This window comes from Kiritimatiellales bacterium (assembly GCA_041656295.1).
In the GTDB taxonomy this organism is placed as follows: Bacteria; Verrucomicrobiota; Kiritimatiellia; order Kiritimatiellales; family Tichowtungiaceae; genus Tichowtungia.
The window spans coordinates 57,672-288,357 of the sequence record JBBADV010000001.1 but is presented as its reverse complement, the minus strand read 5'-3'; the positions used below and the strand labels follow the sequence as shown (position 1 = coordinate 288,357).

The 230,686-nt window shown below is 48.8% G+C and carries 193 protein-coding genes, 5 tRNA genes and 2 pseudogenes (1 of these 200 running past the window's edge); 97 read left to right on the top strand and 103 right to left on the bottom strand.

The window, feature by feature from the left end:
* The 4 genes from WC959_01230 to cysS form a co-directional block, all read left to right on the top strand.
* On the top strand, window positions 1-288 hold the 3' portion of the coding sequence (locus WC959_01230) for a hypothetical protein (protein ID MFA5687766.1). It extends 114 nt beyond the left edge of the window; the window shows 288 of its 402 coding nt (coding positions 115-402); its start codon lies off the left edge, out of view; the stop codon is at window positions 286-288.
* A gap of 26 nt (window positions 289-314) precedes the next feature.
* Complete coding sequence (locus WC959_01225; protein ID MFA5687765.1) at window positions 315-815, top strand: GNAT family N-acetyltransferase; 501 nt, start codon at window positions 315-317, stop codon at window positions 813-815.
* 14 nt (window positions 816-829) lie between these two features.
* Window positions 830-2,083, top strand: coding sequence for a Mur ligase domain-containing protein (locus tag WC959_01220; GenBank protein MFA5687764.1), 1,254 nt, complete (start codon window positions 830-832; stop codon window positions 2,081-2,083).
* Window positions 2,084-2,176: 93 nt separating this feature from the next.
* Window positions 2,177-3,577 (top strand): cysteine--tRNA ligase, encoded by a 1,401-nt coding sequence (gene cysS, locus WC959_01215; GenBank protein ID MFA5687763.1) that lies wholly within the window; start codon window positions 2,177-2,179, stop codon window positions 3,575-3,577.
* 171 nt (window positions 3,578-3,748) lie between these two features.
* On the opposite strand, the gene WC959_01210 is transcribed toward cysS, so the two are convergent.
* From WC959_01210 to WC959_01200, 3 genes are read right to left on the bottom strand one after another with little or no spacing between them, the layout of a single operon-like run.
* Window positions 3,749-4,108, bottom strand: coding sequence for a BrnA antitoxin family protein (locus WC959_01210; GenBank protein ID MFA5687762.1), 360 nt, complete (start codon window positions 4,106-4,108; stop codon window positions 3,749-3,751).
* Complete coding sequence (locus tag WC959_01205) at window positions 4,092-4,391, bottom strand: BrnT family toxin (protein MFA5687761.1); 300 nt, start codon at window positions 4,389-4,391, stop codon at window positions 4,092-4,094. Before WC959_01205 ends, WC959_01210 begins: the two co-directional genes overlap by 17 nt.
* A 53-nt stretch (window positions 4,392-4,444) precedes the next feature.
* Window positions 4,445-5,212: a TatD family hydrolase gene (locus tag WC959_01200; GenBank protein MFA5687760.1), complete on the bottom strand. Its 768-nt coding sequence runs from the start codon at window positions 5,210-5,212 to the stop codon at window positions 4,445-4,447.
* Window positions 5,213-5,346: 134 nt separating this feature from the next.
* On the opposite strand from WC959_01200, the gene WC959_01195 reads away from it, so the two are divergent.
* The 4 genes from WC959_01195 to WC959_01180 all read left to right on the top strand — a co-directional run bounded on the left by WC959_01195 (window position 5,347) and on the right by WC959_01180 (window position 10,752).
* Window positions 5,347-6,258 (top strand): SDR family NAD(P)-dependent oxidoreductase, encoded by a 912-nt coding sequence (locus WC959_01195; GenBank protein MFA5687759.1) that lies wholly within the window; start codon window positions 5,347-5,349, stop codon window positions 6,256-6,258.
* Window positions 6,259-6,566: 308 nt separating this feature from the next.
* On the top strand, window positions 6,567-10,085 hold the full coding sequence (gene nifJ, locus WC959_01190; GenBank protein ID MFA5687758.1) for a pyruvate:ferredoxin (flavodoxin) oxidoreductase: 3,519 nt from the start codon (window positions 6,567-6,569) through the stop codon (window positions 10,083-10,085).
* Window positions 10,086-10,167: 82 nt separating this feature from the next.
* Complete coding sequence (locus WC959_01185; protein MFA5687757.1) at window positions 10,168-10,329, top strand: rubredoxin; 162 nt, start codon at window positions 10,168-10,170, stop codon at window positions 10,327-10,329.
* A 93-nt stretch (window positions 10,330-10,422) separates the two neighbouring features.
* Entirely contained in the window at window positions 10,423-10,752 is a 330-nt protein-coding gene (locus WC959_01180) for a hypothetical protein (protein MFA5687756.1), read from the top strand.
* Window positions 10,753-10,829: 77 nt separating this feature from the next.
* On the opposite strand, the gene WC959_01175 is transcribed toward WC959_01180, so the two are convergent.
* On the bottom strand, window positions 10,830-11,720 hold the full coding sequence (locus WC959_01175; protein MFA5687755.1) for an AraC family transcriptional regulator: 891 nt from the start codon (window positions 11,718-11,720) through the stop codon (window positions 10,830-10,832).
* Between the two features lie 66 nt (window positions 11,721-11,786).
* Here WC959_01175 and WC959_01170 point away from each other — a divergent pair, with 66 nt between their 5' ends.
* Window positions 11,787-12,842, top strand: coding sequence for a uroporphyrinogen decarboxylase family protein (locus WC959_01170; GenBank protein ID MFA5687754.1), 1,056 nt, complete (start codon window positions 11,787-11,789; stop codon window positions 12,840-12,842).
* Here WC959_01170 and WC959_01165 read toward each other — a convergent pair whose 3' ends face one another.
* Window positions 12,843-13,721 (bottom strand): hypothetical protein, encoded by an 879-nt coding sequence (locus WC959_01165; protein ID MFA5687753.1) that lies wholly within the window; start codon window positions 13,719-13,721, stop codon window positions 12,843-12,845.
* A gap of 120 nt (window positions 13,722-13,841) precedes the next feature.
* Between WC959_01165 and mutL the strand changes: the two genes are divergently transcribed.
* On the top strand, window positions 13,842-15,692 hold the full coding sequence (gene mutL, locus WC959_01160; GenBank protein MFA5687752.1) for a DNA mismatch repair endonuclease MutL: 1,851 nt from the start codon (window positions 13,842-13,844) through the stop codon (window positions 15,690-15,692).
* A 71-nt stretch (window positions 15,693-15,763) separates the two neighbouring features.
* On the opposite strand, the gene WC959_01155 is transcribed toward mutL, so the two are convergent.
* Entirely contained in the window at window positions 15,764-17,521 is a 1,758-nt protein-coding gene (locus WC959_01155) for a TonB-dependent receptor (GenBank protein ID MFA5687751.1), read from the bottom strand.
* A gap of 105 nt (window positions 17,522-17,626) precedes the next feature.
* Here WC959_01155 and ilvD point away from each other — a divergent pair, with 105 nt between their 5' ends.
* The gene (ilvD, locus tag WC959_01150) at window positions 17,627-19,306 is read left to right on the top strand and encodes a dihydroxy-acid dehydratase (GenBank protein MFA5687750.1); all 1,680 of its coding nucleotides are present in this window, start codon (window positions 17,627-17,629) and stop codon (window positions 19,304-19,306) included.
* 44 nt (window positions 19,307-19,350) lie between these two features.
* On the opposite strand, the gene WC959_01145 is transcribed toward ilvD, so the two are convergent.
* The 5 genes from WC959_01145 to WC959_01125 form a co-directional block, all read right to left on the bottom strand.
* Window positions 19,351-21,426 carry a 3'-5' exonuclease gene (locus tag WC959_01145; protein ID MFA5687749.1) on the bottom strand — a complete coding sequence of 692 codons (2,076 nt, stop codon included), beginning with the start codon at window positions 21,424-21,426 and terminating at the stop codon, window positions 19,351-19,353.
* Between the two features lie 16 nt (window positions 21,427-21,442).
* Window positions 21,443-22,906 carry a DNA methyltransferase gene (locus tag WC959_01140; GenBank protein MFA5687748.1) on the bottom strand — a complete coding sequence of 488 codons (1,464 nt, stop codon included), beginning with the start codon at window positions 22,904-22,906 and terminating at the stop codon, window positions 21,443-21,445.
* Window positions 22,907-22,944: 38 nt separating this feature from the next.
* Window positions 22,945-24,171, bottom strand: a complete 1,227-nt coding sequence (locus WC959_01135; GenBank protein ID MFA5687747.1) for a DNA methyltransferase — start codon at window positions 24,169-24,171, stop codon at window positions 22,945-22,947.
* A gap of 48 nt (window positions 24,172-24,219) precedes the next feature.
* Window positions 24,220-24,870, bottom strand: coding sequence for an NYN domain-containing protein (locus tag WC959_01130; GenBank protein MFA5687746.1), 651 nt, complete (start codon window positions 24,868-24,870; stop codon window positions 24,220-24,222).
* A gap of 169 nt (window positions 24,871-25,039) precedes the next feature.
* Window positions 25,040-28,105, bottom strand: coding sequence for a DEAD/DEAH box helicase family protein (locus tag WC959_01125; protein ID MFA5687745.1), 3,066 nt, complete (start codon window positions 28,103-28,105; stop codon window positions 25,040-25,042).
* Between the two features lie 395 nt (window positions 28,106-28,500).
* Between WC959_01125 and WC959_01120 the strand changes: the two genes are divergently transcribed.
* The 11 genes from WC959_01120 (at window position 28,501) to WC959_01070 (ending at window position 40,308) form a co-directional block, all read left to right on the top strand.
* A complete protein-coding gene (locus WC959_01120) occupies window positions 28,501-30,069 on the top strand; it encodes a tyrosine-type recombinase/integrase (protein MFA5687744.1) in 1,569 nt (522 codons plus the stop codon).
* Window positions 30,066-30,911 carry a hypothetical protein gene (locus WC959_01115; GenBank protein MFA5687743.1) on the top strand — a complete coding sequence of 282 codons (846 nt, stop codon included), beginning with the start codon at window positions 30,066-30,068 and terminating at the stop codon, window positions 30,909-30,911. The genes WC959_01120 and WC959_01115 overlap by 4 nt, the downstream gene beginning before the upstream one ends.
* A 105-nt stretch (window positions 30,912-31,016) precedes the next feature.
* Window positions 31,017-31,322, top strand: a complete 306-nt coding sequence (locus WC959_01110; GenBank protein ID MFA5687742.1) for a helix-turn-helix domain-containing protein — start codon at window positions 31,017-31,019, stop codon at window positions 31,320-31,322.
* Entirely contained in the window at window positions 31,315-31,641 is a 327-nt protein-coding gene (locus WC959_01105; GenBank protein MFA5687741.1) for a hypothetical protein, read from the top strand. Before WC959_01110 ends, WC959_01105 begins: the two co-directional genes overlap by 8 nt.
* Entirely contained in the window at window positions 31,619-32,830 is a 1,212-nt protein-coding gene (locus WC959_01100) for a hypothetical protein (GenBank protein ID MFA5687740.1), read from the top strand. The genes WC959_01105 and WC959_01100 overlap by 23 nt, the downstream gene beginning before the upstream one ends.
* Window positions 32,831-32,972: 142 nt before the next feature.
* A complete protein-coding gene (locus WC959_01095; protein MFA5687739.1) occupies window positions 32,973-34,325 on the top strand; it encodes a hypothetical protein in 1,353 nt (450 codons plus the stop codon).
* A 51-nt stretch (window positions 34,326-34,376) separates the two neighbouring features.
* Window positions 34,377-37,667, top strand: a complete 3,291-nt coding sequence (locus WC959_01090) for a hypothetical protein (GenBank protein MFA5687738.1) — start codon at window positions 34,377-34,379, stop codon at window positions 37,665-37,667.
* A gap of 485 nt (window positions 37,668-38,152) precedes the next feature.
* On the top strand, window positions 38,153-38,374 hold the full coding sequence (locus WC959_01085; GenBank protein MFA5687737.1) for a hypothetical protein: 222 nt from the start codon (window positions 38,153-38,155) through the stop codon (window positions 38,372-38,374).
* Between the two features lie 2 nt (window positions 38,375-38,376).
* Window positions 38,377-38,604: a hypothetical protein gene (locus WC959_01080; GenBank protein MFA5687736.1), complete on the top strand. Its 228-nt coding sequence runs from the start codon at window positions 38,377-38,379 to the stop codon at window positions 38,602-38,604.
* Between the two features lie 128 nt (window positions 38,605-38,732).
* Window positions 38,733-39,557 carry a tetratricopeptide repeat protein gene (locus tag WC959_01075; GenBank protein ID MFA5687735.1) on the top strand — a complete coding sequence of 275 codons (825 nt, stop codon included), beginning with the start codon at window positions 38,733-38,735 and terminating at the stop codon, window positions 39,555-39,557.
* Window positions 39,520-40,308, top strand: a complete 789-nt coding sequence (locus WC959_01070; GenBank protein MFA5687734.1) for a tetratricopeptide repeat protein — start codon at window positions 39,520-39,522, stop codon at window positions 40,306-40,308. The genes WC959_01075 and WC959_01070 overlap by 38 nt, the downstream gene beginning before the upstream one ends.
* A 1,175-nt stretch (window positions 40,309-41,483) precedes the next feature.
* On the opposite strand, the gene WC959_01065 is transcribed toward WC959_01070, so the two are convergent.
* The 5 genes from WC959_01065 to dprA form a co-directional block, all read right to left on the bottom strand.
* Window positions 41,484-41,560, bottom strand: a tRNA-Asp gene (locus tag WC959_01065).
* Between the two features lie 156 nt (window positions 41,561-41,716).
* Complete coding sequence (infC, locus tag WC959_01060) at window positions 41,717-42,214, bottom strand: translation initiation factor IF-3 (protein MFA5687733.1); 498 nt, start codon at window positions 42,212-42,214, stop codon at window positions 41,717-41,719.
* A gap of 77 nt (window positions 42,215-42,291) precedes the next feature.
* The gene (gene thrS, locus WC959_01055; GenBank protein MFA5687732.1) at window positions 42,292-44,013 is read right to left on the bottom strand and encodes a threonine--tRNA ligase; all 1,722 of its coding nucleotides are present in this window, start codon (window positions 44,011-44,013) and stop codon (window positions 42,292-42,294) included.
* Window positions 44,014-44,308: 295 nt separating this feature from the next.
* Window positions 44,309-46,792, bottom strand: a complete 2,484-nt coding sequence (gene topA / locus WC959_01050; protein ID MFA5687731.1) for a type I DNA topoisomerase — start codon at window positions 46,790-46,792, stop codon at window positions 44,309-44,311.
* A 150-nt stretch (window positions 46,793-46,942) separates the two neighbouring features.
* Complete coding sequence (gene dprA, locus WC959_01045) at window positions 46,943-48,061, bottom strand: DNA-processing protein DprA (protein ID MFA5687730.1); 1,119 nt, start codon at window positions 48,059-48,061, stop codon at window positions 46,943-46,945.
* Window positions 48,062-48,304: 243 nt separating this feature from the next.
* Between dprA and nrdD the strand changes: the two genes are divergently transcribed.
* From nrdD to WC959_01030, 3 genes are all read left to right on the top strand, one after another.
* Window positions 48,305-51,028, top strand: a complete 2,724-nt coding sequence (gene nrdD, locus WC959_01040; protein ID MFA5687729.1) for an anaerobic ribonucleoside-triphosphate reductase — start codon at window positions 48,305-48,307, stop codon at window positions 51,026-51,028.
* A gap of 89 nt (window positions 51,029-51,117) precedes the next feature.
* Window positions 51,118-51,510: a hypothetical protein gene (locus WC959_01035; protein MFA5687728.1), complete on the top strand. Its 393-nt coding sequence runs from the start codon at window positions 51,118-51,120 to the stop codon at window positions 51,508-51,510.
* 138 nt (window positions 51,511-51,648) lie between these two features.
* Window positions 51,649-52,356 carry an anaerobic ribonucleoside-triphosphate reductase activating protein gene (locus WC959_01030; GenBank protein MFA5687727.1) on the top strand — a complete coding sequence of 236 codons (708 nt, stop codon included), beginning with the start codon at window positions 51,649-51,651 and terminating at the stop codon, window positions 52,354-52,356.
* 61 nt (window positions 52,357-52,417) lie between these two features.
* On the opposite strand, the gene WC959_01025 is transcribed toward WC959_01030, so the two are convergent.
* The 6 genes from WC959_01025 to WC959_01000 all read right to left on the bottom strand — a co-directional run bounded on the left by WC959_01025 (window position 52,418) and on the right by WC959_01000 (window position 57,991).
* Window positions 52,418-53,371 (bottom strand): hypothetical protein, encoded by a 954-nt coding sequence (locus WC959_01025; GenBank protein MFA5687726.1) that lies wholly within the window; start codon window positions 53,369-53,371, stop codon window positions 52,418-52,420.
* A 1-nt stretch (window position 53,372) separates the two neighbouring features.
* Complete coding sequence (locus tag WC959_01020; GenBank protein ID MFA5687725.1) at window positions 53,373-53,951, bottom strand: hypothetical protein; 579 nt, start codon at window positions 53,949-53,951, stop codon at window positions 53,373-53,375.
* Window positions 53,948-54,862: a dihydroorotate dehydrogenase gene (locus WC959_01015; protein MFA5687724.1), complete on the bottom strand. Its 915-nt coding sequence runs from the start codon at window positions 54,860-54,862 to the stop codon at window positions 53,948-53,950. The genes WC959_01020 and WC959_01015 overlap by 4 nt, the downstream gene beginning before the upstream one ends.
* 126 nt (window positions 54,863-54,988) lie before the next feature.
* Complete coding sequence (locus tag WC959_01010; protein MFA5687723.1) at window positions 54,989-55,855, bottom strand: dihydroorotate dehydrogenase electron transfer subunit; 867 nt, start codon at window positions 55,853-55,855, stop codon at window positions 54,989-54,991.
* On the bottom strand, window positions 55,822-56,349 hold the full coding sequence (locus WC959_01005) for a DNA-deoxyinosine glycosylase (GenBank protein MFA5687722.1): 528 nt from the start codon (window positions 56,347-56,349) through the stop codon (window positions 55,822-55,824). The genes WC959_01010 and WC959_01005 overlap by 34 nt, the downstream gene beginning before the upstream one ends.
* 76 nt (window positions 56,350-56,425) lie before the next feature.
* On the bottom strand, window positions 56,426-57,991 hold the full coding sequence (locus WC959_01000) for a D-aminoacylase (protein ID MFA5687721.1): 1,566 nt from the start codon (window positions 57,989-57,991) through the stop codon (window positions 56,426-56,428).
* A 425-nt stretch (window positions 57,992-58,416) separates the two neighbouring features.
* Here WC959_01000 and WC959_00995 point away from each other — a divergent pair, with 425 nt between their 5' ends.
* Window positions 58,417-59,550, top strand: coding sequence for a Fic family protein (locus WC959_00995; protein MFA5687720.1), 1,134 nt, complete (start codon window positions 58,417-58,419; stop codon window positions 59,548-59,550).
* A 167-nt stretch (window positions 59,551-59,717) separates the two neighbouring features.
* Here the strand turns inward: WC959_00995 and WC959_00990 are convergent, their stop codons facing one another.
* The 10 genes from WC959_00990 to WC959_00945 form a co-directional block, all read right to left on the bottom strand.
* Window positions 59,718-60,602 (bottom strand): hypothetical protein, encoded by an 885-nt coding sequence (locus WC959_00990; GenBank protein MFA5687719.1) that lies wholly within the window; start codon window positions 60,600-60,602, stop codon window positions 59,718-59,720.
* A 99-nt stretch (window positions 60,603-60,701) separates the two neighbouring features.
* Window positions 60,702-62,069: a hypothetical protein gene (locus tag WC959_00985; protein MFA5687718.1), complete on the bottom strand. Its 1,368-nt coding sequence runs from the start codon at window positions 62,067-62,069 to the stop codon at window positions 60,702-60,704.
* A gap of 108 nt (window positions 62,070-62,177) precedes the next feature.
* On the bottom strand, window positions 62,178-62,834 hold the full coding sequence (locus WC959_00980) for a hypothetical protein (protein MFA5687717.1): 657 nt from the start codon (window positions 62,832-62,834) through the stop codon (window positions 62,178-62,180).
* A 95-nt stretch (window positions 62,835-62,929) separates the two neighbouring features.
* On the bottom strand, window positions 62,930-64,846 hold the full coding sequence (locus WC959_00975) for a hypothetical protein (protein ID MFA5687716.1): 1,917 nt from the start codon (window positions 64,844-64,846) through the stop codon (window positions 62,930-62,932).
* 305 nt (window positions 64,847-65,151) lie between these two features.
* Complete coding sequence (locus WC959_00970) at window positions 65,152-67,143, bottom strand: hypothetical protein (protein ID MFA5687715.1); 1,992 nt, start codon at window positions 67,141-67,143, stop codon at window positions 65,152-65,154.
* Between the two features lie 191 nt (window positions 67,144-67,334).
* Entirely contained in the window at window positions 67,335-69,638 is a 2,304-nt protein-coding gene (locus tag WC959_00965; GenBank protein MFA5687714.1) for a hypothetical protein, read from the bottom strand.
* Between the two features lie 74 nt (window positions 69,639-69,712).
* Window positions 69,713-70,588 carry a DNRLRE domain-containing protein gene (locus WC959_00960; protein ID MFA5687713.1) on the bottom strand — a complete coding sequence of 292 codons (876 nt, stop codon included), beginning with the start codon at window positions 70,586-70,588 and terminating at the stop codon, window positions 69,713-69,715.
* Between the two features lie 192 nt (window positions 70,589-70,780).
* Complete coding sequence (locus WC959_00955) at window positions 70,781-71,455, bottom strand: FCD domain-containing protein (protein ID MFA5687712.1); 675 nt, start codon at window positions 71,453-71,455, stop codon at window positions 70,781-70,783.
* Between the two features lie 60 nt (window positions 71,456-71,515).
* Complete coding sequence (locus WC959_00950; protein MFA5687711.1) at window positions 71,516-71,746, bottom strand: hypothetical protein; 231 nt, start codon at window positions 71,744-71,746, stop codon at window positions 71,516-71,518.
* Between the two features lie 393 nt (window positions 71,747-72,139).
* Window positions 72,140-72,568: a tyrosine-type recombinase/integrase gene (locus tag WC959_00945; GenBank protein MFA5687710.1), complete on the bottom strand. Its 429-nt coding sequence runs from the start codon at window positions 72,566-72,568 to the stop codon at window positions 72,140-72,142.
* 84 nt (window positions 72,569-72,652) lie between these two features.
* Here WC959_00945 and WC959_00940 point away from each other — a divergent pair, with 84 nt between their 5' ends.
* Both WC959_00940 and WC959_00935 read left to right on the top strand, forming a co-directional pair.
* The gene (locus WC959_00940; GenBank protein MFA5687709.1) at window positions 72,653-72,883 is read left to right on the top strand and encodes a hypothetical protein; all 231 of its coding nucleotides are present in this window, start codon (window positions 72,653-72,655) and stop codon (window positions 72,881-72,883) included.
* 53 nt (window positions 72,884-72,936) lie between these two features.
* A tRNA-Arg gene (locus WC959_00935) sits at window positions 72,937-73,013 on the top strand.
* 169 nt (window positions 73,014-73,182) lie between these two features.
* Here the strand turns inward: WC959_00935 and cmk are convergent.
* The 7 genes from cmk to WC959_00900 form a co-directional block, all read right to left on the bottom strand.
* Window positions 73,183-74,532, bottom strand: a complete 1,350-nt coding sequence (cmk, locus tag WC959_00930) for a (d)CMP kinase (protein ID MFA5687708.1) — start codon at window positions 74,530-74,532, stop codon at window positions 73,183-73,185.
* Entirely contained in the window at window positions 74,529-75,818 is a 1,290-nt protein-coding gene (gene aroA, locus WC959_00925; protein ID MFA5687707.1) for a 3-phosphoshikimate 1-carboxyvinyltransferase, read from the bottom strand. The genes cmk and aroA overlap by 4 nt, the downstream gene beginning before the upstream one ends.
* Window positions 75,819-75,883: 65 nt before the next feature.
* The gene (locus tag WC959_00920) at window positions 75,884-76,732 is read right to left on the bottom strand and encodes a prephenate dehydrogenase/arogenate dehydrogenase family protein (GenBank protein ID MFA5687706.1); all 849 of its coding nucleotides are present in this window, start codon (window positions 76,730-76,732) and stop codon (window positions 75,884-75,886) included.
* 102 nt (window positions 76,733-76,834) lie between these two features.
* Window positions 76,835-77,518, bottom strand: coding sequence for a hypothetical protein (locus tag WC959_00915; GenBank protein ID MFA5687705.1), 684 nt, complete (start codon window positions 77,516-77,518; stop codon window positions 76,835-76,837).
* A 241-nt stretch (window positions 77,519-77,759) separates the two neighbouring features.
* Window positions 77,760-78,275 (bottom strand): epoxyqueuosine reductase QueH, encoded by a 516-nt coding sequence (locus WC959_00910; GenBank protein MFA5687704.1) that lies wholly within the window; start codon window positions 78,273-78,275, stop codon window positions 77,760-77,762.
* 230 nt (window positions 78,276-78,505) lie between these two features.
* On the bottom strand, window positions 78,506-79,048 hold the full coding sequence (locus WC959_00905; protein MFA5687703.1) for a DJ-1 family glyoxalase III: 543 nt from the start codon (window positions 79,046-79,048) through the stop codon (window positions 78,506-78,508).
* Window positions 79,049-79,228: 180 nt separating this feature from the next.
* A complete protein-coding gene (locus WC959_00900; GenBank protein ID MFA5687702.1) occupies window positions 79,229-79,954 on the bottom strand; it encodes a nuclease-related domain-containing protein in 726 nt (241 codons plus the stop codon).
* Window positions 79,955-80,108: 154 nt separating this feature from the next.
* Here WC959_00900 and rlmD point away from each other — a divergent pair, with 154 nt between their 5' ends.
* On the top strand, window positions 80,109-81,536 hold the full coding sequence (rlmD, locus tag WC959_00895; GenBank protein ID MFA5687701.1) for a 23S rRNA (uracil(1939)-C(5))-methyltransferase RlmD: 1,428 nt from the start codon (window positions 80,109-80,111) through the stop codon (window positions 81,534-81,536).
* A 29-nt stretch (window positions 81,537-81,565) separates the two neighbouring features.
* Here rlmD and WC959_00890 read toward each other — a convergent pair whose 3' ends face one another.
* Both WC959_00890 and WC959_00885 read right to left on the bottom strand, forming a co-directional pair.
* Window positions 81,566-82,063 carry a GGDEF domain-containing protein gene (locus tag WC959_00890; GenBank protein MFA5687700.1) on the bottom strand — a complete coding sequence of 166 codons (498 nt, stop codon included), beginning with the start codon at window positions 82,061-82,063 and terminating at the stop codon, window positions 81,566-81,568.
* Window positions 82,060-82,623: an ElyC/SanA/YdcF family protein gene (locus tag WC959_00885; protein MFA5687699.1), complete on the bottom strand. Its 564-nt coding sequence runs from the start codon at window positions 82,621-82,623 to the stop codon at window positions 82,060-82,062. Before WC959_00885 ends, WC959_00890 begins: the two co-directional genes overlap by 4 nt.
* Window positions 82,624-82,929: 306 nt before the next feature.
* Here WC959_00885 and WC959_00880 point away from each other — a divergent pair, with 306 nt between their 5' ends.
* Window positions 82,930-83,532, top strand: coding sequence for a hypothetical protein (locus WC959_00880; protein ID MFA5687698.1), 603 nt, complete (start codon window positions 82,930-82,932; stop codon window positions 83,530-83,532).
* Window positions 83,533-83,641: 109 nt separating this feature from the next.
* Here WC959_00880 and WC959_00875 read toward each other — a convergent pair whose 3' ends face one another.
* The gene (locus WC959_00875) at window positions 83,642-84,079 is read right to left on the bottom strand and encodes a hypothetical protein (protein ID MFA5687697.1); all 438 of its coding nucleotides are present in this window, start codon (window positions 84,077-84,079) and stop codon (window positions 83,642-83,644) included.
* An 87-nt stretch (window positions 84,080-84,166) separates the two neighbouring features.
* On the opposite strand from WC959_00875, the gene purN reads away from it, so the two are divergent.
* From purN to WC959_00855, 4 genes are all read left to right on the top strand, one after another.
* Window positions 84,167-84,760, top strand: coding sequence for a phosphoribosylglycinamide formyltransferase (gene purN, locus WC959_00870; protein ID MFA5687696.1), 594 nt, complete (start codon window positions 84,167-84,169; stop codon window positions 84,758-84,760).
* 205 nt (window positions 84,761-84,965) lie between these two features.
* Window positions 84,966-85,211 carry a hypothetical protein gene (locus WC959_00865; GenBank protein ID MFA5687695.1) on the top strand — a complete coding sequence of 82 codons (246 nt, stop codon included), beginning with the start codon at window positions 84,966-84,968 and terminating at the stop codon, window positions 85,209-85,211.
* A gap of 478 nt (window positions 85,212-85,689) precedes the next feature.
* Entirely contained in the window at window positions 85,690-86,229 is a 540-nt protein-coding gene (locus tag WC959_00860) for a hypothetical protein (protein MFA5687694.1), read from the top strand.
* Window positions 86,230-86,291: 62 nt separating this feature from the next.
* The gene (locus tag WC959_00855; GenBank protein MFA5687693.1) at window positions 86,292-87,524 is read left to right on the top strand and encodes a glycosyltransferase; all 1,233 of its coding nucleotides are present in this window, start codon (window positions 86,292-86,294) and stop codon (window positions 87,522-87,524) included.
* On the opposite strand, the gene WC959_00850 is transcribed toward WC959_00855, so the two are convergent.
* From WC959_00850 to WC959_00810, 9 genes are all read right to left on the bottom strand, one after another.
* On the bottom strand, window positions 87,521-88,522 hold the full coding sequence (locus WC959_00850; GenBank protein ID MFA5687692.1) for an NAD-dependent epimerase/dehydratase family protein: 1,002 nt from the start codon (window positions 88,520-88,522) through the stop codon (window positions 87,521-87,523). The two genes, WC959_00855 and WC959_00850, sit on opposite strands and share 4 nt — an antisense overlap.
* Before the next feature lie 116 nt (window positions 88,523-88,638).
* Complete coding sequence (locus WC959_00845; GenBank protein MFA5687691.1) at window positions 88,639-89,133, bottom strand: hypothetical protein; 495 nt, start codon at window positions 89,131-89,133, stop codon at window positions 88,639-88,641.
* A gap of 50 nt (window positions 89,134-89,183) precedes the next feature.
* Window positions 89,184-89,381 (bottom strand): hypothetical protein, encoded by a 198-nt coding sequence (locus tag WC959_00840; GenBank protein ID MFA5687690.1) that lies wholly within the window; start codon window positions 89,379-89,381, stop codon window positions 89,184-89,186.
* Between the two features lie 2 nt (window positions 89,382-89,383).
* Complete coding sequence (locus WC959_00835) at window positions 89,384-89,590, bottom strand: hypothetical protein (GenBank protein MFA5687689.1); 207 nt, start codon at window positions 89,588-89,590, stop codon at window positions 89,384-89,386.
* Window positions 89,577-90,524 (bottom strand): BRO family protein, encoded by a 948-nt coding sequence (locus WC959_00830; protein MFA5687688.1) that lies wholly within the window; start codon window positions 90,522-90,524, stop codon window positions 89,577-89,579. Before WC959_00830 ends, WC959_00835 begins: the two co-directional genes overlap by 14 nt.
* A 34-nt stretch (window positions 90,525-90,558) precedes the next feature.
* Entirely contained in the window at window positions 90,559-92,739 is a 2,181-nt protein-coding gene (locus WC959_00825) for a hypothetical protein (protein ID MFA5687687.1), read from the bottom strand.
* Window positions 92,740-92,960: 221 nt separating this feature from the next.
* Entirely contained in the window at window positions 92,961-93,704 is a 744-nt protein-coding gene (locus tag WC959_00820; GenBank protein ID MFA5687686.1) for a class I SAM-dependent methyltransferase, read from the bottom strand.
* 179 nt (window positions 93,705-93,883) lie between these two features.
* Window positions 93,884-95,011 (bottom strand): LptF/LptG family permease, encoded by a 1,128-nt coding sequence (locus WC959_00815; GenBank protein MFA5687685.1) that lies wholly within the window; start codon window positions 95,009-95,011, stop codon window positions 93,884-93,886.
* 6 nt (window positions 95,012-95,017) lie between these two features.
* Window positions 95,018-95,911: a tetrahydrofolate dehydrogenase/cyclohydrolase catalytic domain-containing protein gene (locus WC959_00810; protein MFA5687684.1), complete on the bottom strand. Its 894-nt coding sequence runs from the start codon at window positions 95,909-95,911 to the stop codon at window positions 95,018-95,020.
* 59 nt (window positions 95,912-95,970) lie between these two features.
* On the opposite strand from WC959_00810, the gene WC959_00805 reads away from it, so the two are divergent.
* Window positions 95,971-96,267, top strand: coding sequence for a DUF167 family protein (locus WC959_00805; GenBank protein ID MFA5687683.1), 297 nt, complete (start codon window positions 95,971-95,973; stop codon window positions 96,265-96,267).
* A gap of 27 nt (window positions 96,268-96,294) precedes the next feature.
* Here the strand turns inward: WC959_00805 and WC959_00800 are convergent, their stop codons facing one another.
* From WC959_00800 to WC959_00750, 11 genes are all read right to left on the bottom strand, one after another.
* Window positions 96,295-98,061 carry an ABC transporter ATP-binding protein gene (locus WC959_00800; protein ID MFA5687682.1) on the bottom strand — a complete coding sequence of 589 codons (1,767 nt, stop codon included), beginning with the start codon at window positions 98,059-98,061 and terminating at the stop codon, window positions 96,295-96,297.
* A 44-nt stretch (window positions 98,062-98,105) separates the two neighbouring features.
* A complete protein-coding gene (waaF, locus tag WC959_00795; GenBank protein ID MFA5687681.1) occupies window positions 98,106-99,077 on the bottom strand; it encodes a lipopolysaccharide heptosyltransferase II in 972 nt (323 codons plus the stop codon).
* Window positions 99,078-99,153: 76 nt separating this feature from the next.
* Window positions 99,154-99,735 carry an SIS domain-containing protein gene (locus tag WC959_00790; protein MFA5687680.1) on the bottom strand — a complete coding sequence of 194 codons (582 nt, stop codon included), beginning with the start codon at window positions 99,733-99,735 and terminating at the stop codon, window positions 99,154-99,156.
* Window positions 99,732-100,700 carry a PfkB family carbohydrate kinase gene (locus WC959_00785; protein ID MFA5687679.1) on the bottom strand — a complete coding sequence of 323 codons (969 nt, stop codon included), beginning with the start codon at window positions 100,698-100,700 and terminating at the stop codon, window positions 99,732-99,734. Before WC959_00785 ends, WC959_00790 begins: the two co-directional genes overlap by 4 nt.
* Entirely contained in the window at window positions 100,697-101,662 is a 966-nt protein-coding gene (gene rfaD / locus WC959_00780; GenBank protein MFA5687678.1) for an ADP-glyceromanno-heptose 6-epimerase, read from the bottom strand. The genes WC959_00785 and rfaD overlap by 4 nt, the downstream gene beginning before the upstream one ends.
* Before the next feature lie 15 nt (window positions 101,663-101,677).
* On the bottom strand, window positions 101,678-102,052 hold the full coding sequence (locus WC959_00775; GenBank protein MFA5687677.1) for a HepT-like ribonuclease domain-containing protein: 375 nt from the start codon (window positions 102,050-102,052) through the stop codon (window positions 101,678-101,680).
* The gene (locus WC959_00770) at window positions 102,045-102,341 is read right to left on the bottom strand and encodes a nucleotidyltransferase domain-containing protein (protein ID MFA5687676.1); all 297 of its coding nucleotides are present in this window, start codon (window positions 102,339-102,341) and stop codon (window positions 102,045-102,047) included. The genes WC959_00775 and WC959_00770 overlap by 8 nt, the downstream gene beginning before the upstream one ends.
* Window positions 102,338-102,832, bottom strand: coding sequence for a D-glycero-beta-D-manno-heptose 1-phosphate adenylyltransferase (gene rfaE2, locus WC959_00765; protein ID MFA5687675.1), 495 nt, complete (start codon window positions 102,830-102,832; stop codon window positions 102,338-102,340). Before rfaE2 ends, WC959_00770 begins: the two co-directional genes overlap by 4 nt.
* Window positions 102,829-103,344, bottom strand: a complete 516-nt coding sequence (gene gmhB / locus WC959_00760; protein ID MFA5687674.1) for a D-glycero-beta-D-manno-heptose 1,7-bisphosphate 7-phosphatase — start codon at window positions 103,342-103,344, stop codon at window positions 102,829-102,831. The genes rfaE2 and gmhB overlap by 4 nt, the downstream gene beginning before the upstream one ends.
* A gap of 176 nt (window positions 103,345-103,520) precedes the next feature.
* On the bottom strand, window positions 103,521-104,669 hold the full coding sequence (gene lpxK, locus WC959_00755) for a tetraacyldisaccharide 4'-kinase (GenBank protein MFA5687673.1): 1,149 nt from the start codon (window positions 104,667-104,669) through the stop codon (window positions 103,521-103,523).
* Window positions 104,670-104,679: 10 nt separating this feature from the next.
* On the bottom strand, window positions 104,680-105,465 hold the full coding sequence (locus WC959_00750) for an MBL fold metallo-hydrolase (GenBank protein MFA5687672.1): 786 nt from the start codon (window positions 105,463-105,465) through the stop codon (window positions 104,680-104,682).
* Between the two features lie 91 nt (window positions 105,466-105,556).
* On the opposite strand from WC959_00750, the gene rpoN reads away from it, so the two are divergent.
* Window positions 105,557-106,918: an RNA polymerase factor sigma-54 gene (rpoN, locus tag WC959_00745; protein ID MFA5687671.1), complete on the top strand. Its 1,362-nt coding sequence runs from the start codon at window positions 105,557-105,559 to the stop codon at window positions 106,916-106,918.
* Window positions 106,919-107,033: 115 nt separating this feature from the next.
* On the opposite strand, the gene nadB is transcribed toward rpoN, so the two are convergent.
* From nadB to WC959_00730, 3 genes are all read right to left on the bottom strand, one after another.
* A complete protein-coding gene (nadB, locus tag WC959_00740; protein MFA5687670.1) occupies window positions 107,034-108,650 on the bottom strand; it encodes an L-aspartate oxidase in 1,617 nt (538 codons plus the stop codon).
* 42 nt (window positions 108,651-108,692) lie between these two features.
* Window positions 108,693-110,045, bottom strand: coding sequence for an aspartate kinase (locus WC959_00735; protein ID MFA5687669.1), 1,353 nt, complete (start codon window positions 110,043-110,045; stop codon window positions 108,693-108,695).
* A gap of 168 nt (window positions 110,046-110,213) precedes the next feature.
* Window positions 110,214-111,497, bottom strand: a complete 1,284-nt coding sequence (locus tag WC959_00730) for a homoserine dehydrogenase (GenBank protein ID MFA5687668.1) — start codon at window positions 111,495-111,497, stop codon at window positions 110,214-110,216.
* A gap of 202 nt (window positions 111,498-111,699) precedes the next feature.
* On the opposite strand from WC959_00730, the gene WC959_00725 reads away from it, so the two are divergent.
* Window positions 111,700-111,784: transfer RNA gene (locus WC959_00725), tRNA-Tyr, on the top strand.
* A 70-nt stretch (window positions 111,785-111,854) separates the two neighbouring features.
* Here the strand turns inward: WC959_00725 and WC959_00720 are convergent.
* From WC959_00720 to WC959_00670, 11 genes are all read right to left on the bottom strand, one after another.
* The gene (locus WC959_00720) at window positions 111,855-112,223 is read right to left on the bottom strand and encodes a DUF488 family protein (GenBank protein ID MFA5687667.1); all 369 of its coding nucleotides are present in this window, start codon (window positions 112,221-112,223) and stop codon (window positions 111,855-111,857) included.
* Window positions 112,207-113,046, bottom strand: a complete 840-nt coding sequence (locus WC959_00715) for a lipopolysaccharide kinase InaA family protein (GenBank protein ID MFA5687666.1) — start codon at window positions 113,044-113,046, stop codon at window positions 112,207-112,209. The genes WC959_00720 and WC959_00715 overlap by 17 nt, the downstream gene beginning before the upstream one ends.
* Window positions 113,047-113,818: 772 nt before the next feature.
* A complete protein-coding gene (locus WC959_00710) occupies window positions 113,819-114,700 on the bottom strand; it encodes a nucleotidyl transferase AbiEii/AbiGii toxin family protein (GenBank protein ID MFA5687665.1) in 882 nt (293 codons plus the stop codon).
* Window positions 114,697-115,332 (bottom strand): hypothetical protein, encoded by a 636-nt coding sequence (locus WC959_00705; protein MFA5687664.1) that lies wholly within the window; start codon window positions 115,330-115,332, stop codon window positions 114,697-114,699. Before WC959_00705 ends, WC959_00710 begins: the two co-directional genes overlap by 4 nt.
* Before the next feature lie 169 nt (window positions 115,333-115,501).
* A complete protein-coding gene (locus WC959_00700) occupies window positions 115,502-116,347 on the bottom strand; it encodes a glycosyltransferase (protein MFA5687663.1) in 846 nt (281 codons plus the stop codon).
* Window positions 116,348-116,483: 136 nt separating this feature from the next.
* Window positions 116,484-117,437, bottom strand: coding sequence for an NAD(P)-dependent oxidoreductase (locus WC959_00695; protein ID MFA5687662.1), 954 nt, complete (start codon window positions 117,435-117,437; stop codon window positions 116,484-116,486).
* Window positions 117,438-117,442: 5 nt separating this feature from the next.
* Complete coding sequence (locus WC959_00690; GenBank protein MFA5687661.1) at window positions 117,443-119,140, bottom strand: thiamine pyrophosphate-binding protein; 1,698 nt, start codon at window positions 119,138-119,140, stop codon at window positions 117,443-117,445.
* Between the two features lie 8 nt (window positions 119,141-119,148).
* Window positions 119,149-119,856 (bottom strand): FAD-dependent oxidoreductase, encoded by a 708-nt coding sequence (locus tag WC959_00685; GenBank protein ID MFA5687660.1) that lies wholly within the window; start codon window positions 119,854-119,856, stop codon window positions 119,149-119,151.
* A gap of 2 nt (window positions 119,857-119,858) precedes the next feature.
* The gene (gene rfbH / locus WC959_00680; GenBank protein MFA5687659.1) at window positions 119,859-121,178 is read right to left on the bottom strand and encodes a lipopolysaccharide biosynthesis protein RfbH; all 1,320 of its coding nucleotides are present in this window, start codon (window positions 121,176-121,178) and stop codon (window positions 119,859-119,861) included.
* Window positions 121,171-122,298 carry a CDP-glucose 4,6-dehydratase gene (gene rfbG, locus WC959_00675; protein ID MFA5687658.1) on the bottom strand — a complete coding sequence of 376 codons (1,128 nt, stop codon included), beginning with the start codon at window positions 122,296-122,298 and terminating at the stop codon, window positions 121,171-121,173. Before rfbG ends, rfbH begins: the two co-directional genes overlap by 8 nt.
* On the bottom strand, window positions 122,256-123,071 hold the full coding sequence (locus tag WC959_00670) for a glucose-1-phosphate cytidylyltransferase (GenBank protein ID MFA5687657.1): 816 nt from the start codon (window positions 123,069-123,071) through the stop codon (window positions 122,256-122,258). The genes rfbG and WC959_00670 overlap by 43 nt, the downstream gene beginning before the upstream one ends.
* Window positions 123,072-123,238: 167 nt before the next feature.
* Here WC959_00670 and WC959_00665 point away from each other — a divergent pair, with 167 nt between their 5' ends.
* Window positions 123,239-124,072 (top strand): glycosyltransferase, encoded by an 834-nt coding sequence (locus tag WC959_00665; GenBank protein MFA5687656.1) that lies wholly within the window; start codon window positions 123,239-123,241, stop codon window positions 124,070-124,072.
* Window positions 124,069-124,569, top strand: a complete 501-nt coding sequence (locus tag WC959_00660; protein MFA5687655.1) for an acyltransferase — start codon at window positions 124,069-124,071, stop codon at window positions 124,567-124,569. Before WC959_00665 ends, WC959_00660 begins: the two co-directional genes overlap by 4 nt.
* Window positions 124,570-125,038: 469 nt before the next feature.
* Here the strand turns inward: WC959_00660 and WC959_00655 are convergent, their stop codons facing one another.
* From WC959_00655 to WC959_00640, 4 genes are all read right to left on the bottom strand, one after another.
* A complete protein-coding gene (locus WC959_00655; GenBank protein ID MFA5687654.1) occupies window positions 125,039-126,292 on the bottom strand; it encodes a DUF4143 domain-containing protein in 1,254 nt (417 codons plus the stop codon).
* A gap of 101 nt (window positions 126,293-126,393) precedes the next feature.
* Entirely contained in the window at window positions 126,394-127,269 is an 876-nt protein-coding gene (gene rfaP / locus WC959_00650) for a lipopolysaccharide core heptose(I) kinase RfaP (protein ID MFA5687653.1), read from the bottom strand.
* Window positions 127,270-127,382: 113 nt separating this feature from the next.
* Window positions 127,383-128,525 carry an ATP-binding protein gene (locus WC959_00645; protein ID MFA5687652.1) on the bottom strand — a complete coding sequence of 381 codons (1,143 nt, stop codon included), beginning with the start codon at window positions 128,523-128,525 and terminating at the stop codon, window positions 127,383-127,385.
* A gap of 87 nt (window positions 128,526-128,612) precedes the next feature.
* Complete coding sequence (locus WC959_00640) at window positions 128,613-129,956, bottom strand: glycosyltransferase (protein ID MFA5687651.1); 1,344 nt, start codon at window positions 129,954-129,956, stop codon at window positions 128,613-128,615.
* Between the two features lie 160 nt (window positions 129,957-130,116).
* On the opposite strand from WC959_00640, the gene WC959_00635 reads away from it, so the two are divergent.
* A complete protein-coding gene (locus WC959_00635) occupies window positions 130,117-131,526 on the top strand; it encodes a lipopolysaccharide kinase InaA family protein (GenBank protein ID MFA5687650.1) in 1,410 nt (469 codons plus the stop codon).
* Window positions 131,527-131,568: 42 nt separating this feature from the next.
* Here WC959_00635 and WC959_00630 read toward each other — a convergent pair whose 3' ends face one another.
* A complete protein-coding gene (locus WC959_00630; protein ID MFA5687649.1) occupies window positions 131,569-132,264 on the bottom strand; it encodes a hypothetical protein in 696 nt (231 codons plus the stop codon).
* 219 nt (window positions 132,265-132,483) lie between these two features.
* Here WC959_00630 and WC959_00625 point away from each other — a divergent pair, with 219 nt between their 5' ends.
* The 4 genes from WC959_00625 to WC959_00610 are packed head-to-tail and all read left to right on the top strand — an operon-like array spanning window position 132,484 to window position 136,417.
* A complete protein-coding gene (locus WC959_00625) occupies window positions 132,484-134,334 on the top strand; it encodes a carbamoyltransferase (protein MFA5687648.1) in 1,851 nt (616 codons plus the stop codon).
* Between the two features lie 3 nt (window positions 134,335-134,337).
* Window positions 134,338-134,757: an SxtJ family membrane protein gene (locus tag WC959_00620; GenBank protein MFA5687647.1), complete on the top strand. Its 420-nt coding sequence runs from the start codon at window positions 134,338-134,340 to the stop codon at window positions 134,755-134,757.
* A gap of 12 nt (window positions 134,758-134,769) precedes the next feature.
* Window positions 134,770-134,964: a DUF5989 family protein gene (locus tag WC959_00615; protein ID MFA5687646.1), complete on the top strand. Its 195-nt coding sequence runs from the start codon at window positions 134,770-134,772 to the stop codon at window positions 134,962-134,964.
* Window positions 134,965-134,974: 10 nt separating this feature from the next.
* Complete coding sequence (locus WC959_00610; protein MFA5687645.1) at window positions 134,975-136,417, top strand: hypothetical protein; 1,443 nt, start codon at window positions 134,975-134,977, stop codon at window positions 136,415-136,417.
* Window positions 136,418-136,455: 38 nt separating this feature from the next.
* Here WC959_00610 and WC959_00605 read toward each other — a convergent pair whose 3' ends face one another.
* The 4 genes from WC959_00605 to tpx form a co-directional block, all read right to left on the bottom strand.
* The gene (locus WC959_00605; protein MFA5687644.1) at window positions 136,456-138,426 is read right to left on the bottom strand and encodes an ABC transporter permease; all 1,971 of its coding nucleotides are present in this window, start codon (window positions 138,424-138,426) and stop codon (window positions 136,456-136,458) included.
* Complete coding sequence (locus WC959_00600; GenBank protein MFA5687643.1) at window positions 138,427-139,410, bottom strand: efflux RND transporter periplasmic adaptor subunit; 984 nt, start codon at window positions 139,408-139,410, stop codon at window positions 138,427-138,429.
* A 177-nt stretch (window positions 139,411-139,587) separates the two neighbouring features.
* Window positions 139,588-140,835, bottom strand: a complete 1,248-nt coding sequence (locus WC959_00595; GenBank protein ID MFA5687642.1) for a TolC family protein — start codon at window positions 140,833-140,835, stop codon at window positions 139,588-139,590.
* Window positions 140,836-141,178: 343 nt separating this feature from the next.
* Window positions 141,179-141,676: a thiol peroxidase gene (tpx, locus tag WC959_00590; protein ID MFA5687641.1), complete on the bottom strand. Its 498-nt coding sequence runs from the start codon at window positions 141,674-141,676 to the stop codon at window positions 141,179-141,181.
* 106 nt (window positions 141,677-141,782) lie between these two features.
* On the opposite strand from tpx, the gene der reads away from it, so the two are divergent.
* Window positions 141,783-143,162 carry a ribosome biogenesis GTPase Der gene (gene der / locus WC959_00585; GenBank protein ID MFA5687640.1) on the top strand — a complete coding sequence of 460 codons (1,380 nt, stop codon included), beginning with the start codon at window positions 141,783-141,785 and terminating at the stop codon, window positions 143,160-143,162.
* A 533-nt stretch (window positions 143,163-143,695) separates the two neighbouring features.
* On the opposite strand, the gene WC959_00580 is transcribed toward der, so the two are convergent.
* Window positions 143,696-145,633, bottom strand: coding sequence for an FAD-dependent oxidoreductase (locus WC959_00580; GenBank protein MFA5687639.1), 1,938 nt, complete (start codon window positions 145,631-145,633; stop codon window positions 143,696-143,698).
* A gap of 101 nt (window positions 145,634-145,734) precedes the next feature.
* Between WC959_00580 and WC959_00575 the strand changes: the two genes are divergently transcribed.
* Together WC959_00575 and WC959_00570 are read left to right on the top strand one after the other, a co-directional pair.
* Complete coding sequence (locus tag WC959_00575; GenBank protein ID MFA5687638.1) at window positions 145,735-146,052, top strand: cupin domain-containing protein; 318 nt, start codon at window positions 145,735-145,737, stop codon at window positions 146,050-146,052.
* Between the two features lie 379 nt (window positions 146,053-146,431).
* On the top strand, window positions 146,432-147,088 hold the full coding sequence (locus WC959_00570) for a phosphoribosylanthranilate isomerase (protein ID MFA5687637.1): 657 nt from the start codon (window positions 146,432-146,434) through the stop codon (window positions 147,086-147,088).
* Window positions 147,089-147,189: 101 nt separating this feature from the next.
* Here the strand turns inward: WC959_00570 and rdgB are convergent, their stop codons facing one another.
* Window positions 147,190-147,780 carry an RdgB/HAM1 family non-canonical purine NTP pyrophosphatase gene (rdgB, locus tag WC959_00565; protein ID MFA5687636.1) on the bottom strand — a complete coding sequence of 197 codons (591 nt, stop codon included), beginning with the start codon at window positions 147,778-147,780 and terminating at the stop codon, window positions 147,190-147,192.
* A 184-nt stretch (window positions 147,781-147,964) separates the two neighbouring features.
* On the opposite strand from rdgB, the gene WC959_00560 reads away from it, so the two are divergent.
* A tRNA-Ala gene (locus tag WC959_00560) sits at window positions 147,965-148,037 on the top strand.
* Window positions 148,038-148,094: 57 nt separating this feature from the next.
* Here the strand turns inward: WC959_00560 and WC959_00555 are convergent.
* Window positions 148,095-149,498: a sulfatase-like hydrolase/transferase gene (locus WC959_00555; protein MFA5687635.1), complete on the bottom strand. Its 1,404-nt coding sequence runs from the start codon at window positions 149,496-149,498 to the stop codon at window positions 148,095-148,097.
* Between the two features lie 300 nt (window positions 149,499-149,798).
* On the opposite strand from WC959_00555, the gene WC959_00550 reads away from it, so the two are divergent.
* Window positions 149,799-150,452 (top strand): hypothetical protein, encoded by a 654-nt coding sequence (locus WC959_00550; GenBank protein MFA5687634.1) that lies wholly within the window; start codon window positions 149,799-149,801, stop codon window positions 150,450-150,452.
* A gap of 879 nt (window positions 150,453-151,331) precedes the next feature.
* Here WC959_00550 and WC959_00545 read toward each other — a convergent pair.
* Window positions 151,332-153,113 carry a discoidin domain-containing protein gene (locus tag WC959_00545; protein MFA5687633.1) on the bottom strand — a complete coding sequence of 594 codons (1,782 nt, stop codon included), beginning with the start codon at window positions 153,111-153,113 and terminating at the stop codon, window positions 151,332-151,334.
* Window positions 153,114-153,252: 139 nt separating this feature from the next.
* Here WC959_00545 and WC959_00540 point away from each other — a divergent pair, with 139 nt between their 5' ends.
* The 4 genes from WC959_00540 (at window position 153,253) to WC959_00525 (ending at window position 157,775) form a co-directional block, all read left to right on the top strand.
* Window positions 153,253-154,308 (top strand): LacI family DNA-binding transcriptional regulator, encoded by a 1,056-nt coding sequence (locus WC959_00540; protein ID MFA5687632.1) that lies wholly within the window; start codon window positions 153,253-153,255, stop codon window positions 154,306-154,308.
* Window positions 154,309-154,400: 92 nt separating this feature from the next.
* Window positions 154,401-156,167, top strand: coding sequence for a hypothetical protein (locus WC959_00535; protein MFA5687631.1), 1,767 nt, complete (start codon window positions 154,401-154,403; stop codon window positions 156,165-156,167).
* Complete coding sequence (locus tag WC959_00530; protein MFA5687630.1) at window positions 156,164-157,141, top strand: NAD(P)-dependent oxidoreductase; 978 nt, start codon at window positions 156,164-156,166, stop codon at window positions 157,139-157,141. Before WC959_00535 ends, WC959_00530 begins: the two co-directional genes overlap by 4 nt.
* A 97-nt stretch (window positions 157,142-157,238) precedes the next feature.
* Window positions 157,239-157,775, top strand: coding sequence for an XRE family transcriptional regulator (locus WC959_00525; protein MFA5687629.1), 537 nt, complete (start codon window positions 157,239-157,241; stop codon window positions 157,773-157,775).
* Window positions 157,776-158,429: 654 nt separating this feature from the next.
* On the opposite strand, the pseudogene WC959_00520 reads toward WC959_00525, so the two are convergent.
* Window positions 158,430-159,436, bottom strand: a pseudogene (locus WC959_00520) (IS481 family transposase).
* A gap of 196 nt (window positions 159,437-159,632) precedes the next feature.
* On the opposite strand from WC959_00520, the gene WC959_00515 reads away from it, so the two are divergent.
* The 17 genes from WC959_00515 to WC959_00435 all read left to right on the top strand — a co-directional run bounded on the left by WC959_00515 (window position 159,633) and on the right by WC959_00435 (window position 185,803).
* On the top strand, window positions 159,633-160,511 hold the full coding sequence (locus WC959_00515) for an alpha/beta hydrolase (protein MFA5687628.1): 879 nt from the start codon (window positions 159,633-159,635) through the stop codon (window positions 160,509-160,511).
* 317 nt (window positions 160,512-160,828) lie between these two features.
* Window positions 160,829-163,288 carry a sodium/solute symporter gene (locus tag WC959_00510; GenBank protein ID MFA5687627.1) on the top strand — a complete coding sequence of 820 codons (2,460 nt, stop codon included), beginning with the start codon at window positions 160,829-160,831 and terminating at the stop codon, window positions 163,286-163,288.
* Between the two features lie 45 nt (window positions 163,289-163,333).
* Window positions 163,334-164,467 (top strand): GntR family transcriptional regulator, encoded by a 1,134-nt coding sequence (locus WC959_00505; GenBank protein MFA5687626.1) that lies wholly within the window; start codon window positions 163,334-163,336, stop codon window positions 164,465-164,467.
* 180 nt (window positions 164,468-164,647) lie between these two features.
* Window positions 164,648-165,880, top strand: a complete 1,233-nt coding sequence (locus tag WC959_00500; protein ID MFA5687625.1) for a Gfo/Idh/MocA family oxidoreductase — start codon at window positions 164,648-164,650, stop codon at window positions 165,878-165,880.
* Between the two features lie 23 nt (window positions 165,881-165,903).
* Entirely contained in the window at window positions 165,904-167,895 is a 1,992-nt protein-coding gene (locus tag WC959_00495; protein MFA5687624.1) for a hypothetical protein, read from the top strand.
* Between the two features lie 3 nt (window positions 167,896-167,898).
* Window positions 167,899-170,508 carry a hypothetical protein gene (locus tag WC959_00490; protein MFA5687623.1) on the top strand — a complete coding sequence of 870 codons (2,610 nt, stop codon included), beginning with the start codon at window positions 167,899-167,901 and terminating at the stop codon, window positions 170,506-170,508.
* A gap of 93 nt (window positions 170,509-170,601) precedes the next feature.
* On the top strand, window positions 170,602-171,294 hold the full coding sequence (locus WC959_00485; protein ID MFA5687622.1) for a hypothetical protein: 693 nt from the start codon (window positions 170,602-170,604) through the stop codon (window positions 171,292-171,294).
* 75 nt (window positions 171,295-171,369) lie between these two features.
* Entirely contained in the window at window positions 171,370-172,179 is an 810-nt protein-coding gene (locus WC959_00480) for a hypothetical protein (protein ID MFA5687621.1), read from the top strand.
* Window positions 172,180-172,243: 64 nt separating this feature from the next.
* A complete protein-coding gene (locus tag WC959_00475) occupies window positions 172,244-172,960 on the top strand; it encodes a hypothetical protein (GenBank protein ID MFA5687620.1) in 717 nt (238 codons plus the stop codon).
* 38 nt (window positions 172,961-172,998) lie between these two features.
* Window positions 172,999-174,552, top strand: coding sequence for a hypothetical protein (locus tag WC959_00470; GenBank protein MFA5687619.1), 1,554 nt, complete (start codon window positions 172,999-173,001; stop codon window positions 174,550-174,552).
* 49 nt (window positions 174,553-174,601) lie between these two features.
* Window positions 174,602-176,767, top strand: coding sequence for a sulfatase (locus WC959_00465; GenBank protein MFA5687618.1), 2,166 nt, complete (start codon window positions 174,602-174,604; stop codon window positions 176,765-176,767).
* The gene (locus WC959_00460) at window positions 176,721-178,241 is read left to right on the top strand and encodes a sulfatase (protein MFA5687617.1); all 1,521 of its coding nucleotides are present in this window, start codon (window positions 176,721-176,723) and stop codon (window positions 178,239-178,241) included. Before WC959_00465 ends, WC959_00460 begins: the two co-directional genes overlap by 47 nt.
* Before the next feature lie 178 nt (window positions 178,242-178,419).
* Window positions 178,420-179,211, top strand: a complete 792-nt coding sequence (locus WC959_00455) for a hypothetical protein (GenBank protein ID MFA5687616.1) — start codon at window positions 178,420-178,422, stop codon at window positions 179,209-179,211.
* A 58-nt stretch (window positions 179,212-179,269) separates the two neighbouring features.
* Window positions 179,270-180,952, top strand: a complete 1,683-nt coding sequence (locus WC959_00450; GenBank protein ID MFA5687615.1) for an arylsulfatase — start codon at window positions 179,270-179,272, stop codon at window positions 180,950-180,952.
* Window positions 180,953-180,967: 15 nt separating this feature from the next.
* Window positions 180,968-182,425 carry a sulfatase gene (locus tag WC959_00445; GenBank protein ID MFA5687614.1) on the top strand — a complete coding sequence of 486 codons (1,458 nt, stop codon included), beginning with the start codon at window positions 180,968-180,970 and terminating at the stop codon, window positions 182,423-182,425.
* Window positions 182,426-182,457: 32 nt separating this feature from the next.
* Window positions 182,458-184,074, top strand: coding sequence for a sulfatase-like hydrolase/transferase (locus tag WC959_00440; protein ID MFA5687613.1), 1,617 nt, complete (start codon window positions 182,458-182,460; stop codon window positions 184,072-184,074).
* A gap of 10 nt (window positions 184,075-184,084) precedes the next feature.
* Entirely contained in the window at window positions 184,085-185,803 is a 1,719-nt protein-coding gene (locus WC959_00435) for an alpha/beta hydrolase-fold protein (protein MFA5687612.1), read from the top strand.
* Here the strand turns inward: WC959_00435 and WC959_00430 are convergent.
* Window positions 185,793-186,806, bottom strand: coding sequence for a LacI family DNA-binding transcriptional regulator (locus tag WC959_00430; GenBank protein ID MFA5687611.1), 1,014 nt, complete (start codon window positions 186,804-186,806; stop codon window positions 185,793-185,795). The two genes, WC959_00435 and WC959_00430, sit on opposite strands and share 11 nt — an antisense overlap.
* A 307-nt stretch (window positions 186,807-187,113) precedes the next feature.
* Here WC959_00430 and WC959_00425 point away from each other — a divergent pair, with 307 nt between their 5' ends.
* The 6 genes from WC959_00425 (at window position 187,114) to WC959_00400 (ending at window position 194,730) form a co-directional block, all read left to right on the top strand.
* On the top strand, window positions 187,114-187,986 hold the full coding sequence (locus WC959_00425) for a hypothetical protein (protein MFA5687610.1): 873 nt from the start codon (window positions 187,114-187,116) through the stop codon (window positions 187,984-187,986).
* Window positions 187,987-188,092: 106 nt separating this feature from the next.
* Window positions 188,093-188,893: a hypothetical protein gene (locus WC959_00420; GenBank protein MFA5687609.1), complete on the top strand. Its 801-nt coding sequence runs from the start codon at window positions 188,093-188,095 to the stop codon at window positions 188,891-188,893.
* A gap of 38 nt (window positions 188,894-188,931) precedes the next feature.
* Window positions 188,932-190,173, top strand: coding sequence for a Gfo/Idh/MocA family oxidoreductase (locus WC959_00415; protein ID MFA5687608.1), 1,242 nt, complete (start codon window positions 188,932-188,934; stop codon window positions 190,171-190,173).
* 53 nt (window positions 190,174-190,226) lie between these two features.
* A complete protein-coding gene (locus WC959_00410; GenBank protein MFA5687607.1) occupies window positions 190,227-192,146 on the top strand; it encodes a hypothetical protein in 1,920 nt (639 codons plus the stop codon).
* Window positions 192,147-192,209: 63 nt separating this feature from the next.
* Entirely contained in the window at window positions 192,210-192,698 is a 489-nt protein-coding gene (locus WC959_00405) for a Gfo/Idh/MocA family oxidoreductase (protein MFA5687606.1), read from the top strand.
* A 37-nt stretch (window positions 192,699-192,735) separates the two neighbouring features.
* The gene (locus WC959_00400) at window positions 192,736-194,730 is read left to right on the top strand and encodes a sodium:solute symporter (GenBank protein MFA5687605.1); all 1,995 of its coding nucleotides are present in this window, start codon (window positions 192,736-192,738) and stop codon (window positions 194,728-194,730) included.
* A gap of 101 nt (window positions 194,731-194,831) precedes the next feature.
* Here WC959_00400 and WC959_00395 read toward each other — a convergent pair whose 3' ends face one another.
* The 3 genes and pseudogenes from WC959_00395 to murA all read right to left on the bottom strand — a co-directional run bounded on the left by WC959_00395 (window position 194,832) and on the right by murA (window position 199,563).
* Complete coding sequence (locus WC959_00395) at window positions 194,832-197,456, bottom strand: Ig-like domain-containing protein (GenBank protein ID MFA5687604.1); 2,625 nt, start codon at window positions 197,454-197,456, stop codon at window positions 194,832-194,834.
* A gap of 228 nt (window positions 197,457-197,684) precedes the next feature.
* Window positions 197,685-197,867 (bottom strand): annotated as a pseudogene (locus tag WC959_00390) (transposase).
* Between the two features lie 418 nt (window positions 197,868-198,285).
* Window positions 198,286-199,563 (bottom strand): UDP-N-acetylglucosamine 1-carboxyvinyltransferase, encoded by a 1,278-nt coding sequence (murA, locus tag WC959_00385; protein ID MFA5687603.1) that lies wholly within the window; start codon window positions 199,561-199,563, stop codon window positions 198,286-198,288.
* A gap of 150 nt (window positions 199,564-199,713) precedes the next feature.
* Between murA and WC959_00380 the strand changes: the two genes are divergently transcribed.
* The 4 genes from WC959_00380 to WC959_00365 are packed head-to-tail and all read left to right on the top strand — an operon-like array spanning window position 199,714 to window position 203,613.
* The gene (locus tag WC959_00380) at window positions 199,714-200,499 is read left to right on the top strand and encodes an electron transfer flavoprotein subunit beta/FixA family protein (protein MFA5687602.1); all 786 of its coding nucleotides are present in this window, start codon (window positions 199,714-199,716) and stop codon (window positions 200,497-200,499) included.
* Entirely contained in the window at window positions 200,496-201,488 is a 993-nt protein-coding gene (locus WC959_00375; GenBank protein MFA5687601.1) for an electron transfer flavoprotein subunit alpha/FixB family protein, read from the top strand. Before WC959_00380 ends, WC959_00375 begins: the two co-directional genes overlap by 4 nt.
* A gap of 3 nt (window positions 201,489-201,491) precedes the next feature.
* A complete protein-coding gene (trxB, locus tag WC959_00370; protein MFA5687600.1) occupies window positions 201,492-202,412 on the top strand; it encodes a thioredoxin-disulfide reductase in 921 nt (306 codons plus the stop codon).
* Window positions 202,413-202,443: 31 nt separating this feature from the next.
* Entirely contained in the window at window positions 202,444-203,613 is a 1,170-nt protein-coding gene (locus WC959_00365; protein MFA5687599.1) for an acyl-CoA dehydrogenase family protein, read from the top strand.
* Between the two features lie 291 nt (window positions 203,614-203,904).
* On the opposite strand, the gene WC959_00360 is transcribed toward WC959_00365, so the two are convergent.
* Window positions 203,905-204,060 carry an RNA-binding S4 domain-containing protein gene (locus tag WC959_00360; protein ID MFA5687598.1) on the bottom strand — a complete coding sequence of 52 codons (156 nt, stop codon included), beginning with the start codon at window positions 204,058-204,060 and terminating at the stop codon, window positions 203,905-203,907.
* 459 nt (window positions 204,061-204,519) lie between these two features.
* Here WC959_00360 and WC959_00355 point away from each other — a divergent pair, with 459 nt between their 5' ends.
* Window positions 204,520-205,659 carry a DNA-binding transcriptional regulator gene (locus WC959_00355; GenBank protein MFA5687597.1) on the top strand — a complete coding sequence of 380 codons (1,140 nt, stop codon included), beginning with the start codon at window positions 204,520-204,522 and terminating at the stop codon, window positions 205,657-205,659.
* Between the two features lie 78 nt (window positions 205,660-205,737).
* Here WC959_00355 and WC959_00350 read toward each other — a convergent pair whose 3' ends face one another.
* On the bottom strand, window positions 205,738-206,520 hold the full coding sequence (locus WC959_00350; GenBank protein ID MFA5687596.1) for an IS30 family transposase: 783 nt from the start codon (window positions 206,518-206,520) through the stop codon (window positions 205,738-205,740).
* On the bottom strand, window positions 206,411-206,758 hold the full coding sequence (locus tag WC959_00345; GenBank protein ID MFA5687595.1) for a helix-turn-helix domain-containing protein: 348 nt from the start codon (window positions 206,756-206,758) through the stop codon (window positions 206,411-206,413). The genes WC959_00350 and WC959_00345 overlap by 110 nt, the downstream gene beginning before the upstream one ends.
* 260 nt (window positions 206,759-207,018) lie before the next feature.
* On the opposite strand from WC959_00345, the gene WC959_00340 reads away from it, so the two are divergent.
* From WC959_00340 to WC959_00305, 8 genes are all read left to right on the top strand, one after another.
* Window positions 207,019-207,711, top strand: a complete 693-nt coding sequence (locus tag WC959_00340; GenBank protein MFA5687594.1) for a hypothetical protein — start codon at window positions 207,019-207,021, stop codon at window positions 207,709-207,711.
* 183 nt (window positions 207,712-207,894) lie between these two features.
* Window positions 207,895-208,671 carry a hypothetical protein gene (locus WC959_00335; GenBank protein MFA5687593.1) on the top strand — a complete coding sequence of 259 codons (777 nt, stop codon included), beginning with the start codon at window positions 207,895-207,897 and terminating at the stop codon, window positions 208,669-208,671.
* A 428-nt stretch (window positions 208,672-209,099) separates the two neighbouring features.
* A complete protein-coding gene (locus WC959_00330; GenBank protein ID MFA5687592.1) occupies window positions 209,100-209,720 on the top strand; it encodes an NAD(P)-dependent oxidoreductase in 621 nt (206 codons plus the stop codon).
* Window positions 209,656-212,757, top strand: coding sequence for a chondroitinase-B domain-containing protein (locus tag WC959_00325; protein MFA5687591.1), 3,102 nt, complete (start codon window positions 209,656-209,658; stop codon window positions 212,755-212,757). Before WC959_00330 ends, WC959_00325 begins: the two co-directional genes overlap by 65 nt.
* 16 nt (window positions 212,758-212,773) lie before the next feature.
* The gene (locus WC959_00320) at window positions 212,774-214,534 is read left to right on the top strand and encodes a hypothetical protein (GenBank protein ID MFA5687590.1); all 1,761 of its coding nucleotides are present in this window, start codon (window positions 212,774-212,776) and stop codon (window positions 214,532-214,534) included.
* A gap of 166 nt (window positions 214,535-214,700) precedes the next feature.
* Window positions 214,701-215,114 carry a hypothetical protein gene (locus WC959_00315; protein ID MFA5687589.1) on the top strand — a complete coding sequence of 138 codons (414 nt, stop codon included), beginning with the start codon at window positions 214,701-214,703 and terminating at the stop codon, window positions 215,112-215,114.
* A complete protein-coding gene (locus WC959_00310; GenBank protein MFA5687588.1) occupies window positions 215,111-215,239 on the top strand; it encodes a hypothetical protein in 129 nt (42 codons plus the stop codon). The genes WC959_00315 and WC959_00310 overlap by 4 nt, the downstream gene beginning before the upstream one ends.
* A 13-nt stretch (window positions 215,240-215,252) precedes the next feature.
* The gene (locus tag WC959_00305) at window positions 215,253-215,477 is read left to right on the top strand and encodes a hypothetical protein (GenBank protein MFA5687587.1); all 225 of its coding nucleotides are present in this window, start codon (window positions 215,253-215,255) and stop codon (window positions 215,475-215,477) included.
* 29 nt (window positions 215,478-215,506) lie between these two features.
* Here WC959_00305 and WC959_00300 read toward each other — a convergent pair whose 3' ends face one another.
* A complete protein-coding gene (locus WC959_00300; GenBank protein ID MFA5687586.1) occupies window positions 215,507-216,853 on the bottom strand; it encodes a manganese efflux pump in 1,347 nt (448 codons plus the stop codon).
* 298 nt (window positions 216,854-217,151) lie between these two features.
* Here WC959_00300 and WC959_00295 point away from each other — a divergent pair, with 298 nt between their 5' ends.
* From WC959_00295 to eda, 7 genes are all read left to right on the top strand, one after another.
* Entirely contained in the window at window positions 217,152-218,516 is a 1,365-nt protein-coding gene (locus WC959_00295) for a hypothetical protein (GenBank protein ID MFA5687585.1), read from the top strand.
* The gene (locus WC959_00290) at window positions 218,516-219,292 is read left to right on the top strand and encodes a 3-ketoacyl-ACP reductase (GenBank protein MFA5687584.1); all 777 of its coding nucleotides are present in this window, start codon (window positions 218,516-218,518) and stop codon (window positions 219,290-219,292) included. The genes WC959_00295 and WC959_00290 overlap by 1 nt, the downstream gene beginning before the upstream one ends.
* Before the next feature lie 79 nt (window positions 219,293-219,371).
* A complete protein-coding gene (locus tag WC959_00285) occupies window positions 219,372-220,499 on the top strand; it encodes a uroporphyrinogen decarboxylase family protein (GenBank protein MFA5687583.1) in 1,128 nt (375 codons plus the stop codon).
* Between the two features lies 1 nt (window position 220,500).
* Window positions 220,501-222,462, top strand: coding sequence for an FAD-binding protein (locus tag WC959_00280; protein ID MFA5687582.1), 1,962 nt, complete (start codon window positions 220,501-220,503; stop codon window positions 222,460-222,462).
* 151 nt (window positions 222,463-222,613) lie between these two features.
* Entirely contained in the window at window positions 222,614-223,057 is a 444-nt protein-coding gene (locus WC959_00275; GenBank protein ID MFA5687581.1) for a hypothetical protein, read from the top strand.
* An 11-nt stretch (window positions 223,058-223,068) separates the two neighbouring features.
* Window positions 223,069-224,160 carry a sugar kinase gene (locus tag WC959_00270; protein MFA5687580.1) on the top strand — a complete coding sequence of 364 codons (1,092 nt, stop codon included), beginning with the start codon at window positions 223,069-223,071 and terminating at the stop codon, window positions 224,158-224,160.
* Between the two features lie 78 nt (window positions 224,161-224,238).
* Window positions 224,239-224,886 carry a bifunctional 4-hydroxy-2-oxoglutarate aldolase/2-dehydro-3-deoxy-phosphogluconate aldolase gene (gene eda, locus WC959_00265; GenBank protein MFA5687579.1) on the top strand — a complete coding sequence of 216 codons (648 nt, stop codon included), beginning with the start codon at window positions 224,239-224,241 and terminating at the stop codon, window positions 224,884-224,886.
* 12 nt (window positions 224,887-224,898) lie between these two features.
* On the opposite strand, the gene WC959_00260 is transcribed toward eda, so the two are convergent.
* The 3 genes from WC959_00260 to WC959_00250 form a co-directional block, all read right to left on the bottom strand.
* Window positions 224,899-226,005, bottom strand: coding sequence for an Ldh family oxidoreductase (locus tag WC959_00260; GenBank protein ID MFA5687578.1), 1,107 nt, complete (start codon window positions 226,003-226,005; stop codon window positions 224,899-224,901).
* 1 nt (window position 226,006) lies between these two features.
* The gene (locus WC959_00255) at window positions 226,007-227,215 is read right to left on the bottom strand and encodes a glycosyltransferase family 4 protein (protein MFA5687577.1); all 1,209 of its coding nucleotides are present in this window, start codon (window positions 227,213-227,215) and stop codon (window positions 226,007-226,009) included.
* Between the two features lie 73 nt (window positions 227,216-227,288).
* A complete protein-coding gene (locus WC959_00250) occupies window positions 227,289-227,531 on the bottom strand; it encodes a hypothetical protein (GenBank protein MFA5687576.1) in 243 nt (80 codons plus the stop codon).
* Between the two features lie 59 nt (window positions 227,532-227,590).
* On the opposite strand from WC959_00250, the gene WC959_00245 reads away from it, so the two are divergent.
* Window positions 227,591-227,664, top strand: a tRNA-Gln gene (locus WC959_00245).
* A 64-nt stretch (window positions 227,665-227,728) separates the two neighbouring features.
* Here WC959_00245 and dnaN read toward each other — a convergent pair.
* Entirely contained in the window at window positions 227,729-228,823 is a 1,095-nt protein-coding gene (gene dnaN / locus WC959_00240; GenBank protein ID MFA5687575.1) for a DNA polymerase III subunit beta, read from the bottom strand.
* A 264-nt stretch (window positions 228,824-229,087) separates the two neighbouring features.
* Window positions 229,088-230,461: a chromosomal replication initiator protein DnaA gene (dnaA, locus tag WC959_00235; protein ID MFA5687574.1), complete on the bottom strand. Its 1,374-nt coding sequence runs from the start codon at window positions 230,459-230,461 to the stop codon at window positions 229,088-229,090.
* Between the last annotated feature and the right edge of the window lie 225 nt (window positions 230,462-230,686).

Genomic DNA, 230,686 nt, shown 5'->3' with positions numbered 1-230,686 from the left:
CCGCCGCGCGGCAAAACAGCGAATCCGGAAGACGATGGACTGTTTAACGTCGGCGCGGCATTTTCCGCCGGATTCGGTTCAAAATACGGTCCCGGCTATGTGGTGGATATTCGTATTGCAACGCTCGAAAAAGTGCCGGCAAAGGTCCGTGAAAAAATTAAGCATAAAGTGGTCAAAAAACTGAAACGGCGCCTGCCGGACGCATTTCCCGGGAAAATACTGCATGTTGCCGAAGAACCTAACGGCACGATCCGTATCCACGGCGATTTGAGCCTGGATTCAATTTGATATAAATATTGTTTGACGAGGAAAGCATGGTGACAGTAGAGATCGTGACGACAGCCGATGCTGCTGCAAGGCTGGATGAACTTCTTTGGGTAGTTCTGTGGCGGCCATTGAGTCTGCCGCGCGATATACGCCGCACATTCAGCTTGGAGGGTGAGGAATTTGAGCTACTTGCTCAAGAAAATGGGCAAGGGGTCGGAGGATTGGTTGCTGTATGGACCGGCGGTAGCGGAATTGAGCTTCGGCATCTGGCCGTCGCTCCTCATGCCCAAGGGCACGGCATCGGTCGCAGTCTTGTCATGGAACTTTACCGTATCGCTAAAATCAAGAACTGCCGGCGTATTCATACCATCGCTCGCAATACGTCTGGTGAGTTCTTCAGAACGCTTGGGTTTCAAACCGCTCCGGGTCAGGCACCAGAACACCCCGTTTTTCTCGAACATGGTATTACATTCGAACTCATGGAAAGATTCGTCGAACAAAGCACTCCAGCCGACTGTTCAACCGCTGTGCGGTCCCTCAGCGGCTGAGTTTTTACGTTCACATGAATTTTCATTTTACAGGCATCGGCGGAACAGGCATGAACGGCGTAGCGCAACTGGCGGCGTGCGCCGGTTATTCCGTTTCAGGCTCCGACCGCACCGCAAATCCGGAAATATTCCCGGTGCTGGAGGCCGCCGGCATTCGCATTGTGCCGCAGGACGGCTCCGGTATCACGCCGGAAACCGCCGCCGTCATTTACAGCACCGCGATTGAAGCGGACAATCCTGATCTGATTCGCGCGCACACACTAGGTGTGCCGGTGTACCATCGCGCGGACATGCTCGCGCAGCTGTGCGGCGGCAAAGAACTGATCGCGGTGGCCGGCACCGCCGGAAAATCAACCGTTACCGGACTGCTCGGCTGGATTTTTGAATGTCTGGGGAAAGATCCGGCGGTATATTGCGGCGCGCCGGTACTGAACTGGAAAGTAGACGCGGCGCCCCCGCCGCGTAATAAAAAAAAGAAATGCGGCGGGGGCGCCGCATCTACTTTAGGCAACGTGCGCTTTGGAAACGGACCGTGGATTATTGAAGCGGATGAGAGCGATAAATCGTTTTTAAAATTTTATCCGCACCATGCCATTATTACCAATATCGCGCCGGATCATTTTCCGCTGCCGGAACTGGAAAAGCTGTTTGCTGAATTTGAAGCGCAGGTTTCCGGTGTCGTAATTAAAACACCGGAACACTTTGCTGTCTCCTCGCCGATGCCCGGCCGGCACAATATCGAAAACGTGAACAATGCGCTGACGCTGTGCAAAGCGCTCGGGTTCGATCTGCAGAAATGTATGGCCGCCGTGCGGTCGTTTCAAGGTATTGAACGGCGGCTGGAGCGCGTGAGTGATAAAGTGATCGACGATTTTGCACACAGTCCAATTAAGATTGAAGCGGCGATTGAAGCGGTATCAGAAATCTGGCCGGAGTTTTCTGTGTGCTGGCGCCCGCACGGCTTTGCACCGCTGTTCAACGGACTGGCCGGATTTATTGAAACATTCCACAATGCGTGGCGTGCCGGCGCAATGAGCCATCTCTTTATTATGCCCGTCTTTTATGCCGGCGGAACGGCGAGCCGGAAAATTGATTCAGAAGGTTTTGTCGAACAGCTAAACGCTGCCGGAATTCCGGCAGAATATGCACCGGATTTCCCGGCGCTTGAACACCGGTTACGTGCAATGAATCTGCCGGTGCTCTCCATGGGCGCGCGCGATCCGGAATTACCGAAGTTCGCGCGCAGACTTGCCTCATTGTTAAAATAAAGTAAATTGAGAATCGATTTTTGACGGGATAAACAGGATTGACAGGATTTATTCCGCTCAGCCGGTTCATCCTGTCTCAACAGAAAATTTATTATGAGTTTCAAAATTTACAATACGATGTCACGCACGGAAGAGGAGCTGGTTCCGCTGGAGCCGGATCACGTACGCATATACACCTGCGGTCCGACGGTTTACCACTATGCTCATATCGGAAATTACCGCGCATACATGTTTGAAGATCTGCTGCGCCGGTGGCTGAAATATAAAGGGTTCAAGGTGACGCAGGTACAGAATCTGACGGACGTTGATGACAAAACGATTCGCGGGGCGATTGAAAACAATCTGCCGCTGAGTGAATTTACGCAGAAATATAAAGATGCATTTTTTGACGATCTTAAAACGCTGAATATTGAACCGGCGGAGTTTTATCCGGCGGCGACAGACTGCATTCCGGAAATGATTGCATTGATCAAAACGCTGTTTGAAAAAGGTCTGGCGTACAAGTCGGATGACGGCTCGGTCTATTTTCCGATTGATAAATTTCCGGCGTACGGGAAGCTCGCGCGCCTCGACCGTGAAGGTATGCGCGCCGGTGCGCGTGTGGCGCAGGATGAGTACGATAAAGAAAACGCTGCGGACTTTGCGCTCTGGAAAGCCTACGATGAAAAAGACGGCGACGTGTTCTGGGATTCGCCGTGGGGCAGGGGTCGCCCGGGCTGGCATATCGAATGCTCTGCGATGAGCATGAAATATCTCGGCGAGACATTCGATCTGCATACCGGCGGCATCGATAATATTTTTCCGCACCACGAAGACGAAATCGCGCAGAGCGAAGGCGCAAGCGGAAAACTCTATTCCAAATACTGGATGCACTGCGCGCACCTGCAGGTGGAGGGCAAAAAAATGTCGAAGTCGCTCGGCAACTTTTATACGTTGCGCGAAATTCTCGACAAAGGATACACCGGCCGGGAAATCCGTTATGAACTTATCGCCACGCACTACCGGCAGTCGCTGAACTTTACCTTTGATTCGTTGCACGCCAATCGCGCCGCCCTCGCCCGTCTCGACGAATTTTATGCAAAACTGAAAGAACGCGGGCGCGGCGGGGATGCCGCATCCACCGCAGAACTTCCGGCGTGGGCGGTTGAAATGCAAACGAAATTCGAAGCCGCACTCGACAGCGATCTCAATATTGCCGGCGCCCTTGGCGCGCTGTTCGACGGCGTACACGAAGGCAATAAACATATTGGGTCAATGGATGCAAAAACCGCCGGCGCGGTTTTATCGCTGTGGAAAAAGCTCGATACCGTGCTCGGATTTCTCGAGCCGCCGGACATTGTAGCGCCGCCGGACATTGTGGCATTGGCCGAAGCGCGCGCCGCCGCCAAACAGGAAAAAAACTTTGTCGAAGCCGACCGCCTGCGCAACGCTATCGCCGCCGCGGGCTGGATTGTTCAGGATACCCCCGCCGGCCCGAAGTTGAAGAAAAACTGATCGTGGAAATTTTTTGACGGGATGAACAGGATTTGCACAGATTTTTTATTGTACAATAAGAGTCAAAAAACTTACGTTTCCGGCGTCCCGCCGATTTTAAAAATTTGCGCGCGATAATCAAAAACCGGTAATATCACTAACTCTGTCGTTCCTGTTCACCTCGTCGAAAAATTAACGTATATACCCGGATTTTTTGTTTTTCTTTGGTCGGGCGTTATATCCTGCCGGTTGTTCGGCAAGAACCGTTTCATCTGAAAAAATCCGGCGTTCCCGTTCCACTTCACGCGCAAGATAAATTTTCGCGAGACTCTGATATGGCACATCCAGGCGATTAGCCTGCGCTTTCAGCGCATCAATTAACGATTCAGGCAAACGGATAGAAATAGTTTTGGTCGACGGTTTAAGATTCGGGAAAACAACGCGCCGCGCCGTTGAAAGATCAAAATAATCCAGTGATGAATGTGTTGCCCAGAAATCACGCTCTTCATCTTCATTTTTAAACGCCGGAATGTTTTTAGTTTTTGTTTTCATAAAATATTCTCTCTTTTCGATGCATATCACGTGCTGAAATCACACGGATTTTTTTATTACGCGATGTAAAAATCACATGCAATGTTCGACCATCCTTTGTAATACCGTACGCTGCAAAACGCTGCTCAAGCATTGAATGTTTTAAATCTTCCAAAACAATCAACGGCTCATTAAAAAATATTTCCTCGCACTCTTTAATTGAAACGCTGTGCTTCAACCAGTTTTTGTCGCTATTACCGGCGTCCCAATCAAAACCCTCTATCTGACCAAGCAGATCTCTCATATCAATAAAACGTATATTTTTGACATATACAAATCAATAAGATTTTACCGGGATTAAAATTTAAAAAACTCTGCAGTATTACGGAATGTGATTTCAGCGAGAGATGATTCGGATTGATTTCTGAGTTCGGCGGCAACGCGCAGAATTAAGTTCAGATTCGCCGGTTCGTTGGGCGGTGTTTTCCCCGGAGGGGTAAAATCCGGTGCATCGGTTTCAAGCAGCAGTCGGTGTTCCGGTACAGCAGCAATGGCGGCGCGCACACGTTTGGCGTGCAGATTTATAATTCCGGCGTTAAATGAAAAACAGCAATTTAAAGCAGCGAGTTCAGGGATGAGTTCCGTCGCGCCGGAATAGGCATGCAGTAAAATGTTCGGCGCCGGATTTTCTTTTATGATCTCAAACAGCCTGCCCCAGGCATGAACGCAATGGACCACCACCGGCCGGTTTAATTTCCCGGCAAGTTGAAGATGTGCGATGAATGATTTTTCCTGCGCTTCACGATTGGTGAAGCGTTTTTGAAAGTCGAGTCCGGTTTCGCCGATTGCAGCGGCGGGATTCTGAATTAACAAATTTTCTAATGTTTGCAACGCGCCCGGAGGTCGCGTTCCACCTTCAACGAACCACGGGTGTATCCCGAGCGCCGGAATGATGTTATGCGGGAAGCGCTGAGCGCATTCGAGCACGCGGTTCCAGTCGGCCGGCGATGTTCCGGCGCAGATCATTTTCTCGACACCGGATTTTCCGGCGCGGGCAACGATGTTTTCTAAGTCCGCAAAAAGCCGGTCGTCCTGCAAATGGCAATGGGCATCGAAAAGTTTCACACGAAGAGGTTAGCCGCAAAGATTATAAAAAGGCACAAAAAAATGAATCCGCAGATTATGCGAAGTTATACGGATGATAAATTTTTGTTTTATCCGTTTATATCGGTGTAATCCGCGGTAGATTCCCCGGCATTATGAACGCGGCGCAGGTAAAAGAAAAAACGGTTTTGGTGACGGGCTGTTCGTCGGGTATCGGTCTGGCGGCGGCGCGATTATTAAAAAAGAGCGGCTGGAATGTGATTCCAACGGTGCGGAGTGAGACGGATCTGGCAATGCTGCGCGCAAAGGGTTTTGAGCCGGTGCAACTGGATGTGGCGAGCAGTGAGTCGGTGAATGCGGCGGCGGATGAGGTGCTGCGCCGGTTTAACGGTCAGCTGGGCGCAATTGTGAATAACGCCGGATTTGGTTTGGCGTCAGCCGTGGAAGATATGTCGCGCGACATGCTGCGTGATTTATTTGAAGTGCATGTCTGCGGAATGCAGGAGTTAACCAACCGGTTTATCCCGGTGTTCCGGCGGCAGGGTTACGGCCGGATTGTGAATTTAAGTTCGGTGCTGGGAGAAATTTCTCTGCCGTTTGCCGGCGGATATTCAGCAGCGAAGTTTGCAGTGGAAGCGCTGTCGGACGCACTGCGGCGCGAACTGGCCGGCAGCGGCATCGGCGTTTCAATTATTCAGCCGGGCCCGATTGATTCGCAGTTTTCAGTGAATCTGGCGCACCGGATGGACCGGTACACGCGCAATGAAAATTCGGTGTTTGCTTCTTTTTATAAGGAGGCGCTTGAGACGCGTAAAGCCGGCAAGGCACATCGCACCGCCGGCACGTTTATGAAACCGCCGGAGGCGGTGGCAAGAGAAATCCGGCGCTGTCTTGAACGCCGGAATCCGCCGCGCCGCGTGCGCATTACAGCGGTGGCCTGTTTCGGCGCGGCGGCGCGCCGGTTTTTTCCGGCGGCGCTGCTGGATATGATGATGGTTTGGAGGCTGAAGAAAAAATTGACTGTAAATGACACAGAAAAAACGGATCACCTGCCTAGCAGGAAATAAGAGAGACTGTACAAAAAGAGACGGAGAATCTCGAATTTGGGAACAATTTTTATTTCGACATTCACTATTCGAAACCCTTCCTTAAATAGACTACGTATTAATAGCGGTTTTGGGGGCTAATCTGCTTCATTTTTTGCGGATTTTTTGGAATTCTTTGTGTTTTGCGCCCTGAAATGTAAATTCAGATCATTTTTGGATGAGTGGTTTTGCTAAAATTGAGGTAAAAACGCAATTCTAAGCCTGCCGGCACCGGCAGTTTTTACGAATTTTAACTGGAAATGCTAATCCTTGAGGAGGAAATCGCAGAGATGAGTAAGAAAATGGTGACGATTGACGGAAATACCGCGGCAGCTCACGTAGCGTATGCGTTCAGCGAAATCGCGGCAATTTATCCGATTACCCCTTCATCCAATATGGGTGAATACACTGATATCTGGGCGGCACAAGGCCGCAAAAATATGTTCGGTTCCGCAGTGAGCGTGACGGAGATGCAGTCTGAAGCCGGTGCCGCCGGTGCAGTGCATGGTGCGCTGAGCGCGGGTTCGCTGACGACCACCTTTACGGCATCGCAGGGCCTTCTGCTGATGATTCCGAATATGTATAAGATCGCCGGCGAGATGCTGCCGACAGTTTTCCACGTTTCAGCGCGTTCGCTTGCTGCGCAGTCGCTCTCAATTTTCGGCGATCACTCGGACGTGATGAGTGTGCGCAATACCGGCTTTGCACTGATGTCGGCCGCCGGAATTCAGGAAACAATGGATCTCGCGATCGTGAGTCATCTGGCAACGCTGAAAGGTCAGGTTCCGTTCCTTAACTTTTTTGACGGGTTCCGTACATCGCACGAAATTCAGAAGGTTGAAGAAGTTGCGTATGAGGTCATGAAGGAGCTGCTGGAGCCGGAATATGTTGAGCGTTTCCGCAAACGCGGCTTGCGCCCGGAAGCGCCGGTGCTGAAAGTTGCGGCGCAGAACGGCGACGTCTATTTCCAGGGCCGTGAAACGGTGAATAAATATTACGACGCCCTGCCGGAAATAGTTCAGGATTATATGGATAAGCTCGCGGCGAAAATCGGCCGGCAGTATCACCTCTTCGATTATGCCGGCGCGAAGGATGCGACAAAAGTGATCATCGCGATGGGTTCGGCCTGTGATACGATTGAAGCAACGGTAAATAAACTGAATGCTGCCGGTGAAAAACTCGGTCTGGTAAAAGTTCGTCTCTATCGTCCGTTTTCAGCAAAAGCATTTGTGGGCTGTCTGCCGAAGACGGTGAAGAAAATTGCGGTGCTCGACCGCACGAAAGAACCGGGCGCGCCGGGTGAGCCGCTGTTCCTCGACGTGATGGCGGCGCTCGACAATCAGGGCGTTCAGGTGATCGGCGGCCGCTACGGTCTCTCCTCCAAAGAGTTCACGCCGGCGATGGTAAAAGCGGTGTATGACCACCTGGACGGCGAGGCGTTTCACGACTTTACGGTGGGTATTACCGACGACGTGACGCATAAATCGCTGACCGTCGGCAAAGGGTTTGATATTGAAGCAGACGACGTGGTGAACTGCATGTTCTGGGGTTTGGGTTCCGATGGAACGGTGGGTGCGAACAAAAATTCCATTAAAATTATCGGCGACAACACCGATCTGAACGCGCAGGGCTATTTTGTTTATGACTCAAAGAAATCATACGGCATTACTGTTTCACATCTGCGTTTCGGCAGGAGTTCGGTAAACTATCCCTATCTGATTCAAAATGCCGATTTTGTGGCGTGTCATAATCCGGCCTACATCGGCCGTTACGACATGCTCGGCTGTATCAAAGCCGGCGGTACATTCCTGCTGAACTCCGAAATTCCGACCGATGAAGTGTTTGATCACCTCACGCGCGACATGCAGGAAGCAATCATTCAGAAAAAGATTAAATTCTACAATATCGACGCACTGAAACTCGCGACGGAAGCCGGACTCGGCAACCGTATTAACACAGTCATGCAGACCGCATTTTTTAAACTGTCCGGTGTGCTGGAGGTGGATCAAGCGGTTGAGCTGATCAAAGCCGCGATTAAAAAAACCTATGCGAACAAGGGCGAGGACATCATTACAATGAACTGCACCGCGGTGGACAAAGCACTGGCCGCAGTAGAAGAGGTTAAAATTCCGGCGACGATTACCAAATCGTTTGTTCCGGTTGAACTGATTCCGGAAAGTGCCGGCTGTTTCGCGAAAGAGGTGATGGAGCCGGTCATTCTGCTGAAAGGCGATGATGTGCCGGTTTCCAAAATGTCGTTCGACGGTACGCTGCCGACCGGCACCAGCGCACTCGAAAAGCGCGGTATCGCACCGCGTGTTCCGGGCTGGGTGAAAGAAAACTGTATTCAGTGCAACCAGTGCGTAATGTCCTGTCCGCACGCTGTTATCCGCGCGAAACAGATTGATCCGGAAGACCTGAAAGATGCGCCCGCTGGTTTTGATACGCTGAAATCAACGACAAAGAACGAGCGCGATCTGCAGTACCGCATCCAGGTCTATATCGAAGACTGTACCGGGTGCGGCGTTTGCGTAGAAACCTGTCCGGCAAAAACCAAAGCGCTCGAATTCAAATTACTGGAAGAAGAACGTAACGCCGGCGAGCGCCGGAATGCTGAATTCTTCGACGCTCTGCCCGACAATGTACTGGACGGGGCACCGGAAAACACACTGAAAGGTCTGCAGTTCAAGAAGCCGCTGTTTGAGTTTTCCGGCGCCTGCGCCGGTTGCGGTGAAACACCGTATGTGAAACTCGTTACGCAGCTGTACGGCGAGCATATGGTTGTTGCGAACGCCACCGGATGCTCCTCGATTTACGGCGGAACATTCCCGGCGATTCCATATTGCACAAGCAAAGAGGGCCGCGGTCCGGCATGGGCGAACTCGCTCTTTGAAGACAACGCCGAATATGGCCTTGGGATGCGTTTGGCGATCGACCAGAACCGCAAGACGCTCACCGAACTTGCCGCGAAAGCGGCGGAGCTCGGCGCTGATAACGATCTGACGGCGGCCATGGAGCGTGCGCTTGAAACCGGTAAGAATATCGGCGACCAGGCGGTTGCAGCACAGAATGCAGTCAAGCTGCTGCTGCCGAATGCACTTAACGCCGCCTCCGGTGAACTTAAAGACGTTCTTGTGAAAATCAACGAGCTCTCCGACTACTTCGTCGATAAGAGCGTCTGGATTTTCGGCGGCGATGGCTGGGCGTATGACATCGGTTACGGCGGACTCGATCATGTGGTCGCTTCCGGTAAAAACGTCAACATTCTTGTGCTGGATACCGAAGTCTATTCCAACACCGGCGGACAGATGTCCAAAGCCACGCCGCTGGGAGCGGTTGCCCAGTTTGCGGCCGCCGGAAAACGCGTCGGCAAGAAAAACCTCGGCTTCATGTGCATGAGCTACGGTTATGTTTACGTTGCGTCCATTGCGATGGGCGCCAATCGTATACAGACGCAGAGAGCATTCATGGAAGCCGCGGCGTACGACGGACCGTCGATCATCATCGCTTATGCGCCTTGTATCGCGCACGGAATTAACATGATGAAAACGCAGACCGAGCAGAAGCGCGCCGTTGAAAGCGGCTACTGGCCGCTCTACCGCTACAATCCGGCGGGCGAAGAAGGCAAGCGCTTCATCTGGGAAAGCAAACCGCCGACAGACAGTTTCCAGGATTTCATCCGCAGCGAACGCCGTTATGCAACGCTCCTCAAGAGCGCGCCGCAGGAAGCGGAAAAACTCTTCGCTGCGGCGGAAGAAGACGCGCAGCGCCGGATGATCTTTATGGAAAATCTTGGCAAAATTATGTAATGGGCTGGCGTTCAGGAACTGAGCGCCTAAAAAATAACGGATGGCGGAGGATCGCCGTCTCTGGTTTTGAAAGGAGAGAACGATGAAAAAATACAGATGCGTTCCTTGTGGTTACATCTACGACCCGGCCGCCGGCGATCCGGATAACAGCGTCGCGCCCGGTACTGCATTCGAAGATTTACCGGCAGACTGGGTCTGCCCCGAATGCGGCGCAACCCAGGATCTGTTTGAAGTCGAAGAATAAGACGGTTAAAGCAGATCACAAAAAGCGGCAGATTTCTGCCGCTTTTTTTATTTTAACGATTATACTCAGCACCGGAAACGAAAGGTGGAGTGCATGAAATCTGCCAGTAAAAAATATATTGAAAAAATCTGTTCCGAGATTGAATCCCTGCCTGCCGATGCCCTGCCGGAAAAGATTGCCGAAACCGCCCGCCGGCTCACCGGCATGCATTATCAGCCGATTCTGCTGCTCGACGTTCCGGACTTTTTGAATATTACAAAACCGGTGCTGTTAAAATTCGTCCACGACATCGCCAGGGCAAGAGATAATCTCACCGAACCGGAATTAAGTCTGCTGATCTATCAGTTCCGCACACTGCAGGCGCTCCGGCGTGATGAACCGGAAGCGTGGGATGAAGTTTATGAACTGATGGAAGATGATTGAAAATGTAGATGCGTCCGGCGGGCGCGTTTTTTTGCCAGACCACTGCTCGCCTACAAGACGCGACGAGGACGTCGCGTCTACAAGCAACTGGATCGATATTCGGTTGGTGTTTTGCCGATTGCGCGCCGGAATGTCCGGTTGAAGTTGGCGATGTCAGAAAATCCGCAGTCGCTGCAGACAGTAAGAATTTTATCGCCGGAATTCCGCAACTGATGCATGGCGGCAGCGAGACGGTACTGTTTTAAATAGTCACCGATACTGACGCCGGTATATTTTTTAAACTGCCGGCAGAGATTCGCCGGTTGAAGTCTGGCGAGTGTACAAAGCCGTTCAAGCCGGATTGGCGCGGTGTAGTTTGCATCAAGGTGCTGCCGGATTTTTTCCATACGGCGGTTAACTTGTTCCGGCGGATTTTTTAGTGCCGGCGCGGCGCGGCAGAGTTCGATTAGAAAAAGGCGGAAGAGGGCGTCGATGGCGGCGCCGGTTCCGGCAGTTTTATGTTTCTGTTCGGCGCAAAGCATCAGCAGCAGGTTTTTTGTTTTTTCAGGATCAGTCATTTGTAAATGGATAATGCGATTGAGGCGGTGACTGAATTGCGGATGAAGCGGAATGAGTTTTTGTATTTGATCGTTCAGCGGCTGCGGAAGTTCCGGCGGGATGTAACGGGCTGGATTCCAGTAAACATTAACGAGTTCGACCGGTGCAGCAGCGTTTAGTGTGTGAAACTGATTGAAGTTGAGAATGGTCAGGCCGCCGGCGGTTTCGTCATACGTTCGCTCACCGGCGATATGCCGGAACGTTCCGCTGATGACAAACAGCATCTCAATATATTCGTGTGTATGGAATTCGTGATGATTCTGTTTAAACGCCGGAAAATAATCAAAAGCGAGTCCGGTGTGTTTTAACTGCTGTGCAGCGGATGAATTGTGCAGAGGAGCTTTGGTGAACTGTAAATTTTTACGAGTCATTTTGTAAAAATATACAAAGACATTGCGATTTAACATGTATATTTTTGCAAAACAAGGAGACTGATCATGAATGCACGCGAAAGAGTTCTGGCTGTGTTGCACCGTCAAACGCCGGACCGCGTTCCGGTGGACATCTGGCTGGTGCCGGAATTAGTGAAAAAATTTAAGGCGCGACTCGGTGTTGATGACGAGCTGGATATTTATCGTGGGCTGGATATTGATAAAATTGCGTGGCTTGGCATTCCGTATAGAGGAATGATTCTGAAAGATCCGAATGAACTGGTTGAAGTGAATCATTGGGGAGTGAAACGCGAAAAAATTGCGGCGAATGCAAACACAGAATATGGCGAAGTTTCATTTAACCCGCTGCTTGGCATGGATGATCCGGCACAGCTTGAAGAGTATCCGTGGCCGCATCCGGACGATTTCAATTATGAAGCCGCCGCTGCCGAAGCGAAAAAACTGGCGCTGGAATTTGTCACGCTCGGCCCGTGGATTTCGCTGTTCGAAGTTTACTGTCAGATGCGTTCGCTGGAAGAAGCGCTGATGGACACCGTGGCTGAGCCGGAATTTCTGCATGCGGCGCTGGATAGGATTATGTGGTCGCAAGGCGAAATGGTGCGCCGGTTTTTAACGGCGGCGGATGGCGCAGTGGATATGGTTTTTGTGAGCGATGATATGGGCACGCAGCAAAGTCTGCTGATGTCACCACCGGCGTTTGATGAATTTATTTTCCCGCGCCTCAAAGCGTGGTGTGAAATGATTCATTCATTCGGTGTAAAAGTTTTCTTTCATACCGACGGCGCGGCGGAACCGCTCATCCCGCGCCTGATCGAAGCCGGCATTGATGTACTCAACCCGATTCAGCACGTCTGCCCCGGCATGGACTGTAAGGAACTGAAAATAAAATATGGTGACAAACTGATTTTTCACGGCGGAATCGAAAACCAGAAAACCCTGCCGTTCGGCACGCCGGAGGACGTTGCAGCTGAGACACTGGCATGTTTAAACGAACTTGGTCCGCATGGGTATATCCCCTGCTCCTGCCATTATGCCCAGGCGGATACGCCGGTTGAAAATGTGATCGCGCTGATTGAAACCGTGCAGCAGTTTAAACTGTAGTTACCGGTACGGATTCGCGAAAGGATCGGCATTGCGGTCAGCGGCAGATTTGCGAAGCTGGTCAAGCGTTGTGGCCGGCGCCGGCACAAGATCATCACTATCGGTCTGAATGGGAGATAATGGAGTGCGGACACCGGGTGCCGCCGGCCGGCGGACAGCCGGTGTTTGCGGAACGCCGGCGGTTGTACGCCGCTGTCCCGGCAGCGTCACTGTAGAACGAACGCCCGGAATTGCATTGTTATTATACTGCGCTGCCGGCGCCGCATTAGGGTAGGACCGCGTGCCCGGTAAAGCATAATTCTGAGTCTGGCGTTGCGCCGGTGTTCCAACCTGATAGCGCTGCAACGGCGATTCGTATTCACTCGGCGGATTACTCCCCGGCGCCGGGACGGCGTACGGGGAGACGTTGGTCGCAGCGGCAACCGATTCCGCCATACGTCGCTGCTGTTCACGCATCAGATTCTGCCGCTGCAATTCTTCCGCGATCCGGTCACTGTGATGATTCTGGGAAGTCGACTGTACCCTGTTCGTGTCACTAAACGTCAGCCAATTCCGGCGCTGCTCCTGCAACTGCTGCAGCTGTTCCTGAGAAAATTCCGGCTGTGGAAAAAACGGACGCTTATACGGCTCGTTCGCAATCCGGCTATCCTCTTTTGCCTCTTTTGCCCGGAGTTTACGATCAAGCTCATCTTCCAGCGTTGATGCTTCCGCCGGCAGCTCTGCCGAAAGATCGTGCAGCACCGCTCTTTCAGAATAAACGCGCACAGTCTTTTTCTTTTTTTGGGCAGCAAAGGCGGCGTCAAGGTCGTTTGTTTCGGAAAACACCGCACCGGCAATCACCGCTATCAGTAAAACAGTACTGGATATCGAACATCTCATAACCGCCTGAAAGGATTTAATTTTTTTTACCGTTCGTCAACGGTTGATTCACTCCGATTCCATTTTTCCTTTTTTTAATATTTCGTTATAATTATTCAATTTGTGAAAAATTCCATTCAGATGCTCCCGGATCATGTGATTAATAAAATTGCGGCGGGAGAAGTGATTGAGCGGCCGGCGTCTGTCATGAAAGAGCTGGTGGAAAATGCGCTCGATGCCGGCGCGACGCAAATTGATGTTGAAGTCGTGCGCGGCGGTATGCAGTTAATTGCTATTTCTGATAACGGCTCCGGCATGAACCGCGACAATGCTCTGCTGGCGATTGAACGGCACGCAACAAGCAAAATTCGCACCGCCGAAGAAGTGGAAGCCGTCGCTACACTCGGATTCCGCGGCGAAGCGCTCGCCGCCATTTCCGCGGTTTCGCGCTTAACTCTCACCACGCGCCCGTCAGCGGATTTAAGCGGAACCCGAATTCAAATCAGCGGCGGGAAGCTGCAGGATATTTCTGATGCCGGCGCGCCGCCGGGAACACGCATCGAAGTTCGCAATCTTTTCTTTAATGTGCCGGCGCGCCGGAAATTTCTGCGCACCGAAGCCACTGAACTTGCACAGCTGCGGCAGCTTTTTGCAGTGTATGCGCTCGCGCATCCCGAAACCGGTCTTTCATTTACATCTGACGGGCGCGAGCTGTATAACTTTCCCGCCGGTGCAACGCTCACCGACCGCATTGCAGCTCTCTATAGTCCGGCGTTTCTGAAAAATCTGCGCGCATTAAACATCTCTGCCGGCGGTGTAAAAATTTCCGGATTTGCCGGACTGCCGCAAACCGGCAGAAAAGACCGTTCCGATCAATATATTTTTATCAACGGACGTCCGGCTTCGGCGCCGGTAATTTATCACGCCCTTAACGAAGCGTATCACGCCGTACTCACGCGCGGACGTTATCCGTCGGCCTTCATTTTTATTGAAACACCGCCGGCGGATGTTGACGTGAATGTACACCCGGCCAAACGCGAAGTCCGTTTCAGACATCCGGCGGCGGTGCGCGATGCCGTCATGACGGCGGTGTCAAAAGCGCTGGCACTCGACGCACCGGGAATTACTGCACCCGATCCGGCGTTTCAGTTTGATGCGCCGGTAAAACCGGCGACAGTTCAACGATCAGAGTTTTTCAGTTCAGAGTTTGCAAAACAAAGTAGACGCGACGTCCCCGTCGCATCCATGAATGCAGAGAACGCGACGGGGGCGTCGCGTCTACATCCCGATCCGCAGGTAAAAGTGCAGAGTTCAGAGTTCGACGTTCAGAGTTTAAAAACCGGTGCACCGGGACCCGAAACTCCAAGCACTGAACTGAAAAACCCTGAACCGGCGAGCGCGCAGTGTTCGCCGTGGCGCTGGTGCCGCGTGCTGGGACAGGCCGGTGGATTATACGTTATTCTGGAGACGGAAGACGGTATCGTGTTGATGGATCCGCAGACGGCGCACGAACGCGTGCTGTTTGAAAAATTTATGAACGACATTCTTACCGGCACACCGCACCGGCAGGGATTGTTAACGCCGGAAACGGTAGAACTGATGCCGGCGGATGCTAACGTCATTCGAAAACATCTGGAGGTGCTTAATGAAATGGGCTTCGGTGTTTCGGAATTTGGCAGTGATACATTTATTGTCGATGCCCTGCCGGTACATTTGCAGAGTGTTTCACCGGCAGTTGTGCTAAACGAAGTTGCCGGCGCGCTGGAAAGAGGCGGTGCGGCGACGCGTGCAAAACGTACTGCGCTGCGTGAAACAGTCGCACAGGCCGCCTGCCGGAGTGCGGTACGGATTTCAGATACATTAACACCGGCGGCAATTGAACGGCTGGTGGAAGATTTAGCAAAAACTGAAATGCCGTACACCTGTCCGCACGGGCGTCCGACATTAATTTTCACCAGCTACGTCGAACTCAATCGCAAATTCGGCAGATAAATTTTGACCGGATAACAGGATTGAAAAAGATTTTTAATAATCCTGTTATCCGGTCAAAAGTATTGCAGCCGTCACCAATTCAGTGTTAACGAAACTCCGGCGTAATGTTCGGCGCGACGCTGCCCGGGCAGGAATTCAAAATCGTTATCCCAGATATTGCTGAACAGCAGTGAAACGGTGGCGGGTTTAAATTTCGCCGGCGTGCAGCGGATAACCAGAGAGCTGTCGACACCAAAGTCGCTGCCGCTGCGTGCGTGGTTTGCCGTCTGCAGACGCAATGCCTGCACGGTGCCGATTTCAATCGCATTCAGCGGACGCCACAGCAGCGAGCCTTGAATCAGATGTTCCGGATAGTCGAGCGCATAGCGCGACGCATAACCGCCGGCGAGATCGGTGGCTTTTTTATCTTTATAAACCAAGGTATAGGTGAGTTGTGTTTCGAGGTTTTCCGCCGGATACCAGTTGAGCTGTGCTTCAAGTCCGTAGGTGTCGAGCGCGCCGATATCGGTCGCGCGCCATGTTGAATCTCCGGCGTATTGAACCCAGTCGATGGTATGCTTTGAGCGCCGGTAAAATGCCGAAGCCTTCCAGTCCATGAACTCAGATGGAATTCCTTTTAACCCGATTTCCGACTGCTGTTCCGTTTGCGGTTTTAATGCGGCATTGCCGACATTTGCGCCGGGAATATTATAACTCAATTCCGTATACGACGGCAGGCGAACAGTTTCGTTATATGATGCAAATGCAGTGAGGTGATCGGAAATCAAAAAATCAACTCCGGCCTGCGGCAGATATTCAGGCGACTCACCGGTAAAAAATTCGCTGCGCAGTCCGGCAATGAATTTCCACCGGTCGCCGCGCCACTGCGGCAGCAGCGAAATTCCGCCGCGCGTACGGTGATGATGGCCAAGACTGCGGCTGGCAACGCGTTCTTCATCTACATCCACGCGCCCGCCGAGCGCCCAGCCGTTCACTTCCATCGTGCGCCCGTCGACGAATGCGGAACTGATGCGCGTGCGGTGTTTATTGCGATAGCCCGGCATGCGGTAATCGTCATAAATTTCGCGCCACAGCATTCCGGCGCGCAGATAATCGTTCTGCACATCGCCTTTGGTTGCGGATAAAAACGCCATGGTTTCTTTGAGCGTTTCTTTCGCCGGAATTGCATCGTTTACCCCGTAATAGCCGCGCGCGCCGAACTCTTTTTGCTGGTGTATTGCGATAAAATCAACCTGTGCGTCATCGGTACGGAACTGCAGCTGTCCGCCGGCATATTCGCGGTCGTAATCGTTGTCCGAATAATCCACACCATTGGCGGAATCGCGTCCGGCAAAAACTCCGGCGCCGAATTCTGCGGTGAGCATGTGCTGCACGAGCAGGCTCTGCCAGTCGCGATCGTCCGCTCCGAATCCTGCTTCAATCTGCCGCTTGCCGGTGATCGGCAGCGGATCAAAATTCATCGTGCCGGTTAAATGCCCGCCCTGATTATCTATGCCGGTATTCACTTTCGGGCGCGACAGCATGGCCGCCGGCACCGGCAGTTCCGCCGCAAAATGTTCTGTTTGCGGACTGCGCAGCGTTAAGCCGCCGAGCGAAAGTCCGGCAGCGCTGAATGAGCTGCCGCGAATGGAAATATCATGAATCGAACCGCCGGACGAATTCACCGTCACGCCCGGTACAGCGCGCAGCGCATCCGCCACACCGGCGTTATGTGCGTTTTGTGCCGACGCCGTCACGGTAATTACCGGGATCGTTGTTTCTATATTGTCCTCCGCTAAAACTCCGGCGGCGGAAAACAGGATCAGCGCGGATATAAAAAATGGTTTCATATTTTCGCCCCGGTGCGTATATTCATTTCTATTAATCAAGGTGCTGAAAACGCTGGCGGAAATGACCCGAGAAGTCCACCGTTTTTGAGTAGAAAAGGAGCTGCAATGAATAGTGACAAAGTTAAAGCCGGCGCCGAACGCGCACCGCACCGCGGACTGATGCGCGCGACCGGCATGACGGATGAGGATTTCAAAAAGCCGCTGATTGCTGTGTGCAACTCCTTTAATGAGATTATTCCAGGTCACGTACATCTGAATGTTGTCGGCCGTCTGATTTGCAACGCAATCCGCGCTGCCGGCGGTGTGCCGCGCGAATTTAACGTGATCGGCGTTTGCGACGGTATTGCGATGGGACACGAAGGCATGAAATATTCTCTGCCGAGCCGCGAAATTATTGCCGACAGCGTTGAAACAATGATCACAACACACGCCTTCGATGCAATGATCTGCATTCCGAACTGCGATAAAATCGTGCCGGGCATGCTTATGGGCGCAGCGCGGTGTAATGTTCCAACTATTTTTGCGAGCGGCGGGCCGATGGCCGCCGGACACTTGAAAGACGGCAGACCGATTGATTTAATCAGCATCTTTGAGGGCGTCGCACAATTTACCGCCGGTAAAATTACCGAAAACGAACTGCGCGAAATGGAATGCAATGCGTGTCCGTCCGCCGGTTCCTGTTCCGGCATGTTCACTGCCAATTCAATGAACTGCCTGTGTGAAGCCATCGGAATGGCTCTGCCGGGCAACGGCACCATTCTCGCCACAGCGCCGGAGCGCAAAACGCTTTGGGAAACGGCGGCGAAACGCGCCGTCGAAATGGCGCTGACCGGCGGACCGAAGCCGCGCGATATCATCACGGTGGAATCCATCGACAATGCGTTTGTACTCGATATGGCCATGGGCGGCAGCTCAAATACCGTCCTGCACACACTTGCCATCGCGAACGAGGCCGGAGTGGATTATGACCTGGACCGTATCGACCGGATTTCAAAAAAGACGCCGAATATTTGTAAAGTATCGCCGTCGTCGAACTATCACATCGAAGACGTACACGCTGCCGGCGGCATCAGTGCCATTCTGGCCGAGATCAATAAAATTGGTGGTCTGCTTAATCTGAACCGCCCGACCGTCACCGGCAAAACGCTCGGCGAAAATATTTGCGGCGCGCGCAGTCTGGATGAACAGTGCATTCACACGGTCGAAAATGCCTACAGCCGGGAGGGCGGACTTGCCATTCTGCGCGGCAACCTCGCTGAAGGCGGCGCCGTTGTAAAAAGTGCCGGTGTTGACCCGAAAATGCTTGTGCACAGAGGACCGGCGGTCATTTTTGAATCACAGGAAGAAGCATGCGAAGGAGTCCTTGCCGGAAAAGTCAAAGCCGGCGATGTCGTCGTCGTTCGTTATGAAGGACCCAAAGGCGGTCCGGGCATGCAGGAGATGCTCGCACCGACCAGCTATATTATGGGTCAGGGGCTCGGCGATAAAGTTGCACTCATCACCGACGGACGTTTTTCCGGCGGCACGCGCGGCGCGTGCATCGGTCATATTTCGCCGGAAGCCGCCGAAGGCGGTCCCATCGGATTGCTTCAAGAAGGAGATATGATCGAAATTGATATTCCGAACCGCAAACTCGCCGTTGCGCTGTCCGATGAGGAGCTCGCCGCGCGCCGGAAAAACTGGAAAAAACCGGCCCCGCGTTACGCCACCGGCTGGCTCGCACGCTATGCGGCAATGGCCACCAACGCCGCCAGTGGCGGCGTACTCCGCGTGCCGCAGGCGTAAGAATTTTTCACCCCGGACACCGAATTTGCAGACAGGAACACCGATTAAATCTGCAGATCGTCTAAAAACTCTGAAACCGGATCAACGCCGGTGATAAGCAGCCGGTCTCTGGCGCGAGTACAGGCAACATACAGCAGGTGCCGTTCAGTATTATACACTTCTTCTAAATCACTGGTGTCGGCGGCCGTCTCAATTCGTGCCTGCAGCGGGACGACTTCATCATCACAAGCCATAATTGCAACTGCGCGGAATTCCAGCCCTTTTGCCAGCGGCATTGTGCACACGACAATACATTCTTCAGCATCCTCAATGCTTGTGCTCAATTGAATTGATTGTACTCCAACAGATTGGATTGCGTGCTCCGCTCTCTCGAGCTGTGCTTCGGAACGCACAATAATTCCAATTTCGGCAGGCCGGAAGCCCTCTTCAATGAGCGTTCTGATCCAGCCGGCCACAGCAGCAGATTCCTCCTGTTCTGAATTGTATGTATGGATTTGCGGATTCGGCCCGTTGAAGACGGAAACAGTTCCTTTACGTGACTCAACATTTCCGTCGACGTCACTCAACTCCTGCGGCAGCAGCCGGTCGGCCTGCCGGCGAATCTGATGTGATGTGCGATAGTTAACTCTCAACACAGCCGAACGTCCCCGCACATCAATCCCCAGTGATTTCCAAGAAAACGGCTGCCGAAAGATGCGCTGCCCGAGATCGCCGGCGAAGAAAAGGCTGTCCGGCCGGTTACCGCCCAGCGCTGCAAGAAACCGCAACTCCGGAACACCGATATCCTGGGCCTCATCAACCACCGCGAATTCGAACGGCGGATAATTTCCGGCGGTTATGCCGGCGGCGACCTTCGTGAACACATCGGCGCGAGTCAGAAGAGAGCGGCGTTCTAATTCCGCGCGAACCTGTTCAAACAGATCCCACAACTGCTTGCGCCGGGCTTCAGGCAGGCGTGTTCTCCGGCCGAGGCGCTGCACATCGCGATACTCTTCCCAGTTTTTAAGCTGCCATGCATCCACGACATGAATCCACTCATCCCACAGAAAATTCAAAGAAAACCCTGTTTCGGGAATATTGCGAACAGCCTCCGCCAGCAGCGCCTTAATCTGCTCATCCGGCGCCAGTTTAATTTTTCCGAACCGCGCCCGTCCGATACGCAGCGCAATGCTGTCCAGCGAGAGCACCTCCAGCCGCTCGGCGAGCATCGGCTGATGAAAAATCAACCGGTGCAGGCGCCGGCGCAAGGCTGCCGCCAGCGGATCGGAAAAGGTGGTTAAAAGAACCCGCGCATCAGGATATTTCCGGGCCAGCCAAACTGCGCGATGCAGCGCAACAATAGTTTTCCCGGTTCCGGCGGAACCCGCGACCCGGGCAGGTCCGCTGAATTCGCGCTCCACAAGCTGCCGTTGTGAAGGATGTAAAAAAATGGTCCACTTTTCCCAGGGGAACTCCAGCGCACGTTCAAGCTCTTCCACGTTCGACATGACGCGGAACCGGCGCCGGGCATCCGGATGTTCGAACGGATCGACACCATCAGCCGCTACCGGCGCAATCTGCGGAGTTCCTCCGGTGGCCAGCTCCAGCAGCGCCTCGGCCGCTTCGCCGGGGAGTTTTTCCGCCAGAAACAGCACCTCGTCCTCTGTAGCGCGCATGACCTCGTCGAGCCACTCCTCCGGCACGCCATAAGCAAGCAGTGCATCGCGTGAAATATCGGCAGACAGCACCGGTGTTTGAGCGGCGACCGGCTGTTCGGCTTCAACATAGTGCGGGATTTCTATCTCTTTTACCGTCTCACGGATCTCAACAATCTGTGCCGCGCCGGTTTTGGGATGAACTTCCAGCTTACGCCGCACCGCCCATTCGTATGCTTGATCATGATGATCCACATAACAAAGCATCAAGCTGCTGCCCGTTTTGTGAACGATCAGCCGAAGGTCCATATTGACACTCACCGACCAGAAATTTTTATCTTTCGCGCCGTCCAGTTTATGCCACCGCAATCCCGGCTGCGCCGGATTGATCTGCAGGTCAAACGCCGTTGTTTTCACGGCCTTCTGTTCATCGCCGGTCAGCCTTGCGAGGCTGTCAGTAAATGTATCTGCGAGAAGAAAGTTCATGTACTCTCTGTGAACATTATACCCTAAACACCTTCATCACCTCATCGCCGAGGTGGTTGATCACTTTAACGGCGATGCGGCCGCCGGCAGGTTTATCGAACGGCCGGGAAACGGCGCAGTTGAGCGTATCCCACGCATCCGTATTGATCTCCGCTTTCAGCGTTGTTTTTAAGGCTTTATACGGATCGTTCTGTCCAAGGAAATATGCGTGCCGGACAAAAAAGCTCTCTTCATTATAATCGGTGTCGATAAACCAGCAGGCGATGCCTTCCGGCCCATCACTGCGGATTTCGCCGGTATTGGGATGGAACACATCCACGCCCTTCACCTCGATTTCAATCTGTCCGTTTTCTGCATGGCGGATTTCAATATCCGGCTCGCCAAAGATAACGAACAGATTTCCTTTCCCGGTGTTTTTCAGGTCGGCCGACATGTGCAGATCGGCATTCATCCGGGCCTTTAAAACAGGGATTGCGCCGAGTTTATCAAAATCGGTGGTGCGCGCCTCAAAGTTGAATGCACAGGCAATTAACACATCGAACCCGGATTCGGCGGCCTCGCGGGCCGCCGCCACCAGATCAGGCCGGGACACCGTTCCAAATTCCGGTCCGATTAAAATCCCGGCCCGCCGCGACCTGCCGTTTTCCTTATTCCCTTCCGTATACGTCCCGACGGCACAGATATAATGCCCCGGCCACCCTTCGAGAGAGATAAAATTAATTTTATCCGCTTTGCGCGCCTGCTGAACACCGGCAGTCCGCAGATTATCGAGAATCATCGATGCAAAATCCTGCCCGTATGCCGACGCACTTTCGGCAACAACATCGAGCGGATTATCATCTTCGTCCACACCCAGCACACGGTGCGGCGAGAGACTTTCCACCGTAAAAGGGCCCGCCACACGCACCTTTTTATTATCCGCATAAGGCTTATCGTATAAATATTCATAGTCGGCCTTGGCCGCGATGGACTTATCAATCTCCTTTTGCCGGTCGATGCGAAACGCCCACCAGTCGGTATGGAGTTTTTTGACGGACGCCGGCCATTTATCATCCGCTGCGCGGGGAATTTCCCACTCCTGCCACTCGGTCTTGAGTGCGGTGTTAAGCTGTTCGCGGAGGGGTTCGAGACGCTGCTGATACTCATCATAAATCACATCAATCTCCGCGTTATTCGCAATGGATTTCAGCGTAATATGCGGTACACGCTCATAAACAAATCCATGGCGGATATTCCCGTAAGTGGGTTGAGTGGACGGAACAGTTCGAGTCACCTCGCCTTCTTTTTGCTGTCCTTCCGGACTGTCTGCGAGCAGATAAAACGGATAACGCGCACCCATGATGCGCGCGCGGGCCAGTGCAAGGGCGACGCGAGAGGTGTCGATGGTAATCCAGCGGCGTCCCCATTGTTCAGCAACGTACGCAGTGGTGCCGGAGCCGCAGGTCGGGTCGAGCACAAGGTCGCCGGGGTCGGTGGTCATGAGAAGACAGCGTTGGATAATAGTTAATCCCGTTTGGACTACATATATTTTATCTCCTCCAAATTGGTTCTGTCCGAGCGTGTCAGTCCAAGCGGATAATTTGCTTTCCAGTGGTTTGTGCCCCCAGGTTCATACGGTTTTCCTTCAAATTCAAAAATTTGTTTTTCTTTTGCGATCCCTTGAGATGTTACATTGTCGAGTGCATGCACTCGACAATGTTGTGAAATGTTACATCGGCGAGAATAATCAAATGTTATTTCATATTTTTTTTCAAAATCTGAAATCGAACATCTTTCGCCAAATTCATTTTCAATTCGAGAATATGCAGAACTTCCTTCACCGCCAAATTCTTTTAACCGAAGAAGCATTCGGTATTTTATGAACTCTTTTTTCTTTGCATACCAAATAATATAATCTCCAGCTCGGCTAAGCGTAGATGCTTCAAAACTGCTTGTTGTCGAATAGCTAATTATACTAACAAAATCATCTTCCCCAAACACCTCATCCATTACCGCTCTAACTCGGTGTACATTTTCATCGCCGATCTGAACGAAGATGGAGCCGGAGTCGGTCAATAGATCGCGGGCGACGGTGAGGCGGTCGCGGAGGTAGCTCAAATAACTGTGAATGCCGTCGCGCCAAGTGTCACGGAAGGCTTTGACCTGTTCCGGTTCGCGGGTGATGTGGTCGACCTTGCCGTCCTTGACGTCGCGGCTGGTGGTAGACCACTGAAAGTTGGAGTTGAATTTAATGCCGTAAGGTGGATCGAAGTAGATGCACTGCACTTTGCCGCGCAGGCTTTCGCGTTCGGCGAGACTGGCCATGACCTGAAGGGAGTCGCCCAGAATCATGCGGTTGCTCCAGTTTTGGTCGTGCTGATAAAATTCGGTTTTTTCCGCTCCCTCCGGAATGCCGTTAAAATCGGAAAACATATCCAGCTGTTCTGTATCGTTCGCCAGCCGGTCACTGTCGCCGGTCATTTTGCGCAGATCGTCGATCAGCACTTTCGGGTGTATTTTTTCCTGAATGTAAAGCGGCGGTGCCGGGACGATAAAGTCGGACCAGTCCCGGATGTCTTTATCCCGCCAGACAAGCTGCGGGTCGAGGTCGCGATTGCGGCGTTCATAGGCCACCCGCAACGGATCGGCCTGCTCTTTTTCAACCATGGCCTGATATTCGGCGGTGGGAATATTTTTCCGTTTGTCATCCGGATAACTCAATGTTTCCACTTTTTTCTTTGCCGGTGCTTTTTTTCTTCCCGCCATTGCGTTCTCCCAAAACTTTATTTCAACCCGAAAAATTCCCCGCGATTATCATTTCCACCGATCCGGACAATGAATAATTCCTTTTGGAGTTTTTATTTGATCTGAGAATTTCGATTTTTCCAACTGTCCCCAGGTAATTCCTTTTTTGTAAAATGAGGCGGCATGCCGTAATCCAGCGCTTTTCCGTTCTTTCCGGCAATCCGAGCCGGAAAGCCGCTGCGGATTCAATACGCCGATCGGTTTTTTTAATTCCTCCCGAACCATTTTAATCGGGGTTACAAGGTCAGAATCCCCGGAAACTACAATGGCACAATCATAAACATCGCAAAAACCGTCCATCAAAAGATGTGACTCGATATTTACATCAGATCCTTTTTCTTCTGTTTTATATACTTTTATCGTTTTCGGCGGAGGCTTTACGACATTGGCCTTAATCGTGGTGGTTAAAAAATGTTCTGTATAAATGTTAAAATTAGGGAGTGTTTCCAGTGCACGCCAATAAACCTGCTGCCTTAATGACTGCTTAGGATTATCGGGAAGATCCGAAACTTCAGCAGCAAAGTATTTTATGACCGCAATTTGATTTTTAGGGAATAAACGCTGAAACAATGCCTGAAAATTTAACCAGCGAAGCGGAGTCCCTTTCACTGCGCTGTAATAAAAATTAAATCCATCAATATAGAACGCTGTTCTTTTCATTTAAAATGCCTTCCTGCCAGGACAAGCATGCCAGAAAATGCAAAGGCCGCACCAAACGGCGCGGCCTCGCGCCCCGGGGCCGAAGCCCACGAGGGGGATGTGCGCGAAATATATCCCCGCTTTACCGCGGCAGTCAAGCGCTGAATCTGACCGTTTTTTTCCACCGCTCTCATGATTTTTCTGCACTCTTTATGACATTGTCGACCATCAGCTCAAATTGTTGTTCCACCTGAGCGGCAAAATCGGACTGGATTTCGTATACATCGGTAAATTCCGCGAACGCCCAGCGTCCATACTGTTCAAGATGGTTAACTCCCGGAATCCAGTAGGTTTCCATAGTAATGGCTTTGTCTTTGGCGTCTTCCCCGCGATACCCTTTGATTTCAACAATCAGATTAAGGGGATCTTCCGCTCCGCGCCCGTCGTCGATATGGACAATAAAATCCGGACGATACCGACGGGTTTCAGATCCGTATTTATACGGGACTTCCAGTCCAAGTCCGTGATTTTTAACGTATGCAATGACCCGCGGATGTGTTTCGGCAACGCGACAAAATTCTCCCTCCCAATCGCTGTCCAGAACAACCCAGTTTATGTGGCATTTCCGGGAATCTGTTTCCCAGCGGTGTTTTTTCGATGTGCTGAAATTAACATGCGCTGTAGAACCCGCTGGATTATACGGGTCCAGTACCGCTTTGACAGGATGCTTGTCCATCATGTCGCTGGTAATCGCCGCAGTAATGCGTTCGCACGTCATATCCGCCAGTTCCTGATACATGAGCTGGGCAGGATATGTTCCTCCTTTGCAGTGCAAACAGGTTTCCAGCCACTCTTTGGTAATGCGCTTCAACTGTCCGAACAGGTGCAGTTTCGGTTCTTCACCGGGATCGCGCCATTTTGTGTAGAGCAGGCGTTGCGTGAGATTGAACAGCAGGGTTGATTTCCGCATGTCTTTTGTATGCTCCAGCGTCATATCAACACCTTCACCGATAATACCTTCATTCCGGCTAATCGCCGGGCCGATTAAGGCAGGTGTCAGTTCCAGAATTGAGTCCGGTGAAAATCTGGCGGTTAACCGTTCTTCCGGCAGTTCTACGCGATACCCGACAACACGCGGGAAACGTATTTCGAGTGCATCGCGCTCCGGACGGATTGCTTTCACCTGAATGGTTTCGCGCGGCGGTTGCGGAGGTGCAGGAACAGGTTTCGCGGTGAAATCAAACGGTATGCCGAAAACATCGGCGTATTCGACATTAAACAGGCCTTCATCGTTGAGTTCATACGACTGCCGGCGCAAGGCGCGGCCGATGACCTGCTCACAGAGCAGTTGTGTTCCGAAGGCGCGCACGCCCAGCACATGCGTGACTGTATTACAATCCCACCCCTCAGTTAACATGGATACAGAGACAACGCATCGAACCGGTTCTCCGAGAGTACCTTCTTTCCCAACGGTATTCATTACTTCGCGCAGAAGTTCCTGCTCGGAAATATTTTCCGCGGTCTGCCGGTTTCCGGTGCGTTCAATGATTTCACGCTTGAACCGCTCAATCTCATCTTTGGCGGCGGCCGAGAAATTTTTATCGAGCGCTTCGCCGGATTCCAGCTGTGCGCTGTCGATTAACAATGTGCGCGGACGAGCCAGCGGGTTTCCGTGTTCGTCATAATTGCGGAATAATTCCAGCCGTCCATTTTCTAAACTTTTTGAGCCATCTTCATTTTCACGTTCAAACCCGGAGATAAAATCATACACAAGTTTTGAAATCGCGGTGTTCTGGCAAACCACGATGAAACAGGGGGGAACCCGAATGCCGGCGTTCTGCCACAGTTCAAAGGTTTGCTTATAATGTCCGTAGAGCGCTTCCAGCGCTGTTTGAAGTTTGGATGGAATTGAAAGGGGATCAAAATTGGATGCGCCCCGGGCAGTCTTTGGCAGATCTTTTCCGATATGTTCCCATAGATTACGATAAACCGGTTCATCTTCGCCTGGAATATTATCTGCCACTGGAACGCGCGGTAATTTTACAATTCCGCATTCAATGGCATCCATTAAAGAAAAATCACTCATGGTCCAGGGAAATAAAGTCCCCTCGGCATAACCGGATCCGCGCAGGAAAAACGGCGTAGCGGACAAATCAATTACCTGAGAAACACCCACTTGACGTTGCGCCGCTTCAAGGCCGGAAATCCAAAGCCGGGCCGCTTCCTTGTTAGATTCCGCTTCCCGCTTATCTTCTCCGGCTAAATCTCCTTCATCGTTCCCGGCCGGTTTTTCGCGGTAACAGTGGTGAGCTTCATCATTCAGCACGAGAAGATTTTTCATCCCCATTAATTCCGGCATAACCCGCTGAAGCATTTGCCCTTCGGACTCGAGTGTATTGAGCTGCACGCCAAGGCGTCCTTCTAAAAGCGCGCGTCCGCCGGCCGAGAGTTCAATTCGTTCCTTTAATTTAAAGGCGTGATAGTTTGTAATGACCACTTTTGCGCGTTCCAGATCAGGAAGCATTTCCTGCGGAACCAGTTCCCGGTTTTTATAATAACTGTCAGGATCATGCGGCAGCAGAACCCGCAATCGGTCACGAATTGTAATTCCCGGCGCGACAATTAAAAAACCGCGACTGAATCGCTTACTTCCCGGGCGCCGGACCGCATTGATTGTCTGCCAGGCAATAATCATGGCCATCACAGTGGTTTTTCCCGCGCCCGTGGCCAGTTTGAGTGCCAATCGCATCAGATCAGACCCTGAATCGCGGTTGACCGCGGTTAAATGTTCCAGAAAATCCTGACCGGTTTTCCCCATCTGAGGGGCAACTTCCGTTAGCCAAATCAGGGTTTCAACCGCTTCAATCTGACAAAAAAACGGTTTGATTCCCGCAAACGGATAAGTGCGCCAATGGTAAAGAAGCCTCGCAGTTTCCGGAGTGACTTTCCACTGTGTTGAATCAGGAATCTGACGCCATTGATTTACATGATGACGAAGCCGGTTGATGGTATCCGCCACCTGGTATTGCTGGTCTTCAGATGACAGCCCTGTGCCTTCATCGAAAACCATAAGCTTCTGAGCTGCGGCTTCTTTACGTTTGCGGGCCTTAGGAATCGGAGTAACAAAATCAACATTGCGCCGCTTGTTAAGAATTTTCTGCGTGGGCTGTCCGTCTTTATCCAGTTCCCAGTGGCGGGCAGGATATTCATACGGCGAGTTTAAAGCCGGATGTTCAAAAAAAGTTTCCAATGCCATATTGCCTCGTATAACAAGATAAAGAAATCATAGTAGAATTTAAATTTCATTGAAAGCACAGGATACGAACACTTTTATAAGCCCGGCAGACGATGCTTCATGGCGTAATGATCACTTGAATCATCTGTTTACTGTTTAGGTCCAAGCTCTGATGAGATACGTACCAATAAAAACAGGGTTAAGATGGCTGTCTTAACCCCGAGAATGTGGCGAGGATGACGGGACTCGAACACGCACCCCCAGCGTGATAGGCTGATTGCGAACTAATATATTATTGATATTTTAAGTTAAATTTTAAAAAAGTTTCCGCTTTGTTTCCAAAAATAGCTTGTCTTGACGTTTTTAATATCCTATAGCCTCACTCGGAATCACAGGGATCAAAAACGAGGGCTGGTATGAGCTTAGTAATGCGGAAAACGTCTAAATGGTGGTACGCCCGTTATAAAATTGATGGGAAAGAATTCGTAAAAAACCTGCATGTTGAAATCAGAGGCGCGCGCCCAAAGGATTTATCAGAAAAAGGCAGTGTGTATTTCGAAAATTCACGTGGAGAGGCGCAACAGGCGTTTGATCGCCTTATGGCAGAAGTCCATTCCGGTAAAAGCGAAACCCAGCTGGTAGAGGCGGTTTATGAAGCCCGCGCTGGAAAGAAGCTCAACCGGCACACCATTGATGAATTCCCTGCCCTCTGGCTCAATAAGCCCCGCCGCCGGTCTTTATCATCAGAACACCAGAAACAAACTCTCGCAAAGCTGAATAGTTTTGTAGCCTATATCAAAGAGCATTATCCAAAAGTTCTCCGTGTCGATCAGCTTCGAACAGAACATGTTTCCGCATTTCTTGATACATTAGAGCAAAAAGGCGTAACTGCCGAGACGTGGAATAAATATCTTGTCCCCATAAAAACCGCATTACGTCGTGCCGGAGTCCCCGCCGCCCGTGAAATATTGTCAAAAGAAGTTGAAACTGTTTATCGGCAACCATTTACCGTAGAAGAATTAAATGCTGTTTTAGAGGCAGCACAATCAGATCCGCTGATTTACTCTCTGGCAATAACTGCCGCATGTACCGCCATGCGTCGGAAAGATTGCTGTTTTCTAAAATGGGAATCCATTGATCTGAATGCCGGATTTATTACTGTAAAAACCAGCAAAACAGGCGAAGTTGTAGATATCCCAATGGCAAATATGCTCGAGGCAGAAATCCGAAACCAAAAGCGGCGAAAATCTGAATATGTCTTCCCCGATGCCAAAGCATTGTATGAAACAAACCCAACGGCATTAACTCATCGCTTTAAAGCCGTGTTGAAAAAAGCTGGATTCGACGACGGTGAAGATTTGCCAACAAATGAATATAAAACTGACGATTGCACTCCCGAAGAAATCAGAAAAGCTGCAACTGAAGTATTCCACGGGGAAAAACTTAATTATGCTCTCGCGCTGCTGGATGCCTATCTCGCTGGGAATTGTATAAGAACCAGCGCAAAAGCCGCCGGAATCAGCATTAGTACCGCGTCTTTATATCTCAATAAGCTAGAAACCCATTTAGAAAAGGCGTTCATTCGTGGGAAGATCAGGGTGGTAAAAACTAAAGAGATCGCCAAACCCACTCGAGGACGCATGTACGAAGAGCGCGAGACTGGCATATTGAGAGCATCGATTAGGGATTTTCACAGCCTTAGAACAACATTCGTCACGATTGCGCTTATGCGCGGACTGCCCTTAGACGTTGTGCGCAAAATTACAGGCCATCGCACCGTCGAACTCGTTACTAAGCACTATTTCCGGCCAGAGCGTCAGCAATTGCGAGAAGCCATGCAAAAGACCCTGCCGGATATCCTTAATAGCAGCTCTGATACAAAATCGCCGACGGAAGAGGCGTTAGAACTCATGAAAACACTGAATGGCAACAACTGGAAAACCGTAAAAGGGAAAGTCATTGCAATTTTGGAGGCAAAAAAATGAGCGATTTCCCAAGACTAGAAGAAGCGATAGAAAAAAGAGTTGTTAATATAATTATAAACTTTAGAAAACACATAAAAAGTAGTTCTGAATGTGCTCCGATTTTTGATGAATTGTTAAATCCAAAAAGCGAATATTTATGCTACACATTTCCAGAAGTACAGGAATTTGAACAATATCAAAAGTTGGATGCTGTCGATTCATTTTTTGACCAAAAATATAAAGAGTATTTAGAAAAATTCCCTATAAAATACCATTTTATCACTCATAAATTGCAACCGTTTGATACTTCATTGTGTATTTCGTCGAAGGACTTTATTCTCATCCGATTAGCGCTTAATTTTCCACAAGCATGGTCTTGGGATTTATATAAAGGGAAAAAAGGAAAAGATAAAATTAGCTGGGCTATGGATCAGTATATTTTATTATTAGATTATCTTAAATTTTGGGATTATTTTTGCCAAGGAACGACTTTACTAACTAAAAAAAATGATTCTTACACTATACGCAATATTGAAGACGCTTTTCTTCAATTTTTATCTATTCTAACCGCTAACAAGACCGCTGCATTTTGGGGCATACAACGTCGGCCAGAAAATCCAACAGAAAAAAAAATCCTCACCGCTGCGTTTAAAAAAGACCCTCATAGAAAAAAATCTGCTTTTTCTTTAGCGAAAGAACTGGAAGAAGACTTCAAAATTAAAAGAAAAACTACTGTAAAAACCCTGAAAGATGGATCATTGTTAAAAAAAGACACATCGTTTCGTCCTTCGGGATTAAAATTTGGGAATATTTATGACGTTTTAAGGAAAAAATATAAGGAATACGAGAATTCAGAACTCTGAGAATACTGAACCTGTTTTTATAAAAATCTACATGTTTTTATAAAAAAAATGCTTATTGATGTTCTCCGATAACGCGGGAAATCCCGCAGAAATTGGAGGACGATCATGAAGAATGTAGAGATACCATCACCCATCAGCACCGCTGTAATTGCGATGCTTTCCCCGTACACCCCGGGGCTTACACCGGAGAAACTGGAACACTCCCTTACGTTTGCTCCAGAAAACCCGTCTGACAAACTGCTTACTCGCAAAGAAGCAGCATCTACCTTGCGCGTTTCGCTCCCAACTATTGACCGGATGTTTAAAGACGGTCAATTACATCGGGTTTTCATCAGGGGGCGTGTGTTCATCCGCGATTCCGAAGTTAAAAGCCTCATCAAAGAATCAGTTCGAGGAGAAGCTCATGAATAATCGTTCTGAAAAAAGCACAGGTAACGCGCACGTTTTTGACGCTAAACAGCAGAAAATGCTTCAACAGGTATCAGAAGACTTCCCGAGCAAATTAAATCATTTTCGCAAGGCTTATGAGGGCTCTTTACGGTCGGCAATAATTGCAAAATGTCTTGAGTGTGTCTGGGGGTCAACTGCTGCCATTCGTGAATGTACGGCAACGGGATGCCCGTTATATGCTCAGCGTCCTTATCAGATAGCTCGCAGTTCCAACTCTGAAAAAGCCAATGCGCTTAGCGCAGAAGCAGAGGTTTCCAATGAACAAAATTTCATGGATTGATGTACGGAAATTATTATGGGATGACGACGAGCCTGTTTTGATCGCTAATGATGTAAAACAAACTCGTCCGATAAGGCCCGCTAGTGAAATAACGGTTCAACCTACGGAACAATATTGTTGTGGAAACAGTTTCCTGCAGGGTAGCTCCCGCCGAAAAGACAATATTCTGCAACACCATACATGGGTGATTGAGCATGATGGAATGCCATTGGAGGAGCAGCGCCAATTCTGGAATACATCTGATCTCCCTCACTCTTTACGGGTTTGCAGTGGCAATAAAAGTATTCACACCGTCATTCGAACGGAAGAATCTCCTTCAAAGGAAGAATGGCGCCGCATTGCATCCGATCTTAAATTAATATTCTCGCGAGCTGACGGGAAAGTATTGACAGATTGCGCCCGCCTTTTCCGCTTGCCGGGGGGTGTAAGGTCTGGCGGAACAGTACAAAAAATCGAGTACATAAATACGCGAATTCCATTAAAAACATTAACCGATTGGATCTTCAGTCAAGATGTCATAAAGAATAAAGAGACAAAGGAATATAGAGATGAAGAAATAAAGAAAAATGATTTTTCTTCATCCTTTATGGATCAAACCAAAGTTATTGCGAGCATGACACAGGCTCAGGAGCAGTATAGGAAACAGCACCCCGCCCGATTTAAACTTTATAATCAATTGGTAGCATCTCGGTTCAAGGCGGAACCAGGAAAACGTAATGAACAACTGATTGGAATAGTGACGTTTTTATATGATGCTGTTTCGAAAGAGGTAGCCTTTGAATTTTGCTCTCTTTTTTACAAAACCAATGCTTTGGCTTTTTGTGATCCACTTGAGCAGCATATGTCCGAAGCCAAAAGTCACTGGGAACGATTGGAAACAGATTATCAGTCTAAGCTAAATCCGCACGAAGTCGCCTTTTACAAAGCGATTCCGCGGCAGGAAAAAGAGTTTTTTCGTATTTGTCGCAGCCTTGCTTATGGAAATACAAATCAAGAAATGGTTTTCAATATCCCTATGACACATTTTGGACAGCGGTTGGCACTCGATGGCACTCAGATTTCACGCATGATTGATCGGTTTATGATGTATGGATTACTTGAGCGTGTAAAAAAGGGAACGCAAACTAAACAAGATTCAAGTGGAAAGATGATCAAAGGAAAGGCAGGTGTTTATCGATGGCTCGGCTGATTTTCGAATTAAGTTTAATACATTTTTTTATGAATTTAGATTCGATCTTGATAATCCAAATGATCTAAATAAATATTACTATATAGAATAACAGACTCAAATTTTTTCTACATTATGCACATGAAAAGAATAAGGTGCGTGTATGAATGGCTCCATAGTACCAGCATATGATTTTTTCTCTAATCCGAATGAGATATTGCTTAAAGAAGCGCCCGTTTCGCTTCAGGTTGCAAACAACACATATTCAGGATCGGGAGCTGCTAAATTAACAATGCTTCCTCGTCCCAATATCTATCTCTATGGATCGTTTGAAAACGTTGATTCTGCAGAGAATTTTAAGATTTATTTTGACCTCGAAGAAAAAATTATTTTTTCCTTTGATGGGCAGAATATTGATGGGCTACATGTTGGAGGAGGAGGAGACGTTCCCAAGAAAATTCTTTCGATCAAGTGGTGTCCACGATCTATTCCTATTGTCGGCGTTGGAAATAATGTAACAGCTATTAATAACGCGGTATTCCATCTGTTCAATTTCCCGAATTTTTACAGTTCAAAATTTTCATACGAAGAAAATGATACGACTCGACTCCTTATTAATCATTTAACTCTGATATACAATGACTGGGAAAGTGAAATACAATCACTTATTTCAACCAGTGAGAGTATAAATTTAATAAAGGATGAAGGCGGATATCGGTTAACTCACATTGGACGAATTCAAAAATCAAACAATACGTCATTTTCTGGAGAAGAGTTGGATGAGTTTTTATTCACTCTTCGACTTTTTCTTTCTTTAGCGGCAGGAGGATGGCGCGACCCTGTTTGTACCGTTGGATATGGAATGCAAGGAGATAAAGTATGGGAACAATGGTCATGCCCGACAGAGCAACGATATTATTTCCCGCATTGGTTTGATAGATTTCATCCTGAGCAATTAGAGGCATTGTTCCCTCTTTTCATGAGAAAATGGCATAATGATGGATGGGGTGAAACATTGCGTGAAGTGATTTACTGGTATTTAAAAGCAAATGCTTCTTATCAAGGAATTGATGCCGGAATTATTCTCACCCAGGCTGCCATGGAATTGCTTGCATACCAGCTTGCGGTTAAAGAGAAGCGTTTGATTTCCGCGAGAGGGTTTAAAAAATTATATGCTTCTGATAAATTCCGTATGTTGTTCTCTTCTTTAGGAATTTCATTAGATATACCTGCAGAAACATCAAACTTACGATGTACTGCTGACAATATGAAATGGATTGATGCACCTCATGCTTTAACCGAGATGAGAAATTCTTTAATCCATCCAGAACACGACGATTTTGATGTGATAAAAAACGCTTTGCACGATGCGTGGAATTTAGGTCTGTGGTATCTTGAAATGGGAATACTGGCTGTGTGTGAATACAATGGGAAATACAGTAACAGGTTAAAAACGGGATGGGAAGGACAGCTTGATGATGTCCCATGGATAAAAACACCTGATGTTAAATCATGAATTTAGTTTTAATATCTAAACATTCAGTCAAATGAACAAATGGGATTTCACATGAATGAGAAAATTTCCTCGGCAAAAGAATCAGAAAATTCAAGTTTCAGATTCAGGCGTGATGAGGATATAGAGTTTTATGAGCTTTTAAAAAAACTTATTGGCACTGGTACCGCACAACTGTTCCGTGACGCGTGCTATCTTATAAATTTGGATGACGAAGTTTTCCCTGAACACAAGATATACCTCATTGGACATTTGCTTAGAGAACTTGATAGTTCCATCTTCGGCATCATCAAACCAATTGCAAAAGAAAATTCTAGCTCTGATGCTGACGAAAATTCCGGCGGTGATCAACAAGCACGCAGTAAAGCACAGATGATAGATGCGATATTGGATTTATTGAAGTGTGAAGATAAGCAGTTGTCAAAACGGCTAAAAAAAATTTCGTTTCAAGGCATCGCCCATCGAGATGGATTATCGCCAGCTAAAAAAATAAATGATGAACTAATAGAGACCTTTGAAACCTTTGTTTCGATATATCGAGATCTTCTTCTTCTTTGTGAAAAATCTTTTCAATTCTGGCATAAAAAAGTAGATCAATTGCTGAAGGCACAGCATTGTCCAAAAGATCTAAAATCCGTAGTTCCGAGAAATGAAGCTTTGATACGATATTTATTTGATCGTCTTGATAAGCCGGAATGGTTTACCGGATTGAGAAAATCCGGTTTTTTGGAGATAGATGAAGCTTCCGATGGCGTCAAGTGGTCACAGACACAATATTTAATTCGAATTGCGGACAAACTCCCAACCGAAATTTTGGATTTTATGTTAGCGACAGAAACAGACGACTCGCATTTACTTTGTTATTTTACAGAAGCTGGAATAAATATGCCTAAAGAACAGTGTGAAGAATGGGCAAATTATCTTTCAAAAAAAATCCAATCACAACCGTTTCTTCGTGATATCTCTCTCGTTTCAAAAACAAAAAAATTATTGCTTCGTCTGATTGACTTTCAGTCAGAGTCAGAACTTATTTTTGACTTTTTATCTGTGGTTTTAAAAAATCTAAGCTCTTTGGATGATGATAATGATTACTCACGAACCGGGTATTATGAATATCGTGATTTTTTAAAATCCATTTTATCAAAAATTTCTGAACATGATAAAATTAGGTTAGCGGAGCTTTTAGCTGCTGAATTAGATCGATTCATTTCAGAAAAATGGCCTCGTGCAACAAAAGAAGATGATTTATCTACACATTGGTTGCCTGCTATTGAAGACCACGATCAAAATGATGATTATTATATTGAAGGTTCTGTTGTCATTGCCTTGAGGGATGTTTTAGAAAGTTCAATTAAACAAGGTACTTCTTTACAATCATGGTTAGATTGGCTGAAAGAAAGAAACAGCTTAGTATATGTTCGCCTGTCAATTCATCTTGTGCGTTTATTTGGATCAAATGATGACATCTTGTTATGTGCAAGTAATCGAGCCTTCTTTGAAGATGCAAATGTTATCCATGAATATTTGCTACTTTTGCGGAAAGGTTTTTCTTTTTTTGATCAAAGAAGTAAAGAGAAAATTCTCAGCTGGATTGACGAAATTCCTGAAGATTCCGAAGTTCCTGAACAATTCCGAAAAGATTATCAAAACTGGCAGCAATATCGTCGGCTACGGTTTTTAAAAGATTACTTAAATGATGTCTGGCGAGAAAAAATTAGTCAATTGAATAGAGAAGAGGATGAGGATGAGGCTTTAGATCGTTTAAGTTTTGATAATTGGACTGGAAGCGGATTTGTAGCAGAGAAATCACCTATATCAAGTGATGAAATACAACGGATGCCGGTGGAAAAATTAATGACATATCTTTCTGAATATACCCCCTCGGCAAAACATTTACACTGGACAACCGAACGAGGCTTAAAAAAAGCAATTACGGTCGCGATATCTGAAAATCCAGAAAAATATGCAAATAAAATCGATGTCTTAAAAAAGAGAGATGTAAATCCGGCGTTTATTAGCGGAATATCTGAGGCAATAATTGGATCTATGACAGAATTTCTGTCTGAAAATAATATTTTAGGATGGATTATTTGGTGCATGCAGCTGTCCTCGTGGGAAAGAGAATATGATGGGGAACAATATAAAAAACAGTATGGAGAGGTTAAACGAGATCTCTTGAGATATTTAAGAAGTAGAATTCATTCTGATGCAAAAAATCCGATTCCTTTTATTTTTCGAAAAGATATTTTTAGTATTATCCAGCTGGCATTAACGGATGTTGATCCATCTGTAGAGTCAACATGGGATAATCCTCATAATATTGCAATTAATTCTGTCCGAGGATGTGCGATGGAATTAGCGATTAGTTACGGCCTTTGGGTTAAGCGTGAAAGTGATCCTGATTCTCTTCTTGGATTTTCCTGCCTACCAGAGCTTCAGCAATTGCTAGATGAGAGATTGAATCAAGACATTGAACCGTCTCCGGCAATACGAAGTTGCTATGGGTTCTTTCTTCCGAATATCTGGTGGATGGATAAAAAATGGGTTAAAGAAAATTTGACGAAAATTTTCCCTGAAGAAGAGATTGCATCCGTTTTCTTTGATGCCGTCTGGGAAACTTATTTTCGCTATGGCGATCCATTTTTTGATCTATACGATGATTTAAAATTAATTTATCAACGAGCACTTTCGTTCCCAGAAATTAAAGAACCCGAAAAAGATAATGGTAATGCTCGTCGCGGTTGGGTGGTACGCTTTTGTCACCATCTTGTTTTATTTTATACATGGGGAAAAATAGACGTAAGTGAAACGGATATACTCTGTCAATTTATGCACGAAGCCGATCCCTCTTATCAGGTTATTGTGTTGGAGTATATGGGACGAATACTTGATAAAAATAAAGATTTGCAAGCGGAGAGTGTAGAGCGATTTAAACTTTTTCATGAATGGTGGGAAAAAGAAATTGCCCCTGTTTCACCAAAAGGCTGGGATGCTGAGAGCACATGGTTTATTTCAGAGTATTTTGATAAGAAATGGAAATTGGAAAAGCTTGTTTCTGCGAGTAAGCATACGACGTTTTCTTATCAGAATGACGAAGTCCTAAACCATCTCATTGAATATTTTAACAATTTTCCTAGAGAGGTCATGGAGACCGTCGCCAACTACATCAACCAACAACTTCGTCGACCTCAGCAATGGGCACTTGAAAGTAAAAACGCCTTACCGGAAATTCTAAAACTGGGACATCATCATGAAGACGAATTCGTAAAAGAAACAGCAGATACGCTGTTGGGGAAATTGATCGCTGCTGGGTTTTTAAAATACCGAGCTATCGTAGAAAAATGATTTTTTGTGTTATTAAATCTTAATTGAGTTTTATTTTTGTTAGATGTATTTTAGGAAGATCAAGAGGAGTTTTTATAATTTAGTTAATAAAATAATTTAGCATCATAAGTTTTAGTCGTTTCACCGAAACCGCCAGTTTCACGACACATGAACGAATAATACAGAGGATGCGCCAAATCGGGCGCACCTCCAGTGTTATGTTCATGTGTGGGCTCTGGCGGGCCTCGGTGGAGCATAGCCGGGGGTGTCGCCTCTTCTCTAAGAAGTGCCTCTTCCGGTTTGTGAAACAACAACACAGGAGAGGAACATGCAGAAAAAAAGAAATCAGGGGTTATTACACGTCTCAATTGCCATTTCAATTGCTTCGACATTTTTAAGCCTGCAAGCCTCCATATTTATTCAGATAATACCTAAGGGTATACCGATTTATTGGGAATCTTTTTGGAGCTGAATTCTTATCACGGATAAACAAATAGGAGGTAAAAGTGGGAACAGTATTAGCTGTTATTTTAATTGGAGCGCTGATCGCCGGCATAATTTCCTTGCTGAGCTCGCAGGAAAGTAAACCGAAAGATCGGATGAAAGAAGCCGCCAATGTTGCCGCTGCTGGCGGACTAGCAACTGCCGGATGCATGGTTCAGTGCATTATATGGGCTATCCCGATAGTTATTGGTATTATTTTATTGGGATTAATATTCGGAGGATAATTATGGGACTTGCAAGTTTTTTTCTCGGATTCTATCGGTGGGATGCGATGAGCACTTCAAAATTAGTTACGATGAGGAACAAAATAGACAAAATATCCATCGATACTATTTGGGTTGCATCTGAAAAAGATAAAGATGCAATGTGTGATGCACTGATTCGCATCGATGCGGTGTTAAAATCACGGGGAGTGGTACTTCCCGAGGCAAATCATGGGGGATTCTTTCCCTAATTTTGGTAAACCATACAATTAAATGCTAGAGCCTGCTGAATTTAGTAATCTTAGTCGTATGAATAAGGATTACTTTATCCCGCGGGATAAAGTACAGCTAGAGTACGTTAAAAATAAAGGACACGGTAATGAAGGAAAAATATTTAATATGGATCATTATTTTTTTAAAACTGACAGTGTTTTCGGCCATTAATATGACTTTCGAAGAACACCTGGAAGAGGCGAAAAAGGGAAATTCTTATTCACAGTGGTGGACTGGTTATGCATATGAAAACGGGCTGGGAGTAGAAAAAAATTATAAAGAGGCTTTTTTGTGGTACCGGCAAGCAGCTGAATCTGGGAAAAACCACCCTGCCGTAAGGATGTTTTACGATCGTCTTGGAGTATGCTATGAGGAAGGCATTGGAGTCCCTCAGAGCCTAAAGGAGGCCGCAAAATGGTATACATTATCTGCCGAGAAAGGGAGTACGGCTGCGCAGCTTAAATTGTCTAGTATGTATTTCCAAGGGGCCGGGGTTCCGAAAGATAATGAAAAAGGGCAGAAATACCTCTGGATGGCAGCGGCTGGGCAACACCCAAATTCAGACCCGAGGGCTACTGCAGTAGCACAAAGGATTTTAGGACTTAAGCATTACTTTGGAGAAAATGGATTTTTACAAGATTATAAGTTTGCGGCTGTCTGTTTTTGGAAGGCAATGAAGTCGGGGGATGTAGATGCTTGTGCTTTATTGGCAATGTGTTATGGGTCAGGAAATGGTGTCTCTAAAGATATGGCGCTGGCATATGTGTTTTCAAATATAGCTCTTTCAGTCAAACTTGAAAATGAATCAGCAAGAGAGCCACTGGAAGAACTTCGCTCGGATTTCATGCAGGAATTGACTCCAGCGCAAATTTCGGCGGCACAAGAAGTGGCGCGTGACTATCGCAAAAAATATTTTTCCGAGTCGCCGTGAAATTTTGGATTTAAAGGTGAAAACAAGCCCATACAAAACTGCTGAAGAGCAATATCAGCTTGGGAAACGCTATCTCGCTGGAGAAGTTGTTCCTCCAGATGAGTTGCAATTAGAGTATATTAAGCGACGCACTGATTATGGGGCAAAAATATCACAATCATTTAATAAGGCAGCATTTAGTTGTTTTCAACAGGCAGCTGAGTTAGGGCATACAAAAGCTCAAGAAGAGTTGGCGCGATGTTATTTGCTTGGACGCGGATGCCGAAAAAACATTAAAAAGTTTAAAACATGGTGTCTCCGTGCTGCAAAAGCCGGAGATGCTGATGCGCAAACATCACTTGCCTTATACTATGAGGATATTAAAACCGGCGAAGCTAATGCAAAAAAATGGTACCAAAGCGCCATAGATCAGGGGCACGACTGGGCATGCTATTTTTTCGCGCAATGGTTTTTAGATGAAGAAAAATACACTGCCGAAGCAGTTGAACTTATCCGTTTAGCAGCAGAACGAAAGCTGTGGCTTGCTCACTCAATACTAGGGAAATGCTATGCAGTTGGCGAGGGTGTTGAGCGTAATCTCGTCGAGGCATATGCGTGGCTGTCTCTGGCAATGCTTTCAGATTACAATGAAGAAAAACCGGAATTTGATAAAATCATCCTTGAGATGAATCAGGAAGAGCTTAAACAGGCAAAACTTCTTACTTCTCGCTACACCGAACTATTTTTTGAAAAGCTTGATGAGTGTCAATAAAGGCAGCGCATGGATGGTTGCTGTCAACGGTCAAAAATTTAATAACTAGGTTATCCAGCTTTTGGAATATTTATTCTGCGAAAATCCGTATCTTTAGAAATTTGTCCTTCGGCGATTTTTGAGCTGCCTCTCGCGCACGCGCGTTTATCGCGCGCGTTAAGAATTATATTTTAATAATAATATATATAACATGTCTGTAGCCTATGCCGTGGGATGGAAAATGGGAATATTAGAGCATTTCCATGTATGTTATCGAGGGTCAGCCGTTACTCTGAAATTGACAATTAAATACTCTGCAATAACTGGAATTTTTATTCCAGATCACTGTTAACCGGGTTAACATTCTTTTTTCAGTTCACACAAATGTGCAGAGACAGAGATATATAAAGAGTACCTATCGTAAAGTTGGTATCATGGGGTTGATTATGGGTCGAGTCCTATGGGAAAAAGGATGCTTTTTTCTACGGCGTCATGAGTTTATCCGCTTACGGGCGTGGCGGCGCCCTCCAGCAAATAAATTCTCATCACGCCTCGTTTCTGCGTAAAGCAACATCGAGTGAAAGAGAGATTTAATACATCAATGCTTGCGACAGCTTCACGCTTGCGCGCTCGCATTCGCCAGCATAGATGTCCACACATAGATATTCATCCAGATTGTGATTCTGCAATATTCAGGGAGCCTTCTTAGATATGAGCCATCCGGCTCTTGGGAAATTCACAAGGAAACATGGACTCCGAAAAGCTTTTTCACTCAAACTGCGCTAAAAATGGGATGGAGAACATCAATGAGCCTTCAGTCTAAAATTAAACCCCCACTTTAGACCAGGGTTTAGCTTTCAAATTTGATCGATCCCCCGCTAACCTATGCCTACCCCTTGCCCACAGGGAGAAAGTCAATTCTAGAGTGAAATAGCGGCAATAAACCCAACGAAACGAACAGATATTTTTTTAGCTGGATACCTGCACACACTTTTTCCTGAAGAAAAATACTCCTTGAATTGTTCTGAACAGCTTCCGTCAGAGAGCAGAAACAAAAAATGTTTCCACTTTGTTTCCACTTTTGATCAATCTTCATCACGAAACATCACATGCTATCAATTTTGATTTCCGGAATATGAACTTGCATTTTAGGCAATAAAAACGGGGTTAAGATTGATGTCTTAACCCCTGAAATGTGGCGAGGATGACGGGACTCGAACCCGCAACCCCCAGCGTGACAGGCTGGTGCTCTAACCAATTGAGCTACACCCCCACAAAAGAGAGTTGAAAGGATAGCGGGCTTGATTTTGTTTTCAAGCGGAATTTACGAAAGTTCATCAACTTTTTGGCCTGGGTAGATTGTAAATGCAAAAACATTTGAACCAGGAAAAAGGAACGCAGCTATCAATAACGAACTGTAAAAAGTATGTTATTTGGCCTTTTTCGGCACAAGCATCATGGAAAGATTCCGTCCCATCAGCCTGGGCGCCTGTTCAACGGCTGCAACTTCAACACAGTCCTGAACAATGCGCTGCATAAGCTCAAACCCTAAATCACGGTGTGCGTTTTCGCGTCCGCGGAACATGAGTGAAACTTTAACGCGGTCGCCGTCAGCCAGAAATCCGTGCGTATGGCGCAGTTTTGTCTGGTAGTCGTGATCGCCGACGTTGACGTGAAATTTCACCTCTTTCAGTTTGACCACGGTCTGTTTTTTCTTCTGCTCTTTTTTCTTTTTGTCCTGTTCATATTTGAACTTGCCGTGGTCCATAATACGGCAGACCGGCGGCTTGGACGATGCGGCGATTTCAACGAGATCGAGACCGGCTTCGTGTGCGAGCGTCAGCGCTTTGCGGGTCGGAATCACTCCGAGCTGTTCACCGTTTTCGTCGATACAGCGAACTTCCGGAACGCGAATCATATTATTCATGCGCGGGCCGAACTCTCGGCGCGGCGGGCGGGGTCCTCTATTATATGCGGGGCTGCTGATAACGTCCTCCCTGTTAATCAGGCTTTATTGATAACTTCGGCGCCGAGTTTTTCTATAAACTCCGCCGGTGTCACGACTGTTTGTGCACCGCTGCGGTCACGCACCGCAACGGTTCCGTTTTCAATTTCTTTAGCGCCGAGCACCAGCATGTACGGAACTTTTTCCATTTGCGCCGTCCGGATTTTCGCGCCGATTTTGCCGGACTTATGGTCAATTGTAGCACGAATATCCAACCGGCGCAATTCATCTGCCAGTTTTTCTGCGGCGGGAAGCTGCTCTTCGGTCAGCGGAATAACGCGCACCTGTTCCGGTGCAAGCCAGACCGGAAACGCGCCGCTGTAATGCTCAACCAGAATTCCAAAAAAACGTTCGATGCTGCCGAACAGCGCACGGTGCACCATATAGGGACGGTGCTTCCCGCCGTCTTCGCCAATATAACTGAGGTCAAAACGCTCCGGCAGATTAAAGTCGAACTGGATCGTACTCATCTGCCATTCGCGCCCGATGGCGTCTTTAATTTTTAAATCAATTTTCGGTCCATAGAATGCGCCGCCGCCGGCATCCGTATCATAGGGAATGTTCAGCGCTTTGAGTGCCGACTCCAGCGACTCCGTCGCCTGCGCCCAGCGCTCCGGTTCACCAACGGCTTTTTCCGGCCGCGTAGAGAGATACGCCGTAATATTTTTAAAGCCGAACGTTTTCCAGATGAATGTTGAGAAGCGCAGCACTTCCTTGATTTCATCTTCAATCTGTTCCGGCGTACAGAAAATGTGCGCATCATCCTGCGTAAAACCGCGCACGCGCAGCAGGCCGTGCAGCACGCCGGCCTTTTCGTAACGGTACACTGTACCGAGTTCCGCCCAGCGCAGCGGCAGATCGCGGTAAGAATGAATATCCGCTTTGTAAATGTTAATGTGGAACGGGCAGTTCATCGGCTTTACATAGTAATCCGATTTATCGATCTCCATCGGCGCGTACATACCCTCTTTATAAAAATCGAGATGCCCGGACATTTCCCACAGATTCGCTTTGCCGACATGCGGCGTATAAATAATTTCGTAGCCGTTGCGGAAATGCTCCCTGCGCCAGAACTCTTCAATCAGCGAACGGATGCGCGCGCCTTTGGGATGCCAGTGAATTAAACCGGGACCGACCTCTTCGTGCACGCTGAACAGACCAAGCTCACGCCCGAGTTTCCGGTGATCACGTTTTTTCGCCTCTTCCAGCTGCTTCAAATAAAGAGACAACTGCTTTTCGTTCGTGAACGCCGTGCCGTTAATGCGCTGCAGCATCGGATTGGTCTCTTTGCCGCGATAATATGATCCGGCGACAGACAGCAGTTTGAATGTGCGAACCTGCCCGGTGCTTTCCAGGTGCGGGCCGCGGCACAAATCATAAAAATCGCCACAGCGGTAAAAGGTGATGGCTTCGCCGTCCGGAATATCGGCAAGGCGTTCTAATTTATACGGCTGACCGGCAAGCATGCTCACCGCCTCTGTGCGTGAAACTTCCAGGCGTTCGAACGGCAGATTTGCTTCTACAATCCGCATCATTTCGTCTTCGATCGCCGGAAAATCCTCCGGCGTCAAACGATGGGACAGGTCAAAATCATAATAAAATCCATCATCAGTTGCCGGCCCGATATCGAGCTTCACATCATCATATAAACGGCAGACCGCGGCGGCCATCACGTGCGCCGTGCTGTGCCGAAGCATTTCAAGCTGGTTATCGTTATTCATAAATAAGGCGCGAACTTTACATTCACGATTTCACTGTGTCAACCGCGCCAACAGCAGAAAACCCTTTAAATCAACTGCGATTCGAAGAAGAGCCTGCTTGAATCGCCGGCAGCGAAACGGCAGGGAATATAAACAAACGCGAATAAATTGACGGCAACATTTGATATTTCATCCTGTTGCCAACCAGAGATCATCCAAAAAATTATTTTGCTCATCGTGATTTTTCTGGCAACCGGTACAACAGATTATCCTGAACCGGGTTCGCGACCATTCATGTTCACCCGCAGCTAGAAGACTATTCAGCTTCCCTTGCTTTTTTATTACGCGGAAGAGTAATGCCGTATCTTTCGAAAGCGGCGGCGGAATCAGGAATCTGTTCCGGATAGCGTGCAATAATGCGTTTGAGTGCCGCTACCTGTTTATCTGAAAGTGTCCCTTTGGTTTCGAACTGACCGGCGAGTGATTCGTAGAATGTTTTATCGTTAAACTCAGAATTACCGCGTTTTACCGGAGGATTCCACTCTTTGACATGCGTCAGCAAACCGAGCATTTGTTTGATGGTATCAGACGCCGGTGCTTCCGGCTTAGCAATGTTAAATGTTTCAGCAACATTGGCGAATCCTTCAATTTGATCGGCATATTTCAGCAGCAGCGCGTCAAGTGCTGTAATCTGCCGCTCACTCAGCCGCCGGCCGTTTTTAACCTGCTGATGCAATGAGTCAAAAAACTTACCGTCATCATAAACCCGCGAGCCGACCTTGCGCGGTGCCTCAAATTTCACCGGTGCGAGCAATTCAATCTTGCTGACAGTTTCAGCACGCGGGCCTTCTTCCTTTTCGATTTTAAGTTTTTCCACCGCACCAGCGTCAAGCTGATCGATATATTTGCTCGCGAGGCGCATCAGCATCTGCTGCTGGCGCGCTGTAATCTGACCTTCTTCTTCAAATTTTTTCTTCACTGAAGCAATGATTTCGCGATCGTCGTATGTCCGCCGGCCGCGCTTTACCGGTTCAGTCCATGTTTTCACCTGTTCAAAAACGTTCAGTAATTCGACCGTTTCTTCCGGCTCTGCCATATCGCGTGCGTTGTCGAGCCATTTTAAAAACTGTTTATAGAACGACGCCATCATGTTTGTCCACTCGACCGATCCCTCTTCAATTTTATCGAGTCTCTCTTCCATTTCGGCAGTGAATTTTACATTAAACAGGTCATCGAGCGCGCTGACGAGGAAGTCATTCACACGCATCCCGGCCTCCGTCGGAACCAGCGAACGTTTTTCTTTGGTTACATATTCACGTTTTTCGAGCACCGCCAATGTCTGCGCATAGGTGCTTGGACGTCCGACGCCGTTTTCTTCCAGCGTGCGGATGAGCGCCGGTTCGCTGTAACGCGCCGGCGGCTTCGTAAATTTCTGTTCACCGGTCCACTCAACGCAGTCGAGTTTTTCGCCTTCGGAAAGCGGCGGCAGTTTTACTTCGTCGTTTTCCTCTTCGTCATCTTCATTCTTTTTGTCTGCCGGTTTTTCAATGCCGCTGGCGCGCATATAACCCGGAAAAGAAATTTCAGAAGCTGTTGCGCGGAACAGATAAACATGCGCGCCGTCTGTTTCAATCTCTGCTGTCCGGCGCGCGATTTTTGCCGGTACCATCTGGCTCGCCACAAAGCGTTCCCAAATCAGTTTATACAGTTTCGCCTCCTCCGGCTTGAGGCCCTGAACCGCCGCCGGCGTTTGCAGCACGTCCGTCGGGCGAACCGCTTCATGCGCTTCCTGTGCGCCGGCGCGGCTCTTATAAAAATTCGGTTTCGCCGGCAGATATTCCGCGCCGTATTCCGCTGCCACAAAATCGCGGCACGCCGCCTGCGCGCTCTGCGCAATGTTAAACGAGTCGGTCCGCATGTAGGTAATCAATCCGTTTTCGTAAAGCGCCTGTGCGATACTCATTGTGCGCGCCGGCGAAAAACCGCATACGCTCGACGCCGACTGCTGCAGCGTGCTTGTGATAAACGGCGCACGCGCTTTGCGCTGAATCTCTTTTTGAATAATACGCGCCACACGCAGCGAGCTTTTTTCCAGTTCGGCGCGAATCCGCTCCGCCTGACCAGCGGTTTTTATTTCGGCTTTTTCGCCGTTCACCTGTGCCAGCTTAATAAAAAACGGATCGACCGGCGGCGTCTGCTTTTTCACATTCGCACCGAGCAGCCAGAACTCTTCCGGCTTAAAATTCTGAATTTCGCCTTCGCGTTCACACACCAGACGCAGCGCAACGGATTGTACGCGACCGGCGCTCACGCCGCCTTTAATCTGTTTCCACAGCAGCGGACTCACTTTAAAACCGACCAGCCGGTCGAGAATGCGGCGCGCCTGTTGCGAGTTCACACGCTTCATATCAATTTCCACCGGATGCGCAAACGCCTCCTGAATTGCTTTTTTTGTAATTTCATTATAGGTCACGCGGCTGAATTTTTCCGGCGGTACAACATCTTTCAGCAGTTCAAACAGATGCCACGCAATCGCCTCCCCTTCCCGGTCAGGATCGGGAGCCAGAATAACGGCAGTGCTGTTTTTTGCGGCGGTTCTCAGTTCGGAAATTGTTTTTGTCCGCGATGCGGTGTTCACATATTCCGGTTCAAAATTCTTATCGACATCCACTCCGAGCTTTTTCGGCGGCAGATCGCGCACATGACCCATCGATGCTTTCACAACGTAATCACTGCCCAGATATTTATTAATCGTCCTTGCTTTTGCCGGCGATTCCACAATCACTAATGTTTTACTCATTTCTTAAATCTTTTTTAATCGCGAATGAACGCGAATTTTCGCGAATAAAAACGTAGAGTAAACGTCCTGCTTGCTTCATACCACCGGGACGGTTGTTCTACTGTCTTTTCACTTTTAAAAATATCCGTTTCCATCTGCGTTATCCGCGGTTCAACCTTTCAAGTCTTCTGCCAGTTCCACAATCCGGCCCGGCAGTATTTTAATTACGCGCTTCATTTCGAGTCCGATGAGCAGCGCACTTACTTTCGCACTCGGCAGTCCGGCCGCGCGCGCCAGACTGTCCACATCCAGAGCCTCCGCCCAGAGCGCTTTTACCAGCACCTGTTCGGCGTCCGAAAGCGGCACTTCCGGGCGAGCCGAACCTTCCGGCGCCGGAGCTACCAGCTTGTCCGGAGGCAATAAAAGCTCGAACTCTTCCAATATATCGGCGACGTTGTCGACTAATTTCGCCCCGTTTTTTATCAGCCGGTTCGTTCCCTTCGATGCCGGAGAGTCGATTCTGCCCGGTACTGCAAACACACTCCGTCCCTGTTCCATTGCCGCATCGACAGTGTGCAGTGATCCGCTTTTTGCGCCGGACTCCACCACAATCACACCCATCGACAGCCCGCTGATAATCCGGTTTCGGTACGGAAATGTCTGCCGGTCGGCCTGCCGGCCGAAGGGATATTCGCTCACCACTGCGCCGGATTTTGCAATCCGTTCCGCCAGCTCCGTATTTTCCGGCGGATACAATGCATCGAGCGCCGACCCGAGCACAGCGACCGTCCGCCCCTGTCCTTTCAGCGCTCCCTCGTGCGCCGCTTCATCAATGCCGCGTGCGAGTCCGCTCACCACGGTAAATCCGGTTTGCGCGAGCTGATACGCCAGCCGGTCGGCAGTACTCTGTCCGTAATATGTGCATTTCCGGGAACCGACAATACCAAGTGCGTGTTTATCGCGCGGCAGAAGACTGCCGGAAACATACAATGCCAGCGGCGGATCATAAATGGACTTCAACGCCGGCGGATAGTCCGCATCTGCCGGTGTAATAATTTTAACTCCGAGTGACTTCGCGTGTTCCAGTTCACCGGTAAAATCAACTTCACAGCGCTGTGCTAAAATCGATTCCGACAGTTTTTCGCCGATTCCCTGAACTTCACGGAAATCATTCACTGCCGGATCAAACACAGCCTCCGGCGATCCCAGCGCATCAATCAATGCCTGCACTTTCACCGGCCCGATTCCTTCAATCATATTCAATGCAATAAATGCTTCCCGCTCTGTCATGACAAAAATATTTAACGGAAGTTTGTGTTCTTTTAAAGATGAATTTATAAAAAAAATCTGGCGGAATTTGTTCTTTTTCTGCAGAAGAGCCTGATTTTCATCATGTTATGAAAACCACAATATATTGTGGTTGGCGGTTGACATGCATACTTCATTTAGATAGCGTCGGTTCTCGTAAACAAACAATAATTAAAACACCGGCAACCGGAGTTATTAACAGGTTATCAACACGGAGAAGATGTTATGACAGACGTATTTATAAGAAAAGATGCACCTTTTGACGGATTCCGGAAACGTTCCGGTCTGGTGGTTCCTTTCAGCGCAAAAAAAATAGAAATGGCCATTCACGGCGCGGTGAATGAGGTGTCGCGCAAGCAGAATCTGCCGCGTAACGAAGGCCTCGCTCCGAAAATTGCCGCCGAAGTGATCGAGCAGCTCAATAACCCGCAATCCGAATTTTATGTCCGCCCGGAAAACGATGGAAAGCGGATTCCGAAAATTGAAGACGTGCAGGACCTGGTCGAAATTCTGCTGGCCGAAAGCGGCGAAACGCTGGTGGTCGCGGCATATAAACGCTATCGCAAACAGCGCGAACTGGCGCGTAACAGTATCCGTGTGCGCGACGGCAGTGCAAAAAGAGGCAAAGTGGACGTGACAGATGCCAGCCTGCTGCTCGTCGAATCGCACTCCGCCGAAGTGACACTGCCGTGGGATCGCAAACGCATCACAAAACAGATTCTTGACAAAACCGACCTCGCTGTCGATACAGCCATCAGTATTGCGAAATCGGTTGAAAACCGCATCATTGCCGGCAAAATTAATACGGTTAACACCACGTTGATCCGTGAAATGGTGAATAACGAACTCACCGAACGCGGCTATCAGGAACAATTGCGCGACCTGTCGCTCTACGGCGTGCCGCGCGATTACGTGGAAAAACTGATGTTCACGAAGTCGACGGAAAACAGCAACATTGTGAACAATAATCCGGAAGCGGTGAATCTCGGTATCGCCGAACTGGTGCTGAAGCAGTGGGCACTGGATACAATTTTTGATGCCGATATTAAACGCGCACACAACACCGGCGCAGTGCACCTGCACGACCTCGGTTATCCGCACCGCGTGTACTGCTCCAGCCATTCGATTGAGTATGTGAAAAAGTACGGGCTGAAAGGTCTGATCAATCTGAATACAGAATCAAAACCGGCAAAAACGGCGTCCGTGCTGACAGGACACCTCAACACCTTCCTTGCGTCGATGCAGGCAAACTACGCCGGCGCGCTCGGCATCGCGTACATCAATATCCTGTATGCGCCGCTGCTCGAAGGTATGACCGCTAAAGAGCTGAAACAGATTGCGCAGGAGCTGATCTTCAACGGCTCCCAGAATGCATTCAGCCGCGGCGGGCAGACGCTGTTTCTTGACTTTAACATACATTCCGGCGTTCCGAATTACATGAAAACTGTGCCGGCGATCGGTCCCGGCGGGAAATATATGCTGCGCCGCAAAGATGGCACGAAAACCATGCTTGAGGAGGTGCTGCGCGAAGAACGCGACACCAGCGGATATCAGTTAATGGATCTCTATGCAATGGAAGCCGACGGTTCGCGCCGTCTCGTACTGCGCGAAATTATCGGTAAAGACGGCCTTGAAGCGGATGGCAAGGTCGAAAAAGCGGTGACCGCTGCCGGTGAAAAGGTTTTGACGTACGGTGATTACACCACAGAAGCGCAGGAGTTCTGCCGTGCACTGCTCGAGGTCTGGGGCGACGGTGACAGCAACGGTCGCATTTTTGAATTCCCGAAATGCGACTTCCACGTCAGTGAAGAAACCTTCACCGATCCGGAACAATACAATATTTTTGAAGCAGCGTGTGAACTCGCGGCGAAAAACGGTTCGACCTATTTCATCTTCGATCGCGACGAAGTCACACTCTCCGCCTGCTGCCGTCTGCGCACAACGATTAATGATAACCGCATGCTGCGTCATCCGGAAACCATGCGCTTCTGCGGATTCCAGAATGTAACGATTAATATCCCGCAGGCATCCTACCGCGCATCGCGCCGCGGCGGCGATATTCTCGCAAACTTTTACGAAGAGCTCGACAAAATGCTCGAACTTGTCGCACAGGCACATCTGCAGAAGAAAGCCAAGATTACCGAAATGATGAGCGGCAGCGGACACCCGCTGTGGCAGATCGGAAAAAATTCATGCGACGGGAAACCGTATGTGAATCTCGAAACCTCAACGTACATTGTTGGTCTGATCGGCGTGAATGACGCAGTGAAATTCCTGATCGGACAGGAGCTGCACGAGAGCGAGGAAGCGCAAAAATTCGGTCAGCAGATTGTAGCGCACATGTATGTGAAAACGAAAAAGATGACGAAGAAATACAATCTGAAGTTCACACTCGAAGAATCGCCGGCGGAAAGCGCTGCGCGCCGTCTGGCGAAGAGCGACCTCGTCTACTTCCATGAAGAGGCGAAGGACATTGTGAAAGGAGACAGTGACGATGTCTGCTATTACACCAACTCTGTGCATCTCACCGCTGATGCGCCGGTCGGTCTGGTGGAACGCATTCGCGAACAGGGGAAATATCACAGCCTGATCGAGTCCGGTGCGATAACACACGCGTTCATCGGCGAAGAAAAGCCCTCTGCAAAAGCGATCAATAAACTGATCACGGAAACATTTTTCCGTACGCAGTCGGCACAGGTTACCATTTCGCCGGAATTCACCTTCTGTAACAGCTGCCATCACCAGATGCGCGGGCTGCTGGAAAAATGTCCGCAGTGCGAGTCCGAAGATGTCGTTGGTGAAACCCGCGTAGTCGGCTATTTCAGCAAAGTTCAAAACTGGAATAAATCCAAACGGTTCGGCGAACTGAAAGCGCGCCGGCGCGGACAGTATAATGTTGAAACTGCTGATGCCGGCGCCGGACAGAAATTAGTTTCGGTTGAAGATTAATGACTAACCGCAAAGAATGCAGAGCGCAAAAATATTAAATTTTGTGATCTCTGTGTTCTTGCACAGTGAAAAATAGAGGAAATCCGGCAATGGCCAAACCATTTAAAATTCAGGTCTTCGGTAAACAGGGTTGCGCAAAATGTAAAACGCTGAATCAGCGGCTGGACAAACTGCTCACCGAAGACGAGTGGAAAGAGTTTGAAAAAGAATATTACGATGTCGAAACAGTCGAAGGTCTCGTTGCCTTCTCTTCAGCCGAATGCATCAACCCGCAGCGGATTCCGGCGCTGCTGGTAACGCGTAAAGATGAAGACGGCCGTTACGCCCCCGTTCTTGTGCGCGAACCGAAAATGCATGACAAGGTATGCGGCAAATCGCGCCTCTATCACTATGTCGGACTGCAAACCGACTACAGCGATGCAGGTAAAGGAATCATTTCACCGAAAATGATAACCGCCGTGCTGACAGAAGCGCGCGGTTGACATTGCCGGCCGGCAGTAACCTCGTCCGCAACGGCGGTGATCTTTTTAAAAAGTCCAAGATTCACTGTTTAGAGTTCGGAGTTAAAAAACCTAAAGCCTTCTCAAATCTGCAATCTGAAATCAAAAGTAAAGTCTGAAATGCCCGAAGATTCTCCAGTTTACGCTTTTCTTGAAAAACCTTCAATGATCGATTATCCCGGCTATTTGTGCGGAACGTTTTTTACGAGCGGCTGCAACTTCACCTGCGGATTCTGCCATAACGCGACGCTGATGGGACGTAAGAAAAAATGTCTGACCTGGGGCCGGTTGAGAGAAGTCTGCGCCAAATTTAAAACTGAATGGGTGGATGCCGTTTGCATTACCGGCGGCGAGCCGACACTCGAGCCCGATCTGCCCAAACTGATTCAATTTATGCGCGATTTCGACTTCAAAGTGAAACTCGATTCAAACGGCTCGCGTCCTGAAATGTTAGAAATGTGTCTGCCGCTGATTGATTATATTGCGATGGACATCAAATCCTCTGTGTCCGCTTATCCGCAGCTCACCGGTTTTTCACAGCTTGAAAAAATCACTCAGTCCGTGCAGCTGATTATGAACAGCGGCATTGAGTATGAATTCCGCACAACCGTTATCGAGCCGTTTCACACCGACGCACAGATGGGTGAGATCGGCGAACTCATCCGCGGCGCAAAGCGTTACACCATTCAACCGTTTCTGCCACAGGAAAATCTGCCCAATCCTGAAATGCGCACACTCCGGCGCACCACGCCGGAACGGTTGCATGTCATCGAAAAAATCGTTGCGCCCTACGTTCAGGAAGTCATCGTGCGCGGCGCCGGAATTTAGTACAGAGAGACATCCCGTCTCATTGTCCATCTGCCGGAATAAGGCTGAAAACTTATCTGCGTTACGGAATATTTTTTTCAAAATAAATCATGTCTTTGCGAGGGCAGATCACGACGGAATATTTTGCAAGAAATTTTGCACCGAGCCGGATTCCGCCAACAGAGGCCTGCACCACTGCCGGTTTTGCTATCTCAAATTCTCCGAGCCGGATCGTTTGAATCATAGCGGCGGAATCGGATGAAACCTCAAAATCGCCGGCGGGGTCAATTAGCACAAATCGGTCTTTACCGTCGACATTACCGCGCACAGCACAGGCACCGATGCTTTTGACAATCGGCAGCGAAAAAACTACCAGATCGGGATTCGAGATGTACTCTTCAGTGGTCATGAGAATGATTTTACCCGTGCTGTAATCAAGGCGGATCTGTTCAAATTTGCTGAGCGTTGCCCAGCCGATAACGCCTTCCGGTGCCGGCTTTTTAATCCCGCGCGCCTGTGCGCCGAGCGGTCCGCTCGCCATACGGACATGCAGAACCGGATCTTCAATATAAAGCTGATTCAAACGCAGTGATTTCACAACAGATACGCAGCTTGCAATATCATCGTCGGGTCGTTTTTCAAGACGCGCCTGCCGTTCGCCAATAGCCTGTGCACCGATTTTTTTTGCGAGCTCAAAGGTGAACCAGTTTTTATTTTCGGTAAAATCAAGCAGCACCGGATATTCGCGCCCGATGCCGGTGCGAATGTTAATGACAGTACGGTACGGTTTTTCAGCCTGCATCGGCAGTGCTTCAATCTGCTTCAAATGCAGCCGGCTGCCGCCGCGATACTCAGTTCCGCCGCCGGGTGTCTGATAAATCCCGATGTTATAGATACGCGGATCGCGCGTGCGCGCGGTGAATTCCTGCTGCTGCCTCCATGAAAGCGGCTGCGGCTCTTCAGAGGTTTTACAACCGGCAATAATAAAAAGCGCAAATAGAGCGGGAATTCGTTTTTTTAATGTTTTTTTATTCATTCTATTTTCCTTTCGCTAACGAGGCTGAAAGCTCCGTCTGCATTCTTGATGGACGGCGTCCGTCCAATGTATCGAGCAGATAATAAATGTCGTGACTGTTATCAGAGATCGCACAAATCAGCAATCCTTCCGTTATGCTAAACCGGATCCGGCGTCCCGGCGGTTCGTTCGCCGGAATTTCAATTTCCCACACCGGCCACGCACCGTATGAATGCACCGAACGGATCCCGTCCGGCAGAAAAAACTCCATTCGCCACCGCAGCAGCGTTGATCGCGATCCAATCGCACTGACGAAAATCAGTGCATCACAGTGATTGCGGCCGGGCGCTGCTGCCGCAGCGAGAATTAACGATGAATATTTGACCTGCGGCAGTATCTGAAAAACCGGTTTGAGCAGCTCGCCGGACGGCCTCTGTTTTAATACTGAAAAATCAGGTGCGTTACTGCTGTAAATTATTCTGGCATCCGCCGGCAGCGGCGCGTACGGATTTTTTGCTGCCGGTGAAACATAAATCATCCAGCCAACACACATTGCAGCCGTGAGAAGAATGAACGTAAAAACAATCCGCCGCTGCATCATAACTGAACCGTTCCCCTCAGTTCGGCGATAGAGTTTGCACCGTGCGCAATCATCCAGCGCTCAATACCTTCAATTACACGGATTGCAGTCGACGGATCAGTAAACGTGGATGTTCCGACGGCAACGCCGGTTGCACCGGCAATAATAAATTCCAGCGCATCTTCCGGCGAGCTGACGCCGCCCATGCCGATAATCGGAATTTTAATTGCCTGCGCCGCCTCCCACACCAGCTTGACTGCAATCGGTTTAATCGCCGGGCCGGAAAGTCCGCCGGTGCGGTTTGCAAGTTCCGGCCTGCGCGTTTCAATATTAATCGCCATGGCCGGATATGAATTCATAATTGAAACCGCATCGGCGCCGCAGTCCTGCGCCGCGAGTGCAAACGCTTTAATGTCCGTTACATTCGGCGCCAGTTTTACAATCAGCGGCTTGCCGGTTTTGGCACGGACTTCGTCAACCACCGCTTTAAACGGATCAATATACGTCCCGTACAGTGCACCGCCCTCTTTTACATTCGGGCACGATACATTCACTTCCAGCGCATGCACGCCCTCTTCCACATCCAGCATTTCGGCAACGCGACCGTAATCCTCCACTGTTCTGCCCCAGATATTTACGATCACCGGTACATCAAATTTTTTAAGAAACGGCAGATAATTTTTAATAAAACCGCCGGCACCGGGACCGGGCAGCCCGATCGCATTCAGCATTCCGCTCGCGACTTCAAATGTGCGCGGCGGTGGATTGCCGATGTGCGGCTCCGCTGAAACTCCTTTCACCGTGATCGCGCCCAGCCGGTTTAAATCAACATAATTCGCATACTCCGGTCCGTAACCGAACGTTCCCGACGCCACTGTTACCGGGTTTTTCATCTCCAGCAAACCAATTTTTATTTTCAGATCAACATTCATTTTATTAACCACGGAATACACAGATTACACAGAAAGTCAGTTGGCAATCCGTTCAATTTGAATTTGAGAATAATGTCCGAAATTAACGAATAAACCCAGCTTATATCCGAGTGTATTCCATGGTTTTTAATCCCAGTAAATTTCCTCGGCGTTAAAGACAGGACCTTCTTTACAGCAGCGCACCCACTCCCAGCCGCCGGTTTTTTTCTTGCGTTTGATAACGCACGTCAAACATGCCCCTGTACCGCACGCCATATTGCGATCCATTGAAAGCCACGCAGTAAATTTCTGTGCTACCGCACGGGTGCCAATGGCCTCGAGCATTCCGTTTGGACCGCACGCAAACACCTCCACAGCACTCAAATTCCCGGCACGCTTATGCAGCCACTCATCCAGTGCTTGGGTGACAAGCCCTTGGCGCCCGCACGATCCGTCATCCGTGGTGATCACCACATCCCAGCCGAGCGCTTTGAATTCTTTAATACAAAGGATATCGCCGGCGCTTCGTCCCCCGATAAAAACAGTTCCTTTTACCGGCGACGCAACTGCCTGTAAATAGAGCGCTGCACTGCCGTAACCGCCGCCGACAAGTGCGACAGCGGTCGTATCTTTTACCGGCGCCGGGAATCCGGTGCCAAGCGGACCGAGCAGATTCACCTCTTCGCCGGGCTGAATATCCATCATTGCCTGCGTACCTTTGCCGACAGATTTATAAAGAATCGAAACGCTACCGGCATCCGCCTTAAATATACTGAACGGCCGGCGCAGTACACACTGTTCAAGTCGCGGTACACGCAGATGAATAAATTTTCCGGGGCGCGCTTTCGGGCCGATTCCCGGTGCCGCGAATGTGAGCATCCGGTATTCGCCCTGATAGCAGATGTGTTCAAGAACGGTTGTTTTTTCCTGTATCATCGGGCGGAGATTGTGCGGGCTTTCCGCCGCCGCGTCAAATGCATTTAATTTCCCAATGCCTTCAGAATCTTTTTCCATTCCGCAAATTTATTTTCCCGTGAAACTGAGGCATTTGCCGGACTGGTTGACGGCAGTATGATGAATTTTAACCGGCGGCTGCGTCCGCCGGCCGCAGAACTGTTCAATTCCGGAACGACAAGCCTGTGAAACAGTTTGGCGGCGGTCTGTCCGTTAAAAAAGACGGTGTGAATTTCCGGTGCAAATTTAAACAGCGCCGTAAAATTATTTGCCTCTACACCGGTCATGTTTGCGTCCAGACTGCCTTGCCGCCGGCAGGTATGTGCAACATCCCACAGCGCTACACCGGATTTTCTTAATATCGCCAAACGCTTTTCATACGGCAGCTCGCGGCTCGCACCGAAAAGTTCACCCGTAAAATCCCAGAATAAATTACGCGGATGCGCATAATACTGCTGCTGCCGCAGCGATTCTTCACCCGGCATTGACCCGAGAATCAGCACTTTTGCATTGCGATGCGCTGAATATGGGAAACTCTGAATTTTATTTGCCACAAAATTAATTTAACCGCGGATAACACGGATATGAACGGATATTTTAATTCTATATTAATTTTATCTGCGGTTAAAACTATTCTAAAAATTTTCCGTTCCGGTTCCCGGTCAGTGTCCCGCCGGTAATCGTCAGTGTTCCATTCACAATCAACGTTGTAACGCCTTCAGAAAGTTGATGCGGCTCGGCGTAGGTCGTTTTTTCTTTTATTTTTTCCGGCGTAAAAACCACCACATCGGCGGCATTTCCTTTTTGCAGCACGCCGCGGTTTTTCAGACGGAATTGTTCCGCCGGCAGTGCGGTCATTTTACGAATCATTTCCGGCAGCAGCACCGTTTTCCCATCAAGTGCCGCACGCAATAATTTTGTAAAAGTGCCATACGCTCGCGGATGCGGATGATCGACACCGAGAATTCCATCCGGTGCACGCAGCGAAGCATCACAACCGATCATCACCCACGGCAGCTCCAGAATCCGCCACATGTTTTCTTCACTCATGCCGAAAAAATTTGCACCGGTGCGCAGCTGGTCGGTTTCAATAATATGCAACAGCGCATCAACCGGCTCCAGGTCTAGTTTCGCGGCGACATCGTCCACCATTATCCCTTTAAACTGCTTGAGCGCCGGATGCTCAACCGACCCGATCATCACCGCTTGAAAACCGAATTCACCGCGGCCCTCCAGAATTTCGCACCGGATTTTTGCGCGTGTCTCCGGATCGCGCAGGCGCGCGAGCACTGCATCGCGTCCATCGTACAGCGCCCAGTCCGGCAGAACTATATCAAGATCGGTTTGCGACGCAGTGTATGGATAACGGTCGGCGGCCAGCTCTATTCCGCCGGCACGCGCTGTCTCCATCTTTTCCAGCGCAGCCTCCAGTTTATGCCAGTGAGCCTGCCCCGATGTCTTCAAGTGCGAAACCTGGACGCGAACTCCGGCGCGCCGGCCAATATCAATCGTTTCGTCAAGCGCTTCCAGCAGCGCGCGGCCCTCGCTGCGCATGTGCGACGTATAAATTTTTTCTTTTGCGGCGCAGACTTTCGCCAGTTTAATAATTTCTTCACGCGGCACGGCGGATGCCGGCGGATAAATTAAACCGGTGCTCATTCCGCACGCGCCTTCATCCAGCGCCCGTTCAAGCGCATATTGCATTTCATTCAGTTCGTCCGGCGTTGCGCCGCGCGGTTCATAGCCGCACACACCGCGATGCAGAGTATTGTGTCCGGCGAGCAGCGCTTCATTCACCGCCGGTTTTACCCGGTCAAAAAGCTGCCGGTATTCTGTTACGGTGCGCCATGTGCCGGGGAACGGCTTATCCTGCCAGTCGGTCGGCAGCGCTGCACCGCCGGGACGCGGGGCGGCCGACGCACCGCAGTTGCCGCAAATCTCTGTCGTAATTCCCTGAAACACCTTGCTCGACGCACGCGGTTCGATCAGCAGATACGCATCCGAATGTGAATGCACATCAATAAATCCCGGACAGACGTATTGACCTTCGGCATCAATAATTTCAGCCGCACCGGCGTTGTGCAAATCGCCGACCGCCGCAATCTGCTCGCCGATAATTCCAATATCCGCCGCCATCGCCGGCGTTCCCGTTCCATCCAGTACCGCTCCGTTTTTAATCAGCAGATCAAAGTTCATACGAAGAATTTAAGACCACCCGCCAGTGTAAATCGACATTAATTTTTTGCTGTGAGATGTCCGGGACAAAAAACCGCATACGATTGTAAAAAATAAAATTCCATTCTCCGGCGGTATCTCCCATATTTTGCAATTATGTGCTCCGGTAGCTCAGCTGGACAGAGCAACGGATTTCTACATTTTGTAATGTTCAATAAAATTTTCTTGAAAAATTAGTTTAAATCAATGTTTACAGTAGTTATATGAAATTTTACTGTCCTGATTTGTTCGAATAAATTCCGTCAAATCCCATCCCTTAAATCAGAGTTCATACATCATTAGTACAACAATAAATTTTCTGAAAAATTGAATGAGTCCAAAATAGGGACATAAAAAATCGAGCTTCGTTTCATGAGCCGATTAACGACAATATTCGGCTCATAATTATGGTTGTTTTCGAGCTGAATGTGTCGCATAAACGGCTCATGAAATATAATTGGCAGTTTTCTGAGTGGCCTGAATTTCAGTATGAAATCGGCGGAGTACAAAATTTAATTCTTAAATTCATCGAAACAGCAGGACGAACAAACGGGATTTTATCAACGCTACCGGAAACGGAAAAAACAGAAACGATTGTTGACCTGATGGTTTCTGAAGCACTCAAAAGCGCAAAAATTGAAGGCGAGATGCTCAGCCGCCCGGATGTCATGTCCTCAATTAAAAAAAATCTAGGCCTGCACACGAAGCTGGAAAAAACAGGCGATCAAAGAGCAGAAGGAATTGCAGAACTGCTGGTTTGTGTACGGAACAGTTTTGCAGAACCATTAAGCAAACAAGCACTTTTCAAATGGCATTCCATGCTGATGAAGGGCGCTGTGAAAATTCAGTCCGGCGCATGGCGAACGCATAAGGAGCTGATGCTGATTGTTTCAGGCAGCATTGGAAATGAAACGATACACTTTGAAGCACCGCCATCAACCGCCGTTCCTTTAGAAATGAACCGGTTTATTTCATGGTTCAACAAAACAGAAAAAAACATGCCGAATTTCCCCATAAGGGCGGCAATTGCACATCTGTATTTTGAATCGATTCATCCATTTGAAGACGGAAACGGACGGATTGGACGGGCTCTTTCAGAAAAAGTACTGTCTCAAGGATTTGGACATCCGGTACTGCTCAGTCTTTCTCCGGCCATTGAAGCAGATCGTTCGGGATATTATGCCGCTCTTAAGCAGGCGCTGCGGTCTCTTAATGTCACCGAATGGATTGAATGGTTTATGAGCACGCTGATTGCTGCACAGCAACAAGCAGAAACCCGGATTGAATTTACGGTACGAAAAACAAAATTTTATGACCTTATTAATGGCATGAAACTCAATGACCGGCAATTAAAGGTATTGCATAGGATGCTGAAAGAAGGTCCGAATGGATTCCGGGGAGGAATGTCGGCTAAAAAATATATCGCAATCACAAAAACCAGCAAGCCTACCGCCACACGCGACTTACAGACATTGGTTGAATATGGCATTCTCACATCCTCTGGCGGCGGGCGTAGCACAAGCTATCAAATTGCTTTATAGCATAGCGGTATCACCCTTTGCCGGAGCATTCATTCAAAGTTCATATCCGTTACCTGAATCTGGCCGGGAACCTCATAACTACGCATTCAACTTATTTCGTCCAATTGGAAAAGCTCTGCCGGAAGATCATTAAATCCGGCAGAGCATTCCCAATATCCGCTTTGCTATTATACTTTATGTAATTTTTTTCGAAAAACCATCAGCAGCACTGAACTGAATACAAACAGACCGATAGTCGCCGGTTCCGGTATAACAGACGCCATTTCATTGTTTGCCCAGGCAAAATACTGAAGGTTCACAGCCCCCGAACCTGTTGTTGAACCACCACCATCTCCAATTATCAAGCTGTTTCCTGCAGTCGCTTGACCAGTTTGACGCGTTCCGTTAATTGTCGCGGTGGCAGTACTCTCGCCGTTTAAATAAACTGCGGCCTCATGGTTTACTGCGTCAACAAGGATGCGTACATCATTCCACCCGTCGGCGAGCTGAACATTTCCGCCATTAAGACCGAATCGCACAATGTAATAAATATTGCTAGTAGCGGCGGGCGTAGTTGCGTCCAGCGGCCGGCGAATATAAACCCCAAACTGCCAATCATTAGGTGTGCCTGCATCCGGAATAACTTCCAGCCGGAAATCGATTGTCATTGAGCCATCATATGTCCCTGCGCCAACGCTACCGTCCAGCAGACGATAAGTACCATCTTGTGCTGTATTAGTGATACTTAAATATGTACCGACTATGCCTGCAGACATGTATCTATTTCCCCATTTAGGATTGCTTGCGCTTGCGTCCGGTAAGTGCCCCTGACTTGCATCGTAAACGGCATCATATCCACTTGCCGTTCCATTTGTTACCGCCTGCCATGTCCCCGGCAGAATGATGGATGCAGAAACCGCCGCACCAATTGATGTAATCATTAACCCAACCAGTATTGCTCTCTTTCTCATGTTCCTTCTCCTTCCTGTTGTTTGTTGTTCCGGAATCTGTAACGTTTTATTTTTCACAAATCCGGCATTTATTTCTGCGATACGATTATTTGGTTTATACAACAAATAACCGGTTTTAATATGTGATACATAAAAAATTTAAATAACCCTGTCAACTTTTTTTTACTAATTTCAACGCACCAGCTCTGGATTATATTACCGTTATAAAAACCGGAATGAAAACAGATCGGCATATTTCATATGAAACCGGAAGCGCACAGGAACGCCATCGAGCATTCCAAGCGTACGCCCCGACTTCCATACAACCGCCTGCTCAATCGAATCGCCCTGAAGTTTTTCGCAATCAGATAATGAAAAGCCTTCAACCGGATATCCGCCTTCATCAACGATTTCAACCTGCACACTCCCGCCGTCATATCTGAAATGCTTTGCTTTGGTTTTATAATTCAACACCATCTGTGTTCCGCTGAAACGAAGCAGTTTGGTTTCAACAACACCGCCTTCCGGCGCCGCCCGCAATGAAACAAATCCGTCTTTCCGATAGGTGAAGCGGCGCAGCCGCGATGCCGCACCCTCATAATATGCTTCATGCGCATAAATTGAATATTCGGCATCATTTCCGGGAAGTTCCAGCAATCCCCACCAGATATAATTACTGCGGTTTCCATCTCGATCAGCCGGAGCATCGACGGGAATTACAGCCTCCGGCCAGCGTTTAAACGTCAACCCGTCCCGACTGCTCATAAACAGCGGTTCGGTCTGCGCAGTAAGCGAAAGAAACCTCGTCGGGAATCCAATATAAAAATGCGGATTGCGCGGATATTGAATAATCGAACTTGTGTATAAATGTTCCGGCGAAACACCCGGATATTCAAGAAACTCAGGATCCTTGCTCCAATGTATTAAATCGGGCGAAGTCGTCAGCATCACATCGCGGTATGTTCCGTCACGAAAATGCCGGAAATATAATACGTATGCCTTACGCACAGGATCCCAGAAGGCAAGATTCTGCGAATCAAACCACGGTTGCGGCCAGCCCGAGCGTTTTTCCCAGCTTGAGGGAAATACCGGTTCGTCCTGCATCAACATCCAGTTTACACCATCCGCAGATTTAAACGCGTACAGTCCGCCGGTGCGAGAATGTCCGCCCATGGCTTTATATTTTTCATCCGGCGGGCAATCCGGATTGGTATCTTTAAACGGTGTGAAATTATGCCGGGCAACACCGTTGTGGATAATATTATTTTCTTTCGATCCTTTAAAGTCTATCAATCCGAGATTCGGGCGGATCCAGTCAATTCCGTTTGTGCTGTATGCGTAACAGATAACTTCATCTTCCGGTGGAGTACGATGGTTGGTTCCGCGATAATACATCCGGTAGATGTTTTCGTCCTGAAACAGCGTATAATAACTGCAAACATTACCTTCCCAAGGCATATCCGTTACAAATACAACCTCCTGGGGTACCGGACGATGGAGATGCAACCCTATTTTTCCTTGTATATTTTCAATTAAGTAATCATCAACAAACAATTCCAACTGTGACCCGATGTCAATTGGACCATCCACAACAGTTATTCCTGCTGTGGATCCAAAAGAACGCACCGAAAATTCCAAAAGGAAAAGGATACACGTCAAACCGAATATTTTTATTTTCATAGTGTATTTATCAGAAAGTTACTTGGATAACCCATCAAGATAATAGCTTGTGTTCGCATTATGTTTGAAGAAAAACCCGGCAATTTCCCGGGCACCGCCCTCAAAGGTATCTACTTCCAACTTAATGGGAGCTCCGCCACCAACAGTTAATACTGCTGTTTTATCCCCAAAAGTATAATCCAGCTTACATTCCATCCATTCATCGGTGGCATAATAACCTTTATATTCCCATTTTTTGTCAACAAAAACTTTAAATGATCCATCATTTGCGCGCCAAAGGCTTTTAAATTTATTGTCTTCACCGCGTAACCCCCAGCTTGCGTCACTTCCGGCAGGAATATACCACGCCCATTCACATGATAACGATTGATCTGTTTTTCTGATCGGCGATTTAAGCCTTATTTCAATCGTTCCTGATCCATCCGGCCCCCGGGAAGTAATGGCATACTGTGTGCCCTGAAATGCCCCTGGACCGGATGTTTCCTTGCCAATAACCTTATCTTGCTCTCTGGTGGATATCTTTCCAACAGTCACTCTGGATGGTTTTATTCCGATCACGTCATTTTCAAATCCGTTATTATCAAATAAAATTGTTCCGGATACAGTATCTGTAATACGAATTGCTGAAGCAGAAAGATAAAAAATTAAGCTTATAGTAAAAATGAACCATTTCATTAATGAATCTCCTTATTATTATTTTTTTAGTCTTTGTTCCATGTGAGATGATATCGGCATCATACGGTTTTTCCTGCAATGCACCTCCTTATTATTTATTTGTTAGTATTTGTTCCATATGAGATGGCAGCAGCATCATGCGACTTTTCCCGCAAAGTACCTTCAAGAAAAAAATCCGGATGATGTCCGTAATATTCACCATCAAAAAACAATCCTCCAGTTTCGCCTGAAATTAAATATAGCTTATCTCCTCTTATAATAAATTTTGTCATACTGTTATTAAACGGCAACATAGGCGCTTCCCCAAAAGAATCAGTTTGTGTGTCGTACACAAAAATATCACTGGTGTATCGCTGTTTTTTTCCGATCCAGTCTTCCTTCACATATTCAGGATAAAACATTTTCGCCAATCCAAAAGACTGGGATTTTTCTATTCGCCCGTCAGAAAACTGAATGTTGTGAAATTGAGCGCCGCCCATCAGCAAAATATAGCGATTTTTGTATACGATCTCTCCCGTCGGGAAATTGCCACTGGCAATCGGGAGATCAGCCAGACGTTCCCAACGATCCGTCGAAGGATCATACCGCCAGTTATCAATGACTGTGTTGAGTTTCCCATTTAAGGAATCTCCTCCGGTAGCACCCCCCATAACATATAGTTTTCCATTTACGGCCGCCGCCGCGTTATTAAACCGGACCGTTCCTGGGCAAGGGGAAAGCTCTTTCCAGCCTTGCCCGGAATGTTCCGTATCAAAAACCAACAGCCTTCGCCCTATTCCTGAAATTTTTCCTGTTCGGTCTGTTGTTGTAAAATATCCTGTCCTACGCTGGTCATAGTCACATGCGCCAATCACATAAATTTTTTTCCCGATTGCGCAATTTCCTGACCAGACTAAATAATGCGGAATCGGAGGCAGATTATACCACACCCATGCCCCGTTCTCCCTAACAAGCATATAGCCATCTGTAAAACAGGATTGTTCTTTCCCACTAAAACCGCCCCACACATATAATTTGTCATCTACGACAACGCAAACTGTACCCATTCGTGCTTTTCCTGGAAAATCAGGGAGCCGCTGCCATCCCTGCTCGGGCGCTGTAACATCCATCGCAAAAGCATCATTAAAATATCCCCTTGGGTAAACTCCGGGTTTTGCAGAATACTCTTCGCCGGTACACCAGCCACCAACGGAGATAAAGAAATTGCCAATCATTCCGACCGCCGGCCATTGAAATCCTCTAGGAACATTAGGAAGCCGTTTCCATGTAATATCAACGATCTCCGGCAATTCCGGTCGTGCATCAACATTGATTTCCTCGCGCGCGCCGACAGAACCTGATTGCTGAATCACTGATTCATAAATTCCGTCAAGATAATATCCCTGAACATTATGGCCGAAGAAAATACCTTTAATTCCAGGAGCTCCGCCGTTGTAATTATCGACTTCCAACTGCATGGTTACACCATTAACGGTAAACTCCGCAAAACGTTCCCCAGCGGCGCATCGCAATGTACATTCCATCCACCGGTCAAGCGGGTAATTTCCACGGACTTGCCACGTTTCTCCGTCGTACACCTCGAATGAACCGTGTCTGGCCCGCCATAAACTTTTATACGGTTGAAAATCTCCCTTTAATCCCCACCGCGCATCGCTCCCAGATGGCATATACCATGCCCATTCAATAAGCAATGCCTGACCTTTTACAGAAATAGTTTTCGAACATGTTATATCGATTCCATCGTTTTGGCTTCCGCCAGATGTGTGGACATACTGTATCCCTTTAAAGGCACCCGGCCTTCCGGATTCAAACCCCAAAACACGGTTCTTCCCGATTGCATCAATTACGCCGGGAACAATTACTCTGAACGGTGCTTTATCAATCACGTCCTGTTCAAATCCGTCATTATCAAAAAGCACAGCGCCGCTTTCAATTTCAGTAATCCGAATCGCCAGAGAAATGTTGTTTAATAATATCGAAAAACTTATGCATAACCCAAATAATTTTTTCATTTCCTATATCCAATTCAATTGTAACCTTAATATTCTGCTAATCTGCTAAAAGGCAAAAATCACCTGAGTGACGTGATGATTAATCCAATTCATATTACCTTTTCTCGTGTTCTTTTTCTTTCAGTTGTTTATTTTTTAGGGGACCTATAAGTGTTTCATTTTCTATAAATCCGGTGTTATTCTCGCGACATGTTTATTTGATTTACATAACAAACAACCAATTTCAATATGTGATACATAAAAATTCAAACGATCCTGTCATTTTTTTACCAATTTCAATGCACTAACCCTGGATTACACTACCGTTATAAAAACCGGAATGAAAACAGATCGGCATCACGCATTCTAAATATCAGCCGAACCGGTTGTCCCTGCAATGCGCCGACGTTCCCATTATCCTGCCATAGAACTTTTCGTGAAATTTCATCACCAATCATGACGTTGCAATCATACACACTGAAACCGGGAACCGGAGTTCCGCCGGCACCTTCTATACCCACAAGAATCCGTCCTGCCGCGGAAGTCGAATAGTTTATTTCTAATTCCGTTCCCGAAAAAATTAAACTTTTCGTTTTCATCTCTCCGTAAGGCATGTTTGCATGCAGCGATGAAAAACCGTCCAGCCGAAAAACGTAACGTAGATTTCCGACATACACAGCCATTTCTTCGTCACCGGCAGGCACAACGCCCAAGGCGGCAGCCATGGCTTTCGGTGCGGTCGGATGCCAGCGTTCCGGATGCAGGCCGGGACGTATCAGCGCCTCCGGAAATGTCCGGTCATACGTTTCCGTACCGCGGGATGACATTAACGGGATATCTGACGGGAAACGATGAACATTTCCCAATGCCGCCGGCCAATATCTCCAGGGCAATGCGATATAGATGTGCGATGCACGGAAGTAAGGGCTGGTCTGGTTTGTATAAAACTGTTCTTCATCAATATTGACGTCGATTTCTACTCCGGGAGTCCAGTTAATAAAATCCGTTGATGTTGTCCGGCTGATCCCCCGCTTGCTCACCGACCACCCGCGAGACGCGGCCTGCCAGGACGTACGATAATAACAGACATACTGCTGTTCCAGATCAGACCAGAAAGCAACATTTTGACTGTCGAAAGGATGCTCTCCCGCAATACTCTCAGGAATAACCGGTTGTTCCTGAATTTTTTTCCACCGGATGCCGTCTGCTGAAACCAGCCCGTACAGCCCTTCACCGGAACACCAGCTCTTTCCGCCGCCGCCAACAGCTTTGAAACGTTCTGCTTCCGGAATACCGGGCCGTGTATCTAAAAACGGGCTGAAATTATGTGTGATCGCTTCATCATCCGGTTTTAAAATTATGTTCCCGGCAAAGTTATCTTCGGGGAATAATCCAAGATCCGGCGTTTCCCACTGAATCCCGTCAAAACTGCGCAGATAATAATACCCATAGACTGCTTCACCGGTCAGCACTTTATGCCTGACTCTATAATAATAATGGTAAATATTATCTGCCAGAATTACTGTAGCGTATCCTCCGGATGCCGGCATTCCGGATACAAACTCAGACCGGGGTGTTTGCAATTGCATGGTAAGGTTGTCCAGATTATCTATAAGAAACCGGTCAATAAAAATCTCACGCCGGTTTCCTATATTAACCGGTTCCTCATCTGATCCATTCGTTGTACACGCTTTGCCGGTAATCGCGATGTCTATCCCGGTTTTTTTCGAGTTCTGCTCGTAATTAATGTTCAGTCGAGGGCGATCAGCTACCGTCTTATATTCTGAAGAACGAACCTGCCCATATGCCGAACCGTCGCTGATAATAACTATTCCGGCATTCTGTCTGGGATTTTCAATCCAAGATGAAATCAGCTCCGGCGGAAGATAGATAACCGTTTTAGCAAGAGACGGGTTAAACGTTCCTTCATAAACAGCCTCTGCCGAATAATCGCCACTGCTGAATCCTGATTTCTGTGCCCATTCTTCATTTTTATATGACCGGTAGAGAAATGAAACTTCTCCGGATTCGGCGGCAGCTTTTCCGATACCTGCCCCCTGCCGCCAGCCGGCATGCTCAGGATTCAGTGTGTGAATACGAAAAGATACAGGGGTATTGTCCATTGAAGGCGTGCGCGACACCAATTCCAGTGTAACTGATTTTACAGCCAAAGGCACAGCGCTGTTTAACGGCGAAAGGTCAAACCGTAATAAAACAGTGAATCCGGCACCAAACGTGAGAACAGTGTCAGCACCGTAATTGCGATCGTTTCCGGTGCGGATTGTCGTATCGCTTGCTCCGTTGTAAATGCCCGTCAACGGGTTATTTACTCCCTGCTGAAAAACCGCAACGTCTGCACGGGAAAAAACTGCGCATATCAACAAAGACAGGATATAGATAAAAAACCGGTTATGACTGAAAAATTTCGTTTTGTTCCAAAAAATAATCATACGCTGTAATCTCCATTTATTGTCAGAAATATAATTTTCTGCAAAAATATGGTTTTCTTTTATTTTTCATCAGCAAAGCCAAAAGCAAACAGGTCAGCATCATTTAACACAAACCTCACTCTTACAGGACGCCCGGAAATATCCTTCAGATTATTTCCAGACAACCAGGTAACTGCGCGCTGAGTTGAATCGCCAAAAAGTTCCATACATTCTTCCAGCGAATATCCCGGAATCAGGGTGCCGTCCGGGCTCTGAATCTCTACACGAACAGACCCACCGGCGGAAGTTGAAAAATTAAGCAGCAACTCTTCACCTTTAAAAATCAATGGCTTTGTTAGAAGCTCTCCGCCATTTCTTGAAGCGTGCACGGACGAAAAACCATCCAGTCTCAACGTATATCTGCGTAATTTGTTTCCATTATGATCCTTGCTTCCGGTCCAATAACTTTCCTGAGCATAAATTGAAATTTCATTGGGTGCATCTTCCAGTGCAGATGCAGTTTCCAGCATGCCCCAGGCAGCGTACGCATCGCCATAGGCCCACGTCCCCCAGCGTTCAATGCCGGGACGCAGAAACGTTTCCTCCCATTTTTTAAAATGAACGCCATCGCGGCTGGCAATTAAAAAGGTATCGGTTATTGCCGAGCGCAGGCGTCCTCTGGCGGTGCCGCGGATATCCCGATTTTCTTTGCCCGGCAGTAAATCCAAACTGCTATTTCCTGTTCTTTCTACATAACGGGCAGGCAATCCAATAAGAATCTGTTTGGCGCGGTAATACGGTTTAATTCCTGAAGTATATAACTGGTCGGTACTCCGGTTGTCATACGTCAAATCCGCTTCATTTTCCCAATGAATAAAATCTTTTGACGTTGCAGTTCTAACGGACCGCACACTGCCAACCGAAGAACCATCAGGATGCAGCATAGAGCGATTAAAAAATCGCCAATATGCCCGGTATTCTCCTTTTTTTTCGTCCCAGAAAGCAAGATTAAGCGAATCCATTTCTCCGTTCGTAAGCACCGGTTTTATGCTGAGAGGCAGCCAGTGAATACCGTCTGCGGACTTCATGGCATATAACGATCGAGGATTCCCTTCGTCGACGCAAACCAACGCTTTATATTTTTCATCCGGATTGACCTTCGGGTTTTCGTCTTTAAAAAATGAAGCGTTGTCTCCTACATCAAGATGAAAATCACCGAACTGACCACTGGCGATAACAATATTGTTTTTCTTCGATCCATTAAAATCAAACAAACCCAGCTCAGGGCGCTCCCAGTTTATTCCGTCTTTACTTTCCGCATAACAGAAAATATTTGAGTGTGTATTGGCCGCTTTCCGATCAACAACTTTAACATCACAACCCCGATAGTACATTTTATAAATTGAATCATCCTTAAAAATACTGAGATAACCGCAGGCATTACCTTCCCACGGCTGATCAAAATTTAATACAGTTTCTCGTATTTGCGGAGTTTGTAACCGTAATTCAGCGCTGCCGGATAATTGATCAATAAGAAACTCGTCGATAAAAAGTTCCCTGTTGCTTCCGATATCAACAGGGTTTTCATCAGTAATTTTTGATTTTTGAACCGATTTATTTACAGCAACGATCTCGCCGGTAGCAGGGACACCTGTTTCGACATTTACCGGCGAGGCCGATGTATAAGTGATATTCAATCGCGGACGTTCAGCAACGGTTTTATATTCTGACGAACGTACCTGTCCATACGCCGTATCGTCGCTGACAATCACCAGTCCGGCATTCTGTTCAGGTTTTTCAATCCAGGATAAAATCAGCTCTGGCGGAAGATGAACAACTGTTTTAGGAGCCGATGGGTTGAATATGCCTTTATAAACAGCCTCTGCCGAATAATCGCGGATGCTGAATCCTGATTTCCGTGTCCATTCCCCCTCCTTATACGACCGGTAGAAAAATGAAACTTCTCCCGGACTGGATACATCCTTCCCAATGCCTGCCCCTTGCTGCCAGCCGGCATGTCCACGGTTCAGCACGTGAATACGAAAGGAGACCGGCCTGGTTTCAGCAGATGAAATTCGCGGTGCCAGCTCCAGCACTGCCGATTTTATCGTCAGCGGCGAGGCGCTGTTTAAAGACGAAAGATCGAACTGTAAAAGAACACTGAAGCCGCCACCGAACGTAAGGATGGTGTCACCGCCGTAATTGCGGTCGTTTCCGTTGCGAATTGTTGCGTCATGTACGCCGGTGTAAATTCCGGTAAGAGGATTGCTGGCTCCCTGCTGAAAAACTGCAACTTCAGCACATGCAAACACGGCTGTAAATAAGTAGAACGCGCGCAACAATGAATGAATATGCCATGTTGTATTTGTAATTTTAATACTCATCTCTCTCTCCTTTATTAAATACCAGAGCTGTTAATAAATTGGATGACACTGTTTTCAAAAAAACGCCGAAGTTATTAGTGAATCATTATCAGTCTAACTGAAGATTGAAAAACTGTATAATTAATAACTAATTTCGGACGATGGGTTACTGTACTATATCGTGAAGAAAAAACCTGCGTGTAAAGGGCATCTGTAGTGTCGTTGGCCACAAAAACTATTCCGGCATTGTTTGCAGGAGTTTTAATCCATGACAAAACTATGTCCGGCGGAAGAGTTATAATATTATTTGAAGTAAGGCTTGATCTCCCCGTATAAAGCGGATTGGAAAAATCGTAATCAGCCGTACTAAAAACTCCTCCGCCAGACCACTTGACAGTATCATATAAGAAATGTGTCCCGCAGGTGGCGCCAAGAACAAGATCAGCGGCTCCGCCTTCTCCTGTTCCTTCTACCCAACCGGCATGAACACTGTTCAATGCATAAACTCCAAAATCAATTTCGCCACGACCGGATCCGGCACGAGGAACTAATTCGATTGATGCGGAGTGAATCGTAATTTTTGACGCTAAATGGGTTAATGAAGAAAGATCGAATCTCAGCAAAGCATAAAAAGATCCGGTGAGTCCGTATGCAAAAGAAGTTATGCCGCCATAATTTCTACTGTTGCTGATATTAATATACGTATCCCGGGTACCGGAATAAGCACTTCCTCCGGAGAATTCGTTAGTAACTCCCTGTTGAAAAACCACCTCATCTGCCGGTACATATAAAAATATAAATATAAACAGACAAATCATACCAGCAATTTTTTTCACCGGAAAAATCACAGAACACTCGATGGTTTTCCCGCCGACTGAAAGTATTTTTTGCAAAAGTTTAAGCGATGCTTTAGGTCGGCGGATTCCATCAACAGAATCTGCATGAAAAATAGCTTTTTTTGTTTTTTGCATATCACTACCTATATTCGCAATGCTTTATTTAAATATTATGTAATACATATTTTATTTTATTTTATTTTTTGTCAACCATTTTTATTCGTTTGTATTTTTCGAATTTGAACGTGATACATCCAGTCATAAAAAACTCCCAAAGATAAATCATTGGGAAATTTTTATAACGCTACAGATTTTACTCAGCATGTATCACAGTATTTTAAAATACGGATACATATGTTTACGTAAGCCAGTCAAAAACCGATTCAGGTCTTTTTCTTCCAGCGCTTCAACCATGCTTTTATGCTGCTTTACCCAGGTTTCTCTGTGTGCTTTCGCTCTTTTCGAAAGCGGATTACTATCTGTCCATCGACTTTTGAATACCGGCGCATAAATATGCACCAATAAGCTGGCCAGGCGGTTACCGCAACCTTCTGTTAGAGTTCGGTGAAATTCAGTTTCTGCATGAATAAAATCCTCAACGGTCACCTGATCATTTTTTTTATCTATGTCATCCACGATCCGGCGGAGTTTTTTTATTGCCGTTTTAGTAATCCGCTTTAGCGTTAACGGCCCCAATCCCAATTCCATCGCCGCCCGGAATTCCACCATGTCATGATGGTGGTGCGCGATTTTATGTTGGCCTGAAAAATAATGTCGTAATTCAAGTGTCACCGGATCGCGAATAATACGGATTCCTCCTTTTCGCCGAGATTGAATGATCCCGAAAACCTTGAGCGCAGTCAGCGCCTCCCTGACAGGTATCCGGCTGATCCCGGTTTCTGCAACCATATCAAGCTCTCCAGGCAAAGCATCGCCCACTCCGAGCCGGTTTTCCTCTATGTAGGTTTCAATCCAGTTTAAAACTTGTTCCGCTGCTGTCATTTAAGCAATTTACTTAAATAGACTATAAAAGCAAGTGGCTGAAGTAAAATCAGAGATATTTCATACCAGAATGAGCTTTTCTTCATTCACTACAACAAAGGAATCGATCTTTTTATCGCCGGTGCCCATCCTTTTGTCGATTTTTACTAAGCCCTTATTTGCAACGGAATCATTCCGCTCGTCAAAAATTCCGATTACATGCGTGTCATTCTGCAGAGGAATTTCATTAAACTCTTTACTAAACGATGACATGACCGGTTCGAGCGAATTCAATAATTTCCTGCTCATCATACCGCACCTGACAACATGTAAAATTAATCTGCCAAATCCATCCGCGCCTGGCATACCGTTTGATCGTCCCCGGACAGGTACCAAGAACTTCAGCGGCCTGCTTTCGTGTAAGTAGCTTAGACTTGGGACGTATTGCTCTTGGAGAAAAAGCGTCAAGAACCCGTTTCTTCTCATCGGATTTTATTTCAGTAATGAGAGCGTGTCGTCTATTTCGCGTATATTCATTATATATATCCTCATTATACGCTGACTTGTTGTATCAGTAATATCTATATTGTGCCTTTAAGGAGGATACATATACATAACAGTAATGCAAACAATAAGTTAGAAGAATAAATATTCCACTTGTCAAATAATCAGAGTAAACTGGAATATGATAAGTTTAAAATTTTATTATGAGTTTATGGTTCTCAATAATTCATTTTTGATCTGTGCCCAATGCTCTTCGGTCATCAGCTTCAGCCTATCCTTGATCCATACAGGAACTTCCTTTTGCACATCATTCAGCGGCGCATCCAGCGTAAAAACATTGGCAACCTGACGGGAGGTGTCTTCCCCGATGTGTGTATAATGTGCCGTCATCGCAGGACTGCCATGCCCAACCACCGCCTGAACGGTGGCTTGCGGCGTCCCGCGTTCTGCATGAAGCAAAACATATGTGTAACGCAATGAGTGAAAGCCGACCTCAACCGCCGTGCGTTTTCTCTGCATATTTACAATATCAGTATTCGTTGTTTGAATGTCGCACTTTAAAAAATGCTTCTGAATTTCGCCGGTAATTTGCGACCGGCGGGCCGGAGAACCTTTGTCATTTTTATACAAATGGTTGCTGCATATTCCGGAAGAACAAATCCTTTTCGGCTGCCTGACGGCACCTCCTGTAACTTTTCACGGAGCGCGGAAGGAATGCCAATTAAAACCGGTTTTTGTTTTTTAGCAGTTTTATCGAAATCTGTCGCAGAATACCCCGTGGCTTGCCACGGGGAGATTCACTTTGTTTCTTGCCTTGCTCCGGTGTGCTGGTTATTTTCCTCATACCTTCTTTTTCAAGTGTATTATTTTGAAGGGTTTGGTTATACCCTGAACAATGCACTTAAAAGGGAAGCAAATGCATGGAGCACAACAATAAAATTGTGATCGCTGTAGACCGTGTTTTACAAGCACTTAATATATGAAATATTACATATAAAACCCCGGTAGCTCAGCTGGACAGAGCAACGGATTCCTAATCCGTAGGTCGCGGGTTCGAATCCCGCCCGGGGTACCACTAAACGCTGTTCCGGTCTTGCGCCTTATTTTTACCGTGGCTTGCCACGGGACATCTTCAACACAGCTTTAAATCAAGCTGCGCAGCTCCTTGCTTTTTCTCTAAATGGTACTGAATATATTTCTGAATCACTTTATTTATTTTTAGAGCGATCTTGTTTTAATTTGATTTATTCCAGCTCTTCGCTGAATTCTCCGCATTCAAATTTTTGTTTGAGGTCGGCGATGCGCTGCATGATGAGATCACCGATTTTTCCGTAAGCTTCGCGATCGGTACCGAGTGCACGGATTTCCTCCTGCGTGATGAGCTGTCCGAAAATAACGGTAATCGGTTTGCGCTTTAATCCTCCGCTGTTTTTTGACCACGCCTCATAGGAGCCGTGCACATACACCGGCACCACCGGCGCGTTGCCTTTGGCGACAAGAAAGCCAATGCCGGGTTTTGCCGGCTGTAAATTGCCGTCCGGCGAACGCGTGCCCTCAGGAAAAAGCGAGACTGCGCCGCCGTGATGCAGCAGTTGAATCGCGGTTTTCATCGCTTTCAAATCGCCGCTTTCGCGCGACAGCGGAATGACGCCGACGCCGCGCAAGAAGGCGCCGAACAGTCTGTTTTTAAACAGCGTGTCACGTGCCATGAAGTGAATTGTACGCATACGCGTGAATGCCCCGACCGCCGGCGGGTCGAGATAGCTGGCATGGTTCGAGGCAATAATCAGTCCGCCGGTTTTCGGTACATTCTGCAAACCAATGACCTTAATATTATTCACCACGCGCAGACCAAAACAGAGGAAATCACACGCGGTGCGATAGAGCCGCGGATTCACCATCGTTTCCGTGCGCGGCGCCTCGAGTTCTTCTACGCGATCAATTACAACTTTTACAACACCGGCGATATCAAGATTAGATGTATCAATCACATATGCGCCGTCCGCAATTTTCAGCGGCGCGGCTTTGCGCGTTGAATCTTTTTCGTCGCGCCGCTGCAGCGACTCCATTACTTCCTGCGCCTTTTCCGTTTCGCCCTTTGCGATCAATTCGGCATGCCGGCGTTTGGCGCGCTCTTCCGGACTGGCATCGAGATAAAATTTATACGGTGTTTTCGGAAAAACCACCGAACCGATGTCGCGCCCTTCCATTGCCAGACTGCCGAGCTTTTTCAGTTTACGCAAACGGTGCACCACAAATTTACGCACCGGCGGCATGGCTGCAATATCCGAAACCGCTTCGCGTACATTTTTTTCGCGCAGCGCTGCGCCCGGCTCGACGCCGTCGACCGCAAATGCCACCGCACCATCGCGTACAAAAAACTTCCACTTCGATTTTAACAGCGCCGGAATCACCATCAGCGGATTTTTCGTATTCGCATGGCTCTGCTGCATCTTCCATGTTACGCCGCGATACAGTGCGCCGGAGTCCACATAGATGCAATTCAGCCGTTTTGCCACTTCGCGTGTAACGGTAGACTTGCCGGACGCTGCCGGTCCGTCGATTGCAATGATCCGCTGTTTCTGTTTCCTCATAAAGCTTTCCCTCCAAGCTGTTCGAGGTGCTGCCAGAATCCGGGATACGATGTCGCAATACACGCTGTGTCGGCAATCCTCACCGGCGCATCAGCAAACAAAGCCAGAATTGCCATCGACATAGCAATCCGGTGATCGCCGTGCGACGCCAGCGGTATTTCCGGTGCAACAATGTTTGCACCGCCGGCAATTTTCATTCCGTCCGGAGCTTCTTCAACATCAACACCGAATGCGCGTAAATGCGTCGCCATTACTGCAATGCGATCCGATTCTTTCACCCGCAGTTCCGCTGCGTCGCGAATAACCGTTTCACCGGTGGCGAGTGCCGCTGTTACAGCGAGTACCGGAATTTCATCAATTAAGTTTGGAATTTCGGCGCCGGAAACCTGCGTGCCGGAAAGTTTTGTACCGCGCACAACAACTGTTCCAACCGGATCCTTATACGTCGCCGTAAATTCAACCGTAATTTCGGCCCCCATCCGCTTCAACACATCGATTAACGCAGTACGGCGCGGATTTAAACCGACGCCGGTAACTGTTAATTCAGCGCCCGGCCGCGCCGCCGCTGCGGCAATCCAGAAAGCGGCGCTCGAAAAATCGCCGGGGACAAAAAGCTCACGCGCTTCAAAACCTGCACCGCCGGAAATAGAAATGCTGTGTCCATCAATTTCAATCGGCAGTCCAAACATCTCAAAAAGTTTTTCAGTATGATCGCGCGTTGAGCGCGGCTCAACCACTGTCGTTCTGCCGGCGGCAAACAGCCCGGCGAGCAGAATACACGATTTCACCTGCGCCGACGCCACCGGCAGTTCATAATAAATTCCGTGCAATGGCGCACCGGAAATTTTCATCGGCAGTGTGCCCTTCGCTCCGGTGAGTGAAATAGCGGCCCCCATCTGTTCGAGCGGTTTTTGAATGCGCCCCATCGGCCGGCGCGAAAGCGACGCATCGCCGGCGAGTATCGATTCAAAATTCTGTCCCGCCAGAATGCCGGCGAGCAGCCGTGTGCCGGTGCCGGAATTTCCCATATCCAGAATTTTCCCCGGCACGTGCAGTTTTCCGGCCGTGCCGGTAATCTTTAAAACATCGCCGGAGAAACCGGCCGATGCGCCGAGTGCACACATTGCATTCAATGTATTCATCGCATCTTCGCCGGCGAGGAATCCGCGCACCGCCGATGTTCCGTCTGCGAGCGACGCCAGTATCGCGATCCGCTGCGAAATACTCTTATCGCCGGGAACCGGAATTTCCCCGCCGAATGTTTTAACTGGAAACACTGTTTTCATTTACTCCAGCCACTCCCTTTCACGAATCAGTTACTGATAATATATTTTGATGTTACCATCTCTAATTAGTGTTCATTCGGGATTAATAATTTATTCCGTTTTTCACGTGCAGCGGCAAACCAGGCCGTAATTTTTTCTTCATCGCCGGAATCGAGCAGCTGCTCAAATGCATCCAGATTCCGGCGCAATTCGGCGAGTACATTTTTCAGGGGCGGCGTATTGGTACGCACAATATCGCTCCAAATCTGCGGTGCACCGCCGGCGACACGTGTTGTATCGCGGAATCCGCTGCCGGCAAATTCCCCGGCGGCGTTTGCGGTGAGCACCAGCGCCGCTGCCGTCACATGCGGCAGATGACTGGTTGCGGCGAGGATTTCATCGTGTTTATCCGCGCTCATTGTAACGGTTTTTGACCCGGTGGACTTCCACAGTGCGATGACCTTTTCTATGTGTTCCGGCGCGGCGTTATCCGGTGTAACAATCGTCAGCGCACCGGCAAATAAATCAGCATCGCCGGCGTTAACACCCTGCTGTTCCGATCCGCAAACCGGATGCGAACCGATATAGTGGAGATCGTTCCGGCCGGTGAGCGCGGCTGGAATTAATTGATGCAAACAGGATTTGGTGCTGCCGACGTCGGTTAAAATTGCACCGGCAGACAATGCGGTGCGGCACTCTTTAACGAGCGCCGGGATCGAGAGCACCGGCGCACAAAAAACAACTATATTTGCGTTTTTAACTGCCGCTGGTGCGGAGTCAAAAACGCTATCAGCGGCACTGCACGCTAGCAGTTGTGTGCGCGCTTCGGCGCGGCGTGCAAAGGCGTGAATACGCACCGGTACACCGCGTTTCTTCAACGCCAGCCCCAGCGATGCGCCCATCATTCCGGCGCCGATAATTGCGATTGTGTTCATACAACTGTTTCCCAGAATTGAACGATGAAGCTTCTCAGAAACATTGATCCGGAACAATTCATTTTGCACATACCGGTCCGTGAGCCTTGATGCGACTGCAAATTATTTTGCAGAGCGTACGGTGGCAAAAAAGCGGTCTTCATAGCGTTTGAACAGTCCGTGACGTTTCAATAAATCCGCCAAATGCGGAAGCTGCGATGCATCGCGGGAGGCGTTCAGAAATGCGTTTTCGATTTCGAGGTGCAGGGTTGCTTTCTGATCGCGCTGCCGCTGGTGAATATCCTGTATGTTTCCCGGGGCCGACTGCTGCACCAGCTCGACCATCAGTTTAAGCAGGCAGACTTCCCACGGCCGGTCAACGCCAACCAGCACTGCGTCCAGCGGATTATCGCGCGCAGCCACGTCCGTTTTAACGCGCGTCACAACTGCCGGCAGTGAATCCGTCAGAATATAATCGTTGATGTTTTCTTTCTGGATTTTAAACCCGTATTTTAGAATCTGCATATCTGCGGCGTGGTTCCGCAGCCAGTTGGCATATTCCTGTGCCTCTTCGCCAAATCCCTCCAGCATGCTGTCGGCGATAGAGGCCGGTGTAATAATTCCCGGGCGGAAGGCTTTTAATTTTCCTTCGCGCACGCGGACTTTATCCACCGAATCCATCAGCTCGCTGACGAGGTGATAGTTCACCAGTGTCGTGCCAAATGTTTCCAAACGGCGGTCCGGCAGCGAAACAACTTCCGTGTTGTTTACGGCGTACCAAAAATCAAATTGCGGGTCGTTTTTCATAGGCGGTCAAAGCATGGAATTTGATGATTTAACACTGTGTGCGGTGGAAAAATCCGCCCGCAGATGCATTTAATCATACGATTATTTTTTCACTCAATTACTCGCGCTGTTGTTATTTCTGATTTCTTTATACTAAATCTAGTGATTTGTATCCGGTCCATCAATCCAGAAAATGCTTCCCGCTTCCAGCACGATTCCGAATTTACCGCGGTAATATCGCGAGATACCAACGGTGAAGCATTTATTGAGAAAATTCACAACCGCAGTAGGACTGCCGGTAAAGATCGTATGTTTCACACAATTCGATGCTGCGCAGAAACCCGCCCTGCTTCTTAAAATCGATAGGAACAAACCGCGGGAACCGTGCTCCGGTTTCAAAAATCATGCGCGAAACTTTATGCGGACTGAGTGTCAGCGTAGTAGCAAACGCTGGAATTTTTAACCGCTCCGCCATTTGATTCGTGCGCGTTAAACTGAATTCAAAACATTTCCGGCAGCGTTCGCCTTTTTCGGGTTCGTTTTCAAGCCCGTGAACGTGTTTCAGCCATTCGGAGTGATCGTACTGATCTTCTTCGATGATCAGATCCATCGCCTGTGCCAGTTTACGGGCATGTGCGAGACGCTTCTGGTATTCCGTTTCAGGAAAAATATTAAAATTACTGAAATAAAGAACAACCTGCCTGCCGTCCAGCATCAGCCGTTCCGCCGCCGGCGCCGCACACGGAGCACAACAGGTATGTAATAAAATTGAACTCATTCTTTTTGCATCTATTCACTTAATACGGATGAATTTTTTAACAGAAGGGCTCAAAGGAACGCAAAGAAGTATTCAAATTCTATGCTCTATAATTTTCATCTGCACCTGATTTTTTTGCGCGCTTTGCAATCTTCTGCCAGGAAATCCTATCTTCGTTCGCCTCCGTTACCTCTTTGTAAAAATCCGTTTACATCCGTGGTTAATTCATCAATGTTAAGAAAAATGTATTTTTAATATAATAAACCGGCACGAACGGCGTCGGCGGCTTCGGCGCTGTCGATTTTTTCAATCAGTGCGAGCGCAAAATCAAAGGCCGTACCGGGGCCCTGGCTGGTGATAATATTCTGATCTATAACAACAAGATCATCCGACCGGTCAGTGCGCCCCATCTCTTTTTCAATGCCGGGATAGCAGGTGAACACACGGTCTTCCAGTACGCCGGCGGTGTGCAGTGCCAGCGGCGCGGCACAAATAGCGGCAATCCATTTTTCTGCGACATCAAATACTCGCAGCGTTTCCTGTACACCGTCATGTTTGCACAGAGCATCCGTTCCTTCGAGTCCGCCGGGCAGCACAATCAGATCGAAATCCATCAATACCAGTTCATCCCACTGCGCGTCGGGAATCAGCACAACACCGCGCGACGCCGTAACCGGATCGTCGCCGCTGATTCCGGCGAGTACCACATCCCATTTTGCACGCCGCAGAATATCAGTAACAATCACGGCTTCCATCTCTTCGCAACCGTCGGCAATAGGAATTAATGTGCGCATCGTCGTCTCCTTTTCAGTTTTTGTTTATGCCAAATAATTTCAACCGCGGATTAAACGGATATAAATGGATAATGTTTGTAAACTGGAGGGACAGCAGCCTCGCTGTCCGTGGTCGCCGGGCCGGTGATCCGCCAATTTTTTCTATCCGTTTCCATCTGCGTTACCCGCGGTTTATCAATTTTATTTCTCCGCAATTCTCGCGAGTTCCCCGGAAATCATACCGAGCGTGCCGGCAGGCAGAGGTTCTTCGAGCGGGTTTTCAAAAAGTGATAATAGATTATTTTCATTGCAGATACGCACACCGCCGATGTTATCGAATCCGCCGTGAAGCTGATTGCCTACAAAGCAGATGACAGCGCGTACCGGCGCAGCACAGTTCGCGGAGACGAGATATTCTTCAAGCGCGGCGGCAGCTTCTTTCACCTGTTTGATCGGCGGACGGCTCGGCATGCGGCCGTTACAGAGAACCTGTCCGTTTTGGAAGGTGATTTCGCCGCTCCAGTTTTTGGTTTCGATAACGAACACGCCGGATGGCGAAACGACGATATGATCGAACGATGTGCCATCGTCAAACTGCAGATCGTTGAACACGGTGCAGTTTGCGGGCAGAACAGCGAGCGTGCGCGCAACGGTTTCTTCACCTTCAGCGCCTTTAATAAAACTGCGCAGCCGGTGTGCGCTCCAGAATGAAAACAGCGCGAGCGCCGCCGCAAGCAGGATGAACAGGATACCGGCCTGTGACGTGGAGAGATACGGGTACGGCAGTGCGGCATGCAGAAGCCAGCCGGCGACAAAACAGAACGGCGCGAGCGGCCAGAAAACGCGCAGCGGGCCGAGCGTACGCGGACTCTGTCCCGGTATGCCGTAGGTTTTCGCAAAGCGTTCAAGCGGTTTTTCTGTATTCATAATGGTGGATTGTAACTGAGCTTTGCGGCGCTGTAAATTGAAGAAACGTGAAGTTGAACCACAGAATATACGAAAAATGCGGAATTAATTTTTAAACGGTCTTGATGATCTTCTGCTGGATGCGCTGCGGATTGTTTGCGAGGATTTGACGGGTATGGCGAAAAAAGGCGAGATCGTTGAAGTAGAGATTTTCGACACGGCGGATAAAAACCGGTGTGTTGGAACACTGCCGGATGGAATCCGTATTTTTGTGGAAGGGCCGGCGGCGGTCGGCGATGTTGTTCGGGCGCAAATTATTAAAATTAAAAAGCGTTATCTGGTGGCGCGGTTAACCGGCGTTGTATTGCCGTCACCGCGCCGGACGACATCGCGCTGTGAATATTCCGGCGTTTGCGGAGGCTGCAAATGGCAGCATCTCGACTATGCCGAACAGGTGCGCATTAAGCGCAAGCAGGTGGTTGACGCGCTTGAACATCTCGGCGGTTTTGAAAATCCGGCTGTAACCGATTGTATCCCGGCGCCGGAAATTTACGGCTACCGCAATAAAATTGATATGGATTTCACCGATCAGCGCTATCTGCTGCCGGACGAAATAAAACTTCCGGCGGAACAGTTGCGCAAGCCGGCAGATTTTGCGCTCGGCTTTCATGCACCGGGATGTTTTTCGAAAGTGATTGATATTGATCACTGCGATCTTGCGTCCGAAGAGATGAATCTTGCGGTAGAAACGGTGCGCCGGTTTTGCCGCAAACACACACTGCCGGTATATTCCACCTTCACGCACGAAGGATTTCTGCGCAACCTGGTTATCCGGCGCGGCGTACGCACCGGCGAACTGATGGTAAATTTGATCACGTCAACACACGAACCGGCACTGATGAAAGAGCTCGCCGCCGGGTTGCGCAGTACGCTCGACGATAAATTAACAACCTTTGTAAATGCCATCACTGCACGCAAAAATCTGGTGGCTTTTGGTGAACAGGAATTTGTGATGTACGGCGCCGGAACCATCACAGACCGGCTCGGTGAATATACCTATCGCATTTCGCCGAATTCATTTTTTCAAACCAACACGGTGCAGGCGGAAAAACTGTATCATGAAATTCTTACCGCCGCCGAATTCACCGGTACAGAAACCGTGTATGATCTGTTTTGCGGCACCGGTTCTATTGCGCTGTTTGCATCCAGACATTGCGCGCGCGTACTGGGAATTGAACTCGTTGAAAGCGCCGTGACCGACGCCCAAAAAAATGCGGCTGAACACGGCGCGACAAACTGTGAATTCCGGCAGATGGACTTGATGCATTTCGGCAGCATTCGCACTGAACTTGAAAACTTCGGCCTGCCGGATGTTGTCATTACCGATCCTCCGCGCGCCGGAATGCATGCCAAAGCTGTAGCCATGCTGCGCGAACTCGCGCCGCCGGTGATTATTTATGTGAGCTGCAATCCGGCGTCACTCGCACGCGACGGGGCACTGCTATGCGAAAACGGACTCTACAAACTCGTTCGCACCGTGCCGGTAGATTTATTCCCGCAAACCAACCACGTTGAATCCGTCGCGCGGTTTGAAATCGCATAAACAAAATTGCGGATCGGCGAAAACCCGCCCTATCCTTTTATAAGTCCGGCAGCGGCGGCGGCCAAAAGATTTTCAGAAGGAAGCTCGGCAATGCCGGCGGCGGCGGAAAGTGATTCGTTGTTTAACGCCGCCAAAAACCGGTCGACAAATTTGCCGGCGGCGGCTTTGCCGGTTTCGGGCAGAATTGCGGCGAATTCATCGCCGCCGATCCGGCAGACAATATCCGCTTTGCGTGCAGTCTGTTTTAAAATTCCGGCAAAAGTTTTGAGAACGGCGTCACCGGCGGTGTGTCCTTGTGTGTCGTTGATCTGTTTTAGTTTATTAATATCGAACAAAACGAGACTGAGCGGACGGTCGTACCGGCGGGCGATTTCAATATTCTGCGCAAGTGCTGCATCAAAAAACCGGCGGTTATAAAGTCCGGTGAGCGGATCGCGCACCGCCAGCTCAGCGAGTTCGGCCGCCAGCGCGCAAACATCTGCCGGCGCACCGATTTCAATTAAACGCTGCTGGAGCCGTCCGTTCATTTTGTCAGCAGAAAAATTTGTGTGTAGATCCATGAAACCGTTTCGGTCAGCACACCTTTCACACCGAAGCTGTGCCTGTACCAGTGTTGCATATCAAATTCAGGCGGTTCGATGCTGATGACTCCCACTGGATATTCTTTCCCAAAGACATTACGGTAAAGCTGATATGACCGGCGAGCATGCTGCCCGGAGGTGATGAGGTTTACCGGCTCACCAAACCGTCTGATTTCTTCCAGTTTTTCGCGCGCCGCTATGGCGGTTGTATAGCTTCGGTCCTGCACGGTTTCCGGCGCAGAAACACAGAGGACCCGTTCGGGTGAAATCCCGGACTCAATTAACCGGGCGGCGGCCACTTCGGCATAGGTTTTTAAATCCAGAATTTTCTGTCCGTAGTCGAGCGGCGTTCCGGTGACGATGATCGTTTGGTCAGCAGAAATTTTTCCGGTGGCAAGTTCAAGTGCGGCGTCGTTGATCCAGCCTTCGATAACGACAATCGGCACATTCGGCAGAGGCCGGTTCTGCGCCAGAAACGGATAAAGTGTTTTTACAAAGAGAGTCATGACTCCGGCACCGGCAAGGATAATTAAAACACACCCTTTCCAGGTTGGTATCCACACGTTTTTTTTACGAAAAAACTGCATGCGGACAAATTAACGGTTTGTGGGAAACGAGTCAAAAGTCAAAGGTCTAAAAGTCGCAGGCGATCCGCACGGTTCCAGAAAACTCGTTTCACTCTTCGCTTGCCCCGTGTGCGGCGCTCCGGTAGTTTCCCCCGCTTCACATTACAAGCGCGGTGCCAGTCCATTCTGTTGTCCGATTGAAACGGCGCCGCAGTAACCCTGAACCAGAAGAAAGGAAGAAGAACCATGGGGCTCTTCGGAACAGCAAAACCGGTACTGGTTGTTGATGTCGACACCATACTGAAATCAAAAGGCGTCCGCGGGCGCGCCGCGCCGCGCCAGCAACTCCAGATCCTGCGTATGCTTTCACGTCTTGTACAGCGTGAAAAAATAAAGGTCATTGCGGCGATGACCGGCAAACCACTGGATAAAGCACCGCATAACCGCATCTTCGACGGCGTTCGCGTCCGCTACGCCGGCGACGAAGCTAAAATGACCAAAGAACTGCTGCGCGCACTGAGACAGGCGGGCAGCACCGGCGTACTCGTCACCGAGAATATCGAACTGGAAAATAAAATCATCCGTGCCGGCGGTAAAACACTCCGCGTTTCCACTTTCCGGAAGCTGATCGATGACACCGAGCAGCAGTCCGGCAATGGAAAAAATAACGGCGGAAACAACGAAAACAACCGGAACTACCGCAATCAGCGCCGGAATAAAAAAAATCGCAATAGCAGTGCAAGCGGCGCTCAACCGCAGCAGCAATGGTCCAAAACAGACGAGGAAGACAACGGCGGAAATAATAACGGCAGCGATCCCATCAGCCAGATGATTGATCTTGTCGACTGAGCATCCCGTCAGTTGAAAAACAGAACCGGCGTTTCATAGGAACGCCGGTTTTTTTACAGGTTTATTTTCAATGCAATCGATCAGTCCAGCCGAAAATATGTGTGCTGCTTTACACTCCGGTACTTCCAAATCCGCCGGTGCCGCGAGTCGTTGCGGAAAGTTCGCCGGTGAGTTCATAATAAATCGGTGAACTGTCTGTCGCGACGAGCTGAAAAAGCCGTTGCCCTTTTTCAACGATGTACGGTTCCGTTTTAATGTGATCAACCATGGCCATGATTTCACCGCGATACCCGCCGTCGATTAAACCAATAGAATTGGACATGCGCAGCGGCGTTTTAGAAATGCTGGAACGCGGGAAAAGATAATAGGCGCGCCCGTCTTCCGGCTCGCAGGAAATTCCGAATTTTATTGCTTTGGTTTCGCCGGGCTGAAAGATCATTTCCTCCAGTACATAAAGATCCAGTCCGGCGTCACCATCATGAAAGTGTCCGTGGTTCTGATAAAATTCGCGGGCGGTTTCATTGTGCGGTTTAATAAATAACTTCATCGTCTCTCTTTCTTCCGGTTTACAGTTGGCGCAAATTAAAATCCGGTTTACTCTTCAAAATCCAGTTAATTCCGAAAGGATTTTTTAATGTTAAATCTGGCAGTATTCGGCTCCGGTTCCGGCTCGAACTATCAGGCTATTGCAGAAGCGATTGAAACCGGAAAGCTTAATGCAAATATTGCATGCGTTATTTCTGATGTTGAAGACGCATTTATTCTGGAACGTGCAAAAAAATTCGGCCACCCTGCCTGCTATCTCAATTGTGCACCATTTAAAAACAAACTGGATGGCGACGCCGAAGCGCGTGCAATTCAGCTGGTTCACAGTCACGGCGGAAATTTTATTGCCCTCGCCGGTTTTATGCGGATTGTAAAGGGGGGACTGCTGAATGCCTTTCCGCACCGGATTATCAATATTCATCCGTCACTGCTGCCGGCATTTCCGGGACTCGACGCCGGCCGGCAGGCGCTCGATGCCGGCGTAAAAGAAACCGGCTGCACCGTACATTTTGTCGACGCCGGAATCGATACCGGCCAAATCATTGTACAGCGCAAAGTTCCCGTCCTGCCGGATGATACGGTTGCAACACTGATGAACCGTATTCACGAACAGGAACATATCGCCTACCCCGAAGCATTGCAGCAAATTTCGGTAAGCTGTACATTAAAATGCCGGAGTTAGAGCTGATTTTTCATGCCGCGCACTGAATATAGATTTCTGCTGCTGTTTTACAGGCGAGGATTTCCCGCGGATAGCAGTTGCCTCAAGTCTCAATGTCTTTGATCCGCCGGTGAGTATATGTCGAAAGATAGCGACCGGTGGAAATAAGCCGGCAGATTGCCCGGTTGCCGGTTTCATTGCTCCCGCGCTCCTATAAGCTGCAGGCATGTGCATAATAAATCTGCGTCCGTTGCCCGCCGAAGACGGACTGCTTCAGTTCTTCGGTTTCCAAAAACTCGCCGCCGTTATCTGCCGTGATGCTCTGAAAAACCAGATGAAAAGCAGCTCGACCCATCTCTTTCTTAATTTATTTGAGTGTCCGGAACACCTCTGCCGGCGGTTTTCTGTTCAGTCGGCGGATCACAGGTTGCGGCTCAGCCGCACTGCGATTGGAACACTCTGCGCCGGCTAATCGATTTTAAATACATGCCGGAAAACTTCTTCTCCTGGCATGATTTTCTTTTAATTCAAATTGTTTGATTGACGTAAACTCAATATAAATAGAAACATTATTGAGTGAATTTTTCTGATCTTTTTGCGAAAATACCCGAAGTGCCTCCAAAAAATGCATTGCGTTATTTTTTAGCGTTCAACCCGCTTGTTCCGGATTTTATCGCCGATTTTTCTCCGGTAAAAGGATATGAATTATTCCGGAAGCTAAAAAAAGGCGATATTGTTGTCGATGCAGGCGCTTATCCCGGAGAGTACGCGGTTTATGCTTCCAGAAAAATCGGGCCGACAGGACGAATTATCTGTTTTGAGCCGACACCGGAAAATCGGAAAATCCTAGAAAAAATCTTTCACTTAGGAGATTATATGATTATGCATTCCGAAAAACCGATGTTGAAAGATACGTTGTATTGAATTTTTTTTAAATTACAATTAAACACATGAAATCGAAAGCGGATGTAATCAAAAAGGAATTATCCGGACTGCGTGTGCTGGATCTCGGCGGCAGCGGATTTGGCGCCGATAATGCATACGAACGGCAGCTCAAAGATGCGTGGAGTCTTACGGCGTCCCGGACGACGGTTGATTACTCTACTGCAGCTGATATTCGGGCCGATTTGAATGACGGATTACCGGATCTTTCGGGAAAAAACTGGGATATAACGACAGCTTTTGATGTGCTTGAACATCTTGAAAATCCAGTGAAGCTTTTGCGCGAAATACCGACGGAACGGCTGATTGTGAGCCTTCCGAATGTTCTTTCACCTTTCTGCCGGCATTGGGAAAAAACCGACCGGCTTCATCTTTATACGTTTACAGACTATACCGCAGAAAAATTGATTGCGACCGGCGGATGGAAAGTCGACCGGCTTTATTATACGTTCGGAAAATGGTCATTTTTTACTCAATGCATTAATATAATAGGTTCAGTATTTCCACCGTATGTCGGTAGCGGGCTGATGATCCATTGCTCTCGATAATTTTAAAGATATTATTTATTGAAATTATAAGTATAAAAACAAAACGTATTTTCAGGTTCAATGTGTCTGATATTAAAAAACCTAAACTAGCGCTCTGGTTTCGCTACGGATCTGCTGTACATGCAGATATTACATTTGCTCTGCCGGAAATTATCCGTTTATTTTCGGAGCATTTCAATGTCTATTACATCAGCATGACATGTACTGAGAGTCCGAAACCGCCGGAAAGTATCAGGCGTTATGCAAAAGTAATTCAATTACCGTTCAAAATCAGCAGAAAATCAGAACGTTCAAAATGGATTATGTCGCTCTGCTGGATTATGCTGCTCCCGTGGCTTGCCATTGGATGCCGGATCGTCGGGATCAGGCGTTTATATGTCGATGAAACCATTCCACTGTTGCTGCCGATTTGCCGTTTATTTTTCGGCAATTATGTTTCCGTATCTGTCGTAGATTTTTTTATTGAGCAATATTCATCGAAACGTTTTTTTCCGCGCAGGATTGGACGGTTAATAGAAAATCTGGATATCCGTGCCTGGCAGAAAACTCCGATCCTGATTACGAGAGCCAAAAGCGCTGCAAATTATCTTTCAACTCTTGGAATATCTCCGCAACAGCTTTTTTACGCATATGATGCAGTCGATTTCTCGCTTTACCGCAAACTTGATTATAATGAATGCCGGCAAAAACGCGGCTGGAACGCTGAATATATCATCATGGTATTTCATGGCATTTTAAATCCGGCCAAAGGCCTTGATGTTGTACTTGACGCACTGCCTCGCGTAATCGCTGAGTTTGAAAATTTCCGTTTCTGCATTATAGGAAGCGGTTCCGAATTACGGAACCTGCAGGAAAGAACGGTGAAGCTCGGTTTGGAACGGTATGTCGAATTCACCGGGCATGAATCATCAGAAAGCATTGTCGGCGCACTAAGCGGCGGCGACATCGGCCTGATTTCCCGCAGAAATGATGCAGGGTCATCACTCGTTGTTACTACTGTGCTGGGACATTGTTTCGCGTGTGAAATTGCGGCTCTTGCCGCTCGAAATGCAGGGATTACCGAACTCGTTGTTGAAAATGAAACCGGATTACTCTTTGAGCCGGGCAGCAGCAAAGAAATCTCCGGGCAGATTCTGCGTCTTTGCCGTGATAAAGCATTGCGTAAACGCCTTGCTGACGCGGGGAAAAAAACCGCCGAAAGAAATCTTTCTGCTCGCGAAACTGCTATCCGGAACACCGCACCAATGATCGAACGATGGGCAAAATCACCTGAACGAACAGTTGTTAGAGATTAAGAGTTAATCATCTCCAGCCAGACCGGCGGCATATTTTTTCGAATCTCAATATTACTAAACTTTGTCGGTTCAGGAATCGTTACATTCCCAGCCCACTGCACCATTCTCCGAATACCGTCTTCCAGTGCGATATCCTGCTTCTTACCGAAAATACACGCTGCCTTGCTATGATCAGAATATGCATCCTGTACTTCATTGCGGGCATCAAGATATTGAATCTCCGGCATCACTCCGTAAACTTTTCCAATAATAGCCGCGAGTTCATTGATAGTATATTGAGACGAAGCTCCGACATTAAAAACCTTATTATATGCTGCCGGAATATTCACAGCATTCGCAATATCCGGAGCAACATCATCAATATACGAAAATGCCCGGGTTTGCGTCCCGTCCCCGAAAACAGTCAACGGCTTTCCTTCCCGAATTTGACGCATAAAAATTCCAAGCACATTGCGATACAAATCCGCCATATTCTGCCGTTCTCCGTAAACATTATGCGGCCGAAAAATGATATAATTAAGACCGAACATCTCATGTGCCGCACAAAGATCCTGCTCCACTGCATATTTCGAAATTCCATACGGATCTTCCGGCATTGGAACCATCTCTTCGGTCATTGGCAGCTGCCCCGCGCCGTAGACTGCAATCGATGAAGTGAATACAAAACATTTTACATTATGATTCACCGCTTCATTAATTAAATTAACAGACCCAATGAGGTTATTGTGATAATTAAACCGGCGGATGAAGTGGCTGAGTCCTTCTGCAGCATAAGCAGCGAGATGATATATATATTTTATATCATGATTTTTAAATAGTGATGCAAGCAACTGTGTATCCAAGACGGAACCTTTTACAAACAGCACCCCTGCTGGAATATTTTCCATAAATCCGCCGCTCAAATCATCCAGCACAATTACATCCTGCCCCTGTCGGGCAAGATGTTCTGCCACATGAGATCCGATAAACCCTGCACCGCCCGTTACCAAAACCGCCATAAAAGCCCTCAGCTGTATTTTATCAATTAACTATAAATCGTTTCTTCAATTCGTTTAAAATTATCAAATCTAAAAATAAAAACAACGCACTGTTTCATTCCAAATATATCATCTCATTACTGTTTCGCTTTTGATGCATGATTTTCACTGAGATCGCGATTCGGCCGGAAACATTCAAACCACTCAGCGAGCCCGTAGCTGATGTGCATGACCGGAATCGTGAATATTATGAGCAGATCGCAAATCCGTCGCGTATGAAGAACTGTTTCCAGTCCAATGAATATCACAGCAATTCCGTAAAGCAGAATATCCAATGCGAACAGCAGCGCCGCAATTTTTAAAATCGGCGCCAGCGCGCCAAGAACAATTAATGATAAAACCCACACCGCCGGAACCAGCGTTGCCCATTCCATTCCGGTGCCGGCGCGAATCAGACGGATGCGCGTTGCGCCGTAACCCCACATCTGCAGGCAGAACCGTTTTACGGATTGGCGCGGATAGTGATAAACCCACGCCGCCGGAATAAAGAGCAGTGTATAACCCAGTTGCTGCGTCCGCCACGAAGCAATCATCTCTTCGCCTGGATAAAATTCCGGCGGGAATCCGCCCATTTCCTCAAATATTTTTTCCGGTACGCGGCATCGCAGCCGATAATCCGGCTTCAGACAATTTCGAGCACGGCGGAATCGCCGGTTTTATAACAGTCGGCAACATAACCGGCGGCACGCGATGTTAAGGTAAGCCCGGCGAGCCGCGCGGAAAGATTAACATTTTCCGGCACCAGCGCCGGACCACTGACGAGTCCGACGGAATAATCATTAAATGCAGCAAAAATATGTTCTGCCCAATCCGGCGCAATCGTTACATCGTCATCAAGAAATGCAATAATGTCCGCCGAACCTTCTTCGGCGCCGCGATTTTTTTCCGGCTCGAATCACCGGTTTTATACGAAACAGAAATACGGCGAACATTGAAATTCCCAGCGACAATTTCATTTACACTCTGTAAAACGCCGGAATCATAAATTTCACCAACCACGATAACTTCAAGCCGGTCAGAATGTTTCATCGTTAACACTGATTTCAGCGTTTGAACCAGAATCGGACGTCCCATCGTCGGAATTACAATTGAAATTTCCGGTGTCATATTTATTTTTCTCCGCACGTTTCAAAGGAATCTGCCCGGAGTTTTTAGCGCTCTGCGGACTGACAACTTTTTTGCCCGTACTTTTTTCAATCTGTTCACGAGCGACTTTTGCTGCTTTTGCGCCCTCTTCTGCAACTTCCGCACTTTCTGCAAATCCGCCCGGCTGACGTTCAGCCGAGATATCGGTCGCCGCAACTTCTGCAAGCATATTAAGCACCAGTTCGGTATTCGTCATGTTGTCACGGAGGTTTTCTTTTTTCAGCCCTTTGTATTTTTTGTATTCGCGCGTCGACATTCCGCTCCAGGTGCGGCTCATCAGATCGGTAAGGAGAGCATACTCTTCACCTTGTTTTACGCCGCTTTTATCCCATTCATCCGTCAGCGCTTTGCGGACTTCAATTGATTTAATCCGCTGATTGATCCAGTTTTCACTGTAACCGAGCCGGCGGTAATTTTGTATTGCGCGATCAATTGACAGTTCGGGGTCGAGCGTTTCGTCGATGCGTTCCGAGCCGACTGCTGCAAGCCACAACTTAAACGGTTCGGCTTTTTTACTTGGTACGGATTGAACAAGGCGTAAAACCTGTTCAGTGTTCATTGCATCGGTTTTATAATACTTGCCATCGGCGGCCTGCATTTTCAGTTGGGTAGTATCACTAACCAACTGACTTCCTTCGCCAATCAGCTTTTTCTTAAGCCATTTCCAGTAGTTCCGGCATTTTTCATAATCCGGCTGGTCCGTCAAAATACCGATAATATCCAAAACTGAAAACCACCATTTTTCGCTTTCGTCATCCCAAACGGCACGAACATGGGTCTTTTCAAACAGTTTAATTGCGTGTTTTTTCTCATTCATTACACAACTACTTTTTCCATTTACTCGACATAGATCATGTTTTAATTTTCCGGCGCGCCGGAATTAAAAGCGAAACTCCGGCGATACCGCAGATCCCGAATCCGGCAAACTGCAGCCAGAGCAGGTTATTTTCCGGCGCATATTTTAATTCAACAATGTGTTCGCCGGCAGGAATGAATACAGCCTGACAAATAAAATCAGCGCGCAGAACTTCTGCCGGCACACCGTCAATGGCGGCTGTCCAGCCCGGATCATATTTGTCGGCGCAGCGCAAAAAGGCGTCGTTCGTTGTATTAATTTTCAGGCGCACAAATCCCGGCGACCGGTCAAGTGTTGCAAGTGTCCCCGGATTCTCCGCCGGCGATAGAATTTCCGGCGCGGAACTTTCCGGCGGCAGAATTATTTTTTTGAATGGAGTCCACGCCGGTGATGCCAGGGCATTCTGTGCAGCGTCATCAGCAAGTTTTTCGGAGCCGTTCACCAGAACGCAGCGCGCCGACGTTTCCGGCGCGGCCTTGAATACCGAATGCTGACCCGTCATGCTGATTTGCACGTTGAAGTCATTATCTGCCTCCGGAAGAATATCAAACGAAAGAACTTTCCGCCACAGACCGGCGGGCAGCTGATTTTCAACTGCCGTCGGTCCGATTAAGAAACCGACGCCGGACAGCTGCCACATCCGCAACGGATTGCGCCCGACAGTTTCGAGAAATATTTTATAATCCTGCGGCATGCGCGGCATTTGCGTAAAATTGAACGCCGGAATTCCGTGATACGGAAATGTATATGTCAGCCAGATATTATAAATCCCGTCCTGCGAAATAACAGCGACGCGCTGATCCCCGATGTTTTCTTTTAAATAAGAAATTACGCTGTTATCGGCAATATATCCTTTCGGCATCGTATTCACGTAATGTGTCGACAGCAGTTTTGCATCCACGACAACGATTCCAACCAGCAGCGCTGCAAATACTGTTTTATATTTTCTCAGTTTTTCAAATATCGGAAAAACATACACTGCGATAATAAATGCCAAAATTCCGGTGAGGAGGGCGGCATGCCAAAGCGCAACAGTTTTATTTTTGGCAATCGCCTGTGCCGCCTGCTGCGGCCAGCCTGCCGCTGAAAACTTTGCCCCGTCGCCGGCACTGCTGACGGCAAACAAAGCAAAAAAACCGGCGGCGGCAACGACCGACCAGAAAAAGATTTTCAGCCCGCCGGTTTTCTCTTTCGTGATTTTTTTGAAAAACAGATCGGCGCCGAACGCCGTTAAAATCCCGGCAATGACCTGAAACACCTGCGTAAATTTATTCGGATTACGAATGGCGTTCGCCACCGGCAGCTGCCAGAACCAGTAATAGAGCGGTGTGAATTTACCGAAGGAGAGCAGCAGCGCAAACAGTCCGGCACCGCTCCAGAACCAGATTTCTTGCCGCCGCGCATCGCCGCGCGCCGCCGGAATTGCAAACAGCAGAAATGCAACCGGAATGATTCCAAGATAAATATTTTCCAGTTTAAAATTCATAAAGCCCTGCCGGGTAAATTCCCAGCCGGCGCTGCGTCCCATTTTCCCCCAGTACGGTCCGTCCGGCTCGCCGCTGCGCCAGCCGGTATATCCCGGCGCAATGACATCGATCATTTCGTCCGGCGGCTGACTCCATTGCGTGCAATACTCCCATTGTTCTTCCCGGTTCCCGCCGCCGGACATTCCTGTGTCGGAGATATTCTGTTTAAATGATGTGCTCAATGTGCCGGCGGCAATCAGTAATGCAACCGCCGGAATTAAAACAAGGCCGACACCGGTTTTTATTTTTTCGCCGGCAAGTATCCAGCGATACACCACGTACGCACCGAGAAATAGTCCGAAAAACAGCGCCGAATCCTGCTGCTCCAGGAACATGATACCCAGCGCTCCGCCAGATAGCAGCGCCCAGCAGATGTTTCTGGACTGGAACATTTTTTCAATGCAATAAAGGGCAACGGCAGCAAATAGAACCACACCGAACTTCCCGAAATGACCGGCGTAAATTAATGTAAAATTACTTCCCAGCCAATACGCAATCAGCGCGCCGAAGACACAACTGATCCAGCCACAGTTGCGCAGTCGTAAAAAAGCAATCAGAAAAAGGGAACTTAATATAAACTCAATGGCTGGCAGCCAACTGGCGATAATCGACACCGGAAGCATCCACAGCATTAGGTTAAGCCAATTCACACTATAAACTTCTGAATTTCCAATAAGGGGCGATTCGTGCCATGCACCGAAAAATCCTTTTGGAATATCTGACGCGCGAATCGATAAATCGGCAATGCTGTTATCCGATGCGAGCAATATTGTTCCACCAAGTAATTTTTGAAATAAAAAAATGGACAATAGAATAAAGAACAGAATAACCAACCCTCTCTGACCCCATTTCATGCGCATTAACGACCCTTTTATTTTCGATCAGTTTTTTTTGCAATCACACAAATATTTCCAGAGCTTTTTGGAAAACATGTTGCAATAATTTTTGAAAGAATATCCAGCCGGTGGTTAGAAATTCCTTTAACACCTAAAACTGAAAAGCCGTGATAACGAAGAAAATCTCTTAATCCCCGCCAGGTGAATGCCCGCAAATGTCCGGCGACAACATCGATAGAATCAGAAAAAATCCATCCCGTGAACCAGTTCCCGAACCGCGATCTTTCATAAGAAAGTTCTGCACAATGGGGCTGCATTCCGAACAACAAGAAAATCCGGTTATACCAAGCTGCCAAATTCGGGACAGACAATAAAAAAACACCATCGTCTTTTAAAAGCGAATGGATATTCTTTACCGCCTGATCTGTATCTGTGATATGTTCAAGAACTTCGAATAAACAAACTACGTCATACCTTTCCTTAATGGATTCAATCGGACAAGTAATATCACACACTTGCGCGTTGTACTCTTTTTTTCTGGCAATGTTTATTGCTGTTTCAGATACATCCCAGCCGGTTATTTCTATATTTTGAACTTGTGGATTATACTTTTTAATCGATTGTGTTATTTGATTTGAGATGTTCATTGTACCACATCCGATATCGAGCATCTTTATGTTTTGATCATGAGGCCTGAGCCATCGTTGTATAAATTTTCCTGAAATTTCCACGACAGCATTTGTTTCTCGCTGTCCATATGCTCTTTCATAAAACTGCATCCCGTTTCTCCTGAAATTAAATCTACTTATTTAATAATAATGTTTTTTAAGATCGCCCACAAACCAACAATCAGTGCAATCACGCCTAATGCGTCGGGGAAAAAATCCATTCATAGCAACACAGTTTTTTGTTCCACACACGCAGGTCGAATAAAAGTCTGCTTTAAAATCTAACACTTTTAACTCGCCCGCTTGATTAACCAGAATCCGCCGAGCTGTGCGGCAACGAGCGGCAGCCAGAGAATCAGATTTGGATGCAGCGCCGGATAATCCGTTAGCGATTCGGCGATGACGATAAAAAAATAATAGGCGAATACAATTCCGAGGCTGAGAATCATTCCAACGGAAGTTTCACGGCGGTGCGATTTTACACCCAGTGGAATTCCAATCAGCATAAACGTGAAACAACTGACTGCCAGGGAAATCCGTTCGTTCGCCTCAACCAGCAGTTTGGTTTTTTCGATCTGCCGTTTCTCCGGCGACAGCATCACGTAATCTTCATCGATCTTGCGGATGCGTTTAATCAGTTCTGACGATTTTGTATGGTTCCGTTTCTGGCTGACTTTCCCGTCCGATTTAAAGAGCTGATTAAAATCCAGCCGGATCGGATAATATTCGGCATTCACATACGTTGTTTTGGAAATGTCGTGCGGATCTTCCGCATCCGGCATTTCAATGCGCACATGATACAGTTTCACAGTGAGGATACGGTTTTCATTATCGGCCTCGATGTCGCCGGACGCAGCGCGGATATTCCGGCGCACGCTGCCGTCTTTATTCAACTCGTATGCCACCACATCTTTCACTGTATTACCGGTTTTTTTGCTGACGTAAATCATCAGCCCCGGAAAATCGTCGATAAATCTTCCTTCTTCGAGCAGGTTGAGCGGTGCCTCAACACCGGCGGTACTTAGCAGTTTCCGGTTGGCAAATTTAGCTGCCGGTGATATTTCGCAATTAATGTAAACACAAATTCCGGTGAATAGAACGGACAGCAGCAGCAGCGGTGCAGCCAGCCGCCACAGGCTGATGCCGCAGCTTTTCATAGCACTGATCTCGCTGTCCATTGACAGCCGCCCGAACAGCAGCAGCGCCGCAAACAACGTGCTGATCGGCATTGAAAACGAAAGGATATACGGCACGTTCTGGATGAAAAATCGCACAATTAATCCGGCGGAAATTCCGCGCGCCATCAAATCGACAGCTTTAATCAGCGCACCGGCAGTCATCACAAATGTGATCAAGCCAAGCGCTGACAGAAAAATCACCAGGTAATCGAAAAGAATATAGCGGTTAAGAATTCGCATAAATTTTTATTTCATCCCCGCGTTATGATGAAGCTCTGCCGCATCAACCGTATTTGAAAGCAGCATTGTAATGGTCATTGGGCCAACGCCGCCGGGCACCGGTGTAATCGCCGCCGCTTTCTGCGAGACTGCTGAAAAATCCACATCGCCGACTAAACGGAATCCGCTTTTCTTCGTTGCATCTTTTATACGGTTCACGCCGACATCAATCACCACTGCACCCTCTTTCACCATGTCCGCCGTGATCGTATCCGGTCTTCCGGCTGCGGCAATGATGATGTCAGCCTGTTTTGTGACTTCACCGATATTTTTTGTATGCGTATGACAGAGCGTCACTGTCGCATTGCCCATTTCACTTTTACTGCTCAGCAATCCCATCAGTGGACGGCCTACAATATTACTGCGTCCGACAATCGCCACGCGCGCGCCGTCTGTTTTAATCCCGGACCGTTTCAGAATTTCCTGCACACCGCGCGGTGTACACGGAATATATGCCGGCAGTCCGAGCGCCGCCAAACCAACGTTCACCGGATGGAACCCGTCGACATCCTTATCGGGACGAATCGCTTCAATTACACTCCGTTCCATCTTCGAATCCGGCAGCGGAAGCTGAACCAGGATTCCGTTAATTTCCGGCGTGTCATTAAACATTTTTACCACATCTAAAATTTCCTGCTGCGTCGCTGTCTCCGGCAGATGAATTTCGCGCGAAAAAATTCCGGTTTCCTGACACGCGCGCTCTTTTGCCGTCACGTATGAACGCGACGCCGGATCGTCGCCGACGAGCAGTACACCAAGCCCCGGAATAATTCCTTTTTTGCGCAGCGCCGAAACTTTAACTTTCAGTTCGTCGCGAATTTCCTGCGAGATCGCCTTGCCGTCCAGAATTCTTGCCGCCATCATTACTCCTCTTAATACGGTAAGCTCTCTTTTACCTGTAAGATAAACGGTTTTCAATTATGGAATGGATCAGAGAAACAGAAAAAGGAATTCTGCTTGCGGTGCGCGCCGTACCGCGCGCATCGAAAAACGAGATTTCCGGCATCCATGGCGATGCACTTAGGATCCGCTTACAGGCACCTCCGGTTGAAGGCAAAGCCAATCAGGCTTTAATTAAATTTCTCAGCGGCGTACTGAAAATTCCGCGCGCACAAATTTTAATTTCCGGCGGCGAAACCGGGCGCAATAAAGTCGTCCTTATTACCGGAATGAGCAAAGCCGATGCTGTTGAAAAACTGCATTTTAACGGCCGGTGATCGAAATCTTGCGGACACCGGAGCGGTTTATTTAATAAACTGACGGTCGTAAAGGCTGCGATAAAGTTCATCGGAGACGTAAAGTTCGGCGTGTGTTCCGTCGGCGCGCAGAACTCCTTTTTCAAAAACCATAATCCGGTCGGCAAGTTTGATGGTGCTGAAGCGGTGGGCGATAATGAAGACTGTGCGATTCTGCACGAGATTAACCAGCGCTTTCTGCACCATCTCTTCGCTTTCGGAGTCGAGTGCGGAGGTGGCTTCATCGAGAATGAGGATCGGCGCATTACGCAAAAATGCGCGCGCAATCGCAATGCGTTGTTTCTGTCCGCCGGACAGCCGCGTGCCGCGTTCGCCGACAAGCGTATGATAGCCTTCGTTGAATGACATAATAAAGTTGTGTGCGAACGCATGTTTCGCGGCTTCCTCAACTTCGGCATCTGTAGCAGTTAACCGGCCGAGGCGGATGTTGTTCAGAATGGTGTCGTTAAACAAAACGGTGTCCTGCGAAACGATAGAAATATGATCGCGTAAATCATATTTGCAGAACTGACGCAGATCAACGCCGCCGATTTTTATTGCACCGGTAGCAACATCGTAAAAACGCGGAATCAAATTCACAAAAGTAGTTTTTCCGGCGCCGCTCGGCCCGACCAGCGCAACCACACTGCCCGCCGGAACCGTTGCGTTTAAATCGTACAGCACCGGCATACCGGCGTCATATTCAAACCGGACGCAATCGAACTGAATATCTGTTTTTTCTACATCAAACGGTACCGGACTTTCAGTATCCGGCACGCTGTCCGGCATTTGCAGCACATATTCAACGCGCTCAACCGATGCCTCCCCTTGTTTGATTTCATTATGAATTGATCCGAATTTTTTAATCGGCTGATAGGTAAAATAAAGCGCCGCCAGCAGCGGGAGCATGTTATCCAGGGTTAGACCCGATGCCGCAGCATAGCAAATTCCTACGGCTACAGAACAGGTCGCAACAAACTCTAAAAGCGGCGGCAGCAGTTTGGAATATTTGGTTCTTTTCAGACTGAGGCGCGCGAGATACTCCATGCGTTCTGTAAATTTTACTGTTTCCGCATCCTGAAGATTAAATGCACGGACTTCCCTGACTGCACCAAGATTTTCATTAATTGCGGTAGAAAGACTGCCGGCAGTCGCCTGCGCTTTTTTTGCTTTGGCCCTTAACCGTTTCCCAAACATGCGGATCGGATACATACAAAGCGGAACGATCGCCAATGCAAAAAGAATGAATATGGATTCCTTCTTTTGCACCGACATAAAAACTAACGCAACTAACGCTCCAAAAAATTGTATTGGCTGGGAGATGATATCTTTCGAAACATTCGTTATAACGCCTTGCACTGCTGCTGCATCACCGCCGATTCGTGCCATCAGATCGCCGACCCTGGATTTGTTATAAAAGCCCAGCGGAAGTTCCTGAAGTTTGCGGTACATTCTGCTCTGAATCTGAATCAGCACCCGGATTCCACAGTATGTTGAGAGATAAGAACTGAAAAAATCTGTCGCCCCGCGGACAATTCCAACTGCCGGAAACAACAGAATAATACCGATAAGCAGAGTGCCGCCTGGCGGAGTATCCCCGAAAACTTTCGGTAAAACCTGCCAGAGTAAGACCGGAACACCGAACCCGTTTGTCAACCCGTTTAAAACGCCTAAAAGAATTGCACCGGCAAACTGCCATTTTACATTCCAAAGATATTTATAATACGGGCCGAAAACACGCACCATTTCCGGCAGTTTGATTTTGATTTTTTTCATATGAATGTCGGGTTTTAACATGAAGCGCCGGCGGCACCAAGTATTTAACCGGTCAGCTGTTCGCGCACTGCATTGAAAACTTCTGCCGGTGTTATCGCTGCAAGCGCACGACCCGCCGCCTCCGAGTTGCGCGCAATGTCGCGCGTTTTTAATTCGCTCTTCTGCAGTATGGCTGCCGTTCCGAGCGGACCGGTTTTTGCCGGATCGGTAATTCCAAAAACTGCCACCACCGGCGTTCCAACCGCCGCTGCCAAATGCATTCCGCCGCTGTCGTTCGACACCGCGCACCGGCTGATTTTCAGCAGCGCCGCCCATTCCGCAATCGTCGTTTCCCCGGCAAAATTCAAAATTCCACCGCCGGCACTTGAGGCAATTTCCTCGCACACCGGACGGTCGCCCGGTCCGCCGGCGAGAATAAGTTGTGCATTGAGTTCTGCCTGCAGACGTTTGGCCACCGCCGCAAAATTTTCTGCCGGCCAGCGTTTTGCCGGGCCGCGCGCCGCACCGGGCAGAATTGTAATAATCTGAGACAGGCATTCATTTCCGGCGGTTTTGATTTTTTCTTTCACCGCTTGAATATCGCGTTCCGGCACAGCAAGTTCCGGCGGCGGCGGATCGCCCTGCACGCCGAGAATGTTCATAGGCTCAAACTGCTGATGTCCGTTTGGAAGCGCAATCGTTCCGGTGAGCATCAGCCGCCGCCATTTTCCCCGCAGTCCAATGCGCGCCGGAATGCGCGCCAGAAACGGAATGAACGCCGACCGGAATGAGTTCGGAAAAATATACGCCGCCGAAAAATGCGCGGCTTTCAACCGGCGTGCAGTGACAAACGGATTTTCCATCGTTTCAACAAAATCGACGGCCGGACACATTTCCCATACAGCTTTTACGCACGGTTTTGCCAGCACCGTAATGCTTACATCCGGGGTTTCGGCACGGAAAATCTGCACTGCCGGCAGGCTCATGATCACATCGCCGATCCAGTTTGTGCTGACTATGACAATTGAATCATTCATAAATTCCAGTCAAAGGTCTGAAGGTCGAAAGTCTGAAATTTTCCGACTTCCGACTTTGCGATTTTCGCCGTTAAGACTATCCCCTTCCTTCTCCAAACAGCGCGATTTCAATCTGCTCACACAGACAATGATAAATCACCATGCCGGCTTCCTGTATGTGCGGCGTATGGTCTGACGGAACAGCAATCAGCACGTCCGCCAGTTCCGCAATCGCGCCGCCGCCGGCGCCGGTCATTGCAATTGTTTTTACATCGATCTCGCGCGCGGTTTTAAATGCTTTGATTACATTTTTTGAATTGCCGGAGGTGGTGAATCCGAACGCGACATCGCCGGCGCCGGCGTTTGCCCGCAGCTGTTTTGCAAATATTTGTTCGTACCCGTAATCGTTTGCGATACTCGTAACCGTTGCAGCATCACCGACCAGCGCCTGCGCTTTTAACGGTCTGCGTTCCATTAAAAACCGTCCGTTCAATTCACCGGCAACATGCTGCGCATCCGCCGCCGATCCGCCATTGCCAAATAAAAAAACGCCGTGATCATTTTTATATGCTTTCACAATTAAATCCGCCGCGCGAATAATTGAATCACTGCACTGCACAAGTGCTGCTTTCAGCACGGCGTCCGCTTCACCGAAGCGTTTTTCCAGCAGTTTTTTCATGATATGTTCTCCAGCAGTTCATCCGGCGCCAGCGTGGCCGTCCCGAGTTTTTGAATAACGAGCGACGCGGCATAGTTGGCAAACTCCGCCGCTGCCGGCAGTGCAAGTCCGCTGACCAGTCCAAGTGTCAAACATGCGCGCACCGTGTCGCCGCAACCGCAGGGGTCCACCGCTGCAACTTTTTTCCCGGCAATGTGTGTAACGGTTTTGCCGTCGAACGTCATAATTCCGTCGGCGCCGAGCGTAACTGCAATTTCGTTTGCACCGAGCACGGCATAAATTCCGGACATGGAATCATACGCCTGCGCCGGATTAAATGCCGGAAAAATTTCTTTAGCCTCTTTAAGGTTCGGCGCAATCACAGTGGCGCCGCAAAAAATTCCGCGGTTCGCCGGTTTTAAATCGACAATTACCGGAATATTTTTTTGGCGGCACTGCACAATCATATTCTGCGCGTTCTCCGGCGTAAAAAATCCTTTGTGGTAGTCGCTGAAAATGACGGCATCAACGTGCTCCAGCGCACGCGCAAATTCGCTGCAGATTTCCGCAGCCACGCCGGTGCTGACGCTGTGCACCAGTTCATTGTCGCGCCGGAGCAAATAATGATCGTCGATGTACAGGCGCGTTTTAATCGTCGTCGGTCGCGAGAAGTCAGTGGACAGGCTGTGCCGCACACCGGCAGTTTCACACAACCGGCGCGCCTCGAGAGCGTTGCCGTCGTCGCCGCAAATAGAAAGCAGCCACGCCTGCGCGCCGAGTGACGAAATATTTGCCGCCACATTGCCGGCGCCGCCGAGCATCCGTTCGGAACGGTTTGCCGTATATACAAATTTTTCCGGCGATTCCGGCGACGGACGGCTGTGCTCGGTGTAACAGAAATCGTACACGTCTATCATGATATCGCCGGCAACCAGAATCCGGCAGCCGCGCGTGCGCTCAAGAATCTGCTGGATGGTATTTTTCATACCTGCTGCATTAAACAGTTCTGAACGTAATCGCGCACGCCATCCTCAACGGAATGGAACTGCGCCGGATAGCCGGCGGCGCGGATTTTATTCATATCGGCACAGGTGTAGTATTGATATTTATCCTGCAGATGCGCCGGCATATCAATGAACTCAATATTCACCGGAATGTTCATCGCATGAAACACCGCCGTCACCAGATCAATCCACGTGCGCGGCACACCGGTGCCGCAGTTGAAGAGCCCGCTGACGCCGGCGTGAGCACCAAGCCACAGCGTCATATCCACCGCGTCTTTCACATAAATAAAATCGCGCACCTGCTCGCCGTCTTTGCAGTCCGGCCGGTGCGATTTAAAGAGCTGCACCCTGCCGGTCGCTAAAATCTGTTCATACGATTTGTGCACCACCGACCGCATATCGTCTTTGTGCGCTTCACCGGGACCATAGACATTAAAGTATTTTAAGCCGGCGATGGATTTCAGCGCGCCGCTGCGCAGCGCCCACAAATCAAACATCTGCTTTGAATAGCCGTACATATTCAGCGGGCGGAATTGCGGCGTTGCCGAATCGGCATCCGAATAGCCAAGAGTACCGTCGCCGTACGTCGCAGCGCTTGACGCATAAATAAAGCGGATCTTTTCATCCAGACAGGTTTCACACAGCGCGCGTGTATAATGATAATTATTGTACGCCAGATAGCCGGCGTCCGTTTCCGTTGTCGCGCTGCACGCACCAAGGTGATACACCGCCTGTACATTTTTTAATTTAACACCGTCGAGGTAATCAAAGAGATCATCCTTGTCGATGTAATCCTCATACACCAGCCCGACCAGATTTTTCCACTTTTCGCTTTCGCCCAGCTCATCGACGATCAGCAGTTCATTTTCCCCGAGCGCATTCAGTTCGCGCACCAGCTGACTGCCGATAAATCCCGCTCCACCGGTAACAATAAATTTAATCATGACTGTTATTCGTTATTAGTTGTTTGCTTTCAAATCTTCAATCATCTGTTTCAACACCGGAATCATTGCCGGAAGATCAGCCCGGCAAACATCAAAAACAGCTTCGCCATTCAGATCAAAATAATGATGGCTTATTACATCGCGCATCGCTTTAGCTTCTTTCCAATGAACCTGCGGATAACATTTCAAAAGTTCAGGCCCCGCAATTTTATCAAGATTTTTTAAACTTTCTCCGATGGCAATTAATTGCATGCAAATCCCATCCAGCTTTTCTAAGCCGGCTTCTGATTCCAGAAAATCATCAGATGACTCCACCGGCTCAAAACGTAGAAGAATCCGTTCCGCCGCCGCAAGAATCTGACTGAGAATTTCTACTGGCGTTTCAGACATAATGAACATCTTCCTCGATCCGTTTCTTTAAAAACGGATTCATTCGTTCGCGGTACTGAATAATGTCCACGTGCCGGCGGAACCGTTCTTCCAAATCCAATTTTATTCCCGCCATTGTGAATAAATTGGGTTGTTTCATCTGCACAACAACATCAACGTCGCTGGAATCTTTCGCTTCGTCGCGTGCAACAGAACCGAAAATTCCGATTGCGATAAGTCCGTATTCTTCGCCTTTTTCCTGAAAGAACTGTTTTAAAACAGTCATGGCTTCAGCGCGTGACAGTTTCATTGCCGACCTCCGTAAATTTTCAAAATCCGCTCAATCGTTCCGGTAGTAGAACGTCCGGCGACCATTTTGGCGAGAACAACCTTTCCGCCGGCAGCCTCCACAGCGGCGCGTCCGCTGACGTAGTGCGCCCAGTCTTCACCTTTCACGAGAACATCCGGCAGCAGCGCCTCAATCAGCGCCGCCGGCTCGTCTTCATCGAAGGGAACCACATAATCAATGCACTCCAGCGCGGCGAGAACTTCAGCGCGATCCTGCCCGCAGTTCACCGGCCGGCCGTCCCCTTTATTCCGCTTTACCGACGCATCAGAATTCATGCCGAGAATCAGCACATCACCCTGCGCACGCGCGAAGTTTAAATAGGAGACGTGACCGCAGTGCAGAATATCAAAACAGCCGTTGGTGAACACCACCGTTTTCCCGGCGGCTTTCAACCGTGCGCGTTCGGCAGCCATTTCGTCGCGCGACAGAATTTTGGCTTTATAATCTCTCATACCGGCAGGTTCAGCAGTTCTTTGATATTTAAAATTTTGTGCGTATTATGCACAGATTCCGCCGCGCCGATCAATACACGATTCGGAATGCCCGCAGCCCCGGCGGCGCGCATGTCGCTCTCCTTGTCGCCGATCATCCATGAACATTCCGGCGCAACTGAGTGTTCGTGAATCGCCTGTAACAACATGCCTGGCGCCGGTTTCCGGCAGTCACAATTGGCTTCCGGGCTGTGCGGACAGTAATAAACACCGGAAATTTTCACCTGCTCTGCTTCAAACCGGCGCAGCATCCAGGCGTTGAGTTTTTTAAAATCCTCTTCGGTATAATAATTGCGCCCGATGCCGGACTGGTTCGTTATAATAATCAGCAGATAGCCTTTTGCGGCGAGTGTACGCATCACATCAAAAATTCCATCAACAAAGATGAAATCTTCAATCCGGGACGTATATCCGTCGTCGTAATTAATCACGCCGTCGCGATCGAAGAAAAATGCTTTATGCCTAGAGTTCACGGTTTTTCAGTTCGGAGTTCAGAGTTGTTCGAAAATTTCGAATAACTGTTTTTTACGGAAGCTCCACTTTATGTTTATTTCGCCATGCATACGCGTACGCGACAGGGACGTCGCGTCTACTTTCCTTTCATCCGCGAAAATTCGCGTTCATTCGCGGTTCACAATCTCCGTTAAATTTATTTGAAACAAATCCGGTCGATCCAGTCGTTAAATGCTTCGGCACCGGAAAGCATTTCGATTTCGACACGCAGATAAATAACCGGCAGATCACGGCGGTCGATCAGAGGAAACCGGACGGAGTCTTTTTCCGTTGTGACAATCAGTTCAGCGCCGGCTTCCAGCGCGCGATTGATCACCTCAATAATTTCCTGCTGTGTATAGCGGTGATGATCGGCATATCGCGCGCTGTATACAATTTCGGCGCCAAGCTCACGCAAGCCGTTTTCAAACCCTTCTGGTACGGCAATGCCGGATATCGCCGCAATCTTTTTTCCCGTAATGAAGTTTAATTCCGATCTGGCACGCGTGTATAAATTTTCAAAATATTTCGGCATGTGCCGGCATTCAGAAATCTCAGCGGTGGAATTGAGTTCACGCAGTTTTGCCTTCAGTTCCGGAGCGCCTTCCGGCGGGCATTTAGTGATGAAAATAAAGCCGGCGCGCTTCAGATTGCGCATCGGCTCGCGCAGCAGGCCGCGCGGCAGAATGCGTTTGTAGCCGAACGGATTGGTGTAGTCGACGAGCACGATATCCAGCCGGTTCTGCAGCAGCAGATATTGAAACCCGTCATCGAGCACCAGCGTGTCGCAGCCGAATTTTTTTATCGCATATTTGCCTGACTTTACGCGGTCGCGGTCCACCAGCACCACCACATCCGGCAGGTTCGATGCGAGCATATACGGCTCATCACCGGCCAGGTCGGAGTTGAGCAGCAGGCGTTTGCCGTCGGACACCACGCGCGGCAGGCGTTCGTCTTTTTTTAGAATCTTTTCCCACAGCGGTGTCTTCCGGCTTTTATACCCGCGGCTGAGAATGGCAACTTTACGCCCTTTCTGCTGCAGCGAGCGCGCGAAGGTCTCCACGATCGGCGTTTTGCCGGTGCCGCCGACCGTGACATTGCCGACGCTGATCACCTGACAGCCGAGTGTACTCGCACGAATAATACGGTTTTTATACAGCACCAGCCGCAGCATTACTGCCATGCCGAAAATCCACGAGAGCACTTTGAGAAATCCGCGCAGAGTTGCCGCACGTTTGCCGCGCGTCTCTTTCGAGATCACCTTCAGCAGTTTTTTTTCCAGCCGTTCATCTGAGCGGTCTGTCATATTTTGTCCTTTATAAAATCAACTGTTCACTGACGCGATCGGCACAGGTCAGCCGCACCGTCACATGCGTATGTCCCGCTTCTGCCAGCAGCGACTCAAACAGGCTGCGCGCGCGATGCGGACAGTTACAATCCACACTCATGTGCGCAAGAAAAAGATGCTGCAATGCATCGCCGGCAATTTCTGCGACGAGCGTCGCCGCCGCAATATTTGAAAGATGCCCCTGATTGCCGCGAATGCGCTGTTTCAGTCCCCATGGCCGCGGCGAATCATAAAGCAGCTCTTCGTCATGATTCGCTTCGATTACTGCAACATGACAGCGCCGCAGTTTTTCGCGAATCAGGTTGGTGACCACGCCCATGTCCGTTGCCACGCCGATCGATCTTTCACCGGCGCTGACCACAAATCCAACCGGATCACGCGCATCGTGCGGCACCGAAAAAGGTTCGATCTGAACATCGCCGATCTTAAACGGCGCGCCGGTAGAAAAAACATGAAATTGAAGCGCTGCGCACTTTTGATCACTGTGAATTATTCCGGTGCGCGTTTCGGCATTCGCGTACACCGGAATGCCGTATTTGTTTTGCAGCACGCGAATTCCTGCGACGTGATCCGTATGCTCATGACTGATGCAGATTGCATCAATGTCCTCCGGCCGCTCGCCGATTTCCGCCAGACGCTGCTTGGTCTGCTGTGCCGAAAGCCCCGCATCCATTAGAATGCGGGTTCCGCCGGCGCTGATAAATGTGCAGTTGCCCGAACTGCCGCTTGCCAGAACACAAAGTTTTACTCTCATTTCAAAATTTTAAACATTCATTTCCGGCATTGCCGGTGCTATTAATATAAAGAAGATATTGTTAGACAGAACAATGGGTTTGTAAATCTAAATGGCGAATCAGGCGGCAGGTTTAATTCAGGAGCAGCGGATGGAGCAGTCGCTTGCGCCGCAAATGCTGCTGTCGCTCAAGGTGTTGCAGGCTCCGATCTTTGACCTGCAGGAGATGGTGCGCGCCGAGCTGGACAGCAACCCGGCGCTTGAGATTGACGCACCGGACATTGAAATTCCCGTCGCCGGACTTTTTGAGCGCGACGATCATTCCGGCATAACCATCGACGGAGAAAAACATCAGTTCATGCTCGATTCCCTCACCGCCGGAAAAACACTGCAGGATCATCTGCTCGAACAGCTTTCGCTCGCCGGACTCGATGCACCCGACCGCGCCGTCGCTGAAATCCTCATCGGCAGCATCAACGACGACGGCTATCTGCAGCTCGACACCGGCTCACTGATTCAAACCGCACCGGAATTTCCTCAGGAACGTTTCGAAAAAATACTCAGCGTTATTCAAGGATTTGATCCCGCCGGCGTCGGCGCGCGCGACCTGAAAGAATGCCTGCTCATTCAACTGCGTGCCGCCGGCAAAGAAACTGCGCCGGAGTTTGAAATTGTACAAAATCATCTCGACCGGATCGGCGCACATCAATACAAACAGATCGCGCACGAAATGGGTCTGCCGGCGGAAAAAATTCAACAGCTTGCCGGAACAATCGCTGCGCTCGACCCGAAGCCCGGCCGCAATTTTTCCGGTGACCGGACCGAATTCATCATTCCCGAAATCACCGTCGAAAAAAAAGCCGGCGTCTGGAGCGTCACCCGGAACCGCACGCCCTATCCGCGTTTATTTGTCAGTCAGAAATATCTCGACCTGCTGCAGGATAAAACCGTGCCGCCGGAGACCAGAAAATACATCCGCAACAAAATCGCGCAAAGCCGCTTCTTCATCCGTAGCATCGACCAGCGGCAGGAAACGATCTATCGCATTGCTGTAGAAATTGTGAATGAACAAAAAGATTTTCTTGAGGAGGGCGTATCCGCACTCAAGCCGCTCACGATGAAACATATCGCCGGAAAACTCGGCGTACACGAAACCACCGTCGGCCGCGCCTGCGCCGGAAAATATATCGCCACACCGCAGGGAACGTTTGAATTTAAATATTTTTTTCCCGCCGGAATTCCGCTCGCCGACGGCTCGCTCCTTTCAAATACCGCCATTAAAGACGCACTCGCCTCCATTGTGCGTTCCGAAAGCAGGCGCCGGCCGCTCTCCGACCAGCGCATTACCGACGAACTCGCCAGGCAGGGCATCTACATTGCCCGCCGCACCGTCGCTAAATACCGCGACCAGCTCAACATTCTGCCCGCCCGCCTCCGCCGGCAGATTTCAGTCACACACAACAAACGTAGATGAGGCAGGATGCCTCATCTACGTTACAATCACATAAGAATGAGAATTTTTCAGACAGGACGAATAGGATCTCGCAGCAGAAAAAACTCCGAACCCGGAACAATAAACACTGAACTTATCAATCCATATCCAGCGGACCGCCGGGACGGTCGTGAATGATGGTGTGCTGCGCGGTGGAATTTGCGGACGGCCAGTCGACATTATAATGCAGTCCGCGACTCTCTTTCCGGCGCTGTGCAGAACGGATGATGAGTTCCGCAGCGCCGGCGAGGTTGCGCAACTCGATTAAATCCGCAGTGATAATATGTTTGCGATAGTAATTGCGGATATCTTCACGAATGACCTGGATGCGCCGGCGCGCGCGTTCAAGCCGGCGGTCGGACCGGACAATGCCGACGTAATCCCACATGACGGAACGAACGTCATTCCAGTCATGTTCAACCACAACAGCCTCGTCGCTCATCACGGCGTCGCCGGATTCCCAGGGTGGAATTACAATGCCATCGACAGAAAGTTCGGCACAGTGCCGTGCGGCATCCCCGGCGCATTCGTGCCCGCAAACGAGCGCTTCGAGCAGTGAATTACTGGCGAGCCGGTTGGCGCCGTGCAACCCGGTACTGGCGCATTCGCCGACAGCATAAAGCCCCGGCATCGCAGTGCGCCCGTTTATGCCGGCGACAATTCCGCCGCATGAATAGTGCGCCGCCGGAACCACCGGAATCGGCGCGCGCGCCATATCAAAACCGTATTTTAAACAGGCGTCATAGATGGTCGGAAAACGCTGTCTAAGAAAACCGGCATCGCGGTGTGAAATATCGAGATAGACAAACGGATCACCGTATTTTTTCATGACGGCATCGATAGCGCGCGCAGTCACATCGCGCGGGGCGAGCGCGCCGCGGCGGTCAAAGTCATAGACAAATTCATGTCCGCGCCGGTCGATCAGTTTAGCGCCCTCGCCGCGGACAGCCTCGGAGATCAAAAATGATTTGGCGCCGGGATGATAAAGACAGGTCGGGTGAAACTGGATCATCTCCATGTCGCGGATCGGCAGACCTGCGCGCCATGCCATCGCCACGCCGTCGCCGGTGGCGGCGTCGGGGTTGCTGGTGTAGAGATACACTTTTCCGGTGCCGCCGGTGGCCAGCACAGTAACCGGCGCGCGCACGGTTAAAATGCCGCCGTGTTTTTTGTCCAGAAAATAGGCGCCGACGCAGCGCGGTTCACCGGCAAGGCCGATCCAGCCGGTAGAAATAATATCGATCGCAAGCCAGTATTCAATCAGTGTAATATTCGGATGTTTTCTGGCACGCGCCAGCAGTTTTTCGATCAGCGCTTTACCGGTGACATCGCCGGCATGCAGAATCCGGCGGTGCGAATGTCCGCCCTCCTGCCCCAAATCGTATTCATCCGGTTTTGTTTCACGATGTTCGAAATGAATGCCGTAAGCTTCAAGTTCGGCGATGCGCGCACGGCCTCCTTCGATGATCGCGCGCACGGCCTCCGGCTCACTGAGTCCGGCGCCGGTGCTGAGTGTGTCGTGAATATGATCGGCAGTGGAATCGGCGGGATCCATGACGCAGGCGATACCGCCCTGGGCGTAACGTGAACTGCATTCCATCGCGTCGCGTTTAGCAACGAGCAGGACACGGCCGGTATCAGCCAGCCGCAGCGCCGCCGTCAGTCCGGCGAGCCCGCTGCCGATGATCAGAAAATCCGTATCAATGGTTTGCATAATTTTGTATCAATCAACGTGCCGCGGCATAGTCGAAAAAATCTAAATTCCAAAGAAAACGCCGCCGAGTGCGCGGAGTGCTTTTTCACGGTTTTCGTCTTTAACGGCAAACATCATGCTGATTTCGGAAGCGCCCTGATTCATCATTTCCAGATTCACACCGGCGTCCGCCATGGCCTGCGCCGCCTTCGCCGCCATGCCGGTTGTATAATACATGCCCTCGCCGACAACCATGATCAGTGCGAGTCCGTGCTCGACCAGCACTGCATCGGGTTTCAGTTCATCTTTGATGCGCGCGACAATCGTTTTTTCTTTTGCCGGCGGCAGGTTTGCCGAGGCAATCACAACAGAGATGTTATCAATACCCGTCGGCGTATGCTCATAGGAAATTTTTTCATCTTCGAGAATCTGCAGCAGCCGGCGGCCAAAACCGACTTCACGGTTCATCATATATTTATCAATATAAATTGTGCAGAATCCCGGCGCACTTGAAATGCCGACCACGGTGCGTTTGTCCGGCGTGCGTTCCGGCACAACCATTGTGCCCGGCGCCGCCGGATTATTCGTGTTCTTGATGCAGACCGGGATACTGGCACGCACCGCCGGAATAATTGCCTCGTCGTGAAACACGCCGAACCCGGCGTACGAAAGTTCACGCATTTCGCGATAGGTCATACAACTGATCGGCGGCGGATTTTCAATGATACGCGGGTCCATTGCGCATACTGAATCCACATCGGTAAAATTTTCATAAACATCCGCGTTTACTGCCGCTGCTAAAATTGCGCCGGTAATGTCAGAACCGCCGCGCGGGAACGTGGCAACTTCGCCGTCTTGTGTTACGCCAAAAAATCCGGGGAAAATGATCAATTCCGGCACATCTTTCAGCGCCGCAAGTCTTGGATAGGATTCATCCAGAACCTGTGCATTGCCGAAATCACTGCTCAACAGCATTCCGGCATCGCCGGGATTGACATAGCGTGCCGGGAAACCAGAGGCAGTAAAAGCTTCGGCGATCACGCGCGCGTTACAATCTTCGCCGGCAGCTTTCATCGCGTCCATAAACTGTGCATCATTGCGGCTGCGACCGGCGATGCGCGCGCGCAGGTCATTTTCGATCGTCGCAACAACGCCCGCCGGCAGCTTCAGGTCGCGCTGAATTTCAGCGTAGCGGTCGACGACTGTCTTGAGCAGCACTTCAAAATCATTTCCAGCCAGTACGGCGTCAGCCAAAGCAATCAAAAGGTCGGTGACTTTAGTGTCATTTTTGCTGCGTTTACCCGGCGCGGAAACCACGACGATCCGCCGGTACTGATCTGCCGTTACAATCTGAATTACTTTCGAAATCTGGGTTGCATCCGCAACTGAAGAACCGCCGAATTTTACAACTTTCATACTGTCCTTTTTTACATTTTATAAAACCGCGGATTACGCGGATATAAATAGATAAAAATCTCCCGCGAATCTCACGAATCATCACGAATAAAAATAAATTGGATTCGTGTTTGTTCGAGTCATTCGTGGGCAATCAAATATTCGTGTCCATTCGTGGTTAAAAATTATTTATTCAAAATCCTCAATCGCCATCCGGACGGGTTTGCCGGCGACAACGTCAAGCGTTTCAATTTCCGACATCGCCGCAATAAACTCTTTCCCTTTGGCTTTGTGTGTCAGAAATACCACCGGAACCTGTTCACCGGCGTTTTGTTCTTTCTGAATAATCGACGCAATACTGATTCCATTTTTACCGAGCACATGCGCAACTTTGGAAATCACATCCGGCTGATCTTTCAGCGACATGCGCAGATAGCAGCGAATCGAAACATCTGCGGCGCTGCGAACCGGCAGTGATTTGCGGGACAGCAGCCACTTACAGTAGCCGCCGCGGTTGAGCGCCGCATCCATAATATCGCCGATCACCGCACTCGCCGTCGGCAGACGTCCGGCGCCGCGCCCGTAATAAAGCGTACTGCCGACCACATCGCCTTCAATAAAAACGGCGTTGAATGAATCGTGCACCGATGCCAGCAGATGCTGCTTTGAAACGAGCGACGGTTCAACGCGCATTTCAACTTCGCCCTCTGTTTCACGGATTACGGCGAGCAGTTTAATGCGGTAACCGAGCTCATCGGCGTATTCAATTTCACGGTGTGAAAGCCCGCGAATGCCCGCGATTGTAAATGCATCCATCGGCACCGGCGCCCCGTACGCGAGCGATGCCAGCACAACCGCTTTATGCGCGGTATCAATCCCGTCAATATCAAGATCCGGCGGCGTTTCGGCATAACCGAGCTTCTGCGCATCCGCGAGCACCGTTTCAAAATCGAGCGCTTCACGCTCCATGCGCGTAAGAATATAATTACATGTTCCGTTCAGAATCCCGTACATGCTTTTAATCTGATTGCCCGCCAGACCGTCGCGCAGTGCGCGCAATACCGGGATTCCGCCGCCGACGCTCGCTTCAAAATAGAGCCGGGCATTGTTTTTCACCGACGCTTCAAACAGTTCGCGCCCCGCCTCCGCCAGCAGCGCCTTATTTGCAGTAACAACCGCTTTGCCGTTATTCAGCGCACGCAGTACAAATTGTTTCGCCGGCTGAATGCCGCCGATCAGCTCGACAATAATACTAATTTCCGGATCATCAATCACACTCATCGCATCCGTCGTCAGCAGCGCCGGATCAATTTTAATACCGCGATCGGTCGTGATATCAAGATCGGCGATTTTACCGATTTCGGGCAGAACGCCGGTGCGCTGCGCCATCAGTTCGCCGTTTTTCAGAATACCCTCCGCCACACCCGCGCCGACTGTGCCGAATCCGAGAATACCAATCTTTACTGTTTTCATTTTTAACTCTGTTCCAAAAAAGCGATGTACTTTACTCCAACACTACTGAACCTCAAGGCGGAAATAAGCTGTCGGGATACTGAGATACAGTAATCATTTAACACCCGAACTCAATGATGCAATTCTCCGGCAATCCGGTTTTTCTTTTTTTCACAGTCGACAAACGGGATTTTTTGTTTAAGGTATGCGCTTTTTTATGAATGGTAGGATACCGAAGCGGTCAAACGGGGCAGACTGTAAATCTGCTGGCTATGCCTTCGAAGGTTCGAATCCTTCTCCTACCACCACTCAAAATTCATAAACCCTGAGAACGACGACGACTCTGCTCGCATTCAACATGACCCGGCCGGCCGTTATCTAATGCCGCGGTTTGCCACGCTCGAGAAATGCCTTTAACACAACCGCCTGATTATGCTGAACATTTTTCGCACCGAAAAGCAGAGTGACTTTTTTCTTTCCTCTGATGGCGGATAATAAATCCTGAACCGCTTCTGAATTTTTTTCCAGCTCGGCCGTATACTCTTTTTTAAACTGAGCCCATTTATCGTCTTCATGATGAAACGCCTCACGGGTTTTATCCGTCGGTGCTATGTCTTTCGCCCACAGATCAAGATGCGCTTTCTCTTTACTGACACCGCGCGGCCAGAGCCGGTCGACCAGGATGCGGAATCCGTCGGCGGGATCATAACCGTCATAAATCCGCTTTACATTAATTACTGCATTCATGCCGAAAGGATATTCTGTCTTCATTTCCGTTGGAAGAAAAACCTGTTTGCCGTATTCGCAGCCATTTTTGATGTTTCTTAATCACCGGCACCAATACCCGCCGGAACAATGCAGAAGGAGTAATGTTCCAGCGGGGTGATATACAACGCACATATTGCTTAAAAAAATGCCGCGTATCCCAAAGCGTTAACTGGTGCTCTTCCCTGAACGTCCGGCGAATCCCCCGCTCCAGTGCATCGATACACCGTTTGCGGGAAAACCGGGTTTTCCACGGATGCAGTGTTTCCCGATCAATCTGCACCAGCCGGTTTTCACTCCATATCAGATCTTTCAGCCGAATCGCCTGAAAAAAACCCGCTGCGTGCAGCCGGCCGGTTAATTCGCCGGTTTTCTCCAATAAAAGATGCCGCTCCTCCAGCGATGCGGTTTTCAGATATTCTTTCGCTTCCACACCATCGACATTGCGAACCAGCAGGAATCCGCGATGTTTAGTAAGCCCTGCCGATTTTTCTCCCCATGCCACCGGCTCCATCACATCAAATCCGGACTCCTGTAAACACCGCAGCATTCGCAATTCCCGTAAAGCGCCGGAACACGGGCGCAATCCAAAAAACACCATAGGCAACGAACGGACAATGGATTCAATGCCGCTCCGTTTAAGGAAAAATCTTTGCCCGGCAATATCAATCACCCGGATCTCCCGTCCTGCTTTTTCGCGGAATAATTGCCGGCCGACTTCTGCGTCCAGCCAAAACTCCAGATCGCCGGCGGATGCTCCGAACTGTTCACGGACATCCGGCTTGATGTAACAGACCCTTTTCATATTGTCTAACATACAGAAGTTCGCTTACGGCACAATCCCCTCAACAAAGTTTTTCAGATCTTACAGAAGCAAAAAGAGATCTAACGTCCGAAACTCACAGGACGAAGGCTCAGTGGAGCAGACTTTCCAGTCTGCTCAATGTCCGGAGAATGCGGCAGAATTGACATTCCCTTCTGCCTGCTCAATTCACCATGAAAAAGGGCAGGCAGGAATGCCTGCCCCACGTTTTTCCCCGACTATCTGCCCGGCAAGACAGGAAAAGGCTCAGGTCGTAGCGATGTGGAGCAGACTTTCCAGTCTGCTCTGTATCCGGAGAATCCGGTAGATATATTGGACAGGATTTACAGGATAAATAATATCCGTCCTGCCGGAAAATAATTGGAAAATACAAAGAACGAAGGCCTGAGTGGCAAAGACGTGGAGCAGACTTTCCAGTCTGCTCTGCATCCGGAGAATCCTGCAGAATTGACATTCCCTTCTGCCTGCTCAATTCACTATGAAAAAGGGCAGGCAGGAATGCCTGCCCCACGTTTCCCCCGACCATCTGTCCGGCAAGACAGGAAAAGGCTCAGGGTGCAGCATCGTGGAGCAGACTTTCCAGTCTGCTCTGTATCCGGAGAATCCCGCAGAATTGGCATTCCCTTTGCCAACGATGAAAAAGGGCAGGCAGGAATGCCTGCCCCATGTTTTTCCCCGACCATCTGTCCGACAAGAAAAGTAATCACCGGCGTTGTCGCATTCTCCGTTTTTTCGATGGACGAGAGCCAAACGTTCAGGCCTGTTCTGCTTGTTGAACTGTTATCCTCTTTGCTATCTGCCGGAAAAAATCCTGCGACCAGACGACTATCGAATCCGGATCGCTAACAAACCGTTCCGCATCTTTTTTTGCGGAGTCAATATCCACCGCAGCAATCCGTTTTGCCAACAGTTCTCTGAATATATCCTCATTCATCGGCTCCGGAGAGTTCCAGTGCCCGGCTTGACGCATCCGCTGTTCCAGGTGATGAAGGTCAAGCGGTGTGTTGCGGGCTACATACCAAACCAAATCATACCAGTCCCGTCCCTTGACCCGTCTACCCCATGCGCGACACAGCACAGCGTGCATTTTGCCGGCAAAAAGTGATGATTCGGCATACACCCGAACCGGGAAAGCAAAAGGCTGCATCAAAAACTTGGTTTCTGTTTTAAAATCCGGCGGAGGATTCGTATCCACTTCCAGCTTAATTCGCAGGCGTTGATCGCCATGTATTCCCGTCCTCAACGGCTTCGGCGTTTCAATCAGCAGCATCTGTGTCAGGGTATCTGCTTTTAAAAAAGCTGATTCAATCGCGCTTCCCGCATCTTTTGTTTTTTCCGTCACCGTAACCGGAAATCCCCATGCATTCAGTTCCCGTTCGATTGAAGTGCAATACGCACCCCATTTAAATCCAGGGTCCGGCGTTAACAATGAAAAGTCGAGATCTTCCGAGAACCGGGGTAACCCGTATAGAATCCTGAGAGCCGTACCCCCGTAAAATGCAGCATGCTCAAAAAATTTCGCCCGCCAAAGCCCCAGAAGCGCCAGTTCCTGAAAAACTTCCCGCAAGGCATTCTCCACATCCCCGGCATCGCGGCAGTCATACCGTTCCAGCATCGTTTTTATCGCAAGGTTCATTGTTTTCTCCTTGCAGACCGGACCAATCCGGCTAATACACGCACCTTATGTGAGCAAAGACACTCTGCCAGCTGTTCGAGCATATCCGGACTGAAATCGCGAACGGCTTCCGGCTCCATCCTTAGATTTTCGTAGAGATAAACCTCCATATCCTGCTGCGTACGCAACCCCGTTGCGCGATCCTCCCTGATTTTGTCCGCAAGCGCCCGCTCGGGCACTGCCATCAAAAAAGCCCGGTTCGCCGATCCGGTCAACCGGTCGATTCCGAGAGAAAGCCCAGGTGTCGGCCGATAAATAAAAAGTCCCAGAGGCGTTTCAAATCTGCCGGGACGCCCGGTCGTCACCGATGTGACTGCATCAACCCGCTCCGGAATCAGCCGGTAATAAGCCAGCGCACTTTCCAGCGAAACAACCGAAGGTCCGTAAATCAGATTAGCGAGCAGTTCCCTGCAGACTGGAAACTTCCGGCGGTGCGGGCCAAACACATACAGCCCCTTCTTAACCCGAATAATTTCCCCGGAACGCAACAACGCGGTAACACGTGCCCTTGGAGCCGCATAATCCGACAGGGCATCCATTAAAACCTGATAGTCAAACTCATCGCTTTCAATCTGATCTCTTAGAGAATTCATGGTGATATTTAATACATATATGTATAGTAAATCAATACATACTATGATCAAAATATCATGTTTTTTGTCCGCCCAAGTAGCCTATTTCGAGGCCCTCCATTTCCGGATATCCGAAAAACGAAGGACATCGCCTGCCTGGACGAAGCGGCGAAAAAAGTTCCGAAACCACTTACTTTTTAGTGTCGCCGGGACGGGCATCCCATATGCTGAATATTTGCTGATGGATGTCCTTATACACATCAGATCCTTTACCTCTAAACCGTTCCCATACATAAAGGTATTTCATTATATAATAGGAAATATAAGCCAAGCCTACTGCTATACCGTCCCATCCCAACAGGTAACTTTTTTTCTTAAATAAGATAAAATTTATTGACTCAAACAAGTCTCGCAGGCTGGTTTTCAATGCAATTTTTTCATCCTGGAACAACCCCGCCTCAAGCCGTGTATAGCGATTGTGCCGCTCGAAGAATGTCGCCATATTCTCATGTGTCAGATGATATAAATTTATTTTCTCCCGATACCCCATCTTATATATCTTGTTGGACGCTGCAGAAATCTCGTGATGAACTTCTGTTGACGTTTTTAGCGCAGTTTTTTTCATCAAAAGCTTTTTGGATGTCGCACGCCATGGGGAACGTTTGGGGTTTCGTATTCCAAACACATATAACGCAAAAGGGAGCGAAACAACGTCGCAATCAAAATCCTCCCGATTAATCAAATTCAGTAATTCAAAAACCAGTTCCGGGTGAATTGTGTCTGACGCGGTAACCGTCATGATCCACTCGTTTTTAGCGATTTCAACACCATACTTTATTTCATCCCCGGTATCGCTATAAGGTACAATTATAAGATTCGGGGTGTATTGCAGCACAATGTCCCGTGTATTATCCGTTGATGATTTATCAACAATAATAAGATCATTACTCCATCGGAATGATTTCAGAAAATTTTCGATTCGCTGTGCTTCATTATAGACAACAGCAATTACTGAAATATTTTTGTTTGTATCCATAGAAAACGGCTTTCTCCCATCCTAACCGGCAATAAGCTTTTAAGCTAAATCTGCTCCAGTGCCAGTTACAACTATTTCGATCATTATGTAACTATCGTTAATCACTCCTATCCAACGCACGATCTAATGACCGTCCTTATGCCTGTGCACATTTTCTCTGAAACAAATACCAACAGACTGTTTTGTCGATGGCATTCTTCAACTCTATTTGCAAGCGCAGACCTAGCTCGTCAAAAATTTTTTGTGTAGAGGGAATATATCGCATAGCCGAGGCACCCCGTACTGTCTCTTGTGCAACTCTAATTTCGTTCTCCGCTCCAGAAACCGAACGAACCAGCCGGGCCAGATTGGCGATGCTGATCGCCTCTTCAGACCCCACATTATACGCTTCTCCGAATCGCCCCTTGAGCAGAAGTGTCAGCAGCCAGTCTGCAAGATCAGACCCATACATATAAGAGCGCAACGGTGTGCCGTCACCTTTAATTTCGACCGGCTCATTGCGCAGGCAGTTTCCGATGAAATTACCGATGGCAAAATGTGCATCCAGCGGAAGCCACGGCCCGACAAAAGCAAACGGCCGGACAATAACGGTTTCGATACCGGATGCTAAACACATCTGTTCAGCCTGAAGCTTGCCTTTTCCATAAACTGTAACCGGATTGCACGGGAACGTCTCCGGAATATGAGACAGTTCCGGAGGCTGAACGCCATAGACCGCGCCGGAACTGACATATAGAAGCCGCTTAATACCTGTCTGTCTTGAAAATTCGAGGACCCGCCGGGTTCCATCGACAATCACAGAATACAGTTCGGTCGGATTTTCCTTTTCCAGCTTTGCGCCGGTTTCAGTCGCCGCATGAATGACATAATCGAACGGGCCGTCTGGAAAATTGAAATCCCGCACATCGCCCTGAATGAATGTTATGTTTTTATTTTTTCCAAAGGCCGGCGACTGCCTAAGAAATTGCTGCGGATTCCGGCTCAGAACAACCAGTTCTGTTTCCAGAGTTTTGCAACGGTCCAGTAGCCATTTACCGAACAGGCCGGTGCCGCCGGTAAGAAAAATCCGTTTTTTAGAAAGTTCGTTCATCGGACTCACTCACGACGGGGATCCATGTCATCAAGAACCCGCCCGTAGGATGTTTTCGGAAAAACTTTTGTATCCACATCGATGATCACATTCAGCAGTGCAGGTGCGCCGGGATCACTCCAGAGCCACTGAACCGCCGCATCCACTTCTTCAGGGTTCCGGATCGTTTTTGCGGAAATCCGGTATGCACGGGCAACCGCCTCAAAGTCCGGGGCGCTGTAACCCCAAATGGTTGACTGCATCCGCGATTCGAAATATTCCTCCTGGAACTGCCCGACCATTCCGAGACTGTTGTTATTCAGGATAACTATTTTCACCGGGAGCTTGTGCAGAGAAATGGTCTCGAGTTCCTGAATATTACATTGCATGCCGCCATCCCCCGCCACTACCACCACCGGCCTGCCGGAAGACAGCGTTGCTCCGATGGCCGCGGGCAGCGCGAAACCCATGGAACCCATGCCGCCTGACACCAGGAACCGCTGTTCCTTACCGATCTCGATCGATTGCGCCGCCCACATCTGGTGTTTGCCGACATCGGCCAGAATGGCCGAAGCTTCCACGGATGCGGCGGACAGCGTATGAATAAAACTGTTCGGATTGATGCCTTTGCAGCCCTTAAGTTCTTCCGTATCCGGCGCAAGACTTCGCTTGCCGGATATCCACTCGTTCCAGTCCGTCCGTTTGCGGCGCGGAACATCGACCGCGACCTGAAGCATGGCCGTAACAAAATCTGACAGATGCGCCACACATATATCACACCCGGTCACCCGGTTGTTGAGCTGACCCGGTTCACAGTCCACATGAAAAATCCGGCGATCCCCTTTGAAGCCGGCTGCATCCGCTCCCGTCTGCCGGACATCTAGCCGGCTGCCCAGCACGAGCAGGCAATCACTCTTCATTAGAGCCTGATTCGCCCAACGGTTGCCATACGTGCCGATCATTCCAACTTTTAACGGATGACTGAAAGGCAGTACGTCCAGACCCATCAGTGAACAAACCACCGGAATATTCAATAAATCTGTCATTTTGCGAAACTGCGTCGTTGCACCGGCGGAACGGATACCTCCGCCCGCCAGCAGCAGCGGTTTTTCAGCCGCAGTCAAAGCGTTTAATGCCCGCCCGGCGAATTCAAGAGTCTCCTCTGCAACCGGTTTTCTGCTCACGGGTTCAGCCAGCAGCGGTACCACTTTCATGCGCTGCACATCCATGGGAATATCAATCAGAACCGGTCCGGGCCGGCCTTCAACAGCCAGCTGAAATGCCTGCTCAAGAATCAACGAAAGTTCCTCCGCTGTTTTCACCAGCCAGGCTGCTTTGGTAACCGGCTTTACAATCGATACGATATCGGTTTCCTGAAAGCCCTGCTGACGGATTGCCCGGTCGCCGGAAAGCTCGGTCGTATTAACCTGCCCGGTAATGAAAACCGTTGGCACCGAATCGAAGTAGCAGCTTCCGATAGCAGTCACCAGATTGGTTGCCCCCGGCCCGCTGGTTGCCAGCGCTACCCCCGGAATTCCGCTCATGCGCCCTACCGCCTCAGCCGCGAATCCGGCTGCCTGTTCATGGTGCATGCTGACAATCCGGATATGCCCCTTCTGATGAACAGAATCAATGATGTGCGTAACCATTCCGCCGATCATTTCAAAAATGAACGGTACGCCTTTCGCATGCAAAAAATCCGCTATATAATCTGACGCTTTCATGCGTTGCCCTATTCCCAGTCATCTGTACGGATGCGCCCGGCGTCTGTGCCGAGATCGAGTAAACGGTTTTTAAACGCGCTGATCATCGCCGGCGGGCCCGAAAGATAAAAAATTGAACCGTCCGGCGCGGCGGCGTGAATGGCATCAATATCCAGAATCCCCTTTTCGCCGGAGACCGAACCGTCTTCACACCAGACTTCTTTTTCAAAGCTCGGAAGTTCTGTCTCACAGCGTTCAATCAGTTCGCCGAAGAGATGATTTTCCGCCGAACGGACACCATAACAAAGCCTTACTGCCTGCTCCGATTTTTTCTCCAGCATCTGCTTGAGCAAAGACAGATACGGCGTAATTCCGACTCCGCCGGCAATCAACACAAGATGCCGGTCCGGCGGAAAAAGGAATTCGCCGTAGGGCAGTTTCAGCCAGCAGTCCGATCCTTTTCCCAAGGTTTGGAAAATCCGCTCCGTGAACCGCCCCTTGACTGAAACGGTTACAGCCAGCTCTTCATGCCGTTCAGAAGGCGCTGATGCGATAGAAAAAACGCGTGATTCCGGCCACTGTGAATCCGGACGATATTCATCGAGTGCGAGATGTAAAAACTGTCCGGCATGAAATTTCGGCACCCGGCCCTGCGGAATAAAACGGTAACTCACCACCGATCCAGTGTGTTTTTCCACATCAGCAACCGTCGCTTTTATTTTTACCGGACTGGCCATACTTAGAACTGTTTCACAAAGTCGCGCACCTTTTCGATGACATAACTGATTTTTGCTTCCGTCAATCCGGGAAATATGCCCATGAAGAGCGTGCTGTTCATGATGTAGTCGGTGTTTTTCAGGTCGCCGACCGTGCGGTGTTCGATGTTCATGTATCCCGGCTGGCGAAGCAGGTTGCCCGCAAACAGCCCGCGGGTTTCGATGAGGTTCCGGTCCAGATACTGTGCCAGTTCAACGCGGCTGAACGGCACGTTTTCCTGCAATGTGAGGATGTAAGCGAACCATGAAGGATCGCTGTGCTCCGTGGCCTGCGGCAGAATAAAGAAATCTTCCAATCCCCAGAAACCTTCGGTGAGCAGACGGAAGTTTTCTTTGCGCCGGGCGGTAAAAGATTTCAGCTTGTCCATCTGTGCCGCGCCGATGGCGGCCTGCATGTCGGTCATTTTGAGGTTATAGCCGATATGCGAATAGACATACTTATGGTCGTAGCCTTCCGGAAGAGCCCCGTACTGTTTGGTGAAACGGCATCCGCAGGTGTTGTTCTCGCCGCCTTCGCAATAACAGTCGCGACCCCAGTCACGGAACGATTTGATGATGCGCGCCAATTGCGGGTCATCCGTAATCACGCAGCCGCCCTCCCCGGTGGTGATGTGATGCGCCGGATAAAACGAGCCGGTGGCAATGTGGCCGAAAGTTCCGGTAAGCTTTCCCCGGTACGTGCTGCCGAGGGCATCACAATTGTCTTCGATCAGCCACAGGTCATGTTTTTCGCAAAATGCGATGACTGCATCGAGGTTGAACGGATTGCCCAGCGTATGGGCGATAAAGACCGCCTTTGTTCCCGGAGACCGGGCTTCGTCCAGCTTTGACGTATCGATGTTGTAGGTTCCGATCTCCACATCCAGAAAAACCGGAATCAGCCGGTTCTGGATAATCGGCGAGACTGTGGCCGGAAATCCTGCCGATACCGTAATGACCTCGTCGCCGGGGATCAACCGCCGGTCGCCCAGTGCTTCGGAAGTCAACGCAGAGATTGCCAGCAGGTTCGAGGACGAGCCGGAATTGGTGAGGATAACATCCGATACGTCATAAAAGTCTTCCAGCTTACCGCTGAACTCTTCAGCATAGCGGCCGGCCGTCAGCCAAAAATCCAGCGAGGAATCGACAAGCTGAACCAACTCTTCTGCATCGAAAACCCGTCCGGCATAGTTGACCCGCGTTTTTCCCGGAATAAACGCCTCGCTGCTCCGGTCATGGGCGGCACTGTAGAATTCTCTTACTTTTCCCAGAATTTCACTGCGTAACGTGCCCGCCCTATCCATTCGTTACTTCTCCTAAATTCACAGCCCGTTCGTATTCCAAAATATCAGATTCAGTTGTCACCGCACCGGTTTCATAATATGCACGATACCATCCGACAGTCTTCTTAAAGGTTCGCGCACTGTCCCATACCGGATGCCAGCCCAGTTCTTTCCGCGCTTTAGCGCAGTCCAGCTTCAGCAGGTGCGCCTCGTGCGGCGCTTCCGCATCCAAAGCGAATCGGTAGTCGATCCGATCCCAGTGCAGCTTGATGTTTTCCACTACTTCGCGCACGGAGAGATCGGCATCATCCGCCGGCCCGAAATTCCAGCCGGCTGCAAACTCCGGTTTCTTTTCCAGCAGGTACCGTCCGACAAGCAGATAACCGCTCAGCGGTTCGAGCACATGCTGCCAGGGACGAGTCGCATACGGGTTACGGATATCCACCGGACGTCTCTCGCTCACTGCCCGCATGATATCCGGCACCAGCCGGTCCTCCGCCCAGTCTCCGCCCCCGATTACATTTCCGGCGCGGCAACTGGCCAGTAAAGTAAGATGCTTCCGTCCGAATTCGCCGTTGTTAAAATAAGAATTCCGGTACGAAGCCGTTAAAAGTTCCGAACAGCCTTTGGATGCGCTGTAGGGGTCGTAGCCGCCCATTGCGTCGTCTTCGCGATAGCCGCGCGCCCATTTACGGTTTTCGTAGCATTTGTCGCTGGTAACATTGATAATCGCCAGAACCGATTCCGTTTTGCGGCAGGCTTCAAACACGTTGAGCGTACCCATAACGTTCGTTGACCAGGTTCCAACCGGATCGCGATAGGACGCGCGTACCAGCGGCTGCGCCGCCAAATGGAAAACAATCTCCGGTTTGAAATCGTTGAACAGTTTTTTCAAGGCCTGAGAATCACGGATATCGACCATCTCCGAGCGTATATCGAGATTGAGCAGCCTCCAGTGCGACGGTTCTGTTGACGGTGGCAGAGCACAACCGCAAACCTCGGCGCCGAGCCGCTGCAACCAGCAGGTCAACCAGCTGCCTTTAAACCCCGTGTGTCCGGTCAGCAACACCCGTTTTCCCTGATAAAAGCCGCCAAACATTATTTCCAGCCCTTTGTCCAAGGAGCCTTGCCGGAATCCCACAGCTCATTCAGCAACTGATGCTCGCGGGCGGTATCCATGCACTGCCAGAAACCCTGATGCTGGAAGGCTGCCATTTGACCGGCCTTCTGAATTCTGCGCATCGGCTCCTGCTCGAAAACAAGCGATCCGTCCGTACGCAGATAGTTTTCCGGCATGGCCCGATCAGCCACCATAAACCCGCCGTTGATAAACCCCTGTTCGGTCTGGGGTTTTTCGTGAAAACCAGTCACGTTTCCCGTCGCATCAATTCCCAGCTCGCCGAAACGGCCGGCCGGGTGCACAGCACTGACAGTGAGGACTTTCCCTGATTCACGATGCAAATCCAGCAGAGCGGCAAAATCAATGTCGGACACCGCATCTCCATAGGTTATAAAAAATTCGTTATCATCCGGTTCCAAATATTTGGAAGCACGGGCAATCCGCCCGCCGGTCATTGTCCGGTCGCCAGTATCAGCAAGTGTCACCTCCCAGCCCTCTTCACAATGCCCGTTATGATAGATGATATCGTTTTGTCGTCCCAGTCTAATGGTAACATCCGCCGCCCGGGCATGGTAGTTGAGAAAATAGTCAATAAACGCCTCGCGCTTATAGCCCAGGCAAAGAATAAAACGCTTCACACCAAAGGCGGCATAGCCTTTCATGATGTGCCAGATGATCGGATGCGGGCCGACAGGCACCATCGGCTTGGGCAGAATCTCCGTAACATCCCGCAACCGGGTTCCCTGCCCACCACAAAGAATCATTGCTGCAGGTACTTTTTTTATCTCAGTCATTGCTTTTCCTTAAAACTGCCCACTCCGTGAAAACATATTAGCAAAATAATCCTCTCGTAAAAATGTTCCAATCATATCTAGAATACAAGATGAAAAAACAGCCTGACTTGTACATCAGGAATGCAATAATATAAAGCTAAAGTCGTTTTTTGCGTAAAAGAGTAAAAATGAAATTCACAACGGACAATATGCCGGCTATTTCTGTAATCATCAGCACGTACAGCAATATCCGGTATGTAGAGAAAAAATTTGACGAAATTCTCCGGCAGACTGCGTTTCAAAAAGCGGAATTTCTATTTATAGAAACCGCCTCTCCTGAAAAGGAAAGAAACCGGATCGAACCATTCTGTAAAAGACACAAAAATTGCCGGTTAATCACCTTTGACGACAGAAAAACCTTATATGAATGCTGGAATATCGGATGGCAGGCTGCAACGGCTCCGCTTGTCTGTTACAGCAATATGGATGACTACATGCATCCGGCACTTTTAGAAAAGGTGATTGACGCATTCTCCCAGTCATCTTCGATTGATGTCTGCACCCCGCTTATAGCCTACCAGCAGGAAGACGAATATAGAAACAGCTTTGATCTTTCCTGCATGAAAAAGAGAAGATTAAGCATCCGGCCGGGTCCGTTTACTGCGTGGAGAAAAGATATTTATAAAAAAACCGGTTATTTTGACCCTGCTTTTTTCTCTGCCGGTGATAAAGATTTCTGGGCCAGAATCTGTAAAAAGAAACTGCGGATCAAAATCATCTGGAAAGTTTTATACCTTTTCACAAAAAGCCCAACGCAACTCTCTAAAAACCCTTCTCCGAACCATGTAAAAGACAAAATCCGGCAAAAGACTAAACCTTATCGTCCCGTATGGCCACTTCGTTACAAATTATCGATAAAAATCCTTCAACCAGTTTGGAATTACTTCCCACGCCTTTTTCTCATGAGAGATTCCGATTTTCTTGCATCCCGCCAGCGGGATACATCCAGGAGTGAAAAATGAAACCATTATTGTTTTATATCGCTAATCACCTGCCTAGCCGACCGAAAATTGACAAATTCCGCTCTTACTTTTATCGGGCCGGCGGCATCAAAGGACATGGGCGCAGTACGATGATGGGAAATCTGACCATTGATAATAAAAAAAATTTTAGGATCGGGAAAAAATGTATGATCAACAGGGATGTCCACATCACCTGTCTAAAGGAACGGGTTACTATTGGAGATTATTGCCAAATCGGGCCAAGGGTTTGCTTTGAGACGATCTCTCATGGAACCGCTTCGATCCCGGGAAAGACCAGAGGAACCACACATAAACCGATCACAGTACAAGACAAAGTCTGGATCGGCTGCGGTGCCATTATTCTGCAAGGTGTCACTATCGGAACCGGTGCCGTTGTGGCAGCCGGAGCTGTTGTGACAAAAGATGTGCCCGCCCATACAATCGTCGGCGGAGTTCCTGCAAAACATATAAAAGACACTGGCGGCTATTCAGAGTGAGCCTTCTGCGAACCGTACCTCTTGAATACCCGTGAAAAAGCACCCGCACCGGCACTAAAATGCAGTGATATGCAAAACAGTTCAGACCAAAATGCAATATACTGTAAAATGGCCAAATCAGTTTTTGATTTTAGTTTTTAAACCGCAGATCACACAGATGGAGGCGGATTCCCCGCGCAAAGGCAGCATAGAGTGTTTAATTTTCAATGTTCGATGCTCAATAATACATGCAGGTAACATTTAAGTGTAACCGCGCAAGAACACCAGGAGCACAAATTATTATGTACCTTTTACAAATTTCTGCGGCGATAACTTTTCTTGATTTGTTCCATATTTAAGAAATCAGCCTTTTGGACGCACCTGCTTTTTACAATATAATCGTCCGGCAACAATGCAGTATGCTGCAGAATGGGTCGGGCCAAAGTGCAACATATTGCAGAATGGGTCCTGCCGTAAAGCACTCTGAGCATCAGGGGCACAAATGACCGAGTGAAATTACATGGACTCCGTCCGGGCGGGTATAACTGACCTGTCCGCCAGTAATAATGCTGAGTGAGGCCAGGCGTGCAAGCTTCGGTTCTGTCAAACGGGCGCGGAGTTTTTTAAAATTTGCAACAGCGTCTTCGATTGCTCGCTCACCGCCGAGTTTCACCTCTATTCCGGCCCACATACCATCGCGACGCTCAACAATTGCATCAATTTCTAAATTGGTCGAGTCGCGGTAGTGAAACGCCGTTGCATCTGCACTATCGGCATAAACCCGGATATCACGGAGCACGAGCGATTCAAACAGCAGTCCCATCGCATTCAAATCGTCCAGCAATCTATCAGGAGATGCACCGGTCGAAGCGGTTGCAATCGATGGATCAATGAAATGCCATTTCGGCTTTACCCGCATACGGATGCTTGACCGGAGATGCGGTTTCCACGCAGGGAGCTCATCCAATATAAAAATTCGCGCAAGCTGATCCAGATATTTTCTGACTGTTGGCGTTGAAAGTCCGCCGGACGAAATTTCAGCTTCAGCTGCCAGTTTTTCGAGAGAGGCTTCTGTGGAAATATTTCTAGCCAGCGCTTTAATCAACGCGGCCATTCTGACGGGTTCCGGACGCCCGTCAATTGTCCGGAGATCAACTTCCGCAATATTATCCACATAGTCCGCCAATGCGTCCATCGCGGCGGAAGCATCCAGTTTTTGCAATGCAGGCCACCCGCCTTTCACAATGAGTTCTGCATATTCAGAGATATCCGGTCCGCCCGCACCGCCAACCGTTGCTTCTTTTACAAAAAGATCCGCAAACCGAACCTGTCCGGTGGAGTTCTTTTGTTCATATAAGGTCATCGGGCGCAATAACAGTCGAGCCATACGACCTGCGCCGGTGTGTCGCGTTTTATCTTCATCCGGCGCGGCGGAACCGGTTAAAATAAACTGTCCGGGCAAAGCACGTTCATCAATTTCAGCCCGAATAGAGTTCCAAATTGACGGAGCGAGCTGCCATTCATCAATTAAGCGCGGAACCGCACCGGCCAGCAATGTTTTGGGAGTCAACTCCGCCGCAATAATTAAGTCCTTGCGTTGATCCAAACGAACCGAACTGGCAGCGTGATGCAACGCTGTCGTTGTTTTCCCAACCGCTCTGGGTCCGCGCAAAACAACAGCACCTGATGACTTGAGTTTTCGCTCAAGTAACTCATCAATTAAGCGCGGCTCATACTTTTTCACAGGGATACCCTATATCTTTAATTCCTGTTTTGCAATGTTTTTGTTTACTGTTTTGCAATAAAAATAATTTCGATTTTGCAACGTTTCCGCTGGCGAGAAATTTATCCTTTCGGACAAATCTGTTCTTTCCGATATAATTTTAAGGCAGTCCACTGAACGGAATAGAAAAATGAAGACTGCGTATTCAAAGCATTCTCCAATGAGCATCCGGAGTAAATTTTTAAGAACCGGAAGAGATCACGCTCTGTTAATCCGATATCCATTGTTGAAAAATAGAGCCCGGCGAGATCTTTGATGATCCAGCGGCGCGGTGTTTTTTTACGAAGTTGAGTGCGGTGCAGGTCGATCAGATAGGCAAGGACGCCCTCTTTCTGCCAGTCGCGTTTTTTATCAAAAAGAAAATGGCAGATGTAATAGTCGCGATGGTTTACGCCGTTCCGGTGCAATGTCCGGCTGACGGCTGCAATGTATTCTATCAATGCTTTTTTTAGCGCAAACGGCGACGGGTTCTCTTTCCAATCACGGCAGAAATCTTCGAGGCTGATGGTGTTTTTCAGCTCTTCAGTAATGATAAATGATTCAATTTTTGCCGGATTTTTACCGCGCTCACCGAAGGCCGCAACGGTCATGGTTGCCACACCAAGCTTTTCCAGCCGCCGGATAGCGTCATATTCATTTCGCGCACTCAGCACCGGCTTTTTAAACTGGAACAGATTTTTAAAAATTTCTTTCCAGCCGGCACCCCGATGTACTTTCGCAAAATAACTCTTGCCGTTCAGTTCAAACCGGAATGTCCGGCGCGATTTTACCGACCGGAAAACTTCTCCATCCAGCCGGAATGCTTCTGCAAACGGATCTTTGCCACGCCATGCGTTTTGGAAATCAGAATTTAGAAATATTTCCGATTTCCGATTTCCGATTTCCGATTGATAAAAATTTGCCGGCGAACTCCGAGCCCCAAACCCTGGACAGCTCATATCCGCCGCTTTTTGATTTCCGGGTTCTAAACAAGTCATATTTCTCTCACAAAAACTCTACTGAATTCAGAAGATATATCTCCTAAAGACCGGTAAGGCCTGCCGGAATATTCTCATAGTCTAAAGAAATCACCGGAAATATCAGAAAAAAACTCTTCCAGTGGAATTCCGTTTTCTCCTACAAGCAGTACCCGGCTGTCCGGATAATATTTTTTGAACGTAGCTAATCCATTTGTTGCTCCGGAATGTCCGCTCTTTACCTCGACCGCAATCGTACGCCCGGCGAGCTCAACAACAAAATCAACTTCCAGATTGCCTTTGCGCCAGTACATGATTGAAGCATTTGCCGAATGAAGCGTTTGCAGTAAATGCGCGCCAACGGCGTTTTCAACTAACCGTCCTCTCCAGGCAGAATCCGTTATACACTGTTCCATACTGCGCATTCCAATGGCATTAATCAGCGCATTATTCCACAAAATCAGTTTCGGACTGCTGCCGCGTTTCCGGCGCTGTCCTTTTGAATAGAGTTCTAATCCGCTGAGTAGAAATGCGGATTCCAGCAACGTTAAATAATGCGCCAGTGTGGTTGTATTTCCGGCATCCTGAAGCTGTCCTAACATTTTATTATACGAAAGAATCTGCGCCGGAAACGTCGTCGCCAGACCAAACAGATTCCGCAATAACGCCGGCTTGGCGATATTCTGAAGCTGAAGCACATCCCGTGAAATAACAGTTTCGATTAATGAGTCCGAAACATATTGCATCCATTCTGCCTCATTGTTCGCAAAACGGGCGGCGCCCGGATAGCCGCCGAAAAACAACCAGCGATTCATATCCCAGCCAAACGCCTCTCTGCATTCGGGAAATGACCAATGCGGGAAACGATGCAGAAAAAACCGTCCGGCAAGACTTTCCGTCAGGCCTCGTTGCAGCAGCATGGCTGACGAACCAAGCACCAGTAAACGTATATCCGACCGGCGCTGATCCCATAAAAATTTTAATGCGTCGCTCCAGCCGGAAATCTTCTGCAGTTCATCCAGCACCAGCAAAACAGGCTTTCCGGTGGTTTTTACTTCGTATTCCGCGCGGTGCCACTGAGTCTCAAGCCATTCTGTTCCGAGGGGCACCGCACTATCCGCTGCTGCGTAAAGTGACGGAATTCCGGCATCTTCCATAATCTGGCGTGCCGCGGTGGTTTTCCCAACCTGCCTCGGACCGCAAATCACCTGGATAAACGGTGAATTTTCCTGAATCATCGCAAGAGCACTCCGGGAAAACTCTCTTGTTATCATCTTCATACTGTTGATATTAAACAAAATCAATCCAGTGTAAATAAAAATTACTCATTTATTGAGTATTTTTACTCGTCTATTGAGTATTGCCCTATTGGCTTCTTTACAAATCGCATCTGCCGCTTCTTCATGCATTCCGGTCAGGTTAGTTTCAGCAACATATTTTTCCGCATTTATCCTGTAACGAAGAAGTTCATTATTTTTCAACAGCATCTCAAGTTGTCTGTTCAGTTCCTGCTGGGAAAACGGTTCATGCAGGATAATGCCGGCATCCGCGTCACGAATATACGGAGCGTATCCGCAGTTTTTACTGCACAACACCGGGAGTCCGCAAATCAGGCTCTCAAGCAGCACCATACCGGCAGCTTCATTCCGCGCCGGATGAATCAATAAATCCGCCGCACTCATTAACGCCGGAATATCCGTTTGCACTCCGCCGAAAATAACCCGATCTTCAACGCCACGTTTCCGCGCCAGCCGTTGATACGACTTAATTGCGCCGTCTCCAGCGATAAAGTATATACTTTTCCCCCGAATACAGGCCGGCAATGCGGCAAAAGCCTTTATCCCGCGATCTACGCCTTTAGTTTTAAAAGCAGACCCGACATGCAATAAAAGAAAATTATCATCCGCCAGCGATAACTTTTTCCGTTCTTCGGCCCTGTCTTTTTTTTCTGCCTGCGTTATAAATTCAGTAGTCATTCCCGGCGGTAAAAGAACGAACCGGTCGGGCGGTATTGAGTAATAATGCCGGAAATCCTCAACCTGCTGTGGCGCAATCATCAAAACAAACGTTGACGAATCGGCAGCGAAAACTGCGGATTCAAATTTTAAATAGGTCCGAACCCGCGGCAAAATGCGACAGAACATATTCCGCCGGGCAATGCGTTCTGCAAAACAGGAATCCGCTGCAAAATACATATCCAGTCCCGGCATTTTGTTGAAACCAACGATTAAGATTGAAGATTGAGGATTGGAGGTTGGAGATTGGGGGTTGGGGGTTGGGGGTTGGGGGTTGCCACTTCGTTGCTTCGCATTCGCGAAGCCCGGCGCGCTGGAGGCTCGGTTGCCGATTGCCGATTGCTGTTCACTGGCTGATGTTTGAGAATTTTCTAATGCCTCATGCCCAATGCCTCGTGCCTGTCTCTGCGCCTCTGTGCCTTTGAGCCTTTGTGCCTCTATCCATTCTGAAAACTTTTTGACACGCCGGTGATTGCGAAATGCACGAACCGGAACAATGTGAATATCAAATCCGTCCGGAACCGGACCCTCCCACGCAAGCGTATAAACAATAATTTTTGCTCCGCGTCGCTGACACTCCAGCGCAATACGCAGAAAGTCACGCTGAAGTCCTCCGTACGGAAAATATTTAAACAGACAGAATATAATTGTCATTTATACGTTTTTATACAGTTCAGAGTTCAAAGTTCAAAGTTTAGAGTTTAATATCTACAAAATTATTAATTAATTGGCAGTCACATTAGAAACGTTGCATATTAGAAACTTTTATTCGCGAAAATCCGCGTTCATTCGCGGTGAAGAAACCGGTCTATAAATGAGAGAAATCAGCACAGTTGAGCTGCGGCGCGCCGGACGTGCTGTTCCTCCGGAGTTTTCGATCACGACCAAAACCGGCGAAGTCATTCAATTTCTTCAGCCGTTTCGTATTCTGCCTAAAAAACGGATTACAGGGAAAGCCACTGTGAACGGTGAAACTGTCCTGGTGAAACTCTTCATTTCAAAGCGCGGCAGAATACATTGCCGGCGCGAATTACGCGGACTTATCCTGCTCAAAAATGCCGGAATTCCAACGCCGGAAATTAAAGGGTGCATCGATCTCGCTTCCGGCGGGAAAGTGCTGATCATCAAATTTCTCGAACAATCCGAAACACTCCGTAAAAAAATTCAAATATCGGACAAAAACGGAAAAGTATGGTTTGCATCAGAAGCTGCACGACTGACCGGAAAAATGCACAATGCCGGAATTATTCACGGCGATTTACACACTGGCAATTTCCTCTCGAACGGAGAACATCTCTGGATGATTGATGGTGATGCAGTAAAAACCACATTTTTACGAAAACCTGCGCACAATCAAAAAGCCATTGCGAATCTTTCGTCGCTTCTTTTTTTACTGTCTGCCGCCTGGAGCGAAGCCCATCAGAAGGTAATGGAAAGTTATCTGCAGGAAAATCCGTCCATTCGTCTTTCACCCGAAAAAGTCTGGCATACTGCAAAAATCTTGCGCCGGAATTTATATGAAAAACATATAAAAAAAAGTTTCCGGAGTTCTGCGGGATATTCTGTTCAAAAAACATTTTTCAAATTCACTTCAACCCGCCGCGACGCTTCAGGAATATTACAACCTGTTTTAAAAAACCCGGACGAATTTATTGAAAACGGATTCCGGTTAAAGACCGGCGGCAGCAGTACGGTTGCGCAGTTTGACTGCGTCGGGCAACAACTCGTGATTAAACGGTATAATCTAAAAAACCGGCGGCACGCTTTTCTGCGTTTCTGGCGTCCAAGCCGCGCGTGGAATGCGTGGAAAGCAGGACAGCTTTTGCAGCTCGAAAGTTTAAACACACCGGCGCCGGTGGCTCTGATTGAAGAACGGTTTTGGATTTTCCGGCGACACGCGTGGATTATTAATGAGTTTTGCGCCGGCAAAACACTGCAAGAAACTTTAGATCCGCAGCAGGAACCGGCATCGGAACTGAAAGCGGCTCTGCTGAATCTGTTTGATACACTGCATACAGAGAAAATCAGTCACGGCGACATGAAAGCCACCAATCTGATCTGGAATGCTGAAAAACTTTTTTTGATTGATCTGGATGTAATGAAGTGGCACCGCTCCGGCTTCATGTATAAAAAGAAATGGGCGCAGGATCGTGTACGGTTCTTGCAAAACTGGCCGCCGGAAAGTTCGTTATACCGCTGGCTGGATGCAAACCTGCCGGAATAATTTTTGACAGGATATCGGGATAAAAAAATCCTATGAACCCTGTCATCCGGCCTGGAATTTCCCCGATGGCTTAAATTCAGTCAATGCGCTGTTCACGCTGCCGGAAAAACGTTTGCCGGCGCCGTTCAAATAACCATCGATAAAATTCTGAATTCCGGTGCGGTGCAAAACTTCCAAATCCTGTGAATAACGGAACAGATTAACGAAATTCCGGCGGCGTGCGGTAAACCCTAACGCCCACGGAATAGTTTTCATGTTTGAAATATCAATCAGCCCGAAATTTCCATCCGGACACAGCAGTACATTCCCGAAGTGCAATGAACGGAAATAGATGCCTTGCCGGTGCAGCTCCGCAATAAATTTTCCCAGCCGGAAAATTAATCCGCCGGAGATTCCTCCGGCGGCAGCCAGCTGCCGGATGGTCTGCCCTTCCAGCGGAATATAAATCACAGCGGTACGGTTTAAATGAGGTATGCGCAGTGTCTCAAGCACGGTCACAGTAGGAATTTTCCGCCGGTGTAATCCGGCGGCATTCTGTTTAAAACGCAGCCATTCAGGGAAAATACGGCGCGATGTAAATACACGACGCAGCCAGAATGTCTTCAGAAAATTCCCGTCCGGCATGCGAATAACTTTCACGCCGTAACCGTCCTGTTCAATAATTTCAGACTGTCTCAGCAGCTCTTCATATTCTATTTTCGAAAGTGTGCGCATTTTATTCGAATGAGAATTTGCCACAAAGTAACCCCGTTTTTAAGTGATTTCTGTCATAGAACAAGGATATTTACGGTGCAGACATGCCTGTCTGCACATGAAACACCAAAAATAAAATCCGCCGCCCGTAAAAATCAGATGAACGCAGATTCTGTTCATCTGCGAAAAATTTTTATCTTCCCGGCCCTCCTTGACTTAAAAAGTGTGCTTTGGCATGGTGCGTAAAATGTTAAGGAATTTTAAATGGCTGATTCTGTTACGATTCTAGGGCTTTCCGGACTTTATCATGACAGCGCGGCGGCGCTGATCCGGGACGGAAAAATTATTGCGGCGGCGCAGGAAGAACGTTTTACGCGCAAAAAACACGACGCTCGCATGCCGGTGCATGCCATTGAGTACTGTTTAAAGGAAGCCGGAATTTCCGCCGCCGATCTCGATTATGTGGTGTTTTATGAAAAACCGTTTCAAAAATTTGACCGCCTGCTTGAAACATGGATTGCATACGCACCGCGCGGATTTAAACAGTTTTTAATGGGAATCCCGGCGTGGCTGAATGAAAAGCTGCACATCCCGCGCGAAATCGATCAGGCACTTGGGGACAAATTTTCCGGCCGGTATATTTTTACCGAACATCATGAATCGCACGCCGCAAGTGCATTTTTTCCCGGTCCGTATCATGAAGCCGCGATCGTCACGCTCGACGGCGTCGGCGAATGGACTACTGCCAGCATCGGCACCGGACACGGCAATAAAATTAACCTGCTTTACGAACTGCGCTTCCCCCACTCGCTCGGCCTGCTCTATTCGGCATTCACCTACTACACCGGCTTTAAAGTGAATTCCGGCGAATACAAACTGATGGGACTCGCGCCGTACGGCAAACCAGTCTATCGCGATCTGATTCGCAACCATCTGCTCGACTTGAAAGACGACGGCTCGTTCCGGCTGAATATGGATTATTTTGCCTATTGTTACAGCGACGTAATGATCAGTAAAAAATTTGAGCAGCTGTTCGGTAAACCGCGCCGCACGCCGGAGACACCGGTAACGCAGCATGAAATGGATATCGCGGCGTCAATTCAGGCGGTCACCGAAGAGATCATGCTGAAAATTGCCCGCTTCGCTTATGAGAAAACCGGTCTGAAAAATCTGGTGCTCGCCGGCGGCGTGGCGCTCAACTGCGTCGGGAATGGAAAAATTCTACGCGACGGCCCGTTTGAAAATATCTGGATTCAACCGGCGGCGGGTGACGCCGGCGGCGCGCTCGGCGCGGCGTTGTTTGTACAGTATCAACTGCTGAATAATCCGCGTACCGCTGATGATACAAATGATCTTCAATCCGGCTCACTGCTCGGCCCGCAATTCACCGAAAGAGAAATCCAAGCGTTTTTTGATTCCACCGGCGCGGTGTACGACTTTTTCTCCGATGAAACAGAGCTCGTTGAGGCGGTGACTCATGAAATTAACAGCAGCAAAGTAATCGGCTGGTTTCAGGGGCGCATGGAATTCGGGCCGCGCGCACTTGGCAGCCGCAGTATTATCGGCGACGCACGCAGTGATGAAATGCAGTCAAAAATGAATCTGAAAATCAAATTCCGCGAATCGTTCCGGCCGTTTGCGCCGAGCGTTCTGCGCGAAAGCGCCAGTGAATATTTTGATCTCGATCCGCGTGTTGAGAGTCCGTACATGCTGCTCGTTTCACCGGTACAGGAAAATAAACGCACCGCACAAAATGCATCCACTGACAATCTCACCGGCATCGATCTGCTGAAAGTAAAACGCAGCGAAATCCCCGGCGTTACGCATGTGGACTATTCTGCCCGCGTTCAAACGGTCGATGCAAACCGCCACGGCCGTTATCATAAACTGCTCGACAGACTGAATCAGAAAACCGGCTGCCCGCTCGTCATTAACACCAGCTTTAATATTCGCGGCGAACCGATCGTCTGCACGCCGGAAGACGCATACCGCTGTTTCCTTTCAACGCACATGGACGTGCTCGTGGTCGAAAATTTTGTGCTGCATAAAGACCGGCAGCCGGAAATAAGTCAGCAGGACATTGAAAAATATATCGCAAAATTTGAACTGGATTAAATCATGGCACTTGTTTCTTTAAACCTTAAACCATCAGATAAACAGCTTCGCGAATTCGGTGAAGTTACACTGTGCATGCTGAACATTCTTGGACTCTTTTTTATGTGGATCGCCGGAATGTCCGTAAGTGTATTTGTCGGTTTTTGCATCACCGGTGTTGTCATTTACCTGCTCAGCCGGATTTCCGTCAAACTTATCAGGCCGGTTTACATTGCGCTGATTGTGGTTGCGTTTCCAATCGGCTGGGTGATCAGTCACATCGTCATGGGAATCTTTTATTATGTGGTCATCACCGGAACCGGACTGGTTTTTAAACTGCTGCGCCGCGATCCGCTGCACCGGAAATATGATGCAAGCGCCGCCAGTTATTGGGTGCCGTATGCGCAAAAACGTTCATTAAAACAGTATTTTAATCAATTCTAAGGAGCCGCGCAAATGACTCAGGAACCCGAAGATTTTAAACAGCTTTCACAGGAAAAACGCACGTCACTCATCAGCGAGTTTTTTGACTTTCTCAAGCATAACAAAAAATGGTGGCTGCTGCCGGTTTTACTGATTCTGCTCGGGCTCGGTCTGCTCGTTCTGCTCAGCAGCTCGGCTGTCGCGCCGTTTATCTATCCGCTCTTTTAAGGAGTTTTACATGAAAAAAGCCACCGCCGGCCGGGTTATTCTGACGGCTTTGATTCTTATGGCGCTCGCCGCGATGTGGGGTGTTCAAAGCGATCTGGCATATTACGTCGCACAACAGCGCCCGATTCTGCTTGGACGTTATACGCTCAGCAAAACGATCTCCCTGCTCATGTTCACTCCGGTGTTATTGATGATTCTCCGCGCAATGTGGAAAAAGAAAGTCGCCGATCCGCGCGCGCGCCGGATTGAGCGGTTTAAAGCTGCGTCAGCAACACTCTCGATTATCATCGCCATCATGATCGCCGACGCGGCGCTGCGCACGATTGGAAAACACCGTGCGGCGGCGTACGTCGGCACCGCAACATCATATCACCGCACGCCGAATCAGGTATTCACCGGCGTGTTTCATGATTTTCCAGAATTTGCATTCTGCTATCCGAACGCAACGCCCGGATATCCGCCGGTGGAATTTACGCTGAGCGTCGACAGCAACGGCTTCCGCAATCCGGTTCAAGCTGAAACATATGACTGGATTGTGCTCGGCGATTCGTTCGCCGAAGGCTCCAGCGTTTCGGATTTCGACGGCTGGGTGCCGAAACTGGCGCAAATGCGCGGAGTAAAAATTTATAACCTCGGTATGTCCGGCGGCAGCCCGCTCACCTATCTCGACACGCTGGAAAAATTCGGCACGGCGCTCAAACCCGGCGTTGCACTCTACATGCTTTATGAAGGCAACGATTTCCGCGATTCAAATTTCCGGCAGGAAAAAATCTCGGCAGTCGAAGACTCAAAAAAAGCCCGTTCGAATCCGTTTAAAACGTCGCCGCTGCGCACGCTGTTAAAAAATTATCTCATAAAACATCTCGGCCCGTCCGGTAAAAACCGCTTCAGGAATGATCCGGAGATTAATAATCCGTCGCACAGTATGTATCCGGTGGCATGGCTGCCGTTCCGCCTGCCCGACGGCGGCGCATACGGGTATGCGTTTGACGTCAAACGGCTTGAACAGCACTACATTACTGCCGAATCGTTCAACGCCACAAAAGCCTGCCGCGAATCCATCCGTCTGCTCCAGGAGGCGATCGACGTTTGCCGTGCAAATGATATTCAACTGGTCGTCCTTTACGCACCGGACAAACCGCACATCCTGATTCATGACATTGCCGCACAGGTTCCGGCAGGACAGGTACGCGCATTTCTGAGAACACGGCTGAACGATCTGCCGCCGGCGCCGGAATTCATGGATGCACTCATTGCCGGTACTGCTGTACGGGAAAAAATATTTCGCGATCTCTGTCAGGCAAACGAAGTTCAATTCATCAGCCTCACCGAACCGCTGCGGCAGCAAACCCGCGCCGGTGTCCGCACCTATTACACGTATGACCAGCACTGGACACCTGAAGGCCATGATGTTGTTGCAGATTTTCTGCACGAAACCATCCGGAGCCAATAAACGCGTCCGGACACCGCTTCTAAATATGCGACAGCGGACTATTCATAACGCAATGCCTCGATTGGATCGAGTTTGGAGGCTTTGACCGCCGGCCAGAGTCCAAAAAAGATGCCAATGAATATAGAAAATCCGAAGGCAACAACGGCGGAGAGCCCGCTGATTAAAATCGGCCACGCCATTACTTTCCCGAGTCCGAGGCTGGCGCCGATACCAATAATTAAACCGGAAAATCCGCCCAGCAGGCTGACGGCAAGCGCTTCGATAAGGAATTGCATCAGAATGTCCTGCCGGCGTGCGCCGATGGCTTTGCGTAATCCGATTTCGCGCGTCCGTTCCGTAACGGATACGAGCATGATATTCATGATGCCGATGCCGCCCACGATAAGCGAAATTCCGGCGATACTGCCGAGCAGCCCGGACATGAGACGCGTGGTCGAACTCAGCATTTCCTGTATTTCCGCCATATTACGGATATTGAACGGATTTTTAGCCGGATTGAGGCCGTGACGCTGTGAAAGAAGCACCATAATTTCGTCCTGCGCCTGCGGAATATTTCCGGCATCGTCAATTTCGGCATCAATGGTGTCGATATAACGTTTGCCGAGCAGACGGTACATGGCGGTGGTGACCGGAATTTTAATGTGATCGTCTTCGTCGCGCCAGCCGCTGGAACCTTTTTCCGGCAGTACACCGACAATTTCATAGGAGGCACGGTTGACGCGCAGTTTTTGTCCCACAGGATTCACTCCTTCGCCGAACAGTTCGCGCGCCGGCGTCATTCCAATAATTACAATACGGGAACGTTTGCTCACATCTTCTGCGGTGATGTAACGCCCGAGAGACGGCTCATCTGCTCGCATCGGTGCGTATTCCGGCGATACACCGTAAACAGATGTCGCCCAGTTTTTTGATCCGGCCTGAAGCTGTACACTGCCGTAAACCGTGGCACTGGCGCGCTTTACAGATGGAATGCGCGTAACGAGTGCCGGGACATCTTCCAGTTGAAGCCGCGAAATTTCTCCGGCAGAGAGACGAACCCCCTGGCTGACGCGCGACGCCGGACGGATGCTTAACATATTCGAACCGAGCCGAGCGAACTGCTCGCTCATGGATTGTTTTGCCCCGAGTGTAAGTGAAACAATGGCGATAACCGCGGCAATCCCGATCATAATTCCAAGTGCTGAAAGAAAGGTACGTGCTTTATTATACCATAATGCGCGCAGACTTTGCCTTGCCAGCGCGGAGCTCTCAAACAGCAGCGAAAGCGGATTGCGTTTTTTATCGTCCTGCAGCAGCGTCAACCCGTCTTCTCCTTCGGTGGAATGAATAACGGGATTTAAATTCCGGCGGTCTTCAATAATTTCTCCATCACGCAAGGTGATGATCCGGTCGGCATGTCCGGCGACGTCGTTATCGTGCGTGACCAGAATGATGGTGAGTCCCTGCCGGTGCAGCGCACGGAAAAGCGCCATAATATCTTTAGAGCTTTTCGAATCGAGATTTCCGGTCGGCTCGTCGGCGAGGATAATAGACGGAGTATTCACCAGCGCGCGCGCAATGGCCACGCGCTGCTGCTGTCCGCCGGAAAGTTCATTGGGGCGGTGGTGCATCCGGTTACCGAGCCCGACACGCTCCAGCATCTTCTGTCCGCGTTTCCACCGTGCAGTATTGCCTGAATAGAGCAAAGGCAGGTTGACATTTTCCAATGCATTCATGCGGCTGAGCAGATTGAACTGCTGGAAGATAAAACCGATGGTCCGGTTGCGCAGCCGCGCGGTTTCCACGTCCGACAGTTTCATCACATTTCTGCCGTTGATTTCATAGATCCCGCTGTCCGGTCTGTCGAGCAGTCCGATGGCATGCATTAATGTAGATTTACCGGAACCGGACGCTCCGATAATGGCAATAAATTCGCCGCGGTCAATGTTCAGTGAAACGTTATTCAATGCGCGAACGACATTGTTTTCGCCCATGTAATACGTTTTACAAATGTTTAAAAGCCGGATCATTTAGCGTCTTTGCTGTGAAGAGCTTGAGCGGTTGCGGTTATTTCCACCGGGCATAAACGGATTCCCGGCGGCTTCACGGCGCAGCGAAAGCTGCGGAACCAGAATGGCATCGCCGGGCTCAAGCCCTTCCAGAATTTCTGTGAACGAATTTTCGCTGATGCCGGTGCGCACCGGTACCGCCCCCGGTTCGGCACCGTCCGCCGCCGGGATTAAGACAACATTGCGGCGGTCTCTGAACTGAATGGCGGATGTCGGAACCACCGGCACTTTTTCGCGGCGCTCAATGATAAACGTCAGTGTCGCCGTCATGCCGCTGCGTGCAAAATCCGGAATATTTTCCGGTCGTACATCTACCTCATACATCGTCACATTGCTGACCATCTTTGAATCGTATGCGATGCTGTCGACTTTACCTTGAAACGCAGAATCCGGATAGGCATCGAGTTGAATGTTAACCGTCTGCCCCGGCACAATGGAACCGATATCTGTTTCGTCCACCTGACCGACCACGATCAGCCGGTCAGCAATCACAATCACCGCATCACTCGCTGTCACCGTCTGCCCCGGCTCAAGATTCCGGACAATGACCGTACCGCTGAGCGGCGACAGCAGCGGCGTGGCTTTATAAATTTCCTCCCAGTATTTCAATTCCTCTTCACTCGTTGCGCGCGCGATATCCAGCAGGCTTGCACGTTCGGTGGAGCTTACCCATGCAATCAACTGGCCCTGCACAACATCTTCTCCTTCGTCCACGAGAAGTTTTTCCAGCCGTCCGGCGATCGGGGGTTTAATTTGCAGCCGGTTTTCCGGACTCACCGTTCCGGTGCTTTCGACCGTCCGGTTCAGTGTGCGGAGCGTTACCGCCGCCGGCGTAAATTTGTTCTGCGCCGCTTTCGCTTCTTTTGCTTTTTTCTGCTGAAAATAATACCACGTTCCGCCGCCGGCGAAGCCGAGCAGAATTAGAAATAAAATAAATTTTTTCATAACACGTTCCTTATTTCCAAAGACATTAGGCTTTAGACCTTAGACTTTAGATTTTCAAAATTTAAAAATTATTTTAACCACTAATTCACACTAATGATTTGAAACTCTTCTTTTCCTTTTGTTTCCTCTGTGTAAAAAATATTTACGTCCATTTGCGGTTAAAAAATTATTCTGCCCTCAATTATTCTGATCTATTGAACTGATTCCCTGCGCATTGCGCCATGCCGCCATCGCCTGATCCGCATTCCGGCGGCTCAGCAGCCAGCTTTTCTGACTGTTAATCAATGAATTTTCAATCGTGTCCCAATCCTGAAAACTGATCAGTCCCTGCTGATATTGTGCGCGCGCAACTTCGGCGCGCATTTCGGCGGCGCGCAGCAGTTCTTCCTGCACGCCCATCGTTTCATAGCGGTCGGTGTATGAATTCAGTGAATCCTGCAGCGTATTCAATAATTCAAGCATCGTCTGTTCCGCATTCAGCCGTGTGCGCTCACGTGCCAGACCGGCGGCGATCGTGTCATGATACAATCTGCCGCCCTGAAACAGCGGAACTGACGCCGAAATTGACGCTGACCAGCTTTTATTCTCCAGCTCGCTGTTGCCCGACCGGCCGGCGGAGCCGCTCGCTGTAATCGTTGGAAAATGCGCACTGCGCGTAATAACGTAGCCCTGCTCCGCTGCTTTTACATTTGCTTCGGCGGAGCGGTACGTAGGTGTTTGTGCCGCCAGTTCATTCAATGCCGCGCGTTCCGGCGGGATCCCGGCGTACAGTTCGCCTTCAACGAAAAACTCATCCGGTTGATACTCGCCCATCAGCGTCGCCAGCTGCCGGCGCGCCAGAACCAGCGCGCGCTTTGCTTCTTCAACATCATACAACGACTGCCGGTGCTGTGCCTGATTCAACAGCAGCGAACCCTTGTTTTCCCGGCCGCCTTTATAGCGCATATCAATCAGCCGGACGTTGTCTGCACGGCGCACCGCAATATTTTCAGCGAGCGCGATCAGTTCCTGTGCATAAAGCTGCTGCGCAAACGCGCGGCGCAAATTATATTCTAAATTCGCGCACGTCTGATCAAAGTTTGCATACTCTGCATAGAGTTCTGCCTCAGCGCGCGAAACGCGTGCGCGGTCGCCGAAACCGTTAAACAAAACGTAACGTGCGCTCAAACCGACCGACGATGTGTCGTGTGCATGCCAGTCAGAATCATTTTTATTTTTGGTGCCGACAGAGCCATATTTACCGTCCGCGGAAATTTCCGGCAGATACACGGATTTCTGTGATTTCAGCGCCACTTCCGCTTCCTCCAGCTTCAGCCGGCCGGCGGAAAGGTTCAGATTATTGCTCACCGCGCGCGCAAAACACTCTTCCCACGTCAGTGTTTCCTGCGCAAATCCGGCAACACCGAACAGTACCGTCAGTGTCAAAAAAATGTCCTGTTTCAATTTCGACATAATGATAAATATAACGCAACCATTGCAAAAAACCGTACCGAAAATCAAAAATTTTATCCGAAAGTGAACGGGCGAGTTCCCGTTTTTAATGCGCAGGGGCTGGAAGGATTTGTCCGGGATTATATCCCGCAACAGGCAAACCGGCGCGAAGCGACAGCAGAAAAATGATTTATCACACTCTCCAGCGCGCCGGCTTTCTTTATTCATCAATGCAACAGTTGTTCATAAGAACTTTGGAGTCGGCGGTAAAGCGCAGGCGTACCGCCGCTTTCAAAGCGGTGATACGGCGGGTACGCCTTAATCATCGCATTCCAAATCAGCTCAGCGCAGCAATCGCCGCATCATAGTCCGGCTCATCGGCGATTTCCGGCACAAGCTGCGTGTAGACCGTTTTGCCGGCGACATCAATCACAATGACTGCACGTGCATAAAGTCCGGCGAGCGGGCCATTTTCCATAGTAACGCCGTAATGTTCACCGAACGACGAGCGGAACCCGGAGCCGGTTTCAATATTTTTAATTCCCGCTGCGCCACAAAACCGCGCTTGTGCAAACGGCAGATCCATCGACACACAGAGCACAACGGTATTTTCAAGCGCAGCGGCGCGCTGATTAAACTGCCGGACACTCGTGGCACAGGTCGGCGTATCAAGACTCGGAAAAATATTTAAAATCAGGCGCCGGCCTTGATAATCCGTAAGTTTCGTTTCGCTGAGATCCTGCTTGGTCAGTGTAAAATCCGGCGCTGCGCTGCCGGTTTCCGGCAGTTTGCCGGCGGTTTTTACCGGCGATCCTCGAAATGTTACCTGTGTCATACTCATCCTCCTGGGGTTTAATTGTAAAGTGATTGATTCAAACAAAGAAGATTGCTTTTGCAAGCTGTAAACCATTGAATGTGCACTGTATTTTACGAGCTTGATTATGAAAAACCGGGAAATAAAAAGAACTGTAGCAATCGTTGGACGGCCGAATATCGGGAAATCCGCCCTTTTTAACCGGATTGTCGGGCGGCGCGTGTCAATCGTGCATGAGGAATGCGGCGTTACGCGCGACCGCGTCGTTTGCAATGCGGTCTGGGACGAACAGCATTTTGAACTGATCGACACCGGCGGGCTCGGTACCATGGATTCCGGTTCAGCACACGACATTATTGTCGACAGCACCAATCAGCAGGTCGCCGTTGCAATTGAAGATGCCGCCGCCATTATTTTTACCGTCGATATCACCGCCGGAATTCTGCCAATGGACGAAGAGGTTGCTCTGCTTCTGCGCCGCGCCGGACGTCCGGTATTCCTCGCCGCAAATAAAGCTGATAACATGGAGCGCGATGACAGTTCAGTTGAATTTGCACAGCTCGGCTTTCCGGTATTTCCTGTTTCTGCATTGCACGGCCGGGGTATCGATGTTCTGCTGGATGCCGTACTTTCTGCACTGCCGGAAGCGCCGCCGCCGGAAGAAAACAAGCCGCTGCGCGTCGCAGTTGTCGGCCGTCCGAATTCCGGCAAGTCATCTTACATCAACAGGCTGCTTAAAAACGACCGCGTGATCGTTTCTGATATTCCCGGCACAACGCGCGACAGTATTGAAATTCCGTTCACCATCGGATCCGGACCGCAGGCGCGACACTATCAGCTTATCGACACCGCCGGCGTGAACCGCCGCAATCGCCGGTCCGGCGCGGTGGAACATTACAGCAATATCCGGGCTGAAGAGAGTATCGACAGTGCCGACGTAGTCGTTCTGCTCATGGATGCCGCTGAAGGGCCTAAGCTACAGGACAAAAAACTTGCTGCCAAAATCCTTGAAGCAAAAAAAGGCTGCATTCTCGCCGTAAACAAATGGGATCTCACGGACGAAACAGAGGTTACGCAAACACAATATGAACCGGCTCTCCGCAAAGAGGTGCCGTTTCTTGACTTTGCTCCCCTGCTTTTTATCTCTGCTAAATCAGGTTTTAATATCCGGCGCAGCGTGGAACTGATCGACTACGTTGCCGATCAGGTTCAAATGAAACTCACCACCGGTGTATTGAACCGCGTTATCCACGATGCCATGGAAAAATATCCGCCGCCGATTGTAAAAGGCCGACCGCTTAAAGTCTATTATGCAACGCAGTCCGGGACGGGCCCGATTTATGTTAAATTATTTGTAAACAATACATTACGCGCGACATCCTCATATAAACGCTTTCTGATAAACGAAATCCGAAAAGCTTTCGGACTTGAAGGCGCACCTGTCGAACTCAAATTCGTTCCGCGCCCTCGCCCCGATTTGGAAGAAAAGAAAAAACGGAATGCATAATATTCTGGTTTTTAATTAGAACATTTTAAATTAATGTATAGCCGCAAAAATCGCCAAATAATTATGGGCCGAATAATTGATAAACCGCAGAGCACACTGAGAACTTTTTAACTCTCAACTGTAAACTGAAAACCCTGAACACGGAACGCCGCGAGGGCGCCGCGTCTACTGCTCTGCCTCTCTGCTAATCCCTGAATGCCTGATGCTTTCTGCAAAACTTCCGTGTGTTTTGTGTATCCCGTGGTTTAAACATCTGCGTTATCTGCGTTATCTGCGAATTTCCCAAGGCAGGCAAAGATGCCTGCGGTGCACTACACTTTTGTGTATTCTTGTGTTTTTTGTGGCTATAATTTTTCTTAATACGCTCTAATCAATTAAAAGAGACCGGAAATCAGGAAAATTTAGAATACTCGCATTGTATTGTAATCGCCATGACGCCAGGAAGGGAAAATTTTTGTGTTTCCATGATTATTAATTTTTTGATCTGTTTTTAAATGACAATTTACTGATAATCAATAAGTAATAACTTATAACTAAACCTTCCCCATCCCCTTAATCCAAACAGACAGAATTGAAATATCCGCCGGATTAACGCCGGAAATGCGTGACGCCTGTCCGAGATTTTCAGGTAGGATTTTTTTCAGTTTTTCGCGCGCTTCAAACCTCAGTGCTAAAATCGTATCATAATTCAGTGCCGCCGGAATCCGTTGTTTTTCCAGTGTGTTGAAATCGGCAATACGTCTCTGCTCGCGTTTAATGTACCCCTCGTATTTGATGCAGGTTTCAATTTGCTCTATTGCTTCCGGCGGCAGATTCGGATTTACTCCCGGCAGATTGCTATATGAATTGCCGGGCCGGCATAAAATCTGCGCCAGCGAAGCTCCGTCTGAAAATTTATGTTTTAAGCGGTCGATTTCTTTATCAATTTGATACCGTATCTTGGAAATCTCATTTAATTCATCGGCAGAAACTATGCCGAGCTCTTTTGCGCGCTCATGCAGCCGGAAATAAACATTATCCTGCCGGAGTGTTAACCGGTGTTCCGCGCGCGATGTAAACATCCGGTACGGCTCATCAGTACCTTTTAAAACCAAGTCATCAATTAAAACGCCGATATATGCTTCATCGCGCTGTAAAACAAACTCCGGCTGTCTTAAAACTTTGCGTGCAGCGTTAACTCCGGCAATAAATCCCTGTCCGGCAGCTTCTTCATAGCCGGTCGTTCCGTTGATTTGCCCTGCAAAATAGAGATTTTCCACTGCTTTGGTCTCTAAGGTATGAAATAGCTGCTCCGGCGGCGCATAATCATATTCGATCGCATAACCCGGGCGAATAAACACTGCATTTTCCAGGCCTTCAATGGAATGAATCATTTGGTGCTGAATTTCTTCCGGCAGACTGTTCGACGTTCCATTCGGATAAATCCGGAGAGAATTCCGGCCTTCGGGTTCAATAAATACATGATGCGCGTTACGTTGTGGGAATTTTACAATCTTATCTTCAATCGACGGACAATAGCGCACGCCGGTTCCTGCAATTAACCCCCCGTAAAGTGAACTTTTTTTGAGATTATCAGCAATAATCTGATGCGTCGTCGCATTTGTGTGTGTCAGCCAGCACGGAACCTGTGGCCGCCGCACAGAAACCAGCGAAGCCCGATCCATTGTACGGATGTTCCACGTGGAACATGAATCGAACGGTGATCCGGCAGAATCATAAGCCGGCATACCCGATGTTCCACGTGGAACATTGGAAAAAGTATTGATATCCATCCAGTCATAACGTGCCGCGCGCGAAAAAAAAAGTGGCGGCTCATCGCCGGGATGAATTTTCATTTTTGAATAATCAAGTGAATCTTTATGAATCCGCGGCGGTGTACCGGTTTTCATACGACCGAGCTCGAATCCAAGTGATTGCAATGAAGCGGAGAGGGCGTCTACCGATTTTTCTCCCCAGCGACCTTCACTGATCACCTGCTGCCCGATCAGTATGCGCCCGCACATAAATGTACCGGATGTCAGAATAACAGTTTTCCCGGCAATCTTTTCTCGGTTATCCAGCTCTATGCCTTTCAGTATACCCGATTCTGTCCAGATGCCGGCAGCGGATGCTTCCAGAATGCTAAGATTTGTCTGCTGCATTAAAACTGCTTGCAGGCGGGCTGGGAAGGTGTCTTTATCGCTCTGTGCGCGGAATGCCTGCACCGCCGGACCTTTACGGGTATTGAGCGTACGAAACTGAATTCCGGTGTAATCCGTATTGCGTGCCTGTTCTCCGCCTAATGAATCTAACTCTTTTACTATGTGTGATTTAGCAATGCCGCCAATTGACGGATTACAGGACATTCGTCCGATCATCCGTTTGTCCAGGCTGATCAGCAGCGTTTTTACGCCGAGGCGCGCAGCCGCCAGTGCTGCTTCACACCCGGCGTGTCCGCCGCCTGCAACGATTACATCAAAAGTACAATTCATTTTCTTATTAACCACTAATTCTCACTAATATCCACTAATTAAACTAAAGCCGGAACAGGAAATTAATGTGAATCAGCGAAGGTTCGTGGTTTAATGGGGTTATGAACCTGTTTGATCAAATTCCGGCGCATGAGCCGGAGGAACTTTTCACAGAATTGTTTTCAAATGAAAACGTGCGGATTGAACGCATCGTTTCATTCGGACAAAAATCGGCGGACGGATTCTGGTACGACCAGCGGGAAGGGGAATGGATACTGATGCTGGAAGGATCGGCGCAACTGCGATTCGAAGACGGACGCATAGTTGATTTAACTTCCGGCGACACACTGAATATTCCGGCGCGATGCCGGCATCACGTCGAAAAAACTGCACAAGATGCCCGGACGGTCTGGCTGGCGGTTTTTTATAAAAATGATTAATTTTTACTAAAAAATGAAAATTCGAATTAAAATTTGTTGTATCTCGAGCATTTTAAATTAATGTATAGCCGCAAAAACGCGCAAAAATCACCAAATAATTATGGACCGAACTGATTGATAAACCGCAGAGCGCACTGAGAACTTTTCAACTCTCAACTGTAAACTGAAAACCCTGAACACGGAACGCGGCGAGGGCGCCGCGTCTACTGCTCTGCCTCTCTGCTAATCCCTGAATACCTGATGCTTTCTGCAAAACTTCCGTGTGTGTTGTGTATCCCGTGGTTTAAACATCTGCGTTCATCTGCGTTATCTGCGGATTTCCCAAGGCAGGCAAAGATGCCTGCGATACATTACACTTTTGTGTTTTTTTGTGTTTTTTGTGGCTATAATTTTTCTGAATACGCTCTCGACAAAAAATGACGCGGTTTTGGCAGTTCATGCCGGGGCTTCAGCGCTGGGTTTTGTGTCGGCAATGCCTTCGGGTACTGGCGTGATTAGTGAAAAACAAATTACCGGAATTTCAAAAACGGTTCCGTCCGGTATTTCCCGGTTTCTTCTGAGCAGCCGGATTGATACACCAAAAATTATCAAACAGGCGATGAATACCGGAGCGGATGTTTTGCAACTGGTCGATTCCGTCAGCGCCGACACTCGCCGCCAATTACGGAAGGCGCTGCCGAATGTACGGCTGGTACAGGTAATTCACGTTTGTAATGAACGTGCTATTAACGAGGCCAGACAGGCATCAGAAACTGTCGATGGCATTCTGCTTGATTCTGGAAATCCGGCGGCAAAAATCAGGACGCTCGGCGGAACAGGACAACGGCATAACTGGGAGATCAGCCGGAAAATTTGCGAATGCGTTGGAAGGCCGGTGTTTCTTGCCGGAGGGTTGACGCCGGAAAATGTTGCGGATGCCATAAATATTGTACATCCGTTTGGCGTTGATATCTGTTTGGGCGTCCGGAGCAGCGGGAAGCTTAATGCCGAGCTTCTCAAGCGATTTATAACGGCAGTCCGGAGCGCTGAGTGTTAAAAATACACCCGCGATCAATTCCCAGCGCAAAAACTCTGTTGCATACGGATACGCTGAATTATATGCTGTGAGTGTGTTGAGCGAATATCCATTAATCAGGATTATTTTCCCAAAAATTCTCCCCAGGCATTTACAGCCGCAGCAAGCGCACAGGCGCGGTGAGAAATCCGGTTTTTAATTTCTGGCGGAAGTTCGGCAAATGTTTGCGTATAACCGTCCGGCACAAACAGCGGATCATAACCAAAACCGTGTTCTCCGCGCCGCTTGTGAATAATTACTCCCCGGACCGATCCTTCGACTGTCTGCGGCGGAGCTCCGAGGCGAACAAGCGCCAGTACCGTTCGAAACCGCGCACACCGGTTTTCTTTGCCGGCCAGTTCACGCAAAAGTTTTGTATTATTGTCGTCGTATGAACAGTTTTCTCCGGCCCAGCGCGCAGAATAAACCCCCGGTGCGCCGTTCAGGGCCTCGACTTCCAAGCCGGAATCATCGGCGAGTGCCGGAATTCCGGTGGCCATACACATTTCTGTCGCTTTTTTAACCGCATTGGCTTCAAGCGTACCGCCGTTTTCAACCGTGTCTGGAATTTCCGGGAAATCGAGCGCCGACCCGATATCACCCGATGCAAAATTAAATATCGCGCGAATTTCTTCCAGCTTATGTCTATTGCGTGTTGCAATAACCAGTTTCATAATTTTATTATTAGACCGGATGCGCAGAATTTTGCAGGATAAAAATCAAAAATCCTCAGCGCGGTCGTTAATGATTTTGAAAATCTTTTTCTACTGACCGGCGTTTCGAGTATTAAAAAAGATGTAACAACTTGATTTAACTTGCGGCGCAAAAGTCGTCTGCCTATATTCACGATTCTTCTGTGGGGCGGTAGCTCAATTGGTAGAGCGTCGCGTTCGCAATGCGAAGGTCGAGGGTTCGATCCCCTTCCGCTCCAGATCATGAACGAAACATCCCTTAATTCAAAGTACCCGTAATAAAGCAAAATAAAGCTTCATTTTAAAATCCAGCCGTCATATGAAATTCCAGGGATAACGAATGTGTCACCGGTGCTTTTAAATTCAGCGGCGAGCTGTTCGCGGCACTGCTGTAAAATTTCGCCGGCGGCGGGATCGACGGCAAGGTTGTGTATTTCGCCGGGATCATTTTTCATATCGGTGAGCTGTTCGCGGATTTTCCCAGTAGAGTAAACGGTGTATTTATATTTCAGCGTGCGCAGTGAACGTCCTTCAATTCCGGCGCTGCGGCCGTATTCCGGCGAAAGATCGTTTTCAATGATAACACAGTCGCGCCAGTCGCCGGCGCGGTTTTCAACCAGTGGGCGCACACTGCGTCCCGGCAGATCCGGCGGCATTTCGGCACCGGCGTAATCGCAGACGGTTGGAAAAATATCAATGCCGGTGGAAATCAGATGCGCACAGTTTACACCGCCGGGATTTGCGATTCCGGCGCCGGAAATGATGAACGGAATGCGCGCGCACTCATCGTAGTGCAGTGTTTTTTGATTCCACTGGTGCGCACTGTTGCCGTCACCGTGGTCGCTCGTAAAAATAATCACGGTGTTTTTATCAAGCCCTGCATCACGCAGTGCATCGAGAATTTTTCCGATTTCCATATCAACGCGCTCAGTTAATCTGTTGAGTGCCCAACGGTACTGCCGCCAGCGTTCATCCGGCCAGCCGCGCGCCGGATAGGTGCCTTTCTGCCACGTCTGATATTCGCGGATAATGTCCGGTTCATACGCCGGAATTTCAAAATTTTCTGGTAATGGCGGGCAGTTTTCCGGCGCCGGTGCCGGTGGAATTTTACCATTCCACAGTCGTGTTCTGGCCTCCGGGAAACCGCCGGCGGCACCGCGCGCCCATTCGCAAATGTCATGAGGGTTCGTAAACGATGCGACGAGGAAAAACGGTTTGTTCCGTTTTGTTTTAATAAAATCGATAGCCGGTGCGGCGAAGTGCTGGTCGTTAAACTTCTTTGTGCCTTCCAGCATCAGATTAAAACCGTGCCACTGCTGATTTTCAGCCGGCATTGGAATATGCCACTTGCCGATGTACGCGGTGTCGTAGCCGGCGCGCGTGATGAATCCACCGAGCGACGGTACGAAAATATCAAACCGGTCCATATTAAATGTCACGCCGGTTTCGTGCGGCATGCGGCCGGTCATCATGGATGTACGCGACGGCACGCAAATCGGATTCGCGCAATAGGCGAGTTCAAATCGCACACCGCTGGCGGCGAGACTGTCCATCGCCGGAGTTTTCAGTCCGGAGTTGCCGGTGCAGCTCATCAGGTCTGCCGGCTGCTGATCCGTTATAATCCAGATAATATTCGGACGTTCTGCAATCCCGGCGCCGGTAAACGCCACGGTGGACGCAAGTAAAAGTTCGCATCTCATGCGGGGCAAAATAAATCTGCCGGCTGGAAAATACAACTATGCAAATGATGCAAAACAGTTTAACCGTTAACTGAATATGACCTGTTAATTGATTGCTCTGTTTCCGGCGGGATGTGATTCAAATTAAATCGTAATTCACGCGACATCATTTTTTAAGAATTCCAATTCGAATTGAATGAGTAAACGATTTAACCATACAACTGATGTTGAGGTTTTGCATATCTAATATCTCTTAATTATGTTTTCAGAAGATCAGCGAGTGCTGATAGAGGCTATGGAACAAAAACAAGGAGGGTTCTAATGAGTAGCTGGAAAAGAGTAATGACTGGAGTTCTGTCTGTCTGTTTACTGTGCGGAATAGCCGGAGCAGATATTTCACAAAATGTTTATTGTCTTATTCCATCATTTGGCGAAAACACGTTTGCAAGTTCTGTTATTCTCACGAATCAGATTACGATTGAAGACATCAGTTTTGATGCGCTGTTTTCTTTGACATCAACGGATGGTTCTGATGTTGGTATGAGAAGCAGCTACGGGTCAGCCGGCTTGTACGGGGGACTCAATAATTTGCTTATTGATCCGAATGACACAGGAATGTTACGACTCTCATTCGTTGGTGTTACGAACGTTTCCGGCGCATCGGCTGGCGATGTTATTTTTAACGGATTTGCCTCTCTTCGAATCGGAGCCGGAACTGGAACAGATGCCGGAACCATTTATGGCAGCGGTACAAATGTGGAGTTGTACTCATGGACAGGAGGATTGCCTAAATCGCCGGCAGACATTCTCTTAGCGGAAAATTCTTATCAGTCCATTGATATCGGATCAACAGCTGGAGATGGCTTTGACCTTCGTGCGTATACGGCATCCTTTACCATTATTCCAGAGCCGGCATCAATTACGCTTTTTATTGTCGGAATGGCGGTTCCGTTTGTAATTCGCTATGTTAGATAGACAGTATCATATAATTCACGGTTACAGTTTTCAAACAGTGATAAAGCTCCGGGCTCCCCGGAGCTTTTCTGCTATAAAACGAGCTGTTCAGCAGTAAACTTATGGTTTTTATCTTCTGTATCCAGGCTGGCTGCAGATGTGTTTGGGCTGCTTTTTCACTTAAAAAACATCTGCTCATTTTTTACAACACATTCATCTGCATAGAACTATCGAGCCCGTCCCTTTCCGGAGCCTTCTGTCGAGAAAGTCGAAGTATGAGTATGCCATGCATCTCTGGTTATAAAAATGGCTGCGAGTTTTTCGTTCTATGATAATTATTCAGGTTCAAAACAAGCTGATGGGATTGAAATAGCCCTTACGGTATTTTTGCCTTAAAATAAGTAACAAGCGTGTTTTCCGTTTCATAGATTTAGGAGCACGACTCCCTGCATGTTATCTGCTATTTCCCGATGGATTAGTAAAACACAAAAGAGTGACGTCCTGACAGGATTAAATCGCAATACAGTCAAATTGCGGCACGCCGGCAGACTGCTGAGTGCTGCGAACCGGACACGTCGAATCTGTTTAAATACGGCGAGACAGATGAAAGCTGTTTCACCGCCCGGCGCATATATGACAGGGGCGCGGTCATGGCGCGGAAAAAAATCATTGTGGTCGGGGTGATTAAACGAAAAGATAACTCCTCCCGCAGATGGAACGACATTGAACTCTCTTGGGGTACTTGCCAGGGGGGTACGGAGACTCAAAGCCCGGAGAGATCACAGGTCGACGGCTCTTGTCTTAAAGAGTATAAGTTCTGCCGAATCATCGCCGCAAAAACCTCTATTCGCCACCGCTTTAAGAGCATTCAGAAAACAGTCTGTCAACTTATCTTGAACTTTATTTAAATTTGACTTCGCAAATATAAGTCCACTTCCCGTTGCCTCCACCGCCTTTAGAAGGATTATAGCCCTGTGTGAAAATTTTCACATAGCGCGCAGCTCGCGGGGCGGAAAACTGATAATTTTTAAACACTCTCTGAATGCCGTCGTGTTCGCCGGAATAAGCGCGTTTCCATGTGTTAGAATCGATAGAAGTTTCGATGGAGAAAATATAGCATCGCCCCTGAGTACCGCCCCACATGATTGAAATTTCTGAAAGCAATTGCTCTTCTCCCAGATCGATTTGGAGCCATTCGCGTCTTTCTTGGGCACCCCACATGGTTGCCGGATTGCCGTCTATGGCATATTCCGGCAGCATTTGTCCTTTATCTGTCGAGGCGAAACTGCTGGCTTCCGCCGTCATGTTTCCGGCGATGACGTTAACCGTTAATGAAGTTGCCGCAGCTGCGGTTCCCAGCATTTTTGTGATGTTTGTATTCATGATATCCTCTCTTTCGAATGTTATTTGTTGATTATTTGCCCATGCCGTCAATACCGGCCCGATATCCGTCCAGCGAGCTTGAAACCGGTTTCCATCCATAACTTCCGTGAAATATACCCGTTGCCCGTCGCGGCTGAAAGATGGATTTACATGCACGGTTGAGTTCCAGCAGCGGGCCGCGCCGTCGGAGTTCTGCATGAGAAGCGCTGCCGGAACATCGGAATATTTACGGTAGAGTTTCATGATAACCGTTTCAGTCCGATACCAGTTTTCAGACACAAACCAGTTGCCGTCCGGCGACCAGGCGAGATGGTTTCCCATCGGTGCAAGCCGTTCGATGAGTTGCGACGGGCGGACTTGAAAAGCATATACACCACCGCGCCCGTCACTCCCCTCCATAAGCGGCGAGTCTTGCATCGGCCCCGGGAAGCCCATTCCGATTGACGCATCAAACCCGGCGTGCCCGGCAATGATATTTTCCCCATACCAGTTAAAATGCAGTGGTATTTTCCCCCGCCAGAAGATCGGATCGGTTCCATCCGTATTGATGATCACTTGTGAGTTTAATGTGGGTAATGAAGAGCCGGCAAGCGGCAGCATGTCCATTCTCATGGCTGCCATCTCCCCGTCGGGACTTAACGCAACATGAAGCAATCTCCATTTTTGTGCCGGTTCGCGCCCCTGCTTTAAATCGTCCGGCACAACGGCATCAAACTTTTCCGGCTTGCAAATCAACCGGATTTCTTCGGAATATGCATTGACCATATAAGCACCGTGAAATCCGTTCATTGGATGCATCACAGAGAGCGGGAACCATCCGTTTACTGCATCATGTCCCAGCCGCCCCTGAATAGGGAATGTTTTCTTCTCGCCGGTTTTTATGTTAAACGAGTTGATTTCATCCCGTGGAGGATAGCCGGAATACGTGTCGTATTCCGGTGGAACATTAATTGGACGAAGTTTGCCATCCTGATAAACAATCAAATCATTATCAATCCACATGGCCATTGCGCCGTCATGAGTACCAACACCATATAAATCGACCAGCTTTTCCCGTTCGCCGGTTTCGCGCCGATAAATCCAAAGAGAGCCGGCAGTGATACTTGAGGGGGATGCTGCCGGAACGCTATCAAAACAAAGAACCAGGATATTTTTACCATCAGGGCTTTCCGGTATCGTGTGATAAGAACCGAATGTACTGCTGGCAGAATCCGGCATCACATCGTAAACCTTCAGCGGCTCCGGAGAAATTCCGGCAACGCAGAACAGCCCGAGTTTAAGAGCGATGAAAAAATTCATAAAAGATCTCCTGTTTGTTAAATCTCCTTTTGTTTTTACAGAGCTATGATAATTAAATGCTCCGGCGCTGTGCAATTAGACATTTAGTTAAATCGTTTATTTATTCGTATTTTCAACGAATCAGGCTAAACTGCCTCATATGAAGAATACAGAAAATCAGATAACCATAAAAGATGTTGCTGCCGCATGTGGTGTTTCAATCGCCACGGTATCGCTGGCGCTCCGTAATCATCCGCGCATTTCATCGGAAACAAAAAAAATAGTCCACGATACAACGGAACAACTGGGATATCGCCGAAACCCATTGGTTTCTGCGCTGATGTCAAATGTGAGCCGTTCCAGTAAAATTCATTTTCCAATTCCGCTTGCTGCAATCTATAACGGTGTACGAGAACAGGTTGAATCGAGCGCATACCATCGCCGTTTATGGGATGGGATTGTTCAGCGCGCAAAAGAAACCGGATTTTCTGTGGAACCGTTTTTTCTACGGGACAAAAAAGTGGCGAGTTCCCGCCGGCTGTCAGAAATTTTATACGCACGTAATATTACCGGTGTTTTAATCCCACCATTGGCATTCGGCGGCGGACATTTATCGCTGGACTGGGAAAAAATTTCAGCGCTGGCAATTGGACATTCCATGCTGAAACCCACACTGCATCGCGTCTGCCCGGATCAATATCAAGGAATCCGGATGGCGCTGCATCATATTCGTCGCAAGGGATATTTACGCCCCGGCCTGATCATCGCAGGACACGGCAGCGCACGGACATTGCGGCGGTGGAGTTCCGGGTTTTACGGGCAGGAATATGCGCAGAAAAAACGAGGAATCATTCCGGTGCTCGAATGCGGCGAGGTTGATTTAAAACAGCTGCTTGTCTGGTATAAAAAATACAAACCGGATATCATTATCAGTTCAGGAATAGACAGGCTGGTTTGGAAAGCATTGCAACAAACGGAGATCCGTATCCCTGAAGAGACTGCATTTGTTACATTGAGCCGGAGCGGCGCAGAATCACTGGTCGCTGGAGTTAATGAAAACGAAAATCTGGTTGGGCGGGCGGCTGTCGATCAACTTGCTCGATTGTTGTACAACAATGAGCGCGGGATTCCTAAGCATCCGACGGTTACACAGATTGCGCCGGCATGGGAAGACGGCGCAACCTGCCCATGCAAAAAAACCGGCACAAAGAATTAAACACATTTTTGTAATTTAAACGATTTAACCGGCACACCGGTTCTCTTCCTGCACTCTTCGAACTATAAAACTCGAAACGAGGAGGTCTCCGGATGGGAACAAATCTGGATCTAATCATTATCGGTGTTTATTTATGTGTGCTGGTATGTGTCGGAATTGTTTTCGGGCGTATTGTAAATACGGGAATTGATTATTTCCGCGCCGGCGGACGCGGCTGCTGGTGGCTGGTTGGCGCCAGCATGTTTATGAGCGGAATCAGCGCATACACATTTGTCGGCAACGCCGCCGGAATTTATCAATCGGGCTGGAGTCCGCTCGCAATCTATCTGGCGAACATTACCGGGTTCCTGCTGGCAGCGCTGTTTCTCGCCGCATGGTACCGGCAGATGCGCGTGGTTACGTTTGCTGAAGTTCTCAAAGAACGGTTTGGAAAAACATCAGAACAGATCGTCACATATCTGCTGGTATTGAACGGATATATGTGGTCCGGCGTCGTACTGTATACGCTCGCCGTATTTACAAAAACGGTGATACCCGATGTTTCCGTTCAGTTGCTCATTGCCGTTGTCGGCACGGTGGTTGTTTTCTACTGCACAATCGGCGGGAACTGGGCCGTGATGGCAAACGACTTTGTTCAGGGACTCGTTCTGGTTGCGGTGATTTCAATCGTAACCGCTCTTTGTCTACTCAAGTCCGGTGGTGTCAGTGGATTTATTTCCGCAATGAATCAGCCCGGCGTTGCCGATGATTTGACATTTATCACACCGGTTCCCGCCGGAGAAACCATTTGGACAGCAAAATATACGCTTGCCTGGATCGTTATTGCGTTTGTGATTCAATTCGCAAATCAGACCAGCCTGTTTCAGGGCGTCCGTTATTTTTCCGCCAAAGACGGGCGTGAAGCACGGAAGGCCTCTGCGTTCGCTGGAATTTTGATGGTGCTTGGTCTTGCTGTATTTTTTATTCCGCCGATTTATGCGCGGTTGTTTCTTCCAGAACAGGTACTGGCAATGGATACATCGCCGGCAAAAGCGGTGGAGTATGCTTACGCTGTTGCCAGTTATAATGTTCTTCCGCGCGGAACGTTCAGCATCATGCTCGTGGCCATTTTTGCGGCCGCGATCAGTTCGCTTGATACAGGACTGAATCAAAATGCCGCATTAATTGTACGCGATTTAATGCCGCCGGTAAGAAAACAATTCGGATTCGCTGCGGTGTCGCCGGAGCGCGAAGTTTTTTTCGGAAAAATTGCCACCGTCATTTCCGGCGTTATCATCATGAGCATCGCACTGATCTATTCGTATGCAAAAGATGTCACCATTTTTGATTTAATGATGCAGCTTGCCGGCCGGCTGATTTTTCCGCAGATGATTCCGCTGACGCTGTTTTTGTTTTTCCGGAAAGTGCCGCGCTGGGGTTTGCTGTCATCAATTGCCGGCGGATTTCTTCCAAGTATTCTTGAATTTATTTTTGGATGGCGTTTTTCATATCAGATCATGGGGCTTTCGGTGCTTGCTGGAGGCTGCACCGGATTTTTCATCGCCTGTGTTTTCTGGAAGAACGTTTCACCGGAAGAAAAAATGGCAGCAGAAACTTTCTACCGGAAAATGCGTCAGCCAATTGATTTTTCTCGCGAGACCGGCAATGCAAACGATGCGTTTCAGCTGATTCAAATCGGACGTTTTGCAGCGCTGCTCGGAGGGTTAACACTGATTCTTTTGGTCCCGTTGAAACTTCCGGCGGCGCGGCTGGTTGTGCTAATTCTGGCCGGGTTCATCGGCGGCATCGGATTGATAATGATGCACAGCGGAAAACGGATTGCGAGGAAAGCGACAGAAATTGAAGGAGTGAATTCATGAATGCAGCATTTTTTTGTGATGGCGCCGACTGGTCGCCCGATCGCTGTGTAACAGATATCGTTTTTAATGCCGGGTGGAAAGCGGCGCTGACTGAGCAGGCACATTTGTACCCGGTTGTTATCACAACCGGAAATTTTAATGAACACGTCGAAAAACTGCACAGCCTCGATGTCATTTTTTCGACTTGGCACGCGCCGAAGCTGACAGCGGAACAGATTCAAAAGCTTCCGAACTTAAAAGCCGTTTTCTATGCCGCCGGCGCAACCGGGTATTTCCGCGACCCGTTTCTGAACGCCGGAATAAAAGTCTGCAGTGCCGCAGCAGCGAACGCCATTCCGGTTGCACAGTTCGCCTTGAGTCAGGTCCTGCTCGCCGGTGCCGGCTATTTCCGTAACAGTCGCGAATGCAAAACACCGGAGGCGGCGACAGTGCAAAACAGTTTCCGCGGATTCGGGAATTATGGCGGCAGTGTTGCAATTCTTGGGAACGGAATGATTTCGCAGCTCCTACAGAAATGGCTGAAGGAACATTGTTTGGTGCCGGTGGTTGTGCCGTTCCGCGCAGAACAAAGAACTGTGCCGTTGGAAGAAGCATTCGAAACATCATTTGCCGTCGTGAATCTGTTTCCTGATCTGCCGGATAATTCGCAAATTTTGAATAAACCCCTGTTTGAACGGATGAAGCCCGGTGCGGTATTTATCAATGTCGGGCGCGGGCGGCAGGTGAACGAAGATGATCTTGTTGATGTCATGCAGCGCCGCCACGATCTCACCGCACTGCTGGATGTGCAATGGCCGGAACCGCCGGTTGCCGGATCAAAACTTTACACTGTGCCGAATATTCAACTGAGCGCGCATATCGCCGGATCAAAAGGAGCTGAATTGAACCGAATGGCGGATTACATGATGGATGAATTCCGACGTTTCAAAAACGGCGAATCACTTTTGCATGAAGTGCGTGCAGAACAATTATAAATTTTGTGTACTTTGCGGTATTCGATAATTTCAATCCGGAGGTTTTGCTAAAAACAAAGTTATTGCGAGACCAGTTCGTGCTGTTTATGTTGTACGAATGAATCAGTCCGGTGAATTTGATTTTTCGGTGCTGCGCGATTTGCGCAGGCGTGACGGTTTCACGATCGCGGATTTATCGCAGCGCACCGGGATTTCTCCGGCAGTGATTTCAAAACTGGAGCGCAACCAAAGCGCGGCAGAGCTGAATACGCTGTTTCGTTTTGCAAAAGCATTTGGAATTACGGCGGCGGAGCTGATTGCGCTGGCGGAATCCCGCACGGCACACGTTACCAAAGAAACAGCGCGAAAAGTCGGCGACTTTCGTTTCCGGCAGATTGAATTTGCCAACTCACGCTGTTTGTATGCCGAGGCAAAATCCGGCGCGATCCGCAACGACCCGCGTGCTCACAGCGCCGACGATTACGAAACCTGCTGGGTGCTCGCCGGAAAAGTAAAAATTACCCTGCCGAATGAGAGCTATCTGCTCGAAGCCGGCGACAGTGTACAGTTTGACACGCTTTTTGAGCATACCTATGAAGTTATTGAAGATTGCCGAATTGTTATTCAGCACATCCGGAAAAATAAACGGTTTTAAACGCCGGCGCAGAGAGGCCGGTGTCCGGGATGCAAATAATCAGGTAGAATGTAAAGCAAGTGTCCGGTTGGAGTCCGAAGAAATTCCATGTTGGAATGAGTCGTTCTTCATTCAATCAAGATAAAGGAAAGGGACATCGATATGGAACAGGCAGAGCGCAGCACGCTTTGCCCGTGAAAAGGAAAACATTTGGGTCAGGAAGAACGCATTCAAATTGAGTGCTGTTCCGCAGCGGAGCAACAGTACGTCACATTGCAGGAGTGCAGGAACGGCTGAAACGCACTTTGTAGTCAAACGATGTTCCCCGGCAGTAGCCGAGCATCGGATGAAAGATGAACCGTATGCGGTCTGTATGAAAACGAGTTCTAACTTGATTATGAGGGGATAGAGCACTCGGTTAATTCCGAAAGGGAAAACGTCAGGATGAATCAGCAGAAAAATGTTTCAGGAAACCGGAATCTGGATCAACACCGATCCACGCAAGACACTGAATTCTGGAGCAGCCGAAGACCGGTTCAATCAGGAAGCAGCGACAAGAATCAAATGTATTAGTCACGATGAGATCTGACAGTCCGCCCTGTCAGGATCGCGATTTTATCAGGCTGCCGCCGGTACGATTTCTTTCTTTCTATTCAATGCATCGACTTTTTCAAGTCAGATTTCTTTTCCATCTGCGAACGCAGCCATTGGAGTACGCCCACAGCACATCTTTCCCTGATGCGTCCGGTCCGTATTATAATACACGAGCCATTCATCCAGACCGGTCTGCGCTCATCCAGCGTCCGGTAGATTTTCTTCCGGAACGCGATTTGATAAAACTCATTCAGGATCGTCCGGTGGAACCGTTCACAGATCCCGTTGGTCTGAGGTGATTTTGCCTTGGTTCGGGTGTGTTCGATGTCATTGATCATCAGATACAGCTCATAATCATGCGTCGCTTTCCCGCAGTACTCCGTTCCGCGATCGGTGAGCATGCGCAGTAAGCCCATCCCGTGTTCTTCAAAGAACGGCAGCACCCGGTCATTAGGCATATCTGCAGCAGTTAACGATGTTTTCATCGTATAAAGCCTGGCCAGCGCCACTTTGCTGTAGGTATCCATGAACGTTTGCTGGTATATCCGCCCGACACCTTTAATCGTTCCGACGTAAAAGGTGTCCTGTGCACCAAGATAGCCCGGATGGGCGGTTTCGATTTCACCGGCGAACGCATCCAGCTCTTTCTTTTTCTCCAGTGCAACGATCTGTGCTTCAGTGAGTACGAGTCCTTCTGATGCGACCTTCTTTTCCAGCGCCGCCAGCCGTTTTTTCATCGTCTCAAGGTTATGCCGCAGCCAGACACTGCGTACACCGCCCGCTGAGATCATCACTCCAGCTTTGCGCAACTCATTGCTGACACGGAACTGACCTAATGCCGGATTATCAAGTGCGATCGTTATCACCGCATTCTCGATACGCTCATCCACGCGGTTACGGTGATTCGGAACACGCCGGTTTGCATCCGGCAACGCGTCTACACCGCCGGATTCCACCGCATCTCTATAGCGGTAGAACGTATCTCTGCTGAAGCCCATCAACTTGCAGGCTTTGGATACATTGCCAAGCTCTTCGGCCAGATTGAGCAATCCAAGCCTGGTGCCGATACTTTTATCATTTACTGTCATCTCTGTTACTCCTGTTCGTTCCGGCATCCACGCCGGAGGGATTTTTGTTTTTGACCCTAACAGGGGTAACATTTCTTCTGCCTGACTGTCAGATCTCATCGTGACTAATACAAATCAAAAATCTTCAATAGGTCACTTGCTTTTATAATCTACCTCATTTACGATTTATTTTATCGAATAATAGGAAGCACTTCGTATGAATAAATTTTCCAAGTTACTTTGCTTATGCGGTATATTACACGCTCCAACCGACCTGTTCGCGCAGAAAACTTCAAAAATATCCGATGAAGTTACTTCCTGCTATAACATCCATTATGTTTCCGGAGGAAACGAAAAACAGACGCTGGATATTTATTTGCCGAAAAATGAAACCGGACAGTCTTTGCCTCTCATTATTTGGGTGCATGGCGGTGGATGGGGCGGGGGGGATAAAAATAACTGTCCTCCTTTAGAAAACGGTTTTGTCCGGCATGGATACGCCATCGCAAGCATCAACTACCGGCTTACACCGGACAACCGTTTCCCCGCGCAACTTGAGGATTGCAAAGCCGCCGTACGTTGGTTGCGCGCAAACGCAGCTGACTACAATCTTGATCCCGACCGCTTTGCCGCATGGGGCAGTTCGGCAGGAGGTCATCTCGCATCCTTGCTTGGTGTTACCGGGAATACCCGGCAGTTTGATGCCGGCGAAAATTTAAATTTTTCAAGCTGTGTACAGGCGGTGATAGATGTTTGCGGTCCTTCCGATCTCACTGCCAGGGAAATGTGGGATCCGTTTTTTAATACGCGGGCACAATTGCTGGGCGGCACTCTGGAAGAAAAACCGGAACTCGCCGCTGCCGCCAGTCCACAGCTTTACGTCACAAAAGATTCAGCGCCTTTTTCCATCTGGCACGGGACAAAAGATCCCCGCGTTCCTATCTCGCAAAGCGAACGCCTTCATGAAACATTGTGGAAAGCCGGTGTCCAAAGTGAATTAAACCGCGTTGAAAATGCCGGACATAGTCTCCATCAGCATCTGGCAGAAAAAGAATTAACTGACAAAATAGTATTATTCCTGAAAAAACACCTGTAGGCGGTTCACTGATCCGTTCTTGTTGCGCTGGTTTATTCCGAAAGAGAGAACGTTGGTGGAACGAATCAGCAAAAAATGCTTCACGAAATCGAAACATGGACTAACATCTATCCGCGTAAGATATTGAATTTTGAAACAGCGGGGGAATGGTCCGATCAGGAAATCGCGGCATGAATCAAACATCTCTACCCGGACACTTGCTTTTACAATCCACCAAACAAAATAGTTGTATATAATATTCAGTTGAATTATTAAGAACGCTGATTTTTGAAACTATCCGGCAAGGGAGTGTTATGACGAATACGGTTCGAATTTGTGTGGCTGGTCTGATTTGTATGTTGTCCGGCGGGAATCTTGGTGCGGCGGCGATTCATGTGGTTCCTGTTGAACCGGAATTGATTTTGTCAACGAATGCAGTTTCGGTCGGAAGCATGTCCCGCGGTGCGGTGCTTATTGAAGAGCGCGGCGCCCGGCTGATTTCAGTGGATGACGGTTCTGTTATTGCAGAAACGGAATTTCAGAATGCATTGCGTTTTCCGGCGGTTGCAACAGCCGGTCCGGACAGTCTGATTCTGGCTGGCGGGATTGTTGACGGAAAAATTTCCGGTCAGGTTTTTTGTCTGCAGTTTGATGGAACGGAGTTGAGTATAAAAGAATTGCCGACGCTGCCGGTGCCTTTGGCGGCAGCAGGTGCACTGGTGATGGACGGTGTTCTTTATATTGCCGGCGGATTAATGTCGTTTGATCCGCTGCTCACATCGCCGGAACTTTTTTCGCTGAATATTTCCAGTCCGAATCCGGTCTGGGAACGGCAGATTGCTTTCCCGGGAACAGGCCGGATTTTTCCGGCGATGGGTACGTTGAGTTCTGAGCTGTATATTTTCGGCGGATGGTCACCGGAGCAGCGCTGCGCATTAAAGGACGGCTGGGGATTCCGGATTAAGCCGCTCGACGGAACGGTTCATACCGGCTGGCGGCAGTTGAATGATATGCCGGAACCGCTGGCCGGTTCTCCGATTTATTCTTCCGGTCAGGCGCATTTCACACTGTTCGGAGGCTGTAAAAGTATTGCACCGCTTGATTCGGTATTTTCCGGCGAAACTGTGGCGGAAAAATCAGAGCAAATCTGGATTTACCACACGGTAACCGATACCTGGATTTCCGGCGGAGAGCTGAATCAGCCGGTTGCCGGCGGCGCGATTGTTCAACAGAAATCCGGTACGTTTTTGATTTCGCCGGATGTGCCGGTTGCGCGAATTGAACTCGGGCACACCGTTAAACGGTTCGGCTGGGTGGATTACAGTATTCTGGCGGCATACTTTTTGTTAATGGCGGGAGTCGGCGTGTATTTTGCGGCGCGGCAGAAATCCAGTGTGGCGTATGCGCTTGGCGGACGTAATGTGAAATGGTGGGCGGCGGCGGTGAGTATGTTCGCCACCGGAACGAGCGCCATCAGTTTTATGGCGATTCCGGCGATGGCATTTCGAACGAATCTGGTCTGGCTTACACCGCTGATGTTTACGCCGGTTGTGGTGCTGCTGCAAAGTTACGGTTTGTTTCCGCTGCTGCGCCGGCTGCGGTTAACATCAACATTCGAATATCTTGAACAGCGGTTCCATCCTTCGCTGCGGTTTTTGGCGAGCTTGCAGAATATTGTGTTTAATGCCGCCGGACGGATCAGCATTTCACTGCTGCTGCCGTCGCTGGCAATCTCGGCGGTGAGCGGTATCGATGTTGGAATGAGCGTGTTAATTATGGGCGTGATTGCTACGTTCTATACGGCGACCGGCGGATTTGAGGCCGTTGTCTGGACGGATGTGATTCAGGGCGCATTAATGTTTCTAGGTGTTATATTAATGATTTTCTGCGCGGTTGACGGATTACCGGGCGGCTGGGACGAATTTGTTTCAACGGGAAAAGAGTTCGGTCGGTTCGATATGGCCATCTGGAGCTGGGATTGCAGCAAGCCGGTGCTGTGGATGTATTTTTTTGCAATACTGGTTGAAGGAATTTCTGTTGTATCAAATCAGCCGGCGGTGCAGCGCGTATTTTCAACTCCGCTGAAGGATGTCCGCCGGCTTTCAGCAATGAGTATGGCGTGCGGTGTATTGATCGCAGTGCTGGTGACGATGGCGGGAATCTCAATATTTGCTTATTTCCATGCGCATCCGCAACTTCTTGATCCCGGGATGCGTAATGATCAGGTGATTCCTTTATTTGTTGTTCAGGGTGTTCCTGCCGGAATTGCGGGATTGATTATTGCTGGAATCTTTGCCGCGGCGCTTTCAACACTGGCGGGCAGTATGAACAGTGTTGCAACGCTTGTCGGAGAAGATTTCTATAAAAGAATTTCGCGGCGGGCGACGGATCGTATGCAGCTTGTACTGATGAAGGTTTCTTGTGTTCTGACCGGTGCGTTCGGCACAGGCCTTGCATATGTAATGGCGCAAATGCCGATGGATTCAATTTTCAGGGTGTGGATGGAAATTATTGCGCTGCTCGGCGGCGGGTTTGTCGGAATTTATGTTCTGGGAATATTTACGCGCCGGACATCAAGCATCGGCGCGGCAATCGGAGCAATCGGCAGCATTGTTTGTACGGTGCTTGTGAAAAATTATACCAGTCTGCACTGGATTTTTTATACTCCGTTTGCAATGATCGCCTGTATACTTCTTGGTTATACCGCCAGTTTTATTTTTCTGAGAAATGCAAATAAAGAGTTGTCCGGGTTAACCGTTTATGATGTGTTGAAGCGTGGTGACTCAGAGGAGATATAAGCATCGGACACCAGCTTATGTTTTGCGCCGCCGGTAGAAACAAATGTGAGAAAGATTCGGTTGAAAACGACAAAAGAAATGGATTTGCCCCAGAACACACGGGTTGCCAATAAATACAACCGGGTTGTTGATGCCATACTCATAAAAATCGCCTCTGGCGAATATGCCGGCATGCTCCCGGGCACAAAACAGCTGGCGGAGGAGTACGGCGTCAGTTTGATGACTGCAGATAAAGCCGTTAAAGTTTTAGAAAAAGAAAAACTAGTTGTCCGCCTTCCGCGTAAAGGAACATTGATTAATTCTCCAAAAAAATCACGCACAGAAACGCTGGCGCTGATTGTCCGGAATGTGACCATGCCGCTGACATCCCGCGTTGTCGGAGAATTCGGAAAACTGGCCAGGGAAAACGGATATCAGGCATTGTTTTTTCAGCACTTTGACGACAGCCGGAAAGAACTGGATATTATTCAAGAACTGCTGGCCGGCGACAAACTGGACGGTGTGGTGATTGTACCGTGTTCCCGTAATGAAAACGGAAAAGCGCTGCGGCGGCTGGTCAAAGAAAAAGTTCCGGTGGTGATACTAGATCTGGCCCGCCTGACATGCAACATCACCGGATGTCACATTATTGCATTTGATGAGCGCGAAGCATTTGAAAACGGAACGCAGAATCTTATTGCGCTCGGGCATAAAAAAATCCGGGTTGTTTTCCCGCGTATATGGGACGGCATACCGCTACCGGCGGATTACAAACATTATCCCCGCTGGATCGGATATGCTGATGCAATGAAGTCCGCCGGGCTTCGGCCGTTACCGCCGGTCTGGGTGGACGCAGAACAGATGCAGGGACATCTTGATAATGCATGGATTACAAAAACCATAAAACCCTGCACGGCGCTGTTTCTGCACCACGACACGTTCGCCGTTACATTTCTTTCATTTCTGCATCAGGCCGGAATACGGGTTCCAGAGGATGTTTCACTGCTTTCATACGACGGTGCTCCGCTGGTTGACCCGTTTGAACTGTCCACCATGGAACTGCCGATGGAAGAGGCGGCGCAGTATGCGGTTCATGTTTTGCAGAAAGCACAGGAACATCCTTCAGATAAGGATGCGGAAACTGCGGTATTTAAAGCGAAATTCTGTCTGCGCCGGTCGGCATCAGTTCTCCCGTCTTGACGTCGGGCTGCCCGGGCAAACCGGTTTTCACAAATTACGCATTGACATTGACGAGGATAACTTTTTTATTATAGCTATATATGACATTCAACAGAATATGAGTTGCGCCAGCAAAATGGATTTCTGGCACTATGTATCTGTTGATTCATAAACTGATTTTACATTGTAACGGACGGGTGAATGAAAAATATTGCTTTAGTCGGTGTCGGCGGATATGCGCGGTATCATTATCATTTAATTCGTTCGCTGGAACGGCGCAACACGGTGAAACTGGCGGCGGTGCTGATTCTCGAACAGTTCATGGATGAACAGGCGGCAACGGCCGGAGCAATTGAGTCTGCTGGCGGCCGGGTTTACACAAACTATGAAGAATTACTGGCCGGCGAATGCGGGCGGACCGATATTATTGTACTGCCGGTCGGGATTGCTGATCATTGTGAAATGAGCATTAAGGCGCTGTCCGCCGGCTATCATGTGATTTGCGAAAAGCCGGTTGCCGGAACAGTAGATGAATGCATGCAAATGAAATCGGCGCAGGAAAGCGCAGGAAAAATTCTGGCGATCTGCTTTCAGAATATTTATTCACCGGTCTTGAAGCGGATTAAACAGATCGTATTGAATCAAGAATTAGGACGATTGGTTTCAGCAAAAAGCCGGGTGCTGTGGCAGCGTGCGGATGCATATTACAGTAATGCGTGGCGGGGAAAACTGCGGTATAACGGAAAAGTAATCAATGACTGCCCGATGATGAACGCGACGGCGCATTACCTGAATAATATGCTGTATGCCGCCGGAAAAACAGAGAACAAAACAGCGGTACCGGATTCGGTGTATTGCGAAAATTACAGAGTAAAACATATTGAATCGTGCGACACACAGTTTCTGCGCGTTCATACCGATACAGATGTTCACATCACATATATCGCGTCTCATTCCACGGATGTACGGCGCGATCCGAAGACAGAGTATATTTTTGAAAACGGCAAGATCGTTTGGGAGTTCAATAACGATGCGGTGGTTTACCGGCGGACAGAAAACGGATTTGAAGAGTGTGAGCGCATCGGCGACGGATATAGAAACGGCGATTTCTGCCGGATGATTTATGAACAGGTGTGCGATGCAATTGATTATGGTGGTTCCCCGGCGGCCACCGTGGCGAACAGCTGGCAGCATGTCTGCTGCATCGAAAAAGGGTTTGAATCAGGACGCATTGTTAACGTGCCGGAAAAATTTATCGGCGAAACCCGGGTTGGCGCAGATGACGATTGTTTAAAGGCGGGGGACATTAACCGGTATATTGCCGGGATTGATCCGCTGACTGAAAAAATGTTCGTCGAAGAGAAAAGTTTCTACGAGGCGGGATGTCCATGGGCGGTGAAATCCGAACCTGTGTTTCTGCCGGAAAACAACTAAAACAGATTGAGAGGATGTGTATTGTGAAAACCACGCAAACGAAAACATTGGCTTTATTATTATCCGGCGGACTGGTCTGTTCTGCATTCAGTCAGGTAAAAAATAATTCACTGATTACCGGATTTCTGCTGTCGCTGGCGGTTTCATCAAACAGTATCGGCGATACAGTTTCCGGTGCAGATTTTGCCGCCCGCAGAAACGAAATCATGGCGCACATGCTGGAACAGCCGGTTGCTGCTGGATGGTATAAAGTGAATCGCGGCAGCAATGCGTCAACACTGTTGAAACGCCAGATTAATCCGGTCAGTGCCAGAATTCTGAGCGGACAGCCCGAAAAAGACAGTGCCGGTGCTGTGTTCCGCACCGCGGTCAGCCTGTGCGATAATACGCAAGACGGTCCCTGGTCGACAACCCGTTCGCTGTGGACGACATTATTGGGACAGGAGTTTCTGCCGGACGATATGATGACACTGCAGAAAGAACTGCTTCAGCGGTGGAATTATGACTGCTCCGCCGGAACAGTGAATATGCGGCTGTATCTTTATGTCGCCGGATATCTGGCTGCAGAATACTGGCCGGATTTTCGCGATGCGGACATGCCGGTAAATACAGATTATGCCATTGATTTTCGCGGCAAAACCGTCAGTTCAAAATCAGCGGCGGAGATTAAACAGTACTGCAAAGAAAACATTGATGAAATTTTTCAGTACTTCGCCGTTAAGAATCAGGTTGAGCATTCGCAGATTTATTTTATGTGCGATATCGAAGCCGTAAAAATGCTCGCCGAGTTTTCAAAAGATTCCGAAATGAGAAAACGCGCAACGATGGTGCTGGATTATTTCATGCTCAATCTTGCCACCGACTGGAATCAGGGATATCAGGCCGAAACATTCTACCGCTGCAAATATTATAAAAATCTGGCGCAAACCGAAGGTCTGCTTAATACGAAAGCAGTCGGCTGGCTGTATTTCGGCGCGCGCTATCCGCAGGTGTTCGACGATCTGCCGGTGATGTTTCTGTTCGGTGAATATCAGATGCCGCCGGTTTTTGAAAAAATTGCACACGACCGTTCGGCGGAACGTGAAAAATTTGAAAGTCACATTTTCAGCTCTGAAAGAGAAACGCTTGAAGAAGCGGTGATCCGGAAAACATTTTATCATACGCCGGCATATTCTCTGACGATCGGTGAGACTGACTATGATGGAAAAAAAGGAATTAAAACCGCGGTGTTTAAAGAACAGCGCGCGCTGAATCTGACGTGGATTTCCGAAAAACCGTCCAGCCATTTTTATGTGTTTCAGGAAAATTACCGCCAGCCGTATTTCGGCAGAACAGATTTGAATAACTTCGGTTCCGGCGAAAACCCGTACAGTCACCGGATGCAGCACCAGCGTACGGCCATTGGATTATATGATGTGCCGTCTGGTTATGAATTTTATAAACAATACATTACATTTGTAAAATCCGGCGCCATCGTGAAGCAGGTTGAAACGAATTCATGGATATTCAACCACGCTGGAAACATGCTGTTCGGTTTTTATTCCATGGCGCCGACGACATGGGAAAGAAATACAACCCAAGCCGACGTTGCCTTTCCGGTAGACATCCGCTGGGCCGACGCACGCAAAAATGCGTGGGTGCTGGAAACGGCGGATGCCGGCCGGTATGCAGGTAATGTTGACGAACAGCTGGCGGCGTTCATCAATGATGTACTGAAAGAAAACCGCACCGACGTTTCGAAGATGAACAAAAGCCGCCCCGAATTTTCGTATAAAACCATTTCCGGCGATTCACTGCGGATTGTTTTTACAGAACTCGGAAAGTCGCCGGACGGGAAGCATTTCATCAACGAACAGCCGGTTCATTATAATCAGTGGAAAATGCTCGATTCACCCTGGGCGGTTCAGGACTGGAAAAGTCCGGTGGTCACCGTTGATTTTGCCGGCGTTCAATTACGCTATGATTTTGAAAACTGGACGGTGGATGGCGACCGGCTGGCGGTGCCGCAGGAGTAAATTATGAACAATTTTAAATATATATTCATTGTACTTTCCCTGCTGTCCACCGGATATGCGGCGGATAACAAATTAATCCTGCAGCGCTGCGCTGATTCAGTTGAGCAGGTGAGCGCCGCCGACAAAGCAACGCTGATTAAACAGTTGAAACCGAACATGGAAGTCCGGCGGTTTATTGCCGATGGATTGGCGGAAGTTGCGGAAAACACTGAAACCTCAAAGCAGAAAGCTTTATTGCGGCTTTGGCTGTTAACGGAATATCTGCAACTCGATGAAACAGAAAGCGGGCAGGTTGTATTAAACGCTCACACCACCAAGTCGGTGACCGCGACGATGGCCGGATGCTTTTTTTCTCAGGCGCGGATTATGACGCTGTACGATGCTCTCCGGCAGGACGGCAGAGTAACGCCGGAGCTGAGTCAACGGATTCAGCAGGTTGCCGAAACATATTTTTTTCCGGCGGAACGCGGCCCCAATAACCGTCCGCTGCATTTTGCAATTGCGCAGGCATACGCAAAAACACTTTTTCCGCAGTCTGAGCGCGCCGGAAACTGGGCGGAATATGCGGAAGCGGTCTGGATGGATTTCTACGGCCCCGGCGATAATTATGAACCGGGCTATGTCGCGCACTGGTTTCCGCAGATTTTGCAGCTCGGCGGAATCCTCGGAAAAGAAGAGAAACTGAAGGGCGGTAAAATGCGCGCGATGCTGTACCGCCTGCGCGATCATGTCAGTCCGTCCGGTCTGGTTGTCGCGCCCGGCGACGGACACGGGCAGGAGGCGTACGTCGACGGTTTGATTGCGGCCGTTGAATGCACCGGCGATCCGACGCTTCTTTGGGCGGCGGAAAAAACACTGCTCGCCGGAACCGCCGGATATGCGCGCGACCATAAAGGCGAGCGCGTGCCGGAAAATCAGCAGCGTGAAGTACTGGAAAGCCGCTTAGGAGCTTTTTATCGCGCCGGAATAACGGCAGAGATGCCCGGTGTTTCATCCGCGGTTTCACTGCTTTATCCGGCGACCTATAAAATTCCGGACCGGCTGATTTTAAATCCGGCGCGGACAGCGGGAAATCCGTATGCGGCGCTGTATTTGAACGACCGGCAGAACACCACATTTCACGGACACGAAGACAATCGCGTTGAAGTGTATCATTATGAAGTCGACGGAATTCTCTATTTAAGCCGTTCGCACTGGAGCAAATGGCCGGGGCAGGCGAACACATTTGTGGTGAGCGATTCGACGCTGGAGTTTCCATACAATCAGACCGGTGGAATGGCGTCGGATTACTGGTACCGCATGTCATCCAATTTGCGGCTGATGCTCGATTATCAGGACAGCGCGGACTGGCAGAGTGAAACGCCCGGCCGGCGCTTTCATGAAACCCGGCGCAATCTCGGCTACAGCCATACCAATCCGGATGGACTGGAGGGCAAATGTGACAATCTGAAACTGAACACCGTTGCGATTCAGCTGGTGAATTTTCCGCGCGCCGAAATTGAAAAAGAGAGCGACCATTATTTGCGCGGACTTTCATTTGATCGCGGCGGTGTTGCGTGGTACCGGGATTACCGGAAAATTGCGCCGTCGGACGGTCCGTATGAACTGTTCCTTTCCAAACTTTTTGTCGCCGGTAAAAGCGGCGAAAAAATTATTGAGCGGTTTGACCGGATTTCGGAAAACCTGAAAGTCTGTTATTATCCGCCGGGTTCAAAAAATCAGGAACCGCAGATTCTCAATAACGATCAGCTGCTCTCCATCGTCAACGATCCGCAAACCGGCGAACGCGTTTTAAAAGTGATCTGTCCGCCGGGACGGATTGATTTGGTTCTCGATACCGGCGGTCTGACGGTTGATTTAAACAAAGAATATCAGCGGCTCGGCTGTTTAATAAATTATCAGAGCGATGTCTCCGAGTTTCTGCGCGCGCCGGTAAAATTCGCCGTGAACGGATTTGCACCGCGCAGTATGTATGCCGACAATCAGCAGGGCGGTTTGCTGACCGGTTTTTCTGTGGAAGAAAATGAGAACGGCTGTTTTGGATCGGCAAGCTACGAAGGCGTCTGGACATACGATTCGTCGTGGACCCGCCAGACGCTGTTGCGGCCGGAGGGAATTTTAATTGTCGTCGACCGGTTTATTCCCGGAAAAACGGCGGACGGAATGATCGGCGGCCCGGTGTGGCAGCTGTTCAGTCCGCCCGGATCAGGACTGCACTGGTTCGATGCGGCGCAGGATTTTGTCTCCGGCCGCCGTCTGATGGTCTATTTCGATTATAAACGCGGAACGCAGTATGGCGTTCAACTCCAGCCGAAACTGTGGGGTATGAACGATTACGCCGTCTCCTCCCGCCGGAAGTTCACCGCCGGAAAAGAAGAGGTCTTTGTCACCGTACTGGTTCCGCATGCGGCGGATTCAACCGGTATTGATGTTTGCGGAAAGCCGCATTACATGGGCGTGGAAACCGGACGTGCCGCCGGTTATGGCATAACGGCAGGTGTGCTGGAAAACGGCGATGTGTCCGTTCAGTGGAAACCGAAAAAAGGATTGGAAACGGCAGGAAAAGAATTCACGGCGCTCATCTCGCCGGCCGGTGCGTGGCAGGTTAAATGATGAGTTTAAAAACAGAATTTTCAGCTTGCAGGATTAACATTTAGCATATACAGTTGAATATAAGATACAGCTAAATATAACAAGGGCGAAAACATGAAGAAAAAACTCATTGCAGTTCTGTGCTTATCCGGCGTCGCCGGAATGGTATCCGGAAATTATATTAATATGACCGGCAAAGGATTTTCGTATACAGAAGATTTCAGTTCGCTGGGCGTTGTCGCGTCGGGCTGGAACGACGGCATCACCGTGCGCGGTGTATATATGATTTCCTCCTCCGTCGGCATTCCTGAAAGACTGGGTGTATCGTATGGGCAGCATTCCACCGGCGGTGCATATCACATGGGCAAGGAAGGTTCTAAAGACCGCGCGCTGGGCTGGCTTACCACCAGCGGCATCGGACAGTCTTATATCGGTGTGCGTTTCAGAAATCAGACCGGCAAAGACGATCTGACGTTAAAATATAAATTTGTTTTGGAGCAGTGGGGCGCCCGCAACGACAATCCGGAAACCTTTGTCCTGCAATATAAGATTCACAGCACAAACGGGACAGAGAACAATCTGAATTCAAAATCGTGGACGGATCTTGGCAGCGCAAAGGCGCCGGCGGATTCTTCTAACTCTGAACGGTACATCGACGGTAACAGCAATCAGTTTGCAATCGAGGGATCAGTGAACGTTCAGCTTAGAAACAATCAGTTCATTACATTCAGGATTATCGACAAATATATCTCTAAGGGAAATGCAATGGTCGGACTGGACAGTATTACGCTGTCTGTTGAGCTGTAATTTCGGGTAGTAAATTCCGGCGCAGCAGGTGCTGTGAAGCCGGACGGAGTAAAAACAGAACAGAAAGGAAGGGTTATGAAGAATAGTATTATTCGATTGGTAACAGGTTTGATTGGTTTCGCCGGAATGGTTTCAGCCAATTTTATTGTGATGGACAGTAAAACATTTTCGTACACTGAAAATTTCAATTCGTTAGGTTCGGGAGATGTAACCTGGAATGATGGAAACACGATTAAAGGCGTGTATATGATGTCGACAACAAATAATAGTTTGTCAGCGGCAAACTGGATCCCGACGACTGTGGCGGCATCTGATGGAAATAAAAGTGGTGGCGGCCCTTTCAATATGGGGGAGGCCGGTTCTTCGGATCGTGCGCTGGGCTGGTTTACATCAAGCGGATTTAAAGAGTCATATACCGGAATACGCTTTCAGAATAAAACCGGAGAAACAAATAATATAACGCTTCAGTATAGTGTTGTTCTTGAACAGTGGGGAACTAGAAATAAAGTCGATGATCAATTCATTCTGCAATATAAAATCCACTCCTCAAACGGAGATGTTAATAATTTAATGTCAGCAAACTGGATTACTTTAGGAACAGCAATTACGCCTATTCACAATAATTCAGAAGGTACCGATCCAAATTATGTTAATGGAAATACGAATCAGTTTACAATATCCGGAGCATTTGATGTTGAACTGAGAAATAATCAATTCATAACATTCCGTTTAGTTGATAAGCATGATGCGAATAATCAAAATTCAATGACCGGGATAGACAGCTTTACACTGACGATAATTCCTGAGGCATCATCGTTACACCTGTTCTTAATCAGCAGTGCCGGCTTTTTTGTTGTGCGGCAGAGATTGAGAAATCGTGAATAGAAATATATTTCCGAAACGTTGGTGTGACAGAAAGGGAGGGGCGGTCACGAAAAACTTTTTTCGAATGGGAATATATTTGCTTGGTTCCGCCGGACTGGTATCTGCCGATTACATTGTGATGGACAGTAAAACATTTACGTATACTGAAAATTTCAGTTCGCTGGGTACGGGAAATGTGACATGGGATGATGGCAATACGGTTCGGGGAGTATATCTGAAGTGCGTAAAGACAGATATATACCCGGATGGTATTCCAGTGAGCTTGGCGGCATCAGTAGGTGGGAATATTTCGGCAGGTGCTTACAATATGGGGCTGCCCGGTGATACGGATCGGGCGTTAGGGTGGTTTACGACATCTGCCACAGGTACCGGCTATACCGGAATCCGGTTTCGGGATCAGACCGGAAAAGACGGCCATACAAATTTAACCATCCGGTATAGTTTTGTATTGGAACAATGGAGCGATCGTAATACGGCCGCGCAGATTTTTATGCTCCAGTACAAAGTCCACAGCGCCGGCGGAACTACCAATAACCTGATTTCTTCAAACTGGACTACACTGGGAACAGTTGCAACACCGGTTATTGGTGATGGTGTTGAACCTGGTAAGTTGAACGGAAATTTAAACCAATTTACGATTGCCGGAACAGCAGGCATTGGTATTCGTCATGGACAGTTTCTGACGTTTCGACTGGTCGACAACGACTTTTCCGGCGGCGACGCAATGGTTGGCATAGACGCAATCTCAGTGAGCGTTGTTTCGCCGCCGCCGACTGAATAAATTCGGGAAAAACGTACAATATGAATAGGCGGTATAATATGAAAGTAATACGCATCTTTTTGCTGATGGCGGTTTCAACTTTTGGCGCTGAAATGGTTGCACCCGAGTTTAAAACGGTTGGTGACTCCAAATATGTCCTGTGGAAGGGGCAGCCGATACTGGAGCTTTTTCAGGGCCGAACGTTGCGTTTCAGAGCTACACCGGAAAATGATCATTGGGTCGGTGATAAGAGTATGCCTAACATCTCAATGACTCAGGACGTGATAACCGATGATGCCCGCATAGGATTGACCTGGGGTTCACGAAACGATCCGGATTACAAAATGGAAACCGTAAATTTTGTTCTGTCTGACGATGGTTTTACAGTGACCGTGAATGCGCACAAAACCAAGCCGGCGGCTAAAATCATATCCGAGATCAAAGCGCGCTACCTTTCAGATGAAGAAGGGTTTGAATATATTTTGCGTTCGACGCTGAACGGAAGTCTTTCTGAATGGCGTGCAGGAAAAAAGATGGGAGCAAAAGGAGAAAGAACGATTGAGCCGTTCAACTATCATTTGCAGCGCATCAGTATGCCGGAACGGTTGCGGTCCGCTCAGCAGGGTGAATCAGATTTATACATGGGTTTTGTGCGCTCACCGGATGGGAAAGATTGGATTTTTACCCCCAAGATGCATGTGCCTGCGCATCCGATAAAGACCGGTTTTTATCCTTTAGGGAATTATCAGGGAAATTCATATCGCGGTGAGTTGCCAATGGCTGACGTCGGATCATTTTTTGGTATACTGGATCCGAAAGAAGGCGGGTGGATGACAGAAGTTCTTGAATCTCCCAAGCCTTTGAAGTTTTCGTTGTGCTGGATGTTCTTTGATGTTCATTGTTATCTTTACCAGGGAGTTCCTGAATCGGCGCCGGATGATATTCTGAATTTGTCGTGTGCCATTCGTTTTTCTCCTGTGACCCCGCAAAAAGCCAGAGAACTTCTGAATAAAGCGGAAGAATACCCCTGGAAAGAGCTGCCGGAATATCAACTGCCTGTTTTTTCACGTTACAATACGTTTTCTGAGAAGATCAGTTCCGGAAAATATGGCTGGCTGAAAAGTGATTTTGATTGTCTTTGGGATAAGACATCCGGATATGATGATCATTATTCAATCAGCATAAAAAAAGAAGAAAACACAGCACCTTCTGCCTGGTATGGCTGGTTCTGGGGACCCGGATATGAGTTGGATACTCCGCTTGACGGAGTTTATCGGATTTCCGCACGGATTAAAACCCGTGATTGTACGGGAGTTGTGCGAATGGGTATTAATGAAGGTAGCGGGGACAACTGGTTCGGACGAGAAAAGCCCGGGAAGTGGAGTGTCCCAAAATGCATCATTACATATGCCGATCAAGAGCTGACGGGAACAACGGATTGGACGCTTATAACCATTGATGTGCCGATTGATAATACAAGAGTGTCCGCTCTCAAAGGTCGGCCAGTGTCTTACATGCATACTCATCACATCATTTTCTTTGAACAGTCCGGTTCCGGACAGTGCTGGATTGACAATGTCAGAATACAGCAATTGGAAGATATTTCGGAATAACGTTCAGTAGTTTTTCTATTAGAGTTAGTACATTTGATGAAAGGTCATTATGAAGAACCGCGGACTGATTGCGGGTTTGAGTTTGGTCATGGGAAGTGCAGGTGCCGTGCAGCAGACCGGTCAGCCAAACTGTCTTATTATCACAGTCGATGACATGAGCGCTGAATCGGTCGGTGCTTTCGGATGCAAACTTGCGGACACAACGCCAAACATAGACCGTCTGGCTGCGAACGGGATGCGCTTCAATTATGCCCATGTGGTGGTCGCCAACTGCATGCCGTCGCGTAATGTCATGTGGTCCGGCCTTTATCCGCATCACAGCGGGGTCGAGGGATTCGATCCGGTGCCGAGCGCAAAATATCCCCACTTGGTTGATCTGATGAAATCTGCGGGATACTTTACCGCGATTCGCGGAAAAATATCTCACTCTACTCCCTATACGCCTTACGGATGGGATGCCGAGCTGGATGTTCTTCCGGACGGCCGCAAGGCCGACCGGAAAAACGCAGAATCATACGGAATCTCAGCGCGGGAAGGGATCCGGCTCTCCAGGGAAGCAGGGAAACCGTTTTGTTTGATGATGAATCTTTCGGATCCGCACAAGCCGTTTTATGCGCAGGCTTCCAACGGCGAGACGATTCCGGATCCGAATGTTCCTTCCCGTGTATTTACTCCGGAAGAGGTTCCGGTTCCCGGATTTCTGTTTGACGATCCGGTTGTTCGCAAAGAACTGGCGCATTATTATTCCAGTGTGCGGCGCGCGGATGACTGCGTTGGGGAAATTCTGGCCGCACTTCGAGGCTCAGGTGCGGAATCAAACACGCTGATCGTTTTCCTTTCGGATCACGGCATGGCGCTGCCTTTTTCCAAAACACAGGTTTATCACGACAGCACACGTACACCGCTCTTTTTTGTCTGGCCCGGTCATCTTCCGGAAGACATCGCTGACGATATGCATATGGTATCGACTGTGGATCTGCTGCCCACGCTTCTTGATCTTTTGCAAATCAGTAATCCGGGCGGGATGGATGGACGCTCCTTTGCTTCATTGCTGCACGGCGGGCGGGAAGGCGGGCGCGATTTTATCATTAAAGAATACAGTGAGAATGCAGCCGCAAACCGGAATCCAATGCGCGCGATTCAAACAATGGATGATCTTTACATATTTAATCCATGGTCTGACGGACAACGGATCATGTTTTCCGCCACAACCTTAACTCCCACCTATCGCCGGATGGAAGAACTTGCAGAAACAGATGCACAGATTGCCGGACGTCTGGATGTGTACCGGTTCAGGGCACTGGAAGAACTATATTTCGTTTCCAGTGATCCGGATTGTCTGAAAAACCGGATTGATGATCCAGAAGCCCGCCAGCGTCTTTCAAAACTCAGGGCAATGTTTATCAAAAAAATGACCGAAACGGATGATCCGGTGGCAGACGTGCTTGCACAATGGACGAATTCACCTGTCCGTGAAGCATTTATGTGCGAAGAAGAAAAGTTAACGACAGAAAAAATAGCTAAAAGACGCCAAAAGCGCGCGCAGAAAAAACCGGAAAAAGAGGTTGTAATGGTGTCTGGAAGTTATATCAATATGACCGGCAAAGAATTTTCATATATGGAGGATTTCAGCTCGCTGGGTGTTGTTGCTTCGGACTGGAATGACGGCATTACCATTCCCGGCGTATACATGATTTCTTCTATAACCGGTATTCCGGCGAGAATAAATTCGTCTTATGGTCAGCACTCGGCCGGCGGTGCATATCACATGGGCGCGGAAGGCTCCAGCGACCGCGCGCTGGGCTGGCTGACTACTGGCGAAATCGGACAATCCTATATCGGTGTGCGTTTCAGGAACCAGACCGGTACAGATGACCTGATTTTGAAATATAAATTTGTTTTAGAACAGTGGGGCGCCCGTAACAGCAATCAGGAAATGTTTGCCCTGCAGTATAAAATTCACAGCGTAAACGGAACAGCAAACAATCTGAACTCATCATCATGGAAGGATCTTGGCAGCGCAACGGTGCCGGCGGATTCTTCCAGGCCGGAACGTTATATTGACGGTAACAGCCATCAGTTTTCAATCGAGGGAACGGTCAGCGTTCAACTCAAAAACAATCAGTTTATTACATTTCGGATTATCGACAAATATATCTCTAAGGGCAATGCAATGGTCGGACTGGACAGCATTTCGCTGTTTGTTGAACCGTAATTTTGAAAGCAAGGAAAACTATATGATTTCACAAATGAATACCCGTCGCAATATATGTGCTGCTTCAGCAATGTTTGCACCGCTGATTGATTTGTCTGCGACGGCGGTTGCGCCGAATTTTATCTTTTTTATTACAGATGACATTTCTCCTGAGCATCTCAGTTGTTATGGCGGGCCGGTTCAAATGCCGAATCTGGAACGGCTGGCAGCATCGGGAATGCTTTTTCAGAATGCGTATGTGACAACCAGCAGTTGCAGCCCAAGCCGTTGCAGTATTCTTACCAGTCGTTATCCGCACAATACCGGTGCGCCGGAACTGCATATGAATTTGCCCGGCGACCAACAGAAGTTTCCGGCAATGCTTCGACAAAACGGATATTACTCTGTGCTGAACGGGAAAAACCATATGTCACCCAAAGGAAAAGCAGCGCTTGAAATCCTGGGAGATGCGTTTGACGAAATTATGGAAGGCGCAGGTCCCGGCGGAGAGGAAGAATGGATTGATGTTCTTCGAAACCGGCCGAAAAATAAACCATTCTTCTTCTGGTTCGCTTCCCATGATGCGCATCGTAACTGGCAGTTCAACGACAAAGCCCCGCTTTTTCAACCGGAAGACATAGAGATTCCTTCCTATCTGTTCGATGGTCAGGAAACCCGGAAAGATTTTGCCGGCCATTACCATGAAATTGCCCGGACAGACTATTATTTAGGGGAGCTGCTGGATGAATTGGAACGGCAAAAGATAGCTGATAACACCTATGTTATTTATTGCAGTGACAATGGTAAACCGTTTCCGCGTTGTAAAACCTGTCTTTACGATACAGGCGTCAAGGTGCCGTTGATTATGGCAGGACCTGGCATTCAGGCAGGAACAGTTTCCTCTTCCTTGGTCAGTACCATTGATATCGGCCCAACCATTTTAGAATTAACGAATGTTCTTTCTCCCAAAGAATTTCAGGGAGTCAGTTTTGTGCCGGTTTTGAAAGATCCGTCTGTTTCGGTGCGTGATTATATTTTCGCCGAACACAATTGGCATATCAATCCCGCCAATGAACGCATGGTGCGATACCAAAACTGGGTGTATATCCGCAATTATCGCGTTGAAGAACAGAGCCTTTGCGCTACGCATTTTCCGGCCGGGAAAGAGCTGTGGAATGCAGAACTCCGTGGTGAGCTTACGCCGGAACAGCGGAACGTATTTTTAAAACCGCGGCCGCTTGAAGAACTGTACTGTGTGGACAGTGATCCCTGTCAGTTTGTCAATCTTATTGAATCTCCCGAATGCGCATCCATCTTGAATGAGCTTCGGGGTGTGATGGATGCCTGGCGGGAAGCCACAGGTGATACCGTGCCGGAAAATCCGACATCAAGTATTGGGAAAATTAACGCGCAATTGCGTGGAGAGATACCCGGAGAATCGAAAAATGCAGCGTATATCTTAAACCCTGGCCCAATTAAAAAACAAAAATTGTAGATGGGTGTGAAATTCGACATAATTGTTCTACGGGAAGGCAGATCCGGCTGGCAAATTAAATGCAAAAAAAGTTTGCATAAAACAATCATAATTTATATATAACTGAATACTGGATACAGTTGAATTTCCGGAACGGATCCGGAAGCTGTAGCCGGGAAATAAACAGGGAGGAACAGAGATGAAGAAAATATGTTCAGTAATTGTTGGTATTGCCTGTATAGGCACTTTTACATTTGGTGATGCCATCAACATTGATTCTACGTCATTCAAATACACGCAGGACTTCAGTTCGCTGGGAACAGAAGATGCGGTCTGGGTGGATGGCGAAACGATTCAGGGGGTATACCTGAGATGTACGGCAACCAATCTATATCCCACAACGATCCCGACAACCGCGCTAAGATCACAAGGTGCACACGGTTCAGCCGGTGCTTATAATATGGGCTTGGATGGCAGTTCAGATCGGGCACTGGGCTGGTATACAAAAAGCGGAACAGGAACTGGTTATACTGGGATTCAGTTCCGGAATCAGGTCAGCGGTACTACGAATCTGACAATCGCGTACACCTTTGTGTTGGAACAGTGGAGTCTGCGCAATACTTCCGCACAGGAATTTACACTTCAATATAAAGTTACTAATTATGGAGCCGGACCCACCAATAATATATCCTCAAGTGGCTGGACTACGTTGGGATCGGCTGTTACGCCAGTCGTTGGAGACGGAACCGAGCCTGACGTTAGATTGGACGGAAATTTGAATCAGTTTATTATTTCCGGAACAGAAACGATTAATGTCAGAACCGGCCAGCTCCTGACATTCCGACTGGTTGATAACGACCAGTCCGGTGACGATGCCATGGTCGGTATCGACAGTATTACAATAGAAATCGTGCCGGAAGCATCATCGTTATCACTGTTCTTAATCAGCAGTGCCGGCTTTTTTATTGCGCGGCATAGATTGAGAAAATAACAGACCCGGAATAATATGCCGGGAGTGAAACATATTTCACTCCCGGTTTTTTATTGAGATGAAAACGGTTGAAACAAGACGATGGCTGTCACTCGCCGCATCCGGCGCGATGGTTTCTTCTTTTGCCGGAACGCAAAAACCGAATGTGGTTTTTATTCTTTCGGACGATCAGGGCTACGGTGATTTTGAGTGTTACGGCAATCCGTATCTGAAAACGCCGCATCTGAACCGTCTCCACGATGAAAGCATCCGGATTCCGGCGTTTTATACTGCGCCGGTTTGTGCACCGACACGTGCGTCGTTAATGACATCGCGTTATAATTACCGCACGTCGGTCTGGGACACATGGCAGGGCGGGCTCAATATGCGCGACGATGAGCTGACGGTTGCCGAAGTGTTGAAAGAAAACGGTTATAAAACGGCGCTCTTCGGCAAATGGCATCTGGGGTATAACTGTCCGTTCCGTCCGGAAGATCAGGGTTTTGATGAAGTGCTGCTGTGGGATATGTTTCACCGCGCTGAAAAAAACCGGCACAATCCGGTGATGATTTATAACGGCGAACTGGTTGGAGAAGCCGGTTACGAAGAAGACGTCGTGTTTAATTACGCTATCGATTTTCTGCAGAAGAACAAAATTTCCGGTCAGCCGTTTTTCATGGTTGTTGCCAGCACGCTGCCGCACACGTGGGTGGATTATCAGGTGCCGGAGGAATACGTTGAACGGTTTGCGCCGTATCGTGAAATCAGCCGGTTTAATGCCGAAATTCTGGCGATGGTGGAAAAGCTGGATGAAAACGTCGGGCGGCTGCTGGAGACGCTTGATTCAACCGGACTGACTGAAAACACGATTGTTATTTTCACCTCGGATAACGGACCGGAGTTTGATCCGCAGCAGCGCCGGTATAATGTTGGACTGCGCGGGCGCAAAGGAACAACGTATGAGGGCGGAATAAAAGTTCCGTGTTTTATCCGCTGGCCGGGCGTTCTGCCTGCCGGAAAAGATATTCAGCAGGTCGGAACAATTCTTGATTTTATGCCGACGGTTCTTGATATGTGCGGCATTCCGTTTAATGCGGAGCATCCGGCGGACGGAATCAGTTTGTGGCCGTACATTTCCGGTGAAAAAACAGAGCCGGTTTCCCGCTCGTTCTGCGGTCAGTTTTACCGTCCGGCAGTTCCGGCGATGTGGGAAAACTGTTACGTCCGTTCCGGCGATTATAAACTGGTGAACGGAACGGAGCTGTTCAACATTGCCGCCGATCCGTTTGAATTAAATGATCTGGCGGAAAGCCTGCCGCAGAAAAAAGCTGAACTGCGGCAGCAGTATGAACACTGGTTTGCGGATGTCACAAAAAACACGGTGCAGGACGGCGAGTTTGTGATTCATCCGATTATCGTTGGCGACGGACGGCAGCGGCTGGTCAATTTGCGCTACAGCGATAAAAGCCCAAAACACGGCTGGCCGATGACGGTGGCATCGCCGGGGCCGTATAAGGTCACCGTAAATCTGATGCAGAATGAACTGTTTGATGACACATCGGTCTTTTGCATTCAGTTCGGCGATCAGGTTCACAAAAAGAAAATTCTGCCGAATTCCGGTGCGCTGGTTTTTGACAATGTGATGATTGCGCCCGGCGAATATGAAATGCAGACCTTTGTTGAAGGCACATTTATTTCCAGAATATTCAGAACCAATCCCGACATCGGGCACCGGAATATTCATATTGAACCGATGCACTGATTTTTGAGGTGACTTATGAAAACAGGAATGTTGATTGCGGCGACCGGTTTTGCGGCATCATTGTATGCGGAAAGCACCGCGCAGAAACCGAATGTTCTTTTCATCGCGGTGGATGATCTTTGCACCTGGATTCACGAGCCGGGCACGGACATGGAGGTGATTGCGCCGAACTTTAAACGGCTGATGAGCGAGGGCGTTTATTTTTCGAATGCACATTGCGCTTCGCCGAGCTGTCATCCTTCGCGCGTCGCCATCATGACCGGCGTCAGTCCGCTGAAAAGCGGCATCACGCAGAATCCGGGCAAAAATATCACGCGCCCGTCCTGGCGGTTTTCGCCGGTATTGGAAGATGCGGTGACCATCCCGGAATTTTTTAAATCGCAGGGTTACAGCGTAAAAGGCGGCGGAAAAATTTTTCACGGTGTGCAGTATGACGCAGAAGACGAACTCGATCCGGCAGACTGGGACGAATTTTTTCCAAGTAAAACGCAGCAGATTCCTCATCAGCCGGTGCCGCCGTTCGATTATTTTGCAAAAAATAAAAGTGAGGGACGTCCTGCCGGACATTTTGACTGGACGCCGTTGAAAATTTCCGACGAAGAAATGTCCGATTATAAAGTGGTCGACTGGGCGCTGAACGAATTGCGGCAGGAAAAAGCCGCACCATTTTTTTTAGCTGTCGGATTTTTCCGCCCGCACGTTCCGTTTCAGGTGCCGGAAAAATATTATGAACTGTATCCCGATGAAAAAATTTCATTGCCGGTGTTATACCCGGACGACGCAGTTCCGGCGCCGGCGGTGATCACCGATCAGATTATCGGAAAATGGGGTTTTGATGAATATCACTGGGCGCTAAAAACCGGCAATTTGAAAAATGCGCTGCGCGGCTATCTTGCCGGCGTTACATTTTTCGACACAATGCTGGGGCGGCTGTTAGACGGATTGCGTGAAAGTCAGTTTGCCGATAATACAATCATTGTGCTGTGGGGCGACAACGGTTATCACCTCGCCGAAAAAGAACGCTTCGAAAAATTCACATTGTGGAAAGAAGCCACGCGGATTCCGTTTTTCATCAAAGCGCCGGAAACCGTCGCCGGAAAAACCTGCACAAAAGCCGTCAGCCTGCTGGATGTTTATCCGACGCTGGTTCAGTTAACCGGTGCCGCGCCGGTTGCGGGAATCGACGGTGAAAGCCTTGTCCCGTGGCTGAAAAATCCGGATTTATATAAACAGACTCCGGCGGTGATCGCCGGGCCGGAGCCGGGCAGCTGGGCTGCGGTTTCGGAACAGTACCGTTACATCCATTATTTTAACGGAACGGAGGAATTGTATGACATCTCCGTTGATCCGGCAGAGTTTTATAATCTCGCGGATCAGGAAAAGCTGTTTTATGTGAAAGAGTATTTTAAAAATACTGTTCCGCGCCAGATTCCGGCGTTTATTCTGCCCAAAAACGCCCGCCCGAATGGATAAGCCGGAACGATCTTCGCAACGAAAGGGTTACCATGAAAAATCACAGTCGCCGTGAATTTCTCCGGAATATGGGCGTTGCTTCTGCCGGCACAGTTTTGCTGCCGAAATTTCTGCAGGCCGCTCCATCCGGCAACCGTATCAATCTGCTTTTTATTATGTGCGACCAGCTTCGTTTTGACGCACTGAGCTGCATGGACGGTAAGGTGGTTGAAACTCCGAATTTTGACCGGCTCGCTGCCGGCGGTGTGCGTTTTGAAAAGGCGTACACGCAGTGTCCGATCAGTGCGCCGGCGCGTTCAACGCTTCTTTCCGGCCGTTCGATTTACAATCACAAAGTGATCAACAACAAGCAGGCGGAGAAGCCGGACCCGGCCGGCAATATTTTCCCGATGAAGACGTTTGATGAGATTCTGGCAGAGCAGGGATACCGGTGCGAATATCACGGGAAATGGCATGCGCCGGCATATCGCGCCGGATGTTACGAGAGTTTCCATCATCGCATCGCCGCCGGTAATCCGATGCGCGACCCGGGATATGACGCACACCTGAAAAACTCCGGAGCGCTTGACCGTCTGCTCGGCGCCGGCGAACTCAAACTTAATAAAACCACAATTTACCGCCCGAATCCGTTCGATCATTATTACGGGCTTTCGCAGGCGGAACTTGATGTGACGGAGAGAACACATAAACAGGCAGACCTGCACGGCGAACTGCTGATTCCGGCAGAACTGTCCGCAACGGCATATAAAGCCGATCTGACAATTGATACGCTCCGCGAGTTTGCCGGCGCGCCGTTTTCGATTACCTGTTCCTTTAATAAACCGCATCCTTCGCTGCTTCCGACCGCGCCGTATTACGGAATGTATCCGCCGGACGAAATGGCGATGCCGGTGAGCATCAGCGATCTGATGGAGAATTCTCCATACCCAACGGAAACCGGTTCAACGAATAAATACCGTGATCCGGGAAATGTGAAATACATGATTTCCGAATACTACGGACTTGTTAAAGAACTCGACGACTGGCTCGGTAAAATTCTCGATGTGCTTCAGGAAAAGGGCATTGAAGAAAATACGCTCGTCATTTTTACCAGCGACCACGGCGAAATGCTCAGTGCGCACGGACGGCACGGAAAAGAGGTTTTTTATGAAGAGTCGGTGCATGTGCCGCTGATGATGCGGCTGCCGGGAATTATTCCGGCAGGAACGGTGGTGACCTCGCCGGTTTCGCAGATCGACCTGTTTGCGACAATTCTTGATTATCTTGGCGCTGGCATACACGAATCCGACGGCGCCAGCCTGCGGCCGCTGATTGAAAAAGGAGCCGCTGAGCCGCGCATGATTTTTGCTGAGTGGGCGAACGATGATGTTCCCGGTTTTATGGCGTTTGATGGACGGTGGAAATTTCTTTTCGGACGGACGCCGGAAGCCTCATCGCTCGACGCGCTGTATGATCTGAAAACCGATCCGCACGAAATGAATAATCTGCTCGGCTCGAATCCCGACTGGAAAAAACATTTTCCTCAAGCTGAGGCAATGAAAAAACAGTTGATTGCATGGCTTGATCGTGTTCGTTCGCCGTATCTCGAACAAGTGCGCAAACGGAAGGTCAATGGCGCATCAGCAGGGGCGGTGAGGGTTTCCTTATAATCGAAGAGTTATGGTGAAAAATATAAAATCTATTCTGCCGGCGCTTATGTTGATCGCGCCGGCGCTTTATTCCGCGAACAATATGGTTTCGAATTTGCGCGCCGAAGTTCGTCCCGGTCAGGTGTTCCTTTTCTGGGATGAACAGCCGTCGCCGGCGGGCACAACGTTCAGCGTGTTTATGCACAATGAGCCGATTGATGAACATAATTTTTCCGGCGCGCAACAGATCGGACATCATATCGAACCGTCCAGCGCGTGCGACTGGTGGCAGGATCCGGCGTCGTTTGATTCCGGCGCCGCGCCGGACCGGACGCATGGATATGTTATCAACGGACGCGAATTAAATCCTGCCGGCGGACTGTTTGTTCACACCGTTCTGCCTGATGATCCGCCGGAAATGTTTTTTGCGGTGCTACCGGCGCAGAGCACCGGTGCGGTTCCCGGTGTAAACTCATTGAAAATTCCCGTGACAGCGGCGGTTGAACTGCCGCAGCCGCTTCTGCTTTCAACCAATGTTCCGGCGCAAGGCAGTGCGCGCGGTAAAAGTTTGACGTTGACGCTGCACGGTCGCGGCGGTGGAACGGATGTAAACCGGAGTGCAAATTTTATTATTTTCGGTGATGCGCGGCAGGGCTGGCGCGAAGGTCTCGCGCGCAAATTTATTGTCGAAAGCACCGACGACGGAATTTTAATTACGCCGTTTGACCGTACGTGGATCGGGCGTCCGCTGCTTTTTTCTTCGGACAAACGCGATCATGTTCCGGCGATTAATACGTGGTGGTACGGTTGCAATAATCTGATTTACGATGCGGATCGCGTGAAAGACGGCATCACGGTGAACTACACCGAAGAATATTTGCTGTATCTGGTTCGCTGGGCGCAGGAATATTTCGAAACTGATCCGGCGCGCACATATCTTCAGGGCGGCTCAATGGGCGGTTCCGGCGCAATTTCTGTCGGATTCCACCATCCCGATGTTTTCGCCACAATATTCAGTTTCGTTCCGGTGACATCCTATACAACCCGCTCGGCGCCGGACGGCAGAAGTAATTTATGGCGGCTGGACGGACTTTGCGGATTTCCCTGCGATGAAACGGTGATGACTCACGAAGGAATTCCGTTGATGGAGCGGATGAACAGCGAAAAAATTGCGCTGGAATTTTCCGGCGATCTCCCGTTTCTGGTTCTGTATAACGGCCGGCGCGACGGTTCAATTCCGTGGATCAATAATCCGCCGTTTTACGCTGCGATGAATCAAGGCCGACGCGCGTTTGCCTGCTATTGGAATAATCAGTCGCACAGCATGAGGCAATCAGGAACCGTTCCCGCTGACATTGAAAACTTCTACTCCTCTCAACCGGAAATTACATTGCAGAACAGTTTTCCGGCGTTTAGCAATTTTTCGGCGAATCGCAATCCCGGCAACGGCGACAAAAATGACGGCGATATCGAAGGCTGGATAAACCGCGGCATTTACTGGTCGGATGTTGAAGAAACCGGTGACTTATGGAACATTTGTTTATCCATTTCCGGCGATTTCCTTCCACCGGTTTGCACGGCTGATATGACCCTTCGCCGGTTAACGCAATTTCGCATTTCTCCATTTGAGACCGTTCTAGTAAATGATGTTTTCGTTCAGGCGGATATGAACGGGATATTAACGATTCCGAATATTCGGCTCTCTTCTGTCGAAAGTATCCGAATTTCAGTTTGTCGAATTAAGGAATAACTAACTCCGGCTTTATAAGATGCGTAATATTCGGCATGTTCGGCTTTCTGATGCGAAGGAGTAGCGCTTCCACTGCCATCTGTCCGATCTGTTTGCTAAAAATTCTGATTTTAACCGGATCCGGGCTCATGTGCTGGGTACAAACCATTGTATCTCCGGCAACCATGAACAAATCTTTCATTGGGATAACACTGTGCCGGCTTAATTCGTTATGAACGTAAACACCAAGATTATTTGCTACAAATAGTCCATCCGGTTTTTTATGAAGGCGAATGAGCGAATTAACTAAATTTGCGGCGGCAGCGGCCAGGTCGGATTGTCTGCTTTCCGGATTATCCGGCTCCGGCAGGTCAAGCAAACTGCAGGGAATTCCGTTTTGAGCGGCATGACTGACAAAGCTGTCGGTGCGGGATTTCCAATATTGGAAATGACCAGGTGTTGCTGCATAACTCATGCAGCACAGATTCCGGCAGCCTTTATTAACCAGATATCCGTATGCAAGTTCGCCAGCAAAGGTATGGTCCGGTTGTACGCGGTCCCCGAAATCGACTGAGCCTGTTTGAAGCAACCATACGGTCGGAAATTTTTTCAATTGGTCACAGATTGCAGGGGACGGTGCCGGACCGTTAATAAATATCCCATCAAGTTTTCCAGCCATTAATGCCCGTGGAATATATCCGCTTGAATCAAGATGATCGACTGTCAGACTGGCACCCATTTCCCGCAGAGCTTCTGTGATGCCTTGCATCATGTTCTGGCCGGTGTGGGTTAACTGGGCGTCGTCGCCGCCGACCCAGATCATTGCAGTATTCTGGTGTTTTAACGGTGATTGGAATACCGGCGCTTTCCGGCGTTTCCGGCGAGCGGGATCATATCCAACTGCTTTCATTGCAGTCAGAATTCTCTCTTTTGTTTCAGCATTAACAAATGTGGTTTCATTAATCATTCGCGAAACGGTAGCGGTGGATACGCCCGCTTTCTTTGCAACGTTCTGAATTGTCATAAGGCAGATTTCTGTAAATTTTTATTAACTGATTGCTGTTTTATTCTCCAGAGCGCGTTGTTTGTCAATAAGCATTGCTTAAAACGGAGAATACTTTGGTTGATAATATTATTCGTTTATAATTATTTATGTAATGTACATAAAAAGTAAAGCTTATTTTTGCGTAAAATATGCACATTAATTTTCTTGACGAGTAACAAATTCTATGTATTTTTGCATGAAATAAATAGATTTATTCATGATATGTTTCATGAATGCGGCAAATAAACAAATGGCGGGTTTCGCCGGAAAGGATAAGGAGGAAGAGATGAAGAATAAATTAAGTATTATTATGTCAATTGTTGCACTGATTATGACAGGTTCAACCGCATGGGGCGTTCTGGCTGTTGATTTCGGTGGTGATTATGGTTCCAGTGATGTAGATGCCAGTAAATCAGCTTCAATTTTAGAATCTGACAAGGATTTTAATTTTGATGGAAATAATACGGACCGGCGCCGGTACCAGCCAATAGACCGTGATTTTCTTGTATTGCCAGCACTGGCTAATAAAAATAATGTTTTGTATGGCGGTTATCAAATCGCAGCTTTCAGCGCGACAGTGAATCCTGGCAATGTAAATTATTATCGTTATCTTGGCGCTCAGAAAACTCTTCAAATTTCAAGCGCTGGATCAACGACGAATATGGGGCTGGCTTTTACGCCTTATGTTAAAAAGGCGGATTTTTTAAACGGACAGGCAGGCGTTGCGAATTTGAGTTTTGACAATGCCGCGAACTCTGTTTCATTTACAATTAATCTGTTTAACGGAACGTTTGCAGAAGGGCAAACCGCCCGTGCACTTGTTCAAAATGGATCGACCTGGTATGTGTCCGCTAGTGAAGTAACATCCGCCACCAGTCTCAGTTTTAACGGATACACAGAGACATGGTATGCGTTTGATCCATCCGTCAACTATTTTATAAATACTACGAATCTCGGCACAGGGATTTCTGGAGCAACGCTGACTGATGTTCAGGCGTTTGGTGTATTTATGCAGGGACTTGGGTTTGATAGCACAGCTCAGAATAATGCCGCACATTTCCGGATTACTGGATTTCAGGCATCACTTGTTCCGGAGCCGGGAACCATTGGATTATATATTATCGGTGTAGTCAGCGCATTTTTCATTCGCAATAAATAAAGCGATAATTAAACAGGACAGGCCGCAACGGCCTGCCCTGTTGTAAATATTTCAGTCCGGTAAAGTGATATCAGGGATAATTATCTAAAGTTCAGAGGATGCTGTAATGAAACCGCAATTTTATATTATACTGTTTATTTATGCAATGATGACCGCTGCTTCAACCGCGTGGGGTGTACTGGCTGTTGATTTCGGCGCTAATTACAGCGATGTAGAACAGAATGTGTCGAAGGCTGGAACGTCTACCGAAACGGGCGATTATGATTTTGATGGAAATATGAATGATCGCCGGCGGTTCCGTCCAATCGATACTCCTTTCATTGCAATCAATACAAAAATTCATGCCGAAATAAAGAATAGCGTTTTTTATGGCGGATATCAGGTCGCGAATTTTAATTCAACAGATAACGTCGGTAACGTGAATTATTACCGCTATCATGCAGGGAAAAAAGCGCTTCAGATTTCCAATAAGGCCGGTATTTCAGATATGGGGCTTGCTTTTTCACCACATGTTAAAAAAGCGGATTTCCTGAATGGATTATCAGCTATCGAAAATCTGCGTTTTGAAAATACCGCCGATTCGGTTTCTATTAATGTTGAATTGTTGAATGGCGGCAAAATGACGCGCGCACTAGTTAAAAATGGAACAAACTGGTATGTGTCAAGACGTGAATTGACTGTCGCCGGTAAGTTTAAATTAAACGGCTATACAGAAACCTGGTATCCTTATGACCCCGCAAAAAATCAGTTTTTTAATACGGCCAGTCCCGGTACTGGTGTTTTCGGGGCAGAATTGACGGATATTCAGGCATTCGGAATACTTATGCAGGGAATGCATTTTAACGGAACGAAAAATAATATCGCCAATTTTCGTGTTGCAGGATTTCAGGTTTCATTAACTCCATAACCCGATTGAATATCGGAGAAACAGAAAGTTTAACATCGATGAATGAGCCGGTAAAAATTGGGGTGATCGGATGCGGCAGTTATGCTTTTCAACTAATTAAACGCGTTTTATCAATTCCATTTAACTGCACCGTTACGGCGGTAACTTCCCGCGATCTGGACAGTGCCGGTGTGCAATATTGTCGTGAGCGCGGCATTCATGTTTTCCAGACAATTGATGAATTATTGAATTACGGCAGGTTTGATGTTGTGATGAACCCGACGCCGATTCATCTTCATGCGAGTATTACGAAGCAGTGTCTTGCTGCCGGATTCCCAGTATGGATGGAAAAGCCGCCGGTTGCTACAGTACAGGAGCTGGATGAACTGAATCAATTTGCGACATCAGTCAGACTACCGGTAGCGGTGTGCTTTAATGCTCTTTACGCCGGTTTGGTGCAGCAGTTGAAAAAAGAGTTGCTGGATGGACGTTTTGGAAAAATCCGGCGAGTTAAATCAATCGGCGCGTGGATTCGTACGGATGCATATTTTAACCGGAACAGCTGGGCTGGAAAAATAAAACAAGGCGGTCAGTGGATTCTTGATGGTGATATTAATAATCCGTTCGCGCATGGTCTTTGCAATAATCTGTTCTTCGCCGGAGCCCAGCAGAATGCGCTGGCGGAACCGGAGATTGTCGAAGCGGAGTTATATCGCTGTAATGACATTGAAAGTGAAGATACCAGTTGTTTGCGGATTCTCACTCGTAACGGAATTGAAGCGATGAACTGGTTTACACTTGGTTCGAAAACAGAAATTCCGTTGCGAACGGTGATCGAGACAGAAAAAGCGCTCATTACATTTAGTGATTTAAAAGATTTAAAAATTGAATTTGCTGATGGTCGGATTGAAATGCATGAAGCTTATCAGGAAAACCGGATTGAAATGCTTCAGCATCTCTGTCGTACCGTTCGCGGAGAAGAAATGCTTTATTGTGATCTTGCAATGACCCGTCCGTTTACGGTGACGGTAAACAGTGCGTTTGAATCCGCCGGAACAATCTGTACAGTTCCCGAACAATATCTTCGTCGTATAAATGTCGGTGACACGATACAGACAGTGATTGACGGGATCGCCGGAATAATGGAACAGGCTTTTGAAGCGAATGCATTGTTTTCTGAAATCAATGTTTCGTGGGCCGTGCAGAGCAAAAAATTTCATACTGAAAACTATAAACAGTTTCCGGTACGGTTTTGTTCTGCTTTGCTTAAAAACAGCAAGAGCAAGGTATGTGTAAACTGATTGCAGGATTTGTTTTTTTTACTGAATATTATAAATGCAATGGAGGAGTTATAATGAATACAATAATTATCGTGATGGGATTATTGTTTTTAGGTACTGGCTCATCCGGCATATCCGCCGGCGAATTAAGTCGCGAGCAGATTGCTGAACTTCGCGCTGTTACAGCGCAGCGCCGGATTGATTTTTTTACACAGGAATTCGGCAAGCCTTTGGTGAAAGAAGAAATTATTGTCGGTTGGCGGGATCGCGGCGACTTTACCCGGAATTACGGAAAATCAATTCTTGAATTTGCAATACGGGCATTCGAATTGAATGAGCAGCTTGATACTGCTAATGCGGCTCTGCAGGAACTTTGTCAGTATCACCGGGAGCGTCCGCAGACATTTTTTGAGCAGCACAGTTTCCATTTTTTGAGCCAGACTCTGGCACGGATGTATCTGTTCTACGGGCCGAACGGGTCTAGAGCGCCGGGGCAGATATCCGATGATACGCTGGAGATTCTTCATGTCACTATGTGGGAGTGGATGAACGGGCGGGCAGACATTCAAATGGCGGAAATTAAAGAATCGGAAACCTGGCGGATCACCGGATCAGAAAACCATCATTCAAACGACATCATCAGCTTCTGGATGTTTTCATTAATTCTGAAAGGACTTCCAGACTATCAGAACAAACCGTTTCAGGATGGAAGTATTGTTACCGAACATTACACTGTGTGGACTGAATATTTTAAAGAATACATCCGCCAGCGCGCGTGCAAAGGAATGTTAGTGGAAATTGATTCGCCGTCGTATTCGTCTCTTGTGCCTGGCGGTATTCTTAATTTCTACGACTTCAGCGATGATCCGATTTTAAAAGATCGTGCCGGAAAATTTATGGATTTATTCTGGGCACTCTGGGCGGAATCGCAACTCGATTTTGTTCAGGGCGGTGCGAAAATCCGCTGCACTCCCGGCCATGCACGGCACGGCTCAAGTCCCATCCGCCGCGCGTCCTGGTATTTAATCGGTGACGGCGAGCCGAACTTCATCCATTTTACAATGATCCCGTTCGTTACAACCTCCTGGCAGATTCCAGACATTGTTCTGCAGATCGCGTATAACTGGAAAAATTTCGCGCCCTACGAAATCCGCGAGCGCAAAATGGGGCTAGCGGTTGAAGGATATGACCGTCCCGACAATTATCTCCTTCGCACCGATTTCGGTGGAATTCTTCGTTACACATATTGCACTCCTGATTTTATTATGGGAGCACTGCTTACGGAAGCCCGTCCGACACGCGACTGGGTTGCCATTAGCAGTCAAAATCGCTGGGCTGGAGTAGTTTTTTCTGGACATCCTGATGCACGGGTTTATTCGACCACTTATAATAAAAAAGAACAATCGATTCTCAACGGATTTTGGGCAGTGCAATCTAAAGGTACAATGATTTCTCAGCGCATAAATCAGACGTTGAGTAATAAAACAGATGAACGGATTTCCGGCGAAGGACATGTTGATGACTGGCGCGTATTTTTTTCCAATGCCGGTCTTTCAACACCGGAGAAAGAAGGGCAATGGATTTTTGCTGAAGCAAATGACACGTATGTCGGCGTTTGTATTGTGGAAGGTGATGCCGAGTTGTCAACGACTCCCGAAAAATTTGGTCACTGGTTTATTTGTAAAGAACCTTACACGCCGGTAATCATTGAAGCCGGTCAGAAATCCGATTATGAAAGTTTTGAAGCATTTCGTAACAAAGCGCTTTCGCAGTCTTTGACGTTTAAAAAATCGGTACTCACATACAAAAGCCTCAACAGTGATACAATGGTTTTTCCTGCTGATCAAACTCGTTTGCCCGAAATCAACGGAAAGACTATTAATCTTGCACCGGAGCTTGTTTATGACAGTCCGTTTGTTCAATCGGTGTGGGACAGTGGAATTATCTCCATTCAATTTAATCATCATCAGTTAACTCTTAACTTTAATGAATAATATGTGTGAACAGAATGTATTATTAATCGGCGGCTTTGGTCATGCGTTAAGCGTATTCGATGAATGGTTACAGGAATCCATGTAATCGATATGACAAATTTTATTACCGATTGTTTGCCGGCATCCGTCACCGTGCATCATGCCAATCACGCGCATCCGGATTATGCCGGGTGTGAAGATGTTTGCGATGGAATATTTCAACTTGATAACGGCAGAACGCTGACAGCGAGTGTCGATATTCTTCGCCTCGGGATTGCGTCAACGCACGGCGATGACTGGTACCAGATTGTCGGCACGAAAGGTGTGATTGAAGCGTATGACGGGCGCGTAATTGTTTCATTGCTTCGTCCGGACCATCTGCCGCAGGAAGAAAATTGCAGAACAGCGTTATCGTCGATTTATAAAATTGTACAGCAATTAAAATCAGATTCCGCTACCGGTAGAATAGGAACATCACTAGCATTTAAAATGATCGAAGCCATTTTACAGGCATGCAAATCGACAAACACAAAACAGCAACTTATAATTAATCTGAAAAATTTGAATTTTTGATTCAATTTGACAAAACATAAAATCAGTTAGATGAATTATGATAAAGTCGTTTTTTAAGAAAACAGTTTTTACATATTTCCTTTTCAATTTTTCTGCCGGAATTTTTGCTTCCGGCACAGAGTATTTTAAATTTACAATAGATGGCGTACCGTCGGCAGAGCTGTTGAGCCGGGCGGCACCGGCCGCCGGCGAAGTGCGGATTGAGATGCACAAAATGCTTTACGTATTCGGCACGGATGAGAGCGGAACTGAATCATTCCGGCATAATCCGGTTCGTGATGAACAGATTGCTCTGGCAGTTGCGCCGGAGAATATGTGTAATTTTGTCGCCGTGCCGTGTGGCGATGCGCACATTCTGTTTTTCAATCGAAGCGCACCGGACCGGCGTATTCTTGCTTACCATCTCATTACCGACCGGTGGGTTGAAATCGGACAACTGCCGGAAGCACTGCAGGCGGTCGGCGCGGTTTCATCCGGAACTGTATTTACAGTGTTTTCAAAAACACTTGTGATTTCCGGAACGGCGATTCTGACGCCGACCAAATACGGTATTTATGACCATGCAGTGGTTGCCATTCTTGCGGTGGCACTGATCGGATTTGGTGTATTCTTTTCACGCCGTGAAAAATCGAGCGCTGAGTATTTTCGCGCCGGCCAGCGTATTCCGTGGTGGGCGGCGGGGATGAGTCTGTTCGCTAACGGAGCCAGTGCTATCAGCCTGATGGCGATGCCGGGAAAAGCCTTTGCGGAAAACTGGGTCTATTTTTCAATGGTGTTTTATATTCTTATTATTCAACTGCCGTTAACGCTGCTCGTCTATGTTCCGCTTGCGCGCCGGCTGAATATTGTCACCGCTAATGAGTATCTTGAAAAGCGATTCGGATTATCAACCCGGATGCTCGGATGTTTCATCTATTCACTAAATCAAATGCTGGCTCGTGTTGCATCAATCCTTCTTCTGCCGGCGATTGCAATCAGCGCGATTTTCGGTCTGTCGATGGAATACAGCATTTTAATTATGGGAGTGGTCGCAACCATTTATGTCACGCTCGGCGGATTGGAAGCCGTCGTCTGGACGGATGTATTGCAGGCGGTCGTTATGCTGGCGGCGGTTTTAGTTTGCGCATTATGGGTTCTGTTTTCACTGGACATTCTTCCGGCGGAAGCAGTTTACACAATACAGGAAATGAACAAGCTGAAGATGTTCGATTTCAGTTTTGACTGGACTGCGCCGGTGGTTGTAATTCTCTTCAGCAATACCGTCGCCGTTGGAATGGGAATGATCGGTGATCAGAGTTTTATTCAGCGTGTGCAGTGTACGCCGACGGAAAAAGATGCGCGCAAAACCATCATTACTCAACTTGCCGTTGCGATTCCGCTGAATGCAGTTCTGTTCGCGATGGGAACTCTGCTGTTTCTGTTCTACAGAAATAATCCGGCGGACCTGAGTCCGGCGTTGAAAGCCGATGGGATCTATCCGTTTTTTGCGGCGCAGCATCTGCCTCCGGGTATGGCGGGATTTGTTGTTGCGGCGCTGCTTGCCGCGACAATGTCGACTGTTTCCGGCGCCGTCAACAGTGTAGCGAATATCGGAATGGAAGACATTTATCGCCGGTTTTTCAAAAATACATCCGACCACCGGTGCGTGATTATTGGGAAAATCTTAACGCTGATACTGGGTGTTTCCGGAACATTCACCGCGCTGATTCTTGCGCGGAGCAATATGCTTTCAATTTGGGATCTAGCTCTGATGATTACCGGTATCGTCATTGCACCGGTAACCGGAATCTTTTTCCTCGGAATTTTCACAAAACGAACCAACCGCTTTGGAGTATGGATGGGAACAATCATTGCGGTACTGGTTAATATTTACGCAAAATTGTTCTGGGAAGTTCATTCGCTGGCGTTTTTGCCGATCGGTGTTTTTGTAACGATTTTCGCCGGATATTTTGCCAGTATCCTTCGTCCGTCAACGAGTCGTTCTCTTGACAGACTTACCGCCTTTGCGCTGTTTAAAGCAAAAGAACATTAATTCGATTCATTGAAATTTAAAATACCGGCACAAAAGGGTATATATTTACAGTCTACCAATTGTTAGACTGGTGCAAATAAAAACATTCCGCCGGAATCGGTTCACTTTATGACCCGAAGTCTGATGAAACCGGCGTGTACATTTGTAATGGGCACTTCTATGAAGACGGTTTCTATTCCGGATTCGTTTGGCAATGTGTAATACGGTGCATCACCGGTCCAGCCGGTTCCAAACACATTGGATTTGATGCTCTGCCAATCATTTAAGAGCAGTGATGTTGAAAACTCCACGTTGAGAGTAATGTCGGTCGCCAGCAAATTATGGTTAAACTGAACGTGAAACGCGTCGCCGGACGGTTGTTGTATACAGAGCGCCGCGTGGTCCGATGGATTCATCGGAGCGCTGCCTAAAGCATATTCCAGCAAATCGGAATATCCATCTTGATCGCTGTCGTTTATTCCGCCGCCGAAAACCGGCACGCCATACTCTGCTGCCCAGGATTCAAAAGTCTGCGGCTGCCAGACTGTAACCTGCACAACGGTTGATGTATTGCATCCGCCGGCGTTATCTGTGGCAACTGCTGTCAGATTGTAGATTCCAGCGGGCACGTTGTTCCACGCCAATATCCACGGGGTTACCGCTGCGCTTCCAATTTTCAGATTGTTGCTGTAAAAATCTACACGGGAAATCTGTCCGTCTATGTCCGAAACATCCGCCTGTATACTGATTTGCACCGGCACAAAAAGTTTGGCGGCCGGTTCCGGCGAGGTCAGAGTGATATCGGGAACGGTGTTCGTCCGGTAATAAAAAATATTAGTTGCATAGATCAGAGTACTGATGTTTCCGGATGAAGAATTGGTTACAGTTGTGCCATTGCGGGAATAATTGTAGAAATAAACTCCATCAATATTATATGTGTTATCAACTCCTTTCAGCAGTGATGCCCGTTCGCCGGTTCCTCGATATGTAATATCCGACAGGGTGATGTTTCGTATTTTCCCGTTGCCTTCACCTGCATTCCGTTCGTCGCAGCGGAATTGAAATACGCCGGAATTTGACGCAGTACGAAACGGGTCAATTTGAATATCATGAAAAGCAATATTTGAAATTGTGTTGTTGCCATTCGCCCACAGCTTAAAACATCCATTGAATTTATTCACATCAACGACATACTGCTGATGCAGAATATCCAGATTCTTAAATGTAATATCTGAAATCGGCTGAGTGCCGTTTCCGGTCAGTCCCAAAAGCACAACATGCGCATTATCGCTCCACAGAACGCTGTTTTCAAATGTGTTCCCTGAGCCGGGGGTATAATGATACATCACAAACAGATCATCCGGCGCGCGAAGAAATACTCCGGATACCAATCCGGATGTACATCCGGTCAGATGGATTCCGTCGGCATTCACGCAGCTTCCCATAAAATTAATGTTTTTTACAATTGGCCGGGTTGAATAGTTCATTGTAACCGCCCACATGGGAGACTCCAGCAGCGTAATACCTTCCACCCGGTTGTCTGTACCGGAAAGCAGCCAGATCAAACCGGTTTTCCCTTCCTCGCGCCCCGATGTATAGGAATAATTCAACCTGCTTCCGTCCAGAATTCCGCGTCCGCGAATCGTCAGATTGTTGACCGTATCTGAAATGATCGCTCCGTAAACGACGGCTCCCGGTGCGATATAAACGATTGTATGGTCTTTCCCGAGAAAGAACGATTCGCCGACATGCATATTATTATGTTTCGTCGTCGTCGTATATCTTGTACCGGGTTTTCCGTCGACCGCATTCGCGTAGGTCGGCAGTCCGCCGTCAATCGCATTTTTCAACGCCAGATTTGCTGATGATCCTGCAAAAACCTGAAATTCAGAAATCATCGACGCAAACGTATAATAATCCGGCACGTTATTTCCCAGTAACGTCAGCCGTACAAAACGCGCATCGACTGGTGGAAAGGATACGGACACAGTTCCGGTAACGGTGTTTCCGGTTCCATCATAAACCAAAGCATACGAATCTGTTTTCTGCTGCTTAGCTTCAACCTGAAAACGGTTCGGAAGATTCACTCCTCCGAATGCTCCTTGAACCAGCGCAATTCCGTCAACTGGATGAACGGCTTTCAGATCCACATCCACCCATAATCCTCTCGGCAGTGTGTGGTTCCCCGGCTGAAAATAATAGGTGTCTTTTCCCTCCGGCAATGCCTGTGGAACCGGGTCGCCGGGATTGATCAGATAAACGTTTGAATCGTTAACAGACGGCGCATCTGTTTCCGGCGGGTTTGTCAGAATATGTAAAACGCCGGTATCCCAACTGTCATTCACACGCAAAACCAGTTTGCGCGGAGAATCCGGCGTTTGAGTCATCGTAAAAGACAGAGTTTTACCGTTTTTTTCAGTAGAAATTCCATACGACAACGGACGGATTTCGTTAGTTGAGAGAATTAATCCATTATAAGTAACCTTCATCTCTACGCTGCCGGAAAAATCAAAACAAACCATCGATGAGTCTTTTTGTGTGCCGCTCTGAATTCCGGTTTTCACGTTGTAAACAAACAAATCCGTCCAGCTCGCATCGCCGGATTTCCGGACAGAGACAGAAAATGTATTGTTTGATGCTGTTCCCGGTGGCGGCGTCCAGACATTTAATATACTCTCTTCGGCGTGAATATGTATTGTCGCAGCGAAGAGCAGCGTCATCCGGATCGCACTGGTAATGTTTTTCATAAATACCTGTTCGTTTTAAATGACTGAAAATAAATTCAAACGTTTGAGATAAAATATAATTTTTCTTATGCTTTGACAAGCGGCGAGCGAGACTGTTCTGATTAAAATTCGTTTGTTTCTGAACACTTTTCAACTTCGCATACTAATGTAAATAAACTTATCGCCACAGTCCAAATACGGATTTGACAGAAGTCAGATGGTTAGAAATATCTTCGCGAGCAGCAGGCATCTGCGATGCGTATTCTTCCAGTCCCCGTAATCCGGCGGCAGATCCCGCCACGGCGCACCGGTGTGCAAAATCCAGAAAACAGCGTTGATAAACCGCCGGTTATCATGGGCATTACCTCCCCAACTGCCGGCTCTGCTGGGCAGTAGCGGTTCAAAGCGGCCCCCATAGGTTTTATCTGAAATATCATGTCGCCGATGTGAAGGAAGAAAATTTTTCCATGCGCCGGTTTTACTGCAACCATCTGTTTTATCAGCCGTACCTTATGACGACATGCCCTGGCGTATGATAAAGCCTTTGAAGAGGGATATTTTACTTTGGACCCCCTGTTTCGCGTTGTGACATTAAAAGATCATTCTAATAACGTATTTATAACCCGTAGCCAGAAAACCCCGGTCTTTTAAGACTGGGGATGAATGGTACCCATACTCCGGACTGCTATAGCAGGACGGAGCTATTATGCAAAAGACCAGAAGCCACGGGCTTCAGCCCGTGGAGTGGTTCACTGTTCTAAAATTAAGTCTTATAATGACAAAATAATAACCTTAGTAAGCACAATTATAAACCCAAAAATAATCCACTAAACAAATGAATTTTAAACCATTAATCTTCCCGCGCAATATCCACACCGAGTTCGCGCAGGCGGAGATCGAGAGATTCGTAGCCGCGGTCGATCATTTGAGCGTGATCGATCACGCTGGTACCGGCGGCGCAGCAGGCGGCGATGACCATCGCCATGCCGGCGCGGATATCGGGGCTGGTGAGCCGTGCGCTGCGCAGCTTTGAAAATCCGCTGACAACAACGCGGTGCGGATCGCACTGAATAATGTTCGCGCCCATTGCCATCAGGTTGTCGACGAAGTACATCCGGCTTTCAAACAGCTTTTCAAAAAACAGCATTTGTCCCTGCGTCTGCGTTGCAAGCACGATCATCACGCTCATGAGGTCGGATGGAAACGCCGGCCAGATGCCGTCTTCAATTTTCGGTGTAAAATGCCCGATGTCCGGCACGATGCACCGGTTTTCCGCCGGCGCCTGAATCAGAGTGTTGTTTTCCAGTCTCCACAGTACTCCGAGTTTGGCGAAGCCTTTGGAAAGTACGTTGAGCGTAACGGCGTCGCCGGGATTGCTGATTTCGAGTGCGCCGCCGGTAGCGGCGGCGGCGGCGATGAAGCTGCCGGTTTCAATGTAGTCGGATTGCACAGTATAATCGGCGCCGGCGAGCTGTTTTACGCCGCGTACATGCAGCCGGTTAGTTCCGATGCCGGTGATCCCGGCGCCCATTTTGACGAGCAGGTGTGCAAGGTCCTGAACGTGCGGTTCGCAAGCGGCATTGAAAATGGATGTTTCGCCGGCGGCGAGCGTGGCGGCCATCAGAATGTTTTCGGTGGCGGTGACGCTGGCTTCGTCGAGAATCAGATCGGCGCCGGCAAGTTTTTTGCGCGTAAAGCGGAACGGAGCGGTGCTGCTGATGTCAATGCCGAGCGCGCGCAGTCCGTAAAAGTGTGTATCTAAACGCCGGCGGCCGATGACGTCGCCGCCGGGTGAATGCACGATGGCGGAACCGTGACGTGCGGCGAGCGGGCCGGCGAGCAGAATGGAAGCGCGGACGCGCCGGCACAGTTCTTCGTTGAGATCCGTGGTTTTCAATCCGGCCGCGCAGAGCGTGACGACGCCGGAGTTTTGTTCGACGCCGACGCCGAGCGTTTGCAGCAGTTCAAGCATCACGCGCACGTCCTGAATATCCGGCACGTTGCGGAGCGTCACCGGTTGATCGGTGAGCGTACAGGCCGCGAGCATCGGCAGTACCGCATTTTTATTGCCGTGCGGGGAAAATTTCCCGCTGATTGTGTTTCCGCCGGTGATAATAAATTTTGCCATGCCTCTCAGGATACTGTGAATTTTGAAATTCTAAACCCGAAAGTCAAAAATTATTTCGCAGCAGCCGGGAAATCGGGTGTTTCGGCTTGAGGTGAATCGTGTTTTTCTTCTATAAACAACTTCTCTTTATCTAATTTTGAAAGGAAGCGTATGCATATTGTAGTCTGTATCAAGCAGGTGCCTGATTCGGATAAGGTGACGATTGATCGCGAGACGAACCGTTTGAACCGCGCCGGGGTGCCCAGTATTATTAATCCGTTCGACGAGAATGCACTCGAGATGGCGCTGCAGTTGAAGGACAAACACGGTGGAAAAATTACGGTGATTTCAATGGGTCCGCCTCAAGCAGAAGAGGCACTGCGTACGGCGCTTTCGCACGGCGCCGATGAGGCGATTCTGCTTTCGGACCGGAAATTCGGCGGTGCCGATACCTGGGCAACGTCCTATACGATTTCTCTCGCACTGAAAAAACTGAACGAACCGGTGGATCTGATGCTGTTCGGCAAACAGGCGGTCGACGGCGATACAGCGCAGGTCGGGCCAGGCGTCGCGCATTTCTGCGGCGTGCCGATGATTACCTATGCGAAGTCGTGCGAGGTGATTGACGGCGGCTATCGCGTTCAGCAGGTAACCGATCAGGGCTACAACGTTTGGGAAATTGAAACGCCGGCAGCGCTGACAGTGGTTAAAGAAGCGAACGAACTGCGTATGCCGTCGCTGAAGAAAAAGATGGCGGCGAAGAAAGCGGAAATTCCAACGTGGGGCGCGGCTGAGCTGCAGCCTGACGAAAGCCGGATCGGCTTGAGCGGTTCGCCGACCAAAGTGAATAAGGTTTTTGCTCCGCCGGTAAAAGTGAATAAAGAAATTCTCTCCGGCGAACCGCGGGAAATGGTCAAGGAGCTCATCTTTAAACTGCGCGAAAGGAAAGTGCTGTGAGTAAGGAAATCTGGATTTTTGCTGAACAGGAGAACGGTCACGTTGCCGGAGTTGTCTATGAACTGCTGACGCGCGGCCGGATGCTCGCCGAAAAATCAGGCTACACACTGTGCGCCGTGCTGCCGTCCGCCGCCGGTGCGCCGCTGCATCAGGAGCTGTTTAATTACGGCGCGAAAAAAATCTATAATCTGGAAGATCCGAAACTGGAAACCTATCAGAACGATTATTTCGCGAAGGTGATTCACGAACTGATCGAGAAAGAAAAACCGGAAATCGTGCTGTACGGCGCGACCACCATCGGCCGCAGTCTGGCGCCGACGGTGGCGGTGATGGGCTGGGCAGGGTTGACGGCGGATTGTACTGAACTCGATTTTGATGTTGAGCGGATGATCCTGCTGCAAACGCGTCCGGCGTTCGGCGGAAATATTATGGCAACGATTATCTGTCCCGATCACCGCCCGCAAATGGCGACGGTGCGTTCCAACGTTTTCAAAAAAGAGAAAACCGGGGAAGACGAACGCGGGGAAGTGGTAAATGTTGCGGTCGATCTCTCCGGCGTCAAAGAGCGCATGAAGCGCATCGAGAGCGTGGTGGAAGAGGTGAACACGATTGACCTGAAAGCCGCCGATTACATTGTTTCCGGCGGACGCGGTATCGGCAAACCGGAAAACTTTAAAATTATTGAAGAGCTCGCCGGTGCGCTCGGCGGTGCGGTTGGCGCTTCGCGCGCAACGGTGGACGCCGGCTGGATTTCGCACCATCATCAGGTTGGGCAAACCGGCAAAACCGTCTGTCCGATGGTTTATATTGCCTGCGGAATTTCCGGCGCCATCCAGCATCTCGCCGGAATGCAAAGCGCGGACTTAATTATCGCGGTTAATAAAGACATTGACGCGCCGATTTTTGATGTCGCCGATTTCGGTCTCGTGGGTGACGTGCACGAAATCGTGCCGGAACTTACAAAGCAGATTAACGCGTATAAGAATTAGAGAATGGAACAGCTTGTAATTATCGGAACGGGCCCGGCGGGATACACCGCCGCAATCTATGCGGCGCGTGCGAATCTTGCGCCGGCGGTTGTGGAAGGCATGCAGCCCGGCGGGCAGCTTACAGCCACACCGGACGTTGAAAATTTTCCGGGCTTCCCGGATGGAATTTCCGGTGCCGAACTGATGCTGCACATGCGGCGGCAGGCGGAAAAGTTCGGGGCGCATTTTCGGTCGGAAACGGTGGTTAAAGCCGATTTAATATCTGATCCGAAAACAGTGGAATTAAGCGGCGGCGATATTATTCAGGCGCGCTGCGTGATTATAGCCACCGGCGCGTCCGCCAAATATCTCGGGATCGAGTCGGAACAGAAACTGTTAGGGCGCGGCGTTTCCGGCTGTGCCACATGCGACGGCGCGTTTTATCGCGATATGCATGTGGCGGTGGTTGGCGGCGGCGATACGGCGCTGGAAGAGGCGCATTTTCTCACACGCTTCGCGTCAAAAGTAACGCTGATTCACCGGCGCGATCAGTTTCGCGGGTCGAAAATTATGGTGGAGCGTGTGCTGGCACATAAAAAAATTGAAGTGCTGTGGAACACGGTGGTCGAAGAAGTCCTCGGCGTGGACAGCCATGAAGTTACCGGGCTAAAAGTTCGTAACGTAAAAACAAATGAGATTGCAACTCTGCCGGTGCGGGGCCTGTTTGTGGCAATCGGACACCATCCGAATGTAGAGGTGTTTAAAGATCAGCTTGAAACCGGTGCGGCAGGATATTTGCTGACCGACGGGGTGAAAACAAAAATTCAAGGTGTGTACGCTGCCGGTGACGTCGCCGATCCGGTCTACCGGCAGGCGGTGGTGGCCGCCGGACACGGCTGTATGGCGGCGATTGAAGCGGAGCGGTATTTAAGCGGTTTGGAATAGAAACGATTTAACCAACAGAGGAGAAAGCATCATGTCAGAGATCAATTATGGATTAACAGAAGAACAGCTTGAAGTCCGCGATATGCTGGACGAATTCGGCCGTGAACGCATTATTCCTGTGCGCGCCGAACTGGACGAACAAGGGATATTTCCGGCAGAGCTTTTACAGGAGCTCGGCCGGATGGACATGATGGGGCTTTATATCGACGAAGCCTACGGCGGCATGCAGTTCGGCCATCTCGGTTTCTGTGTCGCGATTGAAACGCTCAGTAAATATTGTATCGGCGTTTCCGTCTCTTTTGCCGCCAACGCGCTCGGCGCCGACCCGATCATCATCGGCGGTTCCGAAGAACAGAAAAAGAAATATCTGTCGCCGCTCGCCAGCGGTGAAAAATGGGCGGCGTTTGGACTGACTGAGCCGAACGCCGGTTCCGATGCCGGCGGCATTGCCACCACCGCCGTAAAAAAAGGCGATAAATATGTGCTCAACGGAACAAAACAGTGGATCACCAACGGCGGCGAAGCCGATATCTATACGATTTTTGCCGTTACCAATAAAGACAAGGGCGCGCGCGGCGTCTCCTGTTTTATTGTTGAAAAAGATACGCCCGGATTTACGTTCGGTAAAAAAGAGGATAAGCTCGGCATCCGCGCTTCCGCCACGCGGGAACTGATTTTTCAGGACTGCGAAGTGCCGGCGGAAAACCTGATCGGCCGTGAAGGCGCCGGCTTCCTGCTCGCAATGAAAACATTCGATATTTCCCGGCCGGGAATTGCATCGCAGGGCGTCGGGCTGGCGCAGGGTGCGCTTGATGAAGCGGTGAACTACGCCCGCGTGCGTCATCAGTTCGGCAAACCGATTATCGCGAATCAGGGGCTGCAGTGGATGCTCGCCGATATGGCAACGAAAGTTGAAACTGCCCGCGCGATCACTTACGCCGCCTGCCGTACCATCGACGGCGGAACCAAAGACGTTTCCAAAGTTTCAGCAATGTGCAAATACTACGCCGGCGACGTCGCTATGTCTGTTACGACCGACGCCGTTCAGGTGCTCGGCGGCTACGGTTTCATGAAAGAATATCCGGTCGAGAAAATGATGCGCGATGCAAAAATTCTGCAAATCTACGAAGGAACCAATCAGATTCAGCGCGACATCGTCGGCGCCGCTCTGATCAAAGAGTACGCCTCCAAAAACCGGTGATAAAAACAGCTGAAAGTGAACGCCCCGAAGCAGTGCTTCGGGGTTTTTGTTTAATTTGTCATTTCAACGATATGGCGCTCGCGCCGGCGAGCACCAATAAAACGTGGGGCAGACATTCTTGTCTGCCCTTTTTTCATGGGAAATGAGCAGACAGGAGTGTCTGCTCTACGCGATGCGGCAAATTAAGCGGAAAATGCCCTAAACCTGTTTTCCCAGTGCAAAGGCGGCGAGGAAGCCGAATACAGTTCGGATTTCTACAAGATCATTGACGGGAAGAAATATCAATGCGGATTAATTACCGGCGCAGCCGCGTTTTTGTTTCGGTGTCGATTGAAACCAGCCCTTGCCGATAGCACTTTTTGCCTCGCCGCCGGTATTGCAAAGCTTCGCAGCTTTTAACCGGCAGCTTAATTCGATGTATTTACCGGTAATGCAAAATTCATTCATATCTTAATATTTATTTTAATCCGCAGATAGCGCAAATAAACGAAGAATTTTGAATTTTTTATCTTGCGTGATTCTGCGTTTATCTGCGGACTGATTTTTTCCATTCTGCGCGCCGGCGCCGGTACAGTGCATTAATTTTATTATCCGGCGCCTTCCAGTCTGCTGCTGCCGGCGTATCATAAGCCCACAGTTTTTCGTCCAGCCGCTATCACTCGATTTCCCCGGCGTAAATATGAATCCGCACCGTCCGTTTCGCACCATTATCCCGCCGTTCAGTCTATTCAATATCGCGTTTCATATTTTTATTGTTATTGAGTTTTAAAAGAAAGCAGTGTTATATGTTTTTTCGTAAATTACAGGCTTAAATACGCAATATTTTTTGACCAGTTTGTCCGGAGATGGAATTTTATGGGGCGAAAAAGGAAAAGTGAGCTACTACAGCTGCGGAAAGTGGCGTTGATGATAGGTGTTCAGGAATATGCTTATGGACGGCAGAAAGTGCAGGGAATTATTGATTTCTACAGCCGGCGCTGTGATTGGGAGATTCACAGAAATAAACTGGCACAGCCGTTTGTTTCAGCAAAAGATTTAGAAGAATGGACGGGAGATGGAATTATCGGTGAAATTTATACTGAGGAGAGTGCCAGACTGGTACAAGCGTTAAAAATTCCGTTTGTAAATACCGCCAGTACCAATCTTGCAGATCAGTGTTCGTCGGTAATGCTGGATAATCAGAAAATCGGAATGATGGCAGCAGAGCATCTGATTTCGTGCAAACTGGATAATTTTGCGTTTATCGGACCGGCGGAGCTGTGGCATGTTCGGCAGCGGTTTGAAGGATTTTCTACAACTATTGAACGAAACGGCGGGCATTGCATCCCGCTGTTTTTTGAAACAGGAAATTTTTTAGAGCCTGGAATTCCCCGTGAAGTGATCAACCCAAACCGATTGAAAAAACTGCTTAAATCTGTGTCGCTTCCGGTTGGTATTATGGCATCAAATGATCGCGTTGGATTTGCAGTGTTAGAGGCCTGTCGTTTAATGGGATTGCGCGCACCGGAAGATGTTGCGGTGGTTGGGGTTGATAACGACAGTATGTACTGCCAGTTAACACAGCCATCAATGACAAGTATTGATTCTTCTGCAAAGCAGATCGGGTTTTCCGCAGCTCAATTGCTTGATGCCTTAATGAATGGAACCGTTTTAAACAATGAAAAACTGCTGATTTCCCCCGGACGGGTTTTCCCACGAAGTTCAACGGATACCACTCGGTCGAACTATCCGGAGGTCGCCCGTGCGTTGCGATTTATACGCCGGCACGACCATGAATTTATTGATGTAAGTAATATCCTTGATATTGTTCCGGCATCACGGCGCTGGCTGGAATTAAAATTTAAAGAGGAGCTCGGTTGGGGGATTTATCATGAAATCCGGCGGGTTCACGTTGCCCGGGCGAAAAAATTACTGCATACAACCGAATGGCCGATCGGACGCATTGCTGTGGAGAGTGGTTTTAAAACCCAGCTTCAACTGGATGATGCATTTCGAAAACTTGAAGGTATGACTGCAAGAGAATATCAGGAAGCAGGCAAAGCATAAAACAATATCCTGCGGAGATCTGCCAGCATCGTTAGGTGGTAGATTGTAAAAGTAAGTGTCCGGTTGGAGCTTTTTGATTCATGCCGCGATTTCCTGGTTGAACCGTTCTTCCGCTGTCTCAAAATTCAGGATCTTACGTGGATAGGTGTTAATCCATGTTTCGATTTCGTGAAGCAGTTTTCTGCTGATGCGTCCCAGCCTTCTCCCTTTGGGAATAAACCGCCGGATGAACCGGTTGGTGTTCTCATTGCCGCCGCGTTCCCACGCACTGTACGGATGGGCGTAATACCGATGCGTCCGCTTTCCGGTAACGACGGAACGTTCCATTCCGGCATAATCAAGCAGTTCTCCTCCGTTGTCCGAAGTGATGCTTTTAAAGATACACCGGAACGCCTCAGCCCCCGTCTGTCGCCCGATGTCATTGAGTACACCAATCACCGCCGCCTGACTCCGGGTTCTCAGTTTACGCAGGATCAACCGCCGGGTTTTGCGTTCGGTTAATGAAAGCAGTGCGCCTTTCCCGCTGACGATCAGGTCGATCTCCCAATGACCGAACTCAGTCCGGGTTTCAACCGCCGGCGGCCGGTCCGTAATACTGTGCCCCGGAGTCACCGCGCGCTTGCGGATGCGCTGCACCGGACGATACCGGCGCTTGCGCCGCCTCTTTTCCCACAACGACTCATGGCTCACCCCGGGAACCCTGCCGTGATCCATCAGGTTATAGATCGTCTTCATACAGACCGCATAGGGCTCATCTTTCATCCGGTATGCCGCCACTGCCGGAGAACAACGTTTCACCGTAATCTGCTCCACCAGAAACGCCGCCAGCTGCGGACGCCGGTTTTCTGCGTCGCCGTTCATATACCGTCTGCCCCCGCACCGCATTATAACGCTCTTCGGCAGAATCGCGTCCGGTACGACAGGTCAGCCAGCCGCGCTGACGCTCCCGCCGGATGGTGCGTTCTGAACGTCCCAACAGCTTCGCAACATGAAGCGCTGTCGCTCCGCCGCGCAACAGCACTTCAATCTGAATGCGTTCTTCCTGGTTCAAATGTTTTCCTTTGCGCGGGTGAGGTATGCTACGGTCTGACTGTTCCATGCCGGTGTTCCTTTCCTTTGTTTTCGTTGAATGAAGAAAGGTTCATCCCGGCATGGAATTTCTACACCTCCAACCGGACACTTGCTTTTACAATCTACCCCAGCATCGTTAGGTTGATTAATTAAAGTTAATTTTTTCAACTGTTTATATTTCGCTAATTATCTATTAATTTTGCGCAAAATAGGATTTGCGAAATTCCCGCCGTTAACGTCATCATCTATGACGTTGTAAGTCATTATTATATTCAAGGAGAGTTAAAGATGAATAAGCTGTTTGTTCTGTTGCTGCAAATCTTTATATGCATAGTGCCGGGTTTTTGCGTAGAGGTTATAAATATAAATTTTGATGATCAAAAAAATGATATTAATGATATTCCGAAGCTTGATTATGCACGGAAAGCGAAGTGGGACGGAAGTCTGGCCGGGAAAAACTCACTTGGTATCATGATCGGCTCCTCGTCTGCTAAATACCGTTTTACCGTAAAGCCAGGCGTGTTGTATGCGACTGGTGGCGTTGACTTTGGTTCGAATAAAAACCGCGGGATCTACTTCGCTAATTTAGATATGACAGCTGGCGGTGCGAACGAAACAAAAATTGTCCGGGTAAGCTGGTCGTTCGATATTGTAGGCGCCAGCTCCAGTGCGAATTTTACCGGAAGAGACTGGGTAGTTGAAATCAACAGCACGAATAAAATTGAAGCGTATGATTTAATGGATCACGGCGGCGATGGATATAAAGTTGTTCAGAAATTCAATGTTGAAAATGCCGGAAAAATGCTGGCAAATTTAAATAAAGTAAAATGGACAACTGTAACCGGACATTACGATATTGCGGTTGGAAAAGGCTCGGCGCTTGGCATGATTAAAGTCCGCCCGAACAGTTTAAAATATATAGAAAGCGGTGCGGGGGCATTTGCAATTGACAATATTGTTGTAGACATCTCTCCAAAATAAATATTTCGGGCAATCGTAAATCAAAGGAATTTTTGAGATATAATTTCGCGCAAATTCTATGATTATTATGCGTAAAATATAATTTTTAATTCTACAAAGACTAGCTTAGCTTAACATAGGTTAACAGCAAGGAGGATCTGCTGTGAAAAGAGAGGAAGTTAATCAGAGAAGGAGGATGAGAGGATGAGGAAAATATCATTATTAATAGTTGGCATTTTCTTGTGTATCGGAATTGGAATGGGTGATGTCGTCATGAATATCAATTTCAATGATGACACAACGGCAATCGAAAACTGGGGGAAGGTGGATTACAATAGAAAAGCTCAATGGAACGGTTCTTTAGCCGCGAACAATACGCTTGGATTTATGACGGGATCAACGAGTACAAAATACCGTTTTGATGTTCCTGGAGCGTTAAACGTACTGTATTGCACCGGTGCCGTTAATTATAACGAAGCGAGTCGAGGGATTTATTTTGCAAATCTGGATATGACCGCAGGCGGAGCGAACACATCTCGGGAAGTTCTAGTTTCATATTCATTTGATATTATCGGAGCCAGTTCCAGCGAGTATTTTGTTAATACGGGGTGGACGGTTGAAATTAATAGCGCTAACACGATTGCAAATTATGATTTAGCAACCGACGGCGGCGGTGGATATACGGTGATTAATACATTTGATGTCGAAAATGCCGGGCGGTTAATGACAAATATAAGTAATGTCAGTTGGACGACAGTTACGGGACAGTATGCCATCGCTGTTGGCGAAGGATCCGAGTTTGGGATGTTAAAAGTTCGTCCCCAGAGTTCCGGATATATCGCCAGCGGAGATGGAATGTTCGCGATTGATAATATCCGGATCGATATTTCGCCGGTTCCGGAGCCGGGGTCGATCCAGTTATTTTTAATTGGAGCTGGATATGGATTTTTCATTCTTTTCCAGCGTTTTAAAAATAACTGATTCAATTAACAGGGAGCTGTTAAAAACAGCTCCCATATTTTTTATTTTCATATAAAAACATGATACAGCGAATAAAGGCTGCAATTTTCTGCGGAGACAATCATGGCGCAATGTCCGGAGATATTTTTGGCGAAGTTTTTTGCGCCGGACGTTGTGAAAAACTGGCTGAAATTTCAAACCTCTATCCTGAACGCATTACCGGGCAGAATTTTGAACAACATGCGGACAGACTGAGCGATATTGAAGTTATATTTTCTACATGGGGAATGCCCCGCCTCACAGATGCTCAGGTAAAAAAGCTGAAAAAGCTGAAGGCCGTGCTCTACGCAGCCGGTGCGACAAAATATTTCCGGAAACCGTTTCTTCACAATGGAATAGTTGTTTGCAGTGCAGTTAAGGCGAACGCGGTTCCGGTCGCAGAATTTGCCTTGGCACAAGTCATTCTTGCGGGTGCCGGCTATTTCAGAAACAGCAGGGAATGCACAGACTCGTTTCATACATGTCAGAAGAACAGTTTTCGAGGGCTTGGAAATTACGGCAGACGCGTTTCAATTCTGGGGAACGGAAGTATTTCAAATTTGCTGCAAAAATTTCTCGCATGCCATGATTTAGAGGTTGTCGTGATTCCGGCGCGGGCAAAACTCCGTACGATCTCTCTAGAAGAAGCGTTTGCAAGCTCATTCGCACTCGTCAACCTTTTTCCTGATCGTGATGATAATTCCGGAGTTTTTGGAAAAGATCTTTTTCAGCGTATGCCCGATAGTGCAGTTTTTATTAATGTCGGTAGAGGACGGCAGGTTAATGAGGCGGAGCTTGTAGAAGTGATGAAGTCCCGTCCGGATTTGACAGCGCTTTTAGATGTTCAATACCCGGAACCGCCAGACGATGGATCAGAGTTATATCGGCTGCCAAATATTCGCCTGAGTGCCCATATTGCCGGGTCAAAAGGTACAGAATTGACACGAATGGCTGATTACATGATTGATGAATTTCTCCGGTATTCCTGCGGTGAACCTCTATTGTATCAGGTCGAAGACCATCAATTATAATGCGTTGTATAAAAGTGCCGCTGCTGAAAGAAGTATCGGCGTAGAAAAGGACGAGTTTATGAGAAAAAAATGCATAATGATAAGAATTTCCGCATTTATAACATTATGTTGCTATGTAGCATTTGGATATAATGCTCCATTTATTACGAATGCAGAAAAGCTCGCTTATATCAATGATGCCACAGGGGTTATTGAATCTTCCGGTGACGAGATATTGATTTTTTATCCAGGAGTGGAGTCTATCACTGCAAACGGCCTGCCGGTAACGTTTATCCGCCGGAACAAAGACCTGATTTCAGTGACTCTTCCGCCGGGAAAAATCCAGGTCGAGCTGACTTCCGGCAGCGATGATATTTCCGAAAAGCAGCATCCGGTGTTGCCGGATGCTGTTTCAGCACCAGATGCATTACAGCGTGCCCTTGCGGTAGCAGTTCCGGGAGATGAAGTTATTATTCGTAACGGAATCTATGTGGACTGGAATCTGACGCTATCCGGATCTGGTGCTGCAGGGAAACCGATTGTTATTCGTCCTGAAACTCCGGGCGGCGTTATATTCAGTGGACACTCCGGTTTTACAGTTACGGGCAGCTATATAGAAATCCGCGAATTTATTTTTGATCAAACCCATGAGGATGCATTGATCCTTGGCTCCGGACGTTATAATCGGATTACACAATGTCAGTTTTTTTTCTGCGGGCCGCTTACGAATACATTTCTCTCAGTAATGAGACTAGATCCGGGGTCTGATTTTTCCAGAGTAGATCATTGCTATTTTACGGGATCAAAAGGCATGAGTCTGAAGGTATTTATTCCGAGTGAAGTGCCAGAAACCGCTCCGCAGCAGCCGCAACTGGATCATAATGTATTTCGGGATATTTTCAGGATATGGCGCAACGGGCAGGAAAATATTCAAATAGGTCAGCACCGTCCGTACAGCGGTTCCCCGCGCGCGGTGATGGAATTTAATCTTTTTGATAATGCTTCAGCGGATAATGAAATCTGTTCGTTGAAATCACATGATAATATCGTTCGGTATAATGTATTTGCAAACTGCAGAGAGAGCGGATTTGTTTTTCGCGGCGGAAAAAATAACCGGTTTGAAGGAAATATCGCTGTTCGATGCACAGAAGCGCTTCGCATGTTTGATGAAAATCACGTAATTGTAAATAATCTGATTATGGATTGCCTTAATGCGGGAGTTGTATTTCAGGGAGGACACTCAGACGGTATACCGTCAAAAACCTGCTTGATAGCAAATAATACCATTGTCAACTGTCCTGTAGGCATTGGCGTTGGCAGGCCGCCGGATTCAGCGGACTTGTATCCAGCGGAAAATCAAATAGTTAATAATATAATAGTAAGCAGTTTTGGGACGTTGATAAAAAATGACTATTTTCAAAATTTTATAATAAGCAATAATCTGTTATATGCTTCTGATATCGCCTCTGTCGGTTTTTGCGGGGCGGATCCGATTTTGAAAAACCCTGAACTGGAAGGCGCATTCCCTTTTATGCGTCCGTCAACAGGCAGCCCGGCGGTTGACGCGGCTCTTTCTTTAAATGAGGTACAGCTCGATCGACATGGACGGCGGCGCCCTGAGGGCAAGGCCCCTGATATCGGTGCAGATGAAATCGGCGCAGAAATAGAATATTCCGGAAATATTCTTCCGGAAATTCCAGAAATGCGAACATGGACGCTATCCGATTATACGGGGACGGAAATTTTTTCATCGCATGATGCCAGTATATTGACAAACTGGAGCATATCCGGGGCTGTGCAAAATACTGAACAGGAACTCCGGGCAGAAAATGCAGAGTTTGCATTGAATAAGATACTGCCTGAGGATTTCGTATTAGAATTTAACTATCGTCCAGAATCGTTCTCAAGTGAAGCCTCCGTTACATTCCCGGGATCAACAGATGAGGTAGGAGAATATCGTTTAGTTTGGGGCGGTGCAGCCGACGATGGCAAACCGTCCGGAGTTATACGCCTCTATAAATCCGGTATTGAATACCCGGTTGCAGAACATCCTGATCTCTGTTTGGTTCGCGCCAATTATGTATATTCCTGGCCAGGGCTTATTCGTATCAACCGGGACGATCCGGAAGAAAATTTATGGTATCGTATTCAAATCGTTCGTCGGGGTGCTCGTATTGCGGTATACATGAATCGAGCCGCTCCGAATTCGGGCGCAAATCCCAGGGGAGTAACTCAACCGGTTATGATCTGGGATGATACGTACAGTCGGGAAAGCTGTATGCCCGGAGACCGGCGGTTAAATGTTCGGCAGATCGGCTCTGGGCGATGGATGAATTTACGGATATGGAATTTGAAAAAGATGCCGGAGCAATCTGGTATGATGCTTAATATTACTTCTATTTTGAGTCGCATTTCTTTCGATTTTAATACGCACTCCGTTAATGATGTGATTTTTGAGAAAGGACCAAAATTTAACTATTCCAGGAAAGAATCTTACGCTGCCCAGAATGCAAAATCGAATGACCTTGTATTTTTTGTTGGTTCAAATGCTCGTGCACTGATTCAGGACAAAGGAGCCGGGCACGAAAAAGTTTTATTTCTAAATGGCGGAGCAAATTTTTCTCAGCCCAATCTTGGAATTTATTTTGTAAATATGGATATGACCGCCGGAGGCTATAATAAAAATTATCCAATCCGCATAAGCTGGTCATTTGATATTCTCGGAACAAGTGACGATCCGAATTTTGACTCATCTGACTGGGAGATTCTTGTAAATTATAAAAATAGCGACCCATTTCGTAATATTGACAAACTTAATGGAAGTATTATTGCACAAACATTCAGTTTTAATAATTCCGGAAAAAACGAGTGCGTGGGCTGGAAAACGATATCCGGGCATTATGATATTCCTGTAGGGGCCGCTGCAAAATACGGAGCGCTTCAAATCCGAGGGACAAAAGGTGAATATGTTGGTACAGGGAAAGGGCTTTTATGTCTCGATAATATGACAATAACAATTACCCCGCTTTTTAAAAGCGGATCAGGCATCTCTGAATAATCATAAAAGGGTGTTTATGGGTTCAGAACTGGATTTGATCATCGTTGGCGTTTACATGTGCGTATTGGTTTTAATCGGATTGGCGTTCGGCCGGCTGATTAAAAACGGCAGCGACTATTTCCGCGCCGGCGCGCAGGGCAGCTGGTGGATGGTCGGCGCGAGCATGTTTATGGCGGGCATCAGCGCGTACACATTTGTCGGCAACGCCGCCGGAATTTATATGTCCGGCTGGAGTCCGCTCGCTATCTATTTTGCCAACATCGCCGGTTTTCTAGTCGCCGCTGCATTTCTCGCCGCGTGGTACCGGCAGATGCGTATTGTGACGTATGCCGAAGCGATCCGCCAGCGTTTCGGAAAAACAGCGGAGCAGATCGTTACGCATCTTTTAGTGCTGAACGGTTTTATGTGGTCGGGCGTCGGGCTTTATACGCTGGCGGTTTTTATTGTGCCGCTGATTCCCGGCGCAAATCTGCCGGCGGTCATTCTCGGCGTCGGAATAATTGTGGTGATCTATTGTACCGTCGGCGGCAACTGGGCGGTGATGGCAAACGATTTTGTGCAAGGGCTGGTTTTGCTGGTGGCTACAGTGATTATCACTACGCTCTGTTTTATAAACGCCGGTGGCATCGGCGAATTTTTCAGCACGCTGGCGAATTCACCGGCGGCGGCGGATTTAAAAATGATTAACGACCTGCCGGCAGGCGAAAGTACGTGGGTGGCAAAATACGGCGTTGCGTGGTTCATCATTACCTTTATCGTACAGTTTGCAAACCAGACGAGTTTGTTTCAGGGCGTCCGTTATTTTTCGGCAAAAGATGGACGCGAAGCGTGCAAAGCATCGCTCTTCGCCGGTGCAATGATGACGCTCGGCCTCGCCATCTTTTTTATTCCGCCGATTTATGCGCGCCTCTTTCTTGAGCCGGAAGTGCTGGCAATGCACGCATCTCCGGTAAAAGCGATGGAATATTCCTATTCAGTAACAAGTTTTACCCTGCTGCCGAAAGGCACGTTCAGCATCATGATCGTTGCAATTTTTGCGGCGGCGATCAGTTCGCTTGATACCGGACTGAATCGCAACGCGGCGCTGATTATCCGCGACTTAATGCCGGCGCACCGCAAATTTTTCGGCATACAACCGTTTAATCCGGAACGCGAATTAATTTACGGCAAGATTGCAACGGTGCTTTCCGGCGCGGTGGTGATTGCGATTGCGATGATTTATCTGAACATTAAAGACGCGTCGATTTTTGACGTGATGCTCACCGTAATTGCGCAACTGATTTTTCCGCAGGTGATTCCGCTGCTGCTGTTCCTGTTCATCCGTAAAGTACCTCGCTGGTCAATTTTGTCGTCGCTCGCCGGCGGCTATCTGCCGTCGATTATTCTGTGGCTGATTGCCAAAACCACCGGCGCGGTTTTTTCCTATCAGGTGCGCGGGCTGTGGGTTTTTATTGGCGGTACGCTGGGCTTTGTGATTGCACGCCTGTTTTGGTACCGCGTGAGTGACGAAGAGAAAAAAGAGACGGAAGCATTTTATAAAAATATGCAGACGCCGGTGGATTTCAAAAAAGAGATTGGTGCCGGCAACGATTCGTTCCAGCTGATTATGATCGGCCGGTTTGCCATGCTGCTCGGCGCGCTGTTTTTGCTGCTGCTGATTCCGGTGAAAACCTGTGATGGACGTATTGTAGTTTCTATTATCGCCGGAATTATCGGCGGCATCGGTCTGCTCATGTGGCTCGCCGGAAAACGGATTTTGAAAAAAGAGCGTCATTAACCACGCGCAGGGTATTTTCATTAATTTGATATCAATACCTGTAGTAAAATTAAAACAGCGTATTTTTTAAATGTTTACAATTAAAACCGGCGCAGACTTCTGCGCCGGTTTTTGTTTTGTCATACACACCGGATTGAATTAAAAATTTAAAAACTAAGGAGCAACGATGTCTGAACAGAACACAACACTGGCGAAAAAGATTGAGGATTCTAAAAAAATTATTCTCGAAGCGTATGAGAAATTTCCGCTGGAAAAAATGCGTGTTGCCTATACCGGCGGCAAAGACAGTCTGCTGGTTCTCTGGTTTGACGAAGTCCGCGAATTCATTAAGGAGAGCAAGGCGCGCTACGGCATCACGGTGGACATGATGCACAACACTGATGTTTCGTTGCATGCCGAAGACGGGCTCGGTTCAGAGGTTCGCGTGGCGGATTTAAATGAGCACAATCGGCGCGAAGTAAAACGGCTTGATTACGAAGAGGAAACATTCACGTACGAACCGGAATCGTACGTCGGGAATCATCTGATGAAAACGGTGACGTGTATGCTGATGGATACCGTTCACTCGGTGCACACGTGACGACGAAAAGAATTACTGAAACGCCGGCGTGGGAACAGGATCTGGAAAATACCACCGAGCGCGGCGGGCGCCGGCAGGATAAAGAAAATCTGATGGAAAAACTGCGTAAGCTCGGATACATGTAAAAGGATTTTTGCAATGGATGACCGTCAAGGAATGCTGGAGTTCACGTGCAGCGTAGAACGTCTGCCGAACGGAAATACGCTGATTGCCGACACAAGCAACAACCGTATTCTTGAAGTTAATCCGACGGATGAAATTGTTTGGTCGTCCGACGACTGGACCGGCGGCACCGGAAAAATGTCGAACGACGACGGTTTGCATTATCCGAACAACATCTGCCTGATGGACGCCAATAACTAAACGGGCATGAAAAACTTCTTTGATACTGTTCAGCTTATAGTCATTAACATTGCACCGGCAAACATGCCGGCAAGAACACCATAGGTGGCGTGATGATATCTGCCGTAAACTCGGGCGACGGGCAACAGTCCGTCGAACGCCACAAAAATTAAAATTCCGGCGGCGCTGGCATTGAGAATTACAGCGGTGCCGCCGCTGAAAAAGTTATAAAACAGCGTATAGACAATCAGCGCGCCGAGCGGCTCGGATAGTCCGGTGAGCGATGAAAATCCGCAGGCCTTCACCCGGCTACCGGTGGCGTGATACATCGGCAGCGCGGTGGATATGCCTTCGGGGATATTGTGCAGCGCAATCGCCGCCGCAACACCGATGGCCACCGGCACCGGCGCGTGCAGCGCGATCACAAAGAGCGCAAAACCCTCAGGGAAACTGTGAATAATCATAGCGGCGGCGGCCGGCATACCGGTGCGCCGGAAATCGGGATCCTGCGCGATTTCTTCAATGCGGTGCGGTGTATGCGGATTGCCAAAATCCGGCACAAGTTTATCGATGAATGCGCAGAGAATAAATGCGGCAAAAAATGCAATAATGCTTACTGGTGCCGGCTGTTGCCCGGTGAGTGCCGGTTGAAACTGCACAAATGCAATCCAGATAAGCAGTCCGGAAGCAAATCCAATGATAAATGAAAACCGGCGTTCGCGCGTGTGGCGCGAAAAGAGTGCCAGCAGGCTGCCGATTCCGGTAGCCAGTCCGGCGAGCAGGGTGAGTCCGAACGCGAACCAGACAGAATCGCTGCCGGAAAATATTTCCTGATGTTGAACCAGATGTTCAATCAGCATTTTTGCGCCGAGTCCGATGAGCACCAGTCCACCGATCACTTCTATTTTCTTTTCGCTGAAACGCCGGAATGTGCGTCCAAAATAAACGCCGGCGAATGACAGCACAAATGTGATAATTCCAATGATCAGCGCCGGCGCAAGAATTTTAATCTGCAGCATGGACAGACTGATGCCGATGGCGAGCGCATCGATGCTGGTTGCGACCGCGAGCGTTAAGAGCGTCGGCAGGTGCAGCGGATTGCGCGGCCCGTGTGCTTTGTCGTCCGACTGCAACGACTGGATGATCATGTGTCCGCCGACGAACAGCAGCAGCCCGAATGCAATCCAGTAGTCCACCGCCGAAATAAACCGGTACGCCCATTGTCCCGCGAACCAGCCGAGTGCCGGCATCAGCGCCTGAAAAATTCCAAAGGTTGTGCCGATTAAAAACGCATGCCGGATTTTGAACGGTTTAATTGAAATTCCGCTCGAAATGGAAACCGCACATGCATCCATGGCCAGTCCGAGTGCAATCAGAATAATTGAAAATAACGGCATGCGAAGTACAGTAATTATTCTCGGCGCGCTTGCCAACGCAAGACTGACCATTCCGCAAGTGAAACTCCGCAAAGGCAAAAAAGCGCCGGTTTCTCTCATTCAGTGGTGTAAATAAGAAATGGCCCTGGGGTGCGATAATAAAAGCAATACCGCGTCACCGTTTTTAGATTTCATAAGAATCGCCGAAACTTTTTCATTTTATCGCGCAGCCTAAAGACGGACTTGACAGAAGTCGGATAATCGGAAACAGTTTCTTTAACAATAAAAAACATGGTTAAATTTTTTGTTAAAGATAAAAATGAGTGAGTTTAAACGGTTTGATTTGACAGACCTGGAGAGTTTGAAAGCGCGGTTGAACGAATTATCGCTGGAGCTGCCGCTGTCGGAGGATTTTTCGATTTTTACACAGCCGATTGATGTTGTCGGACACAAATTGGCGAACCGTTTTATTGTGCAGCCGATGGAGGGCGTGGACGCTGATCCGGTGACGGGCAGTCCGTCTGATTTAACATTCCGGCGTTATCGCCGTTACGCGGAAGGCGGCAGCAGTCTGATCTGGGCAGAAGCGGTTGCAGTGGTGCCGGAAGGAAAGTCGAATCCCAAACAGCTGCAGTTAACGGAAAAAAATCTGGATGAATATAAGCGTCTTGTCGACGAGACAAAAGCGGCGGCGCAACAGCAGTTCGGCCGCGATGTTCCGTTTATTGTTCAGCTGACGCATTCCGGCCGGTTCAGTAAACCGGCAGGTATTCCGGCGCCGATCAAAGCGGCGCATAATCCGTTGCTGGATGATGCGCTTGGCATGAGTGATGTTGCGCCGGTTTCTGATGATAAACTCGACGACTTGCAGGATGATTTTGTAAGGGTTGCACGACTTGCGGCACGCGCCGGTTTTGACGGCGTTGATATGAAGGCGGTGCACGGTTATCTGATTGCCGAACTGCTCGGCGCGCGCATGCGTGCCGGAAAATACGGCGGCTCATTTGAAAACCGCACGCGTTTTCTGCGCGAAGTTTCGCAGCGCATGATTGCGGAGCTGCCGGAATCGTGTTTTGTGACAACGCGCACGACAGTGCTTGAGCCGTGTCCATATCCGTATGGCTGGGGCGTCGCTGAAAAAGAGGGCGAATGGCAGCTCGATTTGTCGGAGCCGAAACGGTTGATGAAGAAGTGCCGCGAGTGGGGCATGCCGCTGTTTAATATTTCAATCGGCTTCCCGCGTTTTCAACCATACATGAACCGTCCGCACAACAATCCGCTGGTCGGTGCGCCGAAGCCGCCGGAAAATCCGCTTGAGGGCGTGGTGCGTTTTCAAAACATCGTGCAAGAAATGCAGGCGGCGAATCCGGAAATTCCACTGCCGGCCGCCGGCCTCGCGTGGCTGCAGCATTTAATGCCGTATGTCGCCGCCGGTTTATTGAAAGAGGGCTGGTGTCAGATTATCGGTCAGGGGCGCGGCGTGTTTGCCTATCCGGATTCGGTGCGCGATCTGCTCGAAACCGGCAGACTGGATCCGAATAAATGTTGCATCACCTGCTCAATGTGTTCACAGATTATGAAAGACGGCGCCGGCTGCGGCGGCTGTGTGGTGCGCGACAGAGAAATTTACGGCCCCGAACTGAAGAAGGGCCGCGAGGTTGCAAAATCGAAAGGACTGGCATAATGAAAAAAAGAACCGCATTGGTAACGGGAGCCGGCCGCGGGATCGGGCTGGCGATTGCACAAAAACTCGCAGCGGAAAATTTTAACGTCGCTATCATGGACATTCACGAAGAAAGCGCTGTCGCCGACGCACTCGCAAGCCTGCGCGCTGCCGGCGCCGATGTGCTTTACTGCCGCGCCGACGTTTCCTGCGCTGAATCGCGCGCTGCCATGCTGGATCAAATTAAGGCAAAATTCGGCGGGCTGAATGTGCTGGTGAATAATGCCGGCGTTGCGCCGCGCGTGCGCGCCGATATTCTTGACGCGACGGAAGAGAGCTATGAGTGGGTGATGAAAATCAATTTGCAGGGCCCGTATTTTCTAACGCAGGCGTGCGCGAACTGGATGATTGAACAGAAAAAAGCCGACGACTCGTTCATCGGTTGTATTATTAATATTTCGTCAACTTCGTCCACAGTTGTTTCCGTTAGTCGCGGCGAATATTGTATTTCAAAAGCCGGCGTCAGCATGATGACACAACTCTACGCCGCGCGTCTCGGCGAATTTGATATTCCGGTGTACGAAATCCGTCCGGGCATTATCAAAACCGATATGACCTCGGTTGTGACAGAAAAATACGACAAGCTGATTTTTGAGGACGGCATTCTGGTGCAAAACCGCTGGGGATTCCCGAAAGACATTGCCAAGACAGCGGCCATGATGGCGCGCGGTGATATTGCTTATTCCACCGGACAGGTCATAGAAGTCGCCGGCGGATTAACGCTTCAAAGATTATAAGGAAAAATCGGTAGGGACGGCAGTCCTTTGCCGTCCAGAAAAATGGCGCTCAAGGGACTGAGCGCCCTACCTTTAAAAAATGAAATTCGAACCGGCAGTTTATGAACACGCCGCGCGGTTGATTGGAAAAACACCGTGGGACGTTTCGCGTTCCGGCGAACTGATGGTTCAGGCGCACACCGCCGCATTCGAAACCTATCATCACACGCCGGTGGTCGCCGGCATTGATATTTATAATCTCGAAGCGGAAGCCTACGGCGGAAAAATTGAAAAACCGGCGGGAGATGCAATCCAGGCGCTTGCCAATCATCTTTGCGCCGCCGTCGCTGATATTTTAAATCTGCCGTCTTATGACCCGGAAACGTCTGGTCGCATCAAACTTATCATTGACGCAGCGCAACGCTTGAAAGAAAAACTGCCGGATGCGGTTATAAAAATTCCGGTCAGCGGTCCGTTTTCTCTTGCATCGAATCTCACCGGACTTGAAACATTGTTGTGCGATTCGCTGACGGATCCGAATGTGGTGAGCGAGGCGCTTGAAAAAATTACCGGCGACCAGTTGAACTTCTGCCGCGCGATTGCCGCCGCCGGCGTTGGAATTACAGTTTTTGAATCCGCCGCCACGCCGCCGCTGGTTCCACCGCGGATGTTTTCGGAGCTGGTTCTGCCGGCGTTGAACCGGTTGATTACTGCGGCGCAGACATTCCTGTCTGCGCAAGAAGGGCAGACTGGAAAGTCCGCCCCACTCCGGTACAATGCGGCGCAGACATTCCTGTCTGCGCAAAAAAGGCAGACTGGAAAGTCCGTCCCACTCCGGTGCAATGCGGCGCAGACATTCCTGTCTGCGCAACCGGAATGGGCAGACAGGAATGTCTGCCCCACGATTCCGTGCATCATCGGCGGCGACACCACGCCGATTCTTGAAGCACTGCTGAGCACCGGCACGAAATATGTCATCTGTCCCGGCGAAACGGATCAGGCGGCGTTTATGGAAATCATGAAAAAATTTCCGGATGTGACGGTTCGTATTAATATGAAGCCGGCGGTATTCTGTTCCGCTGAAACCGCGCCGGCGTTTGCGGAAGCGGATCGTGTGATGAAACTTGCGGCAGGTCGTGAAAATGTTTGTCTGGGCTCCGGCGTGCTGCCGTATGAAGCGGTGCCGGAAACGGTACTGGCTGTGAAAAAATATATTGGAGAATATTAAGATGAAAAAAACGAAAATGAAAATCGGTGCAACTGAAATTCCTGTGGTTTCGGTTCACTCGCTGGTGATCGGTTCCGGCGCGGCGGGTTTGAATGCCGCAGTGCAGTTGCGGAATCAGGGAATTGAAGATGTACTGATTGTGACGGAAGGGTTGAAGATGGGCACATCGATCAACACCGGCTCGGACAAGCAGACCTATTATAAAACGGCGATGTGCGGCAGTGATATGGATTCGCCGCTGATGATGGCCGGAAATTATACACGCCCCGGCAGCATGCATGGCGATCTTGCTCTGGTTGAAGCGGCGGTATCCGGCCGCGCGTTTTTGAATTTAGTGAATCTCGGCGTAAAATTCCCTCAGGATTCGTTCGGTCAGTTTGCCGGTTATAAAACAGACCATGATCCGGCGCAGCGCGCGACATCGGTCGGACCGTACACATCGCGCGATATGTGTCTGGCACTGACCGCCGAAGTGAAGCGCCGGAAAATTCCGGTGGACGAGCGCCTGAATGTGATCAGCCTTTTAATTTCCGGCGCCGGCAAAGAAAAACGTGCGTGCGGTGCGCTGGCGCTGGATGCCAAAGGCGAATGGATTGCATACGCCGCTGAAAATGTAGTGTTTGCGGTGGGCGGTCCTGGCGGAATTTATAAAACGAGTGTTTATCCGACGGTACACACCGGTGCAATCGGGCTGGCGCTTAAAGCCGGCGCGACGGCGCAGAGCCTGCCGGAATCACAATACGGACTTGCTTCCACAAAATTCCGCTGGAATGTTTCCGGCACCTATATGCAGGTGATCCCGCGTTTTATTTCGACCGACGCCGACGGCAAAAGCAATCCGCATGAATTTCTGCGCGACTGGTTTCCAACGACCGGCAAAATGAACAGCATGGTATTTCTGAAAGGGTATCAGTGGCCGTTTGATTCGAAGAAAATTTCCGGCGGTTCATCGATCATCGACATTCTGGTTTACATTGAAAGCGTTGAAAAAGGCCGGCGCGTGTTTCTCGACTTCCGCGAAAATCCGGCGGAGTTCAATTTTAAAGCACTCGACAAAGAGGCGTACGATTATCTGAAAAATTCAAATGCGTTTCAGGATACGCCGCTGACGCGGCTGATGCACATGAATCCCGGTGCTATTTCGCTGTATAACGATCACGGTATTGATTTGACGCGTGAAATGCTTGAGGTTGCGGTATGCGCGCAGCACAACAACGGCGGCGTTGCCGGAAATCACTGGTGGGAATCGACGAACATTAAGCATCTCTTTCCGATCGGTGAGGTCAACGGTTCGCACGGCGTCGCGCGCCCCGGCGGGTCGGCGCTCAATGCCGGGCAGGTCGGTGCCATCCGCGCCGCCGAATTTATCGCGCACCGTTACGCCGGAAATGAGTTGAAAGAGGCGGAGTTCAAGAAAGCGCTGAAAAAAGAGTTAACGGACGCCGCCGGATTTTTGAAGCGGTGTAAAAAATCGAAACTGGACTGGCGCAAAGTCCGCGATGAATTTCAGTCGCGGATGAGCCGTTCCGGCGCGCACATCCGTTCGCTCGGCGAATTGAAAAAAGCCGCTGCCGCAGCGAAAGCGCAGGTGGCGGAACTGGATGCAAAAGGTTGTGCCGCCGGAAATGCAATTGAAGCGGTGCAGGCGTTTCGTAACCGTCAGCTTTGCTTCGCGCACTGGATATATCTTGAGTCGCTGATCTATCAGGTAAAAAGCGGCGTTGGTTCGCGCGGCTCGGCAATGGTTCGCGGCGAGGGTGGAATTCGGGCGCACAAACAGCTCGACCGCAAGCAGTGGAGCTTTCTGCCGGAGAATGAAACGTTCCGCGCGAAGGTGCAGGAAACCGTTTTCGAAGACGGCAAAGTAAAACATCGCTGGGTAAGATGCCGCCCGGTGCCGCAAAGCAATCTGTGGTTTGAAACGGTCTGGGCGGATTTCCGCGCTGGCAAAATTTATCAGTAAATTAATGTGGATGAGGCTTCCGGCCTCACTCTTTAAAATAGAGAATTAATAATAGCCTCAAAAATGCACAAATTTAGGAATGAAGTTTGGTTGGAATGAGGCAGAATGCCTCTTCATTTGCATCCATTCGCGGTTTTAAAATATAATATATATGAAAAAATTGAGTCCATCTGAAGAATTGGAATTTCTGAAGGAAATCTACGAAGCGGATTTTGCGCGGATTTTTTCTGAGTTAAAGGATATGTTTGCAACGCTGCATACGCGGTCGCAAATGCTGCTCGGGCTGGCGACAATCTGTCTGACAATTACCGGATTTTCCGGCCCGCGCATCGCACAGTCGAGCGTATTCGGCGGAGTATTTATCGGACTTGGGTTGCTGCTCGTTCTGCTTTCGGTAACGGCAGTGATCGCCGGTCCGCTGCATTTGCGCTGGGCGAGCGCATGGCGCGCCGGAACGCCGGATGAAACAGTGATTGAACAGCTCCGGCGCCGGAATCAGAAAACCGCCTTGTATAAAACGGCCATGGTGCTATTAGTGGCGGGATTGTTTAATTACTTAATCAGTTTAATTTTATTTCTGATAACGATTGAATAAGGAGAATGCTGATGAAGATTAAAACTGCAGATGAGTGCCGTTACGATATTGTTTCTTTGGGTGAAGTGATGCTCCGGCTTGACCCGGGTGAAGGCCGCATTCGCACTGCGCGCGAATTCCGGGCGTGGGAAGGCGGCGGCGAATATAATGTAGCGCGCGGCTTGCGCCGGTGTTTCGGCAAACGTGCCGGTGTTGTAACAGCATTCGCAAAAAATGAAATCGGCTGGCTGATGGAGGATTTTATTCTGCAGGGCGGTGTGGATACGTCATTTATCAAATGGGTCGAGTATGACGGAATCGGACGCACAGTACGTAACGGAATTAATTTCACTGAACGCGGCTTCGGAATTCGCGGCGCGGTCGGCTGTTCCGATCGCGGCAACACCGCTGCGTCACAGTTGAAGCCCGGCGACATCGACTGGGAAACTCTGTTCGGCAAACTCGGCGTACGCTGGTTTCACACCGGTGGAATTTTTGCGGCGCTGTCGGAAACTACCGGCCCGCTGGTAATTGAAGCGGCGAAGATTGCCAAAAAATATGGAACAATGGTTTCGTACGATTTGAACTACCGTCCGTCGCTGTGGAAAGAGTTCGGCGGTCTGGAAAAATGCCGTGAAATCAACCGCGAAATTGCCCAATACGTTGATGTGATGATCGGCAACGAAGAAGACTACACCGCCTGTCTTGGTTTTGAAATTGAAGGCACCGATAAAAATCTGACCGATCTTGAACTCGGCGCTTTCCAAAACATGATCTCCCGCGCGGTAAAAGAATTTCCGAACTTTAAAGCAACGGGAACCACAATGCGCAGCGTAAAAACCGCCACCGTCAACGACTGGGGCGCCATGTGCTGGTACGATGGAAAATTCTATGCCGCCACACACCGCCCAAATCTTGAGATTCTTGACCGCGTCGGCGGCGGCGACAGTTTTGCGTCCGGTTTCATTTACGGACTGATGGAGCTCGGCGACCCGCAGCTTGCGGTGGAATACGGCGCGGCGCACGGCGCGCTGGCGATGACGACCCCGGGCGATACCACGATGGCATCGCTCGCGGAAGTGAAAAAACTGGTCGGCGGCGGCGGAGCAAGAGTGGATAGATAGTCGAAAGTCTAAATGTCGAAGGTCAAAAGTCGGGACCTTTGCCTTGCGACTTTCAGACCTTAAGACAAAGGAATAGTTATGTTAGAAGAACTTTTAAAACGTCCGGTCATTCCGGTGATTGTGATTGATGATGCGAACGATGCTGAACCGCTGGCGGAAGCGCTGTTAAAAGGCGGCATGGATGTGATCGAGGTGACGTGCCGCACCGCCGCCGCGCCGGAAGCACTGCGCCGGATTAAAAAAGCATTTCCGGAAATGCTCGTCGGCGCCGGCACGGTTGTCACGCCGGAGCAGGCGCAGATGTGTATCGACGCCGGCGTCAGCTTCGGGCTGGCGCCGGGATTGAATCCTGAAACGATCAAATTTTTCAATCAGCACCAAACGCTCTTCATTCCCGGTGTTATGACGCCATCGGAAATTGAAGCGGGGCTGGCGCTCGGTTGTAAAATGCTGAAGTTTTTCCCGGCGGGTGCGGCCGGCGGAACGAACATGCTGAAAAATATGGCGGCGCCGTATGTTTCGCTCGGCGTAAAATTCTGTCCGACCGGCGGCGTAAATCTTGATAATATGAACGAGTGGCTGGCGCTGCCGGTTGTCAGTGCGATCGGCGGAACATGGCTGGCAACGAAACAGCAGATTGCCGACAAGCAGTGGGATGTAATTACCGCTCAGGTTAAAGCAGCGGTCGCTAAAGCGGCAGAACTGTCATTTAAAAATCCGGCGTAAATTTCGCCGGTTTTATTCAAACGGAAATTTGTATTGCATTAATTGCTGTTCATCGCGCATGGCAATGAGCTGTTTTTGCAGTGCTTCATTCACCGGCACGCCTTTATCTTTGCGGTCAAGCCAGGCGAGGTGTTCTTTTTCTCCGCAGGTATAAATGCGTTCGGTGCCGGGGGCTTTTTCGGAAGCGCGGAGTTCGCGCATAATGTCACCGGACGTTTTTTTGAAGTCGGCCGGCTCACAAAAATGGCTGATATCGATTGCCATAAAAAAATGTCCAAGCGCATACGGTTGCGGCTTGCCGGCGCCGGTAAGCCCGCTGAGCTGTTTTAAAAATGAGCCCTGCTGGAGCGCGGCAGAAAGAAGTTCTACGACGGTGGCAAAGCCGTAACCTTTGTGTCCGCCGGTTTCTTCTAAAATTCCGCCGATCGGAGCCAGGGCGGCCGCGCCGGACACGAGGTCTTTGAGAATTTGAGCGGAATCAGTTTTAGTTTGTCCGTCGCGACCGATAATAAGTCCGGGCGGACACTCTTTACCTTCGCGTTCGTACTGTTCGATTTTTCCGCGCTGAATGATGGAGGTGGCGTAATCGTTCGTGAACGGAAACTCTTCGTCGGTTGGAACGCCGAATACCAGCGGATTGGTGCCGAGCATGTTTTCTACGCCGTGCGTCGGCGCGATGGACGGCCGTGCGTTGGTCCCGGTCATTCCGATCATATCGGCAGCACATGCCATCATAGGATAATATGCAGCAAAACCGTAATGCGTGGAGTTGCGCGCAACGACCATTCCGAGTCCGTATGCACGTGCTTTTTCAATGGCAAGTTCCATGCAGCGTTTGCTGATGACCATTCCCATACCGTGATGTCCATCGATCACTGCCGTGGCACCTTGATCACGGATGATTTCAATTTTTGAAACCGGCTGTTGAATTTTTTGTTTTACAATGCGGTCATAATAAACCGGTTTGAGACGACCGGTACCGTGGGAATCGATGCCGCGTTTATCGGAGGTGATTAACACATCAGCGCAAATTTTTGAGTCGTCTTCCGGTACGCCGACCGCCTTGAAAAGGTCGATCATAAACGACGCCATCATTTCAAAGGGGACATTGCAAATCACGTTATACCTCCACGACCGATTTGATAATTTTTTCGAACCGGCGCATACCGTCTTCGAGTGCATATTTTTTTGCTACAAGTTCCTGTGCATTTTTTGCGAGACGGCTGCTTAAATCTTTGTCGGTTAAAAGCCACTCGATGCTTTGTATGAACATTTTCGGTGTGTCGGCTACCATACAGTTTAAACCGGTTTGCGCGTCAATTCCTTCTATTCCGAGCGATGTTGAAACTACCGGCAGTCCACTGGCCATCGCTTCAAGAACTTTGATGCGTATCCCGGAACCGAGACGCACCGGCGACACAAAGATGGCGGCTTTACTGCGGAATGGACGCAAATCGGGTACTTCGCCGGTAACCACAATCTGCGAATCGGTTTGCGCCAGTTTTTTCACTACTTTTGACGGCGATGAGCCGACTATAAAAAACTTTAATTCAGGATGATTTTTTTTTAATTCCGGCCAGACGTGATTCACAAACCATTTGGCTCCGTCTTCATTTGCCGGATCCATCATGTAACCCGTCATTAAAACAATCTGCTGTTTTTCGAATGCCGGTGTATTTTTCAGATAATCGATATCCACACCGGACGGTGCAATGGACACTGCAAGATCCTGCGCATAATATTGCATAGTAAAACGGTCTTGCGGCGTTAAAACCAGCACGCGGTCGGCACTGCGGTACATATTAAATTCATACTGCCGGAGAATCCGCATTTGCGGCAGACTTTTATAATACAAACGCCAGTATACCTCGTGCATGTTCTGATATTTTTCATAAGAAGCCGTTAAACACCGGTGACATGACATAATTTTGTGTACCGCTGAAAGATATGGATTTTTATACAGATACTGTCCCATTTCAGAAAACTCTGAAATGACGACATCGTAACGGCCTTTTTCAACCACTTCGCCGGTTTTTTCCATCATTTCACGCGAAAACACTTTCCAGAATACCGCCGGACGTTCAAAAAACATTAGATAATCATGAAAGATACGCGTCCATATGTTCCGGTGCGGATGCGGAATCAGATGCAGTTCATCCAGCAGCGGACGCAGTGAGTCTATTTCCTCCGGTGTTTCGTCGGTGATAAATGAGATTAAGCCGACCCGATGTCCGGATTCTTTAAGATACCGGATGCGCTGATAAACAATCCTGTGCCCGCCGGCTACTTCAGCATAAGGATATTTTAAAGTGAGAAACAGGATTTTCATGAAATATTAAAATTTATTTTTTTTACTGCGGATCACGCGAATATCACTGGACAAGCCAGAATGCATGTCTGCATTAATCCACCAGCCTGCTCATGAGCTTCATAAATTCTTCAGGAGAATAGTCTCTTAATTCCTTTCCTTCTGCCTCAATGCAATTTTTTATTTTAACACAGATATTTCGGAGAATCTGATGCGTTTCACTGGAACCCAGATAAATATTAAATTTTTCTCCCTGAGTAATACGAATCTGTCCGTCACCATGATCAAATCCAACACCGAGTAACCCAATAACACGAATCTGCCCGCAACAGCTCATCTTTTTAACAGTTCCATCTTGAACTTCCCGGTGAACTCTGGCTTATTTTCCGTTTCTCCTGCCCGATGGTGTAACGGTAGCACAGCAGACTCTGAATCTGCTTGTCTAGGTTCAAATCCTAGTCGGGCAACCAAATAGTATTTCTAAAGTAAGCCTTTAAGATGGCAGATTTTTTCCCGTCAATCTATCCATTGTTTTTAAGAAATACGAATGGGCATCAGCACATACAGGAAGGGAACGCTGGTTTTAATGACGCTCGGACTGAGTTCATCCGACAGTTCAAAGAAAATTTCATCCGAATCTAAATGACGCAACGGCGCCTGCAAAAACCCGGGATTAAATGCAATAGAAATCTCTTTTCCTTCATATTTAACCGGAATTGTCTCACGCGCTTCGCCCACTTCCGGACTGTTTGTAACCAGTTCCAGTTTGTTTTTACTGAAATTCAACCGTACAGAAGCAGTTTGATCATCAGTTAACAAGGAGACGCGCCGGACAGCCATCAGCATTGTTTCGCGGTCGATCACAACGCGCTCTTCACATTGCGAAGGAATCACCTGCTGAAAATTAGGATAGGTTCCATCAATCAGTTTTGAAACAATCAGGATATTATCAAAATCAAACGCCGCCTGACTGCTGGAAACACGGATTTTTAAAACACCTTCATCACCGAGCGTTTTAATCAGCTCATTCAGTGTTTTAGTTGGAACCACGATTCCGGCTTCTGCGGCTTCAGGAAATTGAATTTCCTGTTCAACGAGTGCAAGACGGCGTCCATCAGTTGCTACAACGGCCAATTTTTCATCTTTAAAACTGAGCAGGGCTCCATTCAGGATATAGCGCGTTTCGTCTGTAGAGGCAGCATAAAGGACTTTCTGGAGCATACTTTTAAAAGTGTCTTGCTCTACTGTGTAAACCTGATGCTCTTCAAATTCCGGCAAGGGCGGAAAATCCTCTTCCGGAAGACCAACCAGCCTGAAGAACGCCGAGCCGCAGCGAATGGTAGCAACATCTTTTGCATCGACTTCAATTTCAACCTGTCCAGCAGGCAGTTCACGGCAGATACTGAAAAATTTACGTGCCGGCAGCGTTGTTCCGCCTTCTTCACTGATATCCGCCACGGCGCTCGTTTTCACACAGACTTCCATGTCCGTCGTTGTCAGTGAAATTTTATCACCATCGACTTTCAATAAAACATTCGAGAGAATCGGCAGGGTGCTGCGCTGTCCTACGATCGCTTGAACTTTTTGTAGCGCTTCAAGCAGAATATCTTTTTCAATTGAAAGCTTCATTAACAGACCTCCATAAGAATCTAATTATCTATTTTATTTAACTATCACTATTATATGTACTGTAAATAGTGCACGCCGTCATCCCATTTTTTTGTCTAACCGCTCTTTTATCCGGCATTTAGCCTTGTGGATATCTTTGTGTACAAAACTGATGAAAACCTGCTGGATTTTCGATAACTTAAACTTATTCTCTTTATGATCATTTTATCCACAGCTTTTCAACTAAGTTATCAATATAGAACAAACGTCTCGCTTGCTCTACATTCACCCTATCATTCCGGTCTTTTGCGCACTGTGACTGATGCGCTGCTTTAATAAGGAGATCATTTGACGCAGTTTAATATCTTCCGTCATGCGCTGTTCAACGACCTGGCAGGCATGCACGACAGTGGCATGATTACGTTCAAACGCATCACCAATGACCGGAAATGACTGATCCGTTAACTGACGCACAAGATACATCGCAACCTGACGCGGCCAGGCAATGTTGTTCGTGCGCTTGCGACTGATGAGATCGCTTAAGCGAATGTCATAATGCTCAGCCACCGCTTTCTGAACGCTTTCAGAGCTGATTGTCAACCGCTGTTCCTGGTCTAGCGTATCGCGCAAAAGATATTCGAGCTTTGAGCGGTCAATTGTCTGTCCGGTTAACGAAACGAATGATGCCACACGAATCAGCGCGCCCTCCAGCCGCCGGATGTTGGATGAAATCCGTTCAGCAAGGTAGAAAAGCAGATTCTGGTCAATTGAAAGATTCAGCTGATCACATTTTTTACTCAGAATAGCGACGCGCGTTTCAACATCCGGGCTTTCAAGTTCAACCACCAGACCCCACTCAAACCGCGAAACAAGCCGCGGTGTTAAACCGGCCAGCTCACCGGCCGGGCGGTCGGATGTCATTACAATCTGCTTATGATTTTCAAAAATTGCGTTGAACGTATGGAAAAATTCTTCCTGCATCCGTTCTTTTCGGGCGAGAAAATGGATATCATCAATCAGAAGTGCATCGCAGTTGCGGTATTTTTTACGGAATTTTGAAAGTTTATTCGATGTCAGTGCTTCAATGTATTCGTTTGTAAACGCTTCGCTGGTGGTATAACACACTGTTGTGCGCTGATTTTTAGTATAAATAAAATTTCCAATCGCCTGCATCAAATGTGTTTTGCCAAGTCCGACATCGCCGTGAATAAAAAGCGGATTATATGCGCGCGACGGCGACTGTGCCGAGGCAATCGCGGCGGCGTGTGCAAACTGGTTTGACGAACCGACCACAAACGAATCAAACGTATAGTTTTTATTCAGATTCGTTTCTGCCGGTTGAATCCGTTTTGACAGGATTGAGCGGTACTTTTCTCTTTTCTCTTCTGCCGGCGCTTCTGAAATCAGAGAATAATCCACGCCGAGCGTAATTTGCATTTCCTTACCGGCAACCGCCGTGAGAGCCTGACGGATTAAAGGAATATAATGTTCCTCGAGCCACGACTGGTAAAAGTCGTTTCCGACAACCAGCTGAATGTGGCCGTTCTCAATGCCGCGGCATTGAATCACCGCGATCCATTTCTCAAAAATTTCCGGCGAGAGCGTGTTTTCCAGGTGGCGGCACGCCTCATCCCAGAGCCTATTCTTGTCTCTATCCATAAAAATCTGCAGGTTCCCTGTAAAAATCGAGTCAACAAATATACAGAAGATATGCACAAGTTATCAACAGGGCAATGTTTCCTGTACTTTCGCGACGGTTTACAAACTAGTTGATTTATATCACATCACTCAAGAGGAAAGGCACAAACCAAACCAAAAAAGAGTACCGGTACAACATATAGACAAGCAAAAACAAATCAATACAAAATGGCGTTAACCAAAAGG

What these genes read in the sequence shown, in the direction of transcription:
- WC959_01225 (MFA5687765.1), top strand. Translation starts at nt 315, where the DNA reads ATGGTGACAGTAGAGATCGTGACGACAGCCGATGCTGCTGCAAGGCTG.
- WC959_01220 (MFA5687764.1), top strand. Translation starts at nt 830, where the DNA reads ATGAATTTTCATTTTACAGGCATCGGCGGAACAGGCATGAACGGCGTA.
- cysS (MFA5687763.1), top strand. Translation starts at nt 2,177, where the DNA reads ATGAGTTTCAAAATTTACAATACGATGTCACGCACGGAAGAGGAGCTG.
- WC959_01210 (MFA5687762.1), bottom strand. Translation starts at nt 4,108, where the DNA reads ATGAAAACAAAAACTAAAAACATTCCGGCGTTTAAAAATGAAGATGAA.
- WC959_01205 (MFA5687761.1), bottom strand. Translation starts at nt 4,391, where the DNA reads ATGAGAGATCTGCTTGGTCAGATAGAGGGTTTTGATTGGGACGCCGGT.
- WC959_01195 (MFA5687759.1), top strand. Translation starts at nt 5,347, where the DNA reads ATGAACGCGGCGCAGGTAAAAGAAAAAACGGTTTTGGTGACGGGCTGT.
- nifJ (MFA5687758.1), top strand. Translation starts at nt 6,567, where the DNA reads ATGAGTAAGAAAATGGTGACGATTGACGGAAATACCGCGGCAGCTCAC.
- WC959_01185 (MFA5687757.1), top strand. Translation starts at nt 10,168, where the DNA reads ATGAAAAAATACAGATGCGTTCCTTGTGGTTACATCTACGACCCGGCC.
- WC959_01180 (MFA5687756.1), top strand. Translation starts at nt 10,423, where the DNA reads ATGAAATCTGCCAGTAAAAAATATATTGAAAAAATCTGTTCCGAGATT.
- WC959_01175 (MFA5687755.1), bottom strand. Translation starts at nt 11,720, where the DNA reads ATGACTCGTAAAAATTTACAGTTCACCAAAGCTCCTCTGCACAATTCA.
- WC959_01170 (MFA5687754.1), top strand. Translation starts at nt 11,787, where the DNA reads ATGAATGCACGCGAAAGAGTTCTGGCTGTGTTGCACCGTCAAACGCCG.
- WC959_01165 (MFA5687753.1), bottom strand. Translation starts at nt 13,721, where the DNA reads ATGAGATGTTCGATATCCAGTACTGTTTTACTGATAGCGGTGATTGCC.
- mutL (MFA5687752.1), top strand. Translation starts at nt 13,842, where the DNA reads ATGCTCCCGGATCATGTGATTAATAAAATTGCGGCGGGAGAAGTGATT.
- WC959_01155 (MFA5687751.1), bottom strand. Translation starts at nt 17,521, where the DNA reads ATGAAACCATTTTTTATATCCGCGCTGATCCTGTTTTCCGCCGCCGGA.
- ilvD (MFA5687750.1), top strand. Translation starts at nt 17,627, where the DNA reads ATGAATAGTGACAAAGTTAAAGCCGGCGCCGAACGCGCACCGCACCGC.
- WC959_01145 (MFA5687749.1), bottom strand. Translation starts at nt 21,426, where the DNA reads ATGAACTTTCTTCTCGCAGATACATTTACTGACAGCCTCGCAAGGCTG.
- WC959_01140 (MFA5687748.1), bottom strand. Translation starts at nt 22,906, where the DNA reads ATGACCACCGACCCCGGCGACCTTGTGCTCGACCCGACCTGCGGCTCC.
- WC959_01135 (MFA5687747.1), bottom strand. Translation starts at nt 24,171, where the DNA reads ATGGCGGGAAGAAAAAAAGCACCGGCAAAGAAAAAAGTGGAAACATTG.
- WC959_01130 (MFA5687746.1), bottom strand. Translation starts at nt 24,870, where the DNA reads ATGAAAAGAACAGCGTTCTATATTGATGGATTTAATTTTTATTACAGC.
- WC959_01125 (MFA5687745.1), bottom strand. Translation starts at nt 28,105, where the DNA reads ATGGCATTGGAAACTTTTTTTGAACATCCGGCTTTAAACTCGCCGTAT.
- WC959_01120 (MFA5687744.1), top strand. Translation starts at nt 28,501, where the DNA reads ATGAGCTTAGTAATGCGGAAAACGTCTAAATGGTGGTACGCCCGTTAT.
- WC959_01115 (MFA5687743.1), top strand. Translation starts at nt 30,066, where the DNA reads ATGAGCGATTTCCCAAGACTAGAAGAAGCGATAGAAAAAAGAGTTGTT.
- WC959_01110 (MFA5687742.1), top strand. Translation starts at nt 31,017, where the DNA reads ATGAAGAATGTAGAGATACCATCACCCATCAGCACCGCTGTAATTGCG.
- WC959_01105 (MFA5687741.1), top strand. Translation starts at nt 31,315, where the DNA reads ATGAATAATCGTTCTGAAAAAAGCACAGGTAACGCGCACGTTTTTGAC.
- WC959_01100 (MFA5687740.1), top strand. Translation starts at nt 31,619, where the DNA reads ATGAACAAAATTTCATGGATTGATGTACGGAAATTATTATGGGATGAC.
- WC959_01095 (MFA5687739.1), top strand. Translation starts at nt 32,973, where the DNA reads ATGAATGGCTCCATAGTACCAGCATATGATTTTTTCTCTAATCCGAAT.
- WC959_01090 (MFA5687738.1), top strand. Translation starts at nt 34,377, where the DNA reads ATGAATGAGAAAATTTCCTCGGCAAAAGAATCAGAAAATTCAAGTTTC.
- WC959_01080 (MFA5687736.1), top strand. Translation starts at nt 38,377, where the DNA reads ATGGGACTTGCAAGTTTTTTTCTCGGATTCTATCGGTGGGATGCGATG.
- WC959_01075 (MFA5687735.1), top strand. Translation starts at nt 38,733, where the DNA reads ATGAAGGAAAAATATTTAATATGGATCATTATTTTTTTAAAACTGACA.
- infC (MFA5687733.1), bottom strand. Translation starts at nt 42,214, where the DNA reads ATGAATAATATGATTCGCGTTCCGGAAGTTCGCTGTATCGACGAAAAC.
- thrS (MFA5687732.1), bottom strand. Translation starts at nt 44,013, where the DNA reads ATGAATAACGATAACCAGCTTGAAATGCTTCGGCACAGCACGGCGCAC.
- topA (MFA5687731.1), bottom strand. Translation starts at nt 46,792, where the DNA reads ATGAGTAAAACATTAGTGATTGTGGAATCGCCGGCAAAAGCAAGGACG.
- dprA (MFA5687730.1), bottom strand. Translation starts at nt 48,061, where the DNA reads ATGACAGAGCGGGAAGCATTTATTGCATTGAATATGATTGAAGGAATC.
- nrdD (MFA5687729.1), top strand. Translation starts at nt 48,305, where the DNA reads ATGACAGACGTATTTATAAGAAAAGATGCACCTTTTGACGGATTCCGG.
- WC959_01035 (MFA5687728.1), top strand. Translation starts at nt 51,118, where the DNA reads ATGGCCAAACCATTTAAAATTCAGGTCTTCGGTAAACAGGGTTGCGCA.
- WC959_01030 (MFA5687727.1), top strand. Translation starts at nt 51,649, where the DNA reads ATGCCCGAAGATTCTCCAGTTTACGCTTTTCTTGAAAAACCTTCAATG.
- WC959_01025 (MFA5687726.1), bottom strand. Translation starts at nt 53,371, where the DNA reads ATGAATAAAAAAACATTAAAAAAACGAATTCCCGCTCTATTTGCGCTT.
- WC959_01020 (MFA5687725.1), bottom strand. Translation starts at nt 53,951, where the DNA reads ATGATGCAGCGGCGGATTGTTTTTACGTTCATTCTTCTCACGGCTGCA.
- WC959_01015 (MFA5687724.1), bottom strand. Translation starts at nt 54,862, where the DNA reads ATGAATGTTGATCTGAAAATAAAAATTGGTTTGCTGGAGATGAAAAAC.
- WC959_01010 (MFA5687723.1), bottom strand. Translation starts at nt 55,855, where the DNA reads ATGGAAAAAGATTCTGAAGGCATTGGGAAATTAAATGCATTTGACGCG.
- WC959_01000 (MFA5687721.1), bottom strand. Translation starts at nt 57,991, where the DNA reads ATGAACTTTGATCTGCTGATTAAAAACGGAGCGGTACTGGATGGAACG.
- WC959_00995 (MFA5687720.1), top strand. Translation starts at nt 58,417, where the DNA reads ATGGTTGTTTTCGAGCTGAATGTGTCGCATAAACGGCTCATGAAATAT.
- WC959_00980 (MFA5687717.1), bottom strand. Translation starts at nt 62,834, where the DNA reads ATGAAATGGTTCATTTTTACTATAAGCTTAATTTTTTATCTTTCTGCT.
- WC959_00975 (MFA5687716.1), bottom strand. Translation starts at nt 64,846, where the DNA reads ATGAAAAAATTATTTGGGTTATGCATAAGTTTTTCGATATTATTAAAC.
- WC959_00965 (MFA5687714.1), bottom strand. Translation starts at nt 69,638, where the DNA reads ATGAGTATTAAAATTACAAATACAACATGGCATATTCATTCATTGTTG.
- WC959_00960 (MFA5687713.1), bottom strand. Translation starts at nt 70,588, where the DNA reads ATGCAAAAAACAAAAAAAGCTATTTTTCATGCAGATTCTGTTGATGGA.
- WC959_00955 (MFA5687712.1), bottom strand. Translation starts at nt 71,455, where the DNA reads ATGACAGCAGCGGAACAAGTTTTAAACTGGATTGAAACCTACATAGAG.
- WC959_00950 (MFA5687711.1), bottom strand. Translation starts at nt 71,746, where the DNA reads ATGATGAGCAGGAAATTATTGAATTCGCTCGAACCGGTCATGTCATCG.
- WC959_00940 (MFA5687709.1), top strand. Translation starts at nt 72,653, where the DNA reads ATGCCAATTAAAACCGGTTTTTGTTTTTTAGCAGTTTTATCGAAATCT.
- cmk (MFA5687708.1), bottom strand. Translation starts at nt 74,532, where the DNA reads ATGAGGAAACAGAAACAGCGGATCATTGCAATCGACGGACCGGCAGCG.
- aroA (MFA5687707.1), bottom strand. Translation starts at nt 75,818, where the DNA reads ATGAAAACAGTGTTTCCAGTTAAAACATTCGGCGGGGAAATTCCGGTT.
- WC959_00920 (MFA5687706.1), bottom strand. Translation starts at nt 76,732, where the DNA reads ATGAACACAATCGCAATTATCGGCGCCGGAATGATGGGCGCATCGCTG.
- WC959_00915 (MFA5687705.1), bottom strand. Translation starts at nt 77,518, where the DNA reads ATGAAAAACGACCCGCAATTTGATTTTTGGTACGCCGTAAACAACACG.
- WC959_00910 (MFA5687704.1), bottom strand. Translation starts at nt 78,275, where the DNA reads ATGAGTTCAATTTTATTACATACCTGTTGTGCTCCGTGTGCGGCGCCG.
- WC959_00905 (MFA5687703.1), bottom strand. Translation starts at nt 79,048, where the DNA reads ATGCGCACATTAATTCCTATTGCCGACGGTTGCGAAGAGATGGAAGCC.
- WC959_00900 (MFA5687702.1), bottom strand. Translation starts at nt 79,954, where the DNA reads ATGAATACAGAAAAACCGCTTGAACGCTTTGCGAAAACCTACGGCATA.
- rlmD (MFA5687701.1), top strand. Translation starts at nt 80,109, where the DNA reads ATGGCGAAAAAAGGCGAGATCGTTGAAGTAGAGATTTTCGACACGGCG.
- WC959_00890 (MFA5687700.1), bottom strand. Translation starts at nt 82,063, where the DNA reads ATGAACGGACGGCTCCAGCAGCGTTTAATTGAAATCGGTGCGCCGGCA.
- WC959_00885 (MFA5687699.1), bottom strand. Translation starts at nt 82,623, where the DNA reads ATGACTCTCTTTGTAAAAACACTTTATCCGTTTCTGGCGCAGAACCGG.
- WC959_00880 (MFA5687698.1), top strand. Translation starts at nt 82,930, where the DNA reads ATGGGGCTCTTCGGAACAGCAAAACCGGTACTGGTTGTTGATGTCGAC.
- WC959_00875 (MFA5687697.1), bottom strand. Translation starts at nt 84,079, where the DNA reads ATGAAGTTATTTATTAAACCGCACAATGAAACCGCCCGCGAATTTTAT.
- purN (MFA5687696.1), top strand. Translation starts at nt 84,167, where the DNA reads ATGTTAAATCTGGCAGTATTCGGCTCCGGTTCCGGCTCGAACTATCAG.
- WC959_00865 (MFA5687695.1), top strand. Translation starts at nt 84,966, where the DNA reads ATGTGCATAATAAATCTGCGTCCGTTGCCCGCCGAAGACGGACTGCTT.
- WC959_00860 (MFA5687694.1), top strand. Translation starts at nt 85,690, where the DNA reads ATGAAATCGAAAGCGGATGTAATCAAAAAGGAATTATCCGGACTGCGT.
- WC959_00850 (MFA5687692.1), bottom strand. Translation starts at nt 88,522, where the DNA reads ATGGCGGTTTTGGTAACGGGCGGTGCAGGGTTTATCGGATCTCATGTG.
- WC959_00845 (MFA5687691.1), bottom strand. Translation starts at nt 89,133, where the DNA reads ATGGGCGGATTCCCGCCGGAATTTTATCCAGGCGAAGAGATGATTGCT.
- WC959_00835 (MFA5687689.1), bottom strand. Translation starts at nt 89,590, where the DNA reads ATGAAACATTCTGACCGGCTTGAAGTTATCGTGGTTGGTGAAATTTAT.
- WC959_00830 (MFA5687688.1), bottom strand. Translation starts at nt 90,524, where the DNA reads ATGAATGAGAAAAAACACGCAATTAAACTGTTTGAAAAGACCCATGTT.
- WC959_00820 (MFA5687686.1), bottom strand. Translation starts at nt 93,704, where the DNA reads ATGCAGTTTTATGAAAGAGCATATGGACAGCGAGAAACAAATGCTGTC.
- WC959_00815 (MFA5687685.1), bottom strand. Translation starts at nt 95,011, where the DNA reads ATGCGAATTCTTAACCGCTATATTCTTTTCGATTACCTGGTGATTTTT.
- WC959_00810 (MFA5687684.1), bottom strand. Translation starts at nt 95,911, where the DNA reads ATGGCGGCAAGAATTCTGGACGGCAAGGCGATCTCGCAGGAAATTCGC.
- WC959_00805 (MFA5687683.1), top strand. Translation starts at nt 95,971, where the DNA reads ATGGAATGGATCAGAGAAACAGAAAAAGGAATTCTGCTTGCGGTGCGC.
- WC959_00800 (MFA5687682.1), bottom strand. Translation starts at nt 98,061, where the DNA reads ATGAAAAAAATCAAAATCAAACTGCCGGAAATGGTGCGTGTTTTCGGC.
- waaF (MFA5687681.1), bottom strand. Translation starts at nt 99,077, where the DNA reads ATGAATGATTCAATTGTCATAGTCAGCACAAACTGGATCGGCGATGTG.
- WC959_00790 (MFA5687680.1), bottom strand. Translation starts at nt 99,735, where the DNA reads ATGAAAAAACTGCTGGAAAAACGCTTCGGTGAAGCGGACGCCGTGCTG.
- WC959_00785 (MFA5687679.1), bottom strand. Translation starts at nt 100,700, where the DNA reads ATGAAAAATACCATCCAGCAGATTCTTGAGCGCACGCGCGGCTGCCGG.
- rfaD (MFA5687678.1), bottom strand. Translation starts at nt 101,662, where the DNA reads ATGATTAAATTTATTGTTACCGGTGGAGCGGGATTTATCGGCAGTCAG.
- WC959_00775 (MFA5687677.1), bottom strand. Translation starts at nt 102,052, where the DNA reads ATGTCTGAAACGCCAGTAGAAATTCTCAGTCAGATTCTTGCGGCGGCG.
- WC959_00770 (MFA5687676.1), bottom strand. Translation starts at nt 102,341, where the DNA reads ATGAAACTGTCACGCGCTGAAGCCATGACTGTTTTAAAACAGTTCTTT.
- rfaE2 (MFA5687675.1), bottom strand. Translation starts at nt 102,832, where the DNA reads ATGAGAGATTATAAAGCCAAAATTCTGTCGCGCGACGAAATGGCTGCC.
- lpxK (MFA5687673.1), bottom strand. Translation starts at nt 104,669, where the DNA reads ATGACAGACCGCTCAGATGAACGGCTGGAAAAAAAACTGCTGAAGGTG.
- WC959_00750 (MFA5687672.1), bottom strand. Translation starts at nt 105,465, where the DNA reads ATGAGAGTAAAACTTTGTGTTCTGGCAAGCGGCAGTTCGGGCAACTGC.
- rpoN (MFA5687671.1), top strand. Translation starts at nt 105,557, where the DNA reads ATGGCGAATCAGGCGGCAGGTTTAATTCAGGAGCAGCGGATGGAGCAG.
- nadB (MFA5687670.1), bottom strand. Translation starts at nt 108,650, where the DNA reads ATGCAAACCATTGATACGGATTTTCTGATCATCGGCAGCGGGCTCGCC.
- WC959_00735 (MFA5687669.1), bottom strand. Translation starts at nt 110,045, where the DNA reads ATGAAAGTTGTAAAATTCGGCGGTTCTTCAGTTGCGGATGCAACCCAG.
- WC959_00730 (MFA5687668.1), bottom strand. Translation starts at nt 111,497, where the DNA reads ATGAAAACAGTAAAGATTGGTATTCTCGGATTCGGCACAGTCGGCGCG.
- WC959_00720 (MFA5687667.1), bottom strand. Translation starts at nt 112,223, where the DNA reads ATGAATGCAGTAATTAATGTAAAGCGGATTTATGACGGTTATGATCCC.
- WC959_00715 (MFA5687666.1), bottom strand. Translation starts at nt 113,046, where the DNA reads ATGAAAAGGGTCTGTTACATCAAGCCGGATGTCCGTGAACAGTTCGGA.
- WC959_00710 (MFA5687665.1), bottom strand. Translation starts at nt 114,700, where the DNA reads ATGAACCTTGCGATAAAAACGATGCTGGAACGGTATGACTGCCGCGAT.
- WC959_00705 (MFA5687664.1), bottom strand. Translation starts at nt 115,332, where the DNA reads ATGAATTCTCTAAGAGATCAGATTGAAAGCGATGAGTTTGACTATCAG.
- WC959_00700 (MFA5687663.1), bottom strand. Translation starts at nt 116,347, where the DNA reads ATGGATACAAACAAAAATATTTCAGTAATTGCTGTTGTCTATAATGAA.
- WC959_00695 (MFA5687662.1), bottom strand. Translation starts at nt 117,437, where the DNA reads ATGAACGAACTTTCTAAAAAACGGATTTTTCTTACCGGCGGCACCGGC.
- WC959_00690 (MFA5687661.1), bottom strand. Translation starts at nt 119,140, where the DNA reads ATGAAAGCGTCAGATTATATAGCGGATTTTTTGCATGCGAAAGGCGTA.
- WC959_00685 (MFA5687660.1), bottom strand. Translation starts at nt 119,856, where the DNA reads ATGGCCAGTCCGGTAAAAATAAAAGCGACGGTTGCTGATGTGGAAAAA.
- rfbH (MFA5687659.1), bottom strand. Translation starts at nt 121,178, where the DNA reads ATGGATAGGGCGGGCACGTTACGCAGTGAAATTCTGGGAAAAGTAAGA.
- WC959_00670 (MFA5687657.1), bottom strand. Translation starts at nt 123,071, where the DNA reads ATGACTGAGATAAAAAAAGTACCTGCAGCAATGATTCTTTGTGGTGGG.
- WC959_00665 (MFA5687656.1), top strand. Translation starts at nt 123,239, where the DNA reads ATGAAATTCACAACGGACAATATGCCGGCTATTTCTGTAATCATCAGC.
- WC959_00660 (MFA5687655.1), top strand. Translation starts at nt 124,069, where the DNA reads ATGAAACCATTATTGTTTTATATCGCTAATCACCTGCCTAGCCGACCG.
- rfaP (MFA5687653.1), bottom strand. Translation starts at nt 127,269, where the DNA reads ATGAGCTGTCCAGGGTTTGGGGCTCGGAGTTCGCCGGCAAATTTTTAT.
- WC959_00645 (MFA5687652.1), bottom strand. Translation starts at nt 128,525, where the DNA reads ATGATTCAGGAAAATTCACCGTTTATCCAGGTGATTTGCGGTCCGAGG.
- WC959_00640 (MFA5687651.1), bottom strand. Translation starts at nt 129,956, where the DNA reads ATGACAATTATATTCTGTCTGTTTAAATATTTTCCGTACGGAGGACTT.
- WC959_00635 (MFA5687650.1), top strand. Translation starts at nt 130,117, where the DNA reads ATGAGAGAAATCAGCACAGTTGAGCTGCGGCGCGCCGGACGTGCTGTT.
- WC959_00625 (MFA5687648.1), top strand. Translation starts at nt 132,484, where the DNA reads ATGGCTGATTCTGTTACGATTCTAGGGCTTTCCGGACTTTATCATGAC.
- WC959_00620 (MFA5687647.1), top strand. Translation starts at nt 134,338, where the DNA reads ATGGCACTTGTTTCTTTAAACCTTAAACCATCAGATAAACAGCTTCGC.
- WC959_00615 (MFA5687646.1), top strand. Translation starts at nt 134,770, where the DNA reads ATGACTCAGGAACCCGAAGATTTTAAACAGCTTTCACAGGAAAAACGC.
- WC959_00610 (MFA5687645.1), top strand. Translation starts at nt 134,975, where the DNA reads ATGAAAAAAGCCACCGCCGGCCGGGTTATTCTGACGGCTTTGATTCTT.
- WC959_00605 (MFA5687644.1), bottom strand. Translation starts at nt 138,426, where the DNA reads ATGATCCGGCTTTTAAACATTTGTAAAACGTATTACATGGGCGAAAAC.
- WC959_00600 (MFA5687643.1), bottom strand. Translation starts at nt 139,410, where the DNA reads ATGAAAAAATTTATTTTATTTCTAATTCTGCTCGGCTTCGCCGGCGGC.
- tpx (MFA5687641.1), bottom strand. Translation starts at nt 141,676, where the DNA reads ATGACACAGGTAACATTTCGAGGATCGCCGGTAAAAACCGCCGGCAAA.
- der (MFA5687640.1), top strand. Translation starts at nt 141,783, where the DNA reads ATGAAAAACCGGGAAATAAAAAGAACTGTAGCAATCGTTGGACGGCCG.
- WC959_00580 (MFA5687639.1), bottom strand. Translation starts at nt 145,633, where the DNA reads ATGAATTGTACTTTTGATGTAATCGTTGCAGGCGGCGGACACGCCGGG.
- WC959_00575 (MFA5687638.1), top strand. Translation starts at nt 145,735, where the DNA reads ATGAACCTGTTTGATCAAATTCCGGCGCATGAGCCGGAGGAACTTTTC.
- rdgB (MFA5687636.1), bottom strand. Translation starts at nt 147,780, where the DNA reads ATGAAACTGGTTATTGCAACACGCAATAGACATAAGCTGGAAGAAATT.
- WC959_00555 (MFA5687635.1), bottom strand. Translation starts at nt 149,498, where the DNA reads ATGAGATGCGAACTTTTACTTGCGTCCACCGTGGCGTTTACCGGCGCC.
- WC959_00550 (MFA5687634.1), top strand. Translation starts at nt 149,799, where the DNA reads ATGAGTAGCTGGAAAAGAGTAATGACTGGAGTTCTGTCTGTCTGTTTA.
- WC959_00545 (MFA5687633.1), bottom strand. Translation starts at nt 153,113, where the DNA reads ATGAATTTTTTCATCGCTCTTAAACTCGGGCTGTTCTGCGTTGCCGGA.
- WC959_00540 (MFA5687632.1), top strand. Translation starts at nt 153,253, where the DNA reads ATGAAGAATACAGAAAATCAGATAACCATAAAAGATGTTGCTGCCGCA.
- WC959_00535 (MFA5687631.1), top strand. Translation starts at nt 154,401, where the DNA reads ATGGGAACAAATCTGGATCTAATCATTATCGGTGTTTATTTATGTGTG.
- WC959_00530 (MFA5687630.1), top strand. Translation starts at nt 156,164, where the DNA reads ATGAATGCAGCATTTTTTTGTGATGGCGCCGACTGGTCGCCCGATCGC.
- WC959_00525 (MFA5687629.1), top strand. Translation starts at nt 157,239, where the DNA reads ATGAATCAGTCCGGTGAATTTGATTTTTCGGTGCTGCGCGATTTGCGC.
- WC959_00515 (MFA5687628.1), top strand. Translation starts at nt 159,633, where the DNA reads ATGAATAAATTTTCCAAGTTACTTTGCTTATGCGGTATATTACACGCT.
- WC959_00500 (MFA5687625.1), top strand. Translation starts at nt 164,648, where the DNA reads ATGAAAAATATTGCTTTAGTCGGTGTCGGCGGATATGCGCGGTATCAT.
- WC959_00490 (MFA5687623.1), top strand. Translation starts at nt 167,899, where the DNA reads ATGAACAATTTTAAATATATATTCATTGTACTTTCCCTGCTGTCCACC.
- WC959_00485 (MFA5687622.1), top strand. Translation starts at nt 170,602, where the DNA reads ATGAAGAAAAAACTCATTGCAGTTCTGTGCTTATCCGGCGTCGCCGGA.
- WC959_00480 (MFA5687621.1), top strand. Translation starts at nt 171,370, where the DNA reads ATGAAGAATAGTATTATTCGATTGGTAACAGGTTTGATTGGTTTCGCC.
- WC959_00475 (MFA5687620.1), top strand. Translation starts at nt 172,244, where the DNA reads ATGGGAATATATTTGCTTGGTTCCGCCGGACTGGTATCTGCCGATTAC.
- WC959_00470 (MFA5687619.1), top strand. Translation starts at nt 172,999, where the DNA reads ATGAAAGTAATACGCATCTTTTTGCTGATGGCGGTTTCAACTTTTGGC.
- WC959_00465 (MFA5687618.1), top strand. Translation starts at nt 174,602, where the DNA reads ATGAAGAACCGCGGACTGATTGCGGGTTTGAGTTTGGTCATGGGAAGT.
- WC959_00460 (MFA5687617.1), top strand. Translation starts at nt 176,721, where the DNA reads ATGCAATGGTCGGACTGGACAGCATTTCGCTGTTTGTTGAACCGTAAT.
- WC959_00455 (MFA5687616.1), top strand. Translation starts at nt 178,420, where the DNA reads ATGAAGAAAATATGTTCAGTAATTGTTGGTATTGCCTGTATAGGCACT.
- WC959_00450 (MFA5687615.1), top strand. Translation starts at nt 179,270, where the DNA reads ATGAAAACGGTTGAAACAAGACGATGGCTGTCACTCGCCGCATCCGGC.
- WC959_00445 (MFA5687614.1), top strand. Translation starts at nt 180,968, where the DNA reads ATGAAAACAGGAATGTTGATTGCGGCGACCGGTTTTGCGGCATCATTG.
- WC959_00440 (MFA5687613.1), top strand. Translation starts at nt 182,458, where the DNA reads ATGAAAAATCACAGTCGCCGTGAATTTCTCCGGAATATGGGCGTTGCT.
- WC959_00435 (MFA5687612.1), top strand. Translation starts at nt 184,085, where the DNA reads ATGGTGAAAAATATAAAATCTATTCTGCCGGCGCTTATGTTGATCGCG.
- WC959_00430 (MFA5687611.1), bottom strand. Translation starts at nt 186,806, where the DNA reads ATGACAATTCAGAACGTTGCAAAGAAAGCGGGCGTATCCACCGCTACC.
- WC959_00425 (MFA5687610.1), top strand. Translation starts at nt 187,114, where the DNA reads ATGAAGAATAAATTAAGTATTATTATGTCAATTGTTGCACTGATTATG.
- WC959_00420 (MFA5687609.1), top strand. Translation starts at nt 188,093, where the DNA reads ATGAAACCGCAATTTTATATTATACTGTTTATTTATGCAATGATGACC.
- WC959_00415 (MFA5687608.1), top strand. Translation starts at nt 188,932, where the DNA reads ATGAATGAGCCGGTAAAAATTGGGGTGATCGGATGCGGCAGTTATGCT.
- WC959_00410 (MFA5687607.1), top strand. Translation starts at nt 190,227, where the DNA reads ATGAATACAATAATTATCGTGATGGGATTATTGTTTTTAGGTACTGGC.
- WC959_00405 (MFA5687606.1), top strand. Translation starts at nt 192,210, where the DNA reads ATGGTTACAGGAATCCATGTAATCGATATGACAAATTTTATTACCGAT.
- WC959_00400 (MFA5687605.1), top strand. Translation starts at nt 192,736, where the DNA reads ATGATAAAGTCGTTTTTTAAGAAAACAGTTTTTACATATTTCCTTTTC.
- WC959_00395 (MFA5687604.1), bottom strand. Translation starts at nt 197,456, where the DNA reads ATGAAAAACATTACCAGTGCGATCCGGATGACGCTGCTCTTCGCTGCG.
- murA (MFA5687603.1), bottom strand. Translation starts at nt 199,563, where the DNA reads ATGGCAAAATTTATTATCACCGGCGGAAACACAATCAGCGGGAAATTT.
- WC959_00380 (MFA5687602.1), top strand. Translation starts at nt 199,714, where the DNA reads ATGCATATTGTAGTCTGTATCAAGCAGGTGCCTGATTCGGATAAGGTG.
- trxB (MFA5687600.1), top strand. Translation starts at nt 201,492, where the DNA reads ATGGAACAGCTTGTAATTATCGGAACGGGCCCGGCGGGATACACCGCC.
- WC959_00365 (MFA5687599.1), top strand. Translation starts at nt 202,444, where the DNA reads ATGTCAGAGATCAATTATGGATTAACAGAAGAACAGCTTGAAGTCCGC.
- WC959_00360 (MFA5687598.1), bottom strand. Translation starts at nt 204,060, where the DNA reads ATGAATGAATTTTGCATTACCGGTAAATACATCGAATTAAGCTGCCGG.
- WC959_00355 (MFA5687597.1), top strand. Translation starts at nt 204,520, where the DNA reads ATGATAGGTGTTCAGGAATATGCTTATGGACGGCAGAAAGTGCAGGGA.
- WC959_00350 (MFA5687596.1), bottom strand. Translation starts at nt 206,520, where the DNA reads ATGAACGGCGACGCAGAAAACCGGCGTCCGCAGCTGGCGGCGTTTCTG.
- WC959_00345 (MFA5687595.1), bottom strand. Translation starts at nt 206,758, where the DNA reads ATGGAACAGTCAGACCGTAGCATACCTCACCCGCGCAAAGGAAAACAT.
- WC959_00340 (MFA5687594.1), top strand. Translation starts at nt 207,019, where the DNA reads ATGAATAAGCTGTTTGTTCTGTTGCTGCAAATCTTTATATGCATAGTG.
- WC959_00335 (MFA5687593.1), top strand. Translation starts at nt 207,895, where the DNA reads ATGAGGAAAATATCATTATTAATAGTTGGCATTTTCTTGTGTATCGGA.
- WC959_00325 (MFA5687591.1), top strand. Translation starts at nt 209,656, where the DNA reads ATGAATTTCTCCGGTATTCCTGCGGTGAACCTCTATTGTATCAGGTCG.
- WC959_00320 (MFA5687590.1), top strand. Translation starts at nt 212,774, where the DNA reads ATGGGTTCAGAACTGGATTTGATCATCGTTGGCGTTTACATGTGCGTA.
- WC959_00315 (MFA5687589.1), top strand. Translation starts at nt 214,701, where the DNA reads ATGTCTGAACAGAACACAACACTGGCGAAAAAGATTGAGGATTCTAAA.
- WC959_00305 (MFA5687587.1), top strand. Translation starts at nt 215,253, where the DNA reads ATGGATGACCGTCAAGGAATGCTGGAGTTCACGTGCAGCGTAGAACGT.
- WC959_00300 (MFA5687586.1), bottom strand. Translation starts at nt 216,853, where the DNA reads ATGCCGTTATTTTCAATTATTCTGATTGCACTCGGACTGGCCATGGAT.
- WC959_00295 (MFA5687585.1), top strand. Translation starts at nt 217,152, where the DNA reads ATGAGTGAGTTTAAACGGTTTGATTTGACAGACCTGGAGAGTTTGAAA.
- WC959_00290 (MFA5687584.1), top strand. Translation starts at nt 218,516, where the DNA reads ATGAAAAAAAGAACCGCATTGGTAACGGGAGCCGGCCGCGGGATCGGG.
- WC959_00285 (MFA5687583.1), top strand. Translation starts at nt 219,372, where the DNA reads ATGAAATTCGAACCGGCAGTTTATGAACACGCCGCGCGGTTGATTGGA.
- WC959_00280 (MFA5687582.1), top strand. Translation starts at nt 220,501, where the DNA reads ATGAAAAAAACGAAAATGAAAATCGGTGCAACTGAAATTCCTGTGGTT.
- WC959_00275 (MFA5687581.1), top strand. Translation starts at nt 222,614, where the DNA reads ATGAAAAAATTGAGTCCATCTGAAGAATTGGAATTTCTGAAGGAAATC.
- WC959_00270 (MFA5687580.1), top strand. Translation starts at nt 223,069, where the DNA reads ATGAAGATTAAAACTGCAGATGAGTGCCGTTACGATATTGTTTCTTTG.
- eda (MFA5687579.1), top strand. Translation starts at nt 224,239, where the DNA reads ATGTTAGAAGAACTTTTAAAACGTCCGGTCATTCCGGTGATTGTGATT.
- WC959_00255 (MFA5687577.1), bottom strand. Translation starts at nt 227,215, where the DNA reads ATGAAAATCCTGTTTCTCACTTTAAAATATCCTTATGCTGAAGTAGCC.
- WC959_00250 (MFA5687576.1), bottom strand. Translation starts at nt 227,531, where the DNA reads ATGAGCTGTTGCGGGCAGATTCGTGTTATTGGGTTACTCGGTGTTGGA.
- dnaN (MFA5687575.1), bottom strand. Translation starts at nt 228,823, where the DNA reads ATGAAGCTTTCAATTGAAAAAGATATTCTGCTTGAAGCGCTACAAAAA.
- dnaA (MFA5687574.1), bottom strand. Translation starts at nt 230,461, where the DNA reads ATGGATAGAGACAAGAATAGGCTCTGGGATGAGGCGTGCCGCCACCTG.